Source organism: Pseudomonas sp. Mb7 (assembly GCF_054790525.1).
Window position 1 is genome coordinate 2,114,245 of record NZ_CP186501.1, and the last position, 230,686, is coordinate 2,344,930.

Annotated in this window: 195 protein-coding genes, 2 tRNA genes, 5 pseudogenes and 1 riboswitch (2 of these 203 running past the window's edge); of the genes and pseudogenes, 99 read left to right on the forward strand and 103 right to left on the reverse strand. The window is 59.1% G+C overall.

The features are described from left to right. Both ACOYXH_RS09740 and ACOYXH_RS09745 read right to left on the reverse strand, forming a co-directional pair. Positions 1–656: the 5' end (the start) of a TonB-dependent receptor plug domain-containing protein gene (locus ACOYXH_RS09740; RefSeq protein ID WP_460410610.1), read on the reverse strand. The gene continues 1,282 nt to the left of window position 1, outside the view; 656 of the gene's 1,938 nt are visible here — the first part of the coding sequence; its start codon is at positions 654–656; its stop codon lies off the left edge, out of view. A 92-nt stretch (positions 657–748) separates the two neighbouring features. After that, a riboswitch (cobalamin riboswitch) is annotated at positions 749–954 on the reverse strand. A gap of 47 nt (positions 955–1,001) precedes the next feature. Next, the gene (locus tag ACOYXH_RS09745; protein ID WP_220558736.1) at positions 1,002–1,895 is read right to left on the reverse strand and encodes a LysR family transcriptional regulator; all 894 of its coding nucleotides are present in this window, start codon (positions 1,893–1,895) and stop codon (positions 1,002–1,004) included. Between the two features lie 110 nt (positions 1,896–2,005). On the opposite strand from ACOYXH_RS09745, the gene ACOYXH_RS09750 reads away from it, so the two are divergent. The 7 genes from ACOYXH_RS09750 to ACOYXH_RS09780 all read left to right on the forward strand — a co-directional run bounded on the left by ACOYXH_RS09750 (position 2,006) and on the right by ACOYXH_RS09780 (position 9,774). Next, entirely contained in the window at positions 2,006–3,013 is a 1,008-nt protein-coding gene (locus ACOYXH_RS09750; protein WP_095049898.1) for a zinc-binding alcohol dehydrogenase family protein, read from the forward strand. A gap of 48 nt (positions 3,014–3,061) precedes the next feature. After that, on the forward strand, positions 3,062–4,234 hold the full coding sequence (locus ACOYXH_RS09755; protein WP_460410611.1) for an L-dopachrome tautomerase-related protein: 1,173 nt from the start codon (positions 3,062–3,064) through the stop codon (positions 4,232–4,234). Positions 4,235–4,288: 54 nt separating this feature from the next. After that, positions 4,289–4,942: an oxygen-insensitive NAD(P)H nitroreductase gene (gene nfsB, locus ACOYXH_RS09760; RefSeq protein ID WP_095049900.1), complete on the forward strand. Its 654-nt coding sequence runs from the start codon at positions 4,289–4,291 to the stop codon at positions 4,940–4,942. Between the two features lie 27 nt (positions 4,943–4,969). Further along, positions 4,970–5,278 carry a putative quinol monooxygenase gene (locus ACOYXH_RS09765; protein WP_095049901.1) on the forward strand — a complete coding sequence of 103 codons (309 nt, stop codon included), beginning with the start codon at positions 4,970–4,972 and terminating at the stop codon, positions 5,276–5,278. Between the two features lie 36 nt (positions 5,279–5,314). Further along, complete coding sequence (mdeB, locus tag ACOYXH_RS09770) at positions 5,315–7,978, forward strand: alpha-ketoglutarate dehydrogenase (protein WP_460064300.1); 2,664 nt, start codon at positions 5,315–5,317, stop codon at positions 7,976–7,978. Positions 7,979–8,153: 175 nt separating this feature from the next. Next, complete coding sequence (locus ACOYXH_RS09775; RefSeq protein ID WP_095049903.1) at positions 8,154–9,281, forward strand: saccharopine dehydrogenase family protein; 1,128 nt, start codon at positions 8,154–8,156, stop codon at positions 9,279–9,281. Between the two features lies 1 nt (position 9,282). After that, positions 9,283–9,774, forward strand: coding sequence for a DUF2269 family protein (locus ACOYXH_RS09780; RefSeq protein WP_460410612.1), 492 nt, complete (start codon positions 9,283–9,285; stop codon positions 9,772–9,774). Here ACOYXH_RS09780 and ACOYXH_RS09785 read toward each other — a convergent pair. Both ACOYXH_RS09785 and ACOYXH_RS09790 read right to left on the reverse strand, forming a co-directional pair. Beyond that, positions 9,758–10,219: a thiol-disulfide oxidoreductase DCC family protein gene (locus tag ACOYXH_RS09785; RefSeq protein ID WP_460410613.1), complete on the reverse strand. Its 462-nt coding sequence runs from the start codon at positions 10,217–10,219 to the stop codon at positions 9,758–9,760. The genes ACOYXH_RS09780 and ACOYXH_RS09785 overlap by 17 nt on opposite strands. 135 nt (positions 10,220–10,354) lie before the next feature. Then, positions 10,355–11,356, reverse strand: a complete 1,002-nt coding sequence (locus ACOYXH_RS09790; RefSeq protein ID WP_220558738.1) for an acyltransferase family protein — start codon at positions 11,354–11,356, stop codon at positions 10,355–10,357. A gap of 189 nt (positions 11,357–11,545) precedes the next feature. Here ACOYXH_RS09790 and ACOYXH_RS09795 point away from each other — a divergent pair. After that, positions 11,546–11,691 (forward strand): annotated as a pseudogene (locus ACOYXH_RS09795) (MFS transporter); the annotation flags it as partial. Positions 11,692–11,869: 178 nt separating this feature from the next. On the opposite strand, the gene ACOYXH_RS09800 reads toward ACOYXH_RS09795, so the two are convergent. Beyond that, positions 11,870–12,607: a GntR family transcriptional regulator gene (locus ACOYXH_RS09800; protein ID WP_320414359.1), complete on the reverse strand. Its 738-nt coding sequence runs from the start codon at positions 12,605–12,607 to the stop codon at positions 11,870–11,872. Between the two features lie 212 nt (positions 12,608–12,819). Here ACOYXH_RS09800 and ACOYXH_RS09805 point away from each other — a divergent pair, with 212 nt between their 5' ends. The 4 genes from ACOYXH_RS09805 to ACOYXH_RS09820 all read left to right on the forward strand — a co-directional run bounded on the left by ACOYXH_RS09805 (position 12,820) and on the right by ACOYXH_RS09820 (position 20,923). Then, the gene (locus ACOYXH_RS09805; RefSeq protein WP_320414360.1) at positions 12,820–13,653 is read left to right on the forward strand and encodes an amidohydrolase family protein; all 834 of its coding nucleotides are present in this window, start codon (positions 12,820–12,822) and stop codon (positions 13,651–13,653) included. A gap of 30 nt (positions 13,654–13,683) precedes the next feature. Beyond that, positions 13,684–14,982 (forward strand): SLC13 family permease, encoded by a 1,299-nt coding sequence (locus ACOYXH_RS09810; RefSeq protein ID WP_320414361.1) that lies wholly within the window; start codon positions 13,684–13,686, stop codon positions 14,980–14,982. 366 nt (positions 14,983–15,348) lie between these two features. Continuing rightward, on the forward strand, positions 15,349–16,506 hold the full coding sequence (locus ACOYXH_RS09815) for a response regulator (RefSeq protein WP_095049907.1): 1,158 nt from the start codon (positions 15,349–15,351) through the stop codon (positions 16,504–16,506). A gap of 43 nt (positions 16,507–16,549) precedes the next feature. Further along, a complete protein-coding gene (locus tag ACOYXH_RS09820; protein WP_460410615.1) occupies positions 16,550–20,923 on the forward strand; it encodes a response regulator in 4,374 nt (1,457 codons plus the stop codon). Between the two features lie 132 nt (positions 20,924–21,055). Here ACOYXH_RS09820 and ACOYXH_RS09825 read toward each other — a convergent pair whose 3' ends face one another. After that, positions 21,056–21,418 carry a DUF6124 family protein gene (locus tag ACOYXH_RS09825; RefSeq protein WP_449122966.1) on the reverse strand — a complete coding sequence of 121 codons (363 nt, stop codon included), beginning with the start codon at positions 21,416–21,418 and terminating at the stop codon, positions 21,056–21,058. Positions 21,419–21,912: 494 nt separating this feature from the next. On the opposite strand from ACOYXH_RS09825, the gene ACOYXH_RS09830 reads away from it, so the two are divergent. After that, a complete protein-coding gene (locus ACOYXH_RS09830) occupies positions 21,913–22,920 on the forward strand; it encodes an NAD(P)-dependent oxidoreductase (RefSeq protein ID WP_460410616.1) in 1,008 nt (335 codons plus the stop codon). Positions 22,921–23,031: 111 nt separating this feature from the next. On the opposite strand, the gene ACOYXH_RS09835 is transcribed toward ACOYXH_RS09830, so the two are convergent. Beyond that, on the reverse strand, positions 23,032–23,460 hold the full coding sequence (locus ACOYXH_RS09835; RefSeq protein ID WP_095126417.1) for a hypothetical protein: 429 nt from the start codon (positions 23,458–23,460) through the stop codon (positions 23,032–23,034). A 1-nt stretch (position 23,461) separates the two neighbouring features. Further along, complete coding sequence (locus tag ACOYXH_RS09840; protein WP_095049912.1) at positions 23,462–23,749, reverse strand: hypothetical protein; 288 nt, start codon at positions 23,747–23,749, stop codon at positions 23,462–23,464. Between the two features lie 285 nt (positions 23,750–24,034). On the opposite strand from ACOYXH_RS09840, the gene ACOYXH_RS09845 reads away from it, so the two are divergent. Then, positions 24,035–24,352 (forward strand): DUF7677 family protein, encoded by a 318-nt coding sequence (locus ACOYXH_RS09845; protein WP_095049913.1) that lies wholly within the window; start codon positions 24,035–24,037, stop codon positions 24,350–24,352. Between the two features lie 137 nt (positions 24,353–24,489). Here ACOYXH_RS09845 and ACOYXH_RS09850 read toward each other — a convergent pair whose 3' ends face one another. Continuing rightward, on the reverse strand, positions 24,490–24,738 hold the full coding sequence (locus ACOYXH_RS09850) for a DUF6555 family protein (RefSeq protein WP_077572547.1): 249 nt from the start codon (positions 24,736–24,738) through the stop codon (positions 24,490–24,492). 195 nt (positions 24,739–24,933) lie between these two features. Here ACOYXH_RS09850 and ACOYXH_RS09855 point away from each other — a divergent pair, with 195 nt between their 5' ends. After that, positions 24,934–25,368 carry an HhH-GDP family DNA glycosylase gene (locus ACOYXH_RS09855; RefSeq protein WP_116255646.1) on the forward strand — a complete coding sequence of 145 codons (435 nt, stop codon included), beginning with the start codon at positions 24,934–24,936 and terminating at the stop codon, positions 25,366–25,368. 42 nt (positions 25,369–25,410) lie between these two features. Here ACOYXH_RS09855 and ACOYXH_RS09860 read toward each other — a convergent pair whose 3' ends face one another. From ACOYXH_RS09860 to ACOYXH_RS09880, 5 genes are all read right to left on the reverse strand, one after another. Continuing rightward, a complete protein-coding gene (locus ACOYXH_RS09860; RefSeq protein ID WP_258709751.1) occupies positions 25,411–25,884 on the reverse strand; it encodes a short chain dehydrogenase in 474 nt (157 codons plus the stop codon). Between the two features lie 159 nt (positions 25,885–26,043). Next, complete coding sequence (locus ACOYXH_RS09865; protein WP_258709752.1) at positions 26,044–26,973, reverse strand: MBL fold metallo-hydrolase; 930 nt, start codon at positions 26,971–26,973, stop codon at positions 26,044–26,046. Positions 26,974–27,027: 54 nt separating this feature from the next. Then, a complete protein-coding gene (locus ACOYXH_RS09870; protein WP_258709753.1) occupies positions 27,028–28,230 on the reverse strand; it encodes an NAD(P)/FAD-dependent oxidoreductase in 1,203 nt (400 codons plus the stop codon). Positions 28,231–28,447: 217 nt separating this feature from the next. Then, positions 28,448–28,813 carry a response regulator transcription factor gene (locus tag ACOYXH_RS09875; RefSeq protein ID WP_093433326.1) on the reverse strand — a complete coding sequence of 122 codons (366 nt, stop codon included), beginning with the start codon at positions 28,811–28,813 and terminating at the stop codon, positions 28,448–28,450. Between the two features lie 130 nt (positions 28,814–28,943). Beyond that, positions 28,944–29,951 (reverse strand): GlxA family transcriptional regulator, encoded by a 1,008-nt coding sequence (locus tag ACOYXH_RS09880; protein ID WP_186624206.1) that lies wholly within the window; start codon positions 29,949–29,951, stop codon positions 28,944–28,946. Between the two features lie 202 nt (positions 29,952–30,153). Between ACOYXH_RS09880 and ACOYXH_RS09885 the strand changes: the two genes are divergently transcribed. The 5 genes from ACOYXH_RS09885 (at position 30,154) to ACOYXH_RS09905 (ending at position 39,779) form a co-directional block, all read left to right on the forward strand. Further along, complete coding sequence (locus ACOYXH_RS09885) at positions 30,154–30,825, forward strand: response regulator transcription factor (RefSeq protein WP_220558746.1); 672 nt, start codon at positions 30,154–30,156, stop codon at positions 30,823–30,825. Positions 30,826–30,873: 48 nt separating this feature from the next. Continuing rightward, the gene (locus ACOYXH_RS09890; RefSeq protein WP_460410617.1) at positions 30,874–36,342 is read left to right on the forward strand and encodes a trifunctional serine/threonine-protein kinase/ATP-binding protein/sensor histidine kinase; all 5,469 of its coding nucleotides are present in this window, start codon (positions 30,874–30,876) and stop codon (positions 36,340–36,342) included. A gap of 300 nt (positions 36,343–36,642) precedes the next feature. Then, the gene (gabP, locus tag ACOYXH_RS09895; protein WP_220558748.1) at positions 36,643–38,043 is read left to right on the forward strand and encodes a GABA permease; all 1,401 of its coding nucleotides are present in this window, start codon (positions 36,643–36,645) and stop codon (positions 38,041–38,043) included. 87 nt (positions 38,044–38,130) lie between these two features. After that, a complete protein-coding gene (gene gbdR / locus ACOYXH_RS09900) occupies positions 38,131–39,231 on the forward strand; it encodes a choline metabolism transcriptional regulator GbdR (protein ID WP_095049986.1) in 1,101 nt (366 codons plus the stop codon). A 134-nt stretch (positions 39,232–39,365) separates the two neighbouring features. Then, on the forward strand, positions 39,366–39,779 hold the full coding sequence (locus tag ACOYXH_RS09905; RefSeq protein ID WP_095049916.1) for a PaaI family thioesterase: 414 nt from the start codon (positions 39,366–39,368) through the stop codon (positions 39,777–39,779). 175 nt (positions 39,780–39,954) lie between these two features. Here the strand turns inward: ACOYXH_RS09905 and ACOYXH_RS09910 are convergent, their stop codons facing one another. Then, positions 39,955–40,140: a hypothetical protein gene (locus ACOYXH_RS09910; protein ID WP_095049917.1), complete on the reverse strand. Its 186-nt coding sequence runs from the start codon at positions 40,138–40,140 to the stop codon at positions 39,955–39,957. A 275-nt stretch (positions 40,141–40,415) separates the two neighbouring features. Between ACOYXH_RS09910 and ACOYXH_RS09915 the strand changes: the two genes are divergently transcribed. Then, on the forward strand, positions 40,416–43,499 hold the full coding sequence (locus ACOYXH_RS09915; protein WP_460410618.1) for an autotransporter outer membrane beta-barrel domain-containing protein: 3,084 nt from the start codon (positions 40,416–40,418) through the stop codon (positions 43,497–43,499). 284 nt (positions 43,500–43,783) lie between these two features. On the opposite strand, the gene ACOYXH_RS09920 is transcribed toward ACOYXH_RS09915, so the two are convergent. Next, positions 43,784–45,643 carry an ABC transporter ATP-binding protein gene (locus tag ACOYXH_RS09920; RefSeq protein WP_095126457.1) on the reverse strand — a complete coding sequence of 620 codons (1,860 nt, stop codon included), beginning with the start codon at positions 45,641–45,643 and terminating at the stop codon, positions 43,784–43,786. 235 nt (positions 45,644–45,878) lie between these two features. Between ACOYXH_RS09920 and ACOYXH_RS09925 the strand changes: the two genes are divergently transcribed. Next, the gene (locus tag ACOYXH_RS09925; RefSeq protein WP_093433302.1) at positions 45,879–46,073 is read left to right on the forward strand and encodes a hypothetical protein; all 195 of its coding nucleotides are present in this window, start codon (positions 45,879–45,881) and stop codon (positions 46,071–46,073) included. Between the two features lie 41 nt (positions 46,074–46,114). Then, positions 46,115–46,423 carry a hypothetical protein gene (locus ACOYXH_RS09930; RefSeq protein WP_095126413.1) on the forward strand — a complete coding sequence of 103 codons (309 nt, stop codon included), beginning with the start codon at positions 46,115–46,117 and terminating at the stop codon, positions 46,421–46,423. Here the strand turns inward: ACOYXH_RS09930 and ACOYXH_RS09935 are convergent. Then, entirely contained in the window at positions 46,395–47,393 is a 999-nt protein-coding gene (locus ACOYXH_RS09935) for an alpha/beta hydrolase (RefSeq protein WP_460410619.1), read from the reverse strand. The two genes, ACOYXH_RS09930 and ACOYXH_RS09935, sit on opposite strands and share 29 nt — an antisense overlap. Beyond that, positions 47,393–47,833 (reverse strand): tryptophan-rich sensory protein TspO, encoded by a 441-nt coding sequence (gene tspO, locus ACOYXH_RS09940; RefSeq protein ID WP_007916213.1) that lies wholly within the window; start codon positions 47,831–47,833, stop codon positions 47,393–47,395. The genes ACOYXH_RS09935 and tspO overlap by 1 nt, the downstream gene beginning before the upstream one ends. Before the next feature lie 142 nt (positions 47,834–47,975). On the opposite strand from tspO, the gene ACOYXH_RS09945 reads away from it, so the two are divergent. Further along, complete coding sequence (locus ACOYXH_RS09945; RefSeq protein WP_460064332.1) at positions 47,976–48,242, forward strand: hypothetical protein; 267 nt, start codon at positions 47,976–47,978, stop codon at positions 48,240–48,242. Positions 48,243–48,305: 63 nt separating this feature from the next. Here the strand turns inward: ACOYXH_RS09945 and ACOYXH_RS09950 are convergent, their stop codons facing one another. After that, the gene (locus tag ACOYXH_RS09950) at positions 48,306–49,817 is read right to left on the reverse strand and encodes an EAL domain-containing protein (RefSeq protein WP_245398049.1); all 1,512 of its coding nucleotides are present in this window, start codon (positions 49,815–49,817) and stop codon (positions 48,306–48,308) included. Positions 49,818–50,373: 556 nt separating this feature from the next. Between ACOYXH_RS09950 and ACOYXH_RS09955 the strand changes: the two genes are divergently transcribed. Further along, on the forward strand, positions 50,374–52,293 hold the full coding sequence (locus ACOYXH_RS09955) for a tyrosine-protein phosphatase (protein WP_460410620.1): 1,920 nt from the start codon (positions 50,374–50,376) through the stop codon (positions 52,291–52,293). A gap of 525 nt (positions 52,294–52,818) precedes the next feature. Here ACOYXH_RS09955 and ACOYXH_RS09960 read toward each other — a convergent pair. Further along, positions 52,819–53,790: an AraC family transcriptional regulator gene (locus ACOYXH_RS09960; protein ID WP_258709762.1), complete on the reverse strand. Its 972-nt coding sequence runs from the start codon at positions 53,788–53,790 to the stop codon at positions 52,819–52,821. 267 nt (positions 53,791–54,057) lie between these two features. Here ACOYXH_RS09960 and ACOYXH_RS09965 point away from each other — a divergent pair, with 267 nt between their 5' ends. Both ACOYXH_RS09965 and ACOYXH_RS09970 read left to right on the forward strand, forming a co-directional pair. Further along, positions 54,058–54,861, forward strand: a complete 804-nt coding sequence (locus ACOYXH_RS09965) for a 2OG-Fe(II) oxygenase (protein WP_258709763.1) — start codon at positions 54,058–54,060, stop codon at positions 54,859–54,861. Between the two features lie 249 nt (positions 54,862–55,110). Beyond that, on the forward strand, positions 55,111–56,973 hold the full coding sequence (locus ACOYXH_RS09970; protein WP_258709764.1) for an anti-phage dCTP deaminase: 1,863 nt from the start codon (positions 55,111–55,113) through the stop codon (positions 56,971–56,973). 129 nt (positions 56,974–57,102) lie between these two features. Here the strand turns inward: ACOYXH_RS09970 and ACOYXH_RS09975 are convergent, their stop codons facing one another. The 4 genes and pseudogenes from ACOYXH_RS09975 to ACOYXH_RS09990 form a co-directional block, all read right to left on the reverse strand. Continuing rightward, the gene (locus ACOYXH_RS09975) at positions 57,103–58,284 is read right to left on the reverse strand and encodes a hypothetical protein (protein ID WP_258709765.1); all 1,182 of its coding nucleotides are present in this window, start codon (positions 58,282–58,284) and stop codon (positions 57,103–57,105) included. Positions 58,285–58,620: 336 nt separating this feature from the next. Then, positions 58,621–58,983, reverse strand: coding sequence for a DUF6124 family protein (locus tag ACOYXH_RS09980; protein ID WP_258709766.1), 363 nt, complete (start codon positions 58,981–58,983; stop codon positions 58,621–58,623). Between the two features lie 418 nt (positions 58,984–59,401). Beyond that, positions 59,402–59,704 (reverse strand): FimD/PapC C-terminal domain-containing protein, encoded by a 303-nt coding sequence (locus ACOYXH_RS09985; RefSeq protein ID WP_408980841.1) that lies wholly within the window; start codon positions 59,702–59,704, stop codon positions 59,402–59,404. After that, positions 59,681–60,253: pseudogene (locus tag ACOYXH_RS09990) on the reverse strand (fimbria/pilus outer membrane usher protein); the annotation flags it as partial. The pseudogene ACOYXH_RS09990 and the gene ACOYXH_RS09985, both read right to left, overlap by 24 nt. 569 nt (positions 60,254–60,822) lie before the next feature. On the opposite strand from ACOYXH_RS09990, the gene ACOYXH_RS09995 reads away from it, so the two are divergent. Continuing rightward, entirely contained in the window at positions 60,823–61,686 is an 864-nt protein-coding gene (locus tag ACOYXH_RS09995) for a M24 family metallopeptidase (protein ID WP_256587306.1), read from the forward strand. Positions 61,687–61,717: 31 nt separating this feature from the next. On the opposite strand, the gene ACOYXH_RS10000 is transcribed toward ACOYXH_RS09995, so the two are convergent. Genes ACOYXH_RS10000 through ACOYXH_RS10010 form a run of 3 tightly spaced genes read right to left on the reverse strand, consistent with a single transcriptional unit; the run spans position 61,718 to position 63,616 of the window. Next, positions 61,718–62,326, reverse strand: coding sequence for a hypothetical protein (locus tag ACOYXH_RS10000; RefSeq protein WP_460064341.1), 609 nt, complete (start codon positions 62,324–62,326; stop codon positions 61,718–61,720). Then, complete coding sequence (locus ACOYXH_RS10005) at positions 62,323–63,120, reverse strand: enhanced serine sensitivity protein SseB C-terminal domain-containing protein (RefSeq protein ID WP_258709768.1); 798 nt, start codon at positions 63,118–63,120, stop codon at positions 62,323–62,325. The genes ACOYXH_RS10000 and ACOYXH_RS10005 overlap by 4 nt, the downstream gene beginning before the upstream one ends. 46 nt (positions 63,121–63,166) lie before the next feature. Next, positions 63,167–63,616, reverse strand: coding sequence for a hypothetical protein (locus tag ACOYXH_RS10010; RefSeq protein WP_095126401.1), 450 nt, complete (start codon positions 63,614–63,616; stop codon positions 63,167–63,169). A 157-nt stretch (positions 63,617–63,773) separates the two neighbouring features. Between ACOYXH_RS10010 and ACOYXH_RS10015 the strand changes: the two genes are divergently transcribed. The 4 genes from ACOYXH_RS10015 (at position 63,774) to msrA (ending at position 65,609) form a co-directional block, all read left to right on the forward strand. After that, positions 63,774–64,154, forward strand: a complete 381-nt coding sequence (locus ACOYXH_RS10015) for a hypothetical protein (RefSeq protein ID WP_258709769.1) — start codon at positions 63,774–63,776, stop codon at positions 64,152–64,154. 140 nt (positions 64,155–64,294) lie between these two features. After that, positions 64,295–64,549, forward strand: coding sequence for a hypothetical protein (locus ACOYXH_RS10020; protein WP_460410621.1), 255 nt, complete (start codon positions 64,295–64,297; stop codon positions 64,547–64,549). A 174-nt stretch (positions 64,550–64,723) separates the two neighbouring features. Then, positions 64,724–65,017, forward strand: a complete 294-nt coding sequence (locus ACOYXH_RS10025; RefSeq protein ID WP_095126398.1) for a hypothetical protein — start codon at positions 64,724–64,726, stop codon at positions 65,015–65,017. Positions 65,018–65,102: 85 nt separating this feature from the next. Next, positions 65,103–65,609, forward strand: a complete 507-nt coding sequence (gene msrA / locus ACOYXH_RS10030; RefSeq protein WP_460410622.1) for a peptide-methionine (S)-S-oxide reductase MsrA — start codon at positions 65,103–65,105, stop codon at positions 65,607–65,609. Here the strand turns inward: msrA and ACOYXH_RS10035 are convergent. Beyond that, complete coding sequence (locus ACOYXH_RS10035) at positions 65,572–66,249, reverse strand: TetR family transcriptional regulator (protein WP_460410623.1); 678 nt, start codon at positions 66,247–66,249, stop codon at positions 65,572–65,574. The two genes, msrA and ACOYXH_RS10035, sit on opposite strands and share 38 nt — an antisense overlap. Before the next feature lie 111 nt (positions 66,250–66,360). On the opposite strand from ACOYXH_RS10035, the gene ACOYXH_RS10040 reads away from it, so the two are divergent. Then, positions 66,361–67,017 carry an O-methyltransferase gene (locus ACOYXH_RS10040; RefSeq protein WP_460410624.1) on the forward strand — a complete coding sequence of 219 codons (657 nt, stop codon included), beginning with the start codon at positions 66,361–66,363 and terminating at the stop codon, positions 67,015–67,017. A 203-nt stretch (positions 67,018–67,220) separates the two neighbouring features. On the opposite strand, the gene ACOYXH_RS10045 is transcribed toward ACOYXH_RS10040, so the two are convergent. Beyond that, positions 67,221–69,350, reverse strand: a complete 2,130-nt coding sequence (locus ACOYXH_RS10045; RefSeq protein ID WP_460410625.1) for a TonB-dependent receptor family protein — start codon at positions 69,348–69,350, stop codon at positions 67,221–67,223. 189 nt (positions 69,351–69,539) lie between these two features. Between ACOYXH_RS10045 and ppk2 the strand changes: the two genes are divergently transcribed. Together ppk2 and ACOYXH_RS10055 are read left to right on the forward strand one after the other, a co-directional pair. After that, positions 69,540–70,355, forward strand: coding sequence for a polyphosphate kinase 2 (gene ppk2 / locus ACOYXH_RS10050; RefSeq protein ID WP_093433236.1), 816 nt, complete (start codon positions 69,540–69,542; stop codon positions 70,353–70,355). Between the two features lie 211 nt (positions 70,356–70,566). Then, entirely contained in the window at positions 70,567–70,782 is a 216-nt protein-coding gene (locus tag ACOYXH_RS10055) for a hypothetical protein (RefSeq protein WP_460410626.1), read from the forward strand. A gap of 44 nt (positions 70,783–70,826) precedes the next feature. Here ACOYXH_RS10055 and ACOYXH_RS10060 read toward each other — a convergent pair whose 3' ends face one another. After that, positions 70,827–73,439, reverse strand: a complete 2,613-nt coding sequence (locus tag ACOYXH_RS10060; RefSeq protein WP_460410627.1) for a bifunctional diguanylate cyclase/phosphodiesterase — start codon at positions 73,437–73,439, stop codon at positions 70,827–70,829. Between the two features lie 221 nt (positions 73,440–73,660). Between ACOYXH_RS10060 and ACOYXH_RS10065 the strand changes: the two genes are divergently transcribed. After that, on the forward strand, positions 73,661–75,859 hold the full coding sequence (locus tag ACOYXH_RS10065) for an OsmC domain/YcaO domain-containing protein (protein WP_220558774.1): 2,199 nt from the start codon (positions 73,661–73,663) through the stop codon (positions 75,857–75,859). Between the two features lie 283 nt (positions 75,860–76,142). Here ACOYXH_RS10065 and ACOYXH_RS10070 read toward each other — a convergent pair whose 3' ends face one another. The 3 genes from ACOYXH_RS10070 to ACOYXH_RS10080 all read right to left on the reverse strand — a co-directional run bounded on the left by ACOYXH_RS10070 (position 76,143) and on the right by ACOYXH_RS10080 (position 78,220). Then, positions 76,143–76,658, reverse strand: coding sequence for a PaaI family thioesterase (locus tag ACOYXH_RS10070; RefSeq protein ID WP_220558775.1), 516 nt, complete (start codon positions 76,656–76,658; stop codon positions 76,143–76,145). Positions 76,659–76,666: 8 nt separating this feature from the next. Beyond that, entirely contained in the window at positions 76,667–77,824 is a 1,158-nt protein-coding gene (locus ACOYXH_RS10075) for a GGDEF domain-containing protein (RefSeq protein ID WP_460410628.1), read from the reverse strand. A gap of 147 nt (positions 77,825–77,971) precedes the next feature. Then, complete coding sequence (locus ACOYXH_RS10080; protein ID WP_093433206.1) at positions 77,972–78,220, reverse strand: hypothetical protein; 249 nt, start codon at positions 78,218–78,220, stop codon at positions 77,972–77,974. A 171-nt stretch (positions 78,221–78,391) separates the two neighbouring features. Here ACOYXH_RS10080 and ACOYXH_RS10085 point away from each other — a divergent pair, with 171 nt between their 5' ends. From ACOYXH_RS10085 to ACOYXH_RS10095, 3 genes are all read left to right on the forward strand, one after another. Then, complete coding sequence (locus tag ACOYXH_RS10085; protein WP_186624323.1) at positions 78,392–79,036, forward strand: ATPase; 645 nt, start codon at positions 78,392–78,394, stop codon at positions 79,034–79,036. An 86-nt stretch (positions 79,037–79,122) separates the two neighbouring features. Further along, on the forward strand, positions 79,123–79,464 hold the full coding sequence (locus ACOYXH_RS10090; protein ID WP_095126388.1) for a hypothetical protein: 342 nt from the start codon (positions 79,123–79,125) through the stop codon (positions 79,462–79,464). A 741-nt stretch (positions 79,465–80,205) separates the two neighbouring features. Next, positions 80,206–80,847 carry a LysE family translocator gene (locus ACOYXH_RS10095; RefSeq protein ID WP_095049955.1) on the forward strand — a complete coding sequence of 214 codons (642 nt, stop codon included), beginning with the start codon at positions 80,206–80,208 and terminating at the stop codon, positions 80,845–80,847. On the opposite strand, the gene ACOYXH_RS10100 is transcribed toward ACOYXH_RS10095, so the two are convergent. The 7 genes from ACOYXH_RS10100 to ACOYXH_RS10130 form a co-directional block, all read right to left on the reverse strand. Continuing rightward, positions 80,844–82,037: a GAF domain-containing sensor histidine kinase gene (locus tag ACOYXH_RS10100; protein WP_460410629.1), complete on the reverse strand. Its 1,194-nt coding sequence runs from the start codon at positions 82,035–82,037 to the stop codon at positions 80,844–80,846. The genes ACOYXH_RS10095 and ACOYXH_RS10100 overlap by 4 nt on opposite strands. A gap of 137 nt (positions 82,038–82,174) precedes the next feature. Further along, complete coding sequence (locus tag ACOYXH_RS10105) at positions 82,175–84,352, reverse strand: TonB-dependent siderophore receptor (RefSeq protein ID WP_460410630.1); 2,178 nt, start codon at positions 84,350–84,352, stop codon at positions 82,175–82,177. Between the two features lie 286 nt (positions 84,353–84,638). Beyond that, positions 84,639–85,478: a glutathione-dependent disulfide-bond oxidoreductase gene (gene yghU / locus ACOYXH_RS10110; RefSeq protein WP_095049958.1), complete on the reverse strand. Its 840-nt coding sequence runs from the start codon at positions 85,476–85,478 to the stop codon at positions 84,639–84,641. 106 nt (positions 85,479–85,584) lie between these two features. After that, complete coding sequence (locus ACOYXH_RS10115) at positions 85,585–85,968, reverse strand: hypothetical protein (protein WP_095049959.1); 384 nt, start codon at positions 85,966–85,968, stop codon at positions 85,585–85,587. A gap of 48 nt (positions 85,969–86,016) precedes the next feature. Further along, positions 86,017–86,427, reverse strand: coding sequence for a GFA family protein (locus ACOYXH_RS10120; RefSeq protein WP_460410631.1), 411 nt, complete (start codon positions 86,425–86,427; stop codon positions 86,017–86,019). A gap of 2 nt (positions 86,428–86,429) precedes the next feature. After that, complete coding sequence (locus ACOYXH_RS10125; protein WP_095049961.1) at positions 86,430–87,506, reverse strand: alpha/beta hydrolase family protein; 1,077 nt, start codon at positions 87,504–87,506, stop codon at positions 86,430–86,432. An 88-nt stretch (positions 87,507–87,594) separates the two neighbouring features. Further along, on the reverse strand, positions 87,595–88,521 hold the full coding sequence (locus tag ACOYXH_RS10130) for a LysR family transcriptional regulator (RefSeq protein WP_095049962.1): 927 nt from the start codon (positions 88,519–88,521) through the stop codon (positions 87,595–87,597). Positions 88,522–88,645: 124 nt separating this feature from the next. On the opposite strand from ACOYXH_RS10130, the gene ACOYXH_RS10135 reads away from it, so the two are divergent. From ACOYXH_RS10135 to ACOYXH_RS10150, 4 genes are all read left to right on the forward strand, one after another. Continuing rightward, positions 88,646–88,921 carry a DUF2798 domain-containing protein gene (locus ACOYXH_RS10135; RefSeq protein ID WP_095049963.1) on the forward strand — a complete coding sequence of 92 codons (276 nt, stop codon included), beginning with the start codon at positions 88,646–88,648 and terminating at the stop codon, positions 88,919–88,921. A 271-nt stretch (positions 88,922–89,192) separates the two neighbouring features. Then, complete coding sequence (locus ACOYXH_RS10140) at positions 89,193–90,980, forward strand: thiamine pyrophosphate-requiring protein (RefSeq protein WP_460410632.1); 1,788 nt, start codon at positions 89,193–89,195, stop codon at positions 90,978–90,980. 148 nt (positions 90,981–91,128) lie between these two features. Further along, positions 91,129–91,845, forward strand: a complete 717-nt coding sequence (locus ACOYXH_RS10145; RefSeq protein ID WP_460410633.1) for a DUF72 domain-containing protein — start codon at positions 91,129–91,131, stop codon at positions 91,843–91,845. 227 nt (positions 91,846–92,072) lie between these two features. After that, entirely contained in the window at positions 92,073–93,917 is a 1,845-nt protein-coding gene (locus ACOYXH_RS10150) for a hypothetical protein (protein WP_449122928.1), read from the forward strand. 49 nt (positions 93,918–93,966) lie between these two features. Here the strand turns inward: ACOYXH_RS10150 and ACOYXH_RS10155 are convergent, their stop codons facing one another. Further along, entirely contained in the window at positions 93,967–94,185 is a 219-nt protein-coding gene (locus ACOYXH_RS10155) for a hypothetical protein (protein WP_095049967.1), read from the reverse strand. A gap of 70 nt (positions 94,186–94,255) precedes the next feature. Beyond that, complete coding sequence (locus tag ACOYXH_RS10160; RefSeq protein ID WP_095049968.1) at positions 94,256–95,191, reverse strand: LysR substrate-binding domain-containing protein; 936 nt, start codon at positions 95,189–95,191, stop codon at positions 94,256–94,258. A 287-nt stretch (positions 95,192–95,478) separates the two neighbouring features. Between ACOYXH_RS10160 and ACOYXH_RS10165 the strand changes: the two genes are divergently transcribed. The 5 genes from ACOYXH_RS10165 to ACOYXH_RS10185 all read left to right on the forward strand — a co-directional run bounded on the left by ACOYXH_RS10165 (position 95,479) and on the right by ACOYXH_RS10185 (position 100,768). Further along, positions 95,479–96,408, forward strand: a complete 930-nt coding sequence (locus ACOYXH_RS10165; protein WP_095049969.1) for a LysR family transcriptional regulator — start codon at positions 95,479–95,481, stop codon at positions 96,406–96,408. A gap of 116 nt (positions 96,409–96,524) precedes the next feature. Then, complete coding sequence (locus ACOYXH_RS10170) at positions 96,525–98,036, forward strand: GMC family oxidoreductase (RefSeq protein ID WP_460064367.1); 1,512 nt, start codon at positions 96,525–96,527, stop codon at positions 98,034–98,036. A 19-nt stretch (positions 98,037–98,055) separates the two neighbouring features. Next, positions 98,056–99,513, forward strand: a complete 1,458-nt coding sequence (locus tag ACOYXH_RS10175) for an aldehyde dehydrogenase family protein (protein ID WP_095126550.1) — start codon at positions 98,056–98,058, stop codon at positions 99,511–99,513. Next, complete coding sequence (locus ACOYXH_RS10180; RefSeq protein ID WP_245398052.1) at positions 99,510–100,541, forward strand: catalase family peroxidase; 1,032 nt, start codon at positions 99,510–99,512, stop codon at positions 100,539–100,541. The genes ACOYXH_RS10175 and ACOYXH_RS10180 overlap by 4 nt, the downstream gene beginning before the upstream one ends. After that, positions 100,538–100,768, forward strand: a complete 231-nt coding sequence (locus ACOYXH_RS10185) for a hypothetical protein (protein WP_095049973.1) — start codon at positions 100,538–100,540, stop codon at positions 100,766–100,768. The genes ACOYXH_RS10180 and ACOYXH_RS10185 overlap by 4 nt, the downstream gene beginning before the upstream one ends. A gap of 46 nt (positions 100,769–100,814) precedes the next feature. On the opposite strand, the gene ACOYXH_RS10190 is transcribed toward ACOYXH_RS10185, so the two are convergent. Next, positions 100,815–102,494: an MFS transporter gene (locus ACOYXH_RS10190; protein WP_460410635.1), complete on the reverse strand. Its 1,680-nt coding sequence runs from the start codon at positions 102,492–102,494 to the stop codon at positions 100,815–100,817. A gap of 270 nt (positions 102,495–102,764) precedes the next feature. On the opposite strand from ACOYXH_RS10190, the gene ACOYXH_RS10195 reads away from it, so the two are divergent. The 4 genes from ACOYXH_RS10195 to ACOYXH_RS10210 are packed head-to-tail and all read left to right on the forward strand — an operon-like array spanning position 102,765 to position 109,054. Continuing rightward, on the forward strand, positions 102,765–103,886 hold the full coding sequence (locus ACOYXH_RS10195; protein WP_095049974.1) for an AAA family ATPase: 1,122 nt from the start codon (positions 102,765–102,767) through the stop codon (positions 103,884–103,886). Continuing rightward, positions 103,883–104,317 carry a bpX5 domain-containing protein gene (locus ACOYXH_RS10200; RefSeq protein WP_095049975.1) on the forward strand — a complete coding sequence of 145 codons (435 nt, stop codon included), beginning with the start codon at positions 103,883–103,885 and terminating at the stop codon, positions 104,315–104,317. The genes ACOYXH_RS10195 and ACOYXH_RS10200 overlap by 4 nt, the downstream gene beginning before the upstream one ends. After that, the gene (locus ACOYXH_RS10205; RefSeq protein WP_095049989.1) at positions 104,317–106,146 is read left to right on the forward strand and encodes a hypothetical protein; all 1,830 of its coding nucleotides are present in this window, start codon (positions 104,317–104,319) and stop codon (positions 106,144–106,146) included. The genes ACOYXH_RS10200 and ACOYXH_RS10205 overlap by 1 nt, the downstream gene beginning before the upstream one ends. Then, entirely contained in the window at positions 106,139–109,054 is a 2,916-nt protein-coding gene (locus ACOYXH_RS10210) for a bpX6 domain-containing protein (protein WP_258709782.1), read from the forward strand. The genes ACOYXH_RS10205 and ACOYXH_RS10210 overlap by 8 nt, the downstream gene beginning before the upstream one ends. A 13-nt stretch (positions 109,055–109,067) precedes the next feature. Here the strand turns inward: ACOYXH_RS10210 and phnE are convergent, their stop codons facing one another. The 6 genes from phnE to ACOYXH_RS10240 all read right to left on the reverse strand — a co-directional run bounded on the left by phnE (position 109,068) and on the right by ACOYXH_RS10240 (position 113,638). After that, positions 109,068–109,835: a phosphonate ABC transporter, permease protein PhnE gene (phnE, locus tag ACOYXH_RS10215; protein ID WP_460064379.1), complete on the reverse strand. Its 768-nt coding sequence runs from the start codon at positions 109,833–109,835 to the stop codon at positions 109,068–109,070. After that, positions 109,832–110,656 carry a PhnE/PtxC family ABC transporter permease gene (locus ACOYXH_RS10220; protein WP_095049978.1) on the reverse strand — a complete coding sequence of 275 codons (825 nt, stop codon included), beginning with the start codon at positions 110,654–110,656 and terminating at the stop codon, positions 109,832–109,834. Before ACOYXH_RS10220 ends, phnE begins: the two co-directional genes overlap by 4 nt. Next, complete coding sequence (locus ACOYXH_RS10225) at positions 110,650–111,447, reverse strand: phosphonate ABC transporter ATP-binding protein (protein WP_460410636.1); 798 nt, start codon at positions 111,445–111,447, stop codon at positions 110,650–110,652. The genes ACOYXH_RS10220 and ACOYXH_RS10225 overlap by 7 nt, the downstream gene beginning before the upstream one ends. After that, the gene (locus ACOYXH_RS10230; RefSeq protein WP_220558788.1) at positions 111,444–112,307 is read right to left on the reverse strand and encodes a putative selenate ABC transporter substrate-binding protein; all 864 of its coding nucleotides are present in this window, start codon (positions 112,305–112,307) and stop codon (positions 111,444–111,446) included. The genes ACOYXH_RS10225 and ACOYXH_RS10230 overlap by 4 nt, the downstream gene beginning before the upstream one ends. Positions 112,308–112,436: 129 nt before the next feature. Next, complete coding sequence (locus ACOYXH_RS10235; protein ID WP_095126555.1) at positions 112,437–113,156, reverse strand: SDR family NAD(P)-dependent oxidoreductase; 720 nt, start codon at positions 113,154–113,156, stop codon at positions 112,437–112,439. A gap of 89 nt (positions 113,157–113,245) precedes the next feature. Next, the gene (locus ACOYXH_RS10240; RefSeq protein WP_427120708.1) at positions 113,246–113,638 is read right to left on the reverse strand and encodes a RidA family protein; all 393 of its coding nucleotides are present in this window, start codon (positions 113,636–113,638) and stop codon (positions 113,246–113,248) included. A 115-nt stretch (positions 113,639–113,753) separates the two neighbouring features. Here ACOYXH_RS10240 and ACOYXH_RS10245 point away from each other — a divergent pair, with 115 nt between their 5' ends. The 5 genes from ACOYXH_RS10245 (at position 113,754) to ACOYXH_RS10265 (ending at position 118,385) form a co-directional block, all read left to right on the forward strand. Next, positions 113,754–114,647, forward strand: a complete 894-nt coding sequence (locus ACOYXH_RS10245; protein WP_123464320.1) for a LysR family transcriptional regulator — start codon at positions 113,754–113,756, stop codon at positions 114,645–114,647. A gap of 130 nt (positions 114,648–114,777) precedes the next feature. Beyond that, positions 114,778–115,932 carry a radical SAM/SPASM domain-containing protein gene (locus tag ACOYXH_RS10250; RefSeq protein WP_460410868.1) on the forward strand — a complete coding sequence of 385 codons (1,155 nt, stop codon included), beginning with the start codon at positions 114,778–114,780 and terminating at the stop codon, positions 115,930–115,932. Positions 115,933–116,042: 110 nt separating this feature from the next. Then, positions 116,043–117,068, forward strand: coding sequence for a GlxA family transcriptional regulator (locus tag ACOYXH_RS10255; protein WP_220558793.1), 1,026 nt, complete (start codon positions 116,043–116,045; stop codon positions 117,066–117,068). 476 nt (positions 117,069–117,544) lie between these two features. Further along, positions 117,545–117,910 (forward strand): DUF6124 family protein, encoded by a 366-nt coding sequence (locus ACOYXH_RS10260; RefSeq protein ID WP_460064384.1) that lies wholly within the window; start codon positions 117,545–117,547, stop codon positions 117,908–117,910. 118 nt (positions 117,911–118,028) lie between these two features. Beyond that, complete coding sequence (locus ACOYXH_RS10265) at positions 118,029–118,385, forward strand: DUF6124 family protein (RefSeq protein WP_099759009.1); 357 nt, start codon at positions 118,029–118,031, stop codon at positions 118,383–118,385. 204 nt (positions 118,386–118,589) lie between these two features. On the opposite strand, the gene ACOYXH_RS10270 is transcribed toward ACOYXH_RS10265, so the two are convergent. Then, positions 118,590–119,618, reverse strand: coding sequence for an alpha/beta fold hydrolase (locus tag ACOYXH_RS10270; RefSeq protein WP_460410637.1), 1,029 nt, complete (start codon positions 119,616–119,618; stop codon positions 118,590–118,592). A 319-nt stretch (positions 119,619–119,937) separates the two neighbouring features. Here ACOYXH_RS10270 and ACOYXH_RS10275 point away from each other — a divergent pair. Further along, a tRNA-Gln gene (locus ACOYXH_RS10275) sits at positions 119,938–120,012 on the forward strand. Between the two features lie 113 nt (positions 120,013–120,125). On the opposite strand, the gene ACOYXH_RS10280 is transcribed toward ACOYXH_RS10275, so the two are convergent. From ACOYXH_RS10280 to gstA, 3 genes are all read right to left on the reverse strand, one after another. After that, positions 120,126–122,114 (reverse strand): peptidase U32 family protein, encoded by a 1,989-nt coding sequence (locus ACOYXH_RS10280; RefSeq protein WP_460410638.1) that lies wholly within the window; start codon positions 122,112–122,114, stop codon positions 120,126–120,128. A 204-nt stretch (positions 122,115–122,318) separates the two neighbouring features. Then, positions 122,319–122,699, reverse strand: a complete 381-nt coding sequence (locus tag ACOYXH_RS10285; protein WP_095050673.1) for a RidA family protein — start codon at positions 122,697–122,699, stop codon at positions 122,319–122,321. Between the two features lie 86 nt (positions 122,700–122,785). After that, a complete protein-coding gene (gene gstA / locus ACOYXH_RS10290; RefSeq protein WP_460410639.1) occupies positions 122,786–123,397 on the reverse strand; it encodes a glutathione transferase GstA in 612 nt (203 codons plus the stop codon). A gap of 107 nt (positions 123,398–123,504) precedes the next feature. On the opposite strand from gstA, the gene ACOYXH_RS10295 reads away from it, so the two are divergent. Both ACOYXH_RS10295 and ACOYXH_RS10300 read left to right on the forward strand, forming a co-directional pair. Beyond that, entirely contained in the window at positions 123,505–124,404 is a 900-nt protein-coding gene (locus tag ACOYXH_RS10295; RefSeq protein ID WP_460410640.1) for a transcriptional regulator GcvA, read from the forward strand. Positions 124,405–124,527: 123 nt separating this feature from the next. Beyond that, positions 124,528–124,941, forward strand: a complete 414-nt coding sequence (locus ACOYXH_RS10300) for a cupin domain-containing protein (protein WP_460064393.1) — start codon at positions 124,528–124,530, stop codon at positions 124,939–124,941. A 2-nt stretch (positions 124,942–124,943) separates the two neighbouring features. On the opposite strand, the gene ACOYXH_RS10305 is transcribed toward ACOYXH_RS10300, so the two are convergent. The 4 genes from ACOYXH_RS10305 to ACOYXH_RS10320 form a co-directional block, all read right to left on the reverse strand. Then, entirely contained in the window at positions 124,944–125,114 is a 171-nt protein-coding gene (locus ACOYXH_RS10305; RefSeq protein ID WP_177409290.1) for a hypothetical protein, read from the reverse strand. A gap of 68 nt (positions 125,115–125,182) precedes the next feature. Then, entirely contained in the window at positions 125,183–125,392 is a 210-nt protein-coding gene (locus tag ACOYXH_RS10310; protein WP_095050677.1) for a hypothetical protein, read from the reverse strand. Continuing rightward, positions 125,367–126,578, reverse strand: coding sequence for an MFS transporter (locus tag ACOYXH_RS10315; RefSeq protein WP_460410641.1), 1,212 nt, complete (start codon positions 126,576–126,578; stop codon positions 125,367–125,369). The genes ACOYXH_RS10310 and ACOYXH_RS10315 overlap by 26 nt, the downstream gene beginning before the upstream one ends. 48 nt (positions 126,579–126,626) lie before the next feature. Next, the gene (locus ACOYXH_RS10320; protein ID WP_258709799.1) at positions 126,627–126,806 is read right to left on the reverse strand and encodes an ectoine synthase; all 180 of its coding nucleotides are present in this window, start codon (positions 126,804–126,806) and stop codon (positions 126,627–126,629) included. 263 nt (positions 126,807–127,069) lie between these two features. Between ACOYXH_RS10320 and ACOYXH_RS10325 the strand changes: the two genes are divergently transcribed. Then, on the forward strand, positions 127,070–128,524 hold the full coding sequence (locus ACOYXH_RS10325) for a TrkH family potassium uptake protein (RefSeq protein WP_460410642.1): 1,455 nt from the start codon (positions 127,070–127,072) through the stop codon (positions 128,522–128,524). Positions 128,525–128,735: 211 nt separating this feature from the next. On the opposite strand, the gene ACOYXH_RS10330 is transcribed toward ACOYXH_RS10325, so the two are convergent. Then, positions 128,736–129,743, reverse strand: coding sequence for a zinc-dependent alcohol dehydrogenase family protein (locus ACOYXH_RS10330; protein ID WP_460410643.1), 1,008 nt, complete (start codon positions 129,741–129,743; stop codon positions 128,736–128,738). Positions 129,744–129,851: 108 nt separating this feature from the next. Between ACOYXH_RS10330 and ACOYXH_RS10335 the strand changes: the two genes are divergently transcribed. After that, positions 129,852–130,733: a LysR family transcriptional regulator gene (locus ACOYXH_RS10335; RefSeq protein WP_258709802.1), complete on the forward strand. Its 882-nt coding sequence runs from the start codon at positions 129,852–129,854 to the stop codon at positions 130,731–130,733. Positions 130,734–130,972: 239 nt separating this feature from the next. Here ACOYXH_RS10335 and ACOYXH_RS10340 read toward each other — a convergent pair. Next, a tRNA-Ser gene (locus ACOYXH_RS10340) sits at positions 130,973–131,060 on the reverse strand. 122 nt (positions 131,061–131,182) lie between these two features. On the opposite strand from ACOYXH_RS10340, the gene ACOYXH_RS10345 reads away from it, so the two are divergent. Next, complete coding sequence (locus tag ACOYXH_RS10345) at positions 131,183–131,854, forward strand: Bax inhibitor-1/YccA family protein (protein WP_007915443.1); 672 nt, start codon at positions 131,183–131,185, stop codon at positions 131,852–131,854. A gap of 405 nt (positions 131,855–132,259) precedes the next feature. Further along, positions 132,260–133,615 carry a hypothetical protein gene (locus tag ACOYXH_RS10350; protein WP_220558801.1) on the forward strand — a complete coding sequence of 452 codons (1,356 nt, stop codon included), beginning with the start codon at positions 132,260–132,262 and terminating at the stop codon, positions 133,613–133,615. A gap of 42 nt (positions 133,616–133,657) precedes the next feature. Here the strand turns inward: ACOYXH_RS10350 and ACOYXH_RS10355 are convergent, their stop codons facing one another. Next, a complete protein-coding gene (locus tag ACOYXH_RS10355) occupies positions 133,658–133,975 on the reverse strand; it encodes a YceK/YidQ family lipoprotein (protein ID WP_095126568.1) in 318 nt (105 codons plus the stop codon). Positions 133,976–134,032: 57 nt separating this feature from the next. Next, on the reverse strand, positions 134,033–134,470 hold the full coding sequence (locus ACOYXH_RS10360) for an Lrp/AsnC family transcriptional regulator (protein ID WP_095126569.1): 438 nt from the start codon (positions 134,468–134,470) through the stop codon (positions 134,033–134,035). A gap of 136 nt (positions 134,471–134,606) precedes the next feature. Between ACOYXH_RS10360 and ACOYXH_RS10365 the strand changes: the two genes are divergently transcribed. Next, positions 134,607–135,500 (forward strand): DMT family transporter, encoded by an 894-nt coding sequence (locus ACOYXH_RS10365; RefSeq protein ID WP_460410645.1) that lies wholly within the window; start codon positions 134,607–134,609, stop codon positions 135,498–135,500. Positions 135,501–135,503: 3 nt separating this feature from the next. Here ACOYXH_RS10365 and ACOYXH_RS10370 read toward each other — a convergent pair whose 3' ends face one another. From ACOYXH_RS10370 to ACOYXH_RS10385, 4 genes are all read right to left on the reverse strand, one after another. Further along, positions 135,504–136,544 (reverse strand): FUSC family protein, encoded by a 1,041-nt coding sequence (locus ACOYXH_RS10370; protein ID WP_177409294.1) that lies wholly within the window; start codon positions 136,542–136,544, stop codon positions 135,504–135,506. 61 nt (positions 136,545–136,605) lie between these two features. Further along, entirely contained in the window at positions 136,606–137,565 is a 960-nt protein-coding gene (locus ACOYXH_RS10375; protein WP_095050690.1) for an HlyD family secretion protein, read from the reverse strand. Between the two features lie 5 nt (positions 137,566–137,570). Beyond that, positions 137,571–137,921 (reverse strand): DUF3302 domain-containing protein, encoded by a 351-nt coding sequence (locus ACOYXH_RS10380; protein ID WP_095050691.1) that lies wholly within the window; start codon positions 137,919–137,921, stop codon positions 137,571–137,573. A 130-nt stretch (positions 137,922–138,051) separates the two neighbouring features. Continuing rightward, the gene (locus tag ACOYXH_RS10385; RefSeq protein WP_460410646.1) at positions 138,052–139,677 is read right to left on the reverse strand and encodes an NADP-dependent glyceraldehyde-3-phosphate dehydrogenase; all 1,626 of its coding nucleotides are present in this window, start codon (positions 139,675–139,677) and stop codon (positions 138,052–138,054) included. 349 nt (positions 139,678–140,026) lie between these two features. Between ACOYXH_RS10385 and ACOYXH_RS10390 the strand changes: the two genes are divergently transcribed. The 14 genes from ACOYXH_RS10390 to ACOYXH_RS10455 all read left to right on the forward strand — a co-directional run bounded on the left by ACOYXH_RS10390 (position 140,027) and on the right by ACOYXH_RS10455 (position 154,203). Beyond that, the gene (locus tag ACOYXH_RS10390; protein WP_095050693.1) at positions 140,027–140,383 is read left to right on the forward strand and encodes a c-type cytochrome; all 357 of its coding nucleotides are present in this window, start codon (positions 140,027–140,029) and stop codon (positions 140,381–140,383) included. A 76-nt stretch (positions 140,384–140,459) separates the two neighbouring features. After that, positions 140,460–141,788 carry a D-arabinono-1,4-lactone oxidase gene (locus ACOYXH_RS10395; protein WP_460410869.1) on the forward strand — a complete coding sequence of 443 codons (1,329 nt, stop codon included), beginning with the start codon at positions 140,460–140,462 and terminating at the stop codon, positions 141,786–141,788. 74 nt (positions 141,789–141,862) lie between these two features. Further along, on the forward strand, positions 141,863–143,071 hold the full coding sequence (locus tag ACOYXH_RS10400; protein WP_460067391.1) for a DSD1 family PLP-dependent enzyme: 1,209 nt from the start codon (positions 141,863–141,865) through the stop codon (positions 143,069–143,071). Between the two features lie 261 nt (positions 143,072–143,332). Beyond that, positions 143,333–143,944, forward strand: a complete 612-nt coding sequence (locus tag ACOYXH_RS10405; RefSeq protein WP_007915478.1) for a transposase — start codon at positions 143,333–143,335, stop codon at positions 143,942–143,944. A gap of 56 nt (positions 143,945–144,000) precedes the next feature. Further along, positions 144,001–145,599 (forward strand): ShlB/FhaC/HecB family hemolysin secretion/activation protein, encoded by a 1,599-nt coding sequence (locus tag ACOYXH_RS10410; RefSeq protein WP_460410647.1) that lies wholly within the window; start codon positions 144,001–144,003, stop codon positions 145,597–145,599. A 14-nt stretch (positions 145,600–145,613) separates the two neighbouring features. Beyond that, a complete protein-coding gene (locus ACOYXH_RS10415) occupies positions 145,614–147,410 on the forward strand; it encodes a DUF2341 domain-containing protein (RefSeq protein ID WP_095050698.1) in 1,797 nt (598 codons plus the stop codon). Between the two features lie 11 nt (positions 147,411–147,421). Beyond that, positions 147,422–147,847 (forward strand): ExbD/TolR family protein, encoded by a 426-nt coding sequence (locus ACOYXH_RS10420; protein WP_460410649.1) that lies wholly within the window; start codon positions 147,422–147,424, stop codon positions 147,845–147,847. Positions 147,848–147,850: 3 nt separating this feature from the next. Beyond that, positions 147,851–148,555, forward strand: a complete 705-nt coding sequence (locus ACOYXH_RS10425; RefSeq protein ID WP_460410650.1) for an energy transducer TonB family protein — start codon at positions 147,851–147,853, stop codon at positions 148,553–148,555. A gap of 39 nt (positions 148,556–148,594) precedes the next feature. Then, positions 148,595–150,292, forward strand: coding sequence for a putative porin (locus ACOYXH_RS10430; RefSeq protein ID WP_460410651.1), 1,698 nt, complete (start codon positions 148,595–148,597; stop codon positions 150,290–150,292). Positions 150,293–150,309: 17 nt separating this feature from the next. Beyond that, positions 150,310–150,939 (forward strand): DNA repair protein, encoded by a 630-nt coding sequence (locus tag ACOYXH_RS10435; RefSeq protein ID WP_460410652.1) that lies wholly within the window; start codon positions 150,310–150,312, stop codon positions 150,937–150,939. Positions 150,940–150,956: 17 nt separating this feature from the next. Further along, positions 150,957–151,427, forward strand: coding sequence for a YbjN domain-containing protein (locus tag ACOYXH_RS10440; RefSeq protein WP_095050701.1), 471 nt, complete (start codon positions 150,957–150,959; stop codon positions 151,425–151,427). Beyond that, the gene (locus tag ACOYXH_RS10445; RefSeq protein WP_460410653.1) at positions 151,424–152,371 is read left to right on the forward strand and encodes a peptidylprolyl isomerase; all 948 of its coding nucleotides are present in this window, start codon (positions 151,424–151,426) and stop codon (positions 152,369–152,371) included. The genes ACOYXH_RS10440 and ACOYXH_RS10445 overlap by 4 nt, the downstream gene beginning before the upstream one ends. A 157-nt stretch (positions 152,372–152,528) precedes the next feature. Further along, positions 152,529–153,509: a LysR family transcriptional regulator gene (locus ACOYXH_RS10450; protein ID WP_460410654.1), complete on the forward strand. Its 981-nt coding sequence runs from the start codon at positions 152,529–152,531 to the stop codon at positions 153,507–153,509. Positions 153,510–153,684: 175 nt separating this feature from the next. Next, positions 153,685–154,203 (forward strand): GNAT family N-acetyltransferase, encoded by a 519-nt coding sequence (locus ACOYXH_RS10455; RefSeq protein WP_460410655.1) that lies wholly within the window; start codon positions 153,685–153,687, stop codon positions 154,201–154,203. A gap of 1 nt (position 154,204) precedes the next feature. Here the strand turns inward: ACOYXH_RS10455 and ACOYXH_RS10460 are convergent, their stop codons facing one another. Beyond that, positions 154,205–154,897 carry an aspartate/glutamate racemase family protein gene (locus ACOYXH_RS10460; protein ID WP_460410656.1) on the reverse strand — a complete coding sequence of 231 codons (693 nt, stop codon included), beginning with the start codon at positions 154,895–154,897 and terminating at the stop codon, positions 154,205–154,207. A 212-nt stretch (positions 154,898–155,109) separates the two neighbouring features. Here ACOYXH_RS10460 and ACOYXH_RS10465 point away from each other — a divergent pair, with 212 nt between their 5' ends. Beyond that, positions 155,110–155,601, forward strand: a complete 492-nt coding sequence (locus ACOYXH_RS10465; protein WP_460410657.1) for a hypothetical protein — start codon at positions 155,110–155,112, stop codon at positions 155,599–155,601. A gap of 410 nt (positions 155,602–156,011) precedes the next feature. On the opposite strand, the gene ACOYXH_RS10470 is transcribed toward ACOYXH_RS10465, so the two are convergent. Together ACOYXH_RS10470 and ccoN are read right to left on the reverse strand one after the other, a co-directional pair. After that, a complete protein-coding gene (locus ACOYXH_RS10470; RefSeq protein WP_095050707.1) occupies positions 156,012–156,230 on the reverse strand; it encodes a CcoQ/FixQ family Cbb3-type cytochrome c oxidase assembly chaperone in 219 nt (72 codons plus the stop codon). A gap of 18 nt (positions 156,231–156,248) precedes the next feature. After that, positions 156,249–157,676, reverse strand: a complete 1,428-nt coding sequence (gene ccoN, locus ACOYXH_RS10475) for a cytochrome-c oxidase, cbb3-type subunit I (RefSeq protein WP_095050758.1) — start codon at positions 157,674–157,676, stop codon at positions 156,249–156,251. A gap of 277 nt (positions 157,677–157,953) precedes the next feature. Between ccoN and ACOYXH_RS10480 the strand changes: the two genes are divergently transcribed. From ACOYXH_RS10480 to ACOYXH_RS10495, 4 genes are all read left to right on the forward strand, one after another. Next, a complete protein-coding gene (locus tag ACOYXH_RS10480) occupies positions 157,954–159,624 on the forward strand; it encodes a nitrite/sulfite reductase (RefSeq protein ID WP_095126248.1) in 1,671 nt (556 codons plus the stop codon). After that, positions 159,621–160,100 carry a DUF934 domain-containing protein gene (locus tag ACOYXH_RS10485; protein ID WP_095126249.1) on the forward strand — a complete coding sequence of 160 codons (480 nt, stop codon included), beginning with the start codon at positions 159,621–159,623 and terminating at the stop codon, positions 160,098–160,100. Before ACOYXH_RS10480 ends, ACOYXH_RS10485 begins: the two co-directional genes overlap by 4 nt. Positions 160,101–160,319: 219 nt before the next feature. Then, positions 160,320–161,294, forward strand: a complete 975-nt coding sequence (locus ACOYXH_RS10490; protein ID WP_460410658.1) for a hypothetical protein — start codon at positions 160,320–160,322, stop codon at positions 161,292–161,294. A 1,038-nt stretch (positions 161,295–162,332) separates the two neighbouring features. After that, a complete protein-coding gene (locus ACOYXH_RS10495) occupies positions 162,333–163,007 on the forward strand; it encodes a DUF3313 domain-containing protein (protein WP_460410659.1) in 675 nt (224 codons plus the stop codon). Between the two features lie 49 nt (positions 163,008–163,056). Here the strand turns inward: ACOYXH_RS10495 and ACOYXH_RS10500 are convergent, their stop codons facing one another. Next, positions 163,057–164,052 (reverse strand): DUF3829 domain-containing protein, encoded by a 996-nt coding sequence (locus ACOYXH_RS10500; protein ID WP_095050711.1) that lies wholly within the window; start codon positions 164,050–164,052, stop codon positions 163,057–163,059. Further along, positions 164,049–165,677 (reverse strand): J domain-containing protein, encoded by a 1,629-nt coding sequence (locus tag ACOYXH_RS10505; protein WP_460410660.1) that lies wholly within the window; start codon positions 165,675–165,677, stop codon positions 164,049–164,051. The genes ACOYXH_RS10500 and ACOYXH_RS10505 overlap by 4 nt, the downstream gene beginning before the upstream one ends. Positions 165,678–166,322: 645 nt before the next feature. On the opposite strand from ACOYXH_RS10505, the gene ACOYXH_RS10510 reads away from it, so the two are divergent. Beyond that, complete coding sequence (locus ACOYXH_RS10510) at positions 166,323–166,691, forward strand: DUF6124 family protein (protein WP_095050713.1); 369 nt, start codon at positions 166,323–166,325, stop codon at positions 166,689–166,691. Positions 166,692–167,143: 452 nt separating this feature from the next. Here the strand turns inward: ACOYXH_RS10510 and ACOYXH_RS10515 are convergent, their stop codons facing one another. Beyond that, on the reverse strand, positions 167,144–167,569 hold the full coding sequence (locus ACOYXH_RS10515; RefSeq protein ID WP_460410661.1) for a YciI family protein: 426 nt from the start codon (positions 167,567–167,569) through the stop codon (positions 167,144–167,146). 343 nt (positions 167,570–167,912) lie between these two features. On the opposite strand from ACOYXH_RS10515, the gene tpx reads away from it, so the two are divergent. The 7 genes from tpx (at position 167,913) to ACOYXH_RS10550 (ending at position 181,080) form a co-directional block, all read left to right on the forward strand. Further along, positions 167,913–168,413 carry a thiol peroxidase gene (gene tpx, locus ACOYXH_RS10520; RefSeq protein ID WP_007914372.1) on the forward strand — a complete coding sequence of 167 codons (501 nt, stop codon included), beginning with the start codon at positions 167,913–167,915 and terminating at the stop codon, positions 168,411–168,413. Between the two features lie 175 nt (positions 168,414–168,588). Beyond that, positions 168,589–169,896, forward strand: coding sequence for an MdtA/MuxA family multidrug efflux RND transporter periplasmic adaptor subunit (locus tag ACOYXH_RS10525; RefSeq protein WP_095126254.1), 1,308 nt, complete (start codon positions 168,589–168,591; stop codon positions 169,894–169,896). Continuing rightward, a complete protein-coding gene (locus ACOYXH_RS10530) occupies positions 169,893–172,994 on the forward strand; it encodes an MdtB/MuxB family multidrug efflux RND transporter permease subunit (protein ID WP_460411455.1) in 3,102 nt (1,033 codons plus the stop codon). The genes ACOYXH_RS10525 and ACOYXH_RS10530 overlap by 4 nt, the downstream gene beginning before the upstream one ends. Before the next feature lie 142 nt (positions 172,995–173,136). Beyond that, on the forward strand, positions 173,137–176,244 hold the full coding sequence (locus ACOYXH_RS10535; RefSeq protein ID WP_095050717.1) for an efflux RND transporter permease subunit: 3,108 nt from the start codon (positions 173,137–173,139) through the stop codon (positions 176,242–176,244). Continuing rightward, positions 176,241–177,713 carry an efflux transporter outer membrane subunit gene (locus tag ACOYXH_RS10540; RefSeq protein ID WP_095050718.1) on the forward strand — a complete coding sequence of 491 codons (1,473 nt, stop codon included), beginning with the start codon at positions 176,241–176,243 and terminating at the stop codon, positions 177,711–177,713. The genes ACOYXH_RS10535 and ACOYXH_RS10540 overlap by 4 nt, the downstream gene beginning before the upstream one ends. A gap of 343 nt (positions 177,714–178,056) precedes the next feature. Beyond that, positions 178,057–180,138 carry a putative bifunctional diguanylate cyclase/phosphodiesterase gene (locus tag ACOYXH_RS10545; RefSeq protein ID WP_320414422.1) on the forward strand — a complete coding sequence of 694 codons (2,082 nt, stop codon included), beginning with the start codon at positions 178,057–178,059 and terminating at the stop codon, positions 180,136–180,138. 195 nt (positions 180,139–180,333) lie between these two features. Continuing rightward, positions 180,334–181,080 carry an SDR family oxidoreductase gene (locus ACOYXH_RS10550; RefSeq protein WP_064587387.1) on the forward strand — a complete coding sequence of 249 codons (747 nt, stop codon included), beginning with the start codon at positions 180,334–180,336 and terminating at the stop codon, positions 181,078–181,080. 121 nt (positions 181,081–181,201) lie between these two features. On the opposite strand, the gene ACOYXH_RS10555 is transcribed toward ACOYXH_RS10550, so the two are convergent. The 4 genes from ACOYXH_RS10555 to ACOYXH_RS10570 all read right to left on the reverse strand — a co-directional run bounded on the left by ACOYXH_RS10555 (position 181,202) and on the right by ACOYXH_RS10570 (position 186,808). Continuing rightward, positions 181,202–182,983 (reverse strand): AAA family ATPase, encoded by a 1,782-nt coding sequence (locus ACOYXH_RS10555; RefSeq protein ID WP_460410663.1) that lies wholly within the window; start codon positions 182,981–182,983, stop codon positions 181,202–181,204. 114 nt (positions 182,984–183,097) lie between these two features. After that, positions 183,098–184,507, reverse strand: a complete 1,410-nt coding sequence (mapR, locus tag ACOYXH_RS10560; RefSeq protein WP_007919188.1) for a GntR family transcriptional regulator MpaR — start codon at positions 184,505–184,507, stop codon at positions 183,098–183,100. A gap of 426 nt (positions 184,508–184,933) precedes the next feature. After that, positions 184,934–186,364: a cytochrome c oxidase accessory protein CcoG gene (gene ccoG, locus ACOYXH_RS10565; protein ID WP_095050720.1), complete on the reverse strand. Its 1,431-nt coding sequence runs from the start codon at positions 186,362–186,364 to the stop codon at positions 184,934–184,936. Between the two features lie 195 nt (positions 186,365–186,559). Continuing rightward, positions 186,560–186,808, reverse strand: a complete 249-nt coding sequence (locus tag ACOYXH_RS10570) for a DUF3203 family protein (RefSeq protein WP_095126256.1) — start codon at positions 186,806–186,808, stop codon at positions 186,560–186,562. Between the two features lie 124 nt (positions 186,809–186,932). On the opposite strand from ACOYXH_RS10570, the gene ACOYXH_RS10575 reads away from it, so the two are divergent. Continuing rightward, on the forward strand, positions 186,933–187,445 hold the full coding sequence (locus ACOYXH_RS10575) for an MgtC/SapB family protein (RefSeq protein ID WP_258709822.1): 513 nt from the start codon (positions 186,933–186,935) through the stop codon (positions 187,443–187,445). Positions 187,446–187,570: 125 nt separating this feature from the next. On the opposite strand, the gene ACOYXH_RS10580 is transcribed toward ACOYXH_RS10575, so the two are convergent. Next, positions 187,571–187,729, reverse strand: coding sequence for a hypothetical protein (locus ACOYXH_RS10580; RefSeq protein WP_003224520.1), 159 nt, complete (start codon positions 187,727–187,729; stop codon positions 187,571–187,573). Positions 187,730–187,946: 217 nt separating this feature from the next. Here ACOYXH_RS10580 and ACOYXH_RS10585 point away from each other — a divergent pair, with 217 nt between their 5' ends. From ACOYXH_RS10585 to glgB, 3 genes are all read left to right on the forward strand, one after another. Next, positions 187,947–189,944: an alpha-1,4-glucan--maltose-1-phosphate maltosyltransferase gene (locus ACOYXH_RS10585; protein WP_460410664.1), complete on the forward strand. Its 1,998-nt coding sequence runs from the start codon at positions 187,947–187,949 to the stop codon at positions 189,942–189,944. A gap of 147 nt (positions 189,945–190,091) precedes the next feature. Next, positions 190,092–193,433, forward strand: coding sequence for a maltose alpha-D-glucosyltransferase (gene treS / locus ACOYXH_RS10590; RefSeq protein ID WP_095126257.1), 3,342 nt, complete (start codon positions 190,092–190,094; stop codon positions 193,431–193,433). Between the two features lie 2 nt (positions 193,434–193,435). Then, positions 193,436–195,667 carry a 1,4-alpha-glucan branching protein GlgB gene (gene glgB, locus ACOYXH_RS10595; protein WP_095050725.1) on the forward strand — a complete coding sequence of 744 codons (2,232 nt, stop codon included), beginning with the start codon at positions 193,436–193,438 and terminating at the stop codon, positions 195,665–195,667. A 124-nt stretch (positions 195,668–195,791) separates the two neighbouring features. Here glgB and ACOYXH_RS10600 read toward each other — a convergent pair whose 3' ends face one another. The 4 genes from ACOYXH_RS10600 to ACOYXH_RS10615 all read right to left on the reverse strand — a co-directional run bounded on the left by ACOYXH_RS10600 (position 195,792) and on the right by ACOYXH_RS10615 (position 201,620). Then, positions 195,792–196,859 (reverse strand): autotransporter domain-containing protein, encoded by a 1,068-nt coding sequence (locus tag ACOYXH_RS10600; protein WP_258709823.1) that lies wholly within the window; start codon positions 196,857–196,859, stop codon positions 195,792–195,794. Positions 196,860–197,180: 321 nt separating this feature from the next. Further along, complete coding sequence (locus ACOYXH_RS10605; protein ID WP_460410665.1) at positions 197,181–199,691, reverse strand: autotransporter family protein; 2,511 nt, start codon at positions 199,689–199,691, stop codon at positions 197,181–197,183. A 193-nt stretch (positions 199,692–199,884) separates the two neighbouring features. Further along, the gene (locus ACOYXH_RS10610; protein ID WP_095126259.1) at positions 199,885–200,667 is read right to left on the reverse strand and encodes an endonuclease/exonuclease/phosphatase family protein; all 783 of its coding nucleotides are present in this window, start codon (positions 200,665–200,667) and stop codon (positions 199,885–199,887) included. Between the two features lie 194 nt (positions 200,668–200,861). Further along, a complete protein-coding gene (locus ACOYXH_RS10615) occupies positions 200,862–201,620 on the reverse strand; it encodes a PIG-L deacetylase family protein (protein ID WP_095050759.1) in 759 nt (252 codons plus the stop codon). A gap of 3 nt (positions 201,621–201,623) precedes the next feature. On the opposite strand from ACOYXH_RS10615, the gene ACOYXH_RS10620 reads away from it, so the two are divergent. Then, entirely contained in the window at positions 201,624–201,767 is a 144-nt protein-coding gene (locus ACOYXH_RS10620; protein WP_156685515.1) for a hypothetical protein, read from the forward strand. 9 nt (positions 201,768–201,776) lie between these two features. Here ACOYXH_RS10620 and ACOYXH_RS10625 read toward each other — a convergent pair whose 3' ends face one another. The 16 genes and pseudogenes from ACOYXH_RS10625 to ACOYXH_RS10700 form a co-directional block, all read right to left on the reverse strand. Continuing rightward, complete coding sequence (locus tag ACOYXH_RS10625) at positions 201,777–202,463, reverse strand: glycosyltransferase family 2 protein (RefSeq protein WP_095126260.1); 687 nt, start codon at positions 202,461–202,463, stop codon at positions 201,777–201,779. Further along, positions 202,460–203,059: an SAM-dependent methyltransferase gene (locus tag ACOYXH_RS10630; protein WP_095050729.1), complete on the reverse strand. Its 600-nt coding sequence runs from the start codon at positions 203,057–203,059 to the stop codon at positions 202,460–202,462. Before ACOYXH_RS10630 ends, ACOYXH_RS10625 begins: the two co-directional genes overlap by 4 nt. Continuing rightward, on the reverse strand, positions 203,056–203,814 hold the full coding sequence (locus ACOYXH_RS10635) for a PIG-L deacetylase family protein (protein WP_095050730.1): 759 nt from the start codon (positions 203,812–203,814) through the stop codon (positions 203,056–203,058). Before ACOYXH_RS10635 ends, ACOYXH_RS10630 begins: the two co-directional genes overlap by 4 nt. After that, complete coding sequence (locus ACOYXH_RS10640) at positions 203,811–204,809, reverse strand: acyl-CoA dehydrogenase (RefSeq protein WP_460067394.1); 999 nt, start codon at positions 204,807–204,809, stop codon at positions 203,811–203,813. Before ACOYXH_RS10640 ends, ACOYXH_RS10635 begins: the two co-directional genes overlap by 4 nt. Position 204,810: 1 nt before the next feature. After that, on the reverse strand, positions 204,811–206,970 hold the full coding sequence (gene glgX / locus ACOYXH_RS10645) for a glycogen debranching protein GlgX (protein WP_095126261.1): 2,160 nt from the start codon (positions 206,968–206,970) through the stop codon (positions 204,811–204,813). A gap of 224 nt (positions 206,971–207,194) precedes the next feature. Further along, entirely contained in the window at positions 207,195–207,509 is a 315-nt protein-coding gene (locus ACOYXH_RS10650) for a DUF2934 domain-containing protein (protein WP_258709825.1), read from the reverse strand. Between the two features lie 27 nt (positions 207,510–207,536). Then, complete coding sequence (locus ACOYXH_RS10655; RefSeq protein WP_460410666.1) at positions 207,537–210,305, reverse strand: malto-oligosyltrehalose synthase; 2,769 nt, start codon at positions 210,303–210,305, stop codon at positions 207,537–207,539. Continuing rightward, positions 210,302–212,381: pseudogene (malQ, locus tag ACOYXH_RS10660) on the reverse strand (4-alpha-glucanotransferase). Before malQ ends, ACOYXH_RS10655 begins: the two are co-directional and overlap by 4 nt. Next, a complete protein-coding gene (gene treZ / locus ACOYXH_RS10665) occupies positions 212,378–214,180 on the reverse strand; it encodes a malto-oligosyltrehalose trehalohydrolase (RefSeq protein WP_095050736.1) in 1,803 nt (600 codons plus the stop codon). Before treZ ends, malQ begins: the two are co-directional and overlap by 4 nt. A gap of 18 nt (positions 214,181–214,198) precedes the next feature. Beyond that, positions 214,199–215,785, reverse strand: a complete 1,587-nt coding sequence (glgA, locus tag ACOYXH_RS10670; RefSeq protein ID WP_095050737.1) for a glycogen synthase GlgA — start codon at positions 215,783–215,785, stop codon at positions 214,199–214,201. Positions 215,786–216,368: 583 nt separating this feature from the next. Further along, the gene (locus ACOYXH_RS10675) at positions 216,369–217,322 is read right to left on the reverse strand and encodes a D-2-hydroxyacid dehydrogenase family protein (RefSeq protein WP_095050738.1); all 954 of its coding nucleotides are present in this window, start codon (positions 217,320–217,322) and stop codon (positions 216,369–216,371) included. Between the two features lie 13 nt (positions 217,323–217,335). Continuing rightward, positions 217,336–218,385 (reverse strand): alpha/beta fold hydrolase, encoded by a 1,050-nt coding sequence (locus ACOYXH_RS10680; RefSeq protein ID WP_320414426.1) that lies wholly within the window; start codon positions 218,383–218,385, stop codon positions 217,336–217,338. Between the two features lie 87 nt (positions 218,386–218,472). Beyond that, positions 218,473–218,907: a YqaA family protein gene (locus ACOYXH_RS10685; protein WP_320414526.1), complete on the reverse strand. Its 435-nt coding sequence runs from the start codon at positions 218,905–218,907 to the stop codon at positions 218,473–218,475. Beyond that, complete coding sequence (locus ACOYXH_RS10690; RefSeq protein WP_095050740.1) at positions 218,907–219,353, reverse strand: DUF411 domain-containing protein; 447 nt, start codon at positions 219,351–219,353, stop codon at positions 218,907–218,909. Before ACOYXH_RS10690 ends, ACOYXH_RS10685 begins: the two co-directional genes overlap by 1 nt. A gap of 237 nt (positions 219,354–219,590) precedes the next feature. Then, positions 219,591–220,118 (reverse strand): annotated as a pseudogene (locus tag ACOYXH_RS10695) (methyl-accepting chemotaxis protein); the annotation flags it as partial. 333 nt (positions 220,119–220,451) lie between these two features. Then, positions 220,452–221,582, reverse strand: a pseudogene (locus ACOYXH_RS10700) (HAMP domain-containing protein); the annotation flags it as partial. Between the two features lie 383 nt (positions 221,583–221,965). Between ACOYXH_RS10700 and ACOYXH_RS10705 the strand changes: the two are divergent. Next, a complete protein-coding gene (locus ACOYXH_RS10705) occupies positions 221,966–222,493 on the forward strand; it encodes a hypothetical protein (protein ID WP_007918129.1) in 528 nt (175 codons plus the stop codon). A gap of 70 nt (positions 222,494–222,563) precedes the next feature. On the opposite strand, the gene ACOYXH_RS10710 is transcribed toward ACOYXH_RS10705, so the two are convergent. The 6 genes from ACOYXH_RS10710 to ACOYXH_RS10735 all read right to left on the reverse strand — a co-directional run bounded on the left by ACOYXH_RS10710 (position 222,564) and on the right by ACOYXH_RS10735 (position 230,012). Beyond that, the gene (locus tag ACOYXH_RS10710; RefSeq protein WP_095050742.1) at positions 222,564–223,478 is read right to left on the reverse strand and encodes a GNAT family N-acetyltransferase; all 915 of its coding nucleotides are present in this window, start codon (positions 223,476–223,478) and stop codon (positions 222,564–222,566) included. Then, positions 223,466–224,767: a phenylacetate--CoA ligase family protein gene (locus ACOYXH_RS10715; protein WP_095126266.1), complete on the reverse strand. Its 1,302-nt coding sequence runs from the start codon at positions 224,765–224,767 to the stop codon at positions 223,466–223,468. The genes ACOYXH_RS10710 and ACOYXH_RS10715 overlap by 13 nt, the downstream gene beginning before the upstream one ends. Before the next feature lie 42 nt (positions 224,768–224,809). Continuing rightward, positions 224,810–227,206 carry an acyl-CoA reductase gene (locus ACOYXH_RS10720; RefSeq protein WP_460410668.1) on the reverse strand — a complete coding sequence of 799 codons (2,397 nt, stop codon included), beginning with the start codon at positions 227,204–227,206 and terminating at the stop codon, positions 224,810–224,812. 1 nt (position 227,207) lies between these two features. Then, a complete protein-coding gene (locus tag ACOYXH_RS10725; protein ID WP_095050745.1) occupies positions 227,208–228,338 on the reverse strand; it encodes a LuxE/PaaK family acyltransferase in 1,131 nt (376 codons plus the stop codon). Positions 228,339–228,349: 11 nt separating this feature from the next. Continuing rightward, positions 228,350–229,597, reverse strand: a complete 1,248-nt coding sequence (locus tag ACOYXH_RS10730) for an MdfA family multidrug efflux MFS transporter (RefSeq protein WP_095050746.1) — start codon at positions 229,595–229,597, stop codon at positions 228,350–228,352. 274 nt (positions 229,598–229,871) lie between these two features. After that, positions 229,872–230,012 carry a hypothetical protein gene (locus ACOYXH_RS10735; protein ID WP_176471331.1) on the reverse strand — a complete coding sequence of 47 codons (141 nt, stop codon included), beginning with the start codon at positions 230,010–230,012 and terminating at the stop codon, positions 229,872–229,874. Between the two features lie 158 nt (positions 230,013–230,170). Here ACOYXH_RS10735 and ACOYXH_RS10740 point away from each other — a divergent pair, with 158 nt between their 5' ends. Continuing rightward, the gene (locus tag ACOYXH_RS10740; RefSeq protein ID WP_038363103.1) at positions 230,171–230,359 is read left to right on the forward strand and encodes a hypothetical protein; all 189 of its coding nucleotides are present in this window, start codon (positions 230,171–230,173) and stop codon (positions 230,357–230,359) included. A gap of 18 nt (positions 230,360–230,377) precedes the next feature. Here ACOYXH_RS10740 and ACOYXH_RS10745 read toward each other — a convergent pair whose 3' ends face one another. After that, positions 230,378–230,686, reverse strand: the 3' portion of a protein-coding gene (locus ACOYXH_RS10745; protein WP_093432884.1) for a fe2+ zn2+ uptake regulation protein. The gene runs 69 nt beyond the window's last position; 309 of the gene's 378 nt are visible here — the last part of the coding sequence; the start codon falls outside the window, past its right edge; the stop codon is at positions 230,378–230,380.

Below are 230,686 nucleotides of genomic sequence, written 5' to 3' on the forward strand. Positions count from 1 at the left end.
CGATAGGGCTGGTAACCGTCGGAGACGTTGTGACTGACGTACGCCAACAAACCGAGGTCGCCGAAGCCGTTAGTGAAGATATTCTCGACGCGGGCGTCTTCGGTGGTGCCGCCAAAGCTGTCGACGCCTAGATTCACTTCGCCGGCGGCTTTGCGCGATTGCGGGCTGCGGGTGACGATGTTGATCACACCGGACACGGCCTGGGTGCCGAACAACAGGCTCTGCCCACCCTTGAGCACTTCGATGCGTTCGATGGCGTTGGCCGGCAGGGTGTCCAGATAGAGGCCGCCGTACAGGCGATTGTTCAGGCGCACGCCGTCGAGCAGGATCAGCGTGTCGTCGTTGCGCCCGCCGAGCAGCGAATAGGTGCCGTAGTCGAAAGGGCCGTTTTTCGGCGCCACATACAAGCCTGGAATGAACATCTGCATCACGCGGCTGACATCGGCGCTGGGGCCGGCGCGTTCGATCTGTTCGCGGCTGACGATTTCGACCTTGCTGCCGAATCTGGCCATGTCGGCGACGGTGGTGGACTCCACCGACGGTGCGGAAACGATTTGTTGATTGAGTTCCAGCGGCGCGTCGTCGGCCAGTAGCAGCGGGCTGAACAGGCAGCCAAGGAACAGGGTTGGAGCAGAAGTGTTGAAAGGTCGAATCATTGTCTTCTCGAAAAGGATCTTCGCAGAAGAGCATGCAAGAGAAGGCATCGCGCACAGCCAATACCGGCCCATGCCCGCCCACCGCAGGATTTTGCCAAACGAAATTCCAGGCCGGTCTCCGGGCTCGCGCGTATCGAGGTTTTCACCTTCCCATGGCCGTCTGGCCACAGTGGTGTATTGAAAACATCACGCGCATACCGTTGCGGGGGCAGCACCGGACTTGTTCGAAAAGAACGTACCGGTTTCCCGTTTCACCCCATGCACGGCGGCATGGGACACCTGAAACTGGCCGGCATCTGAACATTCGAGGAGCGTCTCGTCAATGTGGCAACCAACGGGGGGGAGCTATTGGATGCGTTCCAGAGCGACAAACTGGCCACTCAACCACGCATAAAGCTGAGACACCGCCGGGGTGATCTGCTTGCGATGCGGGCACACCAGACTCAACGGTGAGGCATTGCCGGGAAAATCCTTCAGTAGCACGACCAGTCGCCCTGCGATCACGTCTGCACTGACGTCCAGCCAGGATTTGTTGGCGATGCCTTCGCCGCTCAACGCCCAGCGGCGCACGATGTCGGCGTCGTCGCTGAACATCGGTCCCGAGACCTGGATCGTTTCACTGCCCAGGCTCCACTTGTCGTAGATCCGGCCGCCTTGCTGGTAGAGCAGGCAAGCGTGGTTGTGCAGATCGTCCGGCGTTTGCGGGTATCCGTGGCGCTCCACGTATTCCGGTGCGGCGACCAGCACCCGCCGGTTCCACGGTGCCAGCGGCAGCGCCACGTAGTTGGCATCTTCATTCGAGCCGTATCGAATCGCCACGTCTACCGGGTCACGAAACAAGTCGGCCATCTGGTCCGACAGGGAAAAGCGCAAGGTCAGTTCCGGGTGCTGGCGGCGAAACAGTGTGAGCCACGGCAGCAAAATGTTGCGCCCCAGATCGGACGGCGCCGTCACTTGCAACACGCCGCGCAACGTGGCGCTTTCACCGCGCAGGTTTTCCTTGCCTTGCTTGAGCGCCTCCAGCACCGAGTGGGCGGTGGGCAAGTATTGCTCGCCCTCGGCGGTTAATCGCAGACTGCGGGTGGTGCGCGCAAACAGGCGCACGTCCAGCTCACGCTCCAGACGCTTGATCGCCGCGGCAACCTGACCGGGCAATAAATCCGCCTCATGGGCGGCAGCGGTGAAGCTGCCCAGCGCGGCGCTGCGGGTGAACAAACCAAGGTCATCGATGCGGATCATTTTCACTCCTGCAGTGAAAGTGTTGGCGCATTCTGCTGGTTTTTCTTTGTGCTTGGGAAGTCGAAGATGGCGGCAAGCGAGCACATCAGCTCTTCAGACAGCGAGTTTCCATGAAAGCCATCACCTTCACCCAACACGCTTTGCCCATTGAAGATCCGCAATCGTTGCAGGACATCGACCTTCCGGTGCCAACTCCCGGCCCCCGGGATTTGCTCGTAGAAGTTCGTGCGGTGTCGGTCAATCCGGTCGATACCAAAGTACGCGCCGGAACTTTCACCAAAGAACCGAAAATCCTCGGCTGGGATGCCGCCGGTATTGTCCGCGAGGTCGGGGCTGAAGTGACGCTGTTTCAGCCTGGCGACGAAGTGTTCTACGCAGGCTCCCTTGCCCGCACCGGCAGTTATAGCGAATTTCATTTGGTGGACGAGCGAATCGTCGGGCACAAACCGCGTTCGTTAAGTGCTGCGGATGCCGCGGCATTGCCGTTGACCTCGATCACCGCCTGGGAGCTGTTGTTTGACCGTCTCGGTGTCACCGAAGGTTCAGGGCAGGGCAAGTGCCTGTTGATCACGGGGGCAGCGGGCGGCGTCGGTTCGATGCTGGTGCAATTGGCCCGACAGTTGACGCAGCTGACTGTCATCGGCACCGCCTCACGGCAGGAAACGGCTGACTGGGTCCGGCAATTGGGCGCGCATCACGTCATCGATCACAGTCAGCCGCTGCTCGCACAGTTGCAGGCACTGGGCATCGACGAGGTCAGCCATGTCGCCAGCCTGACCCATACCGAGCAGCATTTTGCGCAGCTGATCGAAGTGCTTCAACCACAAGGGCGTCTGGGCGTGATCGACGATCCTGAAAGCCTCGACGTGATGCCGCTCAAGCGCAAGTCGCTGTCGCTGCACTGGGAGCTGATGTTCACCCGTTCGCTGTACGAAACCCCGGACATGATTGAGCAGCATCACCTGCTCAATCGCGTCAGCGATCTGATTGACCAGGGCATTTTGAAAACGACTGTCGGTGAACATTTTGGCGCGATCAACGCGGCAAACATGCGCCGTGCCCATGCCTTGGTCGAGAGCGGCAAGGCCCGAGGCAAACTGGTGCTTGAAGGTTTCTGATTTCACTCATTCAGACGGGCCTGCAAGCGGGCCGGTCAGGAGCAGCTCATGCGTATGAAAAAGCTTTCTGCTGCATTGGTCATGGTCATGGCGGCGCCGTTCGCCCATGCAATCAGCGCCGTCGCGTTGCCGGCCAATGCCCCCGCCGACCGATCCTTCGGCAAGCTCGAACAGGTCCATGCGTTCTACGACGCGATGCCCACCGGCGTGACCGTCACCGAGACCGGGCGCATCTTCGTCAACTTCCCGCGTTGGGGCGACAACGTGCCGTTCACCGTGGGCGAGATCCGCGACGGTAAAGTCGTGGCTTACCCGAACGCGGCGATCAACCAGGAAAACCTCAACGATCCCAGTGATGGTCTGATCAGCGTACAGAGCGTGGTGGCCGACGGGCGGGGCCGTGTCTGGTTGCTCGATACCGCCGCGCCGGGTTTCGCAGACCCAAAACCTAAAGGCGCGAAGCTGATCGCGGTGGATCTGGTCAGCAACAAGATCGTCAAGCGTCTGGTGTTCCCGGACAACGTCATGTTGCCGAGCACCTACGTTAACGACATGCGTTTCGACTTTCGCACAGGCCCGGAGGGAACGGTCTATCTCACTGACTCGTCCCTGCGTGGACCGGGCGCGATCATCGTCATGGACATCGCCAGCGGCAGTGCCATGCGCCGTTTGAGCGGTGTGCCGGCGACCTCGGTTGACCCGACCTTTGTCCCGGTGGTTGAAGGCCTGCCACTCACCGTTGAAGCTCCGGACGGCAAGCGCAAACCGCTGGGCGTGGCCTCGGACGGCATCGCGCTGTCGGCGGACGGCAAGACACTGTATTTCACTCCGCTGTCGAGTCGGCACCTGTATTCGGTGTCCACCGCGTTGCTGCGTGATGCCAACTTCAGTGAACAGCAACTGACGGCCGCCGTGCAGGATCTGGGGGAGAAGGGCGCGTCCGATGGTCTGGAGGCTGACGCCGCCGGCGCCATCTATGCCGGCGATTACGAGCACAACTCGATCCGCAAGCGTCTGCCGGACGGCCAATGGCAAACGCTGGTACACGACCCGCGTCTGCTCTGGCCAGACACATTGTCCATTGGCCCCGACGGCTATCTGTATTTCATCGCCAACCAGTTGCACCGCCAGGCGGCATTCCGTTCCGGGCAGGATCAGCGGCAAAAACCTTACAGCCTGATGCGTCTGAAGATCGACGCAGCGCCGGCGCCGACGCGCTGATTTCCAAGCGGCATTGAGTTTTACGTTTTCACTTTTCAGATCAGGAGTTCAATCATGGATCTCGTTTCTCTGGCCAAGCGCCGTTTCACCACAAAAGTTTTCGATGCCGACCGCAAGATTCCCAGGCACACACTGGAGTTGCTGCTGGAACAACTGCGCAACAGCCCCTCGTCGGTCAACTCCCAGCCTTGGCATTTCGTGGTTGCCGAGAGTGATCAGAGCCGGGCGCGAATCGCCCACAGTACTCAGGGGCCGTTCAGCTTCAACCAGCCGAAAATACTCAACGCGTCGCACGTCATCGTCTTCTGCACTCGCACGCATCTGCCGGAGGAATACCTGCAGGCGTTGCTGGCTCAGGAAGCCATGGACGGGCGTTTTCACAATGCCGAGGCGCGAGCAGGGCAGGAGCGTGGACGGCGCGGTTTTGTCGATCTGCATCGCTTCGATCAGAAAGACCTGCAGCACTGGATGGAAAAGCAGACCTACCTCGCGCTGGGCACATTGCTGCTGGGTGCCGCCTCGCTGGGTATCGACGCGACGCCGATGGAAGGTTTCGACAGCAAAGTCCTCGACAGTGAACTGGGCCTGCGCGAACAGGGCTTCACCAGTCTGGTCGTGGTGAGCCTGGGCTATCACAGCAGCGAAGACTTCAACGCAGGCCTGCCCAAGTCCCGCTTGCCGTCCCAGTCGCTGTTTACCTTTCTCTGAATGCAGCCGGTCCCAGGAGTATTGAAGATGAGCCAGTCCACAGAAACATTGATCTCGATTGCCGTGCTCAAGGCCAGGTCAGGCCAGGAACAGGCCTTGAAAGAAGGCTTGCTGGCGCTGGTTGAGCCGACACGCGCAGAGCCGGGCAATCTCGACTATGTGTTGTTTGAACTGCGCGACCAGCGCGGCACGTTCTACATGCGCGAGGCCTTCAAGGATCAGGCGGCACTGGATGCGCATTTCGCCATGCCTTACTTCAAGCGCTTTGCCGCCGCGGCGGATGACCTGCTGGAAGAGCCGCTGCAACTGATATTTCTTGAGCACGTGTCGAACTGATCCAGTCGTCCATTCAACCTGTCAGGGTGTGCAGCCATGAAAGATACCGCGCAACGGCCGACCCACGGAACGCCGGTTCACGAAGACATCGATGCCATTGAAACCAACGAGTGGCTGGAAGCCCTGGCAGGTGTCGCGAAAGTCGGCGGCAGACCGCGCGTGCGGTTCTTGCTGCTGCGACTGGCCGAGCAGGCCAGCCGTCTCGGCGTGCAAACGACGGCGAGTGCGTATTCGCTGTACCAGAACACCATCGCGCTCGAACAGCAGCCGGTTTATCCCGGGGATCTGGTGATGGAGGAGCGCATCACCTCGATCATTCGCTGGAACGCCCTGGCCATGGTGGCGAAGGCGAACAAGGCCTATGGCGAATTGGGCGGTCACATCGCCAGTTACGCCTCGGCGGCGGAAATTTTCGAGGTCGGCTTCAATCACTTTTTCCGTGCGGACAGCGAAGCCGGGCGCGGTGATCTGGTTTACTTCCAGGCGCACTCTGCCCCCGGGGTGTACGCGCGGGCCTTTCTTGAAGGGCGTTTGCAGGCGTCGCAACTGGAGCGTTACCGGCAAGAAGTGAAGGGCGGCGGATTGTGTTCCTATCCGCATCCTTGGTTGATGCCCGACTTCTGGCAGTTTCCCACGGGCTCAATGGGTATTGGTCCGATCAATGCGATTTACCAGGCGCGGTTCCTGCGGTATTTGCAGCACCGTGGGATTGCCTCGACGGAGGGGCGGCATGTCTGGGGCGTTTTTGGTGATGGCGAGATGGACGAGCCGGAGTCCATCGCCGCGCTTTCGCTGGCAGCGCGGGAGAATCTTGACAACGTCACCTTCGTGATCAACTGCAATCTGCAGCGTCTCGACGGCCCCGTACGCGGCAACGGGCAAATCGTTCAGGAGCTGGAGTCACTGTTCAGCGGCGCCGGCTGGAACGTGATCAAGGTGTTGTGGGGTTCGGACTGGGACCCATTGTTTGCCCGCGATGACGGCCATGCACTGTTGCGCCACTTCGCCGGGATGGTGGATGGCGAGTACCAGAATCTGGGGGCCAATGACGGTGCGTATAACCGCAGCCATTTCTTCGACCAGGACCCGCAGTTGCAGGCGTTGGTTGCAGATATGAGCCCGGAGCAGATCGACGCGTTGCGCCGGGGCGGTCACGACTTTCGTAAGTTGCATGCCGCGTTCGAGGCCGCGCGCAAGCACAAGGGCAGGCCGACCGTGGTGCTCGCCAAAACCAAGAAAGGTTTCGGCATGGGCCAGATCGGTGAGTCGCGCAACACCTCGCACCAGCAGAAAAAACTCGATATCGAGGTGCTCAAGGCATTCCGTGATCGTTTCGCCTTGCCGCTGGATGATGAGGCCGTGGCAGAAATGCGCTTCTACAAACCGGCTGACGACAGCCCCGAGTTGCGATACCTGCATCAGCAGCGACGGGCGCTCGGCGGTTACTTGCCCAAGCGCAACGGTGTGTCAGCACCAATAACAGTGCCACCGCTCGACAGCTATGGCGGTTTTGCGCTGAAGGCCGATGAGCGTGAAAACTCGACGACCATGGCGGTGGTGCGACTGTTCACCCATCTGATCCGGGACAAACAATTGGGGCCACGCATTGTGCCGATTGTCGCCGATGAAGCGCGCACATTCGGCATGGCGAATCTGTTCCGGCAAATCGGGATTTATTCATCCGTCGGCCAGTTGTACGAGCCAGAAGATGCCGGCGCGCTGCTCTATTACAAGGAATCGACCGACGGGCAACTGCTCGAAGAAGGCATCACCGAAGCCGGCGCGATTTCTTCCTGGATCGCTGCGGCGACGTCCTACAGCGTCAATGGCGAGCCGATGCTGCCGTTCTACATTTACTACTCGATGTTCGGCTTTCAGCGCATTGGCGACCTGATCTGGGCTGCCGCCGACCAGCGCGCCAGAGGCTTTTTGATCGGCGCCACATCGGGGCGCACAACGCTGGCCGGTGAAGGACTGCAGCATCAGGACGGCTCCAGTCAATTGATCGCAGCCACTGTGCCCAACTGCCGCGCCTACGACCCGGCATTTGCCAGCGAGGCGGCGGTCATCATCGACCATGGCGCCCGGCGCATGCTGGAGCAGCAAGAGGATGAGTTCTATTACCTGACGGTAACCAACGAGAACTACGTTCAGGCCTCACTTGAACCAGACGAACACGCGGACGTGATTCGCGGCATGCGCCTCTATGCGCGCTATGGCGAGGAGGTACCGGCGGTTCGTTTACTGGGTTCGGGAGCGATTCTGCGCGAGGTGATTGCCGCCGCACATATGCTGGATCAAGAGTGGCAAGTCAGCAGCGAAGTGTGGAGTGTGACCAGCTTCTCCGAACTCGCCCGGGATGCCCGCGAGGTGCAGCGTCAGCAAGTGTTCGGCGGCGATGTCGAGTGCCAGAGTCACCTACTGCATTGTCTGCCCGGTAACGCTCCAGTCGTGGCGGCCAGTGATTACGTGCGCGCCTATGCACAATTGGTGGTGCCGTATTTACAGGCACCGTGCATCTGCCTGGGCACCGACGGATTTGGACGCAGCGACACACGTTCGGCGTTGCGCAGCTTCTTTGAAGTGGATCGCTATCACATCGTTTTGGCGGCGCTGGCTTCGGTCGATCCGCGGGCACATGCCCAGGCTCGGGCGAAATACGCTATCGACGCCGACGCCGAAGCCCCCTGGAACTGCTGAGCCTTCACGTCGTGTGTCCCTTCTTTCATCAACCAACAATCGCGACGGCACACTCTGGCTGCCTGCTGCGCAAATGGATCGCGTCGGCTGGCGAGCAACTGATCTGAATGGCCTGCTGACGTTCGGCCCTATATCCTTCCCGCCTGTTTGATGAAATGACTTAGGGAAGAATTGCATGCCGTTCAGGGTGATGGTGGTCGGGGGCTACGGTAATTTCGGCAGCATCGTGTGCAGGCATCTGGCGCTGATGCCGGACATCGGGCTGGTGCTGTCGGGTCGTGACCCGCGCAAGTTGCAGCGCAAACTCGATGAGCTCAACAGCCATTCGGGAAACGTCTGCGAAGGCTGGTGCGGCGATGCCATGGGCGCGGAGTTCGAAGCCGCTTTGCGTGCGCTGAACATTCAGTTGGTCGTCCATACCGGCGGGCCGTTTCAGGGGCAATCCTATGCCGTTGCACAGAGTTGCATCGATGCCGGCGTTAACTACTGCGACCTCGCGGACTGCCGCACCTTCGTCAACGGCATCGACGTGCTCGACGCGCGGGCGAAACAAGCGGGCGTGGCGATCCTCAGTGGTTGCAGCTCGGTGCCGACACTGTCTTCAGCGATCATCGATGAGCAGCGCCAGCGCTTTTCGCGCATTGACTCGATCGAGCATGGCATTTCTTCCTCGGCGAAAATGCCCGGGTTGTCGACCATCGAAGGTGTCCTGGCTTATGCCGGCAAACCGATCAAGCAACTCAAGAACGGCAAAGTCCATGAAGTTTCGGGCTGGCTGGACCTGACCCTGCGCAAGATGCCGCAGATGGGCACCCGATTGCTGGCCAACGTCGATGTCCCGGACATGGACATCTTCGCCGGTCGTTATGGTGCGCAAACCCTGAGCTTCAAGGCGGGCGCCGGTCTCAAGCTCGGCGGTTTCGCCAACGGCTTGCTGGCTCAGGCGCTGAAAGTCGGGCTGGTGCGCGACCATGCCTTGTGGGCCGGAAGACTGCATCGGCTGGGCATGCGATTCGAGCGATTCGGCGATGGCAAAAGTGCGATGTACATCGACGTGCAGGGCCTTGGTGTTGACGGCAAGCCGCTGTCGATGACCGCACAACTCACGGCTTTGAACGACAAAGGCCCGGAAATCCCCAGCTGCGCCGCCGTGGCCCTGGCCACGAAAATGGCCCAGGGCCACGTGCCAACCGCCGGCGCCAGACCGTGCGTGGGCGAAATCAGCGTCGCCGAGTACATGGCCGCGATCAACGACCCGGACAACCTGAGCCTGGCCGTGCATTTCTCGGACGGGCAGCGCTGACATGCTCTATCTGTGCCTCAAGTACCTGCACATCATCGCCGCGATCTTCCTGTTCGGTTTCGGCATGGGCTCCTACCTCTACCTGATCGCCGCCAGCCGCACCGGCAATCCGCACGTGATAGCGCACGTCGCGCGCATGGTGGTGCGCTTCGACACCTGGATCACCACGCCGGCCGGGTTTGTGCAAATCATCACCGGTTATCTGCTGATGCGGCTTTCGGGGTTGTCGATGAGCACCGAGTGGGTGCTGACCTCGCTGATCGTCTTCTTCTGCGTCGGCTCGCTGTGGCTGCCGGTGTTGCTCCTGCAGAAGCACCTGTATGTGATGGCGTCGAGTGCGAGCGAGGCGGGGACGGGGCTTGATGAGCAGTATCAAGCCGTTTACCGGAAGTGGTTCTGGATGGGCGTGCTCGGGTTTGCCGGGATGTTTGTCATCGTACTGATGATGGTGACGAAGATGACGCCGGTGCAGTTGATTAGCTTTTTGGCCTAGTTATTTTCAGAAAGCGCTGTTGATGATCCGGGGTTGGCAGCAGGCAGGTGTCGTACTTGCCGAACAGTCGGTATCGGTTCAGCGCGATGCGGTCGTAGGCCCAGTCGCGCAGGCCGCGCGGGAATACGCGTAGCAGCCGCAATGGCTGCCAGCGGGCGGGTAGTTGGCTGATGACTTCGAAGAACGCGTCTGAACGTTCCCAATAGTGACGGTCACGGATTACCGCCATGGTGTCGAATTGATCGACTGGCAGGCCGGCCCACGCGAGCAAGGCTTGTCCCTCCGGCGACTGCACCGCTGCCAGACGCACGCGACGTTGATGATCATGGCGAATCAAAAAACGCGCCCAGCCGTTGCAGAGTTTGCACACGCCATCGAACAGGACCACGGATTCGCCGGGGTTGAGGAACGGGGCGGGGGTAGGGCGGGTTTTCGGGGTGGGCATGGGTTTTGTGTTCAAGACGTCGGGTGTTGCGATCATAGCGCCGCCAGCAGTGGTTCGCGAATGACTGCGCTCGCTTAGGCACATGAATGTGAGAGACAGGCCACGTTCAGCAGCGCGATCTGTCGCCTGTCGCCGTCAAGCCGTTGCCTCACTTGCCCGAACGGCCCCCACTCGATCCTTGGAGCCGGCCCGAAGTTTATGCCGAAACTTCAACGCTGGCCGCTCGACGCAGTAATACGAAACACCACTGAGCAAGAACGACAGCACCAACACCGTTGCAACCTTGGACCAATCGAATGAGGTGATCGGCCAGAGGCCGTGCAGGAAGTAAATCACCAGGAAGTGATTGAGGAATACGCCATAGCTGATGTTCCCGAGAAACTCGTCAATCCGGTGAAATTTGAGTGTTGTCAGCCCGTACACCGCAGGGATGCCCAGGGCAATGCCGGCGGCCACTTCGGCGTTGGACGGCCGACGTTCGATCCAGCCCATCATGATCGCCGCAAAGATCAATGCCGCTGCCACAGCGGTACCGCCAGCAATCGCGAAACCCTTCGCCTGCGGTTTGTAGAGGTAGCTGCCGCACAGGAAGATGAACAGGACACCCGGCAACAGACGGTAGCCGTAGTAGTCGGTGTTGATGAATCCAAGGCAGGCGGGGATGAAGACCGCAACCGACAAGGCGAAGGCCGCGCCCCGTAGTCTGTAGATGAGCAGGAACGGGATCACCAGGTAGAAACACATCTCCAGTCCTAGCGACCAGGCCGGTGGCACGATTCCCGCTCCGGTCACGCCGAACATATAGAAACCGAGGGGCACTATTGCAAGGCTCGCGGCGATGTTTTTGACGTTCAGTTCAGCCCATTGCGGCGTGCCAGGCAGGAGGAAATAGATCACCGCACAAGAGAGGATGAAGTAGAACAGGAATTGCGGGTAAAGGCGCAGGGCGCGGTCCAGGTAGAACCGGCCAACTTTCTCGGGCGCCTGGTAATTGCGCTCGATCAGTGAGGTCATCACAAAACCACTGATGAGCAGGAAAGAAATCACCGCCACCACGCCCGGGTTGAACCCCATGAACATCTTGCCCATATGCGAAACAGCGACCAGGACGGCCAACAGCAGACGATAGGCTCCCACGTGTATCCCCAAAACGACCTTGTAGTTATGGCGGGTAAATTACGATGGTTTATGGGTGGATAACAGGTTTTTCTCCGCGTTCGGGCGGGACACGGCTTGGCCAGCCAGCGCTTCGGATACCCCCAGCCCGGTCGCCATCGGCGTCAACAGGCTGGCCGGAAGGTACTCAGCGGGCAGCAAGCCAAACACGGCCTGGCCTTTGGGGGGACCCCGGTGGCGTGGTCGAACTGGGTCGCCTGCGCGGTCCCCGACCAGGCGGAAACGGGGGGATGGTGGTAGCGTCTGTACAGTCGGCCATCGCCAAAGGCGCAGCTGCTGGTGGGGCAATGTTTAGCTCTCCAAGCGGAGCCGATCTGCCATAGCGGCTCTCTACTCCGCCAGCTACCGGCGCCCCAAAGATGACAGAGCTGAGGCTCAGGTTGAGCCTGAACAAGCCGGTTACGCCCCGGTTGGACCGCCGGCGTAACCCCGACACCCCCGGCTGCTAGGGCGTGGGTGCCCTTGTCACTGGGCTCATGAGATATCGATCTGGTACCTGAACCCCTCGGCCGCCGCGCGGGAAATTCGGTATTCGAGCGGGGAGCGGTCATAGGCGAGGGCGGTGCGCTCGATGGTGACGACCGGGGCGCCTTCTTTGATTGAAAGGATTTTGGCGGTGGCCCGGTCGGCTTGCTCTACGGTGAGGGTCTCTGTCGCCGAGCCGATACATTGTCCGCATTGGGTTTCATAAAACGGGTAGAGCAGTTCGCCGAAGCTTTCGGAATCAATTTCCAGCAATACGCCGAACCGTGTGGCGGGGAGCCAGATATCCTCGTGAAACAGTGTGCGGCTTTCAACCATCCGCAGCCGTTCCAGGTGCACGACGTCTTCGTCGTCCTGCAACTTCAGGGCTGTTGCCACAGTTTGAGAGGGTTTTTGCCGGTTCTTTGCCAGGATGCGGCTGGTCGGTATTTCGCGCCCGCCAGCGGCATTCACTTGCCTGAAGAATCGCGCCAGTGAGGCATCGAAGTTGGGACGGCGCACATAGGTGCCCCGGCCCTGGCTGCGCAGGAGCAGGCCTTCATTGACCAGTGTGTCCACGGCCTTTCGTACCGTGCCGATGGCTACACCATAGTGTTTGGTGAGCTCGGCCTCCGTGGGGATGGGCGCGCCTGGCATCCATTCGCCGGTGGCGATCTTGGAGAGCATTTCTTCTCGCAGGCGCTGATAGAGCGGCAAGCGCTCGTCGTATCCGAGGGTAGGGGCGTTCATTTTTTCTTTGATTCCTTTTCGGCATGCGCAGCCACTTTAGCACCTGCGTGAGGTTTGACAGATATCCATCCCTGAATATATGGTGATCTAGTCATATATATGAATTTAAGCTTCTGTACACGTGCTGACGATGGCAGATTGGGCCAAAGAACCTGATTTCTCATGGCGGCAGGTGATTCTCCATAACAACAAACGATCGGGGTTATCTGTTTATGACCAGCCTTCACCCGCCTGCCTTCACCGGTGTGGACACGCACGCCCACGTCTTCCGCCAGGATCTGCCGATGGTTGCCAACCGTCGCTACAGCCCGCGTTACAACGCTTTGGTGGAGCAATACGTGGATCACCTGGATCGCCACGGGTTTTCACACGGCGTGTTGATTCAGCCGAGCTTTCTGGGCACCGACAATCACTTCATGCTCGACGCGTTGCGCCGTTATCCGCAGCGTTTGCGTGGGGTGGCGGTGGTGGATGTCGACGTCAGCGAAACCCTGCTGGACGAATTGGCTGAAGCGGGTGTGGTTGGTATGCGTTTGAATCTCATTGGTAAGGCGCTGGCGGATTACAGCGGCCCAGCCTGGACCACTCTGTTCCAGCGGTTGGCGCTGCGGGGATGGCAAGTTGAAGTTCAGCGCGGCATCGATGACCTGGCGCCGATCGTATCGGCCATCAGGGCTTGCGGTGTGACCGTGGTCATCGATCATTTCGGCCTGCCGACGGGGGGCATCGATGCCGGGAACCCCAACCATCAGGCGTTTCTTGAGTTGCTGAAGGATGACGGGGTGTGGCTCAAGCTTTCCGCCCCGTACCGCAGTCGATCCGATCTTGCCCAGGCATCGCATGGGCTGGCGCTGTTGCGCGACGCGAGTGGCGGTCTCCAGCGACTCGTCTGGGGCAGCGATTGGCCCAACACTCAGTATGAACAGCAGACGGACTATTCCCGGCAAGTGGCTTTCCTCGAAGGCTTGCTGCCGGACGCGGCCGAGCGGGCGCATGTGCTGAAGGACAACCCAGCGAAGCTGTTTGGCTTCGAAACACGCTGCTAAACGATCAATAACAACAATAGGACTTCCATCATGATGAGCCTGCTCGTCGTCGCGGCAATCGTTGTCGCCGTTGCCCTGGGTTACAAGACCAAGATCAACATAGGTCTGTTCGCCATCGCTTTTGCTTACCTGATCGGCTGTTACGGCATGGGGTTGAGCCCGTCCGACGTCATCAGCCTGTGGCCGTTGAAGATTTTCTTCATCATCTTCTCGGTTTGTCTGTTCTATAGTTTTGCCACCGTCAATGGCACGCTTGAAAAATTGGCGGAGCATCTGATTTATCGATGCCGGTCGATGCCTCAATTGTTGCCGTTCGCGGTCTTCTTCACGGCAACCACCATCTCGGCGATGGGGGCGGGCTACTACACAGTGCTGGCGTTCATGGCGCCCATCACGCTGCTGCTGTGTGAGCGCACCGGGATGAGCCTGATCACGGGCGGCATGGCGGTCAACTATGGCGCCTTGAGCGGAGCCAACTTCGTCTCCAGCCAGAGTGGTATCATTTTTCGTGGCTTGATGGTCAATGCTGGCATCCCGGAAAACGAGGCCTTCATCAACGCCGCAGCGATTTTCGCCAGTACCCTGGTGATACCGCTGGCGGTGATTTCGGTATTGGTGTTTCTCACCGGCCATGGCAAGGCGATGAAAGCGTCCGCTTATGCGGTCGCCGTGCCGACGCCACTGAACCGCGAGCAGACAATCACCCTATGGCTGACGTTAGCGATGATGGTGATCGTACTGGCGGCACCCGTTGCGCAAATTGTCTTCCCGGAAAATTCCACGGTGAGCTTCATCAATTCGAAGATGGACATCGGTTTGATCGCCAGCCTGTTCTCGGTGATCGCGCTCTTGCTGAAATTGGGCGACGAACGCAAGGCAATGGCGTCTGTGCCTTGGGGCACGTTGATCATGATCTGTGGTGTGGGCATGCTGATCTCGGTCGCGATCAAGGCCGGGACCATCGGCTTACTGGCATCGTGGATGGGCAATAGCATTGCGCCGATCATGGTGCCGATTGTCTTCGGTGTGGTGGCAGCGTTCATGTCGCTGTTCTCCAGCACGCTGGGGGTGGTGACGCCGGCGCTGTTTCCGTTGGTGCCACCGCTTGCCACGGCACTGGGGCTAGATCCGATGATCCTGTTTGTGGCCATCGTCGTTGGCGCTCAAGCCACCTCCATCTCGCCGTTCTCCTCTGGTGGTAGCTTGATATTAGGCTCATGTGCCACGGAGCAGAGTCGCAGCTCACTGTTCCAGCAGCTCCTGTTTCGCGCAGCGCCACTTGGCTTTGTCGCGGCACTGGTGTTCAACGCTGTCCTCACGTTCCTCTAAGCACGGCTCTTCACGGCCCGGCGCCTTTGCCGAGCCGTTGCATTTGGCACGTCGATCAATCAATAGGGGAAAATGACCATCATTGATGTGCTGGGAAGTGTGCAAGCCATCCGATATCAGTCAAATCGAATGGGGTTGCTTGCCGTCGCCCAGCACGTTAAGGCTTTTATCGCGCTATCTGAACCGGACGCTGAAGCCCATGCTCGTTAATTTACGAGCGCTCTATCCAGAGTTGATCCACCTGATGCTGGGAACCAGCCTACAGATCTCCGCCTAGCGATTGCAGCTTTTATAGCTACGCTTGCCAGCAAGAGACTGGTGCAAGTGCGCCAACTCCTTAATTGTCTGGCAAGGGAGCCAACAACCATGGATAGCACTCAGGGCGTTTATCCATCAGCGACCGTTCTGGTGGTCGACGATACCCCCGACAACCTGATGTTGATCGCCGAGTTGCTGAAGGACAAATATCGGGTCAAGGCCGCCAACAGCGGCGAAAAGGCCCTACGCCTTCTGCAGGCCGACCCGCTTCCCGATTTGATCCTGCTGGACATCATGATGCCGGGCCTGTCCGGTTATGACGTTGCCGAGCAGCTCAAGCTTGACGTTCGCATTCGCCATATACCGATCATTTTCCTCACCTCCATGACTGCCACGGAGGACGAGATTCGCGGCTTGAGCCTCGGGGCTGCGGATTACATCACCAAGCCGATCATCCCCCCGGTGCTCATGGCCAGGGTCGAGACCCAAATCAAGCTCAAGTCCGTTGCCGATTTCCTGCGCAATCAAAACGAATTTCTGGAGCGGGAAGTGCAGCGCCGCACCCGGGAGGTGATCGCCATCCAGGATGTCACCATCCACGCCATGGCTTCGCTGGCCGAAACCCGTGACAACGAAACCGGCAACCACATTCGCCGTACCCAGCACTACATCAAACACCTGGCTGAACTGTTGCGCAACCACCCGCGTTTCCGGCACTTTCTCGACGAGGACAGCATTAAGCTGCTCTTCAAATCGGCACCGCTGCACGATATCGGCAAGATTGGCATTCCCGATCGCATCCTGCTCAAACCGGGACGGCTCACCGCTGAAGAGTTCGAGATCATGAAGACCCACACCACATTGGGGCGGGACGCCATTCAGCACGCGGAGGATCAATTAGGCATAAACGTCGATTTCCTTCATTTGGCCAAGGAAATCGCCTACGGCCATCAGGAAAAGTGGGATGGCAGTGGCTATCCGCAAGGCGTGGCCGCCGACGATATCCCGATCAGCGCCAGGTTAATGGCCGTGGCAGATGTCTACGATGCGCTGATCAGCCGCCGCGTGTACAAGCCCGGCATGCCTCACGAGCAGGCGGTGAAAATCATCGGCGAAGGCCGGGGCTCGCATTTTGATCCGGACATCTGTGACGCGTTTCTCGCCAATGCCGAGCAGTTCCGCGCAATTGCCGAGCGATTTGCCGACAGCGACCAGGACATGGCCAGGCAGTTAGCACTGCTTGAGCAGATTGCCGAACGTCCCTGAATCCCGCGCATTACTCTGCACATCCAGCTGAAAGAGGCCGTTTATGAACAGACTGTTCGAGATGCTCGAGCGCCTGTCTCTGCGCAGTAAATTGATCATCGGCTTCGCTGCGCTGCTGATATTGATCCTGATATTGGGCGTGCAAAGCCTGCGCACGCAGTATTCGCTAAGAACTGAAATGCAGCAGTTGTACCAACAGGATCTGGTAGGTATCCAATATGTGCAGGAGGTTCGGGTGCAGTTGCCGCATCTGTTGCTCGCCATGCAACGTGCAATCGCGACCAACAACGCAGACATCCGTATCAGCGCCAGAGCCCAGATGGATGTCGCCCAGGCGCGACTCCACGAAGCGCTGGAGCAGGTTCGTCCAACGCTGCGCAGGCAGAGCAGCGTCAGCAGCCTGCTGGAATTCGAAATGGTATTAAAGCGTCTGCAAAAAGACGGCGATGAGGCACTGGAGCTGGCCGGCAAGGGTTCCTTGGGTCAGGCCTTGATGTTGCTCAACAGTAAGGATTTTCTTGCGCTGGAACAGGGCGGCGATGGGCTGCTCAACCAGATCGAGAAAAACAAGGAAGCCGACATCCACGATACAGCGAAGAACCTGGCGGAGTACGCAGAGCGTAGTACTGCGATCACGTCCATCTTGCTGCTGGGTGGGTCGACGCTGGCCTTGCTGTTGACCTGGCTGGTCAGCTATTCCATACGCGTGCCGTTGAATCGCGTCCGCGTGGCGGTGGACGAATTGGCGTCCGGCAAGCTGGACGGTCAGATCCCGCACACCGATCTTCGCAACGAAACCGGCGACCTGGCGCGTGCCATCGCCACGCTGCAGCTGGAAGCTTGTCAGCTTGAGCGACAGCGCTGGATCAAAAACCACACGTCGCTCCTGCAAGTGGATCTGCAACAGGCGGAGACACCGCAGCAGTTGGCCCAGGCTTTTTTCAGCCACATCGCGCCGCAGTTGGGCATGTGCCAGGGAGCGCTTTACGTTCTCTATGAAGGCGCGGCACGCCTACGCCTGGTTGGCGGTTATGCGGTGGACAGTGTTCATCCGCTACCCGCTGAACTTGATCTCGGTGAAGGGTTGCTTGGCCAGTGCGCACTGGATCGCCAGCCCCGCCAGCTTCAGGATCTACCGGAACCGTTTTGGCATGTACGCACGCCATTGGGCGCAGCCCCGGCCAGCGTCCTGTTGGTTCAGCCCGTGATGCGTGGCGAACGCCTGCTCGGGGTGATGGAAATGGCCGGTTTTCGCCAACTGGAAGAGAACGAAGCGCTGCTGCTGCAAGAAGTCCTGCCCCGGCTGGCCGGCGCCATGGCCATTATGGAACGCAGTGAGGCAGCTCAGGCGCTGCTCTTGGAAACTCGCCGTCAGGCAGACGAAATGGGCGCGCAGGCTTTGCAACTGGAGCACCAGGCCAGCGAGCTGGAGGCCCAGCAGGCCGCATTGCGCGCCACCGAAGCCTGGTACCGCGGCATCATCGAGGCAGCACCGGACGGCATGCTGGTGCTGGGCGCCGACGGTCGCATCCTGATGACCAACCCGCAGATGGATACCCTGTTTGGCTACGCCCCCGGCGAGCTGATTGGCGCCAGCATCGAGCGTCTGGTACCGCAGGCTGCCCGCGAGCGCCATGTCAGGTTACGCGACGGGTTCATTGCCAGCGGCGGAACCCGGCAGATGGGCGGCGATCTTGACGATCTGAGCGGTGTACGCAAAGACGGCAGTTTGTTCTCCGTAGAAATTGGCCTTTCCCATCTACCGCGCCTGGAGGGGCGTGGCGTCTGTGTGTGCGCCTCGGTGCGCGATGTCAGTGAGCGCAGGGCGATGGAAGCCAGGCTGCGCACGGCCAGCGATCGTCTGAATCTGGCGCAGGAGTCCGGTGACATCGGGCTGTTCGACGTCGACCTGGTCAGTGGCACAAACTATTGGACACCCCAACTCGAAACCCTGTTTGGTCTGGAGCCAGGCGGCTTCGGCGGTACGCTGGCGCACTGGAAGGCACTGGTGCATCCCGACGATCTGGCGCGGGTCAGCAGCACGTTCGAGAGTGCCGTCCAGAGTGGCGATGATCGCGCCGAGTTCGACTTCCGGATTGTGCGTAAAAACGATGGGCAGGTGCGCACGTTCCGGTCGCTGAATCGCTTCTCACGCACGCCTGACGGCAAGCCATTGCGCGCAACCGGCATCAACATCGATGTAACCGCACTGGCAGAGGCAAGGGCTGCGGCCGAGGAGGCCACGCAGGCCAAGAGCGAGTTTCTCGCCAACATGAGCCATGAGATCCGAACACCGATGAACGCCATCATCGGCATGAGCCACCTGGCGCTGCGTACCGAACTGGATAAACGCCAGCGCAACTACATTGAAAAAGTCCACCGATCAGCGGAGAACCTGCTGGGAATCATCAACGACATTCTCGACTTCTCAAAGATCGAAGCGGGCAGGATGAGTCTCGAACAGATCCCGTTCCGTCTGGAAGATGTGCTCGACAGCTTCGCTGCCATGATCGGCTTGAAGACCGAGGACAAGGGTCTGGAGTTGTTGTTTCAGATTCCGCCTGACCTGCCCACGGCACTGCTGGGCGACCCCCTGCGACTGGGGCAAGTGCTGATCAACCTCGGCAACAACGCGGCCAAGTTCACCGAACACGGTGACATCGTGGTCGGCGTTGAAGAAGTTGCTTCTCACAACGAACACGTGCAACTGCATTTCTGGGTGCGCGACACGGGCATCGGCATGACCGTCGAGCAGTGTTCACGTCTGTTCCAGTCGTTCAGTCAGGCTGACAGTTCGATCACTCGCAAGTACGGGGGCACCGGGCTGGGATTGTCCATCTCGAAGAAGCTGGTGGAGCTGATGGCCGGTCGAATCTGGGTTGAAAGCCAACCGGGAGTCGGCTCCACGTTTCACTTCCAGGTCCAACTCGGCGTACAGCAAAATGTTCCGCCGCGTCGTATGTTCAAGGCTGGCGAGCTGTTGGGCATGCGCGTGCTTGTCGTGGATGACAACGCCAGTGCCCGTGAAATCCTTTCGGGCATGGCGCGCAGCTTTGGTCTGGAAGTGGATGTCGCGCAGAGCGGTAGTCTGGCGCTGCGCATGTTGGCCGACGCCGAGCACAAGGTGCTGCCTTACGATCTGGTCTTGATGGACTGGCGGATGCCCGGCATGGATGGCATGGAAGCTGTGAGCAGAATGCATTCCGCCAGCCTGATGCGTACGCCATCGGTGATCATGGTGACCGCTTTTGGCCGCGAAGAAGCCCGCGAAGAAGCCGAGCGCCAGGGCATCCAGTTGCCGGTGGTACTGACCAAACCTGTCACGCCGTCCTCGTTACTTGAAGCCATCGGTGTCGTGCTGGGCAGAGACACCCACAGCGATACTCGGGCTGGCGAACGCTCCCTGCACAATGCCAACACCGTCGCCAGCCTCAATGGAGCGCGACTGCTTCTGGTCGAAGACAACGATCTGAATCAGGAACTGGCCAGCGAGCTACTGGAGAGTGTCGGAATACGCTTGCGACTCGCCACGCACGGCCAAGAGGCCCTGGATATTCTCGGCGAGGATGACGACTTCGATGGCGTGCTGATGGATTGCCAGATGCCGGTGATGGATGGCTACACAGCCACCCGGAAAATTCGTCAGCAACCGCGCTTCCGCACTCTGCCAGTGATCGCCATGACCGCCAACGCCATGGACGGTGACCGCGAGCGCGCGCTCGAATGCGGTATGAACGACCATATCTCCAAGCCACTCAACGTCGAAACCATGTTCGCCACAATGGCAAAATGGATCAAACCACGAGTCGCTCAAGCTTCGCTGAACGCAGGTTTGGTCGATGGATTGCCAGATCGTCTTGAGGGCATTGATCTGGCTGCGGGACTCGCCACCTGCATGGGGCGGCGGGATCTCTACTTACGTCTACTCTGCAAGTTTCGCGACACTCAGACAGATTTTTCCGAGCAATTCCAGGCCGCACGAATCGATCCGGATTCTGCTGCTGCCGCACGACTGGCGCACAGCTTGCGCGGCACCGCCGGCAATATCGGCGCCAAGGCCGTGGCGCAGGCTTGCACGTTGTTAGAACAGGCCTGTCAGGACGACGAGCCGGTTGAGGTCGTGCAAGCGCTAGCGATGCAGGTCGAGCATTACTTGCTCCCGACCCTCGCGAGTCTGGCGAACCTTGAGGCGGACACACTGGCTTCCACGGAGGGTGACCTGCTGGACGACGCGGCAATCAGCGAGCAACTGAACCGGCTTATTGTTCTTCTGGACGAAGGAGATACCGCGGCTTTGGACGTGCTGGCGGCCCTGCGCAACAGGCCACTCGATCAAGCGCTGGCAGAACGTCTGGCACTTGCCGCGGCGCAGGTGGAGCTGTTCGACTTTGATCGCGCCTTGAAGCTGCTTCAGTAAAATTGAGTTGGGTAAACACGTAGCCGTTTAGTTTTAATTGCAACTGACGGCTTTTGGCCGAGAGCGGCCACCCAATGCAATCTTGATCCCTTTGTGACAGCAGCCAGAACGCCGCCATAAAGGGATTACTCATCAATCCACCGGCACAACATTATCCAGCGCTTGATTTACCGCCAATTCGCCCAGCATTACCACTTGCGCAATGCCCAGCGCAGTTTTGCGGTGGCCTGGGTCGAGGAGGGCGGCGAAGTTGCAGAGCATTTCGGTGGCTGAACTGAGAGATTCGCTGGCGTTAACGAGCAGGGACTCGCTGTCGTAATCGGAGTTGGCCAGAAACATGGGAGCGTGTTTCTGGTCGCTGCCCATGATGCGTTGTGTTGGCGTGAGGTAGTAATCGAGGGCGCGTTCGGCGGCGTCGTTGAGTGTTCGCGAGTCTGGAAATTTGTAGGGTGAGACTGGATCGGTTTCTGGGGGATTCGGCGTTGGTTTGAACATAGATGAAGCTCCATATGGGACTTAAGGAGCCATCACCTTCGCTACCAAACGAAAGGTGGTGGCCATACGAAGGTTGGTAGACCGGCCCATATGGAAAATCCGGCGCGCCCGAGGGCGCCCTGCGCATGGCCACCATAAGACAAATGCTGAAAAGCATCTGCGCACGGTGACGTTATGCGTCATATGAGAGCGGGCTACCAAACCCCATCACTGTTTTTCAGTGACCCAGGAACGATAAAACCCGCGCCGCAGACGCACAAGCCGGCGGATTCTGGCGTAGTCGTAGGCAATGGCGCAAGACGTTGTAGCCTGTAGCAGGTAACGCGACGTGTCTTTTAAACAACCATGAAAAACGCCTAAACACGGCTCATCAACACTCCGTTCAAAATCGCATTCGTCGGTCCACTCTCCAGCTCAGGCAATGGCGGGGAACCCTCACGACAGGGCACGCACCAACACTAGGTTGCAACCCCAAAAGACGAGGAAGGATACCCATGTCAGTTCACCCGATTTTGTTCCTGGGCGGTTCCGGCGCCATTGGCCACCGTTCTGCCGAAGCGTTGCGTGCTGCTTATCCCGGCGTCCCTTTGCTGATCGGCGGCCGAGACCTGGCCAAGGCTGAGCAAGCCGCCGAGGAAATGGGCGGGGCGCAGGGCGTGATTATTGACCCTGCGGCCGATGACCTGGGGCTGGGTGATCGCCCGGTCAGTGCCGTGGCGGTTTTCTATATGGATCATTCCCTTGCCGGGTTGCGTTTCGCGCAGAGGCGCAAGGTCCCGCACCTGAGCATTTCTTCTGGCATTTTCGAGATGGCGCCGCAAATCGCGAGCTACATCCACCGCCCTGATGCGGCGCCCATCGTGCTGGGTTACGAGTGGATGGTAGGCGCTACGACCGTTGCGACGCTGCACCTCGCCGAGGTCTTTGCCCGGGTGCGCGATATTCGTATCGATGCGTTGGTCGACGAGCAGGATGGCGGCGGGCCGACCGTGGCTAAGGATTTCGATCACCTGAACAAGCTGCTGCCCGCCGCCCTGACTCGGCGCGAGGGCGATTACCTCTGGCGCGAAGGGGCGGACAAGAACGTCAGCTTCAGAGCGCTGGACGGCACGCCGATGCAAGCCAGCAGCTTCTCGTCCATCGATGTCACCGGGCTGGCGGCGGCCACCGATGCGCCAAATGTTCAGTTCAATCTCGCCAGCGGAGTGAGTTCATCGCGGCGCGCCGGTCGGCCGATGTCGACCGAGATTCTCATCGAACTGCTGGGTGAGGATCATCAAGGGCGACCGTTGCACACCCGGCATGCTCTCGTTCACCCGGCAGGCGCTGCAGCGTTGACGGGGCTGAGCGTCGCCATGCTGCTGGAGCGATTGCTTGGGCTGGATGGTCAGCCGCCGACTCCGGCAGGTCTTTACTTTCCTTATCAGTTGCTTGACGCCGGTGCATATCTGCAGCGTCTGAGCAAAGAGGGTGGTGAACTGCTGGAACTGCAAGTGCAGTAACCGTTCTGCGCAGCACCGCCGACCTGCCGCTCATTCAGGTCGGCAGTGATGCACATTCACTCAACGGTTGAAACGTAAAACCGTTTTGGTGCGCGTGAACGACTCACCGAATTATTCAGAGAGCAACTTTTTACAGTCCAATAGCACGTCACCCAGGAATGGATGGATTTGCGTCGACTCCATTAAAACCAGCAACTCGGTGGCTCGTGTCCTGATGGGCATCCATTCTGCGTGATCAAAGATCAGGCGATCATTACAGTGAAATGCGGCCTCAGTAAGGCTATTGCAACGCTCCCAAATGTCTTCCAGCCGGCTCTTCACGTCCTCCGATAGCCCACTGCCGCAGATTGAAAGTACCTTTTCTATCGGGAGAATCATCTCGGACCAGACTTCACAGGCGGGGCAATCCGGGATAGTTGCCTGCTGTATGTCCGAGGCTTGAGCCAGAAACCCAAGCGCCTCAATGACCTCGCACACGGCAAGAACCTGCTTGTACTCATTCTGGCCGTACCAAGCCCATAACGTGGAGGAGAACCCCATATCAAACTCCAGAAAAATCCAGCCCCCGAGATCTCACATTTTCCATCGCTTCGAGAAGCTGGCCGTCGAAGTACTCGGAGCCATCTCTTTCCCGCACTTCGATGCGGTGTTTTGCCTCGATTAACAGGTGTTCGGGTGCGATATTCTGATTCAAAAAAGTAGCGACCATCAGATCGCTCAAATGCACTAGCGGTGTATCCCATGACTCCTTGCAGCGTTGCATCAGCCCGGTATGGGCATCCCCGCGCCATGGCCCTAAAAGATTCGAGACTGCCAATTCGGAGATCATTAACGTGCCTTACATGAATAGTCGAATTGCCGGACCGCTGGTGGCCAGCGCGAGACGCTACGTGGGCGTGCCGCTCGCGCATTCGGCCACAAAAAAGCATCAGGATGATAGCAAATAGATGGCGCTCCTCTTACGCTAGGTCTTCCGTTAGTCAGCCAGTAATCAGGTGCAGTCACCGTGCGTCAGGTCCTCGGCTTATACACCCCGGGCCATTGGCTTTGCTCGCTCGGGGGGATGAAAATCGCCTCTTAATCAAATCCTTAATGTTGCCTACAAGAACCTGATATGAAAAAGCTAAGTAACGATTTCAGCGGAGCACTCCGAACGTTCGCATATTTCATGGCCAGTGGAAGCCACTACATGCTCAAGGACGTGAAGTACCTCGATATGTATGGCTCAGAGCCCAGTGCGATTGAACAGGTCTTTGCGATATTTGCGAATGTCATAGAGATGGACGACGAAGGCAATGTCCTCAATTTCACTTACGCGCAAAAAAGGGCGACTGACTACCTACGGTCATACTGCGATCGGTCTTTCGAAGTCAAACCGCCTTTTGAGGACTGGGAAACCGAACTCTATGGGCCACCCAAAATCACGCGCTAATGTCTAGTTTACGTGCCAGCCCGAGACATCCGAGGGATGCCCGGGTTTGTATCCGCCAGGCGTCGGCGTGGCGCTTGAGAATCCTCACGGCGACTGCCAAATCCCACCAAGCGTATTACCGATCTGTTTGAGCATGATTAAGCCTCCGTCCAGTCCACCGTCGCCGTTTCGCGCCATTTCACCTCGGTGATGCCAAACCGTTCGGCCTGGGGTTTGGAGATGACTTTCAACGGTGGCTTGCCGGGTTTTGGAATCGGCGCAATGCCGGCGTCGCAACTCGCCCAGTGCCATGCGTCAGCGTTGCGCATGGTTTTTGCGCGGATGACGAATGACTTTGGCTGGCCGTGAAGTTTGTATTCGATGACGAAGATGTCGACGTTACTCATGCGCTCCTCCTTACGCTCATACGCAAATGAGTTTTGCCGACGAAAAAAATTCAAAGGATTTTCGGGAGTTCGTTTAAGGCCGCTGGTAGGTGTTTTATTTTGAACGGTTGGAACCGGCGGCAGCCTAACGATCAAGCGTCTGCCAGGCAGGCACAGGACGAAAAATCCCCACGATTTCAACCCCGGAGGTTAGCGGTGAACAAGACCATCAGCGCCAGGGATTTGAACATTCAGCTTAAGCACAACGATGACGGTGGCTTGTTCAAATGGCTGCTCGCGAGCTTCTTGATGGGCAAGCGGATACAGGCTGAAATCGCTGCCGAAGCGTATCGGGTGATTGCCGATAAACACGGGCGCGATACGCCGCGCAAACTGGCTGCGTGCAGCCATCGTGAACTGGTCGCGATGCTAGGGGAGGCGCATTACGTGCGTTACGACGAGACCACTGCCGTGCGGCTGCACGCCTTGGCACGCAAGCTTAACGACGAGTACGCGGGCAAGGTCAGCCACATGGTCGAGGCAAGCCCTGATCGCCAGGCATTCGAGAGGCGACTGGCGGAGTTCGATGGTATCGGTCCGAAGACCGTGGAGATCTTCATGCGCGAAGCCAGCGCTGTAATCAGCCTTTGATCGCGGCCGTAAAAAACGGTCACCGCCCGCGTCGTGCAAAGCCTATTTGCCTCGACGGCCAGAACGATTGATCGCCAACAAGCACAGCCCTACCAGCAATGCCGCGCCTGCAACCAACAGCGCAGAAGGTTGCATCGGCTGGCGGCCGGCTGTCGTGTGCCGCTGCGATATCGTCAGAGGTCGGGTTTTAACGGTCACTTCGTCAAACGTCCGCAATGGTGAAACGGCTTCTGCCTGAAACGGCATTTCCTCGATGCTCAGACGCAACCCATCCGCCAGTTCCAGTGTCCGCGCGGTAATCGTGCCAACGATTCTGCCCGGATAAACCGGCTCGCCATTGGGATCGAGTTGGTCATACAGGAAATTCTGTCCTTCAAGCCAGCCGACGGCCGTCTGCAACTCGGGGCCCAGGTAATACTTGCCATCGAGGAAAAATCCAGGAAATTGCGGCGCGCGCTCGACGCTTTCAATGCAGTAACGCTCACCCGGTTTCATACCGGTTTCAGGGGCAATCATGGTCAATTCCTCCACTGTAGGTTCAGTGGTAGAGAGCAAGGATCGACCGTCGTTCCATGTAACGGAGGAAAGGTAGCGGTTGTCCCGGAACGGATCTGTAACAGGCGAAAACAACTTCGCCCGACCAAGGCCGGGCGAAGCAGTGTTACGCGATCTCGATCAATAATCCCAGATCGCCGGAATCCAGCGGAACCCCTCACCATTGACGGCAACGCGGCCGACCGACGGGAAGGGCAGGTGCGTGGCGACAAACAGTTCGCCACTGGCCGCTGCTTCCTGCAGCAGGCGCACGCGCACGCGCACCGCTTCATCAGGATCGTGCTCGAAGCCGTTGTGCCAGTCCGGATGGTCGAAGGCAACCGGGAACAGGGCGTCGCCGGCAAAGGTCAGGCGTTCGTCGCCGGAGTTCACGTAAACCACGCAGTGGCCCGGGGTGTGGCCGCCAGTGAGTTTTGCGACCACGCCGGGGGCGACTTCGAACGCGTCCTCGAAGATATGCAGTTTGCTTTGGTATTGCTGGATGAAGGCGTTGGCGGTGGAGCGCAGCACGTCCGGCACAGGCGCGGGCATGTCGGTGCTGGTGAAATCCGGCGAGGTCCAGAAGTCGACTTCGGTGGCGGTGACGTGGATGCGCACGTCGTCGTGCAGACGATTTTTCACCGTCTCGACGAGTAAGCCGCCGATGTGGTCCATGTGCATGTGCGTGATGACAATATCGGTGACGTCCGCGAGGTCGATCCCGGCCGCCGCGAGGCGTTTGGGAAACTGCCCGGCGCGAGGGAAACCGGGAAATTGTCCGCCGAGGCCGGCGTCGACGAGGATCACCTGCTCGCCGCTACGCACCACCAGGACATTGAGTGCCCAGTCGAACGCGTCGGGACCCAGATACATCTCTTTGAACCACGCAGCGCGCTCGGCGGGATCGGCGTTGGTCGACATGGTTTGGGTCGGCAGCGGCAGGACGCCGTCGCTGATTACCATCACGTCGATGTTGCCGAGGCGCAGCGCGTAACGCGATGGCACCAGCTCTTCGGTCGGGGTTTGCAGGGTGGCGTTGTGGGCGGTGAAGGAATCCAGATGCATGGTCATGGTGTTCTCCTTTTTATCAGGCAAGACATTGGTTCTTGGACAATGGGGGCGAGATCAGGCCACCGGAATCATCGGGTCGGCAGCGGCGAGGGCAGTGCGACGGTCTGCGGCCGGCGGGTAGATCCACACGCTGTTGATTTGCGTCTTCAGTTCCTTGGCTTCGGCTTTCACCAGCTTCAGTTGGCGATCCCAGCCTTCGGTGTACACCGCGCCCCAAGCACCCAAATCGAGGCAGGTCACGTACTTCGGCTGACGGTAGGTGGTCGGCGTCACGCCAAGCAGATCAGCAATGGCGTTGTTGCCGGCATGACGACCAAGGCTGATCGCGTGCTGGCAGGACATCACCGAGATATTGCCGACGTCGTCGGTGGCAGCACGGGCGACATCGCCGGCGGCGAACACGTGCTCAAGACCTTGCACTTTGAGATTGCCGTCGACGTGCAGACGCCCCTGGCCATCGCGTCCGGCATTGAGCTGTTCGGTCAGTGGACTGGCGCGGAAACCCACGGTCCAGATCACGGTATTGCTCTCGATGTGGCGACCGTCGGCGAGGGTGACGCCGTTGGCATCCACGGCGGCGACCGTGGCGTCGATGATCCACTCGATGCCCAGTTCTTTTGACGCTTCGATGATGGACGGACGGATGCCGTCGCCCATGGTCGCGGCGATGTCTTTGCTGCGATCAACGATGATCACTCGAATGTCTTGCAGCTCGCCGAGAATGGCGCGCAGACGATTCGGCATTTCGGTCGCGGTTTCGATCCCGGTGAAGCCACCACCGGCGATGACCACGGTGTTGCGCGCGGCGCTGGCCGGTTGGCTGGCCAGCGCGTGCAGGTGGCGCTCCAGGCGTGCCGCCGACTCGATCTGGTCGACGTCGAACGCATTCTCTTTCAGGCCCGGCACCGGCGGACGCGCCAGTTGGCTGCCGCTGGCCAGCACCAGGCGATCGTAAGTCAGCTCACCCGGGCGACCGGCCTCATCGCGATAACCGACACGGCGTGCCTGGCTGTCAAGGCTCTCGGCGGTGCCTTTGACGAAACGCACACCCACGGCAGCGAGCAGCGCATCCAGCGGCGCGTACATGCTGTGGACATCGGGTTCGTAGAAGCGCGGACGGATGCGCAGTTCGGCTTGCGGGGCGAGCAGTGTGATCTCCACATCGTGGCGGTCATGCATATCCAGCAAACGCGCGGCGCTCAACGTGCTCCACAGCCCGCCGAACCCCGCACCGATCACCAATAATTGTTGTTTCATAATGTGCTCCCTGATGCTGATGGATGGATAACCCGAGTTTTTTCCGACACTGGCGTGATGATCACTGGCCGCCGCAAACTGCTTGCCGTACTGCTTGGCGCTTAATCGTCCGCTGTCGAAATCAATGCTATGGCGTGGGCGCTGCGGGCGCAGTTGTCCATCGGTGTGTGCGGATTACGCATGGGTCGAAGGGCGGTATACGAAGGTATCGAACACGCTACAGAGGACGGTTCAGGGCAAAGTCGATGTGGTTGAGAAGGGTGTCGGGCGGGAAGGGTTTGGGCAGACAAGCGATGACGCCGGGCGCGCGGGTGTGGAATTCTTCGGGATGGGCGGTGACGAAAATCACCGGAATGCGCCAGCCTTGTGCGCGTAATGCTTCGTGCAGTTGCGGGCCGCTCATGCCAGGCATCTGGATATCGGAGATCAGGCAGTGTGTCTGCGCCGGGCTTTTTGACTCAAGGAATGCCTGCGCGCCCGGATAGGTGAACACCTGATAACCGAAGGCGCGAAGCAAACCTGCGAGTGCATCGCGAATGGCCTCGTCGTCGTCAACCACCGCAATGACAACCTTGTGCTGCATAGGGCTCCCTGGCCGGACGGGCACGTATGGCGACTCCTGTCGTTCTTGCACCATACGCCGTCGGCACCGGCGCAAAACTATACCTAGGTATAGTCCGTGGAGACTTTTTGAGCGTCAGCGGTTTTCGGCATCAACCTTCGCGGCTGAAGCGGCTGCGGTAGTCGCGCGGTGAAATCGACAGGTGACGCTGGAAGCAGGCGCGCAGCCGCTCTTCATCACCGAAGCCGCAAAGACGCGCAACCTTGTCGATGGTGTGCGCCGAGTTCTCCAGCATGCGCCTGGCCGCTTCGAGGCGGAACAGTTCGATGGCTTTGGACGGCGTGCGCCCGGTGCTCTGCTTGTAGACGCGGGTGAAATTGCGCAGGCTCATTTTCGCCTGTTCGGCGAGTCGCTCTACAGTCAACTTCGGATCGTCCAGGTGATCGATCAGCCACAAGTGCAACGGGTCGAACTGCGGGCTGTCCTGCACCTGCGCTTGCAGCAATGTGCTGTATTGCGCCTGACCACCGGGGCGCTTGAGGTACACCACTAGCTCGCGGGCAACCTGCAACGCCACTTCGCGGCCGTAATCGGCCTCGACCAGCGCTAAGGCCAGATCGATACCGGCCGTGACCCCCGCCGAGGTCCAGACCTTGCCCTGCTGGATGAAGATCGCATCGGCATCCACGTCGATCGCCGGGAAGCGCTCGCGCAGGTTGTCGCACATGGCCCAGTGCGTGGCGGTGCGGCAGCCGTCGAGCAAACCGGACTGGGCCAGCAGGAAAGCGCCGCTGCACACCGACACCACTCGCCTCGCGACAGGGGCATTACGCCGCAACCACGCGGTAAGTTCGGCGTGCTCGTCGAGGGTCTGGCAGATATCGGGTGCGCCGGGTACGACGAGGGTGTGCAGCGCGGCAATGTCCAATTCGCGCAGCGCTCGGGTGTCCACGGCCAAACCTTCAACGGTATTGACCAAACCACCCTCAAGGCTGGCGGTGTGCAACTGATAACCGGGTTGGCATCTTTCGGCCAAGGCTTTGCTCGCGGCCCAGAACACCGTTTGCGCGCCACTGAGGTCGAGCAGGCTCATTCGCGGGTAGGCAATAAACACCACGTCGCGCGGTTCGGGCGTAGCGGTGAAGGGAATGCTGGACATTGAAATCCTGCCTGTTCAAACGGCTGAAGAAGGAGGGGAAAGGGCATGGCCGATTTTCAGGGGTTTCTGGCCTGTCGGCAATGCGCGTCGACTGCTAGCCTGCTGCGCGACCGTTTGGCTGGCCTCTGGCTGCGTTCGCCATCATGGACTAGATTTATTCACCTGCACATCGCACGCGTTGCGATCTCGCCGAGGACTCACGATGACCCTGTGGTCGCATTCCAGCCCCAGCGCAGCCCCGTCCGTGCTGAGGGAACCGGTGGTTTATGTGGTCGACGACGACGCCTCCATGCGTCAGGCCCTCGACGGTTTGCTGCGTTCGATCGGCCTGCAGGTGCAGACCTTCGAAACGTCCCGTGACTTCCTCGCTTCGGCCAAACGCGACGTGCCCGGTTGTCTGGTGCTCGATGTGCGTTTGCGCGGCGAAAGTGGCCTGACCTTTCAGGAGCAGATGGAAAAAAACGGCCTGCGCATTCCCGTCGTATTCATGACCGGTCACGGCGATATCGCCATGAGCGTGAAGGCGATGAAGGCCGGCGCGGTGGATTTCCTGGCCAAGCCTTTTCGTGATCAGGACATGCTCGATGCGGTGGCCAGTGCTTTGGCCCGCGACAGTGCGCGACTGCTCGCCGAACAATCCGGCGCGGCGTTGCGTCAAGCCTACGAAACATTGACGGCACGTGAGCGCGAAGTGCTCGGTTTCGTCATTGGCGGGCTGATGAACAAGCAGATCGCCGCGCAACTCAACCTCAGCGAAGTGACGGTGAAAGTCCATCGCGGGCAGGTCATGAGGAAACTCGCTGCACGTTCGGTCGCCGATCTGGTGCGTATTGCCGAATCGCTGGGCATCGAGCCGGCGCGGCGGACAAGCTGAACCGAGCTTCAGCGCGTGACAGAAACCCCTTTGACGGTGTCGACTCCGATGGCCAGCAAACAACAGATTTTGTGGGACGACGGCGAGCGGGTGTTCTCCCGCAAACGAGGACAGGGGGAGAGCGCCAGCGTGCTGATAGTGCGTCCGGCAATCGCTCAGCCTTTGCCCGCAACCCTCGACCGGCTGGCGCATGAATACGGCCTCAAAGACGCTCTGCACAATGAATGGGCGCTGCAACCGCAAGCCCTTGAACGCGCGGGCGGAACCACGCACTTGTTATTCGACGACCCCGGCGGCGAGCCGCTGTCGCGTTTGCTGATCACGCCGCTGGACACTGAAACCTGCCTGTTGCACGCAATCAACATAGCCGTAGCGCTTGGCCGTTTGCACCTGTGCGGGCTGGTGCACAAGGATCTCAAACCGCAGCACATCCTTGTCAACTGCCACGACGGACAAGCCCGGTTGATGGGGTTCGGTCTGGCCTCGCGACTGCCGCGCGAACGTCAGGCCCCCGCGCCGCCAGAAACCATTGCCGGGACCCTGGCCTACATGGCGCCGGAACAAACCGGTCGAATGAATCGTTCGATCGATTCGCGCAGCGATTTGTATGCCTTTGGTGTGACGCTGTACCAGATGCTTACCGGCTCGCTGCCGTTCAACGCCAACGACCCGATGGAGTGGGTGCATTGCCACATTGCGCGGCAACCGATGCCTGCATGCGAACGCGTGGCCACGGTGCCGTTGATGCTCTCGCGGGTAGTCATGAAACTGCTCGCCAAGACCGCCGAAGCGCGCTACCAAACCGCCGCCGGCGTCGAGCATGACTTGCGTCGTTGTCTGGACGACTGGCGTCGGGCGCGGCGGATCGATGTGTTCACGTTGAACGAGCAGGGCGCGATCGATCGCTTGCTGATCCCGGAAAAGCTCTACGGTCGTGAACGCGAAGTGCAAACCCTGATCGATGCTTTCGCCCAGGTGGTGCGGGCTCCTTCGCCGAAGCTGGTGCTGGTGTCCGGTTACTCCGGCATTGGTAAATCCTCGGTGGTCAGTGAACTGCACAAAGTGCTGGTGCCGTCGCGGGGATTGTTCGCCGCTGGCAAGTTCGATCAGTACAAGCGCGACATCCCCTATGCGACGCTGGTCCAGGCCTTTCAAGGATTGGTGCGAACGCTGCTGGGCAAGCGTCGCGAGGTGCTCGCTGACTGGCGCGCGGCGTTGTTGCAGGCACTGTCACCGAATGCACGGTTGATGACCGAGCTGATCCCGGAACTCAAGTTGATTATCGGTGAGCCGCCAGCGGTGCCGGAGCTTGAACCGCAGCAGGCGCAGCAGCGCTTCATGGCGGTATTGCAGCGCTTCATCGGCGTGTTTGCTCGGCCGGAACATCCGTTGACGCTGTTTCTCGATGATTTGCAATGGCTCGACGCAGCGACCCTCGATCTGCTCGAAGATCTGCTGACCCGCTCGGAGCTTGGGCATTTGCTGCTGGTGGGCGCGTACCGCAATAACGAGGTCGATGCCGACCACCCGCTCAGCGGCAAACTCAAAGTGCTGCGTAATGGCGGCGTGCATATCGACGAGATCTGCCTGACCTCGCTGGCCAGCGTGCACATCGAGCAACTGATCGCAGAATCCCTGCGCTGCCCACCCGCGAGCATCGTTGCCCTGGCGCGCCTGGTGCTGGAAAAGACCGGCGGCAATCCGTTTTTCGTCATCCAGTTTCTTCACGCGTTGGCCGAAGAACAGCTGCTGATCTACGACCACCAATTCAACCGTTGGCGCTGGGATCTGGCACTCATCAACGCCAAGGGCTACACCGATAACGTGGTCGATCTGATGGTTGGCAAACTGGCGCGTCTGCCGTTGGACACGCGTCAGGCCCTGCAACAATTGGCCTGCCTGGGCAACGTAGCGCGCATTGACACGCTGGCCACCGTGCTCGACCTGCCGACGGCGCGGGTGCACGCGGCGCTCTGGCCGGCGGTGCGCCAGGAACTGGTGGAGTTTCACGACGGTACTTGTGCGTTTGTCCATGACCGTATCCACGAGGCGGCATACTCACTAACCGCGGAAACCGAACGTGCGCAAACTCATCTGCGTATCGGCCGTTTGCTCGCCCTGCAGACGCCAGCGGAGGGGCGTGAAGACGCGATCTTCGAAATCGTCGGGCAACTCAATCGCGGCGCCAGTCTGATCAGCGCGCGGGCCGAACGCGAACAGCTGGCCGAATTCAACCTGCTCGCAGGTCAGCGTGCCAAGGCTTCGACCGCTTACACCTCAGCATTGAGCTACTTGGGCACGGGTGCGGCGTTGCTCGGCGAGCACGGTGATGACCGTCGCCATGAACTGGGGTTTGCTCTGGAGCTGAACCGCGCCGAGTGCGAATTTCTCACTGGGCAACTGGCACTGGCCGATGCGCGCCTGACTGCACTGGCCGAGCGCGTCGAGACCACGGTAGAGCGGGCGGCAGTCACCTGTTTGTTGATGGATGTCTGCCTGCTGCTCGACCGCAGTGACCGCGCGGTGAATGTGTGCCTGACGTATTTACGTCAGGTCGGCATCGACTGGACGGCGCATCCGGACGATCAGCAGGTGCGCGCCGAATACCAACAGATCTGGAGGCAACTGGGTGAGCGCAGCATCGAGCAGTTGATCGACCTGCCACTGATGGAGGATCCGGCCACGCTGGTGACACTGGATGCGTTGAGCAAACTGTTGGCCCCTGCGTTGCAGTCGGATGCGAACCTCGCCTGCCTGACCATATGCAAAGCCGTTAACCTGAGCCTGGAGCACGGTAATTGCGACGCCTCCTGCATGCTCTACGCCAATGTTGTGCGGGTTGCCGGGCGGCGCTTTGGCGATTATGCCAGCGGTTACCGCTTTGGCCGCTTGGGCTGCGATCTGGTCGACCGCCGTGGCCTTGCGCAATACGAAGCGCGTACCTACCTGTGCTTTTCGATCTTCGTGGTGCGCTGGATGCGCCCGGTGCGCGAGTGCCGCGAATTGCTGCGGCGTGCGCTCAGCGCCGGCAACCGCACCGGCGATTTGCCCTATGCAGCCTACGCTGGCAATAGCCTGATTTCCGACTTGCTGTTCATTGGCGAGCCGCTGGCGGAAGTGCAGGTGCAGGCTGAAACGGGTCTGGCTTACTCGCAAAGAATCCGCTTCGGTCTGGTGATCAGTTTCATGAGTTGCCAACGGGCACTGATCCGCATGTTGCGAGGGCAGACCCCGGTGTTTGGCAGTTTCAATAATGAAGAATTCGATGAGACACGCTTTGAGGCGAACCTCGCTGCTCCGGACCTGGCCTTGGCTCGGGGCAAGTACTGGGTGCGCAAGTTGCAGGCGCGTTATCTGGCCGGGGATTACGCAGCGGCCGCCGATTGCGCGGCGCAGGCCCGGGAGCTGTTGTGGGTGATCTCCTCGTTTTTTGAAGAGGCCGAATTTCACTTTTACGCAGCGTTAACGTTGGCTGCCCACGGCGAAGCCGATACCGACCGATTGCAACGCTTGGGCGAGCACCACGATCAACTGCAAACCTGGGCGCAACAGTGTGCGGAAACCTTCGCCAGTCAGACGGCGCTGGTCGCAGCCGAAATCGCTCGGGTCACCGGGCAGTTGATCGAAGCCGAGATGCTGTACGAGCAAGCGATTCAGTTGGCCAGGGACAACGGCTTTGTGCATGTCGAAGCCTTGGCCAACGAACTCGCAGCGCGGTTCTACAGTGCCCGTGGTCTGAGCAAAATCGCCCGCCTGTACCTGCAAGATGCGCGCTACGGTTACTTGCGCTGGGGGGCAGAGGGCAAGGTGCGGCAACTGGAGCTACAGCACCGCTATCTGCGCAATGAAGATACGGCGCCCGGTCCGACTGCGACCATCGCCACCCCGGTCGAGCATCTGGATCTGGCCACGGTTCTCAAGGTGTCCCAGGCCGTTTCAGGCGAGATCGTGCTGGATCGACTGATCGAAATGGTCATGCGCACCGCTATCGAACAGGCTGGCGCCGAGCATGGCCGGCTGATTCTGACCGAAGGCGAGGCGCCGTATATCGCCGCGAAAACCAGTGTCGGTGACGACAGCGCGCTGCTTTGCCATGAGCCGGTAAGTTCATCGATGCTGGCCGAATCGGTGCTCTACCAGACCCTGCGCACCGGTGAAAACCTGTGTCTGGACGATGCCGTCGCCGATCCGGCATTTGCCGCTGATCTGTACATTCATCAACGCGGCGCTCGCTCGATCCTGTGCCTGCCGTTGATGAATCAGGGCCGGATTGCCGGGGCGCTGTACCTGGAGAACAATCTATCTGCGGGTGTGTTCAGTCCGGCGCGCATTGCCGTATTGCGACTGGTGGCTTCGCAGGCGGCGATCTCGCTGGACAACGCGCGGCTGTATCGAGACGTCGCCGAGCGCGAGGCGAGGATTCGCCGGTTGGTCGACGCCAATATCATCGGCATCATCGTCTGGAGTGTCGACGGTGAAATCATTGAGGCCAACGACGCGTTCCTGCGCATGGTCGGTTACGAGCGCGACGATCTGCTGTCAGGCAGGGTGCATTGGCGCGACATGACACCGCCGCCACTGCGCATGAAAAGTGAAGCCGCGCTGGCGACGGCAATCCGCACCGGGCGCGCCCAGCCGTTCGAGAAGGAATACATCCGCAAGGACGGCACTCGCCTGCCGGTGATCGTCGGTCTGGCCGCATTCGAAGCCAGTCAGCAGCAGGGCGTGGCCTTCGTGCTTGACCTGAGCGAACGCAAACAGGCCGAAGAGCAAGTGCGCGAAGGCGAGCGCCGATATCGCCAGGTACAAGCGGAACTGGCCCACGCTAATCGCGTGGCGACCATGGGCCAGTTGGCAGCGTCCATTGCCCATGAAGTCAACCAGCCAATCGCCGCCACCGTGATCAATGCCAACGCGGCGTTGCGCTGGCTCGGCGCGCAACCGCCGAACACCGATGAAGTTGAACAGGGCCTCAGACGCATCATCAACGACGGTAACCGCGCGGCCGACGTGCTCGGACGTATCCGCGCATTGATCCGCAAAACACCGCCGCAACGACATCCGGTGGACCTCAACGCGGTAGTGGGCGAGATGGTCGGGTTTACCCGGGGTGAAGCGGCCCGCTATGGCGCGGCGGTCACCACGCGCCTTGTCAACGATTTGCCTGCCGTGCTGGTTGACCGCGTCGAGCTGCAACAGGTGCTGCTCAATCTGATCATCAACGGTCTGGAGGCCATGGCGGTGATCGAGGAGGGCGAGCGTCGGTTAATCATTGTCAGCGAGTCTGTCGGGAAAGACGTGCGGATTGTCGTAAGCGACTCGGGACCGGGATTTGCCTGCGATCAGGTGGAGGAGGTTTTCACCGCGTTCTACACCACCAAAGTCACCGGGTTGGGGATGGGGTTGTCGATCTGCCGGTCGATCATCGAAGCCCATGACGGTCACTTGTGGGCGGAGGCGAACGCGCCGTGTGGGGCGCGTGTGGTGTTTACGTTGCCGGGGTGTGCGGGGAGGTGAGGGCGAGATGAGGGTATCTGTCGTCAGATACTGGGTGACTTATCGGTATTCATTGAGACCGATTGGTTTCGATATGTCGATATCAGACACAACCATGACGCAATCAGGCTACTGAATCATCTGACAGGCCGGGTAAGGTGACGCGTCTTCACATCAAAATAATCCCATCCAGATCATGGGGTTGATAAGAACTGCGGCGGTTGAAGGGGGCTTCTTTCGGGGGGCTCGGCAGGCAACGACAGTGCTCGATTGCCTTGGTCAACTCGCTAGAATGTCGTTCAGCAGAGAATAAAAAAACCAATGATCAGCCCGAACTCAACGGATTCGAGTAGCCAATTGGCGCAGGGCTTCAAGCCTCGTCACGTCACTATGTTGTCCATTGCCGGGATTATCGGCGCCGGATTGTTCGTAGGTTCAGGACATGCCATTGCGGCGGCGGGGCCGGCGGTTCTGCTGGCTTATCTGTTCTCCGGTTTGCTCGTTGTGCTGGTCATGCGCATGCTCGGTGAGATGGCGGTGGCTAACCCCGACACTGGCTCGTTCTCGACCTATGCCGACCAGGCCATCGGACGCTGGGCCGGCTTCACTATCGGCTGGTTGTACTGGTGGTTCTGGGTGTTGGTGATTCCTATCGAAGCGCTCGCCGCCGGGCATGTGCTGAACCAATGGTTTCCGCAGGTCGATGCCTGGCTGTTCGCGTTGGGCTCAATCATTGCGCTGGTGGTGACCAACCTGTTCAGCGTGTCCAAGTACGGTGAATTCGAGTTCTGGTTCGCCATGGCCAAGGTCGTGGCGATCATCGGTTTTATCGGCGTCGGTTTTGCCGTGTTGATGGGCTGGGTGCCGGATCGTGAAGTCAGCGGCTTGAGTGGGTTGATGGCCGAGCACGGTGGGTTTGCGCCCAATGGCTTGTCGGCGGTGGTCGGCGCTTTCATCACCATCATGTTCAGCTTCATCGGTACCGAAGCGGTGACCATCGCCGCCGCCGAATCCAACGACCCGTCGCGAAACATTGCCAAGGCCACGCGTTCGGTAATCTGGCGCATTGGCGTGTTTTACCTGCTGTCGATCTTCGTGGTGATCTCCGTGGTGCCCTGGAATGATCCGTTGCTGGCCTCGGTCGGCTCTTATCAGCGCGCTCTGGAAATCATGAACATTCCCCACGCCAAGTTCATGGTCGACGTCGTCGTGCTGATTGCCGTGGCCAGTTGCATGAACTCCTCGATCTACATTGCTTCGCGGATGCTGTACTCGCTGGGCCGGCGTGGCGATGCGCCGAAAGCGCTGAAGGCGACCTCTTCCGAAGGTGTGCCGCGCGCAGCGGTTATCGCCAGCACCGTGCTCGGTGCGTCGATCACTGTGTGGAGCTACTTCATGCCTGCCGGGCTGTTTGAATTCCTGCTGGCCAGCTCCGGAGCGATTGCCCTGTTGGTGTACCTCGCCATCGCGGTGTCGCAGTTGCGCATGCGGCGGATATTGCAACAGCGCAACGTCGAGCTGACCTTCCGCATGTGGCTGTTTCCCTGGTTGACGTGGCTGGTGATCGTGTTCATCTGCGCCGCGCTGGCGGTGATGATGATCACCCCGCAACACCGCACTGAAGTCACGACAACCATTGGCCTGGCGCTGGCGATTTCCTTCATTGGCCTGTTGACGTCGCGTCATCCCGCGCCGACGGCGAGGGTCACATCGGTGGGGTAGGCGTTTGCGCCGAACCTGATACTCCCTCCACGTATGTCGGAGGGAATGGCAGACGCCTGCGTCGCGACCGATTTTTATGAGGCCATGATGTCATCGACCCCCTCCGTAGCCGACGGTGCAACCCAATCCGTCGGGTTTCTGCTGTTGGACAAATTTACCCTGATGTCATTGGCGTCCGCCGTCGAGCCCTTGCGCATGGCCAATCAACTGACGGGGCGAACGTTGTATCGCTGGCATACCTTCAGCCCCAATGGCGCGGCGGTCTGGGCCAGCGATGGCGTGCCGATCACCCCGGATGGGTCGTGGAGCAATCCCTCCGTGGCGGACACGGTTATCGTCTGCGGTGGCGTCGGCATCCAGAGCGCAATTACCCGCGAGCACACGACGTGGCTGCAAGCTTTGGCGCGACAGTCCAAGCGCTTGGGCGGGGTCTGCACCGGTAGCTGGGCGCTCGCCAAAGCCGGGTTGCTCGACGGCTATGAGTGCAGCGTGCACTGGGAATTTCTGGCGGCGATGCAGGAAGCTTTTCCGCGTGTGAGCGTCAGCACCAGTCTGTTTACCCTCGACCGCAACCGCTTCACCAGCTCCGGCGGCACCGCGCCGCTGGACATGATGCTGCACCTGATTGCGCGCGATCATGGTCGTGAACTGGCCACCGCCATCTCCGAGATGTTCGTCTACGAGCGCATCCGCAATGAGCAGGATCACCAACGCGTACCGCTCAAGCATGTGGTCGGCACGCACCAGCCCAAGCTGCAAGAAGTGGTGGCGTTGATGGAGGCCAATCTCGAGGAACCGATCGATCTGGATAATCTGGCCGAATACGTCGACCTGTCACGGCGACAGCTGGAGCGGTTGTTTCAGAAATATCTGCAATGCACGCCGTCGCGTTACTACTTGAGATTGCGGTTGATTCGCGCACGACAACTGCTCAAGCAGACGTCCTTGTCGATCGTTGAGCTGGCGTACGTGTGCGGTTTTGTCTCAACGCCGCATTTCTCCAAATGCTACCGCGAGCACTTTGGCGTGCCACCGAGTGATGAGCGCTCCGGCTCTGAGATGAGTCGCAAACCGGTAGCGCAGCCGTCAACAATCAAGCCGCTGACGACGCTCGACCAAGCGCGCAACGAATCGACGTTTGCCAGTGTTCGAATGATGGAACGTGGCGATCTGGCGTCCACGGGATGATCGGTCGGTCCTGCTTCGACAGTTGATCACTGGAGATTTCGCATCCGTATAGTTCTTGCTCCATCAGACGATTGCCAATAAACCCTCCCATTAAGGTCAATGAAGCCGGTGAGTCACCGGCACCAGGAGGGACCATGGACGCCATCGCAATTCCCGAAGGTTTCACCGCGTTTACCCGCAGCAGCCCGTTGCTTGATTTGCTGGGCCCGATCTACGCGAGGGGCAGCGGGCTGCAACTGGAACTGGGTTTATTGACCGACTCACGCCATGCGAATGGCCGTGGCACCTTGCATGGCGGCGTATTGGCGACGTTGGCCGATGTCGGGATGGGTTACGCCATGGCGTTTTCCAGCGACCCTCCGCAGCCATTGATCACGGCGAGCATGACCCTGGATTATCTCGGCGCGGTGCAGATGAACGAGTGGCTGGAAGTGCGTTTGGAGTACTCGAAAAAAGGCCGGCAGTTGGCGTTTGCTGCTGTCAGTTTGCATGTTGGGGAGCGCACGGTGGCGCGGGCCAGTGCGGTGTTTGCGGTGCCAATGGGTTGAAAATGTGTGTCCATCAAAAGGTAGGTCATCGATGGAGTGCGTTTTGACGAATAGCGGGTAAATGTTTCCACGTCTTGGATAATTGCTTCTGGGCGATATCCGCACACGAATGACTGCTGTCGGCCAGAAGCTACCGTTCGAGAAACGCAGCTTCTGACCCATTACAGACATCAATTCATTGGCCACTGGTATAGATGAGCACAGCTATTAGCGCTGCGAATGGAGATAGCAGAATCAGTCCACCGACGACAACTGCCCAGCCCCAGGCAAAACCACTCTCACCCTTGAAACGGCCGCCACTCAGTAAGCCCAACACAAACACGCCAATTCGATGAGCTATCAAATCGATAATGAAGTCCATTGACCGTTTCTCCTTGCCGTTTTCCATGAAACGTCAGAACGTCCACTCCCGACCAATACTGACCACTCGATTCCGCTAGGTTCATCTGGAAGTAGACGGTGATACGAGTTGCTGAGTGCCAAAAAGATCAGCTCACTCGTAGGAAAAGTCCTACATTTCCGTCGGAAAAGCCTGAATTTTTGCCGCTAAATTTCCTGTTCAAATCTCTCCCCAGTGACTTTCGAGCGCCGGCTTGTTTAAGCCTGTCCTGAAAAAAATCAATGAATGAGAGATTTATGAACAGCATCTACCGAACTATATGGAATCGCACGTGCACCTATTTTACGGTGCCGTCGGAGTCGGCGTCTGGCGAACTAAAATCGCGAAACAGCGTTGCGCGCTTATCTTCAAGAGCCCCGGCTTTTCCCTTGAGCACGTTGTCTGCCAGCTTGTTGTTGGCCTTTTCCAGCATGGGGCACGCCACTGGTGTGCTCGTCGACGGTACGATCTATAACGGTACCGGGAAAATGGTGACATCAGGTGACAACAACCCTGCATTGCGGGTTATGAATGTCGGTGATGCGACTTGGAGCAACGGTATTCTCAGCACTTCAGGCACTGGCTTGGGCGCTGTGCTGGTAGAAACCAGCTCCACGCTGAACTTGATCGGCATGACCGTGAATTCCCTCATGGCCAATACGCCTGGGTTGGTGGCGTCTGGTGGCTCTAAGGTAAACCTTCAAAACACCGAGGTCGCTACGCTGGGCAACAGCGTCGCGTTGGATATCAAAGAAGCAAGCCAGCTAAGTGGTAACAATGTGCAGATCAATAGCACAGGTTCGGGCCTGCTCGTGACGAATGCGACGGCTGATGTCAGCAATCTCGATATCGTTACCCTCGGAGCCAACGGGTATGGAATTGCAACAACGGGGACCAGCAACGTCAACGTTCGCGGAGGCTCCATTGAAACCACCAATAGCAGGGGCTATGGAATATACGCCACCGCAGGCGGGACGGTGGTGGCGGACGATATTGCGATCAGTACTTCAGGGGGCAACAGTCGTGGAGCGCTGGCCTCAGGAGAGGGGGCTTACATAAGTCTGGACGGCGGCAGCATAACCACCACCGGATCAGGGTACGCCTATGGTGCTCAGGCATCCCAAGGGGCGACCGTTGATGTCAAGAACATGGACATCAACTCTAACGCCGAAGCCGTATTTGCTGATGTTGGAGGGACGGTGAATGTTGAGTCGTCAAACCTGCACTCAACGGCCACTGCCATCTCGGCCAAACAGGGAGGTGTGGTCAATGCGAACAATGTGAAGATCACCAGCGACGGATCAGGACCTATGCTCCGGGCATCTGCAGGCTCAACCCTCAACTTGACTAACAGTGAAGTGGATTTAGGGGAACACGGCCTCTGGAGCAGCAAAATCGATGGCGGGAAAGCAACGTTCGATAATGTCCGCATCCACGGTGAGCACGGCGGCATCGGTCTCTACTCTGCATCTGGGGGTACTGTCATCGGTAAGAATGTCGATATCGCTCTCAATGGTAATGGCAGCTACGGTGTCTATGTAGGCACGGACGTCAGTTCATCGTTGAGCCTCGAAGACTCACGTGTTGTGGTCAATGGCACGACCGCTGTCGGGATCGCCGCTCTGACATCGGGCCAGCATAGCGTTCATCTCAAAAACAGCCTGGTCAGCTCCAATGACTATGCCATCAAGGGAGGGGTTCTCGCCGGTGTTGATGTGACCGCTGACGGTTCAACGATTGAAGGCAACATCTTGATGGGCTCCCGCAGCGTGGAGACTAGCGGCAAGAAAATCGAACGTATGACACTGGCCGCCACCAATGGGTCGCGACTGAAAGGCGACGTGTCGATCGATCATGATCACACGCTAGACAGCAGCATCAACCTTGAAAATGGTTCGACCTGGCAAGGTGCAGCGCAATGGCTGGATAAACTGGGTGTAAACAGTGGAAGCGCCTGGACAATGACTGGCGACTCTTCGTTGGGTGCTCTTTCGTTGAACGACGGCCGTGTCAATTTCGACCACGCCAACGGCTTGTTCAAAACGCTGACGGTGGGCAATTTGAGCGGCAATGGCAGCTTCTTGCTCAACACTGACCTGGCAACGCTGCAAGGCGACTTGCTCAAGGTTGAAGGACAAGTTGACGGGGAGCACACGCTGATCGTTGCCGATTCCGGCCACCAGGCCCAAGGTGGTGCACTGATGCTGGTGGATACCAACGGCGGCGCGGGCAAGTTCGATTTGTACGGCGGCAAAGTCGACGTGGGTGCCTTCCGTTATGGCCTCGAACAGCGTGGCGATGACTGGTACCTGGCTGGTACTGCACAGGATGCGGGCGGTGGCGAGGAGCCAGTGGGTGATACCGCTGGCGGTGCCGGAGACATCGTTGCGCCCATTGAACCCATTATCAGCAATCCTCAACCAGAGAACCTGAGTAAGGGCGCGAACGCTGCCATCGCTCAACAGGCGGCGGCCACGGGACTCATCGGTGCGCAGATGAACGCCTTGACCAAACGACTGGGCGAGTTGCGTATGGGTAATGATGAGGGCGGTCTGTGGACACGTGGCTTCGGCAAGGAGCAGCGCATCGATACAGGTTCCAGCCGTGCCTTTGAGCAGCAGGTCAACGGTTTCGAGATCGGCGCCGACAAGGCCATTCCTTTCTACAACGGCAAGCTGTACCTCGGCGGTATGGCCGGACAAGGTGAGGCTCGTCAGAACTTCGGCGAAGGCAGCAAAGGCCACATCGACAGCGCCATGCTCGGCACCTATGCAACCTACATCGACCAAAACGGCGTGTACGTTGACAGCGTGCTGAAATACACCCACTTGGACAACAAGGTCGATATCACCAGCAATATGGGCCAGAAGGTCGACGGTAAATACAAGAATCACGCAGTAGCGGCGAGTGTAGAAGTTGGCAAGCAAATCGATCTTGGACAAGGCTGGTTCGTTGAGCCACAACTGGAACTGCAAGCGTTCCGTGTGGGCAGTGGCGATTACACCGCAAGCAATGGCTTGAAAGTCGAACAGGATGCCGTTACTTCTGTTCAGAGCCGAGTTGGCAGCCTGTTCGGTCGTAACATGAAGCTGGATAACGGTATGACTGTGCAGCCATACGCCAAAGCATCGTGGATTACCGAGCATGCCGGTGACAGCCACGTGAGCGTCAACGATGTAAGCCTGGACAGCAAATTGCCAGGTTCGCGGGCGGAAATCGGTGGCGGGGTAATCCTGCAAACCGCCGAGAAGCACAAGTTCTTCATCGACGCGGAGTACACCAAAGGCGATGGTATCGAACAGCCTTATTCGGTGAACCTCGGCTACCGCTACGCTTGGTAAAAGCCTCTCCTGAAGGCAGTTTCAGATAAAGCGAACAGGACCCGGATCTTTGAATTCGGGTCTTGTTCGTTTGTATTTTTGTTGATGACAATCGGCAGGTTCATTTCGTTATTTCAAACAAGAAACGATTCCTTCCCAGGAAAGTAAGCGCACCTGAGGCAATTGGGGCAAATGACTAATATGCAATTGACGTTTTTGTTGGCCATTGGACGTTTAGACCACTTTCCGATAATGGCCGATAGCAGTCGCTCACAAGCGACTGCTCCCCACTCAGCCCCACACCCTCAAGCCTGATCCATCGCCGTCGCCACGCCCTGATCCTCACCCAGAAACCCACCACTCTGATGCTGCCAGAGCCGCGCATAAATACCGTTTCTGCTCAGCAACTCAGTGTGCGTCCCTTGCTCGATAATCCGCCCCTCATCCATGACAATCAGTCGATCCATCGCCGCAATCGTCGACAGCCGATGGGCAATCGCGATCACGGTTTTGCCCTGCATCATTTCATCGAGGCTTTCCTGGATGGCGACTTCGACTTCCGAGTCCAGCGCACTGGTGGCTTCGTCGAGCAGCAGGATCGGCGCGTTCTTCAGCATCACTCGGGCGATGGCGATGCGTTGGCGCTGGCCGCCGGAGAGTTTGATGCCGCGCTCGCCGACCAGCGTGTCGTAGCCGCTGTGGCCTTGCTTGTCGCTCAGTTGGCTGATGAAGCCGTCGGCCTGCGCGTTCGCGGCGGCGCGGCGGATATCTTCGTCGGTGGCGTCCGGGCGGCCGTAGGCGATGTTGTCGCGAATCGAGCGGTGCAGCAGCGACGTGTCTTGGGTGACCATGCCGATGGCGCTGCGCAGACTGTCTTGCGTCACGTGCGCGATGTTTTGGCCGTCGATGCGGATTTCACCGCTGTCGACATCATAAAAGCGCAGCAGCAGATTGATCAGCGTCGATTTGCCCGCACCGGAGCGGCCGACCAGGCCGATTTTCTCGCCAGCGCGGATGCTCAGGCTCAAGTTGTCGAGGACCTGACGTTCGCCGTTGTAGTTGAAGTTCACCTTGTCGAACGTCACCGCGCCGCCCGCCGGCACCAGCACGCCGGCGTTCGGTGCGTCCTGCACTTTGGGGCCACGGGTGAGGGTGGCCATACCGTCCTGCACGGTGCCGATGTTTTCGAACAGCGACGTCATCTGCCACATGATCCAGTGCGACATGCCGTTGATGCGCAGCGCCATGGCGGTAATCGCCGCCACCGCGCCGGTGCCGACCTGACCCAGATGCCACAGCCACAGGGCATAGCCGCCGGCACCGATAATCAGCCCGACCACCAGCGTCTGATTGACGATCTCGAACTGGCTGACCAGACGCATCTGGCGGAACCCGGTGAGTTTGAAATCCTCCATCGCCGCGCGTGCGAAGTGCGCTTCACGCTTGGAGTGCGAGAACAGTTTTACCGTGGTGATGTTGGTGTAGGCGTCGGCAATGCGCCCGGTCATCGACGATCGCGCATCAGCCTGCTCCTGACCGACCTGACCCAGACGCGGCACAAAGTACACCATGGCCAACCCGAACAACGCGACCCAGATAATGAACGGCAGCATCAGTTTCAGGGCAAAGCCGCCGGCCAGGGCGATGATCGCAATGAAGTAAACGCCGATGCCCGGTGCGATTTCGATGAGGGTGAACAACACTTCGCGCACGGCCAGTGCGGTCTGCATGACCTTGGTCGTGACCCGTCCGGAGAACTCATCGGAAAAGAACGAAAGGCTTTGCCGCAGCATCAACCGATGGAAGTCCCAGCGCAGCCGCAACGGCAGATTGATCGCGAGGATCTGGTGCTGAACCATGGTGCGCAGCGCCACCAGCCCGATGCTGATAAACAGCACAATACCGATGCCCCACAGCACACGACTTTCCTGCGCGTTGACTCCACCGCCGGCCTGCCACGTCGAGAGCAGATCGACGACCTGGCCGAGAAAGGAAAACAGCCAGGCTTCGTAGATCGACACGCCGGCACTGAGCAGCGCCAGCGCGAGGATATAACCGCGTGCACCGCGCGTGCAGGCCCACAGGAACCGCATCAGGCCGACGGGCGGAGGCGGTGCTTCGTCGGGAGGAAATGGGTCGAGCCGTTGTTCAAACACGCGCAGCATTGTGGTCTCCGAAATCATCAGGGTCAGGGGATTCTGCCATTGAATCGCGGTGTTGCGGGTTTGCATGTCACCGACTTGTCCCCATCGAGTGTCGTTGCCCGGGATCACTGCGGCGGAGAACCCCACGGATTCCGGGGGCATGCCGATCAGCTAAGCTGTTTGCTCAGACGACTTGAGCAGCGCGCGATGCAGCGAACAAATCCGGTTTCATGTTGGGAGTCGATGGACAAAGGAAATGTTTAATTTCTTTTTGACGTTTTTGTTCGTGTTGATCCCCACGGCGTCGCTTTCGCTCGACAGTTACCTGCGTTACCGAGTCGCCAGAAACAAACCGGTGAGCAACGTCTGGAAGGGCTGTAATCATTTGCTTTCCATTCTGCTGCTCATGCAGTTGCTTGGCTTGGCGCTGTACTTCTTCTATATCGCCTGAGCGTGGTGATCGTCAGCCTTCCACGGAGAGGAAAAACGTACGTGATCCCGAATTATCGAATTCGCATTTACTGTTGCATCGGTGCGCTGTTTTGTCTGATTGTGACGTTGGCCTGCGCTGAACAGTTGCACAACGCCGGCACCCTTGGGCAGTTCGACGTCACGACGGGGCGGGGCGTTTCCAAAGTCCGCGAGCACTTGGTCTTCGATCAACAGCCGTGGCGCTTCGGTTTTTATCTGCTGATGACCATTGCCGTTTTCATTGCCTCGACTGGCGCGGGGCTGTGGTTGTGCTGGGGTGTTTTGCGCGGGCGGCGGGCGTTCAAGCGTTGGAGTGGGAAGTTCCGATAGGTACCGCAACGGCCTCAATGTGCGCCGAAATCCATTGCCGACTGTACGCCAGCACACCCTCGGCGATGGCCGTGGGAAAGTGGATAAAGCCATGCGGCGAGTCGGGCAACATATACATTTCGACCCGCGCCGATTGTGCCCAGCGCCTGGCGATGTCGAGGGTGTCGTCGCGTAGTGGATCGAGTTCGCCGGCAAACAGCAGCGCGGGCGGGAAACCGGCGAAGTCGCCGTACAGCGGAGAGAGCGGTGGCTGTCGGCGCTGCTCGTCAGTCAGCTCAGGCGTCAGCAAGCGTAACGCCTCGACCATGCCGGGGCCGTCCAGCACCAGCGTGTCGGCAGGCGCGCTGCGCACACTTGGCGTGCCGGTCAGGTCGTAGACGCCGTAGTACAGCAGTGCGCCGCTAATTCTTTGCAGCAGATCGGGCCATTGTTTCAGCGCCAACAGGGTCGCCGCCGCCAGATGACCGCCCGCCGATTCACCGACCACCACGACGGGCAGCCCGGCAAACTCCTCCTCGTGCAATAACCAGCGAGTGGCGTTGAGGCAATCTTCCAGCAGTCCTTCGATGGGCGTGGACACCGCCAGTCGATAATCCACCGAGACCACGGTGACCTGGCAGCTGTCGACGATGGCCGCGTTGAAGTTGTCGTCCATTTGCGCGTTGCCGATCACCCAGCCGCCACCGTGAAAATCCAGCACCACGCCTTTCGCCGGGCCCTTGGGGCGGATGATCCGCACGGGCACTTTATCGATCAGTCGGCGCTCAGCTGTCAGGCCAAATTTGCCCAACACGCCGGAGCCGCCGATCTGACTGACACGCAACAGCGCCTGAATCAAGCGTGGCGTCAGGCGGTTGCGGATCTTGAAACGCGGCAGCCAGGCCAGCTTCCTGTTGAAGGCGCGCACCTGCGCCAACTCGCGCTCGCCCTGCGGCCATGGCGTTGCACTGCCCCGATTGGCACTGCTCATCAGCGGTTCTTGATCAGGATGGAAAAATTCAACGCCGCCGCCACACACAGCCACGCCAGATAAGGAAACAGGATCAAGCCAGTGATCAGGTCCAGTTGTATCGCCAGCACCACCATCGCCGCGACCACCAGCCACAACACGGTGAGAATCACCATCGCCGCCAGCACCTGATGCGCACCGAAGAACACCGGCGTCCACAGCGTGTTCAGCGCAATCTGCGCCGCCCATAGCGCCAGCACGGTCTGGCTGCCGGGGATCAGGCTCAAACGGTAACCGGCCCAGGCCAGCAGCAGGTAGATAATCGTCCAGGCCACCGGGAACGCCCAGTTCGGCGGGGTGAAACCGGGTTTGTTCAGCCCTTCGTACCACGGCCCCGGTTTGAACATCACGCCTGTGGTTGCCGCTGCTGCGCAGGCCAGAAGAAAAATGAAGAAGGTCATCGCCAGTCCTTGGCTGAAATCAGCCGGTTGGGGGTTTAAGAAAGGGACGCCTCGGCAAGGAAAAAGTTTGCCATGAATTCCAGATTGGTCAGAGAGGCGATTCAATTTGAACTAAAAACTGACCGCCGCGTCAGGATAATTAGTGCCTCTTCCTACTGACGTGGATGACATCATGTACACCTATCACATCAAATATCTATTCAACGGCGAGCCTCGGACTTTTCTGCTTGAACTCAAGGAGCAGCAGTTGCCCGAGCATGAGGCTGCGATGCATCTGCTGGAATTGCATCTGGGCGATGCGGAAAACGGCTTGATCATGCCTACAGCGGATTCAACGCCCGAGCAGATTCTTGAACACGCCGAGCGAGTAGGGATTACGGACATTGAGGTTGTCAGCCAGACCAACTGAAGCAGGCTGACGGCAAACCCATCGCGCCGCCGAAGATGGGTTTGCCCTCGTGTTTATGCGCGCTTAAACCGGCATCGCTGCTTCCTGCGCATCGTGCTCCACTTGCGCGCACTCTCGATAGAACCGTAAAAACTCCTCCGCCGGCATCGCCTTGGCAAAAAGCCAACCCTGCCCAAACTGCACACCCTGACGGCGCAAGTAATCGCGCTGCGCTTCGGTCTCGATACCTTCAGCAACGATCTGCAAACGTAAACTCTTGGCCATTTCGATGATGTGGCCGGTCACGGTGCCGGTCGCGGCATCCTGATCGATATTGTCGACGAACGACTTGTCGATCTTCAGCACATCCAGCGGCAGTTGCTGCAAATGCTGTAGGCTGGAAAACCCGGTGCCGAAATCGTCGATGGCCGCTAAATAACCCAGCTCGCGGGCATGGTTGACCGTGGCCCGAGCGGCGTCGATCTCTACAAAACCGCGCTCTGTTGCCTCCAGCCAAATCTGATGCTGCTGCACGTTGGCCCGGTCCAGCGCGGCCTCCAGTTTCGGCAGGAAGCGGCCGCTGCTGACGTCTTTCGCCGCCAGGTTGATTGCCACGTGCAGACTGCGTTCCTTGACCAGCAGCGGACCGAGGTCGTCCATCACGTGGTCAATCACTTGATCGGTGATCGGCAGAATCAAACCGCTGTGCTCGGCCAGTGGGATAAACGCATCGGGGCAGACCCGCGTACCGTCCGGGTGCTGCCAACGCACCAGTGCCTCAGCGCCGACGCAGGCGCCGTCGTCCAAGCGAATAATCGGTTGATAGTGAACGACGAACTCGCGATTACGCACCGCCAGTTGCAATTCGGCCAGCGGCGACAGGCGTTGGCGAGTGCGGCGCACGATCAGCAACACCAGCAGGCCGGCGAGTAAACCGCCGATGGGCAGCATCAGCATTTCCCGGCGAACCAAGCCCTGCATCAACTCATGGCGTGACAGCGCGGCGATGGCGACCCAGTCGCCGCTGTGCACGAGGGTGTAGAGGTAGCCGTCGTCCAGCCCCGAGTGCGGACCCGAATGCACCCGAGCGAGAAAGTGTTCCGCGCCGGGGCGCGAGGCGCTGACCAGTTGCCCGGCAGCGGTGCCGACGGCCAGATGCAGATCCTCATCGAGCGTTACATGCAGGAACTGCTGGGGATCGACCAGCACATTGAACGCGGCGTATTGCAGCGCCATCATCGGCTTGGCCGCGACGATGCGCGACTGCACACCGAGGGATACGCGCACGCCGTCGGAGGTGATGAAGTCTTCCTGCCACGGCGTCGCATGCTGGCCGACCGTACCCCACGAACCGCAGGCGTAAATCTCTTCTTCGACGTAACCGATCGACTTCACTGACAGGGTGTTGATGGTCAGCAGTCGCATCTCGTCGATGCTCTCGGGCGTGCAGGGGGCGAGGTTCGAACCGGCGACGCTCTTCAACGCACCGGCCGCTTCGCTGAAGGTGCCATTGGCGCGGCTGGAGGCCACCGCCGCGAGGGTTTCCAGACGTTGCTGCGCAGCCACCAGATTCAACATCCAGGCGACATAACCCATCAAAAGTACCGGAAGCAAGACACACGGAAGGCCCAGGAGAATGCTCCCCCAGACAATGCGTTTTTTGTTCATTTAGCGCCACCTTGGCCACAAGGCCTGTGACGTGCGCACAGCACGGCTGTTTTCAGCCCGTTCAGAATACCGCCGCCGGGATCGGCGGATATTGTTGTAGATCAACTATTCCAATGCCGGCCTTCAATCCCTGTGGCTTGCTCCCACAGGTTTGTGGCAAACCACAGATCTCCAGTAGCCCAAAGAACCCTGTAGGAGTGAGCCTGCTCGCGATCGCGGTCTATCTGCCACATCATTGCTAAATGACCCACCGCTATCGCGAGCAGGCTCACTCCTACAAAATTTGTGTCAAATTCAGGATATCCAGCAATCCCGAGCTCCTAGAGTGTCGCCGCTCAAACTCCACCATCCGACCCGATGGACAATTCACGCACCCCACGGCCCATTCGCGCAGGCATTTTCGTGCTACGCGAATTTGTCATATTTCGTGTCAGTTCAGTGCAGATAGTAGGCAGCCCTACGCTAACCGAAATGAGGCTGCACTGTGTTTCAACGTCTTCTGTGTTCGCTGTCCGTACTGAGCCTGTCCATCGCCGCCGCCCATGCTGCCGAGTCCGTGTTGCTCGACACGCCGCGCCTGCAAGGCATGGACAATTTCCGCGATGTTGCCGGCACCACCACCGCGTATTCCACCGCACACGATGGCACGATGCGCGCTGGCGTGTTCTACCGCGCCAACGCCGTAACTCCAACGGCCTCTGACCTGGCGACCCTCAACAGCCTCGGCATCAAAGCCGTTTACGACTTGCGCACTCCCAGCGAAATCGCCGTGACCCCCGACACAATGCTGAGCGGCGCGACCTACCAGAACATCGACATCATTGGCAGCACCACCTCCGGCGCGAACATCACTAACATCTCCTTTAAAAGCGCCGCCGACGCCTTCGCCATGATGGAACAGACCAACCGCGCCTTTGTCAGTGACGCCGGCATGCGCGGCCAGTTCGGCAAGCTGTTCAATGAACTCGCCAGCGTCGACGCCGCGCAACTGTTCCACTGCACCGCCGGCAAGGACCGCACCGGCTGGACCGCCGCCGTGTTGCAGAGCATCGCCGGGGTCGACAACGCGACCATCATGGCCAATTACCTCGCCACCAACGACTACACCGCCGCCCGCGTCGCCGCCACGCTCAAAGCGCTGCCGCCGAGCATGGCCGCGATCTACGAGCCGCTGCTCGGCGTGCAGGCCAGCTACCTGCAGGCCGGCCTCGACGAAGTCACCGCGCAATACGGCAGCATGGACAACTACCTCAAACAAGGTCTCGGTCTGTCGCAGGAAACCATTTACGTCCTGCGCGGCAAACTGGTCGAATACAACAGCCTGCCGGGTCAGGCCGGGCTGATCGGCAACGCCGCCGCTGGCGCCGAACTGCTTCGCCAATTGCAGAACAGCAACCTGTCCGGCACCTACAGCGCCTACAACTACTACCTGCAATCGGCCATTGATGCCGGCACCCTCGGCGGTGTCGAATCCCAGGTCGGCGGCCAGGTTCACGCCGACGCCGCCAGCTACCTGCTGCGCCAAAACGCAATGATCGAACAAGCCGCTGCACCATTCGCCAGCGGCACTGACCTCAAGGTCGGCCAATATCGCCTCTGGACCACCGCGCTCGCCGGCTACCTCGGCACCGACGGCTCGGCCCACGCCGAGAGCAGCAACGAACACAGCCAAGGCCTGATGGTCGGCATCACCCAGCGCTTCAGCGAACAACTCAGTGCACGCGGCGGCTTCGGCTACAGCAAAGGCACGGTCGGTGGCGCGGGTGGTGAAGCCGATACCGACTTCACCTTCCTCAACATCGGCGCCCGCTACGGTTTCACCAGCCTTGAACAAGGCCTGTTCCTCGACGCCAACGCCAGCGCCGGCTACGTCGACTACGACAGCAAACGCGACCTCGGCGGCGGCCTCGGCACCGCGAAGGGCGATACCCACGGTAACCTCACCGGCGCCACCGCAGCCCTCGGCTACCGCGCCCCGCTCAACGGCATGACTTTCGAACCGAGCCTCGGTTTCCGCATCAGCCACCTCGACCTGAACGGCTTCAAAGAGAAGGGCAGCGAACTGGCGCTCGACGTCGACGACAACACCGCCACCCACCGCAGCGCTGTCGCCAACCTCAACGTCGCCTTCGCCCCGGTGGCGATGGGCGCATGGCAACTGGTGCCGGGCGTGCAAGTGGGTTACGAACGCACACTGGGCGACAACCAGGTCGACAGCCAAAGCCGCCTGCTGGGCCTCGACATCGAACAACGCGCCGCGTTTGATAATCGCGACCAGTTCAGCGGCGGCGTCAACCTCATGGCCAGCCTCGGCGCCCTCAGCCTCGGCGCAGAAGTCGGCGCCAATGGCGGTGGCGACAGCCACGGCTTCAACGGCGGCCTCAAGGCCAGCTACGCCTTCTAAAAGACACACGGGATCAAGGATGACCCCAATAAACCCCCCCCAAAAAACCAATGTGGGAGCGAGCCTGCTCGCGAAAGCGCCAGACCAGTCAACATCAACATCAACTGACCCAGCGCCTTCGCGAGCAAGCTCGCTCCCACAAATTTGATTCCATCCAATAGCAGCCAATCAAAAGCCCCTCACCCTAACCCTCTCCCGAAGGGAGAGGGGACTGACCGAGGCGTCTTGCGTCATTCATCGACCTGAAAGATCAAGGCGATTATGGATTCAAAGCAAGACTCTCAGTTCGGTGTAGATCTTCAATATCCCCGGCTCGGTCCCCTCTCCTTGGGGAGAGGGCTAGGGTGAGGGTGAGGGGAAAGCCGTTACCGCAAAATCAACTGGCCAACTCGGTCAAACGCCTCCGCGCCCACTCCTCGATCAACCGCGCCGGCGTGCCATCCCCACGCTTAGCGACCCATCGGCGCGGTGCGACGTTTAGCTAAATCTTCTCACCACACGTTACCTTGCAAACCTGTTACCCAATCACCCCCGAGCCCGAAACTCCGCTGGACTCACCCCAAAAGCCCCCTGAAAATACTGACAAAACCGCCCCACATTACTAAACCCAAACCGCAACGCCACCTCCGTCACCGACCCCGAACCCCGCCGCTTCAAAGCATCATAAGCCCGCTCCAGCCGCACCTGCCGCTGATACGCCACAATCGACATCCCGACAAACCGCCGAAATCCCTCCTGCAACGCGCGCTGACTGACATGGCTCAACCGCGCCAGATCCACACCACTGACCAACTGCTCCGGATGCGCCTGAATAAACTCCACCGCCAACTTCACATGCCGTGGCGCAACCATCGGCGCCGGCCGCTGCAACGCCTCGGAAAAATTGTGCGGCCAAGCCTCCAGCACCGCATCAACCAACATCTCGCGCAACCGCGACGGCATCAGCGTCCCGCTGTTGAGCAACAAATCAAACTCCGTCCCCGTGGCCAGATCAATCAACGCCCGAATCCCCTGAAACGCTGCGGTGTTCAGGTCCACGCTGGGTGCAAAAACGATCTTCTGCAGAATCGGTTTATCCAACAGCATCGACAACCGCTCAGTGAGTTGATGACGATTGATCGACATGCCGTGATGCGCATGATCATCAACAAAGCGCATCGTACGAATGTCGGCCTTATCAACCGCCAGGCCCACATGCGTCACACCGATGGACTCGGTCGCGTGGTTGAAGACAATCTTGCCCGCCGTAGGGATCACAAACGTGATCTCATCCTGCGGATCGGGAAACGAAACGCTGAAATCGCCGTGGTAATGCATGCGCCGGAAACTGACGCCATCGTGCCGCCCGTAAACGCCGCCGATAATGATGTTCGACGGCAGCGGCGGGGAGTCGGAATAACGGTTGCCGAAGAATCGGGAGAACAGCGCGCCGAAGTCATCGGAACGGAGATTGTCGGAGCGCAGGATGATTGGCTGGCGAACGGGAGTCGGAAACACCTTGGCGGCACCTTCGGTTGGGGGCTCTAGGACTGGGGTGTAGGGCAGGGCGCCGAGCAGATTAGCAGAGGCAATATGACGCGTTTGTGACAGTCGGAAACATGTCGTTACAGCGCCGCCCCACGTTTACGCAACGGACACTCGGCAGGCCATGGCCGACATGGCAACCTGCTCGCAACTGTACTCAGCAAAAAAACCAAGGCATCGCGCCGAGCGCCCAGCCTTGTTTACCGAGACCTGAAAGCATTCAAGTTAATTGGAGCGGCAATGCAAGCCAACACGCAAACACTCCCCATCAGCCTGACCCCGGAACTCAACTTCGACCACACCGCCGCCAGCGCTTTCGGCGAATCGCTGGCCAGCGAATACACCCAGGCCACGCCATTCCCGCACATCGTCATCGATAACTTCCTGCAAGCAGACGTCATCGCCAGCATCCGCGAACACTTCCCGGTCGAACCGACCCACAACGAACAAACCTACGAGCGCGGCTACAAAGGCCAACTCAAACGCCAGATCAGCCCCAACGCCTGCAGCCCTTACCTGAAGAACGTCTTCAACACCTTCAACTCCGCACCCATGCTGGAATTCCTCGAAAAACTCACCGGCATACAAGGCCTGATTCCTGACCCTTACTTCGCGGGCGGCGGCCTGCACGAAACCAAAACCGGCGGCTTCCTCGGCGTGCACTCTGATTTTCGGCTGAACAAAAAGCTCAACGTTGAGCGACGGTTGAACGTGATTATTTACCTGACCGAGGATTGGCAAGAGGCGTACGGCGGCAACCTGGAGCTTTGGGATGTGGGGATGAAGAAGTGCCTGAAGAAGGTGCTGCCGATTTATAACCGGTGTGTGATTTTCAATACGGATAAGGACAGTAATCACGGGCATCCGGAGCCGTTGACTACGCCGGAGCACATCACTCGGCGGTCGATTGCGCTTTATTACTACACGGCGAGTGGGGTGGGCGGGGAGCCGGGGCAGAGGAATAAAACGCACTATAAGCCGCGGCCGAAGGATCGGTGGAGTTTGGGGTATTACTTGAATAAATTGTTTAAGAAGAAGGGGTGAAGGCTCATACACATTCTGTGTTCTTGCTGATTTTATGCGCACGGATTTGTGCAGGAAATTGGGGGCGGCAGCCATTGTCAAGATGGCGGTCGGCGCCGGCTTCCTGAGCTACACATTACCTTCCGTTCCCCGCGACGTATTGATTACGCTGTTCCCCTAAATCACCGTCGTCTTCCGGGTGCCCCAGGCTCGAGCACATTCTTATCCAGAACCGGTTTACCAAAAAACCGAAAACCGCTAAGTCAACCGATGCCAATTCTCCCAAATTCTGAGAAAAAAGCTCATAAATTGGTGTATTTTGCTGGCAGTTGGCTATTATTTAGAGTTCAATCGAGTTGTGAGTACTTAAAAATAAAAATGGAGGCGGATATGGTAAATCACAACAGGGAAATGGTTTCTTCTTTGTTTAGGGAGCGTAGTAAATTTGTTGTAATTGGACTGACTGGTCGAACTGGCTCCGGTTGTACCACCGCAGCAAATATTTTAGAGAGTTCCAATCCAAGTTTTCCCCGTGTAGAGGCTGTCCAATATAAAGGAAAGCCTTTTTTTGAGCGGCTAAATGGCCGGCGATACGAAATACTTAAGAATTACGCGGATCGCAATATTGTACAGTTTTATTCGATTAAAGTAAGTGATCTTATATCTGCGTACCTTTTATCAATGGAGGAGGAAGAGCTGATTTCTTTTATTATCGGCACTCAAGAAGTTCCCATTGATAATTCTAAGTTGCTTGAGGTTTTAGGTAGTGGTTCTTACGGTAAAAATAAGATAAAAACTAAGTTTGCTCCGATAATGAATAAGTTGTTGGATCACGATGAAAAGTTTGTGCTTTTGGATAAGGAGAAAGAAAAGTTTATTTCGTTTTTGCGGTTGATGCGCAAATTTACAAATGATTTCAAGAGTGATTTGAGAAAGATTGATAATGCTCTCTATGTTTCGATATATCAATCGGCTGGAAACTCGATAAGAAAAATCGGATGTATTCATAAGGATTACAAGTCGGTTGATTTTATGCCTACAAGCGTTTTTCATCTGCCCGAAACGATAAATCGAGTCGTGAAAGGAATCAGGAGCATAAAGGATAAGGCGCTGATAGTTGTTGATGCCATTCGTAATCCATATGAGGCAAGGTTCTTTAAGGATCGTTATTCAGCGTTTTATCTCGTATCTATCAATGCACCTAATGATGATCGTGCAGCATATCTTCATAATGTTCATAAATTTACGGCTGATAAGCTGCGTGAGATAGATGAGCATGAGTCGGGCAAAACGAAAGTTACTCATGCGGATTTTATTAGTCAGAACGTTAAGCAGTGTATAGAAATGTCGGATATTCACTTATTTAATCCAAGGGGTGAGCTCGATAATAGTAATGTTTTAAAGGCTCAGTTGGCGTGGTATGTCGCGTTGATGCTTCATCCGGGGCTTGTCTCACCAACTTCGATGGAAAGGGTAATGCAAATTGCATACTCGGCAAAAAGTAACTCGGGATGCGTCTCTAGACAGGTTGGTGCTGTTGTCACTGATGCAGACTTCTCTATCAAGGCTGTAGGGTGGAATGACGTAGCTAAGGGACAGGTTCCATGTTCATTACGTTCGCTTAAAGGGTTGATTAATGACTTTGACCCAGTTGCCTATAGTAGATATGAACGGACAAACGCCGAATTTAGAATGAGTGCGAGCAAGAAATTAATAAAGTTAGCCGACGTGATGGAGTTTAGTGGTCAGAACTTATCCTACTGTTTCAAAGATATTCGTAACGGGTTGGAAAGTAGCGAGCGTACGCGCGGCAACCAAGTTCATACCAGATCTCTCCATGCGGAAGAAAACGCATTTTTACAGATTGTTAAGTATGGTGGCGCGGCAATTGAAGGTGGGAAACTTTTTACTACTGCTAGTCCCTGTGAGCTTTGTGCTAAAAAGGCTTATCAGTTAGGCTTGAAGGAGATAGTTTTCATTGATCCTTACCCTGGTATCGCAAATGACCATATTCTAGAGGTCGGAGAGAATCCACCCGATCTTTTGCAGTTTTATGGGGCGGTAGGTAAGGGGTATCATCAACTGTATGACTCTGTACTGCCATATAAGGATGAAGTTGCATATATGGAGTAGATCCATGCGGGCCAAGCCACCATTAATCCAAAGTGGTTTGGCTCTCAGGAAGATAACGTTTATTTAGATTTTTAATAAAGACCTAATGTTGGTTCTTTAAGACTAAGATTTTTTACAATCTGTCATAATCTATATTATGGTTTTTCTCATCATCTCCGCCACTAGCTCCTCTCTTTCTAAATATTTCCCTTTGAGCTTAACTTTGCCAAAAGTATCGTCAACTACTCTCTTTTTATCTTTGTGTATATGGACGTGTATGCCGAATTCCTGTGGTCGATGCGCTGTCCACAATATCGCGGGCGTAGAAGCCCAAACTGTGTATGTACAGCCTGTGTAATCGTCTAAGTCTAATTCTTTATCTGGGGTTACATAGTTGAGTGTGTGAGCGTACTTGTCGTGAAGCGGTTTTAATGGAGTTGATGCTATCGGAACTTTGCTCCATGTACTGTCTCGTCCGCAATTTCCACAAAAATGTTTTTTGTGAGGCACTCGAGCGTACTCGGCCAGATCTAAGTGGGGATAACCACATGAAGAGCAATTTACACATCCCATCGCGATATTATTTTCTAGGCAATAAACGAAATCGAATGCTGCTGGCGGGGTGATTTGAACGTGAGTAATATCTTCATTGCGAAATAGCCCAGTTTCTTGGCTATAGCGCATAGAAACGGCCTGAAAGTCACGGTCAACCAATTTTTTACCATTTTCTGCCTTTCTAACATGCACGTGGATGTTGGGAGCTCTATTTTCAATAAATTCTGTGGAAATGGCTGCTGGCATTGAGCACCACACACCAACCTCGGCGTTCTCATCTACCTCGATTGCGTACGGATTAACAACATAGTTCATTGGTTGGTTTTGATTCGCACATCGCATTTCTTTCGATTGCTCATACACCAATAAATCAGCTTTATTGCCCCAGTGAGTTTGATGCGTAGTACACCACCATCTAAGGGCGCCATTTCTAAATTTTCCTGCGCTTATGAGTGCGCAAGGTAATTGGGCGTCATTTCCGGATTGAGCGGGGAAGTTTCCAAGAATTGTATCTGAGAAGACTGCAATGTTACCCAGTGTTCTACCATATGACCAACAAATAGCGGTCGATTTATCACTAAATAACTCGACAGGAGGAGTTGCTTGCTGTTCTGGACCAATTTTTTTTTCAAAAACTTTATGAGCAGGTTGACTACTATTATCCCAACGGCACTCCCATAGCTCGACGATGCCAGTCGACGTATTTACTCGCCTTTCGATAAACATTTTGCTCGCTCCCTGAATCGCCAAAAAATTTGGTTTGCGCAATAATTTCAAGCGTAGCTCACACTTGAATATTTTGGCATTGAGCGATTTTTTTTCTTCGGTCTTTTATGTATTCACTGATAAATCAAAAGGTTGGAGTAGAAGTGAAACGATTGGCGTGGTGCTTAAAATCAATTGATCTTAGAAAGGCTTGGTCTAAATGATTTGAACAAATAGGAGGGGACGATTTTCATACGCCTAAGATGGTAATACTGATCAGCAAAGATTCGGACTTCAGGTGCTTTGTTCGGGTGAGCGTTTTTGGCCACAGTGCGATGATCCCACAATATCGAACACTTTCGAGGCCTCTGTGAAGAAATTCTAAGCTCCGCCACAGAGGCATTATTTTTAATCCAATGGCACTACGTTATCCAACGCCCGATTCACCGCCAACTCCCCAAGCATCACCACTTGCGCAATGCCTTGCAGTGTCTTGCGTGCAGGTCCGTGAACCAGCCCGATCACATCCCCAAGCATCACCGAAGCCGAGCCGAGTGATTCACTGGCATTCACCAGCAATTCTTCAGTCTTGGTTTTTGGATTGGCGATAAACATGGTGTTGGTTTGATACGAGGTGGCCATGATTTCCGGAGCGGGACCGAGGTAATGGGAGAGGGCGCGGTCGACGGCTTCGTTGAATTTCTTGGCGTCGGGGGATTCGTCGCCCGAGATCGGATCGATTTCTGGCGGATTCGGCGTAATTTTGAACATAGATGAAACTCCTGGGAAACGATTAAGGAGCCATCACACTTCGCTACCAAACGAGGGGTGGCGGCCATGCACAGGTTGGTAGACCGGTCCAGGAGCCCGGCGCGTCCGAGGACGCCCTACGCATGGCCACCATAAAGCGGAGACCAAAAAAGAGATCTCTGCGAAAGGTGCGCAATGCGCCTGGGAAAGTCGGGCTACCAAACCCGATCACTGCTATTCAGTGACCGACCCACGATAGAACCCGCCCACCCGGCGCACAAGCCGGCGGATTCTGGCGTAGTCGTAGGCAACGGCGCAAGGCGTTGTAGCCTGTCGGACGTATCTCGGAACGTTTTTAAACCCGTCGTTGAAATGCCAGGCGTGTGAGGCCTGGCATTCTTAAACCGCGTCGATCATCACCGCGCATCAAGCCCCGGTTTTACTTACACACGGCATCCGCCACGCGATAACCATCCACCAGCAGTGCTTTGCTCACGTCCAGTTCGATGCGGCAGCTCTGTTCGGCTTTTTCGCCCCATTTCATTTGGTAGACCTTGCCTTCACCCACCGACAGCAACACTTGACCGGCCTGGCCGACGACGCCAGCGCTGGCGCCTTTTTCGTTGGTGATGGGGGTGCCGAACGGCGGTTGTTTGCCGTCCTTGAGGCGCACGTTGAGCAGGGCTTTTTCCGAGCGGCTGGCGGCGAAGCTGGCTTTGACCACGGCGCCGCGACGGGGCACGACGTTGGTCACGCCTTCTTCGATGTCGATGTTGTTGTCCAGCTCGCCGGTGTCGAGGGCCACGCGGTTTTTGCGGTACGGCGTGACGTACGGCACGAGGGCGTAACCCTTGGCGTTGGTGAGGTTGCCGTCGCGCCCGCTCAGGCCGGCGCGCTGGTCGAGGCTGCCGTCGTTGTTACGCGTGACGGTGTAGGTGCCGGTGCTGCGCGTCTGGCCGATGGGCATCGACACGCTGAACACCACTTGATTGTTCTGGCCGAAGTTGTCGGTCAGGGTCTTGCTCGCGTAAACGCCGTAGGTCACGCCTTTGTACTGAGTGTTGAAGCCCAATTGCATCTGTTTGTCTTCGCGCGAGGTGCCCCAATAGTTCTGCTTGCTCATGTTCAGGTAGAACGAGCCGTAGCTGTCGAGCGCCTGGTTGATGCTGGCTTCGACTTTGCTGCGCTTGGAGAAGGTGTTGAATTCGTTCGGCTCTTGCAGACGCACCGCTTCATCAAAGTCGCGATAGCCTTCGGTGGAATAGCGATACCCGGCGAAGCGTACCGAGGTGCCGGTCTCGGAGGCCTTGCCGTGTCGCCCAGGTGCAAGCCGCCATCGCCGGTGCTGCCGTCAGCATCAACGCCGATGCGCCAAGCCCGCCCAGCATCCGTAACCCGATCTTCATGGTGTGTGCCCTCCTGAGAAGAAAACGGCCATTCAATGCAGGCTGACTGCATCTGGACGTTGTTGGCGTCGGCCAACGAAGGGCTGAATTATCAGGATCACGAGGCATGCATCGAATAGTCGGCTTCCCGTTGGCGTGTAGGAAATTTCCCAGAGGTTTCGGTCGCGACGAGATTCAAGGCGTGTTTCTCGAGGTAATTGCATCGGCTTGATGTTGATCAGCGAACATTGCTGATGCAGTCATTCGAAACTGCCGAAAATCAACTTAACGTTGAATCTCGTTTTACGCTCCAGCGCAGCTCGATCCCGTCAACTTGCAGTGAATTCGTTGCCTCGGCCACGGCTGGTTCAAGATCTGCTCACTGAGCCGATACAAGCTAAACGAAAAATAATCTGTGGCGAGGATGCAGGCTTCGATCCTTGATCCCCGTCATTCGCGTCCAAGGAGCGACGATTTGAAAAAGCTTGGAATATTTTCATTTTTGTTTTGTACCAATGTGATTGCCACCGAGTCGCGCTACGACCAATACGCCGCCGGTAACGGAAAACTGGGTGCGCGCATTGCTCAGCTGGATAGCGGGACAATTCTGGCTGAGGAAACACTGCTCGCCCCCATGGCCAGTGACCTTCTGCTCAAGGTCAAACCGATGATCCGCGAGGGCGGTAGCGGTATCGCGATTCAGGACTTTTTACTGAAGCAGTTTTCGCAATACGGCTGGCGGCCGATGGCCGTGGGGTACAAGGGATACCCGGAGGCAGTGCCGGTATCAGTGAATAACCAGGTGGGCAACGCTCCTCCCACTGACAAGCCTTTCCCCGAGGCTGCATTGGTCAAAGTGGAGTTGATCGCCGCATCACCCCAAGCCCATGTTGCCCAGGCATGGACATTCGCTACCCCCGATGCCACTGAACAGCAGCGGCAACTGTTGATGACGGCGCGCCGCGCGCTGCAAAGTGGTATCGCTCAGATTCGGGCCGGCGAGCGTGTATCGAATATCGGTAGCGCGATTCAACAGGAGCTTGATGCCGGCGATGCGGTCGCCGTGCAGGAGCTGTCGGGTTATGCCATGGGCCAGATGCGGGTTCAGGCACCTCACGTGCTCGGTTACAAGGGCGAGTACGCTGATGCAGCCTTGATGGAGACCGGGCAGGTGTTAAACGTTTATGTGGTGGCAAAGTCCGGTCGCGTCGGCGTGCGGTTTCTGCCGCCGAAACTCTGGACCGTGCTCACCCGGGACGGTGCAGATAGTGTGATGCTATCGGCGATGGTCGAGGTGACGGAGGATGGGCACCGAGTCCTGAGCAAGTTGATCGACTGAGTCTGACTGAGCGCGACGAGTTATTCGCCGCTCAACTCAAGCGCTTGCGCACCGCCTTCAGCACCGCCTCGATGTACCAGGTTTCGACGCCGATGGCGACGGCTTCACTGGCATCAGGCACTAACTCGATTTGAGTGGTGATGCCTTGTTCACGAAGCAGTCGCTGCGCATCTTCCAGACGTCTGCGTGTACCCGTGAGCCATAGCCGTTGCGGGCCCGTCAGCAACGCGAGGGTTTGCGGGTAGGTGCATTGCAGTTTCCGGCGCAGATTGATCAGTGCCGGTTTATCGGCCCGGTCGAGTTGCGGGGTCAGTACATACTGTTTGCCCGCCGCCGCGGTCAGGTCGTATTTGTCCTGTAGATACTCCTCGACACTAAAGCAATTGGCGACCGTCTCGCGCTCGCCGGTCACCACATTGATCAAGTGTGCATTGACACCGACGTAGCAGAACTCTGTCATGCCGTGGACGACGCAGTCCTCGCTGTTACTGCGAATGACCCAGTAATCACCGTTGGCGGACAGCTCACAGTGCTGAATGACAAACCGCTCGGGTTTGCCATCTCTCATCACACCGTCAAACAGCGCGAGCACGATTGCGCACGCCTGATCTGCGGTCAGTTTGGGGTTGAGCTCGGTCACGCTTTACCAAAACCAAACAATGAACGCAGTTTGCTGCCCAACGTCCGCTGATAGAACGGAGTGGTTTGTGTAAAGAAGTAATCGCTCAGGTCCTGTTCGCCTTCCTGAATGCGATACAGGCCAACGTCTTCGCCATCGGGTGCGGTGTCCCTAGCAACTTGACTGGCTTCGCGCAAGATCAATTCAATATCGCCGTCCGCTTCGATGCCAACCACCAGGTGAGGTTTTTCATCCGTCGTTACGTTGTACATCAGCGCCAGAAACCCACGTTTGATGTTGCGATGTTTGGCGAATAGCTGCGTGAGCGCGTTAACCATTTTTGTTGGATATTGCGCGGGCTGCCCGAGTTGCACGTGGGCGTCTTTTTCCAATGTGCGTTGTGTGGTCCGGCCAATCTCGGCGGACAGCAGGTTCTGCACTTCTCCCGGGAGAAACTCTTTGCCATAGGGCGACTTCGGTTCCAGGAACAGCGGAGTGCCCAGTGTCATTTCAAACAGGGATCTGGCCGGAATTTCCAGGTAAGACTCGCCACGAGCTATGGACTGTTCCAGCGTTTGCAGCGAGGTAAAAAACGGGATGACTGCCGTGCCGTCCTGTTTTTCCCAATGTGCGATGCTGATTTGGCTGCCAGCCTCAAGGTCAATGTGTCCCTTGCCCGCGCCGGTCGAGCCCGGGACATAAACTATTGAGTTCAACAGCGTCTTAAAAAATTCAGGTCGGCGGGCAGGTTCTTTCGCAGCCAACTCGAGCGATTGTTCTAGGGTGTTCTCTTCCTGGGTATTGCTGATGTCCATCGGTGGTTCCATAAAAACAGACAAAAAATGAATGGCAAAGAGTAGATCAGTCGCTGCTGCACCCTAGCAGGATCCAGCGTTTCCCTTGAGCGTGTACGTCGTAGGCAAACTCCCAGAACACCGGATAACCCGGGTGCCCCTTTACGTATCTGAAGGCGCTTATCTGGTCAGCCTCATCGACATGTGCAAGTTGCATCATCTCGTTGGCAAGTCGCGTGATTTCTTCGCGTTTAACGTCAAGCTCAATCGGACCAATCCCTGGCTCACCGGGATATAGCAGTAACTCGATCACGTCCTTTTGCACCTCGGCAATGGATGTGGTCGTTATGTTGGCGACCACACTGCGCGGCGAGATTGCGTTTTCAAGGGCATCAACTAATGGCTGACTCGCATCGAGCGGGCCATAGACGTTTACCCATACCTGATAGTTGAAGCCGTATAGAAGGTGTTCCAAACGTTGGAATGCTTCAGGCCTGTCGTCGCGACTTACTTTCATACGCCTCCCTTGTTGTAACGGCTTGCCCGGCAGAACCCTGAGCAGTTTTTTACGCGCCTGAAAAAACTTTCAGAAAAGCCGGCTGATAAATCCAAAATTCGATGGGGTAGGATGCTCACACACTGGAATAGCCTTCTACATCAAGGACGCGATATTTATGGGAACCCTTTTTTCTCAAGTCAGCGAACGTTTGCACGATCGCCGATTCGCGGTAGCGAATAATACGCAGGGACTGTCGGGTCGCGGCACGGTGTTTCATTACTGTGTTGAGGGTTCGGCCATTTCCAGCACTTACCAGGGCGGCCGGATTCGTATGGGGCACCAAGTGGGGCGCGTGACCGGCCCTGACACCATTGAGTTGCTGTTTCATTGCCTGACGACTGAGGACGAGGTTTTGTCCGGTTGGTCCCGTGGCATTGTCGGGGTGGATGACGCGGGACGAACGACTTTGAGCTTTGTGTGGGGGTGGTTGTCCGGTGCCAGTGGAGGCGGGGAATCGAGTTACGTTGAGGTATCCCCGGACCGTATGTCGGCATAGATTCGGTCTCGTTTAGCCCGCTGATTTGGGCGTCTGTTCAGTAATAAAGCGCTGAGGCTCAGCACGGCCAATGACATCATGCCCATTTCCGGTGAGGGCATAGGGCCGACTGTCTGCAAGGAATAGAGGAGGGATATTTGATGAGCAAACTGTCAGCAATGATCGCGCAAGCGAGTGTGGGCCTTTCCGTACAGCAGCGTATTTCGGATGAGAAGTGGGCGGCAATTGCGCACCAGTGTGGGTATGAAGAGATTGCTGAAATTCGCGATCGAATTGACGCGCTTAAGGCTGAATTGGCGACCGTTGAGGATTGGGATGGTGATACTCAGGATGAGATTCATCTGGCGATTGCTCAATTCACCAGGTTGCTGGAGCTCGCGTCTAATGGTGTTTAGCGGGTGAATGTGCTGTTGTCATAACTTTTGTCTCTTCAATCCGCGATTGGCGCTTTGGACCCGAAGCTGAATGTCGTTAACGCCGGCAACCGGCCATAAACACCTCATCTAAATTGTGGCTTTGCAGCCATGTTAAGGTCTCAAAACCAAGAGAAAATCCACGGAATTAAAATCATGGAACGGATTCGACTCACCCCCGCGCAATATCACACCGACGACAGCTATTGGCGACTTTTCAAGGCTGAAGATGGTTCTGTCTACATCCTCGTTGAATGTGAAGCGTCTTTTGTGGGGTACCAATCCATGATCAAGCTCAACGCCGAGGAGATGCGTGACTACCACGGTTTGGGCTGGTTATCGATTCAGTATCTGGCTAACCGAATCAATTATTTTGTCAGTGATTACAGCGGCCGAAGGATTACGGGTTCTTTGCTTGAGGAAGCCAATCAGGTTTCTGCGCAGGAATAGTTCTATTGGCTCAGCCCCTTGGAATCCGCCAACCCGCCCTCATAACCATCGCTATACCCAACACCCCGAAGAGGAACGACACGCCATGATCACTCAAACCGAAACCGCCATCCTCGCCGGCGGCTGCTTCTGGGGCATGCAGGATCTGCTGCGGCGCTATCCCGGCGTGTTGCAGACTCGCGTCGGTTACACCGGCGGCGACGTGCCGAACGCTACTTATCGCAACCATGGTGACCACGCCGAAGCTATCGAAATCACCTTCGATCCGGCGGTGATCAGCTATCGACAGATCCTTGAGTTTTTCTTCCAGATTCACGACCCGAGCACGCCCAACCGCCAGGGCAACGACCTTGGACGCAGCTATCGCTCGGCGATTTACTACCTCAGTGAAGAACAGCGCGATGTCGCTGAAGACACGGCTGCCGATGTCGACGCCTCAAAACTGTGGCCGGGTCGCGTGGTCACCGAGATCGAACCGGCGGGGCCGTTCTGGGAAGCGGAGCCGGAGCATCAGGATTACCTTGAGCGTATTCCGAATGGCTACACCTGCCATTTCATTCGTTCGAACTGGAAATTGCCCAAACGCGCGTGAGAGGTGTACGCCGCTCATTCAGCGCCAGCGCATAAGCACTGAACATATCCGCCAGCCCGTCGGCGCATATCGTGATTTCTTCCTCGGTACGCGGGCTGGCGGAAAAATCCTTTCCGACCGAACTCAGCGTGGTCAAGATCAGATCGCACGCTGCTGTACGGATCTGCTCACCGACCTCGGGCAGCAATTCTTCCGTGAACGTGGCGAAAATCTGCCGCCCGGCCGCGCGCACTTGTTGGGCCTCAGGAGCGTTGCGGTAGAGCGGAGCAGCGTCGTTCAGTGCGCCGCGCATCTGCGCTTCTTCGCACTCTGAACGAATGAATGCCTGCACCAGCGTGCGCAGGCGAGTGAGTGGCGGCTGCTCAAAGTCTTGCAGAATCCGCTGCAACATCTGCGTGGTGTGCAGCCACTCATCGCTCTGCAAACGGAACAGGATCGCGGCTTTGTTGGGAAAGTACTGATACAGCGAGCCAATGCTCACGCCGGCCTTTTCCGCGACCCGTGCGGTGGTAAAGCGGGTGGCGCCGTGCTCGCTCAAAACCTGAACAGCCGCTTGCAGAATCGCCGCCACTAGTTCGCTGGAACGTGCCTGCTGCGGCTGTTTGCGTGAGGAAATACGGGCGGTCTGGCGGTTGGTCATGGGCAGCTCGGGCGTCCGGGAGAATGCGAATAGCGCAAGAAGCGAATCGCTCGCATCATTTAAATGCGACGAATCATTCGCATTTTAATTCCTCACTGACGGAAAGCAATCATGACCACCCTGACCACTGAACCCTTGGCGAGCCTGATCGAACGCCTCTACACCCAAGCCAGCGCTGCCACCAGTCCGATGCTCAATTCAGTGTCTGGCGAGGAGCGCGAACGCCTGATGCACAGCAAAACCGAATACCTGAAACTCTATGAAATGCTCAAAGACCTGTGGCTGCCGGTCTCCCGGGATACCGGCAAACTTCTCTACATGCTGGCGCGAAATATCAAGGCCAAAGCCATTGTCGAGTTCGGCACCTCATTCGGCATGTCCGCACTGCACTTGGCGGCAGCGCTGCGCGACAACGGTGGCGGTGTGCTGATCGGCAGTGAGTTCGAACTGTCGAAAGTTGAAATGGCGCGGCATCATTTTGTCGAAGGTGGCGTCAGTGATCTCGTAGCGATTCGCCAAGGTGATGCGTTGGTGACGCTGGCTTCGGATCTGCCGGAATCGGTCGATCTGCTCCTGCTTGATGGCGCGAAGGCGTTGTATGGCGACGTGTTGAGTCTGGTCGAAAAACACCTGAAACCGGGCGCGCTTGTGGTGGCGGATAACACCGACTATTGCCCGGAGTATCTGGCTTACGTGCGGGCGCCGCAGAACGGGTATTTGTCTGTGCCGTTTGCGGATGATATTGAGTTGTCGATGCGGCTGGGTTGAGGGTCTGGAGAAAATGGGCGTTCTTTCAGTTGTTTAAATGTTGAATGGATTACCGTCTTCGCGGGCAAGCCCGCTCCCACAGGGTTTTGTGTTGCCCGCGAAATCCCAGTACAGCAGAAATCACTGTGGGAGCTTGCCTGCAAGCGATGGCGGTGGGTCTGCTAGTTTCTTCGCAACCATAGAATCTCCCACAGGGTTAGGTGTCAGAGCAAACTCCACGACACCCCGACATAAACCCCCATCCCTTCACCCGGCGTAGACCGCGCGGCATCCAGTCCTTTGTCGTCATACCCCGGCGAGACCGTGGCCGCGTAGTGCTTGTTGGTCAGGTTGCGCATATCCACCCACGTCTGCCAGTCACCCTTCGGCGCGTTGTAGCCCAGCGTCGCGCCAAACAATGCGTAAGGATCGGCGTAGTAGCTGTTGGCGTAATCCACCGCCACTTTGGATACCAGTTGCGTATTCACCGCCGCAAAGAACCCCTGCGGCCAGTCGTAACGCAACTCACCCTGGTAGTAATGCATCGGCAGGCCCGGCAAGCGGTTGTCGCCGAAACGATCATCATCGCGATAGTGGAAATCACTGAAGGTATACGCCTGACGCAAACTCAACTGACGGCCATCGGCCGCCGACCAGAGTTTGCTGTTCAGGCTCGCTTCAACGCCTTGGTGCACCGTGGGACTGGCGTTCAACTCATAAGGTGTAACGGCGTTGGCATCCGGCAACACCGACAACAATTCATGCCGCACCTGCGCGTAATACCACGCCAGACTCCATTCGCCGACGGCGCTGTCGCCACGGCCACCCAGCTCCAGTGTGGTCGCGGTCTGGTTTTGCAGTTTGATCGGGTCTTTTTGCGTGCCGGTCGCCGGGCCGTTGCCGGGCGCAAAGCGCACGTTGGAGCTGTAGATCAGCGACCACGGATGCGGCGCTTCGACCGAACGACTGAGGTTGCCGAACACTTGCAGATCCGGGGTGATCTGGTAGCGCAGGCCGAGGCGTGGCGCGTAATCCCAGTCGTTCATGCTGGTTTTGCCGCCGCTCTGCGGATAGGTCACGGCGCTTTCGCGGCGGGTGTAAATGGCGGCGAGGCCGGTGGTCAGCCACAGGTCGTCGGCGATTTCCAGGTCGTTGCCGAAGTGCAGAACGGTGTCGGAACCCTGATAGGTGAAGTTGCGCATGCGCGTGCCGGGTACGTAGCTGGCGGTGTTGGGCGCGGTGGGAATGCGCACGAACTCGCTGGCGCCGTCGTTGGGCAGGTGTTTGGTCACGCGCAGGCCGACGTTGCTGCGGCTTTCCATGCCGAAAATCGTGTCACGGCGTTTGTAATCGAAGGTGCCGCTGACGTCGGTGTAGGCGACCTTCAAACGGTTCGGACCTTCGCGCAGGTCCATCGGGTAATCGTGATAGACGAGGCCGGTCTGGATGCTCGAGTCGTCGTCGATATAGAACGTAGTCTTGTTGCCGATGAACGTGCTGCCCGGCTGCTTGCGGCTGTCATCGCGTGCCACATAGGACGGATTGGCCGCGCGAGGCGAGTGCTCGATGGAGTGCTTGGTCACACGCCCGGCGAGGTCGTTGTCGGTCTCGCGGTAGCGGATGTAGAAGCGCGTTTCCAGGTTCGGGTTGAAGCGATAACCGAAGTTGGCGATCAGGCCTTTGCTCTCGCTGCGGGTGTGATCCTGATAGCCGTCAGCGTTGGCATCGGTCAGCGACACGTAGTAATCGAAGTCGCCGAGCACTTGCCCGGAGCTGACCTGACGCTGCTGATAGCCGTGGCTGCCGGTGGCATAGCGCACTTGCAGTTTCGGCGCGTTGTAGCCGGTGTGGCTGACGTAATCGATGGCGCCGCCCAGTGCCAGCGCGCCGCGATCAAAGCCGTTGGCGCCGCGCAGCACTTCGACGTGATCGACCCACAGCGGTTCGAGCAACTCATACGGCGTGCCGCCCGGGCCGGTCAGCGGCAGGCCATCGAGCATCGTGTACAGCCCCGACGCATGAGCGCCCGGCGCGCGGTTGATGCCCGAGCCACGCACTGAAATCTTCACGCCTTCGTTGCCCGCCGACTGCGCATAAACGCCCGGCTGATAGGCCAGTACATCCTGATTACTCGCCACGCGGCCCTGCAACGGCTGACGCATGTCGACCACGCTGGTGCCGCCGGGCACCTGATCGAGGCGGGCCTTGGCTTCCTCAACAGAGACATCACTGCCGTTGCGATCCTCGGCCGAAATCAGCACTTGCCCCAGTTCCAGACCTTGAGTCTCGGCCATTGCCGGGCCGGCGAGAGCCAGACCGAGCAGGGCGGCGGGCAGGGATTTGGACGCGGGCATCGAGAAAACTCCAGGCAGACAAGGGCAGGGCAATGAACAGTGCGACGCAACAAAGAACGAACGAAACACATGGCAATTTTGCTTTTTGCCCGGCAATGGCAAACAGCACGGCATGAACTAACCTCACGTGTCTGGTGTATCCCGTCAATCAACACTCTGTTTCTGCATTTATTGGAGAGGGCCAAGGTCATGGCAAAAGGCAAAAAGAAGGCCGCCACAGCGCCTGAAAGTCTGAAGCTGAAAAACAAGGATTACCTCGACCAGTTGCGCAAACTGCACGTCGAACTGGTCAAGTTGCAGGAATGGGTGATCGCCAAGGGCGTCAAGGTCTGCATCGTTTTTGAAGGGCGCGATGGCGCCGGCAAGGGCGGCACGATCAAGGCGTTGACCGAGCGCGTCAGCCCGCGTGTCTTTCGCGTGGTGGCGTTGCCGGCACCGACTGATCGCGAGAAAAGCCAGATGCATGTGCAGCGTTATCTGCCTTATCTACCGGCGGCGGGCGAAGTGGTGATCTTCGATCGCAGTTGGTACAACCGCGCCGGTGTCGAGCGGGTGATGGGCTTTTGCACCGACGAGCAGGCTGACAAATTTCTCAAATCGATTCCCTTGGTTGAACACGCCATCGTCCAATCCGGAGTGATCCTGCTCAAGTACTGGCTGGAAGTCAGCCCCGAAGAGCAGACCCGCCGGCTCGAAGCGCGAATCAACGATGGTCGCAAGACCTGGAAACTGACACCCATGGACTTGAAGTCCTACAGCCGCTGGTACGACTACTCACGGGCACGGGATGAAATGTTTAAACACTCCGATACCGAACACGCGCCGTGGCTGGTAGCTGACTCCAACGACAAGCGCCGCGCACGGCTGAACATCATCACCGATGTGCTCAGCCGCATTCCGTATGAGGATGTGAAACGCGAGAAAATCGAGCTGCCCAAACGGCAGAAACCGGGCAAGTACCGGGATCCGCATTATCCATACCGGCGCGTGGCCGAGAAGTTCTGACAAACTGCCTCAATCCCTCTAGGAGTGACCCTGCTCGCGATAGCGGTGTTTCAGCCAACACATCCGCCACAGAAAATCCGCTATCGCGAGCAGGCTCACTCCTACAGGGTTCGGTGATGTATCCAAAGCAAACAGTCCATCCGTCGACTGCGCTGAACCACTGCGATGATCTTTCTTTCTATCAAGGGAGTCCCTCACGAGATCATCCCCGATGTTCGATCAGCGCAAACAAGAAAAACTGGCGGCATGGCGAAAGCTGGCGACGCAATCGCAGATGCGTCTGGAACCAGAGGAACAGTACGACGAACTGCTCAAGGCAGCCGATGAAATGGAGGAGCAGGGACTGATCACCAGCGCCGAGTGGCGGCAATTGGTGCGGGATGCGGGCAATGTGTTCACCGGGGATACGGGGCGATCAAACGGTTGAACCCGCCGCAAACGGCTACAGCGATGGATCCGCCCTGTAGCCGTTCAGGTCACACGACCTGTCTTGGCTTTCAACTGTGCACCTCTGGAATCCTGCAGCAACCGCGCAAACGCTGCTTTGTCGATCGGCCGGCTCATGAAGTAACCCTGCACCTCATTGCATTGATCGACCCCGAGAATATCCAGCTGTTCTTCAGTTTCGACCCCTTCGGCAGTCACGGTCAGGCCCATGGCCTTGCCCAGGCCGATGATCGCCTGCACCACCGCGCGATCGTTAGTGCCGCTGCTGATCGAGGCGATAAAGCGCTTGTCGATCTTGATCCCGTCAAACGGGTAAGCGCGCAGGTAACCGAGCGATGAGTAACCTGTGCCGAAGTCGTCCATGTTCAGGCGCACACCCAATTCCTTCAGGGCATTCATGGTGGTCAGCGCGCAGTCGGTGTCGTTGAGCATCACGTTCTCGGTGATCTCCAGTTCCAGGCGACTGGCCGGGAAACGGGTTTGCACCAGCACTTCGCGAACATCCTCGACCACATCGCTGAGGGCAAATTGCGCCGGCGACAGATTGACCGACAGCAGGATGTCTTCCGGCCAGCCGAGGGCAGTCTCGCAGGCTTCGCGCAATACCCAGCGACCCAGCGGGACGATCAGATCGGTTTGCTCCGCCAACGGAATGAACAGGTCAGGGCCGAGCAGGCCCTTGGTCGGATGTTGCCAGCGCACCAGCGCTTCGACCGAAACGATGTGCTTGCCATCGATCTTGTAGCGCGGCTGATAGTGCAGGATGAATTCGTTGTGCTTGAGCGCGTGGCGCAGGTCATCCTCAAGTTGTCGGCGGGTCTGAATCTGATCGCTCATGTGCGCTTCGAAATAGCACCAGGTGTTCTTGCCCTCGGATTTGGCCTGATACAGGGCAATGTCGGCGTAACGGATCAGGTCGCTGGGCACATAACTGTGGCGCCGGCTGAGCGCGATGCCAATGCTGGCGCCGATGTGCAGCGGATGCTGCTCGAAGACCACCGGTTGATGCAGGCTGGCGATCAGGCGGGTGCAGAACTTGTCGATTTCGTGATGGCTGTCCATGCCATTAAGCACCACGATGAATTCGTCGCCGCCCAGACGCGCGACGATGTCCATTTCGCGAGTGCATTCCCGCAGGCGTACGGCAACTTCCTGCAGCACGGCATCACCGGCCGGATGGCCGAGCGAATCGTTGATCGGTTTGAAGTTGTCGAGGTCGATCATCAGCAGCGACAGCGGCGGCGCGTGCTCCTTGAGCAGCAGCGCTTCATCCAGATAACGCGCGAGTTTGTTGCGATTGGGCAGGCCGGTGAGGGCGTCGTGCATCGACAAATGCTGGATCTGCGCATGGGCGGCGACTTCGTCGGTGATGTCGCTGGCGGTGCCGCGATAGCCGATAACCGCGTGCTTGTCGAAGATCGGCCGGGCGGAGAGCCGACAGTGGCGATGCTGGCCGGCGTGGTCACGGTAGGTGCAACGCAAGTCACTGGCGCTGTCTTGCTCGGTGAGATTCCTCAGCCACAGTTCCAGAGGCGTGGTGTCGCACAACAGCAGTTGACCGATGTCTTGCCCCAGCCACAGGGTTTGCGGGTAACCGGTTACCTCGCTAAAACGTGCCGAAAGGTAGGTCAGTGCCAGGGTGCGGTCGACTTCCCAGATCCAGTCCGACGCGGCTTCGGCCACCGCGCGAAAGCGTTCTTCGCTGGCTTCCAGTTCGCGGTTGGCGTTCTCCAGTGCGTGATTGGAAGTTTGCATGACAGCAAAACTCTGATCGACGTACTGCGATGAACGTAACGCGTGGCGGAAGAAGTACGCGGTCAGCAGCATTAGCACCACTATCGTCGCGCCGAGTGGTGGCAACAGTGACCACAATAAATGTTGCCCGGGCTGCTCCAGATCGGCGATCAGGCTGTAATCGGTGTTGTCCAGTGGCACCCGAGGGCGCTGCGGGTCGATGGTCTCGTCCGGCGCCAGGGTCAGGTTATTCAAGCCGTAACCGCTGCCGATCAGACGCAATTTGGTCGGCGTGAGTTTGTCGACGAACACCAGCACCGAAGTTTTCTGCGGGTCGCCGAGTGGTCGCTCATCGTTGGGAATAATCGCTGCCGCCGAGACCAGCGCCGGCCAGCCTTCGAACAGTGAATAGCGGCTGACCGGCTTGGTCAGATCACCTTGGCCCAACGCTTGATCGAGTAACTCCGTGGCGCTGACCTGCACGAACGCGGACAACTCGGCATCGACCATTTGCCCGCGCACCACCGCGTAGCGGGTGCCTTCACGGTTGAGCACGAACACGCCGTCATAACCGTCGGTGGTGAACAGGGTCTTGCCGAGGTTCTGCTCGGTGTAGGCCCAGTCGGTGTCGACCTGACCGCTCAAATGCTCGTAGGCCGTGGTCCAGTAGGCGTAGCTGGTGATGTAGTTTTTCGAGGCGGTGATGCGGTTTTCCAGCGCGCGAGCGGAATAGAAGCGGGTTTTGTTGATCTCGTCGTTGTCGAGGCGTTCGGCAATGCCGAGCAAGGCCACGGCGGCGGCAATCACGCCACTGACAAACAGCGCACCGACCGCGAAGGCCAGGCGGCGGGTGACGGCGCTCTGGCGCGGTGGAAGCGGGGCTGCAAAGCTGGAAAGGTCCATGTGCTCGTCCTTGATCCGCTGTCTTCTGAATCTAGAACCACGGCGCGGGCGCAATGTTCAGATTCTTCTGGGGGACTGCATTGAAAGCGTAGTGAAACCCGCGTGATTTGCCTCCCCAAGTGCAGCGCGCCGATCAGCGGCCAATCCCGAAAGGGCAAGACTTCCCGCGCAAAAACCGGATAATGGCGGCCATTCGTTTAGCCGTATTCTGGTAATCCCGCATGGAAATCAAGGTCAACTTTCTCGACAACCTTCGACTTGAAGCCAAGTTCGACGACTTCACGGTGATCGCCGATCAGCCCATCCGCTACAAGGGCGATGGTTCGGCACCGGGGCCGTTCGACTACTTTTTGGCGTCGTCGGCGTTGTGTGCGGCGTACTTTGTGAAGTTGTACTGCGACACGCGCAGCATCCCGACGGAAAACATTCGCCTGTCGCAGAACAACATCGTCGACCCGGAAAACCGCTACAACCAGATCTTCAAGATCCAGGTGGAATTACCGGCGGACATCTCCGAGAAAGATCGCCTGGGCATCCTGCGTTCCATCGATCGCTGCACGGTGAAGAAGGTCGTGCAGACTGGGCCGGAATTCATCATCGAAGAAGTCGAAAACCTCGACGCCGATGCCCAGGCCTTGTTGATGCCGGTGGGCGGTTCGGACGCAGGCACCTTCATCGCCGGCAAAGACCTGCCGCTGGAGCAGACCATCGCCAACATGTCGGGCATCCTCGCCGACCTCGGCATGAAGATTGAAATCGCCTCGTGGCGCAACATCGTGCCCAACGTCTGGTCGCTGCACATTCGCGATGCGCATTCGCCAATGTGCTTCACCAACGGCAAGGGCGCGACCAAAGAGGGCGCACTGGCCTCGGCGCTGGGCGAGTTCATCGAGCGCCTGAACTGCAATTTCTTCTACAACGACCAGTTCTGGGGCGAAGAAATCGCTAACGCCGAGTTCGTGCATTACCCGGACGAGAAGTGGTTCAAGCCAGGCCCTAAGGACGAGTTGCCGAGCGAAATTCTCGACGAATACACCCTGAAGATTTACAACCGTGACGGCGAATTGCGTGGCTCGAACCTGTTCGACACCAACTCCGGCAACACCCAGCGTGGCATCTGCTCGCTGCCGTTTGTGCGCCAGTCCGACAACGAAGTGGTGTACTTCCCGTCCAACCTGATCGAAAACCTTTACCTCAGCAACGGTATGAGCGCCGGCAATACCCTGGCCGAAGCGCAGGTGCAGTGCCTGTCGGAAATCTTCGAGCGCGCGGTCAAACGCGAGATCCTTGAAGGCGAAATGGCCCTGCCAGACGTGCCGCAAGAAGTACTGGAGAAATACCCGAGCATCCTCGCCGGCATCAAAGGCCTGGAAGAGCAGGGCTTCCCGGTTCTGGTCAAGGATGCGTCGCTGGGTGGTGAATTCCCGGTGATGTGCGTGACCCTGATGAATCCGCGCACTGGCGGCGTGTTCGCCTCGTTCGGCGCGCACCCGAGCCTGGAAGTGGCGCTGGAGCGCAGCCTCACCGAGCTGTTGCAGGGCCGCAGTTTTGAAGGTTTGAACGACTTGCCGCAGCCGACGTTCTCCGGCCAGGCCGTGACCGAGCCGAACAACTTTGTCGAGCACTTCATCGATTCCAGCGGTGTGGTGTCGTGGCGCTTCTTCAGTGCCAAACCGGACTTCGAATTCGTCGAGTGGGACTTCTCAGGCCAAGGCGAAAACTCTAACGTCGAAGAAGCTGCGACGCTGTTCGGTATCCTCGAAGACATGGGCAAAGAAGTCTACATGGCGGTCTATGAGCACATCGGCGCCAAGGCTTGCCGCATCCTGGTGCCGGACTACTCGGAGATCTACCCGGTCGAAGACCTGATCTGGGACAACACCAACAAAGCCCTGCAATTCCGCGCCGACATCCTCAACCTGCACACCCTGAGCAAGGTCGGTCTGCGCAACCTCGCCCAAGGCCTGGAAAACAGCGAGCAGGACGATTACACCGAGATCACCACACTGATCGGCGTCGAGTTCGACGACAACACGCCGTGGGGCAAGTTGACCATTCTGGAACTGCGCCTGCTGATCTGCCTCGCGCTGCAGAAGTACGAACAGGCTAAAGACCTGGTCGAAGCGTTCCTGCAATACAACGACAACACCGTCGAGCGCGGCTTGTTCTATCAAGCGGTCAACGTGGTGTTGGAGATGGAGCTGGACGAGGATCTGCAACTGGAAGACTACGAAGCCAACTTCCGCCGGATGTTCGGTGACGAGCGTATGGATGCGGCGATTGGTTCGGTCAACGGTAGCGTGCGTTTCTACGGGTTGACGCCGACCAGCATGAAGCTGGAAGGGCTGGATCGGCATTTGCGCTTGATTGAGAGCTATAAAAAGCTGCATACGGCGCGGGCGAATGTGAAACAGGTCTAAGCCGGTTTCACATCGGGTTCGGTGGTGAATTCACCCCTCATCGGAACGCCGCCCGCCCAGCCCTCTCCCCAGGGAGAGGGAGCCGATCTGTGGGCTTTTCAACACCAGAGTTCGACTCGATATCTCAGGTCGGCGTATTTCAACCAGACAACTCGGTCAGTCTTTTCTCTCCAAGGAGAGGGCAGGGGTGAGGGTTTTTCGAATCCAGAGTTCGATTCGATATCTCAGGTCGGCGTATTTCAACCAGACACCTCGGTCAGTTCCCTCTCCCTCTGGGAGAGGGCTAGGGTGAGGGGCTTTGGTTTTTCCGCCCATGCGCCGCATTCGCCAGTTGCCCGGTATCCACTCGCACAAACACCGAATCGCCCACGGCCGTCAGCACATCCCCGGCAAACACCTCACAGATCACCCGGGTCTTGCGCCCGACGTCACCCTCGACTTTCGCGCGCAGAGTCAACGTCACGCCCATCGGTGTCGGTTTGATGAACTTGATGCCGAGGTTGCCGGTGACGCAGTCGATGCGTGGCAGGCTGCCGGGTTCGCGGTTTTCAGCGCGGTAGTGGTAGGCCATGGCCGTCCAGTTGGAATGGCAGTCGACCAGCATCGCGAGCAGGCCGCCGTAGACCAAGTCCGGCCAGCCGCAGTACTTGGCGTCGGGCAGGTGTTCGGCGATCACGTGAACGCCGTCTTCGTGCCAGCGGCTTTTGACGTGCAGACCGTGCGGGTTACGGCCACCGCAGCCGTAGCAGACGCCTTCAGGTGCGGCGAGGTCTTGCAAAGGGGTAACGAGGCTGGACATGGTTTTTATTATCCTGGAGGGGGGAGTCCGGTCAGGCGCAAGCGGTTGCGTCCGCCGCGTTTCGATTCGTATAGGGCGGCGTCGCCTTGTTCGATCAGCGCCGTCAGGTGCGCGGGCGGCTTGTCGAACAGGCTGGCGCCGATGCTCAGGGTCACCGCAGCCGTGGTGGGGAACGTCTGGGAGGTCATGCTCAGAAACTGCTCACGCAACGCGTTGCCCAGTTCCATGACGCACTCACCCGATGTGCTGCTGAGCAAAATGACAAACTCGTCACCGCCCAGGCGTGCGGTCAGCGCATTGCGCGGCAGCACCGAGCGGATCATCTCGCTCAAGGCGATCAGCAAACGATCGCCGGCGGTGTGGCCGTATTGGTCGTTGACCAGTTTGAAGTTGTCGATGTCGATCAGCAGCAAGGCGCCGGGATGCGCCGGCGAAACGTGTTCGAACAGGCGCGGCGCGCGTTTTTCCAGGGCGCGGCGGTTATACAAAGCGGTCAGCGGGTCGCGCTCGGCGAGGCGGGCGATCTGTTTTTCGCGGCGATAACGCTCGGTGCCGGTCATCGACAGGGCGATCAACATGATTGCCATCGCACCCTCGACCAGGGAAATCTGAATGATCTCGCCGCGAAACGCCGCCAGATCGATCAGCGTGCCGGGGATCACCACGGTCAAGGCTTTGGCGACATAGAAAATCCCGTGACTGAGCAGCACATAGCGCAACTGCACCGCGCCGACGCTCAACGATTTGCCATGGGGGCGCAGCAGCGAGCTGGCCTTGAGGGTCGACAGCGCCACCAGCAACGAATTGGCCGCCAGCATGACCTTCGACCACAGCGGCCCCTCCGGCAACAGCAGCAAGACCAGCCAGGTGACAAAGATCAGGTACCAGGCCGTCGACAAGCGTATCTGGGTGAAGCGCGCCACGCCGAGCAGAAACAGGAAATGCGCGGTCACCAGCAGGCCGTTGGCGAACCAGATGCCGATCAGCAAAAAGCCGCTGCTGCGCAGCAGGGCCAAGGTGGAACCGACCGTGATGGTGGCAAAACCGGCGCTCCAGAACAGCAGCGAAGGCTCACGAATGCTGCGCCATTCGATCGCCAGGTACAGCGCTGCGGCGGCTGCGAGGGCGATGGAAAGGGTCAGCATCGTAGGTGGGTCGAGCGGCATTTCTTGATGAGCCTGTCTGAGTGGCAGTTTGACCGGCGATTGTAAGCGTTCGGGCGGTTTTTTCGCAGAGGTCGTGTTGCCGCGCAGATCATTGGCAGCGGGGAGGGCGCGGTCGCTCGCCGCCGCCCTGACCGCCGTGCCGATCGGTCATGGCTTGGGTTCAAGCCAAGTGTCGACAACTCGGCGATCCAGCTCTTCCCAATAGGCCATGCCCAGCACCCGGGTGGTGTTAAGCCCGCGCAGGTAACCGCGCAACTGGTTGGCGGTGTCTTGGATGAGCTGCGGGTCGGTAATGCCTTTGTCCAGCAATACGCTTTCGTACTGAACCAGATATTCGGCCACACGCTCGCGAAAATCGGGCAGAACGGCGTCACGGATCAGGTCAAACGTTCTCAAGGCGAACTCCTCACGGGCTGTTTTTCTCGTTGTGGTTGAGTGTGTAGCAGTCTGCACGTCACGCAACTATTGCTAGAAGTAATAGTGACCATCACGAAACGCAAGTTCTGCTTTGTCGGCATTCGGCGGAAAATCGCTTCCATCGAACACGCAGCTCAAGGAATTTGCGCGATGAACACCCTGACCCGACTGGCTTTTGTCGCCCTGCTGACAGGCGGCGCACTGTTCACAGCTCCGACTTACGCAGCCGACGCCGGGTCGTGTCACTTCCAGACCATCACGGGCAGCAGCGCCACGTTGCAGCATTCGCAAACCGTGGGTGTGTTGCTCAGCGAGAACACCCTGGACAACCTGCAATACCTTGAGCGTTACCACAACATGGCGGTCAACGGCGCGAAAGACGCGCTGGATTCGCGGATTCGTGAAGCGTTCGTCGACAGTTCCGATCCGGAGCTGGCCATCGACTGGCTGGTGAGTTCGCTGCAACAACAGTTCTTGTCGGTAACCGTTTACGACAACCTTGATGCCCTGGTACAGGCGCATCCGGACGTGGTGGTGAAGCTCGATACCTTCAACCGCTTGCTGACGCAGCAGAACAGTCTGGTTGAAGCGCGTTTTACCGCACGCTTCTACGACGCCGACCTGCAATACATCGGCAAGGCAGAAGGCGCCGTCGAGAAGCAGTTGCCTTCGGTCTGGGTGCATAACCAGGCGGCACCGGCCATCGCTGCACAGATCGGCAAGCAGCGTGACCTGCAACTCAACGCGTTGAAGCAATTCGATGTGTCGCTCAAGGCGCTGGTGGCGTCGAGCTGATCACTTAAAACATAAATGGCGACGGCGGCTCCGTGAGGCTGAACCGTTGCCGGTTGAACCGAACCTTTATTTTCAGGATGACACCGATGCGTCTTTTATTTGTGCCCGCTCTGGCCGTTGCCTCTTTGCTGCTCGCCGGTTGCGCTTCGGCGCCGAACAATCCGAGCCTGACGTTGCAGACCAGCAAGACGCCTGCGCAGTACGCCGATTGTGTTGTGCCGAAGTTGCAGGGCAGTGCGTTGAACCCGACGGTTTCGCAGACTCAGCGTAGTTATCGGATTGTGGTGCCGAGCAAGATTTCTGCTGACAACGTGCTGGAGGCTTATAAAGCCGGTAATGGCGGCAAGGTGTTTATCTATGAGCGCCATTTGTTGGCTTCGAATCTTTTGCCTTCGAGTTTTGAGCGGGCGGCGCAGGATTGCATCTGATTTTGGCTTTTTTACGTATTGACTGAGCTCCTTTGGTTGGCCGCAACCAACCAATTTTTTGCCTCGCGCCCTTATGTGGCTGCGGGGCTTTTTTTTGTTTGGGCTTGGCGGCCTTTGGGCCGACCATGCTCGGGGTGTTCTTTGTGAATATCCGTTGCTGCGGTGATGGCTTATTACGGTTTCGCCCTTACGGCGATTCACTTTTTTTCAAACGCCAAAAAAAGTAAGCAAAAAACGCTTGCTCCTACGTGCGGCCCGCTCGCTGGGGCTCGGGGTTCCTTCGCTGCGGGATCGATCCGGGCGCAGCGCCTACGGTTTGCTTCGCTGCACCTCCTCTCGCTGTGTTTGGCTGCGCCAAACGGTCGCTGCGCTCCCACCCCCGGATCAATCCCTCCACTCAGCCTTCCGACGTCACCTTACAGATCAAGATCAAAAGCAGGCGAGCTGACACTCGGCCCATTGAGTGGTGAAGAGCGGGGCGTGGTCGGCTTTGGATTTGTGGTGGTGCTTCCCCTCACCCCAGCCCTCTCCCGAGGGAGAGGGGGCCGATCTGTGGGCTTTTCACAGCCTGAGTTCAACGCGGTATCGCACGTCGGTGTAACTCTCCCAAACACCACCGTCAGTTCCCTCTCCCTACGGGCGGTCCGACGTTTCGGGAGGGTTAGGGTGAGGGGCTTTTGATCTGGGCTATGCAGCCGGTTGTTGTAAGATGCGGCATCTTCAACCTTGCGAGCAGCGAAAATGGATTCTCACTCGATATTGACCTTCACTGTGGTCGCGGCGATTGCTATCGCCAGCCCGGGGCCTGCGACGTTGATGGCGATCAATAACAGTCTGGCTCACGGGCAGCGCAGCACGATCTGGTCGTCGCTGGGTAATGCCAGCGGTCTGTTCTGTCTGTCGGCGGCGGCGATGTTGGGGCTGGGGGCGTTGTTGGCTAGTTCTGAAGTGTTGTTTAACGCGGTGAAGATCATCGGGGCCGGGTATCTGTTCTACCTCGGGGTCAAGCAATTGTTCAAAAAGGGGCCGATGCTGCCGGATGGGATTGAAGGTGAGGCGGGCAGAGTGCGACCGACTCGCGGCAAGCTGTACAAGTCGGCGTTCCTGACGGCGGTGACCAATCCCAAGGCGACGATGTTTTTTACTGCGTTGTTTCCGCAGTTCATTGATCAGGGCGCGACGCTGCTGCCGCAGTTTCTGATCCTGACCTCGATCTTCATGGCGTTGTCGGTGTCGTCACTGAGTGTCTATGCCGCGCTGGCTTCGCGCGCGAAGGGCGTGCTGACCCGTCCGGCGTTGTCCCGTTGGGTCAGTCGTGTGGTTGGTTCGACCTTTATCGGTTTTGGCGCGGCGATTCTGACAATGCGGCGGCAGGCGGCTTAAAGCCATTTGTACCGGGCCGGGAATCTCGCCACGAAGCAGGTTCCCGACTCGGCGCTTGAGGTCACGCTCAAGGTACCGTTGTGCGCCATCGCGATCTGCGAGGCGATATACAGCCCCAGCCCCAAACCCTCGCAACGTTGCCCGGCCTCGGCCCGGGAGAACGGTTCAAACAGCAGTGGCATCAGTTGCGCTGGAATCGGTGTGCCCTGGTTGGTCAGGGAGATCACGATCTCGTCATTTTCCGCATACGCCTTGAGGACGATTGGCGCGCTGTTCGAGCCATGGGTGGCCGCGTTACCCAGCAGATTGGAAAGCAATTGGCTGATGCGCAGCGCATCGCAATAAATGCCCGCCGGCACATCCAGTTCATGGATAAACACCACTTGGGGATGGGATGCTTGTACCTCGGCGAGGGTCAATTGCAGGGTGTGCTGCAAGTCGTCCACCAACTTGCGCTGCACCGGAATCCCGCCACCCAGACGTCCTCGGGCAAAGTCGAGGATGTTTTCGATCAACACGCCCATGCGCACCGAGCTGTTGCGAATCGCCGCAATCAGGTTGAGCGAACGCTTGTCTTCGGTTTTGCTTTCCAGCAAGTCGGCGCTCATGCGCACCGCGCTCAGTGGTGTGCGCAAGTCGTGGCCGAGAACGGCGATGAATTGCTCGCGCAGGCGCCCGAGTTCATTGGCGTTGTTCAGCTCGATCTGGGTCGCTTCCAGATGGCGTTGCGTGTCCAGGTTCATGGCGATCAATTGAGCGAACAGGGTCAGTGTTTTGGTGATGGCCGGTTCGTCGATATTGGCCGGGACCGAGTCGATGGCGCACAGCGTGCCGAAGAAGTCGCCATTGGCTTTGACGATGGGAATGGAGATGTAGCTTTCCAGCCCATAGGTTTTCGGCGTGTGGTGCAACGAAAAGACCGGGTGCGCGCTGGCGTGCCCGAAGATCACCGGCTGCTTATGTTGGCGGATCTCGTGGCAGATGGTCGATTCAAGTACCAGTTCGCCACCGGGTTTGAGCCCGAAATCAATGGAGTCATCGACAGCGCATGCCACCCAGTTGCTTTCGGTGACCCGTGCGACCGCAGCGAACCGCATGCCCGTGAGGTGTTTGACCATGCTCAGGATGACTGGCACCGCGTCAATGCTGCGGATCGCGTCGATATCAGGGGTAAAGGCCGGATTGGTCATGGCGCGATGCTTCGTGAAGAGTTCGCTCAGAGACTAACGGTTATTGCTGCTCATGACTAATGAAGAGGCCAGAAAGTACAAGGGCGCCGTGGCTTTCCCCGGCGCCCTTGTTTGTTACTGATCAGAAGGTCAGCGACTCAGAACTTGTACTTCGCCGTCAGCATATAGCTGCGCGGGTTGCCGTAGTTGTCGTTGGAGCCCCACGTAACATTGGAGCCGATGGCGGAGTAGTAGACGCGATCAAAGATATTGTTCGCGTTGACCTGCAGATCCAGGTGTTTGTTGACCTCGTACCCGGCCATCAGGTCGGTGACCGCATAGCCGCCCTGTTCAAGGCGGTAGCTACCGTTATTGGCCAGAGCGACGTCGTTGTACATGCGGCTTTGCCAGTAAACGTTGCCGCCCACGCGCAGGTGTTGCAGCGGACCCTGGAAGCGATAGACGGTGGACACCTTGAACAGATGCTCCGGCGTGTCGGTTTCGAAACGTTGATTGTTGTTGGCCGGGTTTTCGTCCTTGATGTAGTGCGCGCGGGTATAGGTATAGCCAGCGCCGACCTGCCAGTTGTCGGTCAGCGCGCCTTGCAGTTCCATGTCCACGCCCTGGCTGCGTACCTTGCCCGATGAGCCGTAGCAGGTCAGGACCGGGCAGCCGAACTGATTGTCGGCCTGGGTGGCGCGGCCGGTCTGGTCCATCTGGAACACCGCCAGACTGGCGTTGAGGGCGCCGTCAAAGTACTCGCCCTTGATGCCCACCTCGTAGTTTTCGCCGACGATCGGTTCGAGCACCTTGCCGCCGAGATCCTTCTGGGTTTGCGGGGTGAAGATGTCGGTGTAGCTGGCGTACACCGAGTGATGGTCGTCAAGTTTGTAGATCAGGCCGGCATAACGGGTGAGGTTGCGCGTGACTTTGTAGTCGCCATCGGCCGTGCGGTCATCGTAGTCGTACCAGTCGAGACGGCCGCCGAGGATCAGCGTCAGCGGATCGGCCAGGCTCAGGCGAGAGGTCAGGTACACCGCGTCCTGGGTGGTGACGTTGCGGGTTTTGCCGTCCCGTACAAAATCAGGCTTGGGTGCGCCAATCGGCCAGGCCGTGGTGTACGGATCGTACTCCTTGGTGGTCGCGTCATACACCCGGTTGCTGGCCCCGACCACCAGTTCGTGGCTGCGGCCAAACGCTTCGAACGGGCCACTGGCGAACACGTCGAGCGAGCGCTGCTTGTCGGTGTGATGGGATTGATAGGCCGTGGTTTCCAGCGGGCCAGCGTAACGCGACAGGTAAGTCCCGGAGAACTCGCCGTCGAGGGTCGAGGAAGAGCCGGCGACGTGCAGTTTCCAGTCGTTGTCGAAACGATGCTCGACCTCGCCGAACACAGTATCGATCTGCAGCTTGCGGTTTTCCCAGTCGGTGCCCGGGTAGGTGGAGCGGGGCAGGTCGAGGTGGTGGCCGTTGGTGCCGATCGGCAGGCCGCCCCAGAAATAGTTGGTCTGTTCGTTCTGACGCGAGAAGCCGAGGGTCGCGGTGGTGCTGTCGCTGAGGTCGGCTTCACCGATGGCGTAGAACAGGCCATGGTCGTTTTCTTCCTTGTCGCGGAAGCTGTCGGCGCCTTGATAGGAACTGACCACCCGGCCACGCAGGGTGCCGCTTTCGTTCAACGGGCTGGAGGCGTCGATCTCGCCACGGTAGTCATCCCAACTGCCGGCGGCGCCGGTGAGGGTTACACGCTGATCGGCCGTCGGGCGTTTGCGCACCAGGTTGATCGCCGCCGAAGGGTTGCCGGCACCGGTGACCAGGCCGGTCGCGCCACGGACAATTTCGACGCGGTCGAACATTGCCAGGTTCGGTTGCACCGCCATCGAGAACGGCGAGTAGGAACTCGGCAGGCCGTCGTACATGATGGTGTCGATGTCGAAACCGCGCGAACTGTAAGTCTGCCGACCCGGGCCGCTGGCCTGACTGAGGAACAGTCCCGGCGTACCTTTCACCACGTCGTTGATGCTGGTCATATTCTGGTCGTCCATGCGCTGACGGGTGATCACCGTTACCGCTTGGGGCGTTTCGCGCATGGTCAGCGACAGCTTGGTCGCCGTCCGCATCGGGCCAGTGGTGTAGGACTGGGTGTCTTCGGTGGTGCTGCTCATCTGGGTCGCGCCGATTTCAGTCGCGTCCAGTTCTAGCGTGGCCGGCGCGGCTGTTTCAGACGTGGCAGGTGTTGCCTCGTCGGCCAGCGCCGGTGGGATGCTGGCCATGCAAATGGCGAGCGCCAACAGGTTTGGTGAACGGTTTGAGCGGCGGTGTATGGTGCGAAACGACATCAATCTGCTTCCCCAAATGATACGAAAACGAATCCAGTGCGAGTGCGTGTAGGAATTATTCGCATTAGTGTGTCAGATCATTCCGGGTGAAGAAAGCCGTACGGCTCAGTTAGTTAACGAATTTTTCACAATTGACCGGAGGCTCTACCGCGGGGGATTGGCAGGGACGTGTGAGTTTTCGGGGGCGTGCGAGGGGCAAATCAGGGCGCAGCGGCCCGGCACAAGAAACTGCGCCGGCGCTGCTGATGGGGGCACGCTCAGCGGATGAGCGTGAGGCGAAGAAGGCTCAGTTCAGATCTTCGGCCTGGTGCCGCTCGGGCACTTGAGTCGCTTCATCGCCCCAAGTGCGATTGACGCGTTGTCCGCGAATGACGGCCGGCCGTTTGGCGATCTCCTCTGCCCAGCGCTGCACGTGCGTGTATTCGTGGGCCGCTAGAAACTCGGCGGCTGAGTAGACATTGTTGCGCACCAATTGCCCGTACCACGGCCAGACTGCGATGTCAGCGATGGTGTAGCTGTCGCCGGCCAGATAGGCGCTTTCGGCCAGACGCCGGTCGAGCACGTCCAGTTGCCGCTTGGCTTCCATGGTGAAGCGGTTGATCGGGTACTCCATCTTCTCCGGCGCATAGGCATAGAAGTGCCCGAAACCGCCGCCCAAGTAGGGCGCCGAGCCCATTTGCCAGAACAGCCAGTTCAAGGTTTCGGTACGGCCCGCCGGATCCTTCGGCAGGAATGCGCCGAATTTTTCCGCCAGGTACAGCAGGATCGAACCCGATTCGAATACGCGAATGGGCGGCTCGACACTGCGATCGAGCAGCGCCGGGATTTTCGAATTGGGGTTGATCTCGACAAACCCGCTGGAGAACTGATCGCCCTCGCCAATGCGGATCAGCCACGCATCGTACTCGGCAGCGCTGTGCCCCAACGCCAGCAGCTCTTCCAGCAGAATCGTCACTTTGACGCCGTTGGGCGTGGCCAGCGAGTACAGCTGCAATGGATGCTTGCCGACTGGCAGCGTTTTGTCATGGGTAGGGCCAGCAATCGGCCGATTGATGCTGGCGAACTGGCCACCGGACGGGGCTTCGTTTTTCCAGACCTGGGGCGGAACGTACGGCGCTTTGCTCATCTAAGGGGCCTCATCTTGGCAAGTGGAAAAAATACCTCGCTGATCATAGACAGGACACCACAGAACCCGCTTCCTGTACCAGAGCGCGATTGATCGGTCGCATCAGTCATTTCGCGCGCAGGTAGCGAACCCATTCGCTGGCTTTTCTGAAGCCATAAAAACCCAGGATCGAGACGGCGATGACCGCGATCATCGGCCCGATCACGCCCAGCCCTGTGGTCATCTGGGCGTAGGCCGCGAGGGACAGGGCAAGCACCGCATAGCCGGCGAGGTACTTCCTGTAGGCGATCAAGAGCGTTGGCACCATCAGGACGACGAACAGATGAGTGGCGATGGTGATCAGGATTTGTGCGACCAATTGGACAGGCACGCTGCCCATGGATGCCTGAGCCATGGTTATCTCGGCGTCGTACAGAAACATCTGCAGTGAAATGACAGTTATTGCGGCCATTACCAGCGCAGCCAACGCCGCAATTTTTGAGCGTTTCATCTGATCTCCAACGGGTGAAGCAACGTCTGATAAATGAATCTTTCAGCCTCAGCGCTGCGGCCATTGATCCTTGATTTCAAACCACGGCGCCTTCGATGTTACTTCCACGTGTTGCTGTTTTTCCGTGGTGAACGTCGTGTCGAGTGTGCCCAGCGCAACCGAGATCCAGTCGTTGAATTCCCCTTGATTGCTTGCCCAGAACAGCGACGAGCCGCAGTGCGTGCAGAACTGGCGTTGTACCGATTCAGACGATTGATACGACTTCAGCTGGTCAGCACCTTCCAGCAATTCCAGGTTCTGGCGCTGCACGCTGCCATAGCTGGCAAACGCCGCGCCGTGGCTTTTGCGGCACTGGCTGCAATGGCAATGCGAAAGCGCCTTGGGCCGCGAACGGATCTGGTATTTCACCGCTCCGCACAGGCAACTGCCCCGGAAGGTCTGAGGGGAGGGCGTGAGCATTGTTATTGCGAATCCTTGTAGGTAATGGCTTGTTTCAAGGGGGCAGGTGACGGCGCCAGAAACCCGCTGATCAGGGAAATCACCTGTTGCTGAATGACCGCACGCGGACGACCACCGTCGCCATCGGTGCAGATGATGCTGTCGCCCGGTACATCCTCGTCGAGCATGGCCACGGCGCCAGGTTTGCAGATTGCCATGAAACTGAAGTGACTGGCGTCGCTGATCTCGACGAAATGCGATGAGGTTTTTGGCAGACGTTTGGCGAGGTCGACGGACTCCAGTTCAGCGGGCAGTTCTTTCGACGGCACGCCGGCAGCGATCACCAGGATCGGCACGGGGTAGGCCGCGAGGCTGGCGTCGGTCATCCCGCGCGACAGGCCCAGATCCAGTGAAACCACGGCAGTGACGCGCTTGTCACGCCAGTCGGCGGCCAATTGAGCTTTCGCTTGCGCAGTGTTTGCAGTGTTCATTTGTTGGTAGGCGGTGCAACTGGCGAGTTGCGTGTGGACCTTGCAGTCTTCGGCAAATCGTTCGGGGTCGAAGCGCGCGCCGCCGGTTTCGAGCACTGTCCAGCCGCCGAGAGAATGGCCCACAACAGCAATTCGATCCTTGGTCACTGCGCCGAATTTTTCTGGCTGAGCCGTCACGGCATCGATGGCGCGGCTGAGGTCAACGGGGCGTTGCCACAGCTGCGCCGCTGCTTGCGGGCTGCGGTCGCGACTGGTGGTGCCGGGGTGGTTGACCGCCGCGACGATGTAACCTTGATGGGCCAGTGCACTGGCCAGCCATGTCTGGTTGATCCAGCTACCGCCATTGCCGTGGGACAGCACTACCAATGGATGCTCGCCCTTGGCGGCCGGGGCGTCGAGCACCGCAGGCGCACCGACGAAGACCGGGTTGTCGCCGAACAATTGTGGCGTCGCAGCGGTGGTCGCACTCGGGTACCAGACGACCATTTCTACCGGGCGCTCATTGCGCGGATCCGCCAGCGTGGCGTACTGGAAACCAACGGGTTGGGCGTCAGCGAAGGCGTGGCTGCTCAAGCAGATCAGTAGCAGGGCAGTGAGCGTTTTTTTCATTGTTGTTATCTTCCGTGATGGGCCGATTGGGCGAGGTGGACTTTGCCCGATTTCGCGCGCTTCAGCGAGCCTCTTTGAACCCAGAATCTTAAACATTTTCCATCGGCCAGCGCGTGGCTAGATGCGCTGTCAAATAATCCAGAAAGGCTTTGACCTTCGGCGTCATCGCCGCACGTTCCTGCACGCAGGCGTAGATGTCCATCGGCTCGACAACGGAGTGGGTGGCGTCGCTGTGTTCAAACAGCGGCACCAATTGCCCGCTCGCCAGATAAGGCGCTGCGACAAACTCCGCCAGCCGGGTGACCCCGGCGCCGTGAACCGCCATTTGCGCCAGTGCATCAATGTCATCACTGATGGCGGTGGCGTTGATATTGGCGTCGAAACGCTGCCCGTCGCGGATAAAGCTCCAGCGCAGAAAACGCCCGTCCAGTGGATAACGAAAGGCCAGGCAGGCATGGTTTTGCAAATCATCCGGCGATTGCGGCCACCCGGCGCGCTGAAGATAGGCCGGCGCGGCGCACATGATGAAGGGCAGCGAAACGATCTTGCGCGCGACGATGCCGTCCTCCAGTTGCGGCTTGATCCGCAGGCTCAGGTCGATACCGTCCTGAATGTGGTTGATCTTGCCATTGGTGGTCGACAGTTCGATGAGCAGGCGCGGGTGCTGTGCGGTGAAGCCGGCAATCAGCGACGCCAGCACATGGCGGCCAAAAGCAGATGTCGAGGCGATGCTCAGCCGGCCCTGCAACTCGGTTTCATCGCTGCTGATCAAGCTTTGCGCCGATTCCAGATCCGCCGCAATCCGGCGGACTTTCTCGTAGTACACCGCGCCGTTTTCGGTCAGTGCCATGCTGCGCGTGGTGCGTTGCAACAGCCGTACACCGAGGTGTGCTTCTAGCCGATTGAGCGTTTGGCTGACCGCTGCCGCACTGACGCCGAGGGTCTTGGCGGCGCCGACAATCGAGCCGGCTTCGACCACTTTGATAAAACTGGCAATCGCCGCTAACAGATTCATTCATCGTCCCGTCGTGGGTTGATTCGTAAGTTCTGCTTTATAAAGTACCTGCGGCTGAGCGTCTAGTTGCGGCAGACCGGCTTTGCTAACGTGCGGTCTCCCTGTCAATGGATGGAAACGCCTTATGAATCAACCAACAAGCTCCGAAGCACTGATCCTTAGCCGACGCAAGCTGTCGCCGCGCGCCACGCCGTATGTGTTTGCGTTGTACATGGCGACGATCATGGCATTCCTGATGTCGTTGGTGATCACCGCTGCCAATTCGGGCATTGATAACAACTACCTGAGTAATGCCTTGCACGCCTATAAGTTGGCGATGCCGGTGGCGTTCCTGTGCATCCTGGTCGTGCGGCCGATCGTGATCAAACTGGTGGCGTTCACGGTGCATCCGCATCGTTGAAAGGCCCCGCCTCAGCAGTGACTGTTCTGGCGCCTTCGCGAGCAGGCTCGCTCCCACATTTGCAACTCAATTCCCTGCGGGAGCGAGCCTGCTCGCGAATGGCCTCACCACCGATCGACAGGTCTTGTGGGGGACTCAGAAAAACAAACAAGGATTGGCCTGAGGAAACGAATCGAAACTTCGCCAACAACCCAACTGTCCAGACCCTTAGACCTCTCGGCGGATGTTCTGCCGGGGCAGCTCCATGCAGCGGAGAAAGACGAGGATCGAGATGACGATGACAGTGGGAGATTTTCTGGTTGAGCGGCTCAGTGAATGGGGCGTTACGCGAATTTTTGGTTATCCGGGCGACGGGATCAACGGCGTGTTCGGCGCGCTGAGTCGGGCCAAGGGCAAAATCGAATTCGTTCAGGCGCGGCATGAAGAAATGGCCGCGTTCATGGCCTCGGCACACGCCAAGTTCACCGGCGAGCTGGGTGTGTGCATCGCCACTTCCGGCCCCGGCGCCTCGCACCTGATCACCGGCCTCTATGACGCGCGCATGGACCACATGCCGGTGCTCGCCATCGTCGGTCAGCAGGCACGCACGGCACTGGGCAGTCACTATCAGCAAGAGCTTGATCTGGTGTCGATGTTCAAGGATGTCGCCGGGGCATTTGTGCAGCAGGCCTCGGCGCCTTCGCAGGTGCGGCATTTGCTCGATCGGGCCGTGCGCACGGCCGTGGGAGAACGCCGGGTGACCGCGCTGATTCTGCCCAACGATTTGCAGGAACTGAAGTATGAAGCACCGGCTCGCGCCCATGGCACCGCGCATTCCGGGGTGGGTTACACGAAACCCAAAGTGCTGCCTTATGACGAGGATCTGCAGCGTGCCGCCGATGTTTTGAATGCGGGCGAGAAGGTCGCCATTCTGGTTGGCGCCGGGGCATTGCAGGCGACGGATCAAGTCATCGCCGTGGCGGAGAAACTCGGTGCCGGCGTCGCCAAGGCATTATTGGGCAAAGCCGCGCTGCCCGATGATCTGCCTTGGGTCACCGGTAGCATCGGCCTGCTCGGCACCGAACCGAGCTACAAACTGATGAGCGAATGCGACACTTTACTGATGATCGGTTCGGGTTTTCCGTATTCGGAGTTTCTGCCCAAAGAAGGCCAGGCGCGCGGCGTGCAGATCGATTTGCAGCCGGACATGCTCAGCCTGCGTTATCCGATGGAGGTCAATCTGGTCGGCGACTCGGCGGAAACCCTCGCCGCGTTATTGCCACTGCTCGAACAGAAAACCTCCAACAAGTGGCGCAAGAAAATCGAAGGTTGGCGCAGCAGTTGGGAGAAAACCCTCGAAAGACGCGCCATGGCCAAAGCCGACCCGGTCAACCCGCAACGGGTGGTCTATGAGCTGTCGCCACGCTTGCCCGATGAGGCCATCATCACCAGCGACTCTGGCTCCTGCGCCAACTGGTTCGCCCGTGACCTGAAAATCCGCTGTGGCATGCAGTGCTCGTTGTCCGGTGGCCTGGCGTCCATGGGCGCCGCAGTGCCTTACGCGATTGCCGCCAAGTTTGCTTATCCCGAGCGTTCAGTGATTGCGCTGGTGGGCGATGGAGCAATGCAGATGAACAACATGGCCGAACTGATCACCGTCGCCAAATATTGGCGGCAATGGGCGAGTCCGAAATGGATCTGCGCGGTGTTCAACAACGAGGATCTTAATCAGGTCACGTGGGAGCAGCGGGTGATGGAGGGCGATCCGAAGTTCGAAGCGTCGCAAAGTATCCCGGACGTGCCTTACCACTTGTTCGCCATTTCCATTGGCCTGAAAGGCATCTTTGTCGATCGCGAAGAAGACGTCGCCGCTGCGTGGGAAAAGGCATTGGCCTCGGAAGTGCCGGTGGTGATCGAGTTCAAGACCGACCCGAACGTGCCGCCCTTGCCGCCGCACATCAAGCTTGAGCAGGCGAAGAAATTCGCCACGACGTTGCTCAAGGGCGATCCGGATGAAGCCGGGGTGATCGTGCAAACCGCCAAACAGGTGCTCGGCGCGGTGCTGCCCGGCAAAAAATAATCGGTAAACGCACAGGTTTGATCGTTCCCACGCTCTGCGTGGTAATGCAGCCCGTGACGCTCCGCGTCACTGGACACGGAGCGTCCCTTGAGGCATTCCCACGCAGAGCGTAGGAACGATCAGGCAGGAGAAACCCGCAGGTGTACTTTTGATTTTCATCGGCTGTGCAGGCTGGAGTCTGGGACGCGAGCACTGGCCGGTATTTCCGGTAGAGGGCACGCATTTGCAGCGCTACGCCGCGCGACTCAACGGCGTGGAAATCAACAGCTCGTTCTACCGCCCGCATCGCCGGCAAACCTATGAGCGTTGGGCCGATGGCGTACCGGAGGCCTTCCGTTTTTCGGTGAAAATGCCCAAATACATCACCCATGAATTACGCCTGGCAGGTTGCGAGGCGGCGCTGGACAGGTTTCTGGCTGAATGCGGCGGTCTGGGCGAACGCTTGGGCTGCTTGCTGGTGCAGTTACCACCTTCGCTGGCGTTTGACGCCGCCAGCGCCGAAACCTTTTTCACGACATTGCGCGAGCGCTTCTCCGGCGCGGTGGTGCTTGAGCCAAGGCATGAATCGTGGGTCAGCGCCGAGCCTATATTAATGACTCACCGGATCGCCCAAGCAGCAGTCGATCCTTCGCGCATCAGCCGTGATATTTCGCCAGGTGGCTGGGCGGGAACACAGTATTGGCGCCTGCACGGCTCACCGCGCATTTACCACAGCGCCTACGATTCACCTTATCTGCAACACCTCGCACACGCCTTGCTGTCAGCGACCGCTGCAGGTGCCACGACCTGGTGTATTTTCGACAACACCGCCAGCGGCGCAGCACTGGGCAATGCCCTGGCGCTGGCGACGCTGACGACAGAATGAGTCAACAGTTTCTCCGCTCATAGGCAGTGTGCCAAAGGTGCGTCGCAGGACGAAACGGCCAACGTATTCACGATTACCTGATTGCGGCTGCGCGATGTGCTGCACGTTAAGACTTTGGTCTGTCAGACCCTTTCTGCAATATCTACTGTGATATCTTTTTGATGGCGCGCTCGCTCTGAGCGATGATTTACCGGTATTCGAGCCGATTGTTTAGTGCAGGAGAGGCAATGTTGAAGGAACAATGGGTGTGCGATGAGACGTTACTGGCGCAGATGCAGGCTGCCAGCGCCGAGGAAATCGATGTATTGGTGGACGTGATCAGCGATTTCGGCCGAGGCCGGGCGGGTCTGGACGCCGAGTGCAAGAAACAGTTGATTCTGGCCAAACATGATCCCCGTGCCGATCGATACTCCGCACCACTGCTTGCACTGCTGGGCCATGAATTGCAGCAGTTCGGCGGCAATTCGGCAATGAACCTCGCGCGCCGCGCACTCGGCCGTACTGCGGTGGCCTACAGCGAAATCGTTGACGACGTGTACAAGAAGCTGAACGGCAAGAGCCCTGCGGACAAGCCACTGGCGCAGAAGGAGCGGGAAATTGCGCTGGCCCTGTTTGGTGCCGAATGGCGTGAAATGCCTGCTGCGCAACGGCACGAACGCAGCACGCACATCAAAGTCTTGTCCGGTACGTTCTCGCTGGCATCGGCCTTGGGACTTGGTGCGAGCGGTACGATCATGGGCTTGTCGGCTGGCGGTAGTGCAGCGTTGTTCACCGCTGTTTCCACCGGCCTGCGTTTGAACCCGCTGGGATTGTTGGTCACGGCAGGCATCGGGGCGCAAAGCGCGGCGGCAGAGGCGTATCGGGTCACCGTGCCGTTCGTGGCGCAGATGGGCTGGATCCGTTTGCGTCAGGAAGCGGATGCACAAGCGCCCGTTGCGCCAAAACTGGCCAATCCTGCAACGCTGGCCGGGCAGGGCGCGGCGCTGCAGGACATGGTGCTGGCCGATGAGGCGGGCGGTACGTTAATGAAGATCAGTGTGTTCGACCGCGCGCCGGTCATCACCGGCAGTGCCATTCCCGCCGGGCAACTCAGCGCACTCAACCCATTGCTGTCCAATGTCCCGGGCCTGGCGGCGCTGGCCGAGTTGCAAAACGGCAACTACGTTGTGTGCAGTCTGCCATTTGAGACGTTGACCAAAGCCAAGGATCAAGAAGGTGCGGTGCGTGCCTTCGTCACCGAAAGCGGGCGTATCAAGGAAAATGCGCACTTGTTCAGCCCCGACAACCTGCAAAACATTATGCTCAGTGGTGCGCTATGGAATGCCGTCTCGTCGGCGGTCGGGCAGAAACACCTGCACGATATCAATGAGAAACTTTCCGCCATCAAGCGCCAGCTGGATGAAGTGCAAGAAGACCTGATCAACCTGCGCCGTGATGATTTGACCGGGCTGGTGGGTTACGTGCAAAGCCTGCTTGATCACTATCCACAGGAAGGCATTGATGCGGCTGCGCTGATGCAACTGGAAAACCGCCAGGTCGACCTGGTGGCCTTGGAGACGTATTTCGAGCGGGAGATGAACAAAGAGGTGGACAAGGCGAAGGCCGTCGAAACAGGCAAGCTGTTCAACGCCGACTCCTCCCGGGTGGCTTTGCTTGAAAGTCTGTCGCGGATGGACATTTGGGTTCAAAGCTATCTGCAAGTCACGCAGTTGCGCGTGGTCGCTTACGCCTTGCTGCACATGGAAAAACCATTGGCACGCTACCGCACCGAAGCGGCGAAAGTGCTGGACAATCTGCAGCGCCTGACCGTGACCGCTGCGGCGAACCAGCAGATTTACAGTGCCCAGATGGAGTTAAGCAACACGCTGTTTTTCAGTGGCAGTGCCGACAACTTGCAACGCTTCAAATCGCAACTGGCGGCGCTCGACAATGATCTGAAAAATGGCCCGATCAACGCCAGGCAACTGCACCGCTCACTGTTCGATCAATCCGATCGTCAGGTACTGCTTCAGGTGCAGAACGGTCAGTTCATCGGCGGTCATCTGCTCGAATCGACGTTCCAACCGGCGTGAGCTCAATGCGCTGCGGGAGCGGATGAACTCCATCCGCTCCCAACGCGGCCTAGTTGCCATCGGCCACTTTTCGTTCGATCTCATCGATCTTGCGTTGCAGCGTCTCGGCGTCCTGCTCCTTTACGCGGTTAGACGAAGGCGTGATGACCTCATCAACGGCTTCGGTGTCATCGTCCCTGTCTTCAAGATCGCGCTTGACCACATTCACCGGTTTGCCGGAGGTGTCGGTGGGCGGGGCGTTCTGGATTTTGCTGTCATCGCTATTCATGGTGCTGACCTCCAGTGATGTAAACATTGGAGGTGCCGTTGCGGTGGGCGTTCGATATTTTTGCGGGGCATCAAACCAATGGCGGCTTGCGCATGCCGCGCAGCGGATCATCGAGCAATCTGAATTGCTCCAGCATGAAATCAATCAGCAAGCGCGAAGACGGCAGCATCCCGTGCCGGGTCGCAAACACTGCATGAATCATTTCAGTTCTCGGCGCCCAGTCAGGCAGGACCACGATCAGTTCCCCTCGCTCAATGAAGTCGTGTACCAACGACATTGGCATCTGCGCAACGCCAACGCTGTCGATCGCCGCGCAGCGCAGCATCGGCAGGCCTTTGGTAATCAGGTTCGGGCGATGCTGGAGGGTGAATTCCGAACCGTCCTGATGAAACAGAGTCCAGCTGTAATCGCGTTGCGGACTGCCATGATGAACACTGGGGAACCGGGCCAGATCTTCTGGTGCGCTCGGCGTGCCCAGACGACTCAGCAGTCCGGGGCTCGCAACCAGACACTGTGGCCGCTGGGACATGACGCGGCTGACCAACTCGGAGTCCTGCAGGGGCGGCGGGCGTACCCGTAACGCCAGATCGACACCCTCGGCGACCACATCGACCTGACGATCAGTCGCCTCCAGATGCACCTCCATGCGCGGGTGGATAGCCATGAAACGCGTGATGATTGCGCCCACGCACTCTTCCAGCAGTACGGATGGACAGGTAACGCGCAGCACGCCGCCCGGCTCGGCGTGAGTCAGGGCGATCGCGGCCTCTGCGGCTTCGGCTTCCTTGAGCATCGCACGGCAACGCTCGTAATAGGTTTGCCCCAGCTCCGTGACTGTGAAGTGGCGGGTGTTGCGGATGATCAGGCGCACACCGAGGCGCTCTTCGAGCTGGGCGATGCGTCGGCTCAGATTGGACTTGGGAATGCCCAAGGCGCGGGCGGTCTGCGCGAAACCGCCATGATCCACCACCATGACGAAGTACTGAAGGTCATTGAGATCCAGCACGGTCGTAATCCATTCAGTCAGAAGGCGCTAACTATACAAGGCGGATCGTCCCTTGTATGGGAAACACCAGTCCGTTTTTGCGACTACCGCGATGGGTCAGCGGGGTTTTAGATTGCCGACGTTGAATGTCCAGGCTGGCGTGGCCCCGCTGATCAATTTCAAGCCGATCGTCAGCATGATGGCCAAGTTGGCTGACACTCTCAAACCACGCTTTGTAATAGCCTGAACCACCCCCGAGATCTGCGCGCCGGTTGCGCAGGCCTGTGCGATTTCTTTGGATTAACTACGTGAACAAACTCTGTGAGATGCATGCTTTCGTCATGGTGGTCGACACCGGAAGTATTTCCGAAGCCGCACGCCGTTTAGGGATGGCTAAATCGATGGTCAGCCAACGTCTGCAAAACCTGGAAAAACGCTTGGGCAGTATTCTGTTGGAACGCGGACGGCAGGCGCGCCTGACTGATTCGGGCGAGGTGTTTTATCGCTACTGCGTGCGCATTCTGGCTGAAGTCGAAAATGCCGAAGACGCTGTACAAGCCTCCCAGTCGAGCTTGCGTGGCAACCTGCGGCTGGCTGCACCGATGGCGTTCAGCATTCGCTATCTGACGCCGATCCTGTCGTCATTCGCGGTGCGTTACCCGCAATTGCAACTGGATGTCGAATTCGACGATCGGTATGTCAATCTGCACGAAGAGCGCTACGACGCCGCAATCCGTATTGGTGAGCTGCCTGATTCTTCATTGGTGGCGAAAAACATCACCGCCAACCGCCACGTCATTTGCGCCAGCCCCGACTATCTCGCTGCTCACGGTACACCACAGACGCCGCAGGAACTGTCCCGCCATTTCGCCATGCTCTATGTCAATCGCGAGCCCCATGGCATGTGGACGCTGCCGGTGAACAACACGCTGGAGTCGTTTCGCGTGCGCTGTCGCCTGCGCACCAACAATGCCCATCAACTCATGGAAGCGGCCAAGGCCGGCATGGGCCTGGCGATTCTGCCGACGTTTCTTGCCGCGCAGCCGATGGTCGCTGGCGAACTGCAAGAGGTGTTGCCAGCGTATGCACCGCGCGGCGGAAATATCTCGGCGGTGTATCGGCAATCCCTGCGCGCTTCACCGAAACTGCAGGCGCTGATCAGCTTTCTCAGTGAGCAGATCGGCAGTCCACCCGCGTGGGAAAAGCAGCTTGCCGAGCATGCTCGCCAAAGGCAGTGAGTCGTTCGGAATTAACGAAACCCCGATTCGGTTTTTGCCTGCTTATGAGCGTGTGAGTCCTTCCATATGCTTGTTCCCAACAGACGCCACTCCTGCGTCTGACAGGGAAGAAATGCATGAAGAACACCCTTGATACCGTCGACGTACTGATCGTCGGTGGCGGTTCGGCTGGTGCAGTGTTGGCGCGGCGTCTGAGCGAGAACAGCCAGCGCCAGGTCGTGCTGCTGGAAGCAGGCAACAGTTTTGCCGTGAACGACTATCCAGACATTGTCGCCAACAGCGACATTGTCGGTGCCAATGGCAACCCGCAGTTCGAGTGGGGTTACAAAACCCGGGCGGGCTACATCGAGCATCCGATTGGCGCCGTGCGCGGCAAAGTGTTGGGCGGCAGCTCTGCGATCAATGGTGCCGTGGCGATCCGGGCACGGCCCAGTGATTTCGCGCGCTGGAATCTGCCGGGCTGGGGCTATGAAGACCTGCTGCCGTTTTTCAGGAAACTGGAAAGCCACAGCCGTGGTGACAGTGCTTTGCACGGGCATGCCGGGCCGCTTCCGGTACAGCAACTGAGCCATCTGGATGTCACGCCAATGCAGCGGGCATTTATTCAGGCGACTTTCTCCTACGGCTATAAAATCATCGACGACTTTGATGGCGCCGATGCCAACGGGGTTGGTCCGTACCCGATGAACGTCGTCGACGGTGTGCGCATCAACACCGGTATGGCCTACCTCAACGATGAGGTGCGCACTCGTGGCAACTTACACATCCGCCCTGACAGCCTGGTGGATAAGGTCTTGTTCGACGGTCAACGCGCGATCGGAGTGCAATTGAGCGACGGCACGCAACTGCGCGCCGCTGAGGTCATTCTTAGCGCGGGCAGCTATGGCAGTGCGGCGATTCTGCTGCGTTCCGGCGTTGGTCCGGATGCCGATCTGCGGGCATTGCAGATTCCCGTGGTGGCAACGCTGCCAGTCGGCCAACAACTGCAGGATCATCCGTTTTACTACAACGCCTACGCGGCCAATCCACGCTTGATTGGCCGTCAATCCCCGGCCATCGGCGCCAAACTCTGGTCCCACAGCCGCAGCGCGGAGTCCGGCGATCTGGACCTGCACATCACTGCGACGCACCTGTTTCCCCACGAACAGAGCCCGACCAACATCGGCTTCGTGCTGGCGGTTGCGCTCACGCGGCCACGGTCCCGAGGCACGCTCACTCTGGCCAGTCGCGATCCGCTTACAGCGCCGATCATCGATCTGAATTTTCTCGCCGAACCCGAGGACCGTCAGCGCCTGCTCGACGGCATTCGCCTGGCCCGCAGGATCGGTGGCACAACACCGTTGAACGCCCTGATTCACAGCGAACTCAATCCGGGGGCGGGGGTTGCGTCGGACGAAGCGCTGTTGGCCAGCGTCCGGGCGAGCCTGGACACCTATCACCATCCAACTTCAACCGCTCCGATGGGTGTGCCCGGTGACAAGCATGCCGTGGTGGATTTGCAGGCCCGGGTCCTTGGTCTGCACGGGCTGCGCGTGGTCGATGCGTCGATCTTCCCCGATGTGCCGTCGGTAGCCACCAACATCACTGTGATTGCTTTTGCGGAAAAAATCGCCGCGCTTTACGCCTAATTGTCAGGACGATACTGCTATGAACAACACTCCCGTTTTGAATTGGATCGATGGCCAATGGCACGATTCCGGTATTTACAAAGACTCGATTGACCCCGCGACGTATGAGCAGATTGGTTGTTATGCCGAGGGGAGCGCGGATACCGCGCAACGGGGCATTGAAGCTGCCCTGCGTTCGTTTGCGCAGTCCTCTTGGAAAGACGATCGCGCCCTGCGTGGCACGGTGCTGCTGGAGCTGGCGGAGGCCTTCGAACGTAACGCCGAAGCGTTGATTGACACACTGGCGCTGGAAAACGGCAAGATCCGTCCGCAAGCGGAATTTGAAGTGCGCATGGTGCCGTCCAAGTTGCGTTATTACGCGGCGTTGGCGCGTACCGAGTATGGGCGCGCAGCGGAGCCGACACCGGGGCGGATTTCCCTTGTATTGCGCCAGGCTGTCGGTGTGGCAGGCATCATCGTGCCGTGGAATTCACCGGTGGTGTTGATGATTCGTTCGCTGGCACCGGCGTTGGCCGCCGGTTGTACAACTGTGATCAAAATGCCGGGGCAGACCGCCCAGACCAATGCATTGGTCGCACGCATCATGAGCGAGGCGCGGTCACTGCCGCGCGGTGTGATCAATCTATTCAGCGAAGCGGGCGCGGCGGGGTCTATACATCTGGTCGAGTCGCCAAAGGTGCCGGTGATCAGTTTTACCGGCAGTACCGGCACTGGCCGGGCGATCTCGGCGGCAGGGGCGCAACACCTCAAGCGTTTTGGTCTGGAACTGGGCGGTAAAACGCCGATGCTGGTGTTCAACGATGCCGATCTCGAGGCGGCCGTTCCGGTGCTGCTCAAAGCTTTGACGGTGTTCGCCGGCCAGTTCTGCATGACCGGTTCGCGACTGCTGGTGCAGCGCGATATTGCCAAGGCACTGACTGATCGTCTGGCGGCCGTTCTTGAGGCCGTGCGCGTGGGGCCCGCAGCAAATCCGGCCAGTGAAATGGGGCCGTTGATCGACAAAGCCAATGTGCAACGGGTCAATCAAGTGGTCGAGCAGGCAATTGTCGATGGAGCGCAAGTGATTGTGCGCGGTGGGCCGGTCGTGGAAGGGCCACTGGCTAAAGGCGCGTTTTATCGACCGACATTCTTGCGTGTCAGTGATCCAAACATGGCTATTGTCCAGCAAGAGACCTTCGGGCCGGTGCTGACCTTGCAGGTATTCGACAGCGAAGCCGAGGCAATCGAGTTGGCCAATAACAGCGAGTTCGGTCTGGCGGCCAGCGTCTGGACCCGTGATGTCGATCGCTCGTTACGCGTTGCCCACGAGTTGGAGGTCGGTACCGTCTGGATCAACGATTGGGCCATGGTGTTCGACGAATTCGAAGAGGGTGGCTGTAAGCAATCGGGGCAGGGCAGGCTTAACGGTGTGGCGGCCATGGATGATTTCATCGAGTACAAACACATCGCACTCAATCCCGGTCTGCGTCAGGCATGAATGCCGTGTGCTTGCAACGCTTGCTGATCGGCGCCGTGCTGGCCGGGACGCTGGCATCTTCCTCAGCCTTGTCTGCCAACGACACAAGGAATGACACGATGGCCCCAGAGCCGTTGTACGACGCTTTGCTCGATGCGCTCAATGCCACCTTCGGCCGTCATCCGGGGTTTCGTGCGACCCATGCCAAAGGCCTGTTGGTAAACGGTACATTCAAGGCTTCGCCGAACGCCAGCACCCTCAGCCGGGCTGCGCATTTGCAGGGGCAAACGGTGCCGGTGGTACTGCGGTTCTCCAACTTCAGTGGCGTACCCGCCACCGCTGACGGAGATCCGCTGGCCAGCCCGCGTGGTCTGGCAGTTCGGTTTACCCTGGCCGGCGGCGAGGTCACCGATATCGTGACGCACTCGTTCGACGGCTTTCCGGTGGCCACGCCCGAAGATTTTCTGATCTTCCTGCAAGGCATTGCCGCTAATGTCGCCACACCTCCCGATCCGCTGCCCCTGCACAGCTTTCTGGCGAGTCATCCACGGGCGCGGGCTTTCCTCGATGCACCGAAACCGGCGCCGCGCAGTTATGCGGGGCTCGAGTACTTCGCGGTCAATGCTCTGGTATTCAGTAATCATCGGGGCGTTGAAACAATCGGCCGTTACCGTATCGAGCCACTGCTCATGCAGCCGCTATTGAGTGACGCCGAGGCAGCGGCGAAGCCGGCGGATTACTTGCAGTCGGAAATGGCAGAGCAACTGGCCAAAGGATCGCTGACGCTGCGTCTGGTGTTGCAATTGGCGTCAGCGGAGGATGCTATCGAAGACGGCTCCGTTGCGTGGTCGCGTCAGCATCAGGAGGTCGAGTTGGGCATTTTCAGCCTCGACTCACTGGCGCCGGCCGATGCGCAGTTCGGCGCCCAGCAGCAGTTGGCCTTCAGTCCGGGACGTTTGCTTGACGGCATCAGCCTCAGTGCCGATCCAATGACACTGGCGCGGGATCGCATCTATCAGCGCGCGGTACTCCGGCGACAGCAACGATGAGCAGCCCTTCGGGGGCCCGTTGGAAGCAGTGGGTATTGTCATGGCTGATCGTTTTGCCGCTGTCGGTGAGCATGCCCTGGGGATTGGCGGCGCTGCTGGAGGTGGCGAACCTGCAATGGCCAGCATGGCTGTTCAAAGTGGTGGTGGCCGGGTTGATCTCTTTCAACATGGTCTACTGGATGCTGCCGTTGAGCGCTAGGCTGACGGCGCGCTGGTTGCTGCGTTGAAACCTGCGCGTCGCCCTCCACTGACGGGGAGGGCGACGCATCGGGTTCAATCCTTGAGAATGTCGCGATCCTTGGTTTCCGGCAGGAAGAACGTGCCCAGTATCGCTGTCATCACCGCAATCACGATCGGATACCACAAGCCGTAGTAGATATCCCCGGTCGCGGCGACCATGGCAAACGCCACCGTCGGCAGGAAGCCACCAAACCAGCCGTTACCGATGTGATACGGCAGCGACATCGAGGTATAGCGGATGCGGGTCGGGAACAGCTCGACCAGCCACGCGGCAATCGGGCCATAAACCATGGTCACGTAGATCACCAGCACGGTCAGCAGGAGCAATACCATTGGGTAGTTGGTTTTCGCCGGGTCGGCTTTCTCCGGATAACCGGCTTCCTTGAGCGCGGTGCCGAGGGTCGCGGTGAACGCATCGTTGCGGGTCTTGAAGTCGGCGGCCGGCAGGGCGCTGCCTTCGAAACTCTCGACGACTTTATCGCCGATGCGCACTTGTGCGACGGTGCCCGGCTCGGCAATCACGTTCTCATACGGGATCGCCCGTTTTGCCAGCAGGGTCTTCGCCAGGTCGCAGGAACTGGTGAATTTGGCCTTGCCCACCGGGTCGAACTGGAACGAGCACTGATCCGGGTTGGCGATCACTTTGACCGGGTTCTTCTCCTGGGCGATAAACACATCAGGGTTACCGTACTGGGTCAGCGCGTGGAAGATCGGGAAGTACGTCAGCGCCGCCAGCATGCACCCGACCATGATGATCGGCTTGCGCCCGATCCGGTCGGAAAGGCTGCCGAAAATCACGAAGAACGGCGTGCCGATCAGCAGCGAACCGGCGATCAACAGGTTGGCGGTTTGCGGGTCGATCTTCAGCGTCTGCAGCAGGAAGAACAACGCGTAGAACTGCCCGGTGTACCAGACCACCGCTTGCCCGGCCGTGCCGCCGAGCAATGACATGATCACCACTTTGAGGTTGTCCCAGCGCGCGAAGGATTCGGTCAGCGGCGCTTTCGACGCCTTGCCTTCAGCTTTCATTTTCTGGAACACCGGTGACTCGCTCAGCTGCAGGCGGATGTACACCGAGACGATCAGCAGCAGGATCGACAACAGAAACGGAATCCGCCAGCCCCACGCTTCGAAGGCTTCAGTGCCCAGCGTCGTGCGGCAGGCGAGGATCACCAGCAGCGACAGAAACAGGCCGAGGGTCGCGGTGGTTTGAATCCACGAGGTGAAGAAGCCGCGCTTGTTGCGCGGCGCGTGTTCGGCCACGTAGGTCGCGGCGCCGCCATACTCGCCGCCGAGCGCCAGGCCTTGCAGCAAGCGCAGGGTGATCAGAATGACCGGCGCGGCGACGCCGATGGTCGCGTAGCCGGGCAACAGACCGACTATCGCGGTCGACACGCCCATGATCACGATGGTGATGAGAAACGTATGTTTGCGCCCGATCATGTCGCCGAGCCGGCCAAACACAATCGCCCCGAACGGCCGCACCGCGAACCCGGCGGCGAAGGCAAGCAGGGCGAAGATAAACGCGGTGGTTTCGTTAACGCCAGCGAAGAAGTGCTTGGCGATGATCGCTGCCAGAGAGCCATAAAGGTAAAAGTCGTACCACTCGAAAACCGTGCCAAGGGACGAAGCGAAGATAACCTTGCGCTCCTCCTTGGTGATGCCGCCGCTGCGCGGTGGACTGCCGGTGGATGCTGTGTCGATTGTGGCCATGAGTGTTCTCCGTCGTGCTTATTGTTGTAGGCCGGAGTCCCTCGTTACTGCTTGTCGCACTCTGGCCTTGTGGCATATGCCGCCATTGCTCCCGCGTGAAACTTGCACAGTCTGACCGCCTCGCATCGCTGCAAGGTTTCCTGAAGCATAATCAGCTTTTGTCAGATATCCACTCGCGAACTTGACCGTAGTGGCGATTAAAGATCACTCGCCGGCGGCCGATACCTGCCGACCAGCCCAATCAGAATTCATTTTTCAGGGAAGATGCCCATGAGTGCTTCATTGCAGAGCGCTGCCGCGCAAATCCGTCAGGCCGTACGCGTCGCCACCGAAGGTCTTGTGGGGCGTGAGCAGTTGGCCGAACTGATTGTTCTGGCCGCCGTGGCACAGGAGCATATTCTGGTCATCGGCCCACCAGGCACCGCGAAAAGTGCAGTCGTGCGCCGGGTTGCGCAATCGATGGGCGGGCGCTATTTCGAGTATCTGCTGGGGCGGTTTACCGAACCTTCGGAACTGTTCGGCGCGGTCGACCTGAAAAAGCTTCGCGAAGGCACGGTGGAAACTGACGTCAGCGGCATGCTGCCTGAAGCCGATATCGTTTTCCTCGATGAGGTGTTTCTCGGTTCGACGGCCATTCTCAACACGCTCCTTGGCGTGCTTAACGAGCGGCGCTTCCGGCGTGGGCATACGCAGATTCAGTGCCCGCTGCGGGTCTGCGTCGGCGCCTCCAACGGCTTGCCCGACGATGAAGCGTTGGCGGCGTTTGGTGACCGCTTCCTGCTGCACCTGTTTGTCGAGTCTGTGCCGGACAATCAGCTGGAAGCGATGCTCGCCGGCGGCTGGCAGTCCGAGCAACGCCCGGTTCAACAGTTGCTCGGTCTGAGCCAGCTCGACACTCTGGGTCAGGCTCTGAAGAGCGTTGACCTGAGCTCCGTGCGCCCGGCGCTGGCCCAAGCCATTCGCCGCTTGCGTGAGGCCGGCATTCAGTTGTCGGATCGACGCATCGTCAAGTCCCAGCGCCTGATCGCTGCCGCCGCGTTGCTCGGTGGTCGAGTGGAGGCCAGTGCCGCCGATCTGTGGCCGCTGCTGTATGTGTTGCCAACCAAGGAAACCCAGCAGCACGGCCGCGAGGTGCTCCGCGAGATGTTCACCCAGTCGAGCAACCGCCATCTGTTCAGCGCGGTGGAGGAGGCGACCCTGCAGCCGATGTCGCGGGTCAGCCGCCTGCTGGAAACCGCCGAGGATTATCTGGCGCGCACTGAACCGCCGGCCGGTGCCTTGCTGGAGGGGCTGCTGCGTGAGATCGACGCCAACTTCAACGACCTGACCATCCCGGCGACGTTGCACGACGTTCGCGGCCAACTCGCCCGTTTGCTGACGACTGCCGCATGAATGGCAAAGCGCTGAGTTGGCGCTGGCGCTCGCGGCCGGTGGCAGTGGCGCCGCAGGCTGCCGTGGCGTGGGGCGAAGCCGCCCGGCGTCTGCATGCGCGATTGCTGGCGATACCGGATGAACAGGCCACGCGCCTGCATGCCACCGCCAATCGCGACGTGCTGCTGGTGAGCGGCGCGGCGGCGGATCTGCCGTGGGTCGATGGCGTTGCCTATGCGGCGATGGACGAGCGTGCGCCCGGGCTTTGGTTACCCACCAGTTGGGAGCCGGATGTACCGACCGACCTGCTGGCGCACGCGTTGTCGCACCGCTTCTCGCGGGCGCCGCTGCTGCTGTGGCGTGATCCATCGGCGGTGGTACCGCTCGATCGGCAATTGCCGGTGAGCGCAGAACATTTGCAGCGAATTGACGATTTTTGGGCGGGGCGCTGATGCAGTTACCTGAATCTCTGCAACCGTGGCGCGAATGGCTGGAGTGGTTCGCCCCAGAACAACTGCCGCTTTTCGCCGATCTGCTTGGACGGCTCAACCCGGTACTGGGCCCGCTGCGCGGTGTGCAACAGGGCGGCGTGCCCGAGCCCGATGGCTTGGGCGATTTACAGAGGCGCGGGCCGTATGACCGGCTGCTGACCAGCGAATGGCTGCTGGCCGACGAAGTGCCCGACGAGTTTCTGCGCCGCGCGGCCGTGGGCGAACATCTGTTCCTCGCGCCGCAATATCGCGCGCAGCAAGCCAGTCGCCGGATTGTCGTGCTGTTCGATGCCGGGCCGTTGCAACTGGGCGCCGCACGCTTGGTGCACATGGCGCTGGTGATCCTGCTGGCACGTCGCGCGAAAGAGGCGGGTGCCGAACTGCGTTGGGGCATTTTGCAGCAGGAGCCAGCCTTGCATGAGGTCGATTCGGCGGCGCAGCTCAAACGATTGCTCGGTGCACGGACCTTCTCCACGGTGAGCGATGCGCATTGGCAGGCGTGGCGCAGTTGGCTGCATAGCGCGTCAATGCCGGTCGGCGAATGCTGGCTGGTGGGGCAACGTCTGCCGGCAACAGACCGGCAGACTTGCAGCCATCGCGTGCAAATCGCGCGAAGTCTTGATGGTTGCAGCCTGTCTGTGCACTTGCAGGCAACGGACACCCATCGCGTGCTATTACCGATGCCCGCTGAGCGTGCGGCCCTGCAACTGCTCAAAGGGCAGTTTGAGGGCGAAATCGTCAAGGCTGCGCCGACGGCCAAAGGTTGTGTGCCGCGGGTGTCGCTGACGCTACAGCCGGTGATTTCCAGCTCCGGCAGCCATGTCGCGCTGAAAATGCTCGATGAGCCCGGCATGGTGGTGATCAAGCTACCGGCGCAATACCAGAAAAAACCATTGGAAGTTCGTCGTAACCTCTGGAGCGCAGGACGTACGCCGCTGACGGCGCTGTTTTTTGGGGGCGCCATCGGGGCGGTCATGAGCGACCCTTTGCAACTGACATTCTGGAGTATTCCCGGTCTGAATCCGGTGGATAAACCGGGCCCGGAGGAGTTGAAGCTGCCGCCGGGCACGGGCAACTTCCTCCCGGCGGTCGGTTTGCATAGTCGCTCTGAAAGGCGATTGTATCTGCTCGATACTCAAGGGCATCTGGCCTACTGGACCGTGAAAAGGGACAAAAATATCGCCGCCCCGGAAACCCGCCAGACCCATCGCCTGGCGACCGATGTGATCGCCATGGCCAAGATGGCCGGTGATGCGATGGTCTATGTATGTCGTTCAGGCGGTCGGTTGTTCGCCCATCCTGTGCGTCTGGACACCGGGGCGAAGCAACCGTATGGATTGGGCCTTGCCGAAGGCGTCAGCCAGGTGCTGTTTGCCGGCATTCAGCGCGGGCGCAGCGCGTTCGGCGGCTGTGCATTGCTCACGATGAAAAACGACTGTGAGAGCTGGCGTGTGTACTCGGCCAATGACTTACCATCAGCGGCGCAATGCATCGATCTGGCCCGCGGCTGGAAAGGTATCGGTCTGCTGCAAGACGACAACGAGTGTTACTTGCTGTTGATGATCAGCCCCGGTCAGCAGGCCATCGCCCTCTGGCACGGCGATGACATGGAGACGTTGTTCACCACCAGCGAGGTGATTGCCAAGGTCAGCTTCTGTCCGTTGAGTGGTCTGGTGGCTGTGCTGACCAGCGCCCGCGAACTGCTGGTGTACGCGGTGCCGCAGCGCCTCCTGCGTTTGCAGGTGTTTTGTAATGAACAGCCGAAAAACAAGGACGACAGCCATGCTTGAAAACGCCGCGGCGTTGATCCGCCGCCCGGTCTTGAGCGGTCACCAGCGCATTGAGGGCCTGTGGTTTGCCGCTGAACGTTTCGCCCAGCACGAACGCGAGCGGTTGATCATCGAGCATTGGCAGACCGCTGCCAGCGCTTACCGTTTCGCCGATGGTGATCTGCTGCGCTTTGCTCAGCCACTGACCGTGCAGTGCGAGACCTTGCTCGGCTGGCCGTTGATTCGTCAGGGCAAGACGCTGTGTTCAGCCGTACTCGACCCGCAGGAAATGCGCGATCTGCCGGCCGCCGATCTCTGGCTGGTGCGCGGCAGCCATGTCAGTGCTCTGCATCTGCGCGATGCCGACGTGTTGGCGCCGGGTGAGTGGATTGATATCAGTGGCGTGACGTTGCTCGACACCTATGACTGTCGCAACGTATTGCCGCCGCCAGTGCTCGAGCCGTTGGAAGTCACCAGCGATGTGCGCGAGATTCTTGGCAAAAACCTGAAACCGGTCAGCCCCGAGCAGCAAAAGACTCTGCAAGCGCTGATCGCGCGTCAGCAGAAGGCGCCGCAGGTATCGCCCGATGCCGCCGTATCACCGGCGAGCGCCGGCTGGACAGTGCCTGATGACGCGCCTCTGCCGTGGCTGAAACTCAGTGTGACGCTGGTGTTGCTGGTGGCGGTGTTCTGGATGGGCGCTCAGGGCCGGCACACCGAGGTGAACGCCGTGACGCCCGCGCCGGCGACGTCGCTGTCGGTGCAGATCGGTGCTGTCGTGGTGGGCACGCTGATTGCCGGGGTCGCGTTGACCCTGTTGCTGTTCGGGTTGCGTCATCTGTTGCGGCGCGTGGCGTCGGTGCCGTTGCCATTGCCGGGTGCGCCGACCCACTCGGCCACAGACATTGCGCCGCGGGCGCGGCCACACCAACATAAACCAGCGCTGTGGCGTCGCTGGGTGACGCGCCTGACCCGGCACTCGCGGCTGTCTGCGCTGTACGGCAGGCGTCAGGCAGCCTATATGCAGCGCATGTTCGAGATGTTCGAGAACGGCGATTATGAAGAGGCGCTGCGCCATGCGATTCCGCTGGGCGGTGGCGAGCACAGAGGTGAGCAGTCATTCGGCACCCCACAGCGGCGTCAGGATCTGTCGATCAGCCAGCACCAGGGGCTCGCCCGCTCGATGGTCTTCGAGCAAGACGTCGAGGGGCATCTGCGCCAGATCTACCGCCAGACCTTCCAGCGGCTCGACCGTGAAGGCCGGATAGAGGAGGCGGTGTTCGTCCTCGCCGAACTGCTCAAGGTGCAGCAGGAGGCGCTCGACTATCTGGAAAAACACGGCCGCCAACAACAGGCCGCCGACCTCGCGCTGGCCTGGGACATGCCCGCTGCGACCATCGTGCGTCTGCTGTGCCTGGCCGGTAACTGGCAACGCGCCTTGCTGGTGGCGCGGCGCGATGAAGCCTTCGCTGATGCTGTGGCGTTGCTCCAGGACAAATGGCCGTTATACGCCGAGCGCCTGCGTCTGGAGTGGGCCGAATCCTTGGCACGCAAAGGCCTTTGGTTGCAAGCCGTCGAGGTTGTCTGGCCGCTGCTGGCAGAGCGCGAGCGCGCCACGCAATGGTTGTTGAATGCCGAAATGGCCGGTGGCAGCCTGGCACTTGGAGCGCTGGTGAAACGGGCAATTCTGCTCCCCGACACCTTGTTCGCGTACGCCGATCAGGTCGAGCAATTGCGTGATGATCCTGCCCGCTACGCCGAGCGGGCGGCACTGGCCGAAAGCCTGTTGCAGCACAAGGCGCACGCCACCGAGTTGGCCTGGTTGGCGAGCGCCACCGTCCACGCGATTATTGCCGATCAGGTGGGCGGGCAGGGGCGTTTGTCTCTGCTGCAGTTGCAGGCACTGGTCAGCATGAGCAAGGACAAACTATTGCAGGCCGACCTGCCGCAGCAACTGCCCGCACGACCTGCACCCTACACGCAGGTCACCGGCAGCGAACCCCTGCAATGGACTGCGCCGGACATGGGCAGCCGAATGATCCGGGACGCCGTGCCGCTAACCGATCAGCGCTACTTGCTGGCATTGGGCGAGGCCGGCGCAGTGGTGGTCGATGCGCATGGCAACACGCTCTACCAATTCGCAATGCCTGCGCAATACATCGTTCTGGCCCATGGGCGGCAGGTCGCATTGCTTGTCGCTCGGCGCAATGAAGTATGGCGTATCAGCAAAGTGGATCTGGTCACGCGCGTCGCAACGGATCTCGGCGTGCAGATGTTCAGTGCGTTCAGCCGCACATTCAACGGTTCGAACTGGACCATCGGCCGTGGGCGACAACTGCGGGTGGTGGATGTCGATCGTGGATTCGAAACCCTGTGGCACGTGAGCGATTTGCCCGGAGAGGTCATTGGCATGAAGGATGACGCGTGCAACGAATCTGTATGGTTGAGTGATGCGCAAGCGGGCCTGGAGTTGTGGCACTACCGGTTACCTGAGCGACGACTGATGAAGCGAATGCCGGTGCCTGCGTTGGGTATCGACCAGCAGTACTTGCTCAGCGCTGACGGGCGATTGGAGTTCATGCGTGTGGAGCGTGAAAGCGACGAGGTTTCGGTTCTGGTGTTCGGTGGTGGGACTGATTGCAACAACTACAGCCTGCCGGATTGTGACTTCGAGCAAGACCATGATGAGTTGGTGGAAGTGCATTTGCATGAGCACTGCCGGCTGATCGGTTACCTGATCAACGACCACGACATGCGCTGGCACTTCATCGCCAGGACCAGCAACCGCCTCGTTGCGACACTGCAATGGCCTCGACAGGGTGTGCGGGTACGTTGTGTCGGTAGCGATTTCCTGCTGTTTGATGATCAGGGACGCTTGAGCCATTTCAATATGGACAATGTCACGCAACACAACCTTTCGCTGAACTGAGTGGTGAGCCGGCCTACGCTTTGACCCAGCGTTGCCGGCTCCACGCACTCAACCAGTCGACCACAAACACCAGCACCAGCATCGCCAGAATCACCGTGCTGGCTTGCGCTTCCTGAAACAGGCTGAGGCTCACATAGAGCATCTGCCCCAATCCGCCAGCGCCGACAAAGCCGAGCACGCTGGCCATGCGGATGTTGTTTTCCCAGCGGTACAGAACGTAGGCGAGCAGTTGCGGCGCAAGGTTCGGCAGGGTGCCGTAGCAAAAGGCGAGGAGCGGATTGCCGCCCTGTAAACGAATGGCTTCGGCCGGTTGTGGCGGGGTATTTTCCAGCGCTTCGGCGAACAAACGACCGAGCACCCCAGTGGTGTGCAGGGCGAGGGCGAGGGTACCGGCGTTCGGGCCGAGGCCGGCGGCGAGCACCATCAGCGCGGCCCAGACCAGTTCCGGAATCGCCCGCAAGGCATTGAGCAGCAGGCGCGAGGCGCTTTGCAGCGGCCAGCCGAACCGTCCGGCGGCGGGCAGGGCGAGAACGATGCCGAACACGGCGGCGAGCAGGGTGCCGAGGGCCGACATCGCCAGAGTTTCCATCGAACCATGCAAGATGGCTTTCAGGTAATCCGCGCTCAAGTCCGGGCTGAGAAAACGCTGCACATACGCGCCCATCTGCTTGAGGCTGGTGGCGCTGCCCACCTCACCCAGATCGAGCCCCAGATAAGCGAAAGACGCGATGACCGCCAGCGCAATACCGGCGATCAGCAGCAAGTTGATCAGCCGGTTCATGTCAGCCTCCAGCGCAGCAGGCGACTGAGTTGGTCGGCGGCCAATACCAGCACCAGGAAGCACAGCAGAATACTGGCGACTTCACCGCCGGCGAACATGCGGATCGACAGGTCGATCTGCTGACCCAGGCCGCCGGCGCCGACAAACCCCATCACCACTGACGCGCGGATCGCGCATTCCCAGCGATAGACCGTGTACGAGAGCAGTTCTGACCCGACGTTGGGCAACGTGCCGTAAGCAAACGCCGCCAGACGGCCGCTGCCAGCCTGCAACAGTGCGTGCGCCGGACGCTGATCGGTCGATTCAAAAATCTCCGCATAGACTTTGCCGAGCATGCCGCTGTAGGTGATGGCGATGGCCAGCACACCGGCCGCCGGCCCCAACCCTACGGCGCGCACAAACAGCAGCGCCCAGACGATTTCCGGCACGCTGCGCAGGAAAATCAACAGTCCGCGCACCGGCCAGCGCAACAGACGCCCCAGTCGGCTCGGCACGCCACCGCGTGACGCGGCAGACAGCGACAGCGCACGACTGGCGACCAGGCCCGCCGGTATCGCCAACACCAGCGCCAAAGCCATGCCGGCGGTGGCGATGGCCAGAGTTTGCAGGGTGGCTTTGAACAGTAACTGCAGAAACGCTTCGTCGTGCGCTGGTGGCCAGAATTGCGCGACAAAACGGCCCATTTCATTCTGGCTGTCGGGGAGCAATACGCCCAGATTCAGCTCGCTGAGCTGAATGCCCGGCCACAGCAAAGCAATCGCCAGCAACGTCAGCAGCAGACGCGGCCATGCGGCGGGATCGCGTGAATCGGCTTTCAGCATCGTGGAATCTGCACAGTCAGAGGTGCCACCGCAATGGTCGGTGATTGCAGTTTTTCATTGGCGTAAAGCGCGTCGAGCATTTCCGGGGTGACGCGATCAGAAGGGCTGTCGAACAGAATCTGCCCGTCGCGCAGACCGATGATTCGCGGGAAGTGCGACAGCGCCAGATCCACCGCATGCAGGCTCGCCACCAGCGTTACGTTATGTTCGAGAGCATGCCGCGAGAGGATCGACAGCGTGTGCCCGGCCATGACCGGGTCCATGGCTGACACCGGTTCGTCGGCCAAGAGGATTTCCGGCGCCTGATACAACACGCGGGCGATACCGACGCGTTGCAACTGGCCGCCAGACAATTGCTGGCAATGGGCGAACAGTTTGTCGCCCAGGTCCAGTCGCGCCAACGCCGCGCGCGCACCGGCCACATCCAGCGGATGCAACAGGTTCAAAAGACTTTTACCCAGACTCCATTGGCCGAGCTTGCCGGCCAGCACCGCCGTCACTACACGCTGACGCGGTGGCAGTGGCGGCGCCTGATGCACCAGGCCGATCCGCGCGCGCAGACGCTGACGCTGGCGGGCAGACAAGTGCCAGGCGCGTTCGCCGAGCACTTCAATCTCGCCGCTGCTGGGCCGCAGGGCGGTGGCCAGCAGGTTGAGCAAACTCGACTTACCGGCCCCGGACGGGCCAATGATGGCGACCTGTTCACCAACGCCAATCTGCAAGTCGACACCGCGCAGGGCGTCGACTCCATTGGCGTGGCGCAGGCTGCCTTGTTTGAGGCGTAGGGTCATTTCAGCAGTTCGGCGGCGCGGGCGGCTTCCTCGATGCCCTTGTAGTTCTCGGGCTTGGTGTCGATGAAGCGGCTGGCCGCTTGCAGATCAAGAATCTTCTTCTGCTCAGGGTTGGCCGGGTCCAGATCAAGGAAGGCTTTTTTGATCTTCGCCGCGAGCGCCGGGTCGAGGGTGCCGCGCACGGTCCAGTTGTAATCGAAGTAGGTCGGGGTGGTGGCGAAGACTTTCACTTTGTTGGTGTCGACCTTGCCGGCGTCTACCAGTTTCTGCCAGACACTGGCGTTCAGCACACCGGCGTCAACCTTGCCAGCCTGCACCCAGGCCACGGTGGCGTCGTGGGCGCCGGAGTAGGCGACACGGCTGAAATAGCCCTCAGGCTTGATGTTGTCGTTTTTCAGCATGAAGTAACGCGGCATCAGGCTGCCGGAGGTCGACGACACCGAACCGAAGGCGAAGGTCTTGCCCTTCAAGTCGGCGAGGCTATGCACATTCGGGTCAGCGGTGATGAATTTGCTGGTGAACTGTGCATCCTGTTCGCGTTGTACCAACGGGATTACTGGCGTCGTTGCGTCAGTTTTCAAACGTGCCTGCACAAAAGTGAAACCGCCGAGCCAGGCCATGTCGAGGCGATCGGTCGCGAGTGCTTCAACCACTGCCGGGTAGTCCGCCACCGGGACGAACTGCACTTTCATGCCCAGTTGTTGTTCCAGATAAGCACCCAGCGGTTCGAACTTGCGCAGCAACTCGGTCGGGGCTTCATCGGGAATCGCGCTGACGCGCAAAACGTCGGCCGCTTGGGCCATGAATGCAGAAAAGGACAGGGCCAGGCCGGCGGTCAGTGCCAGTGTTCGTTTGAGCATGGAATTCTCCGTTTCGTGAGCGTCAAAAAGTGTGAAGAGCTGAACCAGGGCGCTACGTGAGGGTAGACGAATCGGCGAGGTTATACGTATTCGCACGCGTAAAGGCCAGCGCCATCAGGGCAGGAATGGTCAAAAGCGTTCGTCGAGTATTGCCGGCAGGGTGAGCTCCTTGACGTAGCTGGCCGAAGACAGACTCAGAATCATGCGCACCACCTGAACGACATCGTGAACTGGAATCAGCTGACCCTCGCCACGCTGCGCAGCCAGATCTCGCGGCGTGCTCAGCCGATCCTCGGTGTTGAGATACCCCAGATTCAGGCAAGTCACCGCCAGACGCTGCTGTCGGTAGCCTTCGCGCAGCGTATCGGCAATCCCGCGCAGGGCGAATTTGGAGGCGCCGAAGGCGACTTCCGGACGCCCGCTTTGCGGCAGGCCTGAAGTCGATCCGGTGAGGATGATTCTGGGGTGGGGGCTTTTCAGCAGAAGCGGAAGCAGGCGTTTGATCAGCAGGATTGTTGCGCTGATGTTGCAACTGACGATGGCTTGCAATTCGTCGTCCGGACTGTCGAGAAAGTCATAGGCTGGATCGAAAGCCGACTCTTCCCAGATACCGAGGTTGTAGATCAGCGTATCCAGCCCATCGTCGACGACCGCATGCTCGATGGCGTGCGCGGCTTTGGCCGGGTTCATCAGATCGGCTTCCACCCAGCGTACTGGATGCTCTGCCTCGCACACCAAACCTTCGGGACGCGTGCGGGACACACCAATCAGCGTGTCTCCCGCGTTACCCAAGCCTTCGATAAAAGCTCGGCCCAAGCCTTTACTGGCACCCACCACCAAAATGTTCATCGATCCTCTCCCTGATCTGAATGCTGATGTGGGGCAGCATGCAAACAGACGACCTCTGAAATGGCAAACGAATGGGTGTGTCCGGATATTTACGGCAACCTGGCAATCACCTTGATCTCGAAATCAAACCCATACAGCCACGTCACACCAACCGCCGTCACCGTCGGATGCGGCGCCTCGCCCCAGAACTCGGTCAGCACCACATTCCAGATCGTCTCGAATTTCGACTGGGGGTCAACGATGAATACGGTTACATCGACCACGTCATCGAAGCTGGCACCGGCCTCTGCAAGGATTGCATTGAGGTTAGTGAACGCCTGACGCACCTGATTTTTCAGGTCCGGCTCTGGCGTGCCGTCCTCGGTGCTGCCGACCTGTCCCGAAACAAACAGAAAACCGTTGGAGCGAATGGCGGGCGAGTAACGGTGGCGTTCGTAAAGCGTGCGGCGTGCGGATGGAAAAACAACATCGCGCTGAGTCATGGAAGTGTCTCCTTCATTTGAGTTGATGGAGCCACTGTAGGTATTTGCAGGCCAGCGATAAACGCGCAAGCTTGGCGTTCACTGTTTGTGAAATCCAAACAATCGAGGGCGCACCTTGGACCGTTTTGACGCAATGCAGGCCTTCGCCCGGGTGGTCGAGGCGGGGAGTTTCACCAAAGCGGCGGAAACCTTGCACATGAGCAAGACCACCGTGACCCAACTGGTTCAGCAACTGGAGGCGCGCCTGCGGGTGAAGTTGCTCAATCGCACCACGCGCAAGGTCAACGTCACCGCCGATGGCGCGGCGTATTACCAACGCGTGATCCGCTTGCTCGCCGACCTCGATGATGCCGAAACCAGCCTGCCCGGCGCGGCGGCATCACCTTCGGGCCGGCTGCGAGTGGACGTCCCGAGTCCGCTCGCACGGTTGATTCTGGTGCCGGCCCTGCCCGAGTTTCACGCGCGTTATCCGGATATCCAGATCGACATGGGCGTCAGCGACCGTATTGTCGACATCATTGATGAGAACGTCGATTGCGTGGTGCGCGGCGGCGAACTCATGGACCTGTCGCTGATGGCACGCAAGGTCGCCGATCTGCAGTTGGGGGTGTTTGCCGCACCGCAATACCTGGCGCGCGCGGGCATTCCCGCGCACCCGAGAGACCTGGAAGACAGCCACCATCGCGTGGTCGGTTTTCTCTGGGCACGCACCGGCAAACCGGTGCCATATGCCTTGCACAACGCCAGCGAAAACCTGCAAATCAAGGGACGGCACGTATTGGCAGTCGATGACGGCAACGCCTACCTCGCGGCAGGCCTGGCGGGCATGGGCGTGCTGTGGCTGCCCAAGTACATGTCTGCCGCCCATCAAGCGCGTGGCGAGCTGGTGCCGCTGTTCGAAGACTGGAAACTCGCGCCGATGCCGCTCTACATTGCTTATCCGCCGAACCGGCATGTCAGCCTGAAATTGCGCGTGTTTATCGATTGGGTCGTTGAGTTAATGGCGTAGCAGCATTGTGGTGCAGTTATTGCTAGCCGGTGTGCCAGTGCCGTCAAAAAACCAACACAATCAGGCGACTTGAAAGACTGCAGTGATGAGATGCGTGGCTTTCAAGTCAAGGAGCTTCACCCGCATGAATATGTACATCGATATCGTCGGTGCGTGCAATCTGAGCTGCCCGTCTTGCCCAATGGGCAACTCGGAAAATCTCAATTTCAAAAAAGCCATGCAGCTCGACATGTTCAAGCAGATTGTCGATAAGGCCAAGACAGAGGGCGTCGACACGATCTACCTCTATAACTGGACCGAGCCGCTGATTCATCCAAAAATTGGCGAATTTATCGAGATCATTAATGCTGCCGGCATGGGCAGCGGTATCAGCACCAACCTTAATCTCGCCAAGAATATGGAAAAGGCCCTGATGGCCGAGCCGAGTTACTTCCGTATTTCGCTCTCGGGTTTTTACCAGGAGACCTACGAAAAGGGCCATGTCGGCGGCGATATCGAAGTTGTAAAACAAAACATGATCGCCCTGCAGGAGATCAAACAGCGCTTGGGTCTGAGGACCCGTGTGGATGTTTACTATCACCGTTACCTGGATAACATCGAAGAAGAATCACTGATGCGCGCGTTCAGTGAGCGTCTTGGCTTCATCTTCACAACCGGGTATTCGGTGATGATGCCGCTGGAGAAGACACTGGCCATTGTCGAGCGTGACCCGTCTGTCACGGCTACGGACATTGACACCCTGAAACGCCTCGCATTGCCGCCGTACGAGGATCTTGTCAACGTCATCCAGCAATTTCCCAAGATGGCGTGCACGCTCAAGGATGACTGGCTGGTCATCGACTGCAATGGCAATACGGTGCTTTGCTGCACGATCTTCAATCAGACCGAGTATCAGGTTGGCAAGTACCTCGACATGCCGCTTGAAGAACTGACGCGGCGTAAATCGACGCAGAAAAACTGTGTCGACATGTGCGACCGCTGCGCCAATAAAGGCCTGCATATCTACTCGATGCATCCCAATCAGGGTGTGCTGGAGCGGCACGCGGTGAATCGCATCATCGATTTCGAGCACTTCGCCAGCCAGGGTCTCACGGTGGACAGCGAGCGTCTCGGGCGTGCGGGCGAAGTCAGCGCAGAAAACTTTGATGAAGCCCAGTACCTTCGATTGAATGACGATGTCAGGATCGCGATTTCCCAGGGATCGTTCTCCAGCGGCTATCAGCACTACTTGCTGTGTGGGCGTCTCGAGGGGCGTTTAGGCGCCGGGGTTTTCTCGGCTGTTTGAGTCAGAGATGGATTGGCGGACAACCCCCCCACTGAAACTGTTCGCCATTCACCGGCGTGATTGACTCTTTGACCGATCAAGCCAACTATCGGCGCACAACAACATGACCGATGGACCACAACTTGATCGAACGACGCCAATTCAGCGGAGGCATGAAGGGGAAAAACCTCCGCTATCTGAATGAGCAAAGCGCGGATGAAACGCGCATGACCCGCACCGGTTTTCTGCTGCTCGAACACTTTTCGCTACCGGCGTTTACCCAAGCACTGGACACCGTTGTCACCACCAACCTGCTGCGTCCGGGGCTGTTTTCCTCGCGCACGTTTGGTTTGGGCGACGGCGAAGTCATCAGTGATCTGGGGCTGGTCATCCGCCCTGACGCACGTCTGGATTCAGCCGCGCTTCAGCAACTGGATCTGCTGGTGGTGTGTGGCGGGTATCGCACCGAGTTGCGGGCGAGTGAGGAGTTTATTCATTTGCTTCAGGTTGCAGCGGAGCGGGGCATCAGCCTCGCCGGGTTGTGGAACGGTTCGTGGTTTCTCGGCCGCGCCGGGCTGCTCGATGGCTACCGTTGCGCGATCCACCCGGAGCACCGCCCGGCGCTGACTGAAATCGCCAAAACCACCCACGTCAGCAGTGAGCCTTACGTGATCGACCGCGACCGGCTCACGGCATCGAGTCCGTCCGGCGCTTTCCACATGGCATTGGACTGGATCAAGAGTCTGCACGGCAAAGCCCTGGTCGAAGGGATCGAAGACATCCTCGCCTTCGAGGAATCGCGTTACCGGCGCATCAAACCAGACGAGAACATCTGCGTCAGTGCGCCGTTGCGTGAAGTGGTGAAGCTGATGGATGCCAATCTGGAAGAGCCGCTGGAGCTGGAGCAACTGGCGGTGTATGCCGGCCGTTCTCGTCGGCAGTTGGAGCGCTTGTTCAAGGAGCAACTGGGCACCACGCCGCAGCGCTATTACCTGGAACTGCGCATCACCGAAGCGCGACGTTTGCTGCAACATACGGAGCTGTCACAAGTGGAAGTGCTAGTCGCATGCGGCTTCGTCTCGCCGAGTCATTTCAGCAAATGCTACAGCTCATATTTCGGCTACAGACCTTCCAAAGAAAAACGCCTGGTCAAATAACCCAAGCCGTCACCCACCTGAGTTCACCTCGGTATCCCACGTCGGCGTACCTCCCCCAAACAGCCGGTCAGTTCCCTCTCCCTTTGGGAGAGGGCTAGGGTGAGGGGCTTTTAAACGCTATCACCCACGCACGTTTAACTTACACGCACTGTTACGCCATAACGGCTACAACACCTTGCGCCGTTGCCTACGCGTACGCCAGAATCCGCCGGCTTACGCGCCTTGAGGCGGGCTGTATCGTTTCCCTGTCACTGCAAAACAGTGATCGGGTTTGGTAGCCCGTTTTCTAAGCGTTATGCGCCGCTATATGCAGTCTCTTTTCGGGGCTCGGTTTTTTATGGTGGCCATGCGTGGGGCTCCTTCGGGAGCGCCGGGGTTTACTCGCTTAGACCGGTCTACCAACCTGCGCAATGGTCACCACCTCGTTTGGTAGCGTGAGTGATGGCTCCTTATTTTTTGCTAAGCGAGTGTCATCTATGTTCAAAATTACGCCAAACCCGCCAGAAACCGATCCAATCCCCTACGACGCCGCGCTCGAACCTCAAAACATCAAAGAGGCCACCGACCGTGCGATCAATTTCTACCTCAACCCCTCCGCGCTGAAGACCTCAATACCCACCCGCAAAACCGGCAAGATCTACCTCATCGACCCCACAGTGGATAACGAAACCCTGCTCGTCGAAGCCACTGAAACCTTGTCCTCCGCCACTGACATGGCCCGAGATCTCGCCGATTCGATTGACTCTTCACAGCGCAAAAAGATGCTGATCCTGCAACAGGTGATCATGCTCAGTGAACTGGTGGTCGGCCGAGTTCTGGACAACCAGCGCTTGCCGCACTAGTCGCGGAGCAGATGGGTGAGGGGGCTCGCTCCCTCATTGCACAGAAGCGTCCGTAATCGCGGCGCTTCACGCCTTCTATCAAAGAGCCGCCAACGGTTCTTGTCTGGAGTTTCAGCTGATGTCCCAGCCACCCGAACCACCGGTCACTGACCTGATATCGCCGTACGCCTCGCCCAATTCAAGAAAGCTCCACGAAGCGGCAGAGCGTGCACTCGACCATTACCTGTTGCCTGCCGCGATCATGGCCACACCCTATACGCCCAATGCTCTGTTCATGGCCAACCCGCAAGCAGACACGGAGTCGCTGCTGACCAATGCTTGCGGGTCGTTGGCGTCCGCCTCGGTGATGCTCGGCAATTTTGCCGGAATGCTGGAGGGCGCAAATCGTCATACCCTGCTGGGTATTGCGCAAGTGGTCATGTTGGGGGAGTTGGCGGTGAACAAGGCGCTGGATCTGGTTGTGCCAACCGAGTGATCGCGCACGTTAGTCGGGGTTGAGGGTGTCTGGTCGGGCGTGATCGCGAGCAGGCTCACTCCTACATTTGAAATGCGTTCCCCCTGTAGGAGTGAGCCTGCTCGCGATGGCGTCCGTTCAGGCAAAGCATCTGCAAAACGTGACCATCCCTCCACCCTCAAATAATCAAGCAGTCAGCCTGAGCGGCTGACTGCTTTTTTGTTTCTACAGGTGATCCGCATCAATCACAGCCTTGGCAAACGCCTGCGGATCTTCCTGCGGCAAGTTGTGCCCGATCCCGCCATTGATCAAGCGGAACTGATACTTGCCGGTAAAACGCTTGGCGTAATCCTCCGGCGCCGGGTGCGGCGCGCCGTTGGCATCGCCTTCGAGGGTAATGGTCGGCACGTTGATCGACGGCGCGGTAGCGAGCTTCTGTTCCAGCGCGGCGTATTTCGCTTCACCCTGCACCAGGCCTAAACGCCAGCGGTAGTTGAACACGGTGATGTCGACGTGATCGGGGTTCTCCAGCGCTTTGGCACTGCGATCGAACGTGGCGTCGTCAAATTTCCACTGCGGCGAGGCCAGTTGCCAGATCAGCTTGGCAAAGTCGTGAGTGTTTTTCTCGTAACCGGCACGACCACGGTCGGTAGCGAAGTAGAACTGATACCACCACTGCAATTCAGCCTTGGGCGGCAGCGGGTTTTGCCCGGCGGCCTGATTGCCGATCAGATAACCGCTGACCGAAACCAATGCCTTCACGCGTTCCGGCCACAGCGCCGAAACGATGTCCGCCGAACGCGCGCCCCAGTCATAACCACCGAGCACCGCTTGTTTGATCTTCAGCGCATCCATGAAGTCGATGACATCACTGGCCAGCGCCGCTGGTTGACCGTTGCGCAGGGTGTCTTTGGAGAGGAACTGCGTATCGCCATAACCGCGCGCATACGGCATCAACACCCGATAACCCTTGGCCGCGAGCAGCGGCGCGACTTCATCGTAGCTGTGAATGTCGTAGGGCCAGCCGTGCAACAGGATCACCACCGGGCCATTCGCGGGGCCGGTTTCGGCGTAGGCGACGTCGAGCACGCCGGCCTTCACATGCTTGAGCGGGCCGAAGGGCGAGGGCGCGGAATAGCTGACGGCGGCCGGTTCAGTGGTTTGCGCCTGAGCGCTGCCAAAAGCGCCGAGCAGCGCCACAGCCAGAATCGACAAGCCGAATGCAGTTTTGCGGGTGTGCAGTGCCATCTTCATGGTGACGTCTCCTTTGCGAGCCTTTGGCCAAGGGTTCTGAATGAACACCTGAAACCTTGAGTGCATTTGAGCGCGGAGACGTATCTGGCCTGTGTCGAAGAACGGCTTCGTTGAAAGTCGATGTGTCGCGGTGGGGTTCGTACACAGTGTGATACACGGCGGCGAAACCGACTCCCCCTGGACCTGATTCAGGCCAAAATAATAAGTCGCTGTTTTAAAACAAAAAATATTTCACTTCGCGCTTCCCAAAGCCAAAAAACCTTGGTAAATTGCGCCCCGTTCTCACAGCGAACCTAACGAAGTAGCTGGAAAGAGCAGTAGGGGCGTCGCCAAGCGGTAAGGCAGCAGGTTTTGATCCTGCCATGCGTTGGTTCGAATCCAGCCGCCCCTGCCATATTCGAAAAAACGCCAACTTCGCAAGAAGTTGGCGTTTTTTTATGCCTGCGATTTGGCCCGGTGGTGTAGGGCAGGCGTGCGCGGCGCCGAAGCACCGCGCACGTCATCCACTCAGTGCGGTGCGCGCTGGATGGTTTTCATCAGGTCTTCGGGGCTGATGTGGCCGACCACGCTGCCCGGTTGCGGCAGGTTGAGGATGTGGCCTTTCATCTTGCCGATGATGTGCATTTCGCACGGCTTGCAATCGAACTTCAGCGTCAGCACTTCATCACCGTGGATCAACTGCATCGGTGCGACTTTGGTGCGTACGCCGGTCACGCCTTTGGCCTGTTTCGGGCACAGGTTGAAGGAGAAACGCAGGCAGTGCTTGGTGATCATCACCGGCACTTCGCCCGGTTCTTCGTGAGCCTCGTACGCGGCGTCGATCAGCTTCACGCCGTGACGGTGATAGAAATCGCGCGCCTTTTGGTTGTAAACGTTGGCGAGGAACGTCAGGTGCGAATCCGGATACACCGGCGGCGGGCTGGTTTCAGCCTTGCGGCTACCACGCGGGTGCGCAGCGACACGGGCGGCAGTCAGGGCTTCGATCACTTCACGACGCAGGGACTTGAGCTGCGAGTTGGGGATGAAGAACGCCTGTGGCGCATCCAGTTTGATGTCGGTGGCGTGGTACTGCGTGGTGCCGAGCTGGCCGAGCAGATCGCGCAATTGCTCCAGCGCTTGCTCAGGCTTGTTGGCCACGCCGAACGGACCGGCGAGGGTGACGCTGGCGCTGATGCCTTCTTCACTGGTGGCGGTGACTTCCAGCTGCTCTTCACGCAGGCGTGCGACCCAGCTCAGGGCCACGCGACGCTCCGAAGAGGTCTTCTGCAGTGCCTGTTGCCAGTTGTGATCGAGGTTGCGATTCAACGGGTGGTTCGGGCGCAGCTTGTACAGGCCTTCCGGCATTTCGTTCGGTTCGACGCGGTAGCGGTAGCGCTTCTCGCCGTCTTCTTCGAACTCGCCTTTGGCTTCGGCGATGTTGGCGCGGAAACCGACCACTTCGCGTTTGACCAGCACGTTCAAACCATCGCCGTTGGACAGCGGCTCTTGGGTGACAACCTGCATGTCGCGTTTGCCGACTTTCTCGACGGTGCCAACCGGCAGACCGGTGAAGGTCGGCGAGTCGAAAGCGCCAATGTCGATCTTGCGATCGGTGACGAAGTAGTCGGTGCTGCCACGGTGGAAGGTTTTTTCCGGGTCAGGCAGGAAGAAGTGTGCGGTGCGACCGCTGGAGGCGCGGGCCAGGTCCGGGCGATCTTCGAGCACGTCGTCGAGGCGCTGGCGGTAATAGGCGGTGATGTTCTTCACGTAGCCCATGTCCTTGTAGCGACCTTCGATCTTGAACGAACGCACGCCAGCCTCGACCAGAGCACGAATGTTGGCGCTCTGGTTGTTGTCTTTCATCGACAGCAGGTGTTTTTCGTAGGCGATCACGCCACCCTTTTCATCTTTGAGGGTGTACGGCAAACGGCAGGCCTGCGAGCAGTCGCCACGGTTGGCGCTGCGCCCGGTCTGCGCGTGAGAGATGTTGCACTGGCCGGAGAAAGCCACGCACAACGCGCCATGGATGAAGAACTCGATGGCGGCGTCGGTTTCGTCGGCGATCGCGCGGATTTCTTGCAGGTTCAGCTCACGGGCCAACACCAGTTGCGAGAAACCGGCCTGATCGAGGAACTTCGCCCGCTCAAGGGTGCGGATGTCGGTCTGGGTCGAGGCGTGCAGCTCGATCGGTGGAATGTCCAGCTCCATCACGCCCAGATCCTGAACGATCAGCGCGTCGACACCGGCGTCGTACAACTGATGGATCAGCTTGCGGGCCGGCTCCAGTTCGTTGTCGTGCAGGATGGTGTTGATGGTGGTGAAAATTCGCGCGTGATACTTGCGGGCGAATTCCACCAGCTCGGCGATTTCGCTGACTTCGTTGCAGGCGTTGTGGCGCGCGCCGAAGCTCGGGCCGCCGATGTACACGGCGTCGGCGCCGTGCAGGATCGCCTCACGGGCGATGGCGACATCGCGGGCAGGGCTGAGCAATTCCAGGTGATGCTTGGGCAAGGACATAGTTTTTTTAGTCAGGCTGTCACGGTTAGGCGCGCATTCTACCCGTGAAACGCGCGCCCGGCACGCCTGTGCTGCCCGATGGTGAACTTCCACTCCGGACCTGTAGGAGCTGCGGCACGCTGCGATCTTTTGATCTTGAAGCTCAGATCAAAAGATCGCAGCCTCGTTTCACTCGACAGCTCCTACAGGGGCTGGGGTGGTGTGTCAGGCCTTGGCCGCCATCGCGGTGACTTCTACGCGCATGCCTTCAACGGCCAGCGACGCCACACCTACTGCCGCACGCACCGGCCAAGGCTTGGCGAAGAAACGCTTGTAAACCTCGTTGAACGCGGCGCGATCAGCCATGTCGGTGAGGTAAATGGTCAGGTGCATCACCCGATCCATCGAGCTGCCGGCACGTTCCAGCGCAACTTTCAGCGCTTGCAGGGTGCATTCGCTTTGCGCGGTGATATCGCCCAGTTCCAGACTGCCGTCGGCACGGGTTGGAATCTGGGTGGAAACCATGATGCCGTTGAATGTGGCGACGTCCGAGGAAATCGAGTCGGCGTCCGGATCGGGAGTGAAGGTGATGTCTTGGTTAGCCATGCTGATCCTTTGATTGAGCGAGTGAAGATGGCCGCAGTTTACAGATACAGCGTCGACATGGCCCGCTCCGTGGCAACAGAGGCCGGTCAGACCGGCTGCGTCGCGGCTTCCGCCGCGATGGCTGCAAGAACGCAGGGGCGGGCGCCGATGCGCTGCATGTAGCTGGCAAGTGCCGGCCAGTCCTGTATGTCGATGGCAAAGGTCGGCAGCCACTTCAGCACGATGAACAGATAAGCATCGGCGACGCCGAATCTGCTCATCAGATAGTCCCGAGCCGACAGTTGCTGATTCAGGTAGTCGAGGCGCTTGAACAGTGTGTGGCGGAAAATCGTTTTGACCGATTCCGGGATCTGCGCATTGAACAGCGGTGCACTGCCCCCGTGAATTTCCGTACTGATGAAGTTCAGATGTTCCTGCAAGCGCGTGCGCTCCCATGAACCCAAGGGTGGCGCCAGCGTGTTGCCGGGCACCTGATCGAGCAGAAACTGCAGGATCGCCGGCCCTTCCGTCAGTACCTCGCCGTTATCCAGAACCAGCGCTGCAACGTAGCCCTTCGGATTGATCTCGCGAAAGTCATGGCCATCGGCGGTGCGTTTACTCTGGTTGTTGACGCGAACCAGTTCGAACGGCAAACCCAGTTCTCGCAGCACAATGTGCGGGGAAAGCGAACAGGTCATGGGCGCAAAATACAGTTTCATGGCACTTCCTTGCTGAGAGAGAGCGCCAGATTCCATTGCCGAAGCGGCTTTCGCAAAGGTCATTTACGGTGCTAGCGTATGACAAAATCTCATGAGCACTCAGAACCATGACGGTCCGACTTCCCTCGCTGAATGGCTTGCGCGCCTTTGAAGCGGTCGCCAGGCACATGAGCTTCACCAAGGCTGCCGAAGAACTCAATGTCACCCAGACCGCTGTCAGTCACCAGATTCGCCGACTCGAAGCCGAGCTGGGCGGGCCACTGTTTTTGCGGCTCAACGAGGGGTTGGTGCTGAGCGAGGACGGGCACGCCTATTTGCCGGGTGTGCGTGCAGCGTTTCATGAACTGCGGTATTCGACTGAGCAGTTGCTCGCGTCTCGCGATAAAAGCGTGCTGACGATCAGTACGCTGGTGTCGTTTGCATCGAAGTGGTTGTTGCCGCGTTTGCCGTCCTTTCAGCAGGTGTTTCCCGCTATCGATGTGCGAATCAGTGCGGCCACTGAGCTGGTCGACTTTCGCAAGGGCACGATTGATGCGGCGATCCGTTATGGGCGCGGCGACTGGAAGGGGGTGTGTGGCGATTTTCTGATGTCCGATGATATTTTCCCGGTATGCAGTCCGGCATTGGCGAAGACGTTGCGAACGCCCGCAGACCTGGCCAATCACGCATTGCTGCAAGTCAGTGGCGCGACGGCCGGTGACTGGAGCGCCTGGTTGCGTGCCGCAGGCCAACCGCCGCAACTTGCAGAAGGCCCGCGCCTGACCTTTGACCTAGCGATGATGGCGGTACAGGCAGCGGTTGACGGGCAGGGTGTGTGCATTGGCCGTTCAACCTATGTCGAGGACGATCTGCGGGCCGGCCGTCTGGTGGCTCCCTTCGATCTGCGCCTTGAGGATGAACTCGGCTTTTATCTGGTAGCGCCCCATGAAACGGCGCAATCGAAGAAGATCGTGGCGTTCAGGACATGGCTGTTGGCACTGTCACCGGGCAAAGACACTTTTGTATAAGCGTGTATCAAGTTGCCGCGCAGACACACGCGAACAATAAACCCGGGGTTTACGACACATCAGCCATACACGCGACGCCCAAAGTAGCGGTCACACCACCACTGCGTTTGAGAGGGCAACATCATGCATCGTCCATTGTTACTGGCCAGCGCTGCGCTACTCGCTTCAATGATCGGCATCGTCGACGCGGCTGACGCGCCAGCCAAAAGCTGGCAACAAGGTTTGAGCCGGACCGATCTGGTGCGCGAGGACCTCGGCGCTGCCGAGCGCGAAGTGATTCAGGCGCGAGTCGATTTCGAACCGGGCGTGACTTCGCCTAGGCATGCACACCCGGGTGTCGAGGTCGCTTACGTGATCAGCGGCACGTTCGAATATCAACTGGAGGGCAGGGCGCCGGTGACGTTGAAGGCGGGGGATTCGCTGTTCATTCCTGAAGGCGTAGCGCATGTGGCGCGCAATGTCGGTCAGGACAAAGGTTCGGAGCTGGCGACTTACATCGTTAAAAAGGGCGAGCCGTTGCTGATTCTCAAACCGTAGAGCTAACGCGCCGGGCCGTTATAAATCATATGCAGTATCAGCAATTCTGCAAAAGCGACCACCATGCAAAATCGGACAAACCCCGCCGTGAAGACTCGGCGGGGTTTTTCGTAGGTGAAGTCGAAACCGAATAGCAGCAACAAAATGCCGAAGAAGGTTTTTATCGCGCGCATCTGTCTTCATCCTTGGCCCGGCCAATTGGGCACAGCTGATTCATAACATTGGTTCTAGGCACGGCTTCTTAATGAAGCGTCACAATCCGACGACTCTCGCCAATCCTGATTCTGTCCAGCGCCCGGTTCAACGCATCGAGCGCATCGAGCAGGGCTTTGGCCTCGGCCTCTCGACCTTCGCCCCAGAGGCGCTCGGCCATTTTGTTCAACGCCTGGATCGAACGCTCGATGTCTGCGGCGGTGGTTTTGTGTTCAGGGGCCGGTGGTTTCTTCGGCATTCAGGGTTCCTCTGCTGACGGCAAACCACCATACCGCTGCGGCGCCCAACAGCATAGTCAGCACGGCCAGAATCAGGATCACTCCTTGTGTGCCCACGCTTGTGGCCAGCAGCGCCACCAGCAAACCCGCCAAGGGTTGCGAGAGGTTATTGAGCAAGGTGATCACGCCCACGGTTTTGCCGAAATCCTTGGCCGGAATCACCCGCTGGCGGATGCTGCGCATGTAGATGTTGAACATCTTGTCGAAGCCGACGATCAGCAGGAAACCCACCACATAGCCGGCCAGATTCGGACTCAGTGCACTGATGAGGGCGCCAGCGGCGATCATCGAGTAAGCGAGCCCGCCCAGTAACCGCTGCGGGATTTCAACCCGGGCGAGGAAGAATAGAATCACGATGGTGGTGACCGCGCCGGCAGCCTGCAGTCCGGCATACGCATCTTTGCCGGCACTGAACTCGCCGATCACCATCGCCGCTGACGTCGCCAGAGTGACGCCGACGATCAGGTTGACCCCTACGGCCAGCAGAATGATTTTTTTCAGCTCCGGCAGTTCACGTATATGCCCGAAAGCGATACGCAGCGGTTGCAGCCAGATGTCTTGATGCTGCTCGAACACTTCCAGAGTGATACGGCTGAGGCGTTGCCAGACCAGCATGCTCAGGTCCGCCAGCAGGAAGAGCCCGGCGACCCACAGCACCACCCAATGCCAGGCCCAGATTTCCAACAAAAGCGCAGCCACCAGTGGCCCGAGAACCAGCCCGGTCTGATCGGCGATCTGCGAATAGGACAAGGTCTTGGTGTAGCTGTAGTGTTGGAAAATGTGTGGCATCAGCACCTCGCGGGCCATGATGCCCTGGGTGGTCAGCACGCCACATAGCGCCGACAGCACGACGACCCAGGCGATACCGCCGAAGAGGGCAAACATTGCCACCGCGATCAGGCACAGCAGGGCCCGGTAAACCTGGCTGATGTGCAGGATGCGGATGGGCGAAAACTTGTCACACAAGGCTCCGCACAGCGGAAACGCGAGAAACCGCGGCAGCGATTCGACGAAAAACGCCAGACCTGCCCAGGAGGCGCTGTTGGTGGTCTGGAATACCACCAATGGAACGATGAACAGCAGGATCTGATCTGCCAGCCGCGACAGAAACAGCGAGGTGAAAAAGGCCAGGTAGTCCTTGCGCAATGTGAAGCTCCCTTTTGTCGACGGTCTGGCCGTTTGGCCAGCCATGCTTCAGTACGCCGAACCTTGGCTATCGTTGCGATTGTGCCGCTCGTCCCCGCGCAGGTAATGACGGTCGGGCTGTTCGAGTCCATAAACATCACCCGGGCGAATCGGGAAGACATTCCCTTGCATGTCTTCGACTTCCCCGGCAATGCAATAGCATGCCTCCAGATGATTGCGATAGTGCAACAGCGATCCAGGTCGCGGTGTGCGGCGATGGCCTGGACATCGCGGCAGTGACGCTGCAGCGGATTGGCGGCGACCAGCTCCGAGTCGCTCCACCAGACGGCGCACCACCTGCACGCCCTGTTGCGAAGGGCTGAAATTGACACATGGCTACCCTTTGACTCACGCAACCTGGCTGATTGCAGGAAAAAATTTTACGGAGAATTTACGGAGTCTTCAGGGTGGGAATCCGATACTGCGCGGTGCTAATTTGGAACGTTATTGTGATGTCTCTCGCAGCAATTCGGCTTATCGGCTTCATCTTAGGTATTTTTTTGATCACCCTGGCGGTAAGCATGGCTATCCCCATGATCACGCTGGTGGTCTATGAGCGTAGCGACGATCTGTCGGCCTTCCTCTGGGCGAGTCTGATTACCTTCATCTGTGGTCTGCTGTTGATCGTGCGAGGGCGTCCGGATACCGGCAATCTTCGACCGAGGGACATGTACTTGCTGACTACCGCAAGCTGGGTCGTTGTGTGTTCCTTCGCAGCTTTACCAATGGTTTTCATCAGCGATATCAGCTACACCGATGCATTCTTTGAAACGATGTCGGGCATCACAACCACTGGCTCGACTGTACTCACCGGTCTGGATAGCTCATCTCCCGGCTTACTGATCTGGCGTTCCATGCTGCATTGGTTAGGTGGCATCGGTTTTATTGGCATGGCTGTGGCAATTCTTCCACTCTTGCGAGTCGGCGGCATGCGTCTTTTCCAGACAGAGTCCTCGGACTGGTCGGAGAAAGTGACACCACGTTCTCATGTTGCAGCCAAGTACATTCTTTTGCTCTATCTGGGCCTGACGAGTATCGGCACTTTGTCGCTCTGGCTCGCAGGAATGACGCCATTTGAAGCGGTCAACCACGCAATGTCGTTGATCTCTACCGGCGGGTTCTCAACTTCGGACGCCTCCCTTGGGAATTGGAAGCAACCAGCAATTCACTGGATTGCGGTAGGCATCATGATTCTGGGTAGCCTGCCATTCACCTTGTACGTCGCAACATGTCGGGGTAATCGGCGTGCACTGATCAAGGATCACCAGGTACGCGGGTTTATTGGATTCTTGCTCGTCACGTCGTTGGCTGTAGGTACCTGGCTGTATTTTCACAGCGACTACGGATGGTGGGATGCGTTTCGTGTCGTGGCGGTTAATGTGACCTCGGTCGTCACGACCACTGGAGTTGCGGTTGGCGACTACACCTTGTGGGGCAGCTTCGCTGTTTTGCTGTTTTTCTATTTGACCTTCGTCGGGGGCTGTTCCGGCTCAACGGCAGGCGGGCTAAAAATCTTCCGTTTTCAGGTGGCTGCCGCTCTTCTTGTCAGCAGCTTGAAGCAGTTGATCCATCCTCGCGCCGTGATTCAGAAAAAATACAACGGCCATGCCATCGACGAGGAGATCGTACGCTCGCTGTTGACCTTCTCGTTTTTTTTCACCATCACGATTGCCGCCATCGCTTTGGGTCTGGCTCTAATTGGGCTTGACTGGATAACTGCATTGAGCGGTGCCGCTACGGCGGTGTGTAACGTCGGGCCCGGTTTGGGCACAATCATTGGGCCGGCAGGTAATTTCTCATCACTGCCGGATGCGGCCAAATGGCTACTCACTGTTGGCATGCTTCTGGGCAGGCTGGAAATCCTGACCGTGTTGGTGCTCATAACCCCGGTTTTCTGGAGATATTGACCCAGCCAGTCGCGGGCTGAGACCACTCGCTACGTGAGCCACGCAAACCAGCTTGCCAATCCTCACACGACGGGCGGCCTGTACTTCTATAGCAAGATTTAGTTGTCGTATGGATCGCCGGTATTGGCCGAAAGTAGTCACTCGTGAACGGCAGCAATCAGCCATAAGCGGACGCTTCTGGCCGATTGCGTTTTCGAGTGATTACAAGGGGCTATGCACTCACAAACTGGATTACCGTCTTGCCCTTGCCCTTGCCGCGGCCTTCGGCGACTTGGCGAAATGCCTCGTTGACGTCTGACAGCGCAAAGTGCTGTTGATCCACGCGGATCGTCAGTTGACCCGCATTGGCCAGCGCGGCGGCCTCGCGCAGGATCGCGCCGTGGTGTTCGCGCCCTTTGCCGGTGAGCAGCGGCGCCAGGGTGAAGACGCCTGAGTAGGTTGCACTTTTGAACGACAACGGTGCCAGGCTGTGCTGGCCCCAACCCAGGCAACTCAACACATGCCCGGTATAGGCTTTCACCGCTTTGAATGAAGCATCCAGCGTGCTGCCGCCGACAGTGTCGTAGACAATGTCGAACCCTTCACCCGCTGTGTAGTGCTCGACATAATCCTCAAGGCTCTGTGCCTGATAGTCGATCGCCGTAGCCCCCAGCGAGCGTATGAAGTCGAGACTACCCGCTGAACCGGTGGCGTAGACATCGGCACCGCGAGCCTTGGCAAGTTGCACAGCTACTTGGCCTACACCACCCGCGCCGCCGTGAATCAGCACTCGCTGACCGGTGCGGACATTGGCGCGATCGACCAGACCTTCCCACGCGGTAATGAACACCAAAGGCAATGCGGCCGCCTCACGCATGCTGAGGGTGTGTGGCTTGACAGCGATCAGCCTGGCATCCACGGCGATATACTCGGCCATAGTGCCTTGGGCACCACCGATCCCGCCGGGCATGCCGAAGACTTCCTGGCCTATGGTGAATTCCTCGACCGCTTCGCCCAGTCCAACGACCGTACCGGCGAGATCAAGGCCAAGCACTGCCGGCAGTGCTTGGCGGGCATGAGTCCCTGCGCCGGCGGCAATTTTGGTATCGAGCGGATTGACTCCTGCTGCGTGAACCTTGACCAGTACTTGCCCCGTACCGGGAACAGGGAGATCGATGTGACGGATGGCCAGAGGGGACTGAGCGGACTCGGCGATAGCGGCAAGCATGGAATGATTCATGACGGGAACCTGTGTTGGAGTGGACGCTTACAGATTGCCGCGCTTTAATCATTCCGATAAGAAACGTAATTTGCATATGACTTATTCCACAAAGAGAACTAATCGTCGATGGATCTGTTCGACAGCATGCACATCTTTGTTCGCGTCGTGGAGCGCGGGTCGTTTTCGGCGGTAGCCCGTGAGCTGAACATGGGGCAGCCGGCAGTGAGTAAGCAAGTACGCGCGCTGGAGCAGTATCTGGGTGGGCCATTGTTCGCACGCAGCACCCGGCACCTGGCCCTGACCGACCAAGGTCAACGCTTCTACGACCATTGCCAGGAAATTCTCAGCCACATCGAAACTGCCACGCGTAGCTTTACCAGTGGGCAGGAGCAGATCGCTGGCCCGTTACGAGTCGCCGCCCCGGTCAGTTATGGAAGGTTATGCATCGCGCCGCTCATAGGGACTTTCCTGCAACGCCATCCTGATGTTCGGATTGACCTACGGCTGAGTGACCACAATGAAGACCTGCTCAAAGAAAATATCGATCTGGCTATCCGCATTGGCATGGTGAAGAGCGAGGGATTAGTGGCACTGCCACTGGGCAATAGTCCGCGCCGTGTCTATGCCGCGCCCAGCTATCTGGATCTACACGGCGTGCCACGTGAGCCCAACGAACTGTCAGGTCACAACTGCATCGGCTTCACGTTGCTGGAGCATTACGACCGCTGGCACTTTACGCACATCGCCCAAGAGCTGGATGTAAGTATCCAGGGCAACGTCACGAGTAACAGCAGCGAAGCCATCCGCGAAATGGTTCTTTCCGGCTTGGGTATTTCCCTCTCTCCTGAATGGCTGTTCACCGCTGACGTCGAGCAGGGCAAAGTGAGTACCGTACTCAACAACTATCAGACCAGCGCGTTGCCTGTCAGCGCCGTGCTCAGTCGTGAGCGGCGACGTTCAGCGCGGACGATGGCGTTCATCGATTTTCTACGTGAGCATTTATTGTAGAAGCGCTTTGTCATACGCCGCGCGCTTCTGGCCGAAAGCTGCCTACTGACCGCAGTCAATGCAACCAACGCGCTCTGTGTGGTGTGATTTGACTAGCGCCAACGTCGTGATGTCAGAAGGGTAGGGGTTGCGGAAATGGCTGAAAAGATGCGGAAACGATACAGAAAGGGAGAGGCAAAATTCCCGAATCCCAGAAACGACAAAGCCCTGAATAATCAGGGCTTTGGCGGTACCAAATATGGCGGAGGCGATGGGATTCGAACTCATGGACCTGTTACAGTCGACGGTTTTCAAGACCGTTGCCTTAAACCACTCGGCCACACCTCCGTTGCGTTGCGGGCGCCATAATACCTGAATGAAACACACTGTCAAACTCTCTGCATGGCTTGTTACAGAGCGTCTGTTATGATCTTTGCGACTGAACGTTTCAAACCAACAGGAGTGTCGCCATGCGCGAACAGGATTACGCAGTTAATAACAGCGTGCAGGCTGAGCAGCTAGAGGTTAGCCGCGTCCTGCGCAACACTTACGGCCTACTGGCTCTGACCCTCGCATTCAGCGGCGTCATGGCTTTCGTTGCCCAGCAGATGCGTGTTGGCTACCCGAACATTTTCGTGGTGCTGATCGGCTTCTACGGGCTGTTCTTCCTCACCAACAAACTCCGTGATTCCGCGTGGGGCCTGGTGTCCGCTTTTGCGTTGACCGGTTTCATGGGTTTCCTGCTCGGCCCGATCCTCAACCGTTACCTGGGTATGCAGGGCGGCGCTGAAGTGGTCAGCTCGGCGTTCGCGATGACTGCGCTAGTGTTTGGTGGTCTGTCGGCCTACGTGCTGATTACCCGCAAGGACATGAGCTTCCTCGGTGGTTTCATCACCGCTGGTTTCTTCGTGTTGCTGGGTGCGACGCTGGCGAGCTTCTTCTTCCAGGTCAGCGGCCTGCAACTGGCGATCAGCGCAGGTTTCGTGCTGTTCTCGTCGGTGTGCATCCTGTTCCAGACCAGCGCCATCATCCACGGCGGCGAGCGCAACTACATCATGGCGACCATCAGCCTGTATGTATCGATCTACAACCTGTTCATCAGCCTGTTGCAGATCTTCGGCATCATGAGCCGCGACGACTGATCATTAGTCGTTTCAACAAAAAACCCGCTTCGGCGGGTTTTTTGTTGCTCGCCGAAAAGCGTAGTGGCCTTTTACATACAAAATGATCTGAAAATAGTGGCGTCTTTTTGGAAATCACCTACACCTAATTACCAAGGAAGAGCAGTAGCCTGATCGACAGGAGTCGGTAACCAGCACCCCTCGTGTAATTCCTGCGTCCCTCGCATTCACTTCCCTTGCTGTTGATCGCCAGGCCATTTGGTCGAGAGCGACTGTATTCGTTCGTCCAGTGAAAACCGGGAGGTGAACCACGCCAAATGCCATGCACCGTGACCGTATCCCGGCGAACGACCGGGGCCCTGATACCAGAAAAAAATAATGGAGGCCCTGCCATTGCAGGCGTTGTCCCAATCAAGGAGATCATCGATGAACCAGCCCCAAGGAAAACTGGCTGTACTGGCCGTCACCACCGCGCTGTTCAGCGCGTCAACCTTCGCCGGCGTCTATCCTGACTTCGGCTATCAGCCACCTTCCAGCCAATACTCTGGCCCACTGTTTGAGTTGAGCCAGAATTACCCGGCCACAGCGCCGAAAGTACCGCTACCCGGTTTTTTCAAGAATCTACCGACCAAGCCAGATAACAATTTTGAGACTTGGCGTGCGTACATGGAGGAAGTCAAAACCTATTGCCTTGATGGCAACGTCGAGGCTGATTGGTACGTGCAGAACAATAAAAAACGCCAGTGGTATCACATGCCGTGGCAGCACTACGGCCCGCTGGGACGCGAAGGGATTCACGGCCTGACCAAAGAGGCGCAGATCCAGGTCAAGCAACTCGCCGCCACGCAGACCGCTACTGGCCAGACATACGCGGTGGGCATCTATAACGACATCGGTGCCTATACCATCGGAGAGGTCTGGAAAGACCCGAACAACCCTGATCCGAAATACACATCGGCGCCCAACAGCTTCCCCGACGGCACCGTAGTCTGCAAAGCCCTGTTCGCCGATATCGATCGCAGCACCGTGCCGTTCCTGGTGAACCCGGTGTTGTGGAAGGGCTACGTCACCGAGACGTTCACCTCGGCCAATCGCAAGGTCAAGGATGTCGCCTTGATCCAGATGGACATCGCCGTGCGCGATAAGCGCATGAGCGCCACCGGCTGGATCTTCGGCACTTTTCAGTACAACGGCGCGAAAACCGGCAAGCCGGGCTGGGACAACCTCGTCCCGGTAGGGATCATGTGGGGCAACGATCCGGAAGAAACTGGCAACGACTTCACCAACCCGCAACCGACGCAAACCAAGATCAATCCCGCGCTGCAACAGACGGCGATCAACGCCAAGACCCAGGAATTGCCACCCACCCATCTGGGCTGGAACGGTCGCCTCAATGGCCCGGTGGACAACCCCAACAGTTCCTGCCTGAGCTGCCATGCGACCGCCGAAACGCCGCAAGTGGCGATCATGAATCCAACGTTCCAGGCCAATGCGCCGAAGCCGGGTTCGCCTGAATGGATGAAGTGGTTCCAGAACATTCCGGCCGGCCATGCTTTCACGCCGGGCACTCAAAGCACTGACTACAGCCTGCAGTTGTCCGGCGGCCTGGTGAATTACTTCGAGTGGAAATGCGACATGAGCGGCATCTACGCCGACGGCAAGAACGCGTGCAGCAAAGCGTCGGACATGAAACTGAAAATGCTCAATTCCACCAATAACGCCACGCCGCAGCCGTTGCAGAAAGTCATTCGTGACCCGAGCCTGCAGCAACTGCTGGAGTAAGAAGCGCAAAGCCTGCGCACGTTTCGGCGTGCGCAGGCTTTTTCAGTTGATCACGATGCTGCCGTCAGTCTGCTGTTTGTAAATGGTGTAAGGCAACAACAACGTGTCGAGCACCCCGGACGCCACAGCATCAATCGCCCAGCCGGGCAGGGCGGCGTTGTATTTGTTACCCTCGTCTATCGGCGCATGCAGACTGCAGAAGTCATACATCACGCCGCTGTAGATTCTCGGCACCGCCCCGCAATAGGATTTGTTCGATCTCAAATCGTCCACGGCGACCTGGTCGTCGCGCATGACCGTTTGCACTGTCCCGCAACCACTCAACACTAATGCGCTTAGCATCATTGCCTGAACTTTCATACCGCCAATCCTTCGTCGGAAAAACCTCAATCTACGTCAAACGTGTTGAAAAAGCACTTAGGCCATCGGTGGCAAACGGCGCTTGACCGGCGTCTTCTTGACGATCGCAGTATTGGTTTCCGCAAGGGTATTGAGGCGGTCGAGCAGGGTGTCCAGTTGTTCCATCGAGCGCACATGCAGGCGAGCGATGAAGCAGTCCTCGCCGGTGACCTTGTCGCACTCGGTGAACTCGGGAATCGCCAGAATCTGCCGCTCCACCTCCTGCAGTTGTCCCGGCAGCGGCCGAACCCGGACGATAGCCTGCAACTGATAGCCGAAACACTTCGGATCGATCTCCACGGTGTAGCCCCTGAGCACGCCGCGTTCCTCCAGCCGGCGCAAGCGTTCGGCCACACTCGGCGACGACAAGCCGCTGATCTGCGCCAGCGCCTTGAGCGAACGCCGCGAATCCTCCATCAATGCGCCGATGAGGATCTGATCAATGTCATCAGTCATAAAAACTCCAGTATTAGGCGATTGATGAAAACCACCCGCGATAAAAAAGGCAGATTACGAGTTTAGCCTGCTTTTTGCTCTGGAGCGCCGCCGGGACGCCTTGGCATACTTTGTTCAATTGTTGAGGAGATTGATGATGGACAAGACCCTGCGGCGCGGCTCATTCGAAATGACCGCCGCCATGCTGATATCCGGGACGATCGGCTGGTTCGTGCTGGTCTCCGGGCAACCGGTGCTCGACGTGGTGTTCTGGCGCTGCGTGTTCGGCGCCGGCACCTTGTTGTTGATCTGCGCGGTATTCGGCTTCCTGCGCCCGGGCATTCTGACCCGAACCACCTTCCTGCTTGCAGTGCTCAGCGGGATGGCGATTGTCGGTAACTGGGTGTTGTTGTTTGCCTCCTATTCAAGGGCTTCGATTGCCATCGGCACGGCGGTGTACAACGTGCAGCCGTTCATGCTGGTCGGTTTGGCGGCGCTGTTTCTTGGCGAGAAAATCACCTTGCAAAAGCTGTTCTGGCTGGCGATTTCGTTCATGGGCATGTTGGCGATTGTCAGTGCCCATGGCACCCAGAGTGAAAGCGGCAATGACTATCTGATGGGCATTGCGCTGGCCTTGGGTGCGGCGTTTCTCTATGCGATTGCCGCGTTGATCATCAAGCGCCTGACCGGCACGCCACCGCATTTGATCGCGCTGATTCAAGTCTGCACCGGGGTTCTGTTGCTGGCGCCATTTGCGCATTTCAGCGCATTGCCGCATGAGCCGAGTGCCTGGGCCAGCCTGGTCACATTGGGCATCGTCCACACCGGTCTGATGTATGTGTTGCTGTACGGCGCCATCCAGAAATTGCCGACCGCATTGACCGGTGCACTGTCGTTCATCTACCCGATCGCGGCGATCTTCGTCGACTGGTTCGCGTTCGGCCATCGTCTGGAAACCCTGCAGTGGATCGGTGTCGCGGCGATCCTGTTGGCCGCCGCCGGCATGCAGCAAGGTTGGGGACTGAAAGCGCGGCGACTGGCCGCGCAGTAACCTTCAAATGTTCCAGCGCGGCGCGGTTTTCGCCAGGCGCTGGCGCATCTCGCCGATGTTCGCTGCCAGTTGCCGGGTCAACAGTCGGTAGCCATCCAGCGTGCTGTAAACCGGCGCATCGAGGTTGGCTTCCGGCAACTCGAGCGGCTTGTCCAGGCGTTGCGAAGCGCCGGTTTTCAGTGCCCGGGCCATGCCGATCAGTTGCACGCGAATCTGCCGGTGCTCGGCCTTCAGCGCTGATTGCAGATGCGCCATGGCTTCTGGGTCGTTGGCATCCGGTCGCGTGTTGCCAAGGATCTCCAGCGTGCTGATGCACATGCGCAAGTTGCGCTGGATCGCATCGAGTTCGGTCATGGACACCTTCACTTCCTTGGACACCGACGGCATCAGCGAGCGCAATTGCACCATCACCGCGCCGAGTCGGCCCATAAGTTTCAAATGCTCATCGGCGCTGACCGGTTGGCCGCTGATGATGCGTCCATACACCGTGGCGCAATCACGCAGGGCATCGGCGAGGTTGTAGCGCCACGAGTACACCGCGTACAGCGGCAGGGCGAAAGAGAAGGCCAGGGCGAGGGCGATGCCGATCAGAATATCGACCCCGCGCCATAAGCCGTCGGTGATCGGGTTGTCACCATGCCCGGCGACAATGAACACGGTGATCGCTGAGAGCAGGGCGGTATAACCCCCTTTGCCAATCGCGTGATAAGAGAAGAAACCACAGACCACTGCCATCGCAAAATACGTCAGCCACGGCATGCCGAGCCACGCCTGCTGCGCCACCAGCAGTAAACCGACGCCGGCGCCAATCAAGGTGCCGGTGGCGCGTTCGGCGGCTTTTTTGCCGATATTGCCGTGGTGCTGTAAACCGCCGATCACCACCAGCATGGTCACCGAGGCCCATTCACCGTGGGGCAGATTGATGCCGGTGGTCAGCAGGATCGTCGCCAGCAAGCCGAGGGCAACGCGCACCGCATGGATCAGCCGCGCGTGCCGGTAACGTCGATAAGGATCAAGCAACGGACGCAGGACACGGCGCAGCAAGGGCGGAAGTCGATGGGTGCTGTAAGTACTCAGTGCGGGCCTCTCGTGATTGGACTTCAGGTCAATGGAAAGGAAAAATGTAATTCATCCATGCTGCCATACGCAGGAGGATTTTGCGCATCGTGCCAATGTGATGGAAGTGTTGACTGTACAACGCGGCCTGCCCGTAAGCACCGCCCGGCATCAGCTTGCTGTACTGGGCGAAGGCCGGATCGGTGATTTCGATGATCACTGGCACACGCCCGGCCGGCGGTGAACCGGTATAGCCGATCAGGGTGCCGGAAGGTTGTACCTGACCTTCGGCAATCACCCCGATGACGTTTTTCACCCGGCCAGCGAACACCTTGCCGGGAATGCCATCGAACGCGACTTCTGCTTCATCGCCGACGGTCAGGCGCAACAGGCTGTTCTGGCGCATCCACGCGGCAAAGTATTGGCCCTCTTCTGGAATGAACACCATCGATGGACGCAGCGGCAACTTGCTCGCCATCATCCCCGGCCGTAACGAGACATGGGTAACGAACCCTTTGCTCGGTGCGCGGACGGTGGTGTTGTCCAGCTCGAACTGGGCGTTGTCCAGCTGCGCCTGCAGATCATCGGTGCGGGAGATGGCCGCATCCAATTCACGCTGGGTGCCGAAGTTGCGCCGGATCAGTTCAGTGATCCGGTAGCGATCGCCTTTGGCTGCGATCAATTGCGCCTTGAGGGATTTCACCCGGTTGGCAAACGGCGTGGGGTCGATGCGAAACAGCACGTCGCCTTTTTCCAGCGGCTCGTTACCCTTCACCGGCACGTCGATCACCTGGCCGCTGACGATGGGGATGACCGGCACGGAAACGAAGTAAGTGCGCGCCACCTCAGAGTAGGGATGGTTGTAGTTCATGGTGAAAATCAAGGCGCCGATCATCAGGATGCCGCCCAGTACGGCGGTGGGCACCGTCCATTTGTTCAGCGGGATACGGAAGATCTTGAACACTGCGACGCAAATCGCGGCGTAAGTCAGGATAAGGAGCAGATCCATGGTGTTCAGCCCTCCCGGTTGTTGGGAGCAGTGGCATTCAGCGCTTCGAGTCGTTCGAGGCGTCCTTGCAGTTCGACCACCTGTTGCTCCAGGCGAACGACATGGTTTTGCACGGATTTACCGTCACCGAAGCCCCAGCCGCGATCTTCTCGATAGGCCATCGCCCAGATCCAAAGGAAGGGCCAAAGCGCATGCAGCGTGAACAGACTGACCCAGCCAGTGGCATGGATCGCATCCTGATGCGGGTGGTTACGATGAACGGCAATCTCATAGGGGATGTCGTGCAACACGATGATCCCGTAAAACAGTACGAGCCCGGCAAACACCAAAACCCCTAGCGCAAAGTAATCCAGCATGGTCAAGCTCCCGGCATCCAGCACAGTGCTGGCATCAGTGTAGCCACTGATTTGCCGGGCGCTTGGCGACTTTGGATCAGAAGCGGTTGCCGTCGCCTTTTTGCTTATTCACGATCCGCGTGACAGTTGATCAAAAGATGTAGTCGGTGGTCAGGAAGCTCGAATCACGCCCGCGAATGATCTCGCTGATCAGATCCTTGTTGCTGTCCTGGAACTTGGTTGCCACCAGCGTACGGATCGAGAACACCCGCAACGCATCGTGCACCGACAGCGTACCTTCGGCGGAATTCTTGCGGCCGTTGAACGGGTAAGTGTCCGGCCCGCGCTGGCATTGCGCGTTGAGGTTGATCCGCCCGACCTGGTTGGCGAAGGTGTCGACCAGCCGGCCGACCGCCACCGGGTTGGTGCCGAAGATGCTCAACTGCTGGCCGAAGTCCGACTCCAGCACGTAGTCGATCACGGTATCGAGATGGCGGTACGGCACAATCGGCACCACCGGGCCGAACTGTTCTTCCTGATAGACGCGCATCTGCGGATTCACCGGATACAGCACTGCCGGGTAGAAGAACGACTCGCGGGATTCGCCGCCGTTGGGGTTGACCACTTCGGCACCCTTGGCGCGTGCGTCGGCCACCAAACCATGCAGATAATCGACCTTGCCCGACTCCGGCAGCGGCGTCAGCGACACGCCGCTGTCCCACGGCATGCCCGGTTTCAGCGTGGCCAGTTTAGCGTTGAATTTTTCGATGAAGCTATCGACCACATCCTCGTGCACGAAGAGGATTTTCAGCGCGGTGCAGCGCTGACCGTTGAACGACAGTGAGCCGGTGACCGCTTCGCTGACGGCGTTGTCGAGATCGACTTCCGGTAAAACGATCCCCGGATTTTTCGCATCCAGACCCAGCGCGGCGCGCAAACGGTGTGGTTTTGGGTGGAGTTTTTTCAGGTCGCTGGCGGCTTTGTTGGTGCCGATGAAGGCGAAGATGTCGATCTTGCCGCTGGCCATCAGCGCGCTGACGGTTTCGCGGCCACTGCCGTAAATCACGTTGATGACGCCGGTGGGAAAGCTGTCGCGGAAGGCTTCGAGCAACGGGCGGATCAGCAACACGCCGAGCTTGGCCGGTTTGAACACCACGGTGTTGCCCATGATCAGTGCCGGGATCAGCGTGGTGAAGGTTTCGTTCAGCGGATAGTTGTAAGGGCCCATGCACAAGGCGACGCCGAGCGGTACGCGGCGGATCTGCCCGAGGGTGTCCTGTTCCAGCTCGAAACGGCTGGAGCGGCGATCCAGTTCCTTGAGCGCATTAATGGTGTCGACGATGTAGTCGCAGGTGCGGTCGAACTCTTTTTCCGAGTCCTTGAGGTTCTTGCCGATTTCCCACATCAGCAGCTTCACCACCGCATCGCGCTGTTGGCGCATGCGGCCGAGGAAGGCTTCGACGTGCTGGATGCGCTCGGCTACGCGCATGGTCGGCCACAGGCCCTGGCCCCGGTCGTAGGCGCGCACGGCAGCGTCGAGGGCGGTGAGCGCGGTGTCGGCGTCCAGCAGCGGCGTGCTGCCGAGGATGACTTGTTCGTCGCCGTTATCGCCCTTCAGATAAACCGGACTGCACACCGTGGCGAGCGGGCCGTCCCAGCGGCGCAACTGGCCGTCGACCAGGTATTCGCGTTGCTCGACCTGAGCGTCGAGGCGGTATTTTTCCGGGATGTCGCTGACAGAAGGGAACAGGTTGCCAAGGATGTTTGCTGTGGTCATGTCGCTACCCCGTGTTGATGTCCGTATGCAGATCAAAAAGCCTTCACAGGTTATACGCCTGAATGCGCCGGAATTTAAACCCGCAAATGTCACCCGAATGTCACGCAAAGGCGCAAAACAGAGCGGACAGGCTTGATGATCGTTCCCACGCTCCGCGTGGGAACGCAGCCCGGGACGCTCTGCGTCCCATTGGAACGCGGAGCGTCCCTTGAGGCATTCCCACGCAGAGCGTGGGAACGATCATCGGGGGGAGAGCTGGCCCCGTTTGCCCCCCTCTCTGGCCTGCAATGCCCTCAACCCGTTGCAGGCGCTGCCGTAAGGTGTGTTCACAACAATAAGCGAGGTCGCTATGCGGGCAATTCGACGGACTTTAATGCTGGCGTTGGCCATGGCGTTGTCTGGCTGCGGCGAAGACCCCAAACCCCCGGTCACCATCCCCAACAACGCCATGCCCAACGACCCGGCACTGGCGCAGATCTACGCCAACAGCTGCCAGCTCTGCCACGCCAATCCCGCCGCCAACGCACCGCTCACCGGTGATCACAAAGCCTGGGAACCGCGCATCCAGCAAGGCACCGACACGCTGCTCGACCACGCCATCAACGGCTATAACGGCATGCCGCCGATGGGCCAGTGCGTCGAATGTTCGGAAGAGCAATTCCTGCAACTGATCGGCTTCATGGCCGACCAGCCGCTCCCACAATAAGGTGCCCGGCATGACGATGGATCTGACACGGCGTCAGTTGTTGCAACGGGCAAGCATCGTCGGTGCGTTCAGTGCGCTGGTGAGTCACCCGGCATTGGGTCAATTGCTGCGCGCGCCACGGCTGATTCCGTGGCGCAACTGGTCGGGCGGGCAGAGTTGCTTGCCGGCGGCGCGGCTGGCGCCGAAAAATCTCGATGAACTGACAGCCGTCATCAAACAAGCGCAAGGCAAGATTCGTCCGGTCGGCTCGGCGCATTCGTTCAGTGCATTGGTGCCTACCGACGGCACGCTGTTGTCGCTGAGCTATTTCAGCGGTCTGCTCGATCACGATGCGAAAACCCTGCAAGCCGAATTCGCCGCCGGCACGCCCATGTCACGCATGGGCCAGCCACTGAAAGACATCGGCCAGGCCCTGCAGAACATGGCCGATATCGATTACCAGACCCTGGCCGGGGCCATTGCCACCTCGACCCACGGCACAGGGAAAAACTTCCAATCCTACTCGGCCCACGTCTGCGGACTGCAATTGGTCACGGCCAATGGCGAGGTGCTCGACTGCGACAGCCAACGCCACCCCGAAGTATTCAACGCCGCCCGCGTCTCCCTCGGTGCGCTCGGTGTCGCCACTAAAATCCGTCTGCAAAACCGCCAGGCATACCGCCTACGCGAACGCCAGTGGATCGCCAAGACCGAGGAACTGCTCGAAGACCTCGACAAGAACACCCGTGAAAACCAGCACTGGGAAATGCTCGTCGTCACGCATTCCGACTACGCCTTGTCCATCGCCCTCAACGAAACCGACGACCCGGAGACGCCGCCGATCAGCCCGGAAGAAGAGGGCGGCAACGAGTTCGTCACCCTGATCGAGAAGATCGACAAATACGGCAGCGACTTTCCCGACCTGCGCCGCACGCTGCTCAACAGCCTGCGCCATCTGGCCAGTTTCGATGACCGCGTCGGCGACTCCTTCGACATCTACGCCAATGTGCGCACAGTGCGGTTCAACGAAATGGAGTATTCAGTGCCTGCCGAACACGGACCGGCCTGCCTGCGCGAAATCCTCAAGCTGATTCAGGATAAGGACCTGCGCACTTGGTTTCCCATCGAGTACCGCTACGTCAAGGCGGATAACATTCCGCTGAGTATGTTCGAGGGCCGCGACAGCTGTTCGATCTCGGTACACCAGCATTATCAGATGGATCATCACAACTTCTTCGCGGCGGTCGAGCCGATCTTCTGGAAGTACAACGGCCGGCCGCATTGGGGCAAGTTGCACTCGCTCAACGCGAAGAACCTGCAACCGCTGTATCCGCGCTGGCGTGAATTTGTCGACGTGCGTCAGGCGCTGGATCCGAGTGGACGGTTTCTCAATGCGCATCTGGCGTCGATATTGGGGGTGAGCTGATGGCGGTCAATCGGCGCAATTTTCTGCTCGGCACGTTGGGTGGCGGTGCTTTGTTGGTCGGCGTTGGCGCGTGGCTGCGGCCGGGCGATCGCGGCGCGCCGTACAGCGAATACTTCCGGGCGCTGAACAAGGAATTGAAGGAAAAGGGGCCTATGCGCCCGGTGCTGCTGATCGATCTGGATCGCCTCGATCACAACATTGATGTGGTGATGCAGTCGATCAAACGCGGCGGCAAACACCTGCGGCTGGTGGAAAAGTCGCTGCCGTCACCGGGACTGTTGAGCTACATCGGGCAACGGGCCGGAACACAAAAGCTGATGTCGTTCCATCAGCCGTTCCTCAATCACGATGCACAGGTGTTTCCGCAGTCCGACATTTTGCTCGGCAAGCCATTGCCGGTACGCTCGGCCGAGCTGTTTTATCAATCCCACAAAGGCTCTTTCGATCCGGCGAAGCAATTGCAATGGCTGCTCGACGGGCCAGAGCGATTGCAGCAATACCTCGCGCTGGCGCAGGGTTTGGGCACACGGATGCGCATCAACATCGAGCTGGATGTCGGCCTGCATCGTGGCGGGGTCAGTGATGTGAATGTCCTTGGGCAGATGCTCACGCTGATCAGCGCCAACCCGCAGCATCTGGAATTCGCCGGGTTCATGGGCTATGACCCGTTTGTGGGCATGGGTGTACCGGGAATACTCGGCTCACCGGAGGAATTGTTCGCCAAGGTCATGGTGATTTATCAGCGTTGCGTCGATTTCACCCGGCAGCAGTTCCCGGCGTTGTGGCACGACGGTTTGTGCCTGAATACCGCCGGCAGCCCGAGTTATCGCATTCACGAAAACGAGAAACTGAGTACCGAGGTTTCCGTGGGCACGGCGATGCTCAAACCGACGCACTACGATTTGCCGTCGCTGACCGAGCATGTGCCCGCGACCTACATCGCCACGCCAGTCTTGAAAAGCACAGGCGCGGTGAATATTCCGGCACTGGATGACAAGTCGAAGCTGTTGTCGTGGTGGGATCAGAATCAGCGCCAGACCTATTTCATCTACGGCGGTAATTGGATGGCCGAGTTCGAATCGCCCCAGGGTTTACAGAGCAACAGCGTCTACGGACGCAGCTCAAATCAAGAGATGGTCAATGGCTCCAACGCCGTGGGCCTGACCATCGAAGATCAAGTCTTCCTGCGCCCGACCCAGACCGAGGCCGTTCTGCTGCAATTCGGCGACCTGCTCGCCGTGCGCGGCGGCAAAATCGTCGACACCTGGCCCGTCTACACCTGACCCAAAATCACCACAAATCCCCTGTAGGAGTGAGCCTGCTCGCGATGGCGTCCTGTCAGTTGATATTTATTTGGCTGACACACCGCTATCGCGAGCAGGCTCACTCCTACATTGGATGTGTGTACACCCATACGCGGTAATGAAGCTTTTATGACAAAAGTTCGGTAGCACATCGCCAGTCCGGTCATGCCTATGTAACGCGCTTGAGGGGCCCAACGGGGCGCTTTTCACAAGCCGAGGCGGGACGCCGGGAGTGAGGCAATGGGGACTATGGAACGCTACTCGAAAGTGGGCATGCAGGAACTCGATCAACGCCTGTCGAAGATCGTCGAAGCCGCGCGCAAGAAGCCGGTTTCGGTGTATCGCTACGGCGCGCCGTGGGTCTGGATTGTCTCGCAGGATGACTGGCAGGGCGCCTTGAAAGAGGTGTCGAGCTACATTCCGCCGGGCCATTCGCTGGTGTTGCTGCGCCCGCAGATCGACGACTTGCTCGACGCCCACCGCGAACTCCTGCACGACCTCAATGCCGAGCCTGGCATGCTGATCCCCGCGCAAACGGTCATGCACATTCTGCTTCTGCAACTGCTGTATTCGGTGCCCAGCGAGCAGCAACTGTATGAACAGCTCAATTACAACCTGTTGTTCCGCTGGTTCGTTGGCCTGGGCCTGAACCAGAAAGTCTGGAGCTTCAACGCCCTCAGTCGCGACATCGCCACGTTGCTCAACGAGCCGCGCGCGGTGCTGCTCATTCAAAAAATCATCGGCGAAGTGTTCTGCGGCGCGTTGCTGCAAATGCCCGAGTTCTCGTTGAACTTCGCGCTTTTGCACACGTGGCTGGGCAAACACGCCTGCGCCTCGACAGCCAGCAATTGACGCCATACACGCGGCGTTCGAAACGCCAACAGGTCATCGCGAATTCAGGGGGTAGTGTGGAACCGATTTTCAAGTCACGGCTGGCGCTGTGGGGCTGGCTGCTGGTGACGGCGGGCGCGCAGCCGGCATTGGCCGAGGAGGCCGCCAACAACGCGGCGGCGCAGCGTCTGGTCGACGTCAACGAATACTTCGTGCGCGGCAACACCGTGCTCGATGCACGGGCGATCGAAGAGGCGGTGTACCCGTTTCTCGGCCCGCAAAAAGCCCTCACGGATATCGAGGGCGCGCGGGACGCGTTGCAAAAGGCCTATCAGCAACGCGGCTATCAATCGGTGTTCGTCGAGCTGCCGGAACAAGCCGTGGCCGACGGTATCGTCTACCTGCAAGTCAGCGAAACCAAGGTCGGCCGGGTACGTGTGGTCGGCGCCAAACACTATTCGCCGCTGGATATCCGCGACGACGTGCCGGGGTTGAAGGAGGGCGAGGTACCGGACTTCGCCAAGGTCCAGGGCGAACTGGCGCAGTTGAACAAAACCCCGGGCCGGCAAGTGATGCCGCTGGTGCGCGAAGGTCAGCGCCCCGGCACCATGGACGTCGATTTGCAGGTCGAAGACCAGAACCCTTGGACCGCCAGTGTTGGCCTCAACAACGATTACAGCGCCGACACCGAGAAGCTGCGCACGGTCACTAGCCTCGGTTACAACAACCTCTGGCAACTCGGCCACAGCATCAACCTGACTTACTTTACCGCGCCGCAGGAAACCGACAACGCCAAGGTCTGGTCGGGTTCGTATACCGCGCCGCTGACGGATCGCTGGAGCGTGCAGTTCTCCGGTTACCAGTCCGACAGCAACGTCGCCACCATCGGTGGCAGCAACGTGCTCGGCAAGGGCCATTCCTATGGCGTCTCGGCGATTTATACGCTGCCCTCCAGCGGCAACTGGTCGAACTCGCTGTCGGCCGGCATCGACTTCAAGGACTTCGACGAACGCCTGACCCTGTCCGGTGAGAGCGACAAAGTCCCGTTGCAATATGCGCCGTTCACCTTCGCCTACAACGGCTATCGCTACACCGAGAAGAGCCAGCTCGGCCTCGGTCTGAGCCTGGTAGCCGCCACTCGTAGCATTTTCGGCTACGGCAGTTCCGACGAAGACTTCGACTACAAACGCTACCGCGCCAAACCGAGTTTCGCCGTGCTCAAGGGCGACACGAATTACACCTGGACCTTCGACAGCGACTGGCAGAGCGCGAGCAAAGCCGCTTTCCAGTTGGCGTCCGGGCCACTGGTTTCCAATGAACAATTCTCCGCCGGCGGCGCGACTTCGGTGCGCGGCTATCTGGCCGCCGAGCGTACCGGCGATGACGGCTTACTGCTCAGCCAGGAACTGCGCACGCCATCGCTGGCCAAGTACGCCGGCACGTGGATGCAGGACTGGCGCTTCTATGCCTTTGCCGAAGGCGCACAACTTTACCTGCGCGACGAACTGCCGGATCAGGACGCCAATTACGCCCTGGCCAGCGTCGGCCTCGGCACTCGCGCCAGTCTGAGCAAATGGCTGTCCGGCAGCCTCGACTGGGGCTATCCGTTACTCGAAGGGCCGAACACCTCGAAGCAGGAATCGCGCCTGCACTTCAACCTTCAAGCCACTTTCTGACAAGGAGCACGTTCATGCAGCGCCTCTTCCTTTCGTTGTTGATCTGCCTGGGCTTCGTGCTCCCGGCCACGGCTCAGGCCTGGTGGCAGGACGACTGGCACTACCGCAAACAGATCGCCGTCGACACCACGCCGCAAGGTGCGGCGATCAATCAGGCTCTTGGCCGCACTGCGCTGCTGGTGCGCCTGCACACCGGCAACTTCACCTTCGATGGGGTGAAAGAGGACGGCGCGGACCTGCGCTTTGTCGCCGCCGATGACAAAACCGTGCTCAACCACCAGGTCGAAAGTTTTGATGCGCTGATGGGCATGGCGCTGATCTGGGTCGATGTACCGAATGTCGAGGGCGGTCAGCGCCAGGACATCTGGATGTACTACGGCAATCAGAAGGCCCCGGCGACCGGCAACGGCCAGCTGACCTTTGACCCGAATTACACCGCGCTGTATCACTTCGACGGCGCCACCGGCACCCCGGCCAAAGACACCACGGCCTACGGCAATACCGCACAAAGCGCGACCGGCGCGGCGATTGACGGTGTAGTAGGGCGCGCCTTGCAGTTCAGCGGCCAGCCGTTGCTGCTGCCGGCAAGTCCTTCGCTGCAACACAACGCTGGTAGCGCATTCACCTTCAGTGCCTGGCTGCGACTTGATCAGGCCAGTGGCGAGCAACTGATTCTCGCCCGTCGCGAAGGCGCCAACAGTCTATTGATCGGAGCAAACCAAGGCGTGCCGTTTGTGGAGATCGATGGCCAACGCGCCGTCGCCACGCAAGCGCTGAATCCGGGCCAATGGCAGCACGTTGCGCTGACTGCTGAAGGCTCCAAAGTGACCCTGTTCATCAATGGTCGCGAAGCCGCCACGCTTGCCCAGGCGATGCCGGCCTTCAATTCGGTCATGGCCATCGGCGCTGACGTGCACGAAGGCCCGTTCCAGCCGTTCGTGGGCGCTATCGATGAATTGCGCCTGTCGAAAGTGTCACGTCCGGCAGCGCTGTTGCTGGCCGACGCCACCTCGCAAGGTGCCGAGTCGAAACTGGTGGCTTACGGTGTCGACGAAGAACAGTCCGGTTTCGGTTTCGGCAGCCTCGGTTTCCTGCTCAACGCCGTGCCCATCGACGCCTGGGTGATCATCGCCGTGCTGGTGCTGATGATGTTCCAGTCGTGGATCATCATGCTGCGCAAGAACCGCAGCCTCAGCCGTGTCACTGCCGCCAACGAAGATTTCCGCGTGCAGTTCGCCAAAGTCGGCACGCGTCTGGAGATGTTCGCCGACGACGCGCAACTCGCCCAACGTCTGCAGCATTCGTCGCTGTGGCGTCTGTATCTGGTAGCGGTGAAAGAGATCCGCACCCGTCGCGAGCAGGGCGCCGATACCTCGTCGGTGTCAGCGGCCACCATCGAAGCCATTCGTTGCTCCATGGACGGCGTGCGCACCCGCGAAAACCAGCAACTGAGTTCGAAACTCTCGACCCTGTCCAACGCCATCGCCGGCGGCCCGTACATCGGCCTGCTCGGCACCGTGCTGGGGATCATGGTGGTGTTCCTCGGCACGGCGATGGCCGGCGACGTCAACATCAACGCTATCGCTCCCGGTATGGCTGCTGCTTTGCTCGCCACCGCCATGGGCCTGTTCGTCGCGATCCCGGCGTTGTTTGGCTACAACCGCCTGATCACCCGCAACAAGGAAGTCAGCGCCGACATGCGCGTGTTCGTCGACGAGTTCATCACCCGTCTGGCTGAGATGCACGGCGAGAGCCAGTTCAGTGAAGCGTCGCATCGCGGCCATCACGCCAACCACTCCGTACCGGCCTGAGGAGCACTGACATGGCGTCTGTAAATGCCTCCCACGACGATGATGACGATGCCGCGGTGGACAGCATCAACATCACGCCCCTGGTCGACGTGCTGATGGTGGTGCTGGTGATGTTCATCCTCACCGCCACCGCGCAGGTCTCCGGGATCCAGATCGACCTGCCCAAGGCCAGCGCTTCGGTGTCACTGTCCGAGGCCAAGACCAAGGCGATCTCGGTTAACGACGGCGGCCAGGTGTTCCTAGACGCCTACCCGGTGACGCTGGCCGAACTGGAAGAGCGCCTGCGCATCGAGAAAGCGCAGAGCCCGGATTTCCCGGTGATCGTGCGCGGCGACGCCACGGTGCAATACCAGAAAGTCATCGAAGTGCTGGATCTGTTGCGCCGGCTCGAACTGTCCCAGGTCGGTCTTGTGACCGGCAAACCGAGTCAGGGCTGAGTCATGACCGCACAACTCCCGATCGAGCCGCTGCCGGTGAAAAAGCCAGCGCTGCGTTACGCGAAGTGGGGCGCCGGCTTGCTGATCGGCGCGCTCGCTGCGTGGTTTCTGTGGCAGTGGGCCAACGACATGAGCGGCATCCGCCGCGAAGCGCCGAAGGTGCCAACGATCATTCCGTTGCCACCTCCGCCACCACCGCCGCCAGAAAAACCGCCGGAGCCGGAAACCCCGGTCGAAGAAAAAGTCGTCGAGCCCGAGCCAACGCCGGAACCGGAAGAGGTCAAGCCCGAGGAAGAAGCACCGCCATCACCGGCGGACGATCTGGCCAATCCGATGCAAATGGACGGCGATGCGCAGTCCGGTAACGACGCTTTCAACATTGGCGCGGGCAAGGGCGGCGGCATGGCCGGGACCGGCGGCGGGCGTCTGGGCACGGGGACGTACAGCCAGTTTCTGGCGTTCACCTTCCAGCGTTTGCTCCGTGAGAACCCTGAGCTGCGCAACCTCGCGTTCTCGCTGCAGGCCGATGTCTGGCTGAGCAGCGTTGGCGAGATCACCCGGGTCGAGCTGATCAAGTCCAGCGGCAATCCCGAAATCGATACCCAGGTGCTGGCGGCGCTGCGCGGTGCCCCGGTGCTGAGCGAACGGCCACCGGCCTCCATCACTTTGCCTGTGCGCCTGTCCCTGCAAGGGCGGCGTCCGGGTTAATTCACTTATTTACGCTTTGCCAAAAGGAGTTGTGTGCAGATGATTTCCAACGTGAATCGATTGTCCCTGGCGGTCGGCATGGTCATTGCGACCCTGGTCGGTCAGGCCGTGGCAGCGCCTGCGCCCTCGGAGAACGCCACGATCAATCTGATCCGCTTGCTGGTCGAGCAGGGCATTCTGAAACAGGACAAGGCCGACGCGCTGATCGCTCAGGCGCAGAACGAAGCGGCCCAGGCCAAACAGGCCGCCGCATCCACCGCAGTCGCGGCCGGGCCGGTCGCTGCGCCGGGCGACGTCCGAGTGCAATACGTGCCGGCAGCGGTGCGCGACCAGATCCGCGACCAGGTCAAAGCCGAAGTCATGGCCACCGCCAAACAGGAAAACTGGGCCGCGCCCAACAGCTTCCCGGAATGGGCTGCGCGCATCAGTTTCGACGGCGACATTCGCTTGCGCAACGAATCGCGCTACTACTCTGACAGCAACAGCAACGAGGTCGTCGACTTCGCCAAGCTCAACAACAATGGCCCGTACGACGTTAACCCGAACAGCAGCACCAATCTGCCGCCACTGCTCAACACCCGCGAAGACCGCACCAACCAGTTCCGCATCCGCGCACGGCTGGGCATGAAAGCCGAGATCTCGCCGCAATGGACTGCCGGCATTCGCATCGGCACCGGCTCGGACAACAACCCGGTATCGACCACACAAAGCCTCGGCGGCGGTTTCGCCAAAAAGGACATCTGGCTCGATCAGGGCTACCTCAACTGGAAGCCTACGGATGAATTGACCCTTACCGGCGGGCGCTTTGCCAACCCGTTCATGTCCACCGACATGCTCTATTCCAACGATTTGAATTTCGACGGCGTGGCAGCGATTTTCGACCACAAGCTCAACCGCGATTGGGGTGTGTTCGGCACCGTCGGTGCGTTCCCGGTGGACTACACCAACGACACCGCCAGCAGCAACGGCTTTGACAAGGAAGAGAGCGACAACAAGTGGCTGTACGGCGCGCAGATCGGCGCCAAGTGGGCGATCAACAGCAACAACCGTTTGAAAGGCGCACTGGCGTACTACCGCTTCGACGACATTCAAGGCCAGCGCTCCAGCCCTTGCGAACCGTGGGCCGGCGCGCCAGGTTGCGACAGCGATGGCAGCCGCGCAGCGTTCATGCAGAAGGGCAACAGCGTGTTCCTGCTGCGCGACATCACGCCGAACCCGCTCAACCCGACCACCACGCCGCAGCCGCAGTTTGTTGGCCTCGCTTCGGAATTCAACCTGCTTGATCTGAACATGGTCTGGGATGCTGACCTGCCAGAAGATTTCAAACTGCGCAGCCAGGGCAACTACATCCACAACCTCGCCTACGACGAAGGCGACATGCGCAAGCGCTCGGCCGGGCAGATCGTCAACAACCTCGACAGCAACGGCGACATCGAAAGCGGCGCCAATGCGTGGATGGTGCAGTTCACCCTCGGCAGCGCGCTGGACCTGAAAAAGCAGGGCGACTGGAACATGTTCGCTGGCTACAAGTACATCCAGCCGGACGCCTTGCCGGACGGCTTCAACGACTCGTCGTTCCACCTCGGCGGCACCAACGCCAAGGGTTATTTCATCGGCGGCAACTACGGTCTGGCGAAGAACGTTTACGCGACCGGTCGCTGGATGAGTACCGAAGCGGTGTACGGCGCGCCGTTCGACATCGACGTCTTGCAGCTTGAGATCAACACGCGCTTCTAAGGCGCCGGGAGAGGGTTATGAAAACGCGATTTGTGTTGCTCGGGCTCGGGCTGTTGATTGCCACCGGGGTGAATGCCGAAGGCATGGAAGAGCGCCTGCGCACGCAATTGCGCAGCACCACGCAACAGTTGCAGGCCCTGCAAAGTCAGCAGGCCCAGGCCAGCGCCGCGCAACTGGCGGCGCAGAACGAGGTCAAGGCTGCGCAGGCGCAAATCAAGCAATTGAGCGCTGAGCTGGCCAAGGCCAAAGGCGTCGTCGAGCAATTGGCCGGGCAGCAACAGAGCCTGCACAGCCAGGCGCAGGCGCAAGTGGCGGCCAGCGTCGAGCAGACCGGCAAGTTCAAAAAGGCCTATGACGAGTTGCTGGTGCTGGCCCGTGCCAAAGAAGCAGAACGGTCTAAGCTTCAAGCGCAATTGGCTGAACGTGACACACAAGTGCAGCAATGTTCAGTCAAGAATCAGCAGATGTACGGCGTCGCCAAGCAGATCCTCACTGCCTACGAAAACATCGACGTGGCCGAGGTGATGAAGATCCGCCAGCCCTTCGCGGGCAGCGCCCGGGTCAAGTTCGATGAACTGGCTCAGGGGTTTGGCGATGACCTTTACAAGACTCAATTCGACGCGCCGCAAGCCGCGCTCACGCACTGATAGACAAGGAAGAAGTAATGACTCAATTGATCAGCCACGTATCGCCAAAATCTCTGACCGAAGTCCTGCAAGCTGCGGGTTATCGCGTCAACGAAACCGAGCAGAACGGTATTGTTCAGTTGCTCAGCGCCAGTCAGGGCATTGGTTACGCCGTGCGATTCGGCAATCCGGCGGTGGAGCAGGGCAGTTACGTCGATTTCACTTTCAGCTGTGCGCTGCGGGTGCAGGGTGAGTTGCCACAGGGTGTGGCCGAGCAGTGGAACGCGAGCCGTCGTTTTGCGCGTTTGTCGTTGCAGGGCGAGTTTCTGGTGATGGAAATGGATGTGGTCGTGGCAGCGGGCGTGAGCAACGATCACCTGCGCGGCAACCTGGAATTGTGGGATCGCCTGTTGCAGGAATTTATCGTTTATCTGCGTGATTTCACCCAAGCTGCGCAAGCATCCACCGCGAAAGTGGCTGTCGCCGAGCAAGAGGAAGTCGCGCTGTGAAAAAGCCTGCCATGGTGATCAGCGCTGCTGCAGTGGCGCTGTTGGTGGTGGCCGTGGCGCTGGTGGTGCGGCCGGGCAGTGACCCGGTCGCCGCCCAGCAATCGTCGTCGGTGACGGCGGTTGCAACGGGGCCGGCGGTGGCGCGGTTGGGTAATCAGCAGGTAACCCCTGCGGAACTTCAGGCGTTGCTGGCTACAGTTTCGCCGGAAACCCGCGAACAATTGCGCGGTAATCGTGAGGCGCTGGAACGGTGGATTCGCACGCGTCTGGCCGAGAAAGCGGTGCTGGAGCAGGCTGATGCGCAGGGTTGGGCGCAGCGTCCCGAGGTTGCGCGGCAGACCCGGGCAGCGACTGAGCAGATCGTGTTCCGTGATTACTTGCGTTCGGTCAGTGAAGTGCCGGCGGATTATCCGAGTGCGGCTGAGTTGCAGCAGGCTTATGACTCAGGCAAGGCGAATTGGCAGACGCCGGCGTTGTATCGGGTCAGTCAGATTTTCCTTGGGGTGAATGATCCGCAGAATCTTGAGTCGGTGCGCAAGCAGGCGCTTGAATTGAGCAAGAAAGCTCAGGCAACGCCGGCGGAATTTGCCGCACTGGCCACTCAGTATTCACAGGATCGTGTCACCGCTGAACGCGGCGGCGATACGGGCCTGCAACCGTTGCCGCAACTGGTCCCGGAGGTGCGTGGTGCAGTGGCGCGGCTCAAGGTTGGCGCGGTTTCTGATCCCGTCCAGAGCGCCGCCGGATTCCACGTGATCAAGCTCACCGAGCAACAACCCGCCCGTACCGCAACCCTCGATGAACTGCGTGATCAGCTAACCGAGGCCTTGCGTGCTCAACGTCAGGAACAGATCGCCCAAGCCTACTTGGACGGCATGCTCAACACTGCAACGCTGAGCATTGACGGCGCGGAGCTCAACAAAGTCCTGGAGGAAAAACACTGATTTCACCTTCACCACAAACCCCCTGTAGGAGTGAGCCTGCTCGCGATAGCGGTGTGTCAGGTTAAGAAATGTCGACTGACACACCGCTATCGCGAGCAGGCTCACTCCTACAGGGAGCTGCGTAAAGGCAACTACAAAGATCGACAGGGAGTCATCGATGTCATTCACCGAACCCGCAGGACGACAGGGCAACCACGATTACCACTGGCCGCACGACCACAGCGAACCGTGGCTCGCACATGCTGCGACCATTGACGCCGACGTCGCCCAATACTTCCTGGTCAGCGCCCGCTGCGGTTGCTTCATGCAAGCCGCGCGCAGCCTCAACGTGCGCGCAACCTTGTTGCGCAAACAACTGGCCCAGCTTGAGCAAGAACTGCAACACACCCTGTTCAGCTTTCAGGGCAGCGCCTTGAGCCTCACTCGCGAAGGCCAACAGCTACAGGCCAAACTCATAGCGCTGGCCAACGAACGCAAACTGCCGGTGATCGAGCAACCATTGATCCGCCTCGCCGTCGCCGAATCGATCCTCCACGACATCCTCGGCCGCGACCTCATCGCGCTGCTGCGGCGCAACGCCAGCGTACGCCTGGAAATCATCGCGCTGGACAGCGAGTTGTCCCTGCGTGCCGTCAGCGCCGACATCGTTCTCTGGCTCGCCCACGGCGAAACCCCACACCCCGGACCGACCTTCGCCACCAGCGAGCCGCAAGCGCTGGCACGCCTCGACTACCTGCCACACATCGCCAAACGCTACTCCCGCGTCACCGCCCGCCCGGACACCCCCGACGACCTCGCCGACTTCATGCTGGTGCAATGGCAGCATGATCGGCAAATCGACAGTTTTCGTCCGTGGAATGAGTTGGTTGAACAGCGGTTGGCCGGGGTGGTGCAGATGCAGTCTTATGAGTTGATGCTGGAGATGATTCGTTGCAGCGCTTGCATCGGGTTGTTGCCGGCGTACATGAGCCGGTTTGATAGGGGCCTGATCGCGCTGCCGGGGTTGTTTAAAGAGCCGATGCAATTGCAGGCATGGCTGGCGGTCAATGCCGATTCGCAGAATGTGGCCGAAGTGCAGACCCTAACCGACCTCATCCACCACACCTTCAATGAACGTCACGAATGGTTCCAGCCCTGATGCATTCCTCTGTAGGAGTGAGCCTGCTCGCGAAAGCGGTGTGTCAGATTGATCAATGTTGACTGACACACCGCTTTCGCGAGCAGGCTCACTCCTACAAGTGTTTACCTATGGCAGATGAGGTGTTCAGCGGTTTAGAGTGGACGGCCACTCATCGATCCAGGAAGGATCCGCCATGCCAGACCACGACCCCGCCATCCACCTCGAACGCTTCAACGAATCCCACATCGAGGGTATCACTGCGCTCTACAACGACCCGGCCGTGGCGCGGCAGGTGCTGCAGATGCCGTTTCAGTCCGTTGAGGTCTGGCGCCAGCGCCTGCTGGCGGACAACGAACGGGCGGTGAAGCTGGTTGCGCTGCATCAGGGCGTGGTGATCGGCAACCTCGGGCTGGAGGCGTATTCGCGGATGCGTCGGGCGCACGCTGGCAGTTTCGGTATGGGCGTTGCGGTGGCGTGGCAGGGCAAAGGCGTGGGCTCGACGCTGTTGGCGGCGGCGCTGGAGGTTGCCGACAACTGGATGAATCTGCACCGTGTCGAACTCACGGTCTATGCCGACAACGAAGCGGCCATCGGCCTCTACCGCAAGTTCGGTTTCGAGGACGAAGGTCTGTTCCGCGATTACGCGGTGCGCGACGGGCAATGGGTCGACACCCTGAGCATGGCCCGCCTGCGCACTCGCCCGAAAACCTGAGTCAGGCGCCCAGCGCGAACGCCACCGCCGACTGCGCATGCAGTTCGGTGGTGTCGAGCAGGGGCAGGGCGCTGTGCTCGGGTTTGATCAACATGCCAATTTCCGTGCAGCCGAGGATGATCGCCTGCGCGCCGCGCGCGGTGAGGGATTCGATCACCCGCTGGTAGATCTGCCGCGACTGATCGCTGATCACACCGACGCAGAGTTCGTCGTAGATGATCCGGTGCACATCCTTGCGCTCTGTTTCGTCCGGCACTAACACGGTCAAACCCTTGGCGACCAGGCGTTGCTTGAGGAAATCCTGTTCCATGGTGAATGCGGTGCCGAGCAATCCGACCGTGCGTGCATCTATGTTCAGAGCCGCCTGTGCGGCCGGTTCGGCAATGTGCAGAAACGGAATGCTGATCGCCGCCTGAATCTGTTCGGCGACTTTGTGCATGGTGTTGGTACACAGCACGACGCATTCGGCGCCGCCGACTTCAAGCCTGCGCGCGGCGTCCACCAGAATTGCCGCCGCATCGTCCCAGCGTCCAGCGTGCTGTGCCTGTTCGACCGGGCCGAAGTCGACGCTGTACATCAGCAATTGCGCCGAGCGCAGCGGCCCGAGACGATCACGGACTTGCTGATTGATGAGTCGATAGTATTCGGCGCTGGATTCCCAGCTCATGCCGCCGATCAGGCCGATGGTGCGCATTGGATGTCCTCAGGCAAATGACAGTGTCGAGCGTTCAGGTCTGCCCGGAGTTTCCTTTTCTTCACACTTCGATGCCAGCAGCAAGTGACTGTACCGCTGATCTTTCACGCAAGTGTCATGGTGCTTTATCGGGGCGGGTGCAGGTTAAACGTACGCCGGGGCTGGTATCTGCCACTATCGACGTTTGCAGGTCCTTTCCGAGGAACACCGCTATGGACGATGTACAGCAACTGGGCGAGATGCTTCGTCATTACGCCGAAAGCGAAGCGCACAAGAAGCAACTGTTCGAGACGCAATCGGCTGCTTGGGCCACGCGGATTACCGCGCTGTTCGGGGAGATTCAGCAATGGCTGGAACCCGTGCAGGCGCCGAATCTGCTGGAGGTGAGTCGTGAGGCGTATGTCGCGTTCGGGCCGAGTACACCGGTGGAAACATCGACCTTCAAGACCGAGAAACTGAGCATCGTGATTGCCGGCAAACCGGTGGAGTTCGTGCCGGATGTTATGGGCAGTGGCGGGCAGATTTCGCTTGCGGTGATGGGGCTGACGGCGGCGCGGTATGGCAGCATTTCACTGGTGGGATTGCCGGACGGCACCTGGCAGTGGCGCAAGACCAATGGTTTGAAGGATCCGGATACGCTTGCCTTTGACGCCAATTTCCTTGCCCAGCAGTTGCAGAGCCTGATTCCTCGCGATCGTAGTTAAGATCAAGAGCTACCCCCTCACCCCAGCCCTCTCCCCCCAAGGGGGCGAGGGGGAAAGGGAGCCGATCTTCGTTGTTTATGAGATTGCATTCACCTTGGATTTTTCAGGCCGACGTAACTCGAATAATCAACTCGGTCAGTTCCCTCTACCTCAGGGGGCGAGGGGGAAAGGGAGCCGATCTTCGTTGTTTTTGAGATTGCATTCACCTTAGATATTTCAAGTCGGCGTAACCCGAACAAACAACTCGGTCAGTTCCCTCTCCCCCAGGGGGAGAGGGCGCCGATCTTCATTGTTTGTGAGATTGCATTCACCTTAGATATTGCAGGTCGACGTGCCCTGAACAAACAACTCGGTCAGTTCCCTCTCCCTCTGGGAGAGGGCTAGGGTGAGGGCTGCCCGACTGACACCCCTCACATATCAAGATTCACCCACCCCGGCTTCGCCACCTCCGGCGCCACCGCTTTCACGGTTTTCCCGGTAGCCAGCTCCACCCGCCGCGCCACCTCCGGATCATCGGCAAACGGCACCATACTCGCTTCATCCAGGCTGTCCGCCGTCTCCCGTCGCAAGCAGTACTCAACCGCCAGCCACAGAAACATCACGCCCAACACATCAAAGAAAATCTCCATCACGAGCGGCTCCCTGCCTCAGGCGATCTGCGCTTCACTGCGCGCCAGTGCAACGTCGGCCACCCGCACCGTACGCCACACGTTGTAGGCCATCAGCAACATCCCGGTAAGGAAGAACACCCCGCCAGCAAAGCGCACGATGAACCCCGGATGACTGGCCTGCAGCGCCTCGACGAATGAATAGGTCAGCGTGCCGTCCTCGTTGATCGCCCGCCACATCAGGCCCTGGGTGATGCCGTTGACCCACATCGAAGCGATGTACAACACCGTGCCGATGGTCGCCAGCCAGAAGTGCAGGTTGATCAGCGGCGTGCTGTACATCTGCTCGCGGCCAAACACTTTGGGCACCATGTGATAAGTCGCACCGAAGGTGATCATCGCCACCCAGCCCAACGCGCCGGCGTGAACGTGGCCGATTGTCCAGTCGGTGTAGTGGGAGAGGGCGTTGACGGTTTTGATCGCCATCATCGGCCCTTCGAAGGTCGACATGCCGTAGAACGCCAGCGACAGCACGAGGAAGCGCAGGATCGGGTCGGTGCGCAACTTATGCCAGGCGCCGGACAAGGTCATCATGCCGTTGATCATCCCGCCCCAGCTCGGCGCCAGCAGGATCAGTGACATGGCCATGCCCAGCGACTGCGCCCAGTCCGGCAGCGCGGTGTAATGCAAATGGTGCGGCCCGGCCCAGATGTACAGGGTGATCAGCGCCCAGAAATGCACAATCGACAACCGGTACGAATACACCGGCCGATTGACCTGTTTCGGCACGAAGTAATACATCATGCCGAGGAAGCCTGTGGTCAGGAAGAAACCCACGGCGTTGTGCCCGTACCACCACTGCACCATCGCATCGGTGGCGCCGGAATACACCGGATACGACTTGAACCAGTCCACCGGAATCGACAGGTGATTGACCACGTGCAACATGGCGATCACCAGGATGAACGCACCAAAAAACCAGTTGCCGACGTAGATGTGTTTGGTCTTGCGCTGCACCACGGTGGTGAAAAACACAATGGCGTAAGCGACCCAGACGACAGCCATCCACACCGCGCCGGAGAATTCGATCTCGGCGTATTCCTTGGTGGTGGTGTAGCCCAGCGGCAGGGTGATCAGCATGACCACAATCACCGATTGCCAGCCCCAGAAGGTGAACGCGGCGAGTTTGTCTGAATACAGCCGCACCTGGCAGGTGCGCTGCACTGCGTAGTAGCTGGCGGCGAATTGCGCGCTGCCGGCGAAACCGAAAATCACCAGGCTGGTGTGCAGCGGTCGCAGTCGGCCGAAGGTGGTCCACGGCAGGTCCAGATTCATCTCTGGCCACACCAGTTGCGAGGCGATCAACACGCCCATCGCCATGCCCACCACACCCCAGAAAATTGTGGCAATGACGAATTGGCGGACGACCTTGTAGTTATAAGCCTGTCCGATTGTTGCTGTGCTCATGGTCAGTTCATCCACGGTTGCAAAGTCTTGCCAGGCCACCCGGTCTGGCATGAGCTGCACTGTAGAAACCCCGTCAGAAACAAAACAGGCTCAGGAATCTTTGATTTATGCGGATCAGATTAAAGGGCTGACTGCGGCGTTCTGCCGCGCCCTGATATGGTTTTTATGAGTTCAGGTGAATCTGTAACGCGCTGCGCTGCTTCGTCATAGTGCTCTGAAGAAAACTGTGGGAGCGAGCCTGCTCGCTCCCACAGGAATAACTGATGAGGTGGCAGGCATGTATCAATACGATGATTACGACCGGGCGCTGGTGTTCGAGCGTGTTGCGCAGTTTCGCGATCAGGTCGAGCGCTTCATGGCCGGGGAATTGAGCGAAGAGGAGTTTTTGCCGCTGCGTCTGCAAAACGGCCTGTACATGCAGAAGCACGCCTACATGCTGCGCGTGGCGATTCCCTACGGCACCTTGAGCGCCGAACAGATGCGCACGCTGGCGAGTATCGCCAGCGATTACGATCGTGGTTACGGTCACTTCACTACGCGGCAGAACATGCAGTTCAACTGGATCGAACTGAGCGACGTGCCGGATATCCTCGAACGTCTGGCGCAGGTCAACATGCATGCGATCCAGACCTCCGGCAACTGCGTGCGCAACATCACCACCGAGGCGTTCGCCGGGGTCGCGGCGGACGAGTTGATCGACCCGCGCCCATTGGCCGAGATTCTGCGGCAGTGGTCGACGATCAACCCGGAATTCCTGTTTCTGCCACGCAAATTCAAGATCGCCATTTGCTCGGCGAAGCAGGATCGCGCGGCAATCATGATGCACGACATCGGTCTGTACCTTTACCCCGGCCGCGATGGGCAGATGCTTCTGCGAGTGATCGTCGGCGGTGGTCTGGGGCGCACGCCGATTCTCGGTTTGCAGATCCGCGAAGGCTTGCCGTGGCAGCATTTGCTGTCTTACGTCGAAGCGGTTTTGCGCGTGTACAACCGTCACGGTCGGCGCGATAACAAGTACAAGGCGCGGATCAAGATTCTGGTCAAGGCACTGGGCATCGAGGCGTTCGCCAAGGAAGTCGAAGAGGAATGGCAACACCTCAAGGACGGCCCGGCGCAGTTGACCGAAGCCGAATATCAGCGGGTCGCCAGCGCCTTCGTGCCGCCGGTTTATCACACCCTGGCCGACACCGATCTGGACTTCGGCACGCGCTTGGCCGAAAGCCCGGCGTTTGCCCGTTGGGTCGCGCGCAACGTGCAGCCGCACAAGGTGCCGGGCTACACCAGCGTGGTGCTGTCGACCAAACCGGGCATGGCGGCGCCGCCGGGGGATGTCACCGCTGTGCAGATGCTGGCGGTGGCCGACTGGTCGCAGCGTTTCGGTTTTGGCGAGATTCGCATCGCCCATGAGCAGAACATCGTCTTGCCCGATGTTCCGAAAACCGACCTCTATGCGTTGTGGCAACTGGCGTGCAAACACGACCTGGGCAGCGCCAACGTCGGCCTGCTCACCGACATCATTGCCTGCCCCGGTGGCGATTTCTGTGCGTTGGCCAACGCCAAATCGATCCCGATTGCCCAGGCGATTCAGGCACGCTTCGACAACCTCGATTACCTGCATGATCTGGGCGATATCAGCCTGAACATCTCTGGCTGCATGAACGCCTGCGGTCACCATCACATCGGCAATATCGGCATCCTCGGCGTCGACAAGAACGGCAGCGAGTGGTATCAGATCACCCTCGGCGGCGCCCAGGGCAAAAACAGCGCGTTGGGCAAAGTCATCGGCCCGTCGTTCAGTGCTGCGGAAGTGCCGCAGGTGATCGAGCGGATCATCGGTACGTTTGTGCGCTATCGCGAGCACGAGGAACTGTTTGTCGACACCGTCGCGCGGATTGGCCTGGAGCCGTTCAAAGAGCGGGTTTATCCGAAAACGCTGGAGGCGGTATGAATAATTTGTTGCGGCTGGAGCAGGGCGTAGCGCGAATAGTGACGGACGATCCGTGGACGCTAGTGCGTGAGCCATCGACGCCAAGGCCTGCAGGTTTGCTGATGTTGCCGCTGACGCACTGGTTGGAATCACCGTCGACTCATGCGGTGTGGCTTGGCCCGGATGATGAGGTTGAAAGTCTGGTGCCGTGGCTGGCCTCGTTACCGCTGATTGCACTGGATTTTCCGAGTTTTCGCGACGGGCGTGCTTACAGCCAGGCTTATCTGCTGCGCAGCCGGTTCGGCTGGGCAGGGGAGTTGCGCGCGATTGGCGATGTCTTGCGTGATCAGCTCAGCCATATGCGCCAGTGCGGGTTCGACAGTTTCGCGGTGCGTGAGGACAAATCGGCTGAGGATGCGCTGAAAGGATTGGCCGGAATGAGCGTGCTCTACGGCCGCTCAGTCATCGAACCACGTCCGTTGTTCCGACGGCGCTGACGCTTGAAAAGATCGCAGCCTGCGGCAGCTCCTACAGTGGATCCCGTGTAGGAGCTGCCGCAGGCTGCGATCTTTTGTTCTTCGAAGTACACCGGGGAAACCCCTAGAAACCTCCTGAATCGGGCATTTTCCCTTGGGTGAGTGGTGGCCTTTTGGTAGAGTCGCCGTCGCCAGCGGGTTTTCGGCTGGACGATGGAACCGAAGAAGGGAGTCTGATCAGTGAGTCCGGGCAAAAAAATCCTCGGCCTCACAGCGTTGCTTTTGATGGTGACGCTGTGGGCTAGTTATTTTTATGTATTCAAGGAAAACCGCGACGGCCAGCTTGGCGGTGTCGGCGAAAGCACCGCGTGGTGCGGCACGCCACCGACCACAGAAGCGGCGTTGCTGGGCAAGGACCAGCTGACCTTGCGCGTCACCAATAATCTGCGCGGCGAGTTCATGCTCAGTGGTTCTCTGGTGATTTCGGAACGCACCTTCAACCGTTACGACCTCAGCCGCAACGAACTGCGTCTGCGTCTGGAACCGTTGCAATGGTCCTACGGCGTCACGCCGATCTTCCTTGAGCAGGTCAAGGTGCAGCCGCTGAGCCGCAACCTTTCCGCCACCAATAAAAGTGCCTACGCCGAACTTGAACCACGGCCGATCGGTGTCCAGGGTCAGGTCACCGAATTCCCTTTCGACAGCTATCGCTACGGCTATAAGCCGGTGCTTTATTACCTCAAGGGTAGCGAGCGCATCGACCTGCGCTTCAAGAACATCACCACGTTGATGGAGATGTCCAACACTTTCACGCCGATCCAGAAGTACAACCGCGTCGACTACATCAACGAGAAAACCTCGATGATCCGCGACGAGGATTACAAGGCGTACGGGCCGCACGAATGTGCCTTCAGCGTCGAGCGCAAAGGTTCGTTCAAGGTGGTGGTGTTGTTGCTGCTGTTGGTGTTGTGCCTGCCGTTACTGCTGGTGTTTTACCGCAATGAACCGGGGATCGACTTCCTTGCCACGCTGTTGGGCGCCGCGATCGTGCGGGTGCTGCTGATCGGGCCGGTGCAGGACTTCCAGCTGTACAACATCGACTTCCTGTTGGGGGCGGCGATTTTGCTGGTGGGCACGGTGTCCTTGATCAAGGCGATGCACATCAACAGTCGGCGGGAGATGGCGTTGCGCAGTGGTGAGACTTCGTCCTGGTAACGGGGTGAACCCCTGAAAAGCCCCTCACCCTAACCCTCTCCCGGAGGGAGAGGGGACTGACCGAGGTGTATGGCGTCCTGCACCGACGTGGAAGACCGAGTCGATTATGGATTCAAAGCCAATCGGTCACGTCGGTGTATCTCTCGAATCTCCCCCAATCGTCCCCTCTATCTACCTCTGAAAGAGGGGACTGACCGAGGTGTCTGGCGTCCTGCACCGACGTGAAAGACCGAGTCGATTATGGATTCAAAGGCAATCGGTCACGTCGGTGTATCTCTCGAATCATCCCGAATCGGTCCCCTCTATTTACCTCTGAAAGAGGGGACTGACCGAGGTGTCTGGCGTCCTGCACCGACGTGAAAGACCGAGTCGATTATGGATTCAAAGGCAATCGGTCACGTCGGTGTATCTCTCGAATCATCCCGAATCGGTCCCCTCTATTTACCTCTGAAAGAGGGGACTGACCGAGGTGTCTGGCGTCCTGCACCGACGTGGAAGACCGAGTCGATTATGGATTCAAAGCCAACCGGTCACGTCGGTGTATCTCTCGAATCATCCCGAATCGGTCCCCTCTATTTACCTCTGAAAGAGGGGACTGACCGAGTTGTCTGGCGTCCTGCACCGACGTGAAAGACCGAGTCGATTATGGATTCAAAGGCACTCGCTCAAGTCGGCGGAACTCTTGAATATCCCCCAATCGGTCCCCTCTCCCTCTGGGAGAGGGCTAGGGTGAGGGAAGACAATTTCCAGCCGGTCACTTAAGCGCCGGATCGCCCATGTTCATCTTCTTCCAGCCCTGCAACAGCACTTGCGGGCGTTCTAGCTCAGCTTGTTCCAGTGCAGCGGATTCTTGAAGCTCACCAATGGCCAAGAGCTCGATGCAGCGTTGCCGGATGCTCGACGTCTTTCAAATGACGCTTGTGATCCTCCGCGCAGCCTTGCGTGAATATTGTGCTGTGCAATCGCAATTACTGAAGTTTTAGCTATACCTGTAATTCCCCCGGGCAAAGTTTTCGGCCTTCTGACAGGAGTTACAGCATGAAGCTAGCAGTGATGATGGGCACACTGTGTTTTGCCACCCTCGCAGTGGTAGGTTGTTCCAGCAAAACCGTCGACCCGAAAGAGTACTCAGGATTCCTCAAAGACTACAGCCAGCTCAAGGAGGCCAAATCCCCGTCCGGTGCCGAGGTGATGCGCTGGATCGATCCAAAGGTCGACGTCAGGAAATTCACCAGTGTGTACATCGAGCCGACTCAGCTCTACCCGAAACCGCAACCGACCGCGAAAATCTCCCAGCAAACCCTCAATGGCATCACTTCCTACTACGATCAGGCGCTCAAGCGTGAGATCGGCAAAGACTTGCCGTTGGCCGCCGGTCCTGGCCCGGGCGTGATTGTGGTGCGTGCGGCAATCACCGCCGTGAGCAGCTCCACCGAAGGCCTGCATGCTTACGAGGTAATTCCGATTGCGTTGGTCGCCGCTGCGGTCAGCACCGCCAGCGGTATTCGTGATCAGGAAACTACGTTGGCCACCGAAGCGGTGTTCCTCGATGGCGCGAATAACAAGGTCGTCGCGCAAGTGGTGCGCAAAGGCACCGGCAAGCCACTGGAAAATGATTCGCAGGCAATGAGCACCAATGACGTCAAACCCGTCATTGATGGCTGGGCCTCAGACCTGCGTCAGTCGTATCTGAAGCTCAAGAAAGCCAAGTAAGCGCACGAGGCCGGATTGTCCGCGAGGACCGTCCGGCCTGTGCACACCCTCAGAAATTGGCGCGTGCCTGGCGGTTGTATTGGCTGAGTAGGGCGTCGTAGCCATGGGTGACGGCGTAGTAATCGTCGCTCAAGCGTTGCGGTTCGGCGTGGTTCTGCCAGTCCTTATGCAGGGTGTTCAGCGCGTCGAGATAGCTTTGCGCTGGCGCACTGATGTGCCGCCACAGCTCCCGCGCGTCATCGTCCTTGTTTCGAAATCCACCCTCGCGAAGAGCGATGAAGGGCGCGCGACGATTCCACGCCTGTTGCAGATCGGCGGTGGTATCGGCCACGGCTTGCGGGGTCAGGGTGCGGTGTTTCATCCCGTCTTCGAGCAGCTCCAATGTCTCCCGGGCTTGCATCATGTACGCCAGCAGAGACCAATGAATCTCCCTGCCCACCCGCGCTTCCAGCAGCTTGAGCTGCTCGGAACGCTGTGCCACATCAAGTGGCAGCAGTTCCTCTCGCAAGGCTGTCGATGCGTTGATGTAGGCATTGCTGGCGGCCTGGATTTGCTCCGAGCCCTGTGACAACCGGGCGAGCGGCGTGGCATAAAAGTTCGCACTTCTGTCGAGTCGCTCCGGCGTAAAGATCACCGCCGCGCCCTGCAGTGCTTGCGCGTAGTCACGGACTTTTTGCGAAAGCACTGGCTGATAGGCCAAGAGTTCGAGTTTTTCGTTGATATGACTGAGGCAGAGATCCTTTTGGATGTTCTGCACGGTGTACGCATCCGTGTTGTCGAAATCCCGAGCCTCAGCAAGATAACTATCGAATGCATTACCTGCTGGTCGCGGACGCTCGAATTTGTCGTAGGCGTTGCGCCAGTGCACATCGACACGGTTGACGCATGCAATGATCGGACTCAACGCATTGGCCTGTGCGGTCACCACTGAGTCGCGCTGATCAAGCCACAGGTCGAGCTTCAGGAACGGTCGGGTCGCGCTCGACAGCCCCATCACCACCAGAACGACCACTACGCCGCTGACAAACATGAATCTCGACGTCATGGCCGTGCCTCCGCGGGATACCACTGCTCGCGGGTGGCCGGAGCGCCGCAATCGAAAGAACTCGCCGGCAACCGGCTACACAAACGCTCGGCCCAGGGTTGTAGCCCCTGATTGCGATTGACCGTGCCTTGGCTGGCGGCCACTTTGAACACACCCAGTACCAGCACCAGGGTGACAACGCCGAGTAGCGTCAGGCCGATTTTCACCGGCAGGTTGGTCTTTTCCCAGGACGTGTGTGGTTTGACCTGACGGCGACGGATCAAACCCACGCAGGCCAGTGTCGCGGCATAGACGACGCCAGCGATGGGGCCGAAAAACCAGGTGAGCCCGGCCACCATCAATGCGCAGGGAATCAGATCGCGCAGTACGCCGAACGGCGCAGCGTCCTTCGCAAAACCCGGCCACAACCGCGCGCTGAGGCGGTCATCCAGCAGCCAATGGGTGTGCGCCAGTTCGTGCGTCAGCCAGTTGATGCCCGCAGCGATCACGCCAAACACGATTGTTGAGGTCATGACGATATTGATCAGCCCGGTGACGCGCAGCCCCAGCGGGATGAAATGAGTAAACGCACCGATCAGACAGGCCAGCACCACGCCAACGTAGGTCGGCCATTCGCCGCGTTTCAGTTCCCAGTCGCGCCAGAAAAACGCGGTGCCACCGGGCAATTCCGCGCAGACCTTCGGATGATTGGCATACAGCGCCGAACTCAAATGTCGGCAATGCTCCCAATCTTTCTCACGCAGGCGCCGGGCCAATGCTCGACGCTGGCTGAACGGGCCAGTACCGAGCAGCAGGCGGGCGGCGCGGTGTTCGGCGGTGGCGGGCGGCTCTTCGGCGAGTTGACGCTGTTGCGCGATAAAAATCGGAGCCTCATGGCGCGCGACCAGACGTTTCCATTCATCTTTCGGGCAACGGTTGGCCGGGCCGGAATGCCAGCCCTGGCCCGCGCAGACCTGTTCGAAAATAGCGGAAGACCAGTATTCGCAGTCCAGTAGCAATCGACTGAGGAACAGGTTGAACCACTGCCGGTGCACTTCAGCGTCGAGCCAGAGGTATTGCGCGCACTGTGCGTAGGCCTGCAAAAAGGCCGCACTGTCCTCACGTTCGAGGGCATCACGCAGCGGTCGAGTCATGCGTTCCCGCTGGTGATCGAGCAAATGTTCGATGGATTCCTCGTCCAGTTCCAGCCGCTGCCAGGCACTGAACCAGTGATACGTCTGCACCGCCCAATCGACCATCGGCGCCGATGTATCCGGGTGCTCGATGCAATGCTGCAGCAGGGTCTCTTCGAGGATATGCGCGCAACCCTGCTCAACGGCGAGGGCATGGCGCTGTTGCAATTGTGCAAGGCTGGTGTCGGCCAGCGAGCGCGTTGCCTGCTGCAAGGCATCGACTTCGACTACGGTCAGACCGGTCAAATCCCAGGCGTCTTCATCAGCCCCGTGGTCCTCGCTGGCCTGCGCCCATTCCTTGTAATTCAGGGCTTGCTCATAGGCGTCACGCAGGCGCTGGAAGCCCTCGGCGTCTTCGTCCGGGCGGGTCTGTTTGAGCAGGGCAGCGTATTGGCGTTTGATACTGCGCGTATCGGCGTCGGCCGTAAGGCCAAGGACGGTCCAGCAACTCATTGCGTGTACAACTCCATGAAAACCTGCGACGCGGTCCAGTGATGGCACTTTGATTTTGCGCACCCTACCTGTTTCGCGTGAAAAAGTCCTCAGCTGTTGCTTATTGGCCGACAAACCAGCGGCAGTACGGGTTGCCGCCGTTGCCGGGCATCACCCGCCAACTGACCCTGCAAGCGGACGGCGCACTGGCGACAGGAGCTGGCGAGTGACACGAGGTTGCGATCTTTTGATCGTGTTTTTTAAATGCAAAATCAAAGGTTCGTCCGATCGCGGCTCGAGCCTTCGGCCGCTACTACATATGCGTATTTCAATTCGGGATGTTTAAACGTTGTTTGGAATTTGCGGAACGTTCCCACAAGGTTTTCAGGTTGTCCGTCGGACGTCGGGTCTCTAGCCTGTGTTCGTCGCTGCCAAATCAGCGACCGGGACTGGAAACCCCGGGGGAAAACTGAACGCAACAGCACCGTTCATGACGTATGCTTGCGCACCTTTTTTGGTGCGTACTTAGTTATGGCGGCTGTGCGTGGGGGACCTTCGGGTCGTCCGGGTTTCTCTGTCCCCCGGGTTTCCAGCCTGCGTACAGCTGCCACCCATTCGACCGGAAGCCGAATGGACCAGCTCCACCGTTCGGATAGAGAAAACACTATGAAAAAGCCAACACCCAATCCCCCAGAATCAGACGCCGACACCACATCCCCCTACGCCTCAGTCGACAGTAAAAAACTTCACGAAGCCGCCGACCGCGCGCTCGATTTCTACCTCAACCCCAGCGCCCATATCATGTCCAGCGCCAACGAGCCGGAACCCATGTACCTCGCCAATCCCAGGTACAACACTGAATCCCTGCTCGCCAACGCCAGCGAAACCCTCGGCTCGGCCAGTGAAATGCTGATGAACTTCGCCGCCTCGCTGGAAACCTCGCAGCGCAAGACTGCACTGGGTATCGCACAGGTCGTCATGTTGGGGGAACTCGCGGTGAATCAAGCCTTGGATCACGTCGAACTCAAGAACTGATCTCCCTTGAATGATCGTTCCCACGCTCTGTACTGGAATGCAGCCATTGACGCTCTGCGCCAAATTCGCAAGCTGGAACGCAGAGCGTCCCTTGAGGCATTCCCACGCAGAGCGTGGGAACGATCAATTAAGACAGGTCGTCATGCTGGGTGAACTCGCGGTGAATCAAGCCCAGGATCACGTCGAGCTCAATAACTGATCTCTGTTGAATGATCGTTCCCACGCGCAGCAAAGGAATGCAGCCCTTGACGCTCTGCGTCAAATTCGCAAGCTGGAACGCGGAGCGTCCCTTGAGGCATTCCCACGCAGAGCGTGGGAAGGATCAAGATCCGCTCTATGCCCGAGTGATCGATTCTGTAGCTGTCGAATGAAATGAGGCTGTGATCTTTTGACTTTGCTTTTTGAGGTCAAAAGATCGCAGCCTTCGGCAGCTCCTACATAGGATCTCCGGTTTAGCCGTTTTTCTTGGCCTGTTCGCGGACACGCTCTTCCTGTTCCCGCGCTTCAGGAGTGAACTCAGCGCCGAAGTCTTCTGCAGAAAATATCTGGCGGATTTCAATATCAGAATCGCCTGACATTGGGTTGGGGCAGCGCTTGACCCATTCGATGGCTTCTTCTTTTGATTTCACTTCCCAGATCCAGTAGCCGGCCACCAGTTCTTTGGTTTCGATGAACGGCCCGTCGATAACCGTGCGTTTGTCACCGGAGAAATGCACGCGAGCACCTTTGCTACTCGGGTGCAGGCCATCGCAATCGGTCAGGATGCCGGCCTTGACCAGTTCTTCGTTGAAGTTGCCCATCGCGGTGATCAGTTCTTCGCTGGGCATGATGCCGGCTTCCGAATCGGCGCTGGCTTTGACAAGGATCATGAAGCGCATGGCGGTTACTCCGTGAGTTTGGTGGGATTCATTGCTTAGTCGAACGGGCCACACTTGAATCGACAGGGTCTCTGGTAAAAGTGCGGAGAATTTTTCACACCGCAGATCTAATTGTAGGAGTGAGCCTGCTCGCGATAGCGATGTGTCATTCAACATTTGCGTATATGACACACCGCTATCGCGAGCAGGCTCACTCCTACAGGGGGATGGTTGTGGTTTTGTATACAATTTTTCGCGCAGGCACCCAACAATTTCCAAACAGGGCATAGGTCGTCGGACCATTTCGTGGTTAACTTCGGCCTCTTGCATGCTTTCCAATCAAAACATCAGAAGGACTCAAGTCATGGCTCAAGTCACCCTTAAAGGCAATCCGGTTCAAGTCAACGGCCAGTTGCCACAAGCCGGTTCCAAGGCGCCAGCCTTTTCTCTGGTTGCCGGCAATCTGTCCGACGTCACCCTGAAAGACTTCGCCGGCAAGCGCAAAGTGCTGAACATCTTCCCAAGCGTCGACACCCCGACCTGCGCCACTTCCGTGCGCAAGTTCAACGCTCAGGCCAACGACATCGCCAACACCGTGGTGCTGTGCATCTCGGCTGACCTGCCGTTCGCCCAAGCGCGTTTCTGCGGCGCCGAAGGTCTGGAAAACGTCCAAAACCTGTCGACCCTGCGCGGTGCCGAGTTCATCGAGAACTACGGCGTAGCCATCGCCGACGGCCCGCTGAAAGGCCTGACCGCTCGCGCCGTTGTGGTGCTGGACGAAAACGACAACGTCCTGCACAGCGAACTGGTCAAGGAAATCGCTGAAGAGCCTAACTACGAAGCGGCACTGTCCGTTCTCAAGTAAGCGCTTTTACAATTGTTAACGGCCTGGCCCTGTCCAGGCCGTTTTCATTTGTGTATCAGTGTTTTGCCTCACACCTTGAAACGTAAGGTGTAAGTAAATTGCCGGTAAAGCTGCTTTGCTAATTCCCCACCAGTGCTTATCGTTCAGCCTCCCGTAAAAGAAGCCCACGCGCCCAATGGTTAATGACTCCATGCAATCGTCCCCTCGTAACTCCCGTCGCTGGCTGATCAGCCTGCTGGTCTTGTTGGTGATCGCCGTCCTGTGCTGGAAATTCTGGCCCGCCGGTTCAGCCCACAAAGAGGGCGCTGACAAGGCGGCGGCCGGGCACACCGGGCGTTCGGGGATGATGCGGCCGGGCTTCGGAGGCGGCACCGGGCCGATTCCGGTGCGCGTGGCGCCGGCGGTTACTGGCGACTTCCCGCTGTACTACAAGGCGCTGGGCACGGTGACCGCGCTCAACACCATCAATGTGCGCAGCCGGGTGGGCGGCGAACTGGTCAAGATCAATTTCGAAGAAGGGCAGATGGTCAAGGCCGGTGACCTGTTGGCCGAGATCGACCCACGCCCGTACCAGAACGCCTTGCTGCAAGCCGAAGGCACTCTGCTGCAGAATCAGGCACAACTGAAAAACGCTCAGGTCGACGTCGAGCGTTATCGCGGTTTGTACAAAGAGGACAGCATCGCCAAACAGACGCTGGACACCGCCGAAGCGCTGGTCGGTCAGTATCTGGGCACGGTCAAGACCAACCAGGCCGCAGTCAACGACGCCAAGCTCAATCTCGAATTCACCAAGATCCGCGCGCCGATTGCCGGTCGTGTCGGCCTGCGCCAGGTCGACGTCGGCAACCTGGTGACCGCCAACGACACCACGTCCCTCGCGGTGATCACCCAGACGCAACCGATCAGTGTGGCTTTCACCTTGCCGGAAAACAGCCTGGAAACCGTGCTCGCCCGCTATCGCAGCGGCGCCAAGCTGCCGGCGGAGGCGTGGGACCGCGGCGACAGCAAACTGCAAGCCACCGGCGTTCTGCAAAGCCTCGACAACCAGATCGACGTTGCCACCGGCACCTTGAAGTTCAAGGCCCGCTACGATAACCGTGATCAGGCGCTGTTCCCCAACCAGTTCGTCAACGTTCACTTGCTCGCTGACACGCTGAAAGGCGTGGTGCTGGCACCGTCGGCGGCCATCCAGTTCGGCACCAACGGCACCTTCGTCTATGCACTGGATGGCGACAAGAAAGTCACCATTCGCCAATTGAAGATCGGCGCCAGTGATGGCGAAAACACCGTGGTCACCGAAGGCCTGGCTGCCGGCGACCGCGTGGTGCTGGAAGGTACTGACCGTCTGAAGGAGGGCAGTGAAGTGGAAGTGGTCAACGACAGCAATCAAGTGCCGACCACCCCGACCGAACACCTGCAAGGCAAATCTGCCGCCACCCCGACTGACGCTGCTGTCACCGACAAGGCCAAGAAGGGCGCATGAACATTTCGCGGCTGTTCATCCTCCGACCGGTAGCCACCACCCTGAGCATGCTGGCCATTGTTCTGGCCGGCCTGATCGCTTACCGCCTGCTGCCGGTGTCGGCGCTGCCACAGGTTGATTACCCGACCATCCGTGTCATGACCTTGTATCCCGGCGCCAGCCCGGACGTGATGACCAGTGCCGTGACTGCACCGCTCGAGCGCCAGTTCGGGCAGATGCCGGGCTTGACGCAAATGGCCTCGACCAGTTCCGGCGGTGCGTCGGTGCTGACCCTGCGTTTCAGCCTCGACATCAACATGGACGTCGCCGAACAGCAGGTGCAAGCCGCGATCAACGCCGCGACCAATCTGCTGCCCACCGATTTGCCGGCACCGCCGGTGTACAACAAGGTCAACCCGGCGGACACCCCGGTCCTGACCCTGGCGATTACCTCGAAAACCATGCTGCTGCCCAAGCTCAATGACCTGGTCGATACGCGCATGGCGCAGAAAATCGCCCAGATCAGCGGCGTCGGCATGGTCAGCATTGCCGGCGGCCAGCGTCAGGCCGTGCGCATCAAGGTCAACCCGGAAGCGTTGGCGGCCAACAGCTTGAACCTGGCGGACGTGCGCACCTTGATCAGTGCTTCCAACGTCAACCAGCCGAAGGGCAACTTTGACGGCCCGACGCGGGTGTCGATGCTCGACGCCAACGACCAACTGACCTCGCCCAAGGATTACGCCAACCTGATCCTCGCCTACAAAAACGGCGCGCCGTTGCGGCTCAAGGACGTGGCGGAAATTGTCGATGGCGCCGAGAACGAACGTCTCGCTGCGTGGGCCAACCAGAATCAGGCGGTATTGCTGAACATCCAGCGTCAGCCGGGTGCCAACGTGATCGAGGTGGTCGACCGTATCAAGGCGCTGCTGCCGAGCATCACCGACAACCTGCCGGCCGGCCTCGAAGTGACGGTGCTGACCGACCGCACGCAGACCATCCGCGCCTCGGTCACTGACGTGCAACACGAATTGCTGATCGCCATCGCCCTGGTGGTGATGGTGACGTTTCTGTTCCTGCGGCGCGCCAGTGCCACGATCATTCCGTCGGTGGCGGTGCCTCTGTCGCTGATCGGCACTTTCGGCGTGATGTATCTGGCCGGCTTCTCGGTCAACAACCTGACCTTGATGGCGCTGACCATTGCCACCGGTTTTGTGGTCGATGATGCCATCGTCATGCTCGAGAACATTGCGCGTTTCATCGAAGAGGGCGACAGCCCGATGCAGGCCGCGCTCAAAGGTGCCAAGCAAATTGGTTTCACCCTGATTTCCCTGACCCTATCGCTGATCGCAGTATTGATTCCGCTGTTGTTCATGGCCGACGTGGTCGGGCGGCTGTTCCGCGAGTTTGCCATCACCCTGGCCGTGGCGATCCTGATTTCGCTGGTGGTCTCGCTGACCCTGACGCCGATGATGTGCGCGCGTCTGCTCAAACGCGAACCGGAAGAACACGAGCAGGGCCGTTTCTATCGGGCCAGTGGCGCGGTGATTGACTGGATGATTGCCGAGTACGGGCGGATGCTGCGCTGGGTGCTCAAGCACCAGCCACTGACCTTGCTGGTGGCCATCGCTACGCTGGGGTTGACCGTATTTCTTTACATGGTCGTGCCGAAAGGCTTCTTCCCGGTGCAGGACACCGGGGTGATTCAGGGCATTTCCGAAGCGCCGCAATCGATCTCCTTCGCGGCGATGGGCGAGCGTCAGCAGCAACTGGCGAAAATCATTCTGCAAGATCCGGCGGTGCAGAGCCTGTCGTCTTACATCGGTGTCGACGGCGATAACGCCACGCTCAACAGCGGCCGCTTGCTGATCAACCTCAAGCCCCATGGCGATCGCGATCTAAGCGCCACTGAAGTGATTGCGCGCCTGCAACCGCAATTGGACAAACTGGTCGGCATCCGCCTGTTCATGCAGCCGGTGCAGGACCTGACCATCGAAGACCGTGTCAGCCGGACCCAGTATCAGTTCAGCATGTCCTCGCCGGATTCCGAACTGCTCAGCCAGTGGAGCGGGCGACTGGTCGAAGCGCTAGCCCAGCGGCCGGAACTGACTGACGTTGCCAGTGATTTGCAGGACAAGGGCCTGCAGGTTTATCTGGTGATCGATCGCGATGCCGCCTCACGCCTTGGTGTTTCGGTGGCGAACATCACCGATGCGCTCTATGACGCTTTTGGCCAGCGGCAGATCTCGACCATTTACACCCAGGCGAGCCAGTACCGCGTGGTGCTGCAAGCCCAGGCCGGAGAGAAGATCGGCCCGCAGGCGCTGGACCAGATTCACGTCAAGACCACCGATGACGCGCAGGTACGCCTGTCGAGTCTGGCTCATATCGAGGAGCGTCAGGCGCAACTGGCGATCACCCATATTGGCCAGTTCCCGGCCGTAATGATGTCGTTCAACCTCGCGCCCGGTGTGGCGCTGGGGCATGCGGTCGACATCATTGAACAGGTGCAGAAGGACATCGGCATGCCGGTCGGCGTGCAGACCCAGTTCCAGGGCGCGGCCGAAGCGTTCCAGGCTTCGCTGTCGAGCACCTTGCTGCTGATTCTGGCGGCGGTGGTGACCATGTACATCGTGCTGGGCGTGCTGTACGAGAGCTACATTCACCCGATCACCATTCTCTCGACCTTGCCGTCGGCGGCCGTCGGTGCTTTGCTGGCGTTGCTGCTCAGCGGCAATGATCTGGGCATGATCGCGATCATCGGCATCATCTTGCTGATCGGTATCGTCAAGAAAAACGCGATCATGATGATCGACTTCGCCCTCGATGCTGAGCGCACGCAAGGCATGGCGCCGGAACAGGCGATCTATCAGGCGGCGCTGTTGCGCTTCCGGCCGATTCTGATGACCACGCTGGCGGCGCTGTTTGGTGCGGTGCCGTTGATGCTCGCCACGGGCTCAGGTGCTGAATTGCGTCAGCCGCTGGGTCTGGTGATGGTCGGCGGTTTGCTGGTCAGCCAGGTGCTGACGCTGTTCACCACGCCAGTGATCTACCTGTATTTCGACCGCCTCGGCCGGCGCTTTGGCAAGACTAATGCGGATGCCGAAGAGGTGTCGGTATGACTGTCCGAACACATAACCCCTGTAGGAGTGAGCCTGCTCGCGATGAGGCCGGCACCTGCAACATCAATGTAAACAGACACACCGCTATCGCAAGCAGGCTCACTCCTACAGGGGATTGGTGTGACGTTGGGGATCGCGGTCAATGAACCTCTCCGGTCCTTTCATCAAGCGCCCGGTCGCGACGATGCTGCTGAGCCTGGCGATCATGCTGCTCGGCGGTGTCAGCTTCGGCCTGCTGCCGGTTTCGCCACTGCCGCAAATGGATTTCCCGGTGATCGTCGTGCAGGCGAGCCTTCCCGGCGCGAGCCCGGAGGTCATGGCGTCCACCGTGGCCACACCGCTGGAGCGTTCCTTCGGCGCAATCGCCGGCGTCAACACCATGAGCAGCCGCTCCAGTCAGGGTTCGACCCGGGTCATTCTGCAATTTGATCTCGACCGCGACATCAACGGTGCCGCGCGGGAAGTGCAGGCGGCAATCAACGCTTCGCGCAATCTGTTGCCAAGCGGCATGCGCAGTATGCCGACCTACAAGAAGGTCAACCCGTCGCAGGCACCGATCATGGTGCTGTCGCTGACCTCCGATGTGCTGGAAAAAGGCCAGCTCTACGATCTGGCCTCGACCATTCTGTCCCAGAGCCTGTCGCAAGTGCAGGGCGTCGGTGAAGTGCAGATCGGCGGCAGTTCGCTGCCGGCGGTGCGCATCGAGCTCGAACCGCAGGCGCTGAACCAGTACGGTGTAGCGCTCGACGATGTGCGCAAGACCATCGCCGATGCCAACGTACGCCGGCCGAAGGGTTCGGTCGAGGACGGTCAACGCCTGTGGCAGATCCAGGCCAATGACCAGTTGGAGAAAGCCAAGGATTACGAGTCACTGATCATCCACTACGCCGACGGCGCCGCGCTGCGCCTCAAGGACGTGGCCAAGGTCAGCGACGGCGTCGAAGACCGCTACAACAGTGGTTTCTTCAACGATGACGCGGCGGTGCTGCTGGTGATCAACCGCCAGGCCGGCGCCAACATCATCGAGACGGTCAACGAGATCAAGGCGCAATTGCCGGCCTTGCAAGCGGTGTTGCCGGCCAGCGTAAAGCTGAATCTGGCCATGGACCGCTCGCCGGTGATCAAGGCGACGCTGCATGAAGCTGAGATGACCTTGCTGATTGCCGTGGCGCTGGTGATTCTGGTGGTATTCCTGTTCCTCGGTAACTTCCGCGCCTCGCTGATTCCGACACTGGCCGTGCCGGTGTCGCTGGTTGGCACCTTTGCGGTGATGTACCTCTACGGTTTCTCGCTGAACAACCTCTCGCTCATGGCGCTGATCCTCGCTACAGGATTGGTGGTGGACGACGCCATCGTGGTGCTGGAGAACATCTCGCGGCACATCGACGAAGGCGTCAAACCGATGCAGGCCGCGTACCTCGGGGCCAAGGAAGTCGGCTTTACCTTGCTGTCGATGAACGTTTCGCTGGTCGCAGTGTTCCTCTCGATCCTGTTTATGGGCGGGATTGTCGAGAGTCTGTTTCGCGAATTTTCCATCACCCTGGCGGCGGCCATCGTCGTATCGCTGGTGGTTTCGCTGACGTTGACGCCGATGCTTTGCGCCCGTTGGCTCAAGCCGCACACGCCGGGGCAGGAAAATCGCCTGCAACGCTGGAGCCGCCGCACCAACGACTGGATGGTCGGCAAGTACGCCACCAGCCTCGATTGGGTGTTGCGTCACCGCCGCTTGACCTTGCTCAGCCTGCTGATCACCGTCGGCGTCAACGTCGCGCTGTACGTAGTGGTGCCGAAAACATTCATGCCGCAGCAGGACACCGGCCAGTTGATCGGTTTTGTGCGCGGCGACGACGGCCTGTCGTTCAGCGTGATGCAGCCGAAAATGGAAATCTTCCGCCGCGCGGTGCTCAAGGACGAAGCAGTGGAAAGCGTCGCCGGGTTCATTGGCGGCAGCAACGGCACCAACAACGCGTTCATGATTGTGCGTCTAAAACCGATCAAGGAGCGGCAACTGTCGGCACAGAAAGTCATCGAGCGTCTGCGTAAGGAAATGCCCAAAGTGCCCGGTGCGCAGTTGATGCTGATGGCCGACCAGGATCTGCAATTTGGCGGCGGTCGCGAGCAGACCAGTTCGCAATACAGCTACATCCTGCAAAGCGCCGACCTCGGCGAGTTGCGTAAATGGTTTCCGAAAGTGGTCGCGGCATTGCGAGCCCTGCCCGAATTGACCGCCATTGATGCCCGAGAAGGCGCCGGGGCGCAACAAGTGACGCTGATTGTCGACCGCGACCAGGCCAAACGCCTCGGTGTCGACATGAACATGGTCACGGCGGTGCTGAACAACGCCTACAGCCAGCGGCAGATCTCGACGATCTACGACAGCCTCAACCAGTATCAGGTGGTGATGGAGGTCAATCCGAAATACGCCCAGGATCCGGTGACGCTCAAGCAAGTGCAGGTGATCACCGCTGACGGTGCGCGGGTGCCGCTGTCGACGTTCGCTCATTACGAAAACAGCCTGGAAGACGACCGCGTCAGCCACGAAGGCCAGTTCGCCTCCGAAGACATTTCCTTCGACATGGCCGAAGGCGTGACGGTGGAGCAGGGCAGTGCCGCGATCGAGCGGGCGATTGCCAAGCTCGGCCTGCCGGAAGACGTCATCGCGAAAATGGCCGGCACTGCCGACGCCTTCGCCGCGACGCAGAAGAGCCAGCCGTTCATGATTCTCGGCGCGTTGCTGGCGGTGTATCTGGTGCTGGGCGTGCTGTATGAAAGCTACATCCATCCGCTGACGATTCTGTCGACCCTGCCGTCGGCCGGTGTCGGTGCGTTGCTGTCGATCTATGCGCTGGGCGGCGAGTTCAGCCTGATCTCGCTGCTCGGGCTGTTCCTGCTGATTGGCGTGGTGAAGAAAAACGCCATTCTGATGATCGACCTTGCGCTGCAACTGGAACGGCATCAGGGCCTTACCCCGCTGGAATCGATCCGCAGCGCCTGTCTGCAACGGCTACGACCGATCCTGATGACTACGCTGGCGGCGATTCTCGGTGCCTTGCCATTGCTGCTCGGCCGGGCCGAGGGCGCGGAAATGCGCCAGCCGCTGGGCCTCACCATCATCGGCGGGCTGATCTTCAGTCAGGTGCTGACGCTTTACACCACGCCTGTGGTTTACCTCTATCTCGACAAGCTGCGCCATCGTTTCAACAAATGGCGTGGCGTGCGTACTGACGCCGCTCTGGAAACTCCGCTATGACTGACCGTTCGCTTATCAATCTGGCCACTGTTCGGGGCTCGCGCTTGCTGAGCCTGTCACTGTGCGTGGCGATGCTCAGTGCCTGCGCCGTCGGCCCGGACTATCAACGCCCGCAGACGGCCGAAATCTCCCAGTATAAGGAAGCCGCGGGCTGGACCCAGGCCAACCCGAGCGACTCGCTGGCCCGTGGTGCGTGGTGGGAGTTGTATGGCGATCAGCAGCTCAACGGGCTGATCGAAAAACTCAACAATTCCAACCAGACCGTCGCGCAGTCGGAAGCCCAGTACCGCCAGGCTCAGGCCTTGGTGCGCAGTGCCCGTGGCGCGTTTTATCCCAAAGTAGACTTGAGCCTGGGCAAGACCCGCTCCAGTCAGGGCACCGGCAGCAGCAGTTCGAGCCTGAGCAGTTCCTCCAGTGGCATCCGCGACACCTATAACGCCGAACTTGGCGTCAGTTGGGAAGCCGATGTCTGGGGCAAATTGCGCCGTGGTCTGGAAGCCGATGAGGCCAGTGCTCAGGCCAGTTTTGCCGATCTGGCCGCCATGCGCCTGAGCCAGCAGTCGGAGTTGGTGCAGAACTACCTGCAACTGCGCGTGATCGATCAGCAAAAACGCCTGCTCGAAGCCACGGTTGCCGCTTACGAACGTTCGCTGAAAATGACCCAGAATCAGTACCGCGCCGGGGTTTCCGGGCGTGATGCAGTGGCGCAGGCGCAGACGCAACTGAAAAGCACCCAGGCTGATCTGGTCGACCTGATCTGGCAGCGCGCGCAGTTCGAAAACGCCATTGCCGTGCTGACCGGGCAGGCGCCGGCGGACTTCAACATTGCCGAAGTACAGACCATTCCAAAGCTGCCGCAGGTGCCGTTGAGCCTGCCCTCGCAGTTGCTTGAGCGGCGTCCGGACATCGCTTCGGCAGAGCGTTCGGTGATTGCCGCCAACGCCAATATCGGCGTGGCCAAAGCGGCGTATTACCCGGACCTGAGCCTGAGTCTGAGCGGCGGTTACAGCAGCAGTACCTCGCAGAACCTGGTCAGCCTGCCGAACCGCTTCTGGTCGGTGGGGCCAAAACTGGCGCTGCCGTTGTTTGACGGTGGCATTCGTTCGGCAGAAGTCGACCGCACTGAAGCGGTGTACGACCAGACCGTGGCCAAGTACCGCCAGACTGTGCTCGACGGTTTCCGCGAGGTGGAAAACTATCTGGTGCAGCTCAAGGTGTACGAAGATGAAGCGGCGGTGCGCCAGGAAGCCCTTGATGCGGCCCGCGACTCCCTGCGCCTGACGGAAAACCAGTATAAGGCTGGGTTGATTGCCTACATCGATGTGGTGGTGGTGCAAGCGACAGCGTTGAGCAATGAGCGCAATGTGCTGAACATTCTGCAAAGCCGCTTGATTGCCAGCGTGCAACTCATCGCAGCGCTGGGCGGCGGTTGGGATGGGCAACTGGATGTAAGTGATAACACCCGCTGAAGGCTGGCTTCACTGATCGTTCCCACGCTCTGCGTGGGAATGCCTCAACGGACGCTCCGCGTTTGGCTTTGAAGGGACGCGGAGCGTCCCGGGCTGCATTCCCACGCGGAGCGTGGGAACGATCAACGCGCCTATTCGCGAGCAGGCTCGCTCCCACAGTGAGTTGCGCAAGCTGCAGAAAGGCCCACTCCAGAGCCTTGCCGAACAATCAAGCAAGCGTTTCATCGGCTTGATGGCCAATTGCTCACTTTGTCAGTGCGTTCTTCTGTGCAATCAGTACAATCGCCGCATTTGCCCGACCGAGAATGGACGCAGTCCGCGTTGGGTGGCCACGAGAAATCCCATGCTCATCGGTAGTTATTCCTCCACCCTGGTTTTTATTTCGTTGTGCGTGGCGATTCTTGCTTCCTACACTGCGCTCGACCTCACCGGTCGCATTGCCACGGCCAAGGGCCGCGCGGTGCATTTCTGGACTGCCGGCGGTGCGTTTGCCATGGGCATCGGCGTCTGGTCGATGCATTTCATTGGCATGCTTGCCTTTAAACTGCCGATCGACCTTGGCTACGACATCACCCTGACCGCGCTCTCACTGTTGATTGCCGTGTTGTCCTGCGGGTTCGCCTTGTGGCTGGTCAGCCAGCCGAAACTGCCGATTCTGCAACTGGCCTTCGGTGCGCTGATCATGGGCGCCGGGATCAGTGCCATGCATTACACCGGCATGGCGGCGATGCGCATGACGCCGGGGATCGACTACGACCCGACGCTGTTCGGCGCTTCGTTGCTGATTGCGGTCGGCGCGTCGGCAGCGGCGCTGTGGATTGCCTTTCGCCTGCGTAAGCACTCGCCGTATGTGCGCCTGATTCGCGGCGGCGCAGCGGTCATCATGGGTATCGCCATTGTCGGTATGCACTACACCGGCATGGCCGCCGCGCAATTTCCAGACGGCAGTTTCTGCGGTGCCACCGTCAACGGTTTGAAGGGCAGCGGCCTCGACAGCCTGGTGCTGATCACCACGCTGGCGGTGCTGTCGATTGCCTTGCTCACCTCGATCCTCGACGCACGGCTTGAAGCGCGCACTGCCGATCTGGCACATTCGTTGACCGTCGCCAACCGTGAACTCACGCAGTTGGCCCTGCACGACACCCTGACCGGCCTGCCGAATCGCATGTTGCTCGACGACCGGATCAATCAGGCGATGAAAAAGGTCAACGAGCAGGGCGGCTGCTTTGCCTTGATGTTCATCGATCTGGACGGCTTCAAACCGGTTAATGATGCGTTCGGTCATCACATGGGTGATCAGTTGTTGCGCGAAGTCGGCGTGCGTCTGCGTGAAGACTTGCGCAGCCTCGACACGCTGGCGCGGATCGGTGGCGATGAATTCGTGTTACTGGTGCGCCTCAGCGAACCCAATGATGCGCTGGGACTGGCGGCGCGTCAGGTCGGTCTGATCGCACAATCATTCCGCGTTGCCGAGCATGACTTGCAGATATCCGCTAGCGTCGGCATCGCCCTGTACCCGGGCAATGGCCAGACCGCGCAGGAACTGCTGATGAACGCCGACGCGGCGATGTACCACGCCAAGGGCGGCGGCAAAAACGGTTACAGCTTTTTCGATGCGTCGATGAACAACAACGCGCGCAAGCAGTTGCAGTTGTTGCAGGACCTGCGCGCGGCGCTGGAACACAGCCAGTTCAGCTTGCATTACCAACCCAAGTTCGACGCCGCCAACGGCCGCCCGGTCGGGGCTGAAGCGCTGTTGCGCTGGCAACACCCGATTCACGGCATGCTGATGCCGGACAAGTTCATTGACCTGGCCGAAAAATCCGGGCTGATCATCCCGATCGGCGACTGGGTGCTCAACGAAGCCTGCCGCCAGATGCGCGAATGGTACGTGCTCGGTTACACCGATTGGCGTATCGCGGTGAATCTGTCGGCGTTGCAGTTCTGCCACACGGGACTGGTGCGCAGCGTGGCCAAGGCGTTGGCTACTCACCACTTGCCGGCCAACAGCCTGACCCTGGAAATCACCGAAACCACAGCGATGAGCGATGCCGATGCGAGCATGATGGTGTTGCAGGAACTGTCGGACATGGGCGTCGACCTGTCGATCGATGACTTCGGCACCGGTTATTCCAGCCTGATGTACCTCAAGCGGTTGCCGGCCAATGAGCTGAAGATTGATCGCGGTTTTGTGCGCGATCTGGAGCATGACAGCGATGATGCGGCGATTGTCTCGGCGATTGTCGCGTTGGGGCAGGCACTGGGTTTGCGCATTGTCGCTGAAGGTGTCGAGACCGGTGTGCAGCAGGCGTTTCTGACTGAACTGGGCTGTGATTCGTTGCAGGGTTATCTGCTCGGGCATCCGATGCCGGCGGAAAAATTCATGCAGGATATTGCGCGCAGTGAGCAGTCAGCGGCGGTCTGATCGACCGCGTTATCGTTCTTCGCGAGCAAGCTCACTCCCACATTTGGAATGCACACCCCTGTGGGAGCGACGGTGCGACGATTCGACCTGCTCGCGAAGGCGTCCGGCCCGACACAACAGACCTCATGCAAAACCCGCCAATGGCGGTTATTCTTCCCCCCGACTGTTACGTGTGCATTTGGGGGAAAGGCCAGCATGGATAAAGTCATTGTGATCACCGGTGGCGGGCGCGGGATTGGCGCCGCTACGGCGCTGTTGGCTGCCGAGCAAGGTTATCGGATCTGCATCAACTATCAGTCGGATGAGCAAGCTGCGCAAAGCGTGCTCGAGCAAGTTCGCGCATTGGGCGCCCAGGCCATCGCCGTGCGTGCCGACGTCAGCATCGAAGACGAAGTGATCGCATTGTTCCATCGGGTCGACACCGAGTTGGGCCGCGTCACCGCGCTGGTGAACAACGCCGGCACTGTCGGACACAAATCGCGGGTCGACGAAATGTCCGAATTCCGCATCCTCAAAATCATGAAAACCAATGTCCTGGCGCCGATCCTCTGCGCCAAGCACGCGATCCTGCGCATGTCGCCCAAGCATGGCGGGCAGGGCGGCAGTATCGTCAACGTCTCGTCGGTGGCCGCGCGTCTCGGTTCACCCAACGAGTACGTTGACTACGCCGCATCCAAAGGCGCGCTCGACACCTTCACCATCGGTTTGTCCAAGGAAGTGGCGGGCGAGGGGATTCGGGTCAACGCGGTGCGCCCGGGTTACATTTATACCGATTTCCATGCATTGAGCGGCGATCCGGATCGGGTCAGCAAGCTCGAGTCGGCGATTCCGATGGCCCGTGGCGGACGGCCGGATGAGGTGGCGGAGGCGATTGTCTGGTTGTTGTCGGATAAGGCTTCGTATGCGACGGGTACGTTTGTTGATTTGGGGGGTGGGCGATAACTCTGACGAGCACCCGTCACGAATCGGCGGCAGCACCTAGATTTTTTAATACACTTCTCTAGGTGCTTGCCAGGTATTGAGTTTTTCCAGTTTTTAGCAGAATGATGGTTTAAATAGCGTTTTAAATATGGTTGGATGCGCAGATTAAATTGATTATCTCGGCGACCTTTTCTTCAAGGTCAAGAACTGCAAAGTCTGGTGTTTGCAAGGTTATGGCTTTGGCAATTTTTACCTTGTCTACTTTGTCTTGAATTTGTTTGTCTTTTTTCTCAAGCGGCAGTACATGATCGTATTGCCCGGTGGCCAATTGTTTTGAGTAGGATTTATAAGATGTGCTTAGTGCGGTTTTCATTGTTGAGTGCGGGATGTAGTTTTCTATTTCGCGGCCGGCAGTAATCCAACAAACACCTTTGTGCGCCTTGATTTCCGCTTCTATGCGACGCTTGGTTTCGTTGATGTCATCAGTGGCGCATGATTTATCGCTGTCGATAATAAAAGCTAAATTTTGATTGAGCTTATGTACTGCAATCAGTGCCTTGATATCTTCATCGCTGTGTTCATCTCTGTCGCTGGATAAATGGCTGAGTAAACGACCGCCATAAAACATAATTGAGTAATGTATTCCCTCGATGAGGGTGTCATTTTTCTCGCTTATCCAATGATTGAGATACAGGCGATCTGACGGACCCTCTACCCAGATAATACAGTTCGTTTGGAGTAGGTCTGAAGCTTTATATCCCAGATCTTGAAGTAGGTTATGCTTTGAGGGGTTGCAGTCGGCCTTGGTTATTTTTGTCTGCCCGTCTGTATTTTTTACGTGAAATATCGCAGCGTTAGGTGTGTCAATTATAGAGGCGGAATGAGTTGCGATGAAGTACTGGTTTGATGTTTCAGTTCGCAGATAGTTAATTAAGCGTCTTTGGAGTGATGGGTGTAAGTGTATTTCAGGCTCCTCGATGCATACAATCTGATTTTCTAGAAGTGTGCAAAACGAAGCAAGCATAACGACCTCATGAATTCCCGTTCCAAGGGCTGCTAGTGGGAATGCACGATCATCCATGTGAACCAGAATTTCACTTCTATTATGAGGGATCTCAATTGTTGCATCGTTTTTCTCAAGAACACTTCTTAAAAATTTGTTGATTTTATTGAATTCGTGGTGTCGATTTTTTCCATGTTTTATAGGGTTTTGCAGTTCGGCTATTTTTTCAATGAGCCCTTTTCCTGAGAAATCATCAAATTCGGCCCCGCTTGCAGAAACTTGGCGAATTGCCGGGATTATGTTGGCTTTGGGGATGTTGGTTTTTGAGCCAATGATCAATCTGTTAACAATGTAATTAAGTTTGTCTTCACTTCGGTCTATGGGGTTGCCTCCTAAGCTGGCATTGAGGAAGTTTAAATTTTCTTCGAGGTTTGGTATGTGCTTAATATCGGCGATGGATATCTCTATATCTGAAAATGTAATTTTCCGATTTTTTATTGCGGTGCCTGTAAGCCATAGGAGGTTTTCGTCTGTTAATAGCTTGTCTGCGATTGTGTTAATAATTGCCATGACAGTGCTGTCTTGAAGTAGAGCAGGCTTTTCCTTGACAGCATCTATAAATTGATTCTTAGTAATACCTAAGTTTGATCTGGCTGCTGCTGGATTGCAGTCAATATTGAGTTCGTTGCCGGTGGTGGTGAATGATATGTCCGGACTGCGGCCGTAGTTTATATTATTAAATGCGTGAGCGTAGCGGGAAATGAAATCAAGAACTGTTGATTTTCCCGAGTTGTTGGCGCCGATAAAAAAATTGAAGCGCTGGAAAGGTGCTATTGTTTGTAGTTCCTTTCCTAAACCTTTGAAGCCCGCTAGCTGTAAGCCTTTAAGGTAGATCCTGTCTGTCATGGTTTCTGATTGCATCCTGCGATCCATTTTAATTCGGTTGAGTTGTTAATAGACAATTATATCGGGTGTCAAATTTATAGTACCAATGGTGGAAGAGCAAAGCCATGTTGAGCAAACAACAGCAGTTTTTCAAAACGACCGCACAATCCGCCCCAACGTCTCCATGGCTTTTTCCGAGTCTTCAGTCCAAGGGCTGCCATAGTTCAACCGAATACAATTCCTGAAGCGCTGCGTCGGCGAAAAGATCGGCCCCGGCGCAATGCTGATCCCCTGCGCCAGTGCCATCTGAAACAACTTCAGCGAATCCATTTGCGGTGGCAGTTCCAGCCACAAAAAGTAACCGCCCGCCGGCTGGCTGACCCGCGTCTGCGCCGGGAAGTAGCGGGCAATCGCCGCGAGCATCGCGCTCTGCTGTTCTTCCAGTGCGTAACGCAGTTTGCGCAGGTGCCGGTCATAACCGCCGTGTTGCAGGTAGTCGGCAATCGCCGCTTGCGCTGGCATCGAAGCACACAGAGAGGTCATCAGTTTCAGTCGTTCGATCTTCTGCGCGTAACGCCCGGCAGCGACCCAGCCGATGCGGTAGCCGGGGGCGAGGCTTTTGGCGAATGAACCGCAGTGCATCACCAGACCTTCCGTGTCGAACGCCTTGGCCGGTTTCGGTGCTTGTTGGCCGTAATAGAGTTCGGCGTACACGTCGTCTTCGATCAGCGGCACCTGATGGCGGCGCAGCAGTTCGACCAGTTCCTGTTTCTTCGCCTCGGGCATGGTTGCGCCCATCGGGTTCTGGAAACTGGTCATGCACCAGCAGGCCTTGATCGGATGGCGTTCGAGGGTTTGCGCAAGTACGCCGAGGTCAATGCCATCGCGCGGGTGCACGGGAATTTCCACGGCTTTGAGTTTCAGCCGTTCGAGCACTTGCAGGCTGGCGTAGAACGCCGGGGCTTCGATGGCCACCAGATCGCCCGGTTCGGTGACGGCTTGCAGGCACAGGTTCAACGCTTCAAGGGCGCCGTTGGTGATCAGCAGTTCTTCCATCGGCAGCATCAGCCCGCCGACCATGTAGCGCAGGGCTATCTGCCGGCGCAGTTGCGGATTGCCCGGCGACATGTCGGTGACGACCATGCGCGGGTCCATCTCGCGGGCCGCGCTGGCCAGCGAACGCGACAGGCGCTGCAACGGGAACAGGGTCGGGCTGGGGAACGCCGAACCGAACGGCACGGTACTCGGGTCCTTGATCGAATCGAGGACCGAGAACACCAGTTCGCTGACGTCGACTTCGGTGGAATCGTTGACGTGGCTGCTGATCACCGGCTCCGAGAACGGGCTCGGTGCATGGGTGTTGACGAAATAGCCGGAGCGCGGCCGGGCGCGGATCAGGCCACGGCGTTCGAGCAGGTAATAGGCCTGGAACACCGTGGACGGGCTGACCCCGTAGGTCTGGCTGGCGTAACGCACCGAGGGCACGCGCTGGCCGGGGCCAAGGACGCCGGAGCGGATCAGTTCAGCGATGTCGTCGGCGAATTTTTCGTAGCGTTTCATCGAGGAGCCTTGGTGCTGGTTGATGATGAGGTGTGTCAGGGGAACTGCCCCTCACCCTAGCCCTCTCCCAGAGGGAGAGGGGACTGATTGGGGGATGCTTGCGAACTACACCGACCTGAAAGTGCTTTGCTGAATCCACAATCGACTCAGCCTGAAAAGTGCTTTGCTAAATCCACAATCGACTCAGCCTGAAAAGTGCTTTGCTAAATCCACAATCGACTCAGCCTGAAAAGTGCTTTGCTGAATCCATAATCGACTCAGCCTGAAAAGTGCTTTGCTGAATCCACAATCGACTCAGCCTGAAAAGTGCTTTGCTGAATCCATAATCGACTCGGTCTGTCAGGTCGATGTATAGCGACAGACACCTCGGTCGGCTCCCTCTCCCTCCGGGAGAGGGCTGGGGTGAGGGAAAAAGATTCTAACGGCTCAGCGATTCATCGGCGCAACAAACCTGCTCTTCGCCACGCTGTAAACCTCAGGCTCATCGCTGTCGACAATCTTGAAACTCAATGTCTGCGAGCTGCTGGCCGGGCGTTCCGTGGTCATCGCCACCGACACCGGCACATCGACAATCTCACCCGGGGCCAGACTCAGTTCAGTCTTGCCCTGCAACTGGAAGCCGTCGCCATCCACCAGGCTCAGGTTGTAGTCCTGGCGCTGCTGGGTCTTGTTGATGACTTTGAGGGTGTAGATGTTTTCGATCTGGCCCTGACCATTCTCGCGGAACAACCCGCGATCCTTGGTCACGTCCAGCGAGACCATCGGCCGCTCGACCAGCGCCAATGCCAATGCGCCGATCATCGCCACCAGCACCACGGTGTAACCGATCAAACGCGGACGCAGCAGGTGAGTCTTGCCACCCTGCAGTTCGCGCTCGGAACTGTAGCGGATCAAGCCGCGCGGGTAGTTCATCTTGTCCATGATCGAGTCACAAGCGTCGATGCACGCCGCGCAGCCGATGCATTCCATCTGCAGGCCATCGCGAATGTCGATGCCGGTCGGGCAGACCTGCACGCACAACTGGCAGTCGATGCAATCACCCAAGCCAGCCTCAAGCGGTTTCACGTCGCGTTTGCGCGGGCCACGGTTTTCGCCACGGGCGACGTCATAGGAAATCGCCAGGGTGTCCTTGTCGAACATCACGCTCTGGAACCGCGCATACGGGCACATGTGCATGCACACCGCCTCACGCAGCCAACCGGCGTTGATGTAGGTGGCGGCGGTGAAAAACAGCACCCAGAACAGACTGACGCCGCCAATTTGCAGGGTCAGCAGTTCTTCGGCCAGTGGCCGGATCGGGGTGAAGTAACCGACGAAGGTCAGGCCGGTCAGCACGCTGATCGCCAGCCACAAGGTGTGCTTGGCTGCACGCCGTGCCAGTTTGTTCAGGCTCCACGGTGCGGCTTGCAATTTGATGCGCTGGTTGCGCTCGCCTTCGGTGATCTTCTCGCACCACATGAAAATCCACGTCCACGAACTCTGCGGGCAGGTGTAGCCGCACCAGACCCGGCCGGCGAACACGGTGATGGCGAACAGGCCGAATGCGGCGATGATCAACAGCGCCGAGAGCAGGATGAAATCCTGCGGCCAGAACGTCGCGCCGAAGATGTGGAATTTGCTTTCGGAAAGGTCCCAGAGCACCGCCTGACGTCCGCCCCAATTCAGCCACACGGTGCCGAAAAACAGCACGAACAGAAATCCCGCGCCACTCATGCGCAGGGTGCGGAACAGACCGGTGAAGCTGCGGGTGTGGATCTGGTTGTCGCTGGATTTGGCCGTCGCCTTCATTGGACGTGCGGGCACACTTTTGATAGTTGGAGATGCTTCTACGGTTCGGACGGGGATTTGTTCGCTCATGGTTATTCGCTCATCAGCCTCCATCAGGCCAGAGCACTATGAGCGTCGATCTGTTTGCATAACAGACTCAGGTATTTCAATAAAAAGCGGATCAGATGGCTTTTTGCGCAGCGCCTGCGTCAACTTGAAGCAGCCCGCAGACAAAGGCGCAAACGCCTATCGCAGACGTTTGCGCAGGGTGTTGATCAGGGTCAGTCAAATCACCGAATCACTGTCGTCGGCTTTCAGGTGTTTGCGACCGTCCTTGGCACCGGCAACGGTCAAGGCATCGGCTTCTTTTTCGCTGATGTAAACGCGCCGGCCTTCTATTTCCACGAATGACATGGATTTTTCGCTATCCGTCATGACTTCCAGGGTGTCGCAAATGCGAATTTCCTCGCCATGTTCAACGGTGAAAAAACACACTTTCTGTTCGGGGTTGGATTGATCGACTCGAACGGGCATGAGGGCAGTCCTTTTTTCAGGGGTGTCTGAAATGTTAGGGCGCACGCTGCGCTGATCGTTCTGCGCAACTGATTAATGGTCGTCGCTGTCCATCCTCTATAGACCCAATAACAAGGACTGCACGATGAACGCGTGGTGGCATGAAGTGTGGCAAACCCTGCAGGCGGAATTCGCCGACGTCGCGGATGCGTCGCAATTGACGCGCATCACCGTGCGCCTGCTGATGGCGGCGATTCTGGGCGGCATTCTGGGGTTCGAACGTGAGCACAAGGGCAAGGCTGCCGGGGTGCGCACGCATATGTTGGTGGCGCTCGGGGCCGCGCTGTTTGTGCTGGTGCCGCAGACGTCGGGGGCGGAATCGGATGCGATGAGTCGCGTGGTGCAAGGGGTGATTGCCGGGATCGGCTTTCTCGGTGCCGGGACTATTCTGAAAAACAAGGAAGGCGATGAAGGCCATGTCAAAGGCCTGACCACGGCTGCCGGGCTGTGGATGACGGCGGCCATTGGTGTCGCTGCCGGCCTTGGCCGGGAAGCCACGGCGCTGCTCAGTACCTTACTGGCGCTGGGGATTTTCAGCGTGATGCCGCGCATCGTAAAACTCTTCGAAAAAGAAGAGGAGAAGACTGATGATCACTGACTGATCGTTGCCACGGTGATCGTTCCCACGCTCTGCGTGGGAATGCCTCAATGGACGCTCCGCGTCCGCTTTGGGACGCGGAGCGTCCGGGGCTGCATTCCCACGCGGAGCGTGGGAATGATCAGTTAGACGATGACTGGTGGCATCGTCGTTGGTGGTTCTTCTTTCGGCGGTGGCGTGGTGCCGGGTGGTTCCTGCTCGGGAATTGGCTGCGGCTCGGTCTCGGGCAGCGTGGGTTTGTCGATGTTCGGATCGGGCGTTTCGGCCGGGATCGGGATATTCATCTGATGACCTCCGTGTGGCACATGGCGTGAGAAGTGCTTAAGTGGATTGACCACCCTGCACGCAATTCGATCCGCTTTTCTGACACGGCAATTTCATCTGAACTTTTCCCGGCGCCGGTCGCTCGGAACCTAAGTGAGTTCATTTCGGGGCAGGCGCTTCGTTGTGAACACTGATCCGGCACAAGAGCGTCCTTGGGGCGTTAAGGAGAGATGCTCAATGACTGCTGAAAGACCTTCTGAACTGAGCTACAACCCGCACATGCCGCTGTCGCAGGCGTTGCTGCTGCCGCGCATTGCCATCGAAAACACCATGCCGACCCTCGATGGCGGGCAGTTCGCCGTGAAGTCGATTGCCGGCCGTGAGGTGGTGGTCACCAGCAAGGTGTTTGCCGACGGTCACGACAAACTCGCGGTGCGCATCCGCTGGCGCGAGGAAGGCGAAGACACCTGGCAAAGCGAGGTCATGACCGATCAGGGCAATAACGGCTGGCAAGGCCAGTTCCGCCCTGAACACCAAGGGCGCTTCCTCTATTGCATCGAGGCGTGGATCGACCAATTCGCCAGTTTTCAGTATGAACTGGAGAAGAAACACAATGCTGCTGTACCGGTGTCGCTGGAGTTGCAGGAAGGCCGGAGCATGGTGCAACAGGCCGCCGAGCGCAGCGAAGGTCAGCTCAGCGAACAGCTCGCCGCGTTGCACCATGAATTGTCCGGGCTGCTCGAAACCGAGCAGGTCGCGCTGTTCCTGCACTCGCGCAGTGCGCAGTTGATGGCTGAGGCCGATCACCGTGCCTACCTGAGCGTCAGTCCGGAATTCCCGGTAGACGTCGAACGCGAACTGGCCGAATTTGCCAGTTGGTACGAACTGTTTCCGCGCTCGATCACCGACGATCCCCACCGTCATGGCACTTTTAACGATGTGCACGCGCGTTTGCCAATGATTCAGGACATGGGCTTCGACGTGCTCTATTTCACGCCGATCCACCCGATTGGCCGCGCCCATCGCAAGGGGCGCAACAATTCCCTGACCGCCGGCCCCGATGATCCCGGCAGCCCTTATGCCATCGGTAGCGAGGAGGGCGGCCACGAAGCCATTCACTCGCAACTCGGCACTCGCGAGGACTTCCGTCGACTGGTCGCTGCCGCCGCCGATCACGGTCTGGAAATCGCCCTCGACTTCGCCATTCAGTGTTCCCAGGATCACCCGTGGCTCAACCAGCATCCGGGCTGGTTCAACTGGCGCCCGGACGGCACGATCAAATACGCGGAGAATCCGCCGAAGAAATATCAGGACATCGTCAACGTCGACTTCTATGCGCCGGACGCCATTCCGAGCCTGTGGGTCGAGTTGCGCGACATCGTTATTGGCTGGGTCGAAGAGGGCGTGAAGATCTTTCGCGTCGACAATCCGCACACCAAACCACTGCCGTTCTGGCAATGGTTGATCGCCGATGTTCGCGCGTTGTACCCGGAAGTGATCTTCCTCGCCGAAGCGTTCACCACGCCGGCGATGATGGCGCGGCTGGGCAAGGTCGGTTACACGCAGAGCTACACCTATTTCACCTGGCGCAACAGCAAGGCTGAGCTGGCGACGTATTTCACTGAGCTGAATGAATCGCCGTGGCGCGAATGCTACCGGCCGAATTTCTTTGTTAACACGCCGGACATCAACCCGGCATTCCTGCACGAATCCGGGCGCGCGGGTTTTCTGATCCGTGCGGCGCTGGCGACCATGGGTTCAGGCTTGTGGGGCATGTATTCGGGGTTCGAGTTGTGCGAGTCGGCACCCGTGCCGGGCAAAGAGGAATACCTCGACTCGGAGAAGTACGAGATCCGCGTCCGCGACTTCACCGCGCCGGGCAACATCATTGCCGAGATCGCCCAGCTCAACCGCATCCGCCGGCAGAACCCGGCGCTGCACACGCATTTGGGTCTGAAGGTCTACAACGCCTGGAACGACAACATTCTGTATTTCGGCAAGCGCAGCTTTGACGGCAGCAACTTCATTCTGGTCGCGGTCAGCCTTGATCCGCACAACGTGCAGGAGGCGAATTTCGAACTGCCGCTGTGGGAAATGGGCCTGCCCGACGATGCGACGACCCATGGCGAAGACTTGATGAACGGGCATCGCTGGGACTGGCACGGCAAGTATCAGTTCATGCGCATCGACCCGGCTTACCAGCCATTCGGCATCTGGCGAATTACCGCTACGTAATGATCGTTCCCACGCTCTGCGTGGGAACGCATCCCGGGACGCTCCGCGTCCCAGAAACTGACGCAGAGCGTCCATGGCGGCATTCCCACGCGGAGCGGGGGAACGATCATCGTGGGGCGCTTTTAAAGCATTCAGCAGGAGTTTCACATGGCGAAGAAACCCAAGGCAGCCACCTTTATCAAAGACCCGCTCTGGTACAAGGACGCGGTGATCTATCAAGTTCACGTCAAATCGTTTTTCGACTCCAACAATGACGGGATCGGCGACTTTCCCGGCCTGATCGCCAAACTCGATTACATCGCTGACCTCGGCGTAAACACCATCTGGCTGTTGCCGTTCTATCCCTCGCCACGTCGCGACGATGGCTATGACATTGCCGAATACCGTGGCGTGCACAGCGATTACGGGACCATGGCCGACGCCAAGCGCTTTATCGCCGAGGCGCACAAGCGTGGCTTGCGGGTGATCACCGAACTGGTCATCAACCACACCTCCGACCAGCACCCGTGGTTCCAGCGTGCGCGCAAGGCCAAGCCCGGCTCGGCGGCGCGGGACTTTTACGTGTGGTCGGATGACGATCAGAAATACGACGGCACGCGGATCATTTTCCTCGACACGGAAAAATCCAACTGGACCTGGGACCCGGTCGCCGGCCAGTACTTCTGGCACCGTTTCTATTCGCACCAACCGGATCTGAATTTCGATAATCCGCAAGTGATGAAAGCCGTGCTCTCGGTGATGCGCTACTGGTTGGACATGGGCATCGACGGCCTGCGCCTCGACGCGATTCCGTACCTGATCGAGCGTGACGGCACCAATAACGAAAACCTGCCGGAAACCCACGACGTCCTCAAGCAGATCCGCGCCGAGATCGACGCCAATTACCCCGATCGCATGCTACTCGCCGAGGCCAACCAATGGCCCGAAGACACTCAGCTGTACTTCGGTGATACCGATGCGGCGGGCCTCAATGGCGACGAATGCCACATGGCGTTTCACTTCCCGCTGATGCCGCGCATGTACATGGCCCTGGCTCAGGAAGATCGTTTCCCGATCACCGATATTCTGCGCCAGACCCCGGAAATTCCTGCCAACTGCCAGTGGGCGATTTTCCTGCGCAACCACGATGAGCTGACCTTGGAAATGGTCACCGATAAAGAACGTGACTATCTATGGAATTACTACGCTGCTGACCGTCGCGCACGGATCAACCTCGGCATCCGCCGTCGTCTGGCGCCGTTGATGGAGCGTGATCGCCGCCGCATCGAATTGCTCAACAGCCTGCTGCTGTCGATGCCGGGCACGCCGACCCTGTATTACGGCGACGAGATCGGCATGGGCGACAACATCTACCTTGGCGACCGCGATGGTGTGCGTACGCCGATGCAGTGGTCGATCGACCGCAACGGCGGCTTCTCCCGTGCCGATCCGGCCAGCCTGGTGCTACCGCCGATCATGGACCCGCAATACGGCTATCTGTCGGTCAACGTCGAAACCCAGTCCGGCGATCCGCATTCGCTGCTCAACTGGACCCGACGCTTGCTCGCTGTGCGCAAACAGTCCAAGGCGTTCGGCCGTGGCACGTTGAAAATGCTCTCGCCGAACAACCGTCGCGTGTTGGCCTACACCCGTGAATTCACCGATGCCGATGGCAAACACGAAATCATTCTCTGCGTGGCCAACGTTTCGCGCAGTGCGCAAGCAGTGGAGCTGGACCTGTCGGCCTACGTCGGCATGGTGCCGGTGGAGATGCTCGGCGGTAACGCCTTCCCGCCGATCGGCCAGTTGAATTTTCTTCTGACGTTAGCGCCGTACGGTTTCTACTGGTTTGCACTGGCGGCGGAAAATCAGATGCCGAGCTGGCACGTGGAACCGGCGCAAAGCCTGCCGGACTTCACCACCCTAGTGCTGAAAAAACGCATGGAAGAATTGCTCGAAGCGCCGTCGCGCACGACGCTGGAGCAAAGCATCCTGCCGAGCTGGCTGCAGAATCGCCGCTGGTTTGCCGGCAAGGACGCGGCCATCGACAAGGTGCATCTGGCCTACGGCGTGCGTTTCGGCGATGCGCAGCATCCGGTGCTGCTCAGCGAAATTGAAGTCACCAGCGGCGGGCAGACCAGTCGTTATCAGTTGCCGTTCGGTTTTATTTCCGAAGATCAGGTCGGCCCGGCGTTGCCGCAGCAATTGGCCTTGTCCCGTGTACGCCGAGTGCGACAGGTCGGCTTGATTACTGACGCGTTCAGCCTTGAAACGTTTATTCGTGCGGTGCTGCAAGGCATGCAGAACAACGCCGTGCTGGAGTCGAGCGAAGGCGAAATCCGCTTTGCACCGACGCCGCATCTGGAAACGCTTGGCCTCAGTGCCGAGTCGGAAGTGCGTTATCTGTCTGCCGAGCAATCGAACAGTTCGGTGGTGATCGGCAATAGCCTGGTACTTAAGCTGATACGCAAAGTCGCTTCTGGCGTACACCCGGAACTGGAGATGAGCGCTTACCTGACCGAGGCCGGATTTGCCAATATCTCTCCGCTGCTCGGCTCGGTGATTCGCCGCGATGCCAAGGGCGAAGACAATCTGCTGATGATCGCCCAAGGCTATCTGAGCAATCAGGGCGACGCCTGGGAATGGACGCAGAACAACCTTGAGCGGGCGCTGCGCGATGAGCTGGCCGATGCCATGTCCGAACAGGAACAGCATTACAACGCCCTCAGTGAGCTGAAGGATTTTGCTGGCATGCTCGGTCAGCGTCTGGGCGAGATGCACAAGGTGCTCGCCGCGCCCACCGACAATGCCGACTTCGCCCCACAGGTGTCGACGGCCAAGGACATGCAGGCCACCGGCAAGGATGTTGTGGCGCAGGTCGAACACGCGCTGAAACTGCTCAAGCAGCATCAGGGCGAACTCAATGCGGCGGATCAGAAACTGGTCAAACGCCTGATCGACGAGAAGAAAACCATCCTCACGCACGTGCAGGATCTGGCGAAAAAAGCTGTCGGCGGTTTGCGCATTCGCGTCCACGGCGATCTGCATTTGGGCCAGGTGCTGGTGATCAAGGGCGATGCCTACCTGATCGACTTCGAGGGTGAACCGGCGCGGCCACTGGGCGAGCGTCGTGGCAAACACAGTCCGTACAAGGATGTCAGCGGCGTGCTGCGCTCCTTCGATTATGCGGCCGCAATGACCATCAACGTGCACAACGTTGACCACAGCGCCGAGTCTGAAACGGCGCGGCGTCTAGTCGCCGAGCGCTATCTGCGTGAGGCCCGCGAGGCATTTGTTCAGGCATATCGCCGCGCGGCAGCTAGTCTTGATCATGCCTGGCAAGATCCTGAAGGTGCCGACGCCGCGCTGGCGTTGTTCGGCCTGGAGAAGGCGGCCTATGAAGTGGCCTATGAAGCCGAAAATCGCCCCACGTGGCTGCCCGTGCCGTTGCACGGTTTGTATGGGTTATTGACGGGGCTTAAACCCTTTTCCGATCTTGGTGGAGAGTAGTCATGAGTTTCTCGAACAAGGAACAGGGTGCGGTTAAAGAAACATTGCTGCCCTCGGCGAAAGATATTGATGCCTTGGTCCGCGCTGAACATCACGACCCTTTTTCCATTCTCGGCCCGCACGGCGATGGCGCTGGCGGGCAGTTCATTCGTGCTTATCTGCCCGGAGCGCTGAGTGTCGTGGTGCTGGACAAGGACAGCGGTGAAGAACGCGGTCCGCTGGAGCAAACCGAAACGCCGGGGCTGTTTGTCGGCCATTTCGATCAGGCGCGGCCGTATCAGTTGCGCACGCGCTGGGCCGGCGGCGAACAGGTTGCAGAGGATCCTTATAGCTTTGGCCAGCTACTCGGTGAAATGGATTTGTATCTGTTCGCCGAAGGCAATCACCGTGATCTCAGCGCCTGTCTCGGCGCGCAGTTGAAAACGGTGGATGGCGTCGACGGTGTGCGTTTTGCCGTGTGGGCGCCGAATGCCCGGCGCGTATCCGTAGTGGGGGATTTCAACGTCTGGGACGGCCGCCGCCATCCGATGCGCTTGCGGCATCCGTCCGGGGTCTGGGAATTGTTCATCCCGCGCCTGCAAGCAGGCGAGCTGTACAAATATGAAATTCTTGGCGCTCACGGGATCCTGCCGCTCAAGGCTGACCCGATGGCGCTGGCCACCAGTCTGCCGCCGGACACCGCCTCGAAAGTCGCTGAGCCACTGCAGATCGATTGGCAGGATCAGGAGTGGATGAGCAGCCGCCGTGACCGCCAGAAGCATTCCGCGCCGCTGTCGATTTACGAACTGCACGCCGGTTCGTGGCAGTGCGAACTGGATGATCTCGGTGAAGTCGCCCGCCAGTACACCTGGCCGGAACTCGCCGAACGCTTGATTCCCTACGTCAAGGAACTGGGTTTCACTCACATCGAACTGATGCCGATCATGGAGCACCCGTTTGGTGGGTCCTGGGGTTATCAACTGCTCTCGCAATTCGCCCCGAGTGCGCGGTACGGCTCGCCGGCGCAGTTCGCTGAATTCGTCGACGCCTGCCACCGGGCCGAGATCGGCGTGATTCTCGACTGGGTGCCGGCGCATTTCCCAACCGATACTCATGGTCTCGCCCAGTTCGACGGCACCGCGCTGTACGAATACGGCAACCCGCTGGAAGGTTTTCATCAGGATTGGGACACGCTGATCTACAACCTCGGCCGCACCGAAGTACATGGCTACATGCTCGCTTCGGGGTTGCACTGGTTGAAGCATTTCCATGTCGACGGCCTGCGCGTCGATGCGGTGGCCTCGATGCTCTATCGCGACTATTCGCGCAAGGCTGGCGAATGGGTGCCGAACCGCCATGGCGGCCGGGAAAATCTGGAGGCCATCGACTTCTTGCGGCATTTGAACGACGTGGTCGAACTGGAAGCGCCGGGCGCACTGGTGATCGCTGAAGAATCAACTGCGTGGCCGGGTGTCAGCCAAAGTACGCAGCAGGGCGGTCTCGGTTTTGCCTACAAATGGAACATGGGTTGGATGCACGATTCGCTGCATTACATTCAGCAGGATCCGGTGTACCGCGCGCATCATCACAATGAGTTGAGTTTTGGTCTGGTCTACGCCTGGTCCGAGCGTTTCATCCTGCCGATTTCCCACGATGAAGTGGTGCACGGCAAGCACTCGCTGATCGACAAGATGCCCGGCGATCGCTGGCAAAAATTCGCCAACCTGCGCGCGTATCTGAGTTTTATGTGGACGCACCCGGGCAAGAAGCTGTTGTTCATGGGCTGCGAGTTTGGCCAGTGGCGCGAGTGGAATCACGATCAGCAACTGGATTGGTATCTGCTGCAGTATTCTGAGCACAAGGGCGTGCAGAAACTGGTCGGCGATCTCAATCGGCTGTATCGCGAAGAGCCGGCGCTGCACGATCAGGACGACGCGCCGCAGGGTTTCCAGTGGTTGATCGGTGACGATGCGATCAACAGCGTTTATGCCTGGCTGCGTTGGAGCAAGGAGGGTAAACCGGTGCTGGTGGTGGCCAACTTCACGCCGGTGCCGCGTCAGGCGTATCGCGTGGGTGTGCCGTTTGCCGGTCGCTGGACTGAATTGCTCAATAGCGATGCCGACACCTATGCCGGTTCCAATTACGGCAATGGCGGCGGGGCGTTTACCGAGGAAGTGCCGAGTCATGGCCAGTCGTTGTCGCTGGAGCTGAATCTGCCGCCGTTGGCGGTGTTGATCCTCAAGCCAGAGGGCTGATCCGAGACCGCGTCGCTGCCATCGCGAGCAGGCTCGCTCCCACAGGGGAAATACATTCCAAATGTGGGAGCGAGCCTGCTCGCGAAGGCGCCAGTTCAGACACCTCCAAAATCCGGCTCAACGCTCACCAGCGCATCCGCACCCCAAGGCTGCCAATGATCCCGTTCAAATCATTGTCATCGACATCACTGCTGTAATCGGCACTGACATACAGACTCACCACAGGCGTTACCCGCGCCACCAGCCCCAGTCCTAACTCAACGGTGGATGACTTGCGGCTGCTGCTGATCTTGTCGACCTGATCCAGCGTCACCGTGCTGCCGGTATAAACGGTGTGCCACAGGTTGGTGCGCACATAAGGTTCGAGCGGCAGACCATTCAAATCGTAACTGCCTTTCAACCGTGCGCCGACGCGACCGCTCCACGCCGTCAGATCGGAGGAAGAGGCATTGCCCGAACCGGCGTAGGGCGTGTCGAGGGTGATGCGCTGATTGATCAATTGCGCCTGGGGTTCCACTACCCAGTTTTCACTCAAGCCAATCGGGAAGCCGCCTTCGACCGAGAAGGTCATCGCACTGCCTTCTGTGGCTTGCCGCGCGCCTTGGCCGTTGCGACTGAAGCCGCTGACCCGGCCGCCACTGGCGGATAAATCCACGTGCCAGCCCTGGGCACCGATCAGGCTGTAATAAGCGCCAAGGCTTTGGCCTTGCAGATTGAGGGTGTCACTGTTCGGGTCTGCCAAGGCGCGGCTGGTAAGTGGACCATTGCCATTGGCCTGAATCTGATTGACGCCGCCGATCAGTCCGATTTTCTGGGTATGGCTACCACTTTGCAGAGTCAACACGGCTGGCCCTTTGAAGTCGCCGCTGCCGGGCATTGCGTAGCCTGACGACAGCACATCGGTTTGCGCCTGACGGGCGCTTCTACCGTACAACTCGTCCCAGGCCGACGGTGCGAGGTCTTCGGTAATCAAGCGTGTGCCCTGCAGATCGGGCCGTGGGCTGAAGCGTTGCGGGCCGGGGGTGATGACGGTGGCGGGCAACGTCATCACGGGCACATCCGCGCGGTACCACGGGGTCGTTTCATCCGCCGCAGGACCGGCCTGCGCCTCCATGGATGAGCACAGCAAGATAGAACTCGACACTGTGCAGAAAGTGATTTTGATCTCGTGTGGGGTGATTGAAGTTCTCATGGAGGTCTACCTTGCAGGCGCATGCGGCATCTCGATGTGGCGTCTCTCCTACCCCGAACGAGGGGCGACCGAATGGAGCGGGGCGAACCGTGGCCGCTCGATTTCGCGAGTGTCCGAAGGCTCGTCCCGGTAGTGATTCCGGGGGTAGTAAGGTAGAGATAAGAAGAGTCGCGCGCCGCCGTCAAGAAATTGAACGATGAGCGGTAGTGGCAAAACAGGCTTTGCAAGCGTTTGTTTTTCTGCACATAACTAAGTGGTTGTTTGTATGGAAGAACGCATTGAGAGCCGCAAGGTAGAGAGTTTAAATTGTCGACGGAAGGTCTACCAACTGAGGCGAATGCCCAGGTTGCCCACCACGCCGCGCACGTCATTGCTGTCAATATTGCTGGTGTAATCGGTACTGGCGTACACACTGACCGCGCGATCAAGGGTCAACACTACGCCCAGGCCGATGTCCGCTGTCGAGGATTTCCGTTCGCTGGAAATCACATCGTTGTCGCCAAACGTGACCGAGTCAGTAGCGGAAAACGTATGCCACACATTGGCGCGCAGGTACGGTTCGACAGGAAGGCCGCTGACCTGATATCGACCTTTGAGGCGTGCGCCGAGGCGAGCGGTCCAGGCGCCGTCGGAATCAAACGAGACGCGTGAAATACCGTCGTTCTGGCTGTCGAGGGAGATTTTCTGATGGATGAGCTGCGCCTGCGGCTCGATCACCCAGGTGTCATTGATCGGCAACGGGTAACCGGCCTCGGTGGACAACGTCAGGGCGTGCCCGCGATTGTCCAGTTTTACCCCGCGATCGGAATGGTTGTCACCGTCGAAGCGAGTGCCCATTACCACGGTATCGAGGTACCCGCCGGTGGGCGCCGTCAGCGTCCAGTACAGGCCATAGCTGTCGCCCTCGAGTTTGATCTTGCCGGCGCTGTTGTGCTGAAAGCCTTCGTTGAAACCGTCGACATCACCTTGCAAGCGGCTGTGACCGACAAAGAAACCCAAGCGCTGATTCAGGCTGCCGGACGTCTGCGAGCTGTACAGATCGTTGCCGACCTGAAAGCCATTGAGCGAGCCATCCAGTCGCGGCGTGACCGTGCCGGCCCAGGTCTGCTCGAGATTTTTACCATAGACACGGCCCCATCCGGCGCCGAATGCACCGGTTTCCGCGAGCAGGCGTTGATCGCCCTGACGGTCATGAAAGGTGCCCAGGGCGTTAAGCGTCAGTTGCGCGGCAGCGGGCGGCAACACCGACCAAGTCGGGACTTCCTGGCGATACAAAGGGATCGGTTCGGCTCCCGCAACGGCTGCGGGCAATACCGGCAACGGCGGGCTCCCGGCCGGCGTCGCCGCCGCTACGGGGGTAGCGACCACCGGCACCAGGATGGGCGGCTGCGTTGGATCGGGGTTGGGAGCGCTCACCAGCTGCGGCGCAACGATGGCGGAGCGCAGATACCAGCTGTTTTCCGTGCCGGCAGTGACACCTCCTTTGAACAGATAGTAATCGTAAGCTCCGGCCGACACCGGGCCATTGAGGGTGAAGGCGTTATTGCTGCTCAGCGTGCTGCCTTGCGCCTGCACCAGTTGGATGCCGTTCACCTCGGTCAGGCCGCCTAGTCCGCCGAGGTTGCTGACCGTGATCACCGTGCCGCCGCTTAAGCTGCCATCGTTGACCACCAGTTTGTCACTCGGTGAATCATCGCCACCGACCAAGCTTTGCAAGCGTAACTGGCCGCTGTTACCGACGTAGTTGCCCTGTACGGTCAGCGTATCGTCAGTGCGGCTGTTATTGCGGGTCAAATCGATGATCCCCGCGTTATTCAGCGTCACTGGCTGACCCGCCACCGCCGATGCCACCGTACCTTGTGTGGCAAACAATGTGCTGCGGGTATCGATGTTCAACACGCCACTGCCGGTGCCGGCGTCCCCCAGCACCAGTCCTGACGACCCCAGATCGAGTTGCGAGCCATTAACCAGGCTCACCGCTTCCCAATTGATGAAGCTCGCGGGCAGGGCCGTGCGGGTGTTATCCAGTGACAGGGTATCGCTACCGACGCCGCCATTAACGCTGGGCGTCAGCGCAAGAATATTATCGTCGAGATTGCGCAGGGTGACGGTGTCATTGCCGACGTCCATGAGGATCGTCGAACGGATAATGCCGCCGCCATCCCACAGCAAACGGTCATCACCCACGCTGGCGCGAACCTCGCCGACGATTTCCCCACCGCTCACCGTGATGCTGTCGTTGCCGCCGCTGACACTAATGTTGCCGCCGATGCGGCCACCGGAAACGATAATGGTGTCAGTGCCGAAACCGGTGACCAGATTGCCAATAATCTGCCCGCCCGACAGGTCAAAAATATTGTTATCGAGTTTCATGTCCACGCGGCCGATGGTGCCGCCCGTCATGCGCGCGACGTCGCCATCCTCAAAGGCGCCGACGATGATGCCCCCGTTCATCAAGAACGTATCGCGGCTGTCGCCTTGAGCCAACGAGCCAATTGAGCCGCCCGTCATGACAAAGTCATCGATACCGTTGCCCTGATTGACCGCGCCGGTAATCATGCCGGAGTTGATTTCGACCCGGTCGGCTCCAGCGCCGAAGGTCACGCTGCCATTGATCTGACCGCTGCCGTTAGCGGCGGATGTCAGGCTGTTGTTGCCGGCGAGATCCGTCAGCGAACCGCTGGTACCGCTGTCACAGGTGAAATTGTCATTGCCCGGCCCGGGCACGAGCGTGCAGGCCGCTGAAACGGGGTGGCTGGTCAAAATCAGCAAGGAAGCAGGCAGGAGCAAGGCGTGCGGTAATGTCAGCAAGTGCGTGGAGTAGCGCGGCATGGTCATTCCCTACGGCGAATTCGGGGAATTCATCCCTGAGCGTGTCATGGTCTAGGCATCGTTTACAGTTGATGCCTTACATCAAGTCCATGATCTAACGGATTGAATGCGCTACTCCTTGAGCTTTTTTAGGTGTAGATGAATTTCCTCGCGGTTCAAGCATGGCTGACGGACGGTCTTGTCAGAAATGCGCTTACAGATGCACCTCTACCGCGAGCGGCAGGTGATCGGACAGATGCGTCCACGGCTTGTTGCCGAGGATCTGCGGGTCATGACTACTGGCATTGCGCAGGTAGATCCGGTCCAGTCGCAGCAATGGAAACCGCGCCGGGTAGGTCTTGGCCGGGCGCCCATGGTGGCGCTCGAACGCTTCGTGCAGGTAGTCACGACGGGCGAGGGCGGCGTTGCCCTGTAACTGCCAGTCGTTGAAGTCGCCGGCGATGATCACCGGGGCATCGTCGGGCAGCGATTCGAGCAATTGACAGAGCAGTTGCAGCTGTAATTGCCGGTGGCTTTCGAGCAGACTCAGGTGCACGCAGATTGCGTGGACCTCGGTGTGACCCGGGACGTCGAGCACACAGTGCAACAGTCCACGGCGCTCGGGGCCGGTGATCGACACGTCGAGGTTGCGGTATTCACGGATCGGGTATTTCGACAGCAGGGCATTGCCATGGTGGCCGTCGGGGTAAACGGCATTGCGCCCGTAGGCGAAATCGCTCCACATGCTGTCGGCGAGAAATTCGTATTGCGAGGTTTGTGGCCATTCGTTGTAACGGTTCGAATGCCGTTCGTGTTCACCCACCACTTCTTGCAGAAACACCAGATCGGCCGAGGTGCTGCGCACCGCTTCGCGCAGCTCCGGCAGGATGAAGCGCCTGTTAAGCGCGGTGAAGCCTTTGTGGGTGTTGACCGTCAGCACCCTAAGACGATGAATGACAGGCGCGTCGACAACATGACGCTTGGGTTCGCTGGACACGTTCACTCCTCTGGATTGCGGGCCGCTTATTCATGCGACTGATGGCGAGGTGCGGCAGTTCCTTGCAAATCATGGTTGATAACAACCCAATTCCTGTGGGAGCGAGCCTGCTCGCGAAGGCGTCGGTAAATCCAATACATAAGTTGGTAGAACCACCGCTTTCGCGAGCAGGCTCGCTCCCACCCGAAACGGCGTCAGACAAACACGATTTCGTAGGGCAGGCGCATTCTTTCGAGAATCACCGGCGGCAGCATCGGTGCAATACCAATCGCCGGTTCACCCTTGAGCTGACTGGCGTAAGCATGGGTGGCGTGGCTCTTGCGCGCGACGGTCCAGGTGTCGAGGCGCAGTTTGCGCGCGCGTTCCCAAGGGATCAGTTGCTGGTCGCGCTCGGGCCAGTGCCAGGCCCAGACTGGTACATCGTGGAAGGTCGCCCCGGCTTGTTCCGCTGCATGCGCGCTGGCCCGACCCACCGCTTCATGGTCGTCGTTGCCATCGCCGCGCCAGGTGCTGAACACCACATCGCCTGGGCGCAGGTAGCGGCTGATGAATTCGGTCACTTGCGCTTGCTGTTCGCACAGAGCGTTGTCAGTGAAACCACCGCGCACCCATTTCAGGCTGTGCATTGGCAAGCCGAGACGGCGCAGGGCCTCGACGCTTTCCTGCGGGCGGAACACGCTCAGGCGTTTTTCCGACCATTGCCGCGAACCCGGGTGGCTGGCGCTGCCATCGGTGATCGAGAGCAATTGCAACGGATGACCGAGGCTGGAGAGTAATTGCAGCAGACCGCCACAGGTGACCACTTCATCGCCCGGATGCGGCGCGATGACCACGGCGCGGGCGCCGGCGGGTACCAGACTTAAAGTATTGATGACCGGAATGTTGTCCAGTTGCGGGGCGCTGTTCCAGATTTGCGCCGACGAACTGCTGTCGCTGAGGGTTAACGGTTTCATGGTGTGACGTCCTTGTGTTGTTTCGCCCTCAGTCGTGCGTTTGGCGGTGATTGCCAGACGCCGCCGACCCGTGAAGGCTGGTTGATTGCCCAGCGACGCTCCGAACCCTGGATTGCCGCGCAGCAGAGTATTGCTCATGAAGCGTAGTTCGTCGCGTCACAGATCAATCTGATCCGCTTTTTTTTGCTCCATCTGTGCCAGGTTTCGCAGATAGTCACCAAAGCCACCGCGCGCACGGCTGTCGAACCGCGCGCTGGTGAGCACTTGCGGGCGATGGCTCCAGGCGATGTTCGCGCCGTCGAGTTCCAGCTCCCGCACCAATTGCACATCTTCGTCGCAGGCCAGCGGTTTAAAGCCCCCGGCCCAGCGATAGGCGTCGGCGCTGATGCCCAGATTGGCGCCGTGGATATGCCGATGGCCATCGCTGGCATGGTAATGCCGGTGATAGCGGATTTGCGCCGCTTCATCGAACGACTCGTGCCAGCGTTCGACCGTGACGGTACCGCATACCGCGTCCGCGCCCAACCCCAGTTGCGCCACCAGCCAGTCGTCGGCCACGCGGCTGTCGGCGTCCGAGCAAGAGATCCAGCGCGCGCCGCGCTCCAGCAATAGCTGCGCGCCGGCCGCACGGGCCTGGCCAACATTGCGTGCGTCGATGTGCAGGCTCAGCACCGGATAGCGACTGACAATCTGCGCCGAGCGGTCGGTGCAGCTGTCGAGCACCACCAACACTTCAACCTTTTCACCGGCCAGCAAACCGTGGCGGCTGGCGCGCATGGCCGCACTCAGGCAGTCGTCGAGCAAGTCTTCCTCATTGTGCGCCGGGATCAGAATGCCGATCATCGCAAGCCCTCCAGTGCCGCCACCGAGCGCGGTTCGCGGCTCCACACCTCAAGGATGAAATCCGCTTCCTGATGCAAGACCAGACGGGGCAGATGCAGTTTTTCGTGAATCAGGTCGTGAACCTGCCGCGCATTCAGCGGGCAGCCGTCAATGGGCGGACGCCAGTGACAGGCGAGGAACTGGCCGTCGGCAGTCAGGCAATCACTGGCTCGACGGATCACTTCTGTCAGATCCTGACTATCCAGGTAGTAGCCGATCTCGCTAAATACGATCAGGTCGAATTTTTCCTCCGGCCAGTCGCCCGGAAGACGGTTTTGCCGCACTTCGGCGTGGTCGAACACGCTCAACCGCGTGCGCGCCAGAGTCACTGCCGCACTGGCCGTGTCACAGCACAACAACCGATCGCAACGCGCGGCCAGTTCGGCGCTCAACTCGCCGTTGGCGCAACCCGGTTCGAAGATTGCCCGGTAGTGCGGACGCGGCAGGGCGGCGAGGGTGATCGCGCGTTTGCGCTGCTCGTACCAGCGCTCACGGAACGCCCATGGGTCATCGTTGCCGGCGAACAAACCGTCGAAATAGCGATCCTCGACACTCATAGAAACACCACTTCGAAGGGCTGTAAGAGGCGATCGAGCACATACGGTGCGAGCACCGGACCGAGTCCGGCGTCAGGATCGCCTTCCAGTTGACTGGCGAAAGCGTGCACCGCGTGGCGTTTGCGCGCGACTTGCGCCGGCGTCAGAAGAATCTTGCGTGCGCGTTGCCACGGTACGAAGGCGTCTTCCGGAGTTGCCCAGTGCCAAGTCCACACCGGCAGTTCATGGCAAGTCGCACCGACGCGACGGGCAGCCTCGACACTGGCGCGGCCGACGGCTTCGTGGTCGCAATGTCCGTCCTCGCTCCACGTGGTAAAGAGCACGTCGTCGGGACGCAGATGACGTTCGATGAAATCGACCAGCTCCGCTTCCTGAGCCGCCACCTGGGTGTCGCTGAAGCCACCGCGCAGCCACTTCACGCGGTGCATCGGCAGTCCGAGACGACGCAGCGCTTCGGCCGATTCCTGCGGCCGCACCACGCTCAGACGTTCCACCGGCCAGCGACTTGAACCGGGATGACTGGCGCTGCCGTCGGTGACCGACATCAGTTGCAAAGGCCGACCGGCCTCAGCGAGCAATTGCAGCAAACCGCCACAACCGAGCACTTCGTCGTCCGGGTGCGGCGCGACAATCACCGCCCGCGCGCCCGGAGGCACCAGACTGAGGATGTCGATGCTATCCAGTTCCGCCAGATGCCGCGAAGCCTGCCATTGGTGCAGGCTGGTGCCCTGGCCGACAATCGGATTGGTTTTCATAGCGCCCATGCCTCCGCGGAGTGCCCGGCCACCATTTGCCCGAGCGCGGCCAGATCCCGTTCGGCATGACTCTGGCGCAGGAACACCGGCAGATCAGCGCTGAGCCGGGCAAAGTGGCGATCCTTGCAAAACGGCCCGGCACCGAGGGCGCGCCCGACCTCACGCATCACCTGTTCAGCCGACTGCTCGACCACCGCGCGGGCACGACGGGCGAGTAATTCGGCGTTGTCTTCCGGGTGCGCATCGATGTGCAAGGCGCTGAAGCGCAGCACATCCGCCGCGGCCTGCAAGGCGCTATCGACCGCGCCGAGATGGGCGAGGGCGTGCGGTTCCGGGCGTTGCTCACACTGGATGCGCAACGCGTCGGCGATTTGCCGTGCGGCGCCGTACCAGCACGCGGCAATACCGATCCCGCCCTGCCAGAAACCCGGGCGTTGCAGATAGTCGCCGGGATTGCCAATGGCCTGCGCTTCGGCACCGTCGAACAGCACCTCGACGCTGCCAGTAGCCGCCATGCCCACCGCTTGCCAGCCTTGCTCGGTGACGGTGACGCCCGGTTGGTCGAGGGCGACGGCGACCAGTTGCTGCTGATCGTCGCCATCCCAGGCGGTGAGCAAGGCGTGGCTGAGCACGGCGGCGCCGGAGCACCATGCCTTGCGTCCATGCAGCGCGACCATGTGCCCGACTGGGCTGACTTTGACTCGTGCTTGCGGTGGCTCCGCTGCCCACATGCCCCAAGTGCTGCCCGGCGTAGGTGAGCCGCCGAGTTGTTCAATGATCGCCAGCGCGTCGGTGTGGCCTTCAAACAGTTTGCACAGACCCAGGTCATGCCCGCCGACTTCCGCCAACTGCTGAAAGCGCTCCAGCGTGCGGCCACTGCCCGGTAACGGCAGACGATCCAGCCCGGCCTCGACCAGCGCCCGCAGGCACCCGCCGAGGGCTGCGGTGTGCAGATAATCCGTTGGTCGTCGGCTCAGATAACGGTGCAGGTCCATATCAGTCTTCTTCATCACGTTGCAGTTCGAACAGCAGCAGCGAGCGCCCGGTGACCGAGTATTCGTGGCCGAAATCGAAGCGTTCCTGACCACGGATCGACGGCTGATTTGTGTCGATCATGCAGGTCCAGAAACTGCCTTCCGGTACTTCCGGCAGGGTGAAGTTGACGATGTCATGATGGGCGTTGACCACCAGCAGCAGCGTCGCATCCGCACCCTTGCGGCGAATCCCGGTTTCCTGCGCGCGGCCGTCGAGCAACATGCCCAGGCAGCGGTTGTGCGCATCGTGCCAATGCTCGGTGGTCATCTCGGTGGCATCCGGCGCCAGCCAGGTGATGTCCTTGACGCCGATGTCCTCGTTGTATTCGCCAACCAGGAAGCGGCCGCGACGCAGAATCGGATAAGCCAGACGCAACTTGATCAGGCGCTTGACGAATTTCAGCAACGCCTTGCCGTCCTCGCTCAGGTCCCAGTTGACCCAACCGATCTCGCTGTCCTGGCAATAGGCGTTGTTGTTGCCGTCCTGGGTACGGGCGAACTCATCACCGGCGACGATCATCGGCGTGCCTTGGGCGAGCAGCAAGGTGGCGAAGAAATTGCGCATCTGCCGATGGCGCAGGGCATTGATTTCGGGATCGTCGGTCGGGCCTTCGACGCCGTGGTTCCACGACAGGTTGTTGTTGCTGCCGTCCTGATTGTTTTCGTCGTTGGCTTCGTTGTGCTTGTCGTTGTACGAGACCAGGTCGTTGAGAGTGAAACCGTCGTGGGCGGTGATGAAGTTCACCGAGGAGTACGGCCGCCGCCCGCGCTGGTTGAACATCTCACCGGAGGCAGTCATGCGGCTGGCGAAATCGGCAACCTGGCCGTCGTCGCCTTTCCAGAACGCGCGCACGGTGTCGCGGAACTTGTCGTTCCACTCGACCCAGCCCGGCGGGAAGTTGCCGACCTGATAACCACCGGGGCCACAGTCCCATGGCTCGGCGATCATCTTCACCTGACGCAGCACCGGGTCCTGACGGCAAGCAACGAGGAAGCTGTGACGCTCGTCGAAACCGTCGTGGTAGCGGCCGAGAATCGTCGCCAGGTCGAAACGGAAACCGTCGACGTGCATCTCGCTGGCCCAGTAACGCAGCGAGTCGGTGACCATTTGCAGCACGCACGGGTGGCTCAGGTCGAGGGTGTTGCCGGTGCCGGAATCATTGATGTAGTAGCGCTTGTCGTCGGGCATCAAGCGATAGTACGAGGCGTTGTCGATGCCGCGCATCGACAGGGTCGGGCCTTGCTCGTTGCCCTCGGCGGTGTGGTTATAGACCACGTCGAGGATCACTTCGAGGTTGGCTTCGTGCAGGTGCGCGACCATCTCCTTGAATTCGGCAATCTTGCCGCTGGCCAGGTAGCGCGGGTCCGGGGCGAAGAACGCGATGCTGTTGTAACCCCAGTAATTGGTCATGCCTTTATGCAGCAGATGCTGGTCATTGACGAAGGCATGAATCGGCAGCAATTCGACGGTAGACACGCCGAGCTTGCGAATGTGTTCGAGCACGTCGTCGACCATCAGCCCGGCAAAGGTGCCGCGTACGTTCTCCGGTACCGAAGGGTGACGCATGCTGATGCCGCGCACGTGGGTTTCATAAATGATGGTTTTGTCCCACGGCACGCTGACGCGGTGGTCGTTGCCCCAGGTGTGCGCCGGGTCGATGACTTTACATTTGGGCACGAAGGGCGCGCTGTCACGTTCATCGAAACTGAGGTCGGCGTCGGGGTGGCCGATGGTGTAGCCGAACAACGCTTCCGACCATTTCAGTTGGCCGACCAATTGTTTGGCGTACGGGTCGATGAGCAATTTGTTGTGGTTGAAGCGGTGGCCGTTGGCCGGGTCATACGGGCCGTAGACGCGGTAACCGTAGATCAGCCCCGGGTGCGCATCAGGCAGGTAGCCGTGGTAGATCTCGTCGGTGTATTCCGGCAGTTCGATGCGTTCGAGTTCAACTTCGCCGGCATCGTCGAAGATGCACAGTTCGACCTTGGTGGCGTTGGCGGAAAACAGAGCAAAGTTCACCCCCAGACCATCCCAGGTCGCACCGAGCGGGAAGGGCAGGCCTTCACGGATTCTCGACGGCTCGGCGTGCGCGGTGGGCTCGGCATTCTTTGGACGGGTCATGATTGCTCCTGCAAAACGGGTAATTTCTGGGCTTACACATCCCCCTGTAGGAGTGAGCCTGCTCGCGATAGCGGTCTATCAGGCGACATCAATGTTGAATGTCAGATAGCTATCGCGAGCAGGCTCACTCCTACAGGGGATTGGTGGGTTTCTTCAGGGCGAGTGAGCCCTCGGTGGCGAGCGAACCCGCCACACGGTCATTCAGTTCAATCGTCGTTAAAGCGTCAGATCGCCGAAGGCTTTCGCGGCGCCCGAGGCTTTTTCTCGGCAGGCTTTTCGCCCGGGGGAATCACTTTGGCGGCGCTGGCCGGTTTGGCTTTGGCCGGTGGTTTCGGCTTGGCGGCCGGGGCCTTGGCCTCGGCTGTCTTGCCAGCCGGTTTGCTGCCAGCCGCTTTCGGCGGTTTCTTCGGTGCCAGCGCTTCCGCTTCGGCGAGCTTGCGCGCCATTTCCCAGTGGCGTTCTTCATGCCCCTCGGGCTTACCTTCCGATTCCCAGATTTGATAGGCGAATTCGCGGATGCGTTTATCGTCGGTACTCATCGCAATGCTCCTGAACTGAACTCATGCTTACGTTAAGTGTTGGATAAAGAGATTGACCGGGACATCCCCCAGCGCGTCGCTGATATTCAGCTCCCTGTTTTTTGTGACTGCGCTGCTTGAAAAAAGTCCCTTCAGGTTTGTCGCAGAGGCGGCGAACGGTAAAACCACTCGCGTATCGCCCCAGCGCAGCGCATCGACCTGAGGTACAGCACCGTTTTCCAGCAGGGTCGCGCAACGGACCGGCACGATCACGATGGCCTGCTTACCCGCGTGCTCACGGGCAAACGCGAGCACGTTGTGCGCCTGGCTGCCGAGCACTTCCAGGGCCTGGTAGCTGCCCCGGCGGAACAGCTCGGCATACTCCACGCGCAGGTTCAGCACTTGGGCAATCAAGGCTTGCTTGATACGCCCGTCACGCCAGTTCGCCAGCAACTCCACAGGTGGCAATGGCTCCTGCAAAGCGTGTTCGCGAGCGGCGTAATCCACCGGCCGGCGGTTGTCCGGATCGACCAGGCTGAAGTCCCAGAACTCATTGCCCTGATACAAATCGGGCACACCCGGCACGGTCATGCGCAGCAAGGTTTGCGCCAAGCCATTGAGCGCGCCGGCGGCGGCGATGCTGTTGACGGTCTTGCTCAGCGCGGTGCGCAGCAGTTCGCCTTCCTCACCGGTGAGGAGTTTTTCGGTGAACGCTTGCGCGGCGTTTTCGTAGCTTTCGCTCGGTGCGCTCCAACTGCTTTGCAGCTTGGCTTCACGCAGGGCTTTCTGTTGCCATTGCCAGATGCGCTTGGCGTAATCGGCGAAACCCGCCTGGTCGTCGTCACGCAGTTGCAGCGGCCAACTGCCCAGCAACGCTTGATAGAGAATCAGCTCATCGCCGCTCGATGGCATCTGATCATCCACCCGCACCGGACGGGCGAGGGCGCGCCACAGCTCGATCTGCTCGGCGTACCAATGGCTGCGTTCACTGAGTACGGCCAGACGTGCGCGGGTGTCTTCACCACGTTTGTGATCGTGGGTCGCGGTGGCCAGCAAGTTGTCGGGGAATTCACTCAGCCGTTGTTGATTGACCGCATGAAAGTCGCTGAGCGGAGCGCTGAACTGTTCGGTGTTGTAGCCGACGTCATTGCGCGACAGCAGCACGGCGGAACGATACAGCGCGGTGTCTTCCACGGCTTTGGCCGCTGCCGGTGAGGTCAGTTGCTGAAAGCGTACGCAGGCATGCTTGAGAATCTTGCGCGAACGCCCGCGCGGTTTACGCCGCCATGGCGTACCGCCAAGCCAGGCGGCAACGCAGTCGAGCACCGTCCAGTCGCCTTCACCGAGGCTCTGTCGCGCGCCGTCCATGGCCTGCTGGAAGAACTTTTCATCCTGCGCGGAGCGGCCCATGGCGCTGATGTACGTGCGATACACCGGGAAGTGCACGATCAACGCTTGCAGCACTCGGCGGATCGCCCCGAGGGTCAGGTCGCGGGTCATCAGGTCATCGCGGGCGACTTGCAGCAGCGCCTGGGCGACGCTTTCGCAATCGCTGGCGAGCGAGCCGTTGAGGATCTGCTGGCGCGCCAGTTGCGCTTCCTCGATGAACGCGGCCGGACGTTCGGTACGCCGTTGCCAGAGGTCACCGAGCACAAATTCGCCGTCCGGGTCGTGTTGCAGCAGCGACAGCTGATTCATGAATTCATAACCGGTGGTGCCATCCACCGCCCAGTCGCGGTGCAGGGTTTCGCCGGCGCCGAGGATCTTCTCGACGTAGATCGGCAGATGCCTGCCCGGCGCCAGCAGATCAACCCGGCGGCGCAGTTTTCGGCAGTAACCGCGCGGGTCGGCGAGACCGTCGATGTGGTCGATGCGCAAACCGTCGACCAGCCCTTCGGCAATCAACTGGAAGATCTTGCCGTGGGTGGCTTCGAACACTGCCGGACGCTCAACACGCAGCCCGCCGAGTTCGTTGATATCGAAAAAGCGCCGCCAGTTGATGTCGTCAGCCGCCGTGCGCCAACTCGCCAGGCGATAGCTTTGACGTTCGAGCAACTCATGCAGTTTGTGGAAGCCGTCTTCGGTGGTCGAGTCGTAGTGCTGCAGGTTGTTCTGGATCGCTTCGAGGATCTGCGGGTCTGTCGCCTGTTGCCGCAGTTGTTCTTTCAGCGGCATCGCCAGTGAATGGGCATCGGTCTGATAGCTGAGGGCGCCGAAGCGATCGGCCAACGGCTTCAGTGCATCCGCGGATTTCAGCAGCTCAGGGTAATCATTCGGGCACACCGGGAAGTGATGGTCGTAGTGCTCGACATGGAAACTGCCGGTCTGCGCATTGAAGTGCAGTTTCAGCGTGCCTTCCTGCAAGGCTACGCCGTAATCGCTGCCGAGGAACGGCAGCAGCAACTGGCCTTCCATCAGTGGGTCCGGCGAATGCCATTGAATGTCGAAGAACTCGCCATAAGGACTCAGCCGTCCCCATTCCAGCAGATCAAGCCACCACGGGTTGTCGCTGCCACCGACCGCCATGTGGTTGGAGACGATGTCGAGGATCAGGCCCATGTTGTGTTCGCGCAACGTGCTGACCAAGCGCCGTAACGCCGGCTCGCCGCCAAGTTCCGGGTTGACGTGGGTCGGGTCCACCACGTCGTAGCCGTGCATCGAACCGGCCCGCGCTGCGAGCAGCGGCGAGGCATAAATATGGCTGATGCCGAGCCGGGCGAAGTACGGCACCAATGGCACCGCGTGTTCGAGGGTAAAACCTTTATGAAATTGCAGGCGCAATGTCGCACGCAGGGGCTGGATGAGCGTTTGGTTCATTGGTCACGCTCGGCAGCCTGCAGGCGCGCGCAAGCGAGCAGTTCCAGACGTCGCGCCGCATCCGCGCCATCGAGCAGCGCTTCACTGGTGCCGGGCAAACGCCGTGACCAGTTCGGATGGGTGTCGATCGTGCCGGGCAGATTCGCCTGTTCATTGATGCCCAGCGCATCTTCCAGCGGCAACAGCACCAACGGCGCGCGGGTGTGGCCGAGGAAACGCACAGCGGCATCGACCACTTGATCGGCCTCGTGGGATTCCTCGCGAAAGTTTTGCGGGTCCTGGCTCAACGCGTTGCGCAGGCCTTCGCGCTCACGCTGGCGGTGATGCCGCCATTCGATTTCACCGTTGGCATCGACAAAACCCAAGCGTGCGTTCCAGTCGATATCACGGCCATGCCACCAGCCGTTGAGCGTCGGCAGATCGTGGGTGCTGGTGGTTGCCAAGGCGTTGTCCGGCCAGTCGAGAATCGGTTTGAAAAAGGTGTTGTCCTGCTCGAACAGCAGCACGCGCATGCCGAGCATGGAGCGGGCGATGCAGCTCTTCACGCAGGCCATCGGGCACCGTGCCGAGGTCTTCACCGAGGACGATGGCCTGGTGGCGATGGGATTCGAGGGTCAGCAATCGCAGCAAGTCATCGACCGGGTAATACAGGTACGCGCCATCGGCCGGCGCCGCACCGTTGGGGATCACCCACAAGCGTTGCAGGCCCATCACATGGTCAATGCGCAAGCCGCCGGCATGGGCGAAGTTGGCGCGCAGCATGTCGATGAAGGCACGAAAGCCATTGCGAATCAGACCTTCCGGCGAGAATGCGGAAATGCCCCAGCCCTGGCCCGAGCGATTGAGAATGTCCGGCGGCGCACCCACGGTCAGCGACGCGAGCAATTCATCCTGGAAACTCCAGGCCTGGCTCCCGGCGCCATCGGCACCCACCGCCAGATCGGCGATCAGGCCAATGCCCATGCCGGCGCTGCGTGCAGCGGTTTGCGCGCGCTCCAGGCAACGGTGGATCAGCCATTGGCAAAAAGCGAAGTAGCCGATGCGTTCGGCATATTCCTCGGCAAACGCTTCGAGCGCTGCGCCGCGTGGGTCGTGCCAGTGTTCCGGCCATTGCCGCCAGTCGAGGTTTTCACCACGGGCGGCGCGCATTTCCTGAATCGCTTCGAAACGGCAGTGGTTTTCCAGTGCTTCGCCACCGGCATGGCGGAAACTGCCGAAGTCCGGGTGCAGTGGGTGGTCACCGGCGATGAAACCTTCGTACAACGCTTGCAAGAGTTTTTGCTTGGCGTCGGCGGCGCTTGGCCAGTCGATCAGGGTCAGGTCTTCCAGTTGCGCAAACTGCTCGGCCAGGCCGGTTGCGTCGATCGCATCGCGCAAAGCGCGCTCACCGAGAATTGCGCCGGGGGCGGCGTACAGGGGATTGAGGAACAGACGACTGGACGGCGAATAAGGACTGTAGCGTCCGGTATCGGCGCTGAACATGGCGTGCAATGGGCTGATTGCCAGCGCATCGGCGCCGCGTTCACCGGCCACGCGGACCAGATCCTCCAACGCTTGGGTGTCACCGAAGCCGCCGTCGCCGGGGCGGCGCAGCGAATACAGTTGCGCACTCAGACCCCAAACACGCGGAATCGGATTATCCACCGCATCGCCGACACTGAAGCAACGCTCAGGCGCCACGGCCAAGGTGAAGTATTGATCGCCGATGTGCACCTGTTGATAGCCGACCGGAATCAGTCCCGGCAGTACCGCTTCAGAGTCCAGTTTCAGGTCCAGCCGCGAGCCGTCTTCAAGGTGGATTTCGCACGGGGTTTGCGGGGCGAAATACCGACCCAGATCGAGGCCGACGCCGACATCGCTGGTCAGCAGCGGCGGCAAGTGCCGGTCTTGTTGGGCAGCTTGCAGTTCCAGCAGGCTGGCGTCGATTTCCTGCGCGGTGCTGGCGGGGTGGCCGAGTCCGATCAGAACATTGCGCAGCACCGCCGGGGCGACTTTTTGCGGGCGGCCGTTGGCGTCGATCCAGTCGACGGCAAGGCCGGCGCGGCTTGCAAGTATTTCCAGTTGCGCATCGCTCATAGGCGCTCTCCATCCAGAGGTTGCAAAGGGGTTGCGGCCGTGAGGCTGACAAGCGCGCAATACGCGGGCAGTTCGCCCGATTCCGATAGATCGACGCTGGATGGCTGTTGAAACAACCACACGGCCTCGGTCTGTGGAGGGTTGACCACTGGCGTGTCGCTGAGGTTCAGGTCAATTCGCAGCTCGCTGCCATTGCCCAGACGCCAGCGCGCACTGACCGCGCCATAACCGAGCATATGGGCGCCGAGCGCTTGCGTGCCGGACAGATGTGGAATGATGTATTGATGGCGAAATTGCAGCAGCTTCTGGTACAGCGTGAGGGTTTCCTGCTGTTTCACGCTGCCATTGCCGATCAACCTGGGCTGTGAGGCGTGAAAGGTTTTTTCGGCGTTCGGGTCGGGAATCTGCTCGCGTTTGTGCGGATCGGTGAAGGCACTGAACGCGGCGAATTCATTGCGGCGGCCCTCGCGCACCAACTTGGCCAGTTCACCGTGATGACTGGTGAAAAACAGGAACGGCTGCTCGGCGGCGAACTCATCGCCCATGAACATCAGCGGAATCATCGGCGACAGCAGTAACAACACGGTCGCTGCCTGCACGGCACGCGGATCGGCCAGGTGATGCAGGCGCTCGCCGAACGCACGGTTGCCGATCTGATCGTGGTTTTGCAGGAACAGCACGAACGCCGTGGAGGGCAGGTGTTCGCTGGGTTCGCCGCGTGGTTCGCCATGGCGGGTGATGTGGCCCTGGAAAACAAAACCCTGACTGAGGCAGCGCACCAATTGTTCGGTGGGTTGTGCGGCGTAGTCGGCGTAGTACGCATCGGTTTCGCCAGTGAGCAGGACGTGCAGGGCGTTATGGCCGTCGTCGTTCCACTGCGCGTCGTAGTCGTATTCCAGCAGGCTCGACTGGTTGAGTTCGTTTTCCACGGTCAGCCAGACATGCCGACTGGGATCGATCTGCGCGCGGATGCGTCGGGCCATTTCGCTGAGAAAATCCGGATCCTCAATGGCATGCACGGCGTCGAGGCGCAGGCCGTCGAAACGGTATTCGAGCAGCCACATCAGCGCGTTTTCGATGAAGAACTCGCGCACTTCGCTGCGACGAAAATCGATCGCCGCGCCCCACGGCGTGTGCTTGTCTTCGCGAAAAAAGCCTTTGGCGTAACGGTGCAGGTAATTGCCGTCCGGCCCGAAGTGGTTGTAGACCACGTCGAGAATTACTGCCAGACCATGGCCGTGGGCGCTGTCGATCAGGTGTTTGAGTTGTTCCGGCGTACCGTAGGAGGCTTGCGGGGCGAAGGGCAAAACACCGTCGTAGCCCCAATTGCGCTCGCCGGGAAACTGCGCCAGCGGCATCAGTTCGATGGCGGTGACGCCCAGGCCTGCAAGGCGCGCCAGATGTTGTTCGACTTCCGCGAAACCACCGAGCGCACCGACGTGCAACTCGTAGATCACTGCTTCGCTCCATGGCCGACCGTGCCAGGCCGTGTGTCGCCATTGATAAGCCAGAGGATCGACCACCACACTCTGGCGGTCGAGGTCGCCATCCTGGGCTCTGGAGGCCGGGTCAGGCACCTCCAGTTCGCCGTCGATGTTGTAGCGGTAGCGGGTGCCCGCCGGACAGCGGGCCTTGATCACAAACCAGCCCTCTGCCTGAGGCAGCATCGGCAGCGACTGGCCGTTTTCAAGTTCGACACTCACGTAAAACGCATCCGGCGCCCATAGCGCAAATTGCGTGTGTTCGGCGTCTAGCATGATCGCGCCGTGGGGCCAGGTTTCAGTAGACCGTAACGGCATCGTGGTGAACCTCCCTGGTTATTTGTGGTGAGCTTTACCCAGCGCCTTGGCGACCAGTTGTTCGTAGAGTTCGGCGTACGGTTCAACCGCTTTGCACCAGTTGAACGGCGCAGCCATTGCGCGGCAACGCATGGCGTTGAGCAGTTCGGGGAAGGCGAATACCTTGAACGCGCGGCTCAGGGCCTCTTGATAGCTTTCAGCGGTGGACTCATCGAAGAGGAAACCGGTGACGCCGTTTTCAATGGTGTCGGCCAGACCGCCGGTATTGCGCGCCACCGGCAGCGAGCCGAAGCGCTGGGCGTACATCTGACTCAAACCGCAAGGCTCGTAACGCGAAGGCATCAGCAGGAAATCGCTGCCGGCGAACATGCGCCGGGCGTCGGTTTCATTGAAGCCGATGCGCACACCGATCTGCCCAGGAAAGCGCAGCGCCAGTTCGCGCATGGCTTGTTCTTCTTCCGGTTCGCCGCGACCGATGATTGCGATCTGGCCTCCGTTCTGCACGATGTATTCGGATACCGCTATCGTCAGGTCCAGACCTTTCTGGTAGACCAGTCGCGACACCACAGCGAACAGCGGTCCGGTGGAATCGTTGAGGCCGAACAGCTCACGCACGTGCGCGGCGTTGATCGCTTTGCCTTCCCAGTCGCCAATTGCAAACGGTGCAAACAGGTGCGGATCGGTCGCAGCGTCCCAGCTCTCATCGATGCCGTTGGGGATGCCGCTGAGCAAACCTTGCTGGGTCTTGGCGGCGAGAAAACCGTCGAGGCCACAGCCGAAATCCGGGGTGGTGATTTCCTGCGCATAAGTGGCGCTGACCGTGGTGATATGGCTTGAATACGCCATGCCGGCCTTGAGGAACGACATTTTGCCGTAGAACTCCATGCCTTCCTGTTGCAGGGCATGGGCTGGAATCCCCAGCTCCGGGCAGGAGCCGAGGCTGGTCACGCCTTGATAGGCGAGGTTGTGAATGGTGAACAGGGTGGGCGTACGCTGCCCGCGCCAGTGCATATAGGCAGGCGCGAGACCGGCCGGCCAGTCATGGGCGTGCACCAGATCCGGGCACCAGTGAATTTGCGCGAGGTTGGCGGCGATGTCGGCGGCGGCCAGACCGAGGCGGGCGAAACGAATGTGGTTATCCGGCCAGTCGCGGCCGTTGTTGGCGCCGTAGGGCGAACCTTCGCGCTCGTAGAGTTCGGGGCAGATCAGTACGTAGATGACCAGACCGTCCGGCATGTCCATGCGCCCGATCTTGCATGGTGGCAGCGCTGCGTGGCCACCCAGTTCGCCGATGATATGGATCGGGTTTTCGCTGTGCATCACCTGCGGGTAACCGGGGATCAACACGCGCACGTCGTGCAGATGGGCCATGGCCCGGGGCAGTGCAGCGGAGACGTCACCCAGACCACCGGTCTTGACCAGATCGGCGATTTCCGAGGTGACGAACAACACTTTTTTCTTGTTGGGGTTCTGGCTCGCTACCGGAGTCAGCGTTTTTGTGCCGGGGATGTTGATCTGTCGGCTGCCAGGAACACTGATGGTGCTCGATTCACCAACCGCCTGCTGAGCACGCTCTCCCTGAATTTCCAATGCCGCACTGATCATATGAATCTCCCGTCTCGTTGATCTGATTCTTGTCTTGAACAAGCGATGTCCATGGCCAAGTCCTGTGGCCGGGCGCAAACGCGCCACGCATCGGTGAGCAAACGCTACCCAACACGCGCAAGCAGAATGGGTGAACGGGCCGTTGCAAGGATTGCACCAGTCGCTATGGCCCTGTCTTTCAGATGACCAGCCGCCGCGCGCAAAAGTTTCGACTTTTTTTCCGCGATGTGACCGGTCGGTTTTACCCCGCGAAAGTCAGTCTAGGCCAGATCCTAGAGCGGGGCGGAGCAAATGGGTAAATTGTTCGACAATCGGTTGGCAGGCCACGCCGACCGTGCTTTTGAGGGGGGAACGCACCGACGAAGTGCAGGTTTTTCTGCGAGGGAGGGCTAAAACGGTGACTGATCGGTCACGATTCTGTGCTAGCGGGAAGTGCGGTTGCACTGTTGTGGTGCGGGCAATTAGTTGATCGGCTGACCACAGACAACACCTGTAGGAGCTGCCGAAGGCTGCGATCTTTTGATTTTGCATTTAAAAGCGAAGATCAAAAGATCGCAGCCTTCGGCAGCTCCTAAAGTGGGGGTTAATTTAACGCACGGATTGGATGACCAGCCACCCAAGCCTGAATATCCTCGATCATCTGCGAAAAGAACTGCTCATAGTTCTGCCGGCTGACATACCCGACATGCGGCGTCGCCAGTACATTGTCCAGCGTTCGAAACGGGTGCATCGCGGGCAGCGGTTCCTGTTCGAACACGTCCAGCGCCGCCCCGGCGATCTGCTGTTTCTGCAACGCCTTGATCAGCGCCGCCTCATCGACAATCGGCCCGCGGGCGGTGTTGACCAGCAGGGCCGTCGGCTTCATCCAGCCCAGTGCCTGCGCATCGACCAGCCCGCGACTGCGCTCGCTGAGCACCAGATGCACCGATAACACATCGGACTGTTCGAACAATGCCTGTTTGCTCACGTACGTCACGCCAGCCTGTTCAGCGCGTTCGGCGGTGAGGTTTTCGCTCCAGGCAATCACCCGCATGCCGAACACCTGGCCAAACTGCGCGACGCGCTGGCCGATGCTGCCAAGACCCAAAATCCCGAGGGTCTTGCCATGCAGATCGCCGCCCAGCCCTTGCTGCCAGTGACCGTCGCGCAGGGCATTGGCTTCGTTCACCAGATTGCGCGTGGCCGCCATGATCAGCGCCCAGGTCAATTCCGGCGCGGCATGCTTGTAACTGTCGGTGCCGCAAACCTTGATCCCCAGCCTGGCGGCCGCTTGCATATCCAGCGCTGCGTTGCGCATGCCGCCGGTGACCAGCAACTTCAGATGAGGCAAACGCTTGAGCAAATCCTCATCGAAGCGCGTGCGCTCGCGCATCACGCAGATCACCTGATAGCGGCCCAGTCGCTCGGCCAGTGTGGCATTGTCCGCCGGGTAATCGTGCTCGAACGTCACCTCACCGAGGCTATCGAGCACCGACCAGTCGACCACGTCGCGGGCCACGTCCTGCCAGTCATCGATTACTGCAATCTGCACCGCCATCAGCCTTACCTCATCAACGAACGGGATTGGTTGTATTCAGCCAGCCGAGCAAGGCCTTGTGGAACTGTGCCGGTTCTTCCATTTGTGGCGCGTGGCCCATGCCGGGAAATTCCACCAGCGTCGACTGCGGGATCAGCTTGGCCACTTGTTTGCCGAGTACGTCGTAATGGCCGATTTTCGCTTTCACCTCAGGCGGCGCGAGGTCTTTGCCGATGGCCGTGGTGTCGGAGGTGCCGATCAGCAGCAGGGTCGGCATCTTCAGGTCCTTGAACTCGTAATACACCGGCTGGGTGAAAATCATGTCGTAGATCAGCGCTGAGTTCCACGCGACCTGAGTCTTGCCCGGGCCTTTGCTCAGGCCGGCGAGCATGTCTACCCAACGGTCGAATTCCGGTTTCCAGCGGCCGTCGTAGTAAGTGGTGCGTTCGTAATCACGGATGCCTTGGGCAGTGACTTTCAGCTCACGCTGATACCACTGATCCACGGTGCGATAGGGCACGCCGAGGGCTTTCCAGTCTTCCAGGCCGATCGGGTTGACCAGCGCCAGTTGCTCGACCTGCTCGGGGAACAGCAAGGCATAACGCGTGGCGAGCATGCCGCCGGTGGAATGACCGAGCAGCGTGGCTTTTTGAATGCCCAGCGCTTTGAGCAACTGCTGAGTGTTGGTCGCCAGTTGCTGAAAGCTGTATTGATAGTTGTCGGGTTTGCTGGAGGTGCAAAAGCCGATCTGGTCCGGTGCGACCACCCGGTAACCGGCCTCGCTCAAGGCCTTGATCGAACTGTCCCAGGTGGCTGCGCAAAAGTTCTTGCCGTGCATCAGCACCACAGTGCGGCCGTTGGCCTTGCCGTGAGCGGCGACGTCCATGTAACCCATCTGCAGGGATTTGCCCTGTGACTGAAAGGCAAAGTGTTTAAGGGTGTAGGGATAATCGAAGCCTTGCAGTTCCGGGCCATAGGCCGGGCCTTCCGGCGTCGCTTCGCTTGACGTCGCAGCCTGCGCCGACAGGGGCAGGGCGGCGCAGAGGAGCAGGGAGGGAAGCCAACGGGAAAACATGACAGACATAAGGTCAAACTCCGTTTGAAATCGGCCGATGCTGGAACGAGCGGATTACGCCGACGTTAAACACAGGCAATGCCCGCGCCCGAACGTTCAACCCAACCACCCCAGCGTCAGCAGGGCCAGCACGCCGTAACGTGCACCTTTGGCCAGGGTGACGATCAACAGAAAGCGCCCGAGTGGTTCGCGCATGACACCGGCAATCAGTGTCAGGGGGTCGCCAATGATCGGCAACCAGCTCAGCAGCAACGACCAGTGACCGTAGCGCTCATAGTGTTTGCGCGCTTTGGTCATGTGCGCGGGGTTGACCGGAAACCAGCGCCGATCCTGAAAGCGCTCGATCCCGCGCCCCAGCCACCAGTTGACCAGCGAGCCGAGTACGTTGCCCAGTGTCGCCACCGCCAGCAGCCCCCACAGCCAGTAACGCTCGCTGACGATCAGGCCAACCAGCAACGCCTCGGATTGCAGCGGCAACAAGGTCGCCGCGCCGAAAGCGGCGAGAAACAGGCCGCCGTACGCCGTGATGATCAATGGGCCGGGTAATCCGCCACGACCACGTCAGCCCCGTCTTTCTTCAGGCCGATAATCTGATAAGCATCACTCATGCCGTCCATTTCCATGCCCGGCGAGCCCATTGGCATGCCCGGTGCGGCGACGCCGAGCAGATCGTCACGCTTGCTCAGGGCCAGAACCTGTTCCGCGGGCACATGGCCTTCGACGAATTTGCCGTTGATGATCGCGGTGTGGCACGAGGCCAGACGCGGCGGTACGCCATGTTGCTGCTTGAAGCTGCTCATGTCGTTTTCGACGTGATCTTCGACTTTGAAGCCATTGGCTTCGAGGTGGCTGATCCATTTTTTGCAGCAGCCGCAATTGGCATCGCGATGGACTTCGATCGGAATCAGGTCGGCGGCCTGGGCCATTGCGGAGATGAACAGGGCGCTCAGGGCGAGCAGACGCAGGTGGGTTCGCATAACGGATTCTCGGCTCGGGTGACAATCGGAAAGCACGCATTTTGACCGGTTTTTGCCGCCGGGCATCAACGCAATGTTTCCAGTTGTTGCAAAACGCAGCACCAACCTGTGGGAGCGAGCCTGCTCGCGAATGCGGTAGTTCAAACACTGAAGCGGGGACTGAAAGATCGCTTTCGCGAGCAGGCTCGCTCCCACAAGGGTTATCTGTTGGGCAGAGAACCCTTATGGGAGCTTCGATCAGCGCACTTTGAAACGCCCCATGATCGCGCTCACCCGGCTGTTGGCTTCAAGCAACTGGTGAGTGTTGAGTTCGCTGGCTTTGCCACTCTGCACCAGCTCATCGACCATGTGGCGGATCTGCACCATGCTGCGGTTGATTTCTTCGGTCACGGCGCTTTGCTGCTCGGCGGCGGTGGCGATCTGGGTGCTGAGGCTGTTGATGTGGCTGACCGAACCGGCCATTTCATCCAGACCGGAGTTGACCCGTGCGGTCGCGTCGGCGGCGGACTGACAACTGGCCTGGGTGTTTTCCATGGCGCTGACCGACGAGCTAACGCCCTGAGTCAGACGCGTCAACATCTCGTTGATTTCCGAGGTGCTGGCCTGGGTGCGCGCGGCGAGGGCACGCACTTCATCGGCAACCACGGCAAAACCACGGCCCTGTTCACCGGCGCGTGCCGCTTCGATGGCCGCGTTGAGCGCCAACAGGTTGGTCTGCCCGGCAATCGCGCCGATCACCCCGAGAATTTCGGTGATGCGCTGGGCGTCCTGCTGCATGTTTTCAACTTTGTGTGTCGCACTGGCCACTTCATCGATCAACGCGACCACGCTGTTGGTCGCTTCGCCCACCACCACCCGCGAACGGTCGGCGTTTTCATTGGCGCGCTGGGTAAACGCGGCGGTTTCGGCGGCGTTCTGCGCAACGCTTTCTGCCGTCGAACTCATTTCGGTGATGGCGGTAACGGTCTGATCGGTTTCCGAAGCATGACGCAACAGAATCTGGCTGGTGTGTGCCGAGGTGCGTTGCAGGTTATCCAGGCTGGAGGCCATGGCGCCGGTAGCCTGGGTGACTTCACCGATCATGTTTTGCAGGTAGGCAATAAAGGTGTTCACCGAGTGACCGATGGCGCCAAGTTCATCTTCGGCGCGAATGGTGATGCGCCGGGTCAGGTCAGCATCGCCGCTGGACAGCAAATCGATGTTGGCTTTCAAGGCTTTCATGCGTTGCACCAACTGACGAATCGCGTAGACCTGCAACAGCACCAGCAGGATCACCAGTGGAATCTGCAACAGGCTCAAGGTGCTGAGGACGTCATCACGCTGGGCGGTGAGCATTTTCGTCGGCAGCGCCGTGGCCAGGAACCACGGCGTGCCTTCAATCGGCCGCATGAAGAACGTGCTGGCTTCGCCGTTGTTATCGAACTCGATGCGCTGCGCCTGATCGCGGCTTTGCAGCCCGGCTTTGACCTGGCTGGCGAAAGTCGACGTGCCGGCCAGTTCGCTGATGTTCTTCAGCACGATCGGGCCACTGATGCGCGAGCTGTTACTGATGATCTTGCCGTCGGCTTCAACGATCAGCATCTCGGCGTTGAGGTCTTTTTCCTTGCGCGCCACCAGATCGTTGAAGAAGCCGAGGGTGACGTCAATCGTCGACACGCCCCACGCGTTGCCGTTTTTCTGGATGGCCATGGCGCAGTTGGTGCGCGGCTCGGCGCTGGCGTCGTCTTTATACGCCGCCGCCCAGGCGCATTGACCGCGTGGTGTGGCCATGCCGCCCTTGTACCAGCTCTGGTCGTAATAGTTGGGCGCCGCGTCGCTGTTCCAGAACGTGTTGACGGCGAGTTTGCCCGAGGCATCGCGGTGCCAGAACGTACTGAATTTGTTGCGCCCGGCTTCACGTTGCCCCGGCAGAGGCCAGATCCCGCCGCCGAATACTTTGAGCTCGCCGTATTGATCGACCAGACCTGGCAGCACCGCGTCGATGGCGGCGCTGTCGAGCAGCGGGATGGTCTGGGTGATGCTGCGCTGTTGCGCCTGCACTTTGTTCAACTCGCCCTGAATCTGCTCGGCGACTTCGGCGATGCGGTTGAGTACCACCTGTTCTTCGGTGTGACGCAACTTGGGGGCGACCAGTTGGCTGATGCCGACCACGGTCAACACCGACAACAGCAGGATGAACAGAACCAGAAACAGCGTGTAGCGAGCCTGAATAGTGCGGAATGCGGGCATGGAGACCGGTCCTTGAGCAGCGTTTCTTATTAGGGGGCGGGGATAGAACAGTGCGGGTATCTACAGCGTATCGTCGTGGTGCCTGGAAGCTTTAGGTACTCGCGTCCTAAAAAATGCGCGTGCCGATGACTGGTCAGTACCATGGCTGATACATAGCGGCTGATCAGTGCCTATTAGCGCTCGAAAAAGCAAATTTCATTGCATTGCCATGACAGCTTCGGGGCAGTCGTTACGGGCTAATTGGCTTTTGTATCGAGAATGTACAAGAATTGTAAAAATGTGCAGAAATAGGTTGGTGCCATCAATTCGCCCGCCGATACTCGCGTCCATTATTGCCGTTCAATACGGATACTTTTTATGTTCATTTCACAGGGAGTCTTCTCATGACGATCGGTATTGTCGGCGGCTGGGAGAGCAAAGCAGGCGTTATGGTTCGTAACACCGGCGCGAAAAAACAAGTGGCCCAGAGCATCAAAGTGCAGCAGATGCTGACCAAGGTCGGTACCAATCCCACCGCGCTGAATACCGCTGAAATGGACAAGCAGGGCATGCGCAAGGCCATCAAGGGCTTTGATCCTGCGAATGTTTCGGTAAAGCAATTGGGAAATCTGAGCGAGATGCTGCGCAGCCGCGGCCTGATCTCCGAGATCACGTCGTTTACCTTGAAGAACGCCGGTGACAAGTTCGACCGTTTTGGCGTGACCAAAGATATCGATGCCAAATTCAACGCCCTGGAGTATTTCGCGACCCAGCTCGACGCCATTCAGAACAATGGTCTCAATGGCAACGCTTACGGCCAGAGTCTGATTCCCGAGTTCAAGAAAGCGATCTATGTCCTGCAGAACCTCAAGACCTACGGTGAAGGCAACGCTGCGAAACCGGTCGATGAAGGTGTCAAAGCCAAAGCTTGAGGCTGACCGTTTAGCCCGCTCAACGTTTGAACGGGCTGGTTGATGTGCAAGAACCCGGCAACGCCTCGCTTCAGCGTGCTGCGACGCGTTGTTGAGCCTGATCATGCAGTCGTTGCAGGTGTGGGCAGCGCAGCTCCAGCGATCGCGCGCGATAGCCTCGATGAAACAAAGCCAACCATCCAGCGCCCCGTTCATTCGGGGCAATCCCGGTGAAGACGAAGCCCATTGCCGACAGGCTATCCACGGCATTGGCGAAGCCTGTTGCCAGCCTTAGCCTGATCGAGATCATCCAGTGTTCGGGCAGTCGTCGTAGCTGTTGAAGCAAGCCGGCGTCGAGTTTTTTCAGCACCACGTCATAACGTCCTGAGCATTGTTCAACCTGCATCGGCTCTCCCACCCAACGCGCTTCTTTGTCGTGTGTTCCGTATACGCCGCACAAATGCGCCATGAAATCGTGACAGCTTTGCGGCCAGGACAATGCCGGGAGCGGGCGGCGATAGCCTTCCACAGGGGTGTAGCCGATGACGATGGACTCCGGCAGTGGCTCGCCAAACGGTGAGGGTACGTAGTCAAGCAACAACCCGGTGCTGCAAAAACCGAGTCGGTCAGCCATGCGTTGGGTGTAGAGATGCTGCGTCACCTGTTTGATGGTCACGCCGTGGCAACCAAGTGCCTGGGCATGGATCAACAGCCGCATGCCCAACTGCGTCGCGATGTTCTGCCCGCGTGTTGACGGATGGACCACGCTCAACGCCAGTTCCGCCGTAGGCGATCCCGCGTTTCTGCACAACGTGGCGTGGCCGAGGATTTTTTTCCCGGATTCCGCCACCAGCGAATGCCAGCGACCCTCGCCATGGTTCTGATTGATCATCAACGGCAAATACACGTGCGGCTGCACGTAGTGGTCGCCATAGATTTCCCGAAACAGATGGCTGATCGCCCTGGCGTCGGATCGGCGATAACTGCGCAGCGTCAAGTTGTCCATGGACGTTGCTCCGGTCCGGGCGTGGCGTAGACACGCAGATCGACGACGCGTTGGCGCTTGCCGGAACGCGGATGGCGAGCGAGTTCATCGGGTGTGCAATGGGTAATCTGCAACTCGATCAAGCGCTCAGCGCAGAGTTGCATGATCAGCGGGTATTGCTCGATCAGTGCACGCTGCAAGGTCGTGTTGGCGTCAGCGGTCTCGGCCGTCAGCGTGTCGGGTAGCCATTTCAGGCATACGATATCGACGTTGGCCGATTGGCTGATTACCAGTTGCCAGTCGTCGCTGGCGGTGATGCGTGCGACGATTGCGGCAATGTCTTCGATCAACAGAGTCAGGCTGCTCACGCGCACCCGCTGACTGCTGGCGCTGCGGCCCATCAAGGCGAACTTGCGCATCGACGCGGTAGCCGGCTCTCGCCAGCAAGCGAGATCACCCACGGGGTAGCGGATCAGCGGCATCAGTCGGCGGGTGAGGTTGGTGATCAGCAGTCGCCCGGTTCGGTCGCATTCTTCGATCACTTCACCGGTGTGTTCATCGACGATTTCCAGCACGCTGTGGCTGGCCAGCATCCGATGCTCGCCGAGTGCGCAATCGCGGCTTGCGGCACCGATGAAACCGGCGTCGACACTGGCGTAACCGATCGAGGCAATCCGCGCGTTGGGAAACACCCGGTGCAACGCCTGCAATTGTCCGGTGAACAGGCTTTCTCCGCCGTAAAGGATTGTCTCGACTTCGCCCAGGGTTCGCGCCTGACGCTCCAGCACGCCGGCGAATGTCAGCAATTGTGCGGGTACGCCGGCCAGCACATTGATCCGGTGTTGGCGGATCGAGTCGGCCAGCACCGCAGGGTCGACGTCGCCGGTAAACGGGTATTCGGTAACACCCGCCGGTTCGTGCGCCAGGGCGTCGTGGATAAAAATGAAACTGGCGTACAGGTCGCCGACGAAAAACAGGTTCGCCACCCGGTCGCCGGGATTGAGTTGACCGGCGAGATGGCTGCCGAAGTCCCGCACAAGTGTCTGCCATTCTTCGCGGGTAAATACTGAAAGTTTACCGGCGCTGGTTGTTCCACCGGTCTTGAATACCAGGGCGCGTTCGACCGTTGAGGTCAGTACCGGCCATTGTTCCAGGTTTTCGCTACTTGCCCAGTATTGTTGTGGATCAATTACCGGAAGTTCATCCAGGGTGTTTGTCTGCGGCGCAACGTTTTGCAAATGTCTGGCGTAATACGCTGAATGTTCGCGGGCAAAAGCGAACAACTTGCCAAGTTCTGTTGTTGTATTCATGGTGCTCTCGTTAATTATTTTGGCCATGGCTGACGATCGCTGTTAACGGCGCGAATCGATTACTGGCGGTATCTTTCCGCTGTGTTTGTTTCTGTCGAAATGTTGCGGCTCACAGGTTTGCGCCTGCACGGTGAGAAGCCCGGTGCGCACGAGTGTCGCCAGCGTCGCGTAGCCCTCGAGTCGGCAGAGAATGTCTGCGGGTTCGCCAGGGCTGTGAATCAGCAGGCGCTCGAGGCCATCGGGGGCGTGATCGAGGTGTAACTGAAACGGCGCCTGCAAGTGCCGGGCGAGTTCGTTCAGACAGATGAAATCGCTGCCGATGCGCAGCAGCCGGCCGTGTCGTTGCAGCAATTCGAAACGCGGCGAACTCAGCCCGCACGGGCAGTCGCCGGGCAGCCAGCGGCCGGTGTCGCCGACTTCATAGCGCTGCACCTGTTGGCCTTCACGTGCTTTGGAGGTGAACAGCAAACGGCCGACTTCATCGCCAATGACCGGCTTGTCCTGCTCCAGTGCGACGATTTCCAGCTGCTGGATAGCGTCCATCAGATGAAACACGCCGTCGCCGGTGGCGGCGCACGCATGCCCGAATGGCCCCGCATCGACACTGCCGTACACCGCCGAACGGATGCTGGCGACGCCGCAGCGATGCAGTAATTCGCGGCACTGATCGCTGATGTGCTCTCCGCCGAGGAAAACCTTTTCAATCACCCCATAACGACTCAGACGCGGCCCCTCGTTGAGGAACAATCGATGCAGGGTGCTGGGCATGCCGATCAGCACGGTCACGCGCTGCTCGATGATCACTTGCGCAATATCGCGGTAATCATCGTCGGCCGGCGCGCCCATGGGCAGGTGCGTCGCACCCAGCAATTCCAGGACTTTGGCAAAACTGAAGAAGCCGCCGTACAAGCCGCCACTGAAGAACAGGTTCATCACCTTGTCGCGGCGCGGATCAAGGCCCGCCGCGAACAACCCATCGGCCGTCGCGCGCATTTGCCGTTGAAAATCGCGGTAACTGAAGCCCGACAGCGCCGGTGTGCCGCTGCTGCCGCCGGAGCGGAAAAACAGCTGCGCCGCCGCTGTCGTCGGTTGCCCGATAAACGCTGCTTTGTCGGTGATCGGCAGACCTGTCAGTGTCAGTGCGCAAGGTGGCTCGTCGAGGTTCATGTGGGTGGGCAACTGCGTTGGCGCGAGGCTGACCGACACGCGGCGGCTCAGGCGTTGCAGTGCGTAAACGCCGTCGTGGGGCTCGCCGTCGTAGCCGTCATGGATCGCATTGATCGGCGTAATTCGGCTGACGCCCGCTGCAATCAATGTGCGTGCGAGTTCATTGATCTGCGCCTCACCGCAGACCAGCGCGCAACTCTGTAACACGTTGCGCCAAGGCAGCAGTGTTTGCGTCAGTCGCGCCCGTGGCAGTGGTTTGAGCAGCAATGTGCGAAACAGCGGCGAAGGCGCAAGCAACCGATCATGGCTCCAGATCAGCCGCCAGCCCGTCGCGCTCCAGACCTGCCCGGTGCTGCCGGAAAAGCTTTGGCCCAGACGCGCCATCAGGGTATGGCTGGTGATCTCGCTGGCTTCCTGAACCGTCGGAGTCAGCGCCGGCCATTGCCCGACGCGACGCTCGAATGCCTCGGCCAGTGCGCTGCCGATGCCTTGCACAACGGCGGGATCGTCGCTGTCGACCAGCAACCATTGCGGGCTGGAGCAAGCTTGTTGGTCCAGTCGGCAGACTTCATCGACAATTGCGTCCAGTGCTGGCGGCGAGGCCGCGTCTGGCGTCAGGTAGGCGAAACTGATGCGGTGCCCCCAGTCGATCCAGCGGCATCCGGGTGGCAACTGTTGGCGGATGGCTTGCAGCGCGGTTTCGCCTCCCCACGCCGATACGCCATTGGCCATTTTGCACAAGCGGCCGATCTGCTCCGTGGCTACGGGTAACACCGCGACGTAATGGCATAGTTGACCGCTGGGGTCGCATTGCACCAATGCGTGCAGCAGGCGCGCGGTCAGGCCTTGGTCGCTGCGGCTGGGGCGTAGCCAGTTGAGGTTACCGGCCAACAGGCTTTCGAGCATGGCGCAGCAGGCCAGCAGCGGCGCGTTGGCCGGGGTGATGTGAACCACCAGGCCCAAGGGGCTCCAGCGCTCAAAGCGCGATTGCTGATAATCAACACGCCGCAGTGAATCGGCCTGATCACCCAGTTCGCGTTCAAGTTTGGTTTGCAGGGCGTGAGGCTGACAGAAATCAATCAGCGCCAGGCGTTGTTCGTCATCCAGCGGCAGTTCGGCGCTGTGCAGATGCCGCGCAAAGTTGCCCGCGGCGGTCAGAACGACGGCGCTATCCAGCGGTGTGCTGAGGTGGTGCGGCAAGGTCTGATGCAGTTGCGCCAGTGCGTTGTCGAGGTCAATTTCAGCGAAAAGCTCTCCGTTGAGCAGGTACATGTCAGTGCCTCCCCAATAATTCGGAGGCGGCCATCGCGCAACTCCTGCCGGCGGTGGTGCCCGCACGGCCATGCAGTTCGAACCAGTCGCTGGCGAGGCCACAGCCGCAACTTGAGCCCGGGTGCAGCGTCGCCAGATCGCTCATCACCACCGCATGCGCCGGGCTGGACGAAATGTAGGGCGAGACGAATCCCAGCAAGCCTTGCTGGCCGTAGGGCTGGATGGAAAAATCCTGCGCATTGCGCACGTACGCCTTGGCGTAAACCGGCACATGAAAATGATGCCGGTCACATTCGATGTACGGCACGGCGTGCTCGACTGCACCGTAACCGTCGCGGCACCGCGAGGTTTCGATGCCCAGTTGCCGGGCGATGCGTCCATACAATTGCTGTTTGGGGATTTCCTCGCTGGCTCGGGTTTTCCAGCCACCGCCAAAAAATGCCAGCGAACCTGCCGGCAGTTTCAGCTCAGGCACGCCGGTGGCCTGCATGTGTTGCAGGGTCTGCCAAAGGAACGCCGGGAAACCGAAAATGCGCACGGGCAGGCCTTCTGCGGCGAACGATTGCAGGGCCGTGATGACGCCGAACACATCGAATTGATGGCCGTCGCCGTTACTGCGTAACGCGTAGGCGACGCGGTTGACGGGAGCAAAGCGGCACAGGAACTGATCGGTATACGACGTTCCCAAGGTGATCGCACCTTGCGGTTCGTAGCTCAGCAGCAGGTAATTGCAAGGCGTATCTGGTGAGTACCAGCCGTAATGACTGAAGATCCGCTCGACCATGAACTGAGCGCCCGCGAGGCTGCGCGGGTCATAGCGCATACGGCTTTTCTGGCCGCTGGTGCCGGACGATGTCAGTTCCAGGGCGCGCTCTCCGGTCGGACTGAGCAGCAATTGCTGTTTGAAGAAGTTCGCCAGAATCGGCGGCAGACGGGCCCAGTCATCAAGACTGTCCAGGTCCTGTTCGTCGAGGCCGTTGGCGTTCAGCCAATGGGCGTAGCCGGGGGTGTGCCGGCAATGAAACCGACTGATCTCGGTCATGGCCTGATCGAACAGGCCCACCGGCACGGAATCCGGGCAATAGGGGTGTGGCAACGCGCAAAGCGCATCGCTGGCGGGGAAGTGATGCATTCAATATTCCTTTACTGAGCAGAGGCGGAGTCGGGAGGGGTGCGTTGCAACAAACCCTGCAACAGAGGGAGACACATCAAGCCGCTGAAAGCGGCGCAAAGCGCGAAAAGCTCGAGCCTTGCGCCACCGCCGATGGCAGCAATCAGCAAGCCGCCGAGGCCCATCACGGCAATCGAAATCATCCCGACCAGTGCCGATACCAGACCTTTGCTGTCATCACTGGCAAACAGCGCCAACCGATACAGCGCGGCATTGCTCATACCCAATCCGACTGCGTACAACGCCAGACTGGCGACCACCGGACCGAGTCCGGCGCCAGCCAGTGCGCAGACGATCAGGGCCAGAAGCCCCAGGCAAAAAGGCCAGAGCGCCAAGCGGATCAGTTGCGGCAAGGCGTGAGTGATCAGCAACCGGTCAAGGATCAGATTGCCGACAATCACCGCAGAGAAAATCGGGATTTGCCAGACGCCATATTCAAGCGGCGTCAGCCCGAGCAACTCGATCAGCAGCAATGGCGCCAGGCCGATCCAGGCGATCAGCGGCAGGCTCATCAGCCCCAGCGCCAAACTGGCGGCGAGGAATCGGCGATTGCCGAACAGGGCGCGATAACGCTTGCAAGTCTGGCGCAAGGAGAAACGCACGGCCGGTTGCTTGTGTCCGTCTCGACGGGCGACGCCGACGGTTTCCGGCATCCAGGCAAAAAGCCCCAGCCAGACCATCGACGCGGCCAGACCCAGCCCCAGAAACAATTCGCGCCAAGACAACCATTGCAGCAGCAGAATGCCCAGTAGCGGCCCCATCAAGGGTGAAAGCAGGGCGATATTGCCGAGCAGAGCCATCAAACGCACCGCATCCGCTTCACAGAACACTTCCTGAAGGGCCGGATAACTGACCGCCACAACGAAACCCAGGCCCATGCCCTGCAGCAGTCGCAGTAGATTGAAGGCTTCAATGCTTTCGGTGCTGTAGGCCCCCGCGCAGGCGACCGCAAATAACGCGCAGCCGATCAACAATACCCGCCTTCGCCCCCATTGATCGGACAGCGGCCCAATCAGCCATTGCAGGCAGACACCGCCAAGCAGATAAAGATTGAAAGCGTTCGGTACATGCCGCACATCGGCATCAAGTTCGGTGGTAACGCTTAACATCGCAGGCATGATCAAGTCGCTGGCCATATACGTCAGAAGTTCAAACGCGCTGATCACCAAACAAAATCCGAGCGCTTTTTGCGGCCGGATCTGTATAAGAGTTCTCTGCATAAACGTTCCTGTTAGTGAGTGAAAGGAAGTTGCCAGAGATTAGTTGCAGATGTGCGTCCAGCCTATTGTTTTGCTGCGACATTAGATTTCAAATGCTTGCAACTTATTTAGTGATTTGATTTAGCGCGGCGCACAAGTTAGAGCGATTTATAGAAGCATTTGGCAAAAACAGAAAAGCCCGCAACGGGGCGGGCTTTGTTTGAAGTTAATCGGACTTGTTGATTTCCTGCCACGGTCTGTTCATTGGCAAGCGGGCAGGGCGAACAATCCTGTTCTAGCGATGTTGGTAATAACCAGGGCCACCCTGGTAGTAACGGTGGTGATCGTCATGCCAGCCGCCGTGGGGGAAGATGATGCAGCCACTCAGGGTCAGCAGGGCAAGAATGGGAATCAGCCAGGTGATTCGACGCAGCATTTTGAAAATTCCTCATGGTTACGCCGTCATGAAGCCAAAACTCTTCATCGGCTGTAACATGAGACCCCGATTGCAGCGGCGCATCCCCGTAGAACGGTAAGTGCATGGCATGCAAACGGATACAAACCGGATACATTTCAAAGTTTCAGGAAGCCGCAATGACCCACAAGCAACGCTTGATTTATTCGATTCTGATCGCCGTGTCGGTCCTGGCCATCATGCTCGGCCTGTCCTGGCTGCAAAATGCCGGCATGATTTCGGAGAAGACGTTTCAGTTCGTCGCCATCGGTGTGGCGGTGATCGTGGTGGTGATCAACGGTGTGATGCGCCGTAAGGTCAAGCCTTGACGGCGATGGCTGCACGCTTCAATCGTGGTTGAGGACAGCTGCAGCCTGTGGATGCAGGCTGTAGCTCTTGTCGTCATTGAAGGTGATCACACCTTCGGCGCACAGGCGCTTGAGCACTTCGCGCACACTGAGGAAGGACAGCGGAATATCCAGGTCGAGCAATTGGCTGTGGACACCGCGAACGCCCAGGCGCCGTTCGCTTTGTGCGGCGACCAGCAAGGCGTCGATGACTTTCAGACGAATCAGGCTGGTGCGCAGCCCGAAACTTTTCAGCAGCAAGCGGATGCGTTCGTTGCCGTGACGCTCGACGCGTTGCCCGAAATCGCT

Excerpts from the sequence above, each read along its gene's own strand:
- ACOYXH_RS09745 (WP_220558736.1), bottom strand. The coding sequence starts at position 1,895 with ATGATCCGCATCGATGACCTTGGTTTGTTCACCCGCAGCGCCGCGCTG.
- ACOYXH_RS09750 (WP_095049898.1), top strand. The coding sequence starts at position 2,006 with ATGAAAGCCATCACCTTCACCCAACACGCTTTGCCCATTGAAGATCCG.
- ACOYXH_RS09755 (WP_460410611.1), top strand. The coding sequence starts at position 3,062 with ATGCGTATGAAAAAGCTTTCTGCTGCATTGGTCATGGTCATGGCGGCG.
- nfsB (WP_095049900.1), top strand. The coding sequence starts at position 4,289 with ATGGATCTCGTTTCTCTGGCCAAGCGCCGTTTCACCACAAAAGTTTTC.
- ACOYXH_RS09765 (WP_095049901.1), top strand. The coding sequence starts at position 4,970 with ATGAGCCAGTCCACAGAAACATTGATCTCGATTGCCGTGCTCAAGGCC.
- mdeB (WP_460064300.1), top strand. The coding sequence starts at position 5,315 with ATGAAAGATACCGCGCAACGGCCGACCCACGGAACGCCGGTTCACGAA.
- ACOYXH_RS09775 (WP_095049903.1), top strand. The coding sequence starts at position 8,154 with ATGCCGTTCAGGGTGATGGTGGTCGGGGGCTACGGTAATTTCGGCAGC.
- ACOYXH_RS09780 (WP_460410612.1), top strand. The coding sequence starts at position 9,283 with ATGCTCTATCTGTGCCTCAAGTACCTGCACATCATCGCCGCGATCTTC.
- ACOYXH_RS09785 (WP_460410613.1), bottom strand. The coding sequence starts at position 10,219 with ATGCCCACCCCGAAAACCCGCCCTACCCCCGCCCCGTTCCTCAACCCC.
- ACOYXH_RS09800 (WP_320414359.1), bottom strand. The coding sequence starts at position 12,607 with ATGAACGCCCCTACCCTCGGATACGACGAGCGCTTGCCGCTCTATCAG.
- ACOYXH_RS09805 (WP_320414360.1), top strand. The coding sequence starts at position 12,820 with ATGACCAGCCTTCACCCGCCTGCCTTCACCGGTGTGGACACGCACGCC.
- ACOYXH_RS09810 (WP_320414361.1), top strand. The coding sequence starts at position 13,684 with ATGATGAGCCTGCTCGTCGTCGCGGCAATCGTTGTCGCCGTTGCCCTG.
- ACOYXH_RS09815 (WP_095049907.1), top strand. The coding sequence starts at position 15,349 with ATGGATAGCACTCAGGGCGTTTATCCATCAGCGACCGTTCTGGTGGTC.
- ACOYXH_RS09820 (WP_460410615.1), top strand. The coding sequence starts at position 16,550 with ATGAACAGACTGTTCGAGATGCTCGAGCGCCTGTCTCTGCGCAGTAAA.
- ACOYXH_RS09825 (WP_449122966.1), bottom strand. The coding sequence starts at position 21,418 with ATGTTCAAACCAACGCCGAATCCCCCAGAAACCGATCCAGTCTCACCC.
- ACOYXH_RS09830 (WP_460410616.1), top strand. The coding sequence starts at position 21,913 with ATGTCAGTTCACCCGATTTTGTTCCTGGGCGGTTCCGGCGCCATTGGC.
- ACOYXH_RS09835 (WP_095126417.1), bottom strand. The coding sequence starts at position 23,460 with ATGGGGTTCTCCTCCACGTTATGGGCTTGGTACGGCCAGAATGAGTAC.
- ACOYXH_RS09840 (WP_095049912.1), bottom strand. The coding sequence starts at position 23,749 with ATGATCTCCGAATTGGCAGTCTCGAATCTTTTAGGGCCATGGCGCGGG.
- ACOYXH_RS09845 (WP_095049913.1), top strand. The coding sequence starts at position 24,035 with ATGAAAAAGCTAAGTAACGATTTCAGCGGAGCACTCCGAACGTTCGCA.
- ACOYXH_RS09850 (WP_077572547.1), bottom strand. The coding sequence starts at position 24,738 with ATGAGTAACGTCGACATCTTCGTCATCGAATACAAACTTCACGGCCAG.
- ACOYXH_RS09860 (WP_258709751.1), bottom strand. The coding sequence starts at position 25,884 with ATGATTGCCCCTGAAACCGGTATGAAACCGGGTGAGCGTTACTGCATT.
- ACOYXH_RS09865 (WP_258709752.1), bottom strand. The coding sequence starts at position 26,973 with ATGACCATGCATCTGGATTCCTTCACCGCCCACAACGCCACCCTGCAA.
- ACOYXH_RS09870 (WP_258709753.1), bottom strand. The coding sequence starts at position 28,230 with ATGAAACAACAATTATTGGTGATCGGTGCGGGGTTCGGCGGGCTGTGG.
- ACOYXH_RS09875 (WP_093433326.1), bottom strand. The coding sequence starts at position 28,813 with ATGCAGCACAAGGTTGTCATTGCGGTGGTTGACGACGACGAGGCCATT.
- ACOYXH_RS09880 (WP_186624206.1), bottom strand. The coding sequence starts at position 29,951 with ATGTCCAGCATTCCCTTCACCGCTACGCCCGAACCGCGCGACGTGGTG.
- ACOYXH_RS09885 (WP_220558746.1), top strand. The coding sequence starts at position 30,154 with ATGACCCTGTGGTCGCATTCCAGCCCCAGCGCAGCCCCGTCCGTGCTG.
- ACOYXH_RS09890 (WP_460410617.1), top strand. The coding sequence starts at position 30,874 with ATGGCCAGCAAACAACAGATTTTGTGGGACGACGGCGAGCGGGTGTTC.
- gabP (WP_220558748.1), top strand. The coding sequence starts at position 36,643 with ATGATCAGCCCGAACTCAACGGATTCGAGTAGCCAATTGGCGCAGGGC.
- gbdR (WP_095049986.1), top strand. The coding sequence starts at position 38,131 with ATGTCATCGACCCCCTCCGTAGCCGACGGTGCAACCCAATCCGTCGGG.
- ACOYXH_RS09905 (WP_095049916.1), top strand. The coding sequence starts at position 39,366 with ATGGACGCCATCGCAATTCCCGAAGGTTTCACCGCGTTTACCCGCAGC.
- ACOYXH_RS09910 (WP_095049917.1), bottom strand. The coding sequence starts at position 40,140 with ATGGACTTCATTATCGATTTGATAGCTCATCGAATTGGCGTGTTTGTG.
- ACOYXH_RS09915 (WP_460410618.1), top strand. The coding sequence starts at position 40,416 with ATGAACAGCATCTACCGAACTATATGGAATCGCACGTGCACCTATTTT.
- ACOYXH_RS09920 (WP_095126457.1), bottom strand. The coding sequence starts at position 45,643 with ATGCTGCGCGTGTTTGAACAACGGCTCGACCCATTTCCTCCCGACGAA.
- ACOYXH_RS09925 (WP_093433302.1), top strand. The coding sequence starts at position 45,879 with ATGTTTAATTTCTTTTTGACGTTTTTGTTCGTGTTGATCCCCACGGCG.
- ACOYXH_RS09935 (WP_460410619.1), bottom strand. The coding sequence starts at position 47,393 with ATGAGCAGTGCCAATCGGGGCAGTGCAACGCCATGGCCGCAGGGCGAG.
- tspO (WP_007916213.1), bottom strand. The coding sequence starts at position 47,833 with ATGACCTTCTTCATTTTTCTTCTGGCCTGCGCAGCAGCGGCAACCACA.
- ACOYXH_RS09950 (WP_245398049.1), bottom strand. The coding sequence starts at position 49,817 with ATGGGTTATGTCGCCTGGATGTTGAATCTGGTGGCTGCGCAGCAACGT.
- ACOYXH_RS09965 (WP_258709763.1), top strand. The coding sequence starts at position 54,058 with ATGCAAGCCAACACGCAAACACTCCCCATCAGCCTGACCCCGGAACTC.
- ACOYXH_RS09970 (WP_258709764.1), top strand. The coding sequence starts at position 55,111 with ATGCCAATTCTCCCAAATTCTGAGAAAAAAGCTCATAAATTGGTGTAT.
- ACOYXH_RS09980 (WP_258709766.1), bottom strand. The coding sequence starts at position 58,983 with ATGTTCAAAATTACGCCGAATCCGCCAGAAATCGATCCGATCTCGGGC.
- ACOYXH_RS10005 (WP_258709768.1), bottom strand. The coding sequence starts at position 63,120 with ATGGACATCAGCAATACCCAGGAAGAGAACACCCTAGAACAATCGCTC.
- ACOYXH_RS10010 (WP_095126401.1), bottom strand. The coding sequence starts at position 63,616 with ATGAAAGTAAGTCGCGACGACAGGCCTGAAGCATTCCAACGTTTGGAA.
- ACOYXH_RS10015 (WP_258709769.1), top strand. The coding sequence starts at position 63,774 with ATGGGAACCCTTTTTTCTCAAGTCAGCGAACGTTTGCACGATCGCCGA.
- ACOYXH_RS10020 (WP_460410621.1), top strand. The coding sequence starts at position 64,295 with ATGAGCAAACTGTCAGCAATGATCGCGCAAGCGAGTGTGGGCCTTTCC.
- ACOYXH_RS10025 (WP_095126398.1), top strand. The coding sequence starts at position 64,724 with ATGGAACGGATTCGACTCACCCCCGCGCAATATCACACCGACGACAGC.
- msrA (WP_460410622.1), top strand. The coding sequence starts at position 65,103 with ATGATCACTCAAACCGAAACCGCCATCCTCGCCGGCGGCTGCTTCTGG.
- ACOYXH_RS10035 (WP_460410623.1), bottom strand. The coding sequence starts at position 66,249 with ATGACCAACCGCCAGACCGCCCGTATTTCCTCACGCAAACAGCCGCAG.
- ACOYXH_RS10040 (WP_460410624.1), top strand. The coding sequence starts at position 66,361 with ATGACCACCCTGACCACTGAACCCTTGGCGAGCCTGATCGAACGCCTC.
- ACOYXH_RS10045 (WP_460410625.1), bottom strand. The coding sequence starts at position 69,350 with ATGCCCGCGTCCAAATCCCTGCCCGCCGCCCTGCTCGGTCTGGCTCTC.
- ppk2 (WP_093433236.1), top strand. The coding sequence starts at position 69,540 with ATGGCAAAAGGCAAAAAGAAGGCCGCCACAGCGCCTGAAAGTCTGAAG.
- ACOYXH_RS10055 (WP_460410626.1), top strand. The coding sequence starts at position 70,567 with ATGTTCGATCAGCGCAAACAAGAAAAACTGGCGGCATGGCGAAAGCTG.
- ACOYXH_RS10060 (WP_460410627.1), bottom strand. The coding sequence starts at position 73,439 with ATGGACCTTTCCAGCTTTGCAGCCCCGCTTCCACCGCGCCAGAGCGCC.
- ACOYXH_RS10065 (WP_220558774.1), top strand. The coding sequence starts at position 73,661 with ATGGAAATCAAGGTCAACTTTCTCGACAACCTTCGACTTGAAGCCAAG.
- ACOYXH_RS10070 (WP_220558775.1), bottom strand. The coding sequence starts at position 76,658 with ATGTCCAGCCTCGTTACCCCTTTGCAAGACCTCGCCGCACCTGAAGGC.
- ACOYXH_RS10075 (WP_460410628.1), bottom strand. The coding sequence starts at position 77,824 with ATGCCGCTCGACCCACCTACGATGCTGACCCTTTCCATCGCCCTCGCA.
- ACOYXH_RS10085 (WP_186624323.1), top strand. The coding sequence starts at position 78,392 with ATGAACACCCTGACCCGACTGGCTTTTGTCGCCCTGCTGACAGGCGGC.
- ACOYXH_RS10090 (WP_095126388.1), top strand. The coding sequence starts at position 79,123 with ATGCGTCTTTTATTTGTGCCCGCTCTGGCCGTTGCCTCTTTGCTGCTC.
- ACOYXH_RS10095 (WP_095049955.1), top strand. The coding sequence starts at position 80,206 with ATGGATTCTCACTCGATATTGACCTTCACTGTGGTCGCGGCGATTGCT.
- ACOYXH_RS10100 (WP_460410629.1), bottom strand. The coding sequence starts at position 82,037 with ATGACCAATCCGGCCTTTACCCCTGATATCGACGCGATCCGCAGCATT.
- ACOYXH_RS10105 (WP_460410630.1), bottom strand. The coding sequence starts at position 84,352 with ATGTCGTTTCGCACCATACACCGCCGCTCAAACCGTTCACCAAACCTG.
- yghU (WP_095049958.1), bottom strand. The coding sequence starts at position 85,478 with ATGAGCAAAGCGCCGTACGTTCCGCCCCAGGTCTGGAAAAACGAAGCC.
- ACOYXH_RS10115 (WP_095049959.1), bottom strand. The coding sequence starts at position 85,968 with ATGAAACGCTCAAAAATTGCGGCGTTGGCTGCGCTGGTAATGGCCGCA.
- ACOYXH_RS10120 (WP_460410631.1), bottom strand. The coding sequence starts at position 86,427 with ATGCTCACGCCCTCCCCTCAGACCTTCCGGGGCAGTTGCCTGTGCGGA.
- ACOYXH_RS10125 (WP_095049961.1), bottom strand. The coding sequence starts at position 87,506 with ATGAAAAAAACGCTCACTGCCCTGCTACTGATCTGCTTGAGCAGCCAC.
- ACOYXH_RS10130 (WP_095049962.1), bottom strand. The coding sequence starts at position 88,521 with ATGAATCTGTTAGCGGCGATTGCCAGTTTTATCAAAGTGGTCGAAGCC.
- ACOYXH_RS10135 (WP_095049963.1), top strand. The coding sequence starts at position 88,646 with ATGAATCAACCAACAAGCTCCGAAGCACTGATCCTTAGCCGACGCAAG.
- ACOYXH_RS10140 (WP_460410632.1), top strand. The coding sequence starts at position 89,193 with ATGACGATGACAGTGGGAGATTTTCTGGTTGAGCGGCTCAGTGAATGG.
- ACOYXH_RS10150 (WP_449122928.1), top strand. The coding sequence starts at position 92,073 with ATGTTGAAGGAACAATGGGTGTGCGATGAGACGTTACTGGCGCAGATG.
- ACOYXH_RS10155 (WP_095049967.1), bottom strand. The coding sequence starts at position 94,185 with ATGAATAGCGATGACAGCAAAATCCAGAACGCCCCGCCCACCGACACC.
- ACOYXH_RS10170 (WP_460064367.1), top strand. The coding sequence starts at position 96,525 with ATGAAGAACACCCTTGATACCGTCGACGTACTGATCGTCGGTGGCGGT.
- ACOYXH_RS10175 (WP_095126550.1), top strand. The coding sequence starts at position 98,056 with ATGAACAACACTCCCGTTTTGAATTGGATCGATGGCCAATGGCACGAT.
- ACOYXH_RS10180 (WP_245398052.1), top strand. The coding sequence starts at position 99,510 with ATGAATGCCGTGTGCTTGCAACGCTTGCTGATCGGCGCCGTGCTGGCC.
- ACOYXH_RS10185 (WP_095049973.1), top strand. The coding sequence starts at position 100,538 with ATGAGCAGCCCTTCGGGGGCCCGTTGGAAGCAGTGGGTATTGTCATGG.
- ACOYXH_RS10190 (WP_460410635.1), bottom strand. The coding sequence starts at position 102,494 with ATGGCCACAATCGACACAGCATCCACCGGCAGTCCACCGCGCAGCGGC.
- ACOYXH_RS10195 (WP_095049974.1), top strand. The coding sequence starts at position 102,765 with ATGAGTGCTTCATTGCAGAGCGCTGCCGCGCAAATCCGTCAGGCCGTA.
- ACOYXH_RS10200 (WP_095049975.1), top strand. The coding sequence starts at position 103,883 with ATGAATGGCAAAGCGCTGAGTTGGCGCTGGCGCTCGCGGCCGGTGGCA.
- ACOYXH_RS10205 (WP_095049989.1), top strand. The coding sequence starts at position 104,317 with ATGCAGTTACCTGAATCTCTGCAACCGTGGCGCGAATGGCTGGAGTGG.
- ACOYXH_RS10210 (WP_258709782.1), top strand. The coding sequence starts at position 106,139 with ATGCTTGAAAACGCCGCGGCGTTGATCCGCCGCCCGGTCTTGAGCGGT.
- phnE (WP_460064379.1), bottom strand. The coding sequence starts at position 109,835 with ATGAACCGGCTGATCAACTTGCTGCTGATCGCCGGTATTGCGCTGGCG.
- ACOYXH_RS10220 (WP_095049978.1), bottom strand. The coding sequence starts at position 110,656 with ATGCTGAAAGCCGATTCACGCGATCCCGCCGCATGGCCGCGTCTGCTG.
- ACOYXH_RS10225 (WP_460410636.1), bottom strand. The coding sequence starts at position 111,447 with ATGACCCTACGCCTCAAACAAGGCAGCCTGCGCCACGCCAATGGAGTC.
- ACOYXH_RS10230 (WP_220558788.1), bottom strand. The coding sequence starts at position 112,307 with ATGCTCAAACGAACACTGGCACTGACCGCCGGCCTGGCCCTGTCCTTT.
- ACOYXH_RS10235 (WP_095126555.1), bottom strand. The coding sequence starts at position 113,156 with ATGAACATTTTGGTGGTGGGTGCCAGTAAAGGCTTGGGCCGAGCTTTT.
- ACOYXH_RS10240 (WP_427120708.1), bottom strand. The coding sequence starts at position 113,638 with ATGACTCAGCGCGATGTTGTTTTTCCATCCGCACGCCGCACGCTTTAC.
- ACOYXH_RS10250 (WP_460410868.1), top strand. The coding sequence starts at position 114,778 with ATGTACATCGATATCGTCGGTGCGTGCAATCTGAGCTGCCCGTCTTGC.
- ACOYXH_RS10255 (WP_220558793.1), top strand. The coding sequence starts at position 116,043 with ATGGACCACAACTTGATCGAACGACGCCAATTCAGCGGAGGCATGAAG.
- ACOYXH_RS10260 (WP_460064384.1), top strand. The coding sequence starts at position 117,545 with ATGTTCAAAATTACGCCAAACCCGCCAGAAACCGATCCAATCCCCTAC.
- ACOYXH_RS10265 (WP_099759009.1), top strand. The coding sequence starts at position 118,029 with ATGTCCCAGCCACCCGAACCACCGGTCACTGACCTGATATCGCCGTAC.
- ACOYXH_RS10270 (WP_460410637.1), bottom strand. The coding sequence starts at position 119,618 with ATGAAGATGGCACTGCACACCCGCAAAACTGCATTCGGCTTGTCGATT.
- ACOYXH_RS10280 (WP_460410638.1), bottom strand. The coding sequence starts at position 122,114 with ATGTCCTTGCCCAAGCATCACCTGGAATTGCTCAGCCCTGCCCGCGAT.
- ACOYXH_RS10285 (WP_095050673.1), bottom strand. The coding sequence starts at position 122,699 with ATGGCTAACCAAGACATCACCTTCACTCCCGATCCGGACGCCGACTCG.
- gstA (WP_460410639.1), bottom strand. The coding sequence starts at position 123,397 with ATGAAACTGTATTTTGCGCCCATGACCTGTTCGCTTTCCCCGCACATT.
- ACOYXH_RS10295 (WP_460410640.1), top strand. The coding sequence starts at position 123,505 with ATGACGGTCCGACTTCCCTCGCTGAATGGCTTGCGCGCCTTTGAAGCG.
- ACOYXH_RS10300 (WP_460064393.1), top strand. The coding sequence starts at position 124,528 with ATGCATCGTCCATTGTTACTGGCCAGCGCTGCGCTACTCGCTTCAATG.
- ACOYXH_RS10305 (WP_177409290.1), bottom strand. The coding sequence starts at position 125,114 with ATGCGCGCGATAAAAACCTTCTTCGGCATTTTGTTGCTGCTATTCGGT.
- ACOYXH_RS10310 (WP_095050677.1), bottom strand. The coding sequence starts at position 125,392 with ATGCCGAAGAAACCACCGGCCCCTGAACACAAAACCACCGCCGCAGAC.
- ACOYXH_RS10325 (WP_460410642.1), top strand. The coding sequence starts at position 127,070 with ATGTCTCTCGCAGCAATTCGGCTTATCGGCTTCATCTTAGGTATTTTT.
- ACOYXH_RS10330 (WP_460410643.1), bottom strand. The coding sequence starts at position 129,743 with ATGAATCATTCCATGCTTGCCGCTATCGCCGAGTCCGCTCAGTCCCCT.
- ACOYXH_RS10335 (WP_258709802.1), top strand. The coding sequence starts at position 129,852 with ATGGATCTGTTCGACAGCATGCACATCTTTGTTCGCGTCGTGGAGCGC.
- ACOYXH_RS10345 (WP_007915443.1), top strand. The coding sequence starts at position 131,183 with ATGCGCGAACAGGATTACGCAGTTAATAACAGCGTGCAGGCTGAGCAG.
- ACOYXH_RS10350 (WP_220558801.1), top strand. The coding sequence starts at position 132,260 with ATGAACCAGCCCCAAGGAAAACTGGCTGTACTGGCCGTCACCACCGCG.
- ACOYXH_RS10355 (WP_095126568.1), bottom strand. The coding sequence starts at position 133,975 with ATGAAAGTTCAGGCAATGATGCTAAGCGCATTAGTGTTGAGTGGTTGC.
- ACOYXH_RS10360 (WP_095126569.1), bottom strand. The coding sequence starts at position 134,470 with ATGACTGATGACATTGATCAGATCCTCATCGGCGCATTGATGGAGGAT.
- ACOYXH_RS10365 (WP_460410645.1), top strand. The coding sequence starts at position 134,607 with ATGGACAAGACCCTGCGGCGCGGCTCATTCGAAATGACCGCCGCCATG.
- ACOYXH_RS10375 (WP_095050690.1), bottom strand. The coding sequence starts at position 137,565 with ATGGATCTGCTCCTTATCCTGACTTACGCCGCGATTTGCGTCGCAGTG.
- ACOYXH_RS10380 (WP_095050691.1), bottom strand. The coding sequence starts at position 137,921 with ATGCTGGATTACTTTGCGCTAGGGGTTTTGGTGTTTGCCGGGCTCGTA.
- ACOYXH_RS10385 (WP_460410646.1), bottom strand. The coding sequence starts at position 139,677 with ATGACCACAGCAAACATCCTTGGCAACCTGTTCCCTTCTGTCAGCGAC.
- ACOYXH_RS10390 (WP_095050693.1), top strand. The coding sequence starts at position 140,027 with ATGCGGGCAATTCGACGGACTTTAATGCTGGCGTTGGCCATGGCGTTG.
- ACOYXH_RS10405 (WP_007915478.1), top strand. The coding sequence starts at position 143,333 with ATGGGGACTATGGAACGCTACTCGAAAGTGGGCATGCAGGAACTCGAT.
- ACOYXH_RS10415 (WP_095050698.1), top strand. The coding sequence starts at position 145,614 with ATGCAGCGCCTCTTCCTTTCGTTGTTGATCTGCCTGGGCTTCGTGCTC.
- ACOYXH_RS10420 (WP_460410649.1), top strand. The coding sequence starts at position 147,422 with ATGGCGTCTGTAAATGCCTCCCACGACGATGATGACGATGCCGCGGTG.
- ACOYXH_RS10425 (WP_460410650.1), top strand. The coding sequence starts at position 147,851 with ATGACCGCACAACTCCCGATCGAGCCGCTGCCGGTGAAAAAGCCAGCG.
- ACOYXH_RS10430 (WP_460410651.1), top strand. The coding sequence starts at position 148,595 with ATGATTTCCAACGTGAATCGATTGTCCCTGGCGGTCGGCATGGTCATT.
- ACOYXH_RS10435 (WP_460410652.1), top strand. The coding sequence starts at position 150,310 with ATGAAAACGCGATTTGTGTTGCTCGGGCTCGGGCTGTTGATTGCCACC.
- ACOYXH_RS10440 (WP_095050701.1), top strand. The coding sequence starts at position 150,957 with ATGACTCAATTGATCAGCCACGTATCGCCAAAATCTCTGACCGAAGTC.
- ACOYXH_RS10450 (WP_460410654.1), top strand. The coding sequence starts at position 152,529 with ATGTCATTCACCGAACCCGCAGGACGACAGGGCAACCACGATTACCAC.
- ACOYXH_RS10455 (WP_460410655.1), top strand. The coding sequence starts at position 153,685 with ATGCCAGACCACGACCCCGCCATCCACCTCGAACGCTTCAACGAATCC.
- ACOYXH_RS10460 (WP_460410656.1), bottom strand. The coding sequence starts at position 154,897 with ATGCGCACCATCGGCCTGATCGGCGGCATGAGCTGGGAATCCAGCGCC.
- ACOYXH_RS10465 (WP_460410657.1), top strand. The coding sequence starts at position 155,110 with ATGGACGATGTACAGCAACTGGGCGAGATGCTTCGTCATTACGCCGAA.
- ACOYXH_RS10470 (WP_095050707.1), bottom strand. The coding sequence starts at position 156,230 with ATGGAGATTTTCTTTGATGTGTTGGGCGTGATGTTTCTGTGGCTGGCG.
- ccoN (WP_095050758.1), bottom strand. The coding sequence starts at position 157,676 with ATGAGCACAGCAACAATCGGACAGGCTTATAACTACAAGGTCGTCCGC.
- ACOYXH_RS10480 (WP_095126248.1), top strand. The coding sequence starts at position 157,954 with ATGTATCAATACGATGATTACGACCGGGCGCTGGTGTTCGAGCGTGTT.
- ACOYXH_RS10485 (WP_095126249.1), top strand. The coding sequence starts at position 159,621 with ATGAATAATTTGTTGCGGCTGGAGCAGGGCGTAGCGCGAATAGTGACG.
- ACOYXH_RS10495 (WP_460410659.1), top strand. The coding sequence starts at position 162,333 with ATGAAGCTAGCAGTGATGATGGGCACACTGTGTTTTGCCACCCTCGCA.
- ACOYXH_RS10500 (WP_095050711.1), bottom strand. The coding sequence starts at position 164,052 with ATGACGTCGAGATTCATGTTTGTCAGCGGCGTAGTGGTCGTTCTGGTG.
- ACOYXH_RS10505 (WP_460410660.1), bottom strand. The coding sequence starts at position 165,677 with ATGAGTTGCTGGACCGTCCTTGGCCTTACGGCCGACGCCGATACGCGC.
- ACOYXH_RS10510 (WP_095050713.1), top strand. The coding sequence starts at position 166,323 with ATGAAAAAGCCAACACCCAATCCCCCAGAATCAGACGCCGACACCACA.
- ACOYXH_RS10515 (WP_460410661.1), bottom strand. The coding sequence starts at position 167,569 with ATGCGCTTCATGATCCTTGTCAAAGCCAGCGCCGATTCGGAAGCCGGC.
- tpx (WP_007914372.1), top strand. The coding sequence starts at position 167,913 with ATGGCTCAAGTCACCCTTAAAGGCAATCCGGTTCAAGTCAACGGCCAG.
- ACOYXH_RS10525 (WP_095126254.1), top strand. The coding sequence starts at position 168,589 with ATGGTTAATGACTCCATGCAATCGTCCCCTCGTAACTCCCGTCGCTGG.
- ACOYXH_RS10530 (WP_460411455.1), top strand. The coding sequence starts at position 169,893 with ATGAACATTTCGCGGCTGTTCATCCTCCGACCGGTAGCCACCACCCTG.
- ACOYXH_RS10535 (WP_095050717.1), top strand. The coding sequence starts at position 173,137 with ATGAACCTCTCCGGTCCTTTCATCAAGCGCCCGGTCGCGACGATGCTG.
- ACOYXH_RS10540 (WP_095050718.1), top strand. The coding sequence starts at position 176,241 with ATGACTGACCGTTCGCTTATCAATCTGGCCACTGTTCGGGGCTCGCGC.
- ACOYXH_RS10545 (WP_320414422.1), top strand. The coding sequence starts at position 178,057 with ATGCTCATCGGTAGTTATTCCTCCACCCTGGTTTTTATTTCGTTGTGC.
- ACOYXH_RS10550 (WP_064587387.1), top strand. The coding sequence starts at position 180,334 with ATGGATAAAGTCATTGTGATCACCGGTGGCGGGCGCGGGATTGGCGCC.
- ACOYXH_RS10555 (WP_460410663.1), bottom strand. The coding sequence starts at position 182,983 with ATGCAATCAGAAACCATGACAGACAGGATCTACCTTAAAGGCTTACAG.
- mapR (WP_007919188.1), bottom strand. The coding sequence starts at position 184,507 with ATGAAACGCTACGAAAAATTCGCCGACGACATCGCTGAACTGATCCGC.
- ccoG (WP_095050720.1), bottom strand. The coding sequence starts at position 186,364 with ATGAGCGAACAAATCCCCGTCCGAACCGTAGAAGCATCTCCAACTATC.
- ACOYXH_RS10570 (WP_095126256.1), bottom strand. The coding sequence starts at position 186,808 with ATGCCCGTTCGAGTCGATCAATCCAACCCCGAACAGAAAGTGTGTTTT.
- ACOYXH_RS10575 (WP_258709822.1), top strand. The coding sequence starts at position 186,933 with ATGAACGCGTGGTGGCATGAAGTGTGGCAAACCCTGCAGGCGGAATTC.
- ACOYXH_RS10580 (WP_003224520.1), bottom strand. The coding sequence starts at position 187,729 with ATGAATATCCCGATCCCGGCCGAAACGCCCGATCCGAACATCGACAAA.
- ACOYXH_RS10585 (WP_460410664.1), top strand. The coding sequence starts at position 187,947 with ATGACTGCTGAAAGACCTTCTGAACTGAGCTACAACCCGCACATGCCG.
- treS (WP_095126257.1), top strand. The coding sequence starts at position 190,092 with ATGGCGAAGAAACCCAAGGCAGCCACCTTTATCAAAGACCCGCTCTGG.
- glgB (WP_095050725.1), top strand. The coding sequence starts at position 193,436 with ATGAGTTTCTCGAACAAGGAACAGGGTGCGGTTAAAGAAACATTGCTG.
- ACOYXH_RS10600 (WP_258709823.1), bottom strand. The coding sequence starts at position 196,859 with ATGAGAACTTCAATCACCCCACACGAGATCAAAATCACTTTCTGCACA.
- ACOYXH_RS10605 (WP_460410665.1), bottom strand. The coding sequence starts at position 199,691 with ATGCCGCGCTACTCCACGCACTTGCTGACATTACCGCACGCCTTGCTC.
- ACOYXH_RS10615 (WP_095050759.1), bottom strand. The coding sequence starts at position 201,620 with ATGAAACCGTTAACCCTCAGCGACAGCAGTTCGTCGGCGCAAATCTGG.
- ACOYXH_RS10625 (WP_095126260.1), bottom strand. The coding sequence starts at position 202,463 with ATGATCGGCATTCTGATCCCGGCGCACAATGAGGAAGACTTGCTCGAC.
- ACOYXH_RS10630 (WP_095050729.1), bottom strand. The coding sequence starts at position 203,059 with ATGAGTGTCGAGGATCGCTATTTCGACGGTTTGTTCGCCGGCAACGAT.
- ACOYXH_RS10635 (WP_095050730.1), bottom strand. The coding sequence starts at position 203,814 with ATGAAAACCAATCCGATTGTCGGCCAGGGCACCAGCCTGCACCAATGG.
- ACOYXH_RS10640 (WP_460067394.1), bottom strand. The coding sequence starts at position 204,809 with ATGGACCTGCACCGTTATCTGAGCCGACGACCAACGGATTATCTGCAC.
- glgX (WP_095126261.1), bottom strand. The coding sequence starts at position 206,970 with ATGACCCGTCCAAAGAATGCCGAGCCCACCGCGCACGCCGAGCCGTCG.
- ACOYXH_RS10650 (WP_258709825.1), bottom strand. The coding sequence starts at position 207,509 with ATGAGTACCGACGATAAACGCATCCGCGAATTCGCCTATCAAATCTGG.
- ACOYXH_RS10655 (WP_460410666.1), bottom strand. The coding sequence starts at position 210,305 with ATGAACCAAACGCTCATCCAGCCCCTGCGTGCGACATTGCGCCTGCAA.
- treZ (WP_095050736.1), bottom strand. The coding sequence starts at position 214,180 with ATGCCGTTACGGTCTACTGAAACCTGGCCCCACGGCGCGATCATGCTA.
- glgA (WP_095050737.1), bottom strand. The coding sequence starts at position 215,785 with ATGATCAGTGCGGCATTGGAAATTCAGGGAGAGCGTGCTCAGCAGGCG.
- ACOYXH_RS10675 (WP_095050738.1), bottom strand. The coding sequence starts at position 217,322 with ATGGCGGTGCAGATTGCAGTAATCGATGACTGGCAGGACGTGGCCCGC.
- ACOYXH_RS10680 (WP_320414426.1), bottom strand. The coding sequence starts at position 218,385 with ATGTCTGTCATGTTTTCCCGTTGGCTTCCCTCCCTGCTCCTCTGCGCC.
- ACOYXH_RS10690 (WP_095050740.1), bottom strand. The coding sequence starts at position 219,353 with ATGCGAACCCACCTGCGTCTGCTCGCCCTGAGCGCCCTGTTCATCTCC.
- ACOYXH_RS10705 (WP_007918129.1), top strand. The coding sequence starts at position 221,966 with ATGACGATCGGTATTGTCGGCGGCTGGGAGAGCAAAGCAGGCGTTATG.
- ACOYXH_RS10710 (WP_095050742.1), bottom strand. The coding sequence starts at position 223,478 with ATGGACAACTTGACGCTGCGCAGTTATCGCCGATCCGACGCCAGGGCG.
- ACOYXH_RS10715 (WP_095126266.1), bottom strand. The coding sequence starts at position 224,767 with ATGAATACAACAACAGAACTTGGCAAGTTGTTCGCTTTTGCCCGCGAA.
- ACOYXH_RS10720 (WP_460410668.1), bottom strand. The coding sequence starts at position 227,206 with ATGTACCTGCTCAACGGAGAGCTTTTCGCTGAAATTGACCTCGACAAC.
- ACOYXH_RS10725 (WP_095050745.1), bottom strand. The coding sequence starts at position 228,338 with ATGCATCACTTCCCCGCCAGCGATGCGCTTTGCGCGTTGCCACACCCC.
- ACOYXH_RS10730 (WP_095050746.1), bottom strand. The coding sequence starts at position 229,597 with ATGCAGAGAACTCTTATACAGATCCGGCCGCAAAAAGCGCTCGGATTT.
- ACOYXH_RS10735 (WP_176471331.1), bottom strand. The coding sequence starts at position 230,012 with ATGCTGCGTCGAATCACCTGGCTGATTCCCATTCTTGCCCTGCTGACC.
- ACOYXH_RS10740 (WP_038363103.1), top strand. The coding sequence starts at position 230,171 with ATGACCCACAAGCAACGCTTGATTTATTCGATTCTGATCGCCGTGTCG.